This is a genomic window from Providencia sp. Marseille-Q8014, assembly GCF_965112055.1.
In genome coordinates this window covers 57,672-288,357 of record NZ_CBCOPT010000001.1, presented here as the reverse complement: position 1 = coordinate 288,357, position 230,686 = coordinate 57,672, and the positions used below count along the sequence as shown (strand labels likewise).

The 230,686-nt window shown below is 41.6% G+C and carries 196 protein-coding genes, 3 tRNA genes, 3 rRNA genes and 5 pseudogenes (2 of these 207 only partly in view); 110 read left to right on the top strand and 97 right to left on the bottom strand.

Annotation, left to right across the window (positions count from 1 at the left end; all coding sequences use genetic code 11):
* From hemN to greB, 15 genes are all read right to left on the bottom strand, one after another.
* A protein-coding gene (gene hemN / locus ACWPW6_RS01255; protein ID WP_154624399.1) for an oxygen-independent coproporphyrinogen III oxidase crosses the window boundary here: on the bottom strand, window positions 1–288 show its 5' end (the start). The gene continues 1,086 nt to the left of window position 1, outside the view; the window shows 288 of its 1,374 coding nt (coding positions 1–288); it begins with the start codon at window positions 286–288; its stop codon lies off the left edge, out of view.
* A gap of 206 nt (window positions 289–494) precedes the next feature.
* Entirely contained in the window at window positions 495–1,022 is a 528-nt protein-coding gene (gene yihI / locus ACWPW6_RS01250) for a Der GTPase-activating protein YihI (protein WP_154624398.1), read from the bottom strand.
* Window positions 1,023–1,225: 203 nt separating this feature from the next.
* Window positions 1,226–2,560: an NCS2 family permease gene (locus tag ACWPW6_RS01245; RefSeq protein WP_154624397.1), complete on the bottom strand. Its 1,335-nt coding sequence runs from the start codon at window positions 2,558–2,560 to the stop codon at window positions 1,226–1,228.
* A gap of 218 nt (window positions 2,561–2,778) precedes the next feature.
* On the bottom strand, window positions 2,779–3,531 hold the full coding sequence (locus ACWPW6_RS01240; RefSeq protein ID WP_154624396.1) for an amino acid ABC transporter permease: 753 nt from the start codon (window positions 3,529–3,531) through the stop codon (window positions 2,779–2,781).
* 1 nt (window position 3,532) lies between these two features.
* Window positions 3,533–4,285, bottom strand: coding sequence for an amino acid ABC transporter permease (locus tag ACWPW6_RS01235; protein ID WP_154624395.1), 753 nt, complete (start codon window positions 4,283–4,285; stop codon window positions 3,533–3,535).
* A 102-nt stretch (window positions 4,286–4,387) separates the two neighbouring features.
* Window positions 4,388–5,218, bottom strand: a complete 831-nt coding sequence (locus tag ACWPW6_RS01230; RefSeq protein WP_154624394.1) for an ABC transporter substrate-binding protein — start codon at window positions 5,216–5,218, stop codon at window positions 4,388–4,390.
* A 489-nt stretch (window positions 5,219–5,707) separates the two neighbouring features.
* On the bottom strand, window positions 5,708–6,421 hold the full coding sequence (phoU, locus tag ACWPW6_RS01225; protein WP_154624393.1) for a phosphate signaling complex protein PhoU: 714 nt from the start codon (window positions 6,419–6,421) through the stop codon (window positions 5,708–5,710).
* Between the two features lie 13 nt (window positions 6,422–6,434).
* Window positions 6,435–7,211, bottom strand: coding sequence for a phosphate ABC transporter ATP-binding protein PstB (gene pstB / locus ACWPW6_RS01220; RefSeq protein WP_154624392.1), 777 nt, complete (start codon window positions 7,209–7,211; stop codon window positions 6,435–6,437).
* Window positions 7,212–7,249: 38 nt separating this feature from the next.
* The gene (pstA, locus tag ACWPW6_RS01215; protein WP_154624391.1) at window positions 7,250–8,131 is read right to left on the bottom strand and encodes a phosphate ABC transporter permease PstA; all 882 of its coding nucleotides are present in this window, start codon (window positions 8,129–8,131) and stop codon (window positions 7,250–7,252) included.
* A gap of 1 nt (window position 8,132) precedes the next feature.
* Complete coding sequence (pstC, locus tag ACWPW6_RS01210; RefSeq protein WP_154624390.1) at window positions 8,133–9,089, bottom strand: phosphate ABC transporter permease PstC; 957 nt, start codon at window positions 9,087–9,089, stop codon at window positions 8,133–8,135.
* Between the two features lie 111 nt (window positions 9,090–9,200).
* A complete protein-coding gene (pstS, locus tag ACWPW6_RS01205) occupies window positions 9,201–10,244 on the bottom strand; it encodes a phosphate ABC transporter substrate-binding protein PstS (RefSeq protein ID WP_154624389.1) in 1,044 nt (347 codons plus the stop codon).
* 519 nt (window positions 10,245–10,763) lie between these two features.
* Window positions 10,764–11,684, bottom strand: a complete 921-nt coding sequence (locus ACWPW6_RS01200; RefSeq protein ID WP_249999675.1) for a hypothetical protein — start codon at window positions 11,682–11,684, stop codon at window positions 10,764–10,766.
* 187 nt (window positions 11,685–11,871) lie between these two features.
* The gene (gene envZ / locus ACWPW6_RS01195; RefSeq protein ID WP_249999673.1) at window positions 11,872–13,203 is read right to left on the bottom strand and encodes a two-component system sensor histidine kinase EnvZ; all 1,332 of its coding nucleotides are present in this window, start codon (window positions 13,201–13,203) and stop codon (window positions 11,872–11,874) included.
* Window positions 13,200–13,919 carry an osmolarity response regulator transcription factor OmpR gene (gene ompR / locus ACWPW6_RS01190; protein ID WP_004923581.1) on the bottom strand — a complete coding sequence of 240 codons (720 nt, stop codon included), beginning with the start codon at window positions 13,917–13,919 and terminating at the stop codon, window positions 13,200–13,202. Before ompR ends, envZ begins: the two co-directional genes overlap by 4 nt.
* A gap of 249 nt (window positions 13,920–14,168) precedes the next feature.
* A complete protein-coding gene (gene greB, locus ACWPW6_RS01185; RefSeq protein WP_154624386.1) occupies window positions 14,169–14,654 on the bottom strand; it encodes a transcription elongation factor GreB in 486 nt (161 codons plus the stop codon).
* A 157-nt stretch (window positions 14,655–14,811) separates the two neighbouring features.
* On the opposite strand from greB, the gene ACWPW6_RS01180 reads away from it, so the two are divergent.
* The 5 genes from ACWPW6_RS01180 (at window position 14,812) to ACWPW6_RS01160 (ending at window position 21,662) form a co-directional block, all read left to right on the top strand.
* Entirely contained in the window at window positions 14,812–17,145 is a 2,334-nt protein-coding gene (locus tag ACWPW6_RS01180; protein WP_249999671.1) for a Tex family protein, read from the top strand.
* 352 nt (window positions 17,146–17,497) lie between these two features.
* On the top strand, window positions 17,498–17,728 hold the full coding sequence (gene feoA / locus ACWPW6_RS01175; protein WP_154622219.1) for a ferrous iron transporter A: 231 nt from the start codon (window positions 17,498–17,500) through the stop codon (window positions 17,726–17,728).
* 56 nt (window positions 17,729–17,784) lie between these two features.
* Window positions 17,785–20,103, top strand: coding sequence for a Fe(2+) transporter permease subunit FeoB (feoB, locus tag ACWPW6_RS01170; RefSeq protein WP_154622220.1), 2,319 nt, complete (start codon window positions 17,785–17,787; stop codon window positions 20,101–20,103).
* Between the two features lie 10 nt (window positions 20,104–20,113).
* The gene (locus ACWPW6_RS01165; protein WP_154622221.1) at window positions 20,114–20,347 is read left to right on the top strand and encodes a FeoC-like transcriptional regulator; all 234 of its coding nucleotides are present in this window, start codon (window positions 20,114–20,116) and stop codon (window positions 20,345–20,347) included.
* Between the two features lie 109 nt (window positions 20,348–20,456).
* Window positions 20,457–21,662: a hypothetical protein gene (locus ACWPW6_RS01160; protein ID WP_249999669.1), complete on the top strand. Its 1,206-nt coding sequence runs from the start codon at window positions 20,457–20,459 to the stop codon at window positions 21,660–21,662.
* 50 nt (window positions 21,663–21,712) lie between these two features.
* On the opposite strand, the gene bioH is transcribed toward ACWPW6_RS01160, so the two are convergent.
* A complete protein-coding gene (bioH, locus tag ACWPW6_RS01155) occupies window positions 21,713–22,492 on the bottom strand; it encodes a pimeloyl-ACP methyl ester esterase BioH (RefSeq protein ID WP_154622223.1) in 780 nt (259 codons plus the stop codon).
* Between the two features lie 33 nt (window positions 22,493–22,525).
* On the opposite strand from bioH, the gene ACWPW6_RS01150 reads away from it, so the two are divergent.
* The 7 genes from ACWPW6_RS01150 to ACWPW6_RS01120 all read left to right on the top strand — a co-directional run bounded on the left by ACWPW6_RS01150 (window position 22,526) and on the right by ACWPW6_RS01120 (window position 29,782).
* Complete coding sequence (locus ACWPW6_RS01150; protein WP_154622224.1) at window positions 22,526–23,209, top strand: phosphoribosyltransferase family protein; 684 nt, start codon at window positions 22,526–22,528, stop codon at window positions 23,207–23,209.
* 63 nt (window positions 23,210–23,272) lie between these two features.
* Window positions 23,273–23,851: a Fe-S biogenesis protein NfuA gene (gene nfuA / locus ACWPW6_RS01145; protein ID WP_454209250.1), complete on the top strand. Its 579-nt coding sequence runs from the start codon at window positions 23,273–23,275 to the stop codon at window positions 23,849–23,851.
* Between the two features lie 90 nt (window positions 23,852–23,941).
* Window positions 23,942–24,265: a thiosulfate sulfurtransferase GlpE gene (gene glpE, locus ACWPW6_RS01140; protein ID WP_154622226.1), complete on the top strand. Its 324-nt coding sequence runs from the start codon at window positions 23,942–23,944 to the stop codon at window positions 24,263–24,265.
* Window positions 24,266–24,281: 16 nt separating this feature from the next.
* Window positions 24,282–25,127, top strand: a complete 846-nt coding sequence (gene glpG / locus ACWPW6_RS01135) for a rhomboid family intramembrane serine protease GlpG (protein WP_249999667.1) — start codon at window positions 24,282–24,284, stop codon at window positions 25,125–25,127.
* Window positions 25,128–25,153: 26 nt separating this feature from the next.
* Window positions 25,154–25,912: a DeoR/GlpR family transcriptional regulator gene (locus ACWPW6_RS01130; RefSeq protein WP_163860523.1), complete on the top strand. Its 759-nt coding sequence runs from the start codon at window positions 25,154–25,156 to the stop codon at window positions 25,910–25,912.
* A gap of 460 nt (window positions 25,913–26,372) precedes the next feature.
* Window positions 26,373–27,887: a glycerol-3-phosphate dehydrogenase gene (gene glpD / locus ACWPW6_RS01125; RefSeq protein WP_154622228.1), complete on the top strand. Its 1,515-nt coding sequence runs from the start codon at window positions 26,373–26,375 to the stop codon at window positions 27,885–27,887.
* A 326-nt stretch (window positions 27,888–28,213) separates the two neighbouring features.
* The gene (locus tag ACWPW6_RS01120; RefSeq protein WP_249999665.1) at window positions 28,214–29,782 is read left to right on the top strand and encodes an ATP-binding cassette domain-containing protein; all 1,569 of its coding nucleotides are present in this window, start codon (window positions 28,214–28,216) and stop codon (window positions 29,780–29,782) included.
* Window positions 29,783–29,823: 41 nt separating this feature from the next.
* Here the strand turns inward: ACWPW6_RS01120 and ACWPW6_RS01115 are convergent, their stop codons facing one another.
* The 3 genes from ACWPW6_RS01115 to ACWPW6_RS01105 are packed head-to-tail and all read right to left on the bottom strand — an operon-like array spanning window position 29,824 to window position 31,278.
* Window positions 29,824–30,318, bottom strand: a complete 495-nt coding sequence (locus ACWPW6_RS01115; protein WP_154622230.1) for a DUF2569 domain-containing protein — start codon at window positions 30,316–30,318, stop codon at window positions 29,824–29,826.
* 13 nt (window positions 30,319–30,331) lie between these two features.
* On the bottom strand, window positions 30,332–30,694 hold the full coding sequence (locus ACWPW6_RS01110; RefSeq protein ID WP_154622231.1) for a DUF488 domain-containing protein: 363 nt from the start codon (window positions 30,692–30,694) through the stop codon (window positions 30,332–30,334).
* A gap of 38 nt (window positions 30,695–30,732) precedes the next feature.
* Window positions 30,733–31,278 (bottom strand): DUF2569 domain-containing protein, encoded by a 546-nt coding sequence (locus ACWPW6_RS01105; protein WP_154622232.1) that lies wholly within the window; start codon window positions 31,276–31,278, stop codon window positions 30,733–30,735.
* 193 nt (window positions 31,279–31,471) lie between these two features.
* On the opposite strand from ACWPW6_RS01105, the gene ACWPW6_RS01100 reads away from it, so the two are divergent.
* Window positions 31,472–32,371, top strand: coding sequence for a DNA-3-methyladenine glycosylase family protein (locus ACWPW6_RS01100; protein ID WP_154622233.1), 900 nt, complete (start codon window positions 31,472–31,474; stop codon window positions 32,369–32,371).
* A gap of 76 nt (window positions 32,372–32,447) precedes the next feature.
* Here ACWPW6_RS01100 and poxB read toward each other — a convergent pair whose 3' ends face one another.
* Window positions 32,448–34,172 (bottom strand): ubiquinone-dependent pyruvate dehydrogenase, encoded by a 1,725-nt coding sequence (gene poxB / locus ACWPW6_RS01095; protein ID WP_154622234.1) that lies wholly within the window; start codon window positions 34,170–34,172, stop codon window positions 32,448–32,450.
* A gap of 1,234 nt (window positions 34,173–35,406) precedes the next feature.
* Here poxB and proP point away from each other — a divergent pair.
* From proP to ACWPW6_RS01080, 3 genes are read left to right on the top strand one after another with little or no spacing between them, the layout of a single operon-like run.
* Window positions 35,407–36,909: a glycine betaine/L-proline transporter ProP gene (gene proP, locus ACWPW6_RS01090; protein ID WP_163860519.1), complete on the top strand. Its 1,503-nt coding sequence runs from the start codon at window positions 35,407–35,409 to the stop codon at window positions 36,907–36,909.
* A gap of 26 nt (window positions 36,910–36,935) precedes the next feature.
* Window positions 36,936–38,408, top strand: coding sequence for a deoxyribodipyrimidine photo-lyase (gene phrB, locus ACWPW6_RS01085; protein WP_196713901.1), 1,473 nt, complete (start codon window positions 36,936–36,938; stop codon window positions 38,406–38,408).
* A 52-nt stretch (window positions 38,409–38,460) separates the two neighbouring features.
* Complete coding sequence (locus ACWPW6_RS01080) at window positions 38,461–38,802, top strand: monooxygenase (RefSeq protein WP_154622237.1); 342 nt, start codon at window positions 38,461–38,463, stop codon at window positions 38,800–38,802.
* Here the strand turns inward: ACWPW6_RS01080 and ACWPW6_RS01075 are convergent.
* Together ACWPW6_RS01075 and paaZ are read right to left on the bottom strand one after the other, a co-directional pair.
* The gene (locus ACWPW6_RS01075) at window positions 38,774–39,535 is read right to left on the bottom strand and encodes a class I SAM-dependent methyltransferase (RefSeq protein ID WP_249999662.1); all 762 of its coding nucleotides are present in this window, start codon (window positions 39,533–39,535) and stop codon (window positions 38,774–38,776) included. The genes ACWPW6_RS01080 and ACWPW6_RS01075 overlap by 29 nt on opposite strands.
* Window positions 39,536–39,621: 86 nt before the next feature.
* Window positions 39,622–41,688 carry a phenylacetic acid degradation bifunctional protein PaaZ gene (gene paaZ / locus ACWPW6_RS01070; RefSeq protein ID WP_196713903.1) on the bottom strand — a complete coding sequence of 689 codons (2,067 nt, stop codon included), beginning with the start codon at window positions 41,686–41,688 and terminating at the stop codon, window positions 39,622–39,624.
* A gap of 324 nt (window positions 41,689–42,012) precedes the next feature.
* On the opposite strand from paaZ, the gene paaA reads away from it, so the two are divergent.
* The 17 genes from paaA to ACWPW6_RS00985 all read left to right on the top strand — a co-directional run bounded on the left by paaA (window position 42,013) and on the right by ACWPW6_RS00985 (window position 59,741).
* Window positions 42,013–42,951 carry a 1,2-phenylacetyl-CoA epoxidase subunit PaaA gene (paaA, locus tag ACWPW6_RS01065; protein WP_154622240.1) on the top strand — a complete coding sequence of 313 codons (939 nt, stop codon included), beginning with the start codon at window positions 42,013–42,015 and terminating at the stop codon, window positions 42,949–42,951.
* A 24-nt stretch (window positions 42,952–42,975) separates the two neighbouring features.
* Window positions 42,976–43,263, top strand: coding sequence for a 1,2-phenylacetyl-CoA epoxidase subunit PaaB (paaB, locus tag ACWPW6_RS01060; protein ID WP_249999660.1), 288 nt, complete (start codon window positions 42,976–42,978; stop codon window positions 43,261–43,263).
* 10 nt (window positions 43,264–43,273) lie between these two features.
* On the top strand, window positions 43,274–44,035 hold the full coding sequence (gene paaC / locus ACWPW6_RS01055) for a 1,2-phenylacetyl-CoA epoxidase subunit PaaC (RefSeq protein ID WP_154622242.1): 762 nt from the start codon (window positions 43,274–43,276) through the stop codon (window positions 44,033–44,035).
* A 4-nt stretch (window positions 44,036–44,039) separates the two neighbouring features.
* A complete protein-coding gene (gene paaD, locus ACWPW6_RS01050; protein ID WP_154622243.1) occupies window positions 44,040–44,549 on the top strand; it encodes a 1,2-phenylacetyl-CoA epoxidase subunit PaaD in 510 nt (169 codons plus the stop codon).
* Between the two features lie 10 nt (window positions 44,550–44,559).
* Window positions 44,560–45,618 (top strand): 1,2-phenylacetyl-CoA epoxidase subunit PaaE, encoded by a 1,059-nt coding sequence (gene paaE / locus ACWPW6_RS01045; protein WP_154622244.1) that lies wholly within the window; start codon window positions 44,560–44,562, stop codon window positions 45,616–45,618.
* An 8-nt stretch (window positions 45,619–45,626) separates the two neighbouring features.
* Window positions 45,627–46,400 (top strand): 2,3-dehydroadipyl-CoA hydratase PaaF, encoded by a 774-nt coding sequence (paaF, locus tag ACWPW6_RS01040; RefSeq protein ID WP_154622245.1) that lies wholly within the window; start codon window positions 45,627–45,629, stop codon window positions 46,398–46,400.
* A gap of 1 nt (window position 46,401) precedes the next feature.
* Complete coding sequence (gene paaG / locus ACWPW6_RS01035; RefSeq protein WP_163860513.1) at window positions 46,402–47,196, top strand: 2-(1,2-epoxy-1,2-dihydrophenyl)acetyl-CoA isomerase PaaG; 795 nt, start codon at window positions 46,402–46,404, stop codon at window positions 47,194–47,196.
* A 1-nt stretch (window position 47,197) separates the two neighbouring features.
* On the top strand, window positions 47,198–48,736 hold the full coding sequence (locus tag ACWPW6_RS01030) for a 3-hydroxyacyl-CoA dehydrogenase (protein WP_249999658.1): 1,539 nt from the start codon (window positions 47,198–47,200) through the stop codon (window positions 48,734–48,736).
* On the top strand, window positions 48,733–49,170 hold the full coding sequence (gene paaI, locus ACWPW6_RS01025; RefSeq protein WP_247047538.1) for a hydroxyphenylacetyl-CoA thioesterase PaaI: 438 nt from the start codon (window positions 48,733–48,735) through the stop codon (window positions 49,168–49,170). Before ACWPW6_RS01030 ends, paaI begins: the two co-directional genes overlap by 4 nt.
* Entirely contained in the window at window positions 49,170–50,372 is a 1,203-nt protein-coding gene (gene pcaF / locus ACWPW6_RS01020; protein ID WP_154622252.1) for a 3-oxoadipyl-CoA thiolase, read from the top strand. Before paaI ends, pcaF begins: the two co-directional genes overlap by 1 nt.
* Before the next feature lie 200 nt (window positions 50,373–50,572).
* Entirely contained in the window at window positions 50,573–51,895 is a 1,323-nt protein-coding gene (paaK, locus tag ACWPW6_RS01015) for a phenylacetate--CoA ligase PaaK (protein ID WP_154622249.1), read from the top strand.
* Window positions 51,896–52,058: 163 nt separating this feature from the next.
* Window positions 52,059–52,997 (top strand): phenylacetic acid degradation operon negative regulatory protein PaaX, encoded by a 939-nt coding sequence (gene paaX / locus ACWPW6_RS01010; RefSeq protein WP_154622250.1) that lies wholly within the window; start codon window positions 52,059–52,061, stop codon window positions 52,995–52,997.
* 32 nt (window positions 52,998–53,029) lie between these two features.
* On the top strand, window positions 53,030–53,623 hold the full coding sequence (gene paaY, locus ACWPW6_RS01005; RefSeq protein ID WP_163860510.1) for a phenylacetic acid degradation protein PaaY: 594 nt from the start codon (window positions 53,030–53,032) through the stop codon (window positions 53,621–53,623).
* 1,188 nt (window positions 53,624–54,811) lie between these two features.
* Entirely contained in the window at window positions 54,812–55,390 is a 579-nt protein-coding gene (locus tag ACWPW6_RS01000) for a fimbrial protein (protein WP_154623243.1), read from the top strand.
* 58 nt (window positions 55,391–55,448) lie between these two features.
* Window positions 55,449–56,141, top strand: a complete 693-nt coding sequence (locus ACWPW6_RS00995; protein WP_154623244.1) for a fimbrial biogenesis chaperone — start codon at window positions 55,449–55,451, stop codon at window positions 56,139–56,141.
* Between the two features lie 20 nt (window positions 56,142–56,161).
* Window positions 56,162–58,654 carry a fimbria/pilus outer membrane usher protein gene (locus ACWPW6_RS00990; protein ID WP_249999656.1) on the top strand — a complete coding sequence of 831 codons (2,493 nt, stop codon included), beginning with the start codon at window positions 56,162–56,164 and terminating at the stop codon, window positions 58,652–58,654.
* 13 nt (window positions 58,655–58,667) lie between these two features.
* The gene (locus ACWPW6_RS00985; protein WP_167520907.1) at window positions 58,668–59,741 is read left to right on the top strand and encodes a fimbrial protein; all 1,074 of its coding nucleotides are present in this window, start codon (window positions 58,668–58,670) and stop codon (window positions 59,739–59,741) included.
* A gap of 49 nt (window positions 59,742–59,790) precedes the next feature.
* Here the strand turns inward: ACWPW6_RS00985 and ACWPW6_RS00980 are convergent, their stop codons facing one another.
* A complete protein-coding gene (locus ACWPW6_RS00980) occupies window positions 59,791–61,311 on the bottom strand; it encodes a DHA2 family efflux MFS transporter permease subunit (protein ID WP_163860509.1) in 1,521 nt (506 codons plus the stop codon).
* Between the two features lie 16 nt (window positions 61,312–61,327).
* On the bottom strand, window positions 61,328–62,500 hold the full coding sequence (emrA, locus tag ACWPW6_RS00975) for a multidrug efflux MFS transporter periplasmic adaptor subunit EmrA (protein ID WP_154623247.1): 1,173 nt from the start codon (window positions 62,498–62,500) through the stop codon (window positions 61,328–61,330).
* A gap of 608 nt (window positions 62,501–63,108) precedes the next feature.
* Between emrA and glgB the strand changes: the two genes are divergently transcribed.
* Entirely contained in the window at window positions 63,109–65,307 is a 2,199-nt protein-coding gene (gene glgB / locus ACWPW6_RS00970) for a 1,4-alpha-glucan branching protein GlgB (protein ID WP_249999654.1), read from the top strand.
* A 9-nt stretch (window positions 65,308–65,316) separates the two neighbouring features.
* A complete protein-coding gene (gene glgA / locus ACWPW6_RS00965) occupies window positions 65,317–66,756 on the top strand; it encodes a glycogen synthase GlgA (RefSeq protein ID WP_163860507.1) in 1,440 nt (479 codons plus the stop codon).
* A 180-nt stretch (window positions 66,757–66,936) separates the two neighbouring features.
* Here the strand turns inward: glgA and ACWPW6_RS00960 are convergent, their stop codons facing one another.
* Genes ACWPW6_RS00960 through ACWPW6_RS00945 form a run of 4 tightly spaced genes read right to left on the bottom strand, consistent with a single transcriptional unit; the run spans window position 66,937 to window position 72,441 of the window.
* Window positions 66,937–69,246, bottom strand: a complete 2,310-nt coding sequence (locus tag ACWPW6_RS00960; RefSeq protein WP_247047708.1) for a glycoside hydrolase family 15 protein — start codon at window positions 69,244–69,246, stop codon at window positions 66,937–66,939.
* Window positions 69,243–70,685, bottom strand: a complete 1,443-nt coding sequence (gene zwf / locus ACWPW6_RS00955) for a glucose-6-phosphate dehydrogenase (RefSeq protein ID WP_154622637.1) — start codon at window positions 70,683–70,685, stop codon at window positions 69,243–69,245. The genes ACWPW6_RS00960 and zwf overlap by 4 nt, the downstream gene beginning before the upstream one ends.
* On the bottom strand, window positions 70,682–71,734 hold the full coding sequence (gnd, locus tag ACWPW6_RS00950) for a phosphogluconate dehydrogenase (NAD(+)-dependent, decarboxylating) (protein ID WP_154622636.1): 1,053 nt from the start codon (window positions 71,732–71,734) through the stop codon (window positions 70,682–70,684). Before gnd ends, zwf begins: the two co-directional genes overlap by 4 nt.
* Window positions 71,731–72,441, bottom strand: a complete 711-nt coding sequence (locus ACWPW6_RS00945; protein ID WP_154622635.1) for an ROK family protein — start codon at window positions 72,439–72,441, stop codon at window positions 71,731–71,733. The genes gnd and ACWPW6_RS00945 overlap by 4 nt, the downstream gene beginning before the upstream one ends.
* Window positions 72,442–72,922: 481 nt before the next feature.
* On the opposite strand from ACWPW6_RS00945, the gene hdeA reads away from it, so the two are divergent.
* The gene (gene hdeA / locus ACWPW6_RS00940) at window positions 72,923–73,228 is read left to right on the top strand and encodes an acid-activated periplasmic chaperone HdeA (RefSeq protein ID WP_154623420.1); all 306 of its coding nucleotides are present in this window, start codon (window positions 72,923–72,925) and stop codon (window positions 73,226–73,228) included.
* A gap of 119 nt (window positions 73,229–73,347) precedes the next feature.
* Here the strand turns inward: hdeA and ACWPW6_RS00935 are convergent, their stop codons facing one another.
* A complete protein-coding gene (locus ACWPW6_RS00935) occupies window positions 73,348–74,526 on the bottom strand; it encodes an MFS transporter (protein ID WP_154623421.1) in 1,179 nt (392 codons plus the stop codon).
* A 385-nt stretch (window positions 74,527–74,911) separates the two neighbouring features.
* Here ACWPW6_RS00935 and ACWPW6_RS00930 point away from each other — a divergent pair, with 385 nt between their 5' ends.
* On the top strand, window positions 74,912–76,957 hold the full coding sequence (locus tag ACWPW6_RS00930; RefSeq protein WP_163860505.1) for a TonB-dependent receptor domain-containing protein: 2,046 nt from the start codon (window positions 74,912–74,914) through the stop codon (window positions 76,955–76,957).
* A gap of 59 nt (window positions 76,958–77,016) precedes the next feature.
* Complete coding sequence (locus ACWPW6_RS00925; protein WP_249999650.1) at window positions 77,017–77,964, top strand: alpha/beta hydrolase; 948 nt, start codon at window positions 77,017–77,019, stop codon at window positions 77,962–77,964.
* 22 nt (window positions 77,965–77,986) lie between these two features.
* Here ACWPW6_RS00925 and ACWPW6_RS00920 read toward each other — a convergent pair whose 3' ends face one another.
* Window positions 77,987–78,922, bottom strand: coding sequence for a LysR substrate-binding domain-containing protein (locus tag ACWPW6_RS00920; RefSeq protein WP_154622185.1), 936 nt, complete (start codon window positions 78,920–78,922; stop codon window positions 77,987–77,989).
* A gap of 750 nt (window positions 78,923–79,672) precedes the next feature.
* Here ACWPW6_RS00920 and ACWPW6_RS00915 point away from each other — a divergent pair.
* From ACWPW6_RS00915 to ACWPW6_RS00885, 7 genes are all read left to right on the top strand, one after another.
* Window positions 79,673–80,269, top strand: coding sequence for an ankyrin repeat domain-containing protein (locus ACWPW6_RS00915; RefSeq protein WP_154621901.1), 597 nt, complete (start codon window positions 79,673–79,675; stop codon window positions 80,267–80,269).
* Between the two features lie 18 nt (window positions 80,270–80,287).
* A complete protein-coding gene (locus tag ACWPW6_RS00910) occupies window positions 80,288–81,211 on the top strand; it encodes a DUF2877 domain-containing protein (RefSeq protein ID WP_163860503.1) in 924 nt (307 codons plus the stop codon).
* Window positions 81,201–82,751, top strand: coding sequence for an acyl-CoA synthetase FdrA (gene fdrA, locus ACWPW6_RS00905; protein ID WP_163860502.1), 1,551 nt, complete (start codon window positions 81,201–81,203; stop codon window positions 82,749–82,751). Before ACWPW6_RS00910 ends, fdrA begins: the two co-directional genes overlap by 11 nt.
* Complete coding sequence (locus ACWPW6_RS00900; protein ID WP_247047418.1) at window positions 82,751–84,166, top strand: YlbE family protein; 1,416 nt, start codon at window positions 82,751–82,753, stop codon at window positions 84,164–84,166. The genes fdrA and ACWPW6_RS00900 overlap by 1 nt, the downstream gene beginning before the upstream one ends.
* A gap of 123 nt (window positions 84,167–84,289) precedes the next feature.
* Entirely contained in the window at window positions 84,290–85,852 is a 1,563-nt protein-coding gene (locus tag ACWPW6_RS00895) for a xanthine permease (RefSeq protein WP_454209249.1), read from the top strand.
* A 71-nt stretch (window positions 85,853–85,923) separates the two neighbouring features.
* Window positions 85,924–86,874 carry a carbamate kinase family protein gene (locus ACWPW6_RS00890; protein ID WP_154623678.1) on the top strand — a complete coding sequence of 317 codons (951 nt, stop codon included), beginning with the start codon at window positions 85,924–85,926 and terminating at the stop codon, window positions 86,872–86,874.
* Window positions 86,875–86,936: 62 nt separating this feature from the next.
* Window positions 86,937–88,313, top strand: coding sequence for an amidohydrolase family protein (locus tag ACWPW6_RS00885; protein ID WP_196713909.1), 1,377 nt, complete (start codon window positions 86,937–86,939; stop codon window positions 88,311–88,313).
* Between the two features lie 56 nt (window positions 88,314–88,369).
* On the opposite strand, the gene ACWPW6_RS00880 is transcribed toward ACWPW6_RS00885, so the two are convergent.
* The gene (locus tag ACWPW6_RS00880) at window positions 88,370–88,957 is read right to left on the bottom strand and encodes an RBBP9/YdeN family alpha/beta hydrolase (RefSeq protein ID WP_154623686.1); all 588 of its coding nucleotides are present in this window, start codon (window positions 88,955–88,957) and stop codon (window positions 88,370–88,372) included.
* Window positions 88,958–89,136: 179 nt separating this feature from the next.
* Here ACWPW6_RS00880 and ACWPW6_RS00875 point away from each other — a divergent pair, with 179 nt between their 5' ends.
* Window positions 89,137–89,949: a hypothetical protein gene (locus ACWPW6_RS00875; RefSeq protein WP_249999648.1), complete on the top strand. Its 813-nt coding sequence runs from the start codon at window positions 89,137–89,139 to the stop codon at window positions 89,947–89,949.
* Window positions 89,950–90,000: 51 nt separating this feature from the next.
* Here ACWPW6_RS00875 and uxuA read toward each other — a convergent pair whose 3' ends face one another.
* Both uxuA and ACWPW6_RS00865 read right to left on the bottom strand, forming a co-directional pair.
* Window positions 90,001–91,191, bottom strand: a complete 1,191-nt coding sequence (gene uxuA / locus ACWPW6_RS00870; RefSeq protein ID WP_154623681.1) for a mannonate dehydratase — start codon at window positions 91,189–91,191, stop codon at window positions 90,001–90,003.
* Between the two features lie 44 nt (window positions 91,192–91,235).
* On the bottom strand, window positions 91,236–92,546 hold the full coding sequence (locus ACWPW6_RS00865; protein WP_163860500.1) for an MFS transporter: 1,311 nt from the start codon (window positions 92,544–92,546) through the stop codon (window positions 91,236–91,238).
* Window positions 92,547–92,761: 215 nt separating this feature from the next.
* On the opposite strand from ACWPW6_RS00865, the gene ACWPW6_RS00860 reads away from it, so the two are divergent.
* The gene (locus ACWPW6_RS00860; RefSeq protein WP_154623683.1) at window positions 92,762–93,478 is read left to right on the top strand and encodes a FadR/GntR family transcriptional regulator; all 717 of its coding nucleotides are present in this window, start codon (window positions 92,762–92,764) and stop codon (window positions 93,476–93,478) included.
* Window positions 93,479–93,528: 50 nt separating this feature from the next.
* On the opposite strand, the gene uhpT is transcribed toward ACWPW6_RS00860, so the two are convergent.
* The 21 genes from uhpT to ACWPW6_RS00755 all read right to left on the bottom strand — a co-directional run bounded on the left by uhpT (window position 93,529) and on the right by ACWPW6_RS00755 (window position 116,931).
* Window positions 93,529–94,929: a hexose-6-phosphate:phosphate antiporter gene (gene uhpT, locus ACWPW6_RS00855; RefSeq protein ID WP_163860499.1), complete on the bottom strand. Its 1,401-nt coding sequence runs from the start codon at window positions 94,927–94,929 to the stop codon at window positions 93,529–93,531.
* 29 nt (window positions 94,930–94,958) lie between these two features.
* On the bottom strand, window positions 94,959–95,747 hold the full coding sequence (locus ACWPW6_RS00850) for an inositol monophosphatase family protein (protein ID WP_230085850.1): 789 nt from the start codon (window positions 95,745–95,747) through the stop codon (window positions 94,959–94,961).
* Between the two features lie 583 nt (window positions 95,748–96,330).
* A complete protein-coding gene (locus ACWPW6_RS00845; protein WP_154624771.1) occupies window positions 96,331–96,591 on the bottom strand; it encodes an acyl carrier protein in 261 nt (86 codons plus the stop codon).
* Window positions 96,588–98,615 carry a hypothetical protein gene (locus ACWPW6_RS00840; RefSeq protein WP_249999646.1) on the bottom strand — a complete coding sequence of 676 codons (2,028 nt, stop codon included), beginning with the start codon at window positions 98,613–98,615 and terminating at the stop codon, window positions 96,588–96,590. Before ACWPW6_RS00840 ends, ACWPW6_RS00845 begins: the two co-directional genes overlap by 4 nt.
* A gap of 186 nt (window positions 98,616–98,801) precedes the next feature.
* The gene (locus tag ACWPW6_RS00835; protein WP_249999645.1) at window positions 98,802–99,794 is read right to left on the bottom strand and encodes a hypothetical protein; all 993 of its coding nucleotides are present in this window, start codon (window positions 99,792–99,794) and stop codon (window positions 98,802–98,804) included.
* Window positions 99,795–99,798: 4 nt separating this feature from the next.
* Window positions 99,799–101,106: a hypothetical protein gene (locus ACWPW6_RS00830; protein WP_249999643.1), complete on the bottom strand. Its 1,308-nt coding sequence runs from the start codon at window positions 101,104–101,106 to the stop codon at window positions 99,799–99,801.
* A gap of 21 nt (window positions 101,107–101,127) precedes the next feature.
* Window positions 101,128–103,323 carry a type III secretion system translocon subunit SctE gene (gene sctE / locus ACWPW6_RS00825; protein ID WP_249999640.1) on the bottom strand — a complete coding sequence of 732 codons (2,196 nt, stop codon included), beginning with the start codon at window positions 103,321–103,323 and terminating at the stop codon, window positions 101,128–101,130.
* A gap of 10 nt (window positions 103,324–103,333) precedes the next feature.
* Window positions 103,334–103,849: a type III secretion system translocator chaperone SicA gene (sicA, locus tag ACWPW6_RS00820; RefSeq protein ID WP_154624776.1), complete on the bottom strand. Its 516-nt coding sequence runs from the start codon at window positions 103,847–103,849 to the stop codon at window positions 103,334–103,336.
* Window positions 103,850–103,958: 109 nt separating this feature from the next.
* On the bottom strand, window positions 103,959–105,062 hold the full coding sequence (locus ACWPW6_RS00815; RefSeq protein ID WP_249999639.1) for an EscU/YscU/HrcU family type III secretion system export apparatus switch protein: 1,104 nt from the start codon (window positions 105,060–105,062) through the stop codon (window positions 103,959–103,961).
* A 15-nt stretch (window positions 105,063–105,077) separates the two neighbouring features.
* Window positions 105,078–105,878 carry a type III secretion system export apparatus subunit SctT gene (gene sctT, locus ACWPW6_RS00810; protein WP_154623043.1) on the bottom strand — a complete coding sequence of 267 codons (801 nt, stop codon included), beginning with the start codon at window positions 105,876–105,878 and terminating at the stop codon, window positions 105,078–105,080.
* Window positions 105,875–106,147 carry a type III secretion system export apparatus subunit SctS gene (sctS, locus tag ACWPW6_RS00805; RefSeq protein ID WP_163860494.1) on the bottom strand — a complete coding sequence of 91 codons (273 nt, stop codon included), beginning with the start codon at window positions 106,145–106,147 and terminating at the stop codon, window positions 105,875–105,877. The genes sctT and sctS overlap by 4 nt, the downstream gene beginning before the upstream one ends.
* Window positions 106,148–106,159: 12 nt before the next feature.
* Window positions 106,160–106,825 (bottom strand): EscR/YscR/HrcR family type III secretion system export apparatus protein, encoded by a 666-nt coding sequence (locus ACWPW6_RS00800; protein ID WP_196713916.1) that lies wholly within the window; start codon window positions 106,823–106,825, stop codon window positions 106,160–106,162.
* A 1-nt stretch (window position 106,826) separates the two neighbouring features.
* Complete coding sequence (locus ACWPW6_RS00795) at window positions 106,827–107,756, bottom strand: FliM/FliN family flagellar motor switch protein (RefSeq protein ID WP_163860492.1); 930 nt, start codon at window positions 107,754–107,756, stop codon at window positions 106,827–106,829.
* 2 nt (window positions 107,757–107,758) lie between these two features.
* Window positions 107,759–109,147, bottom strand: coding sequence for a SpaN/EivJ family type III secretion system needle length determinant (locus tag ACWPW6_RS00790; RefSeq protein WP_249999635.1), 1,389 nt, complete (start codon window positions 109,145–109,147; stop codon window positions 107,759–107,761).
* Window positions 109,119–109,574 carry a hypothetical protein gene (locus ACWPW6_RS00785; protein WP_154623048.1) on the bottom strand — a complete coding sequence of 152 codons (456 nt, stop codon included), beginning with the start codon at window positions 109,572–109,574 and terminating at the stop codon, window positions 109,119–109,121. Before ACWPW6_RS00785 ends, ACWPW6_RS00790 begins: the two co-directional genes overlap by 29 nt.
* On the bottom strand, window positions 109,574–110,866 hold the full coding sequence (gene sctN, locus ACWPW6_RS00780) for a type III secretion system ATPase SctN (RefSeq protein ID WP_249999633.1): 1,293 nt from the start codon (window positions 110,864–110,866) through the stop codon (window positions 109,574–109,576). Before sctN ends, ACWPW6_RS00785 begins: the two co-directional genes overlap by 1 nt.
* A gap of 2 nt (window positions 110,867–110,868) precedes the next feature.
* Window positions 110,869–111,276, bottom strand: a complete 408-nt coding sequence (locus ACWPW6_RS00775) for an InvB/SpaK family type III secretion system chaperone (RefSeq protein WP_249999631.1) — start codon at window positions 111,274–111,276, stop codon at window positions 110,869–110,871.
* Window positions 111,277–111,287: 11 nt separating this feature from the next.
* Window positions 111,288–113,357 carry an EscV/YscV/HrcV family type III secretion system export apparatus protein gene (locus tag ACWPW6_RS00770; protein WP_249999629.1) on the bottom strand — a complete coding sequence of 690 codons (2,070 nt, stop codon included), beginning with the start codon at window positions 113,355–113,357 and terminating at the stop codon, window positions 111,288–111,290.
* Between the two features lie 4 nt (window positions 113,358–113,361).
* Window positions 113,362–114,474, bottom strand: coding sequence for a type III secretion system gatekeeper subunit SctW (gene sctW / locus ACWPW6_RS00765; protein ID WP_249999627.1), 1,113 nt, complete (start codon window positions 114,472–114,474; stop codon window positions 113,362–113,364).
* Entirely contained in the window at window positions 114,465–116,162 is a 1,698-nt protein-coding gene (gene sctC, locus ACWPW6_RS00760; RefSeq protein WP_249999625.1) for a type III secretion system outer membrane ring subunit SctC, read from the bottom strand. Before sctC ends, sctW begins: the two co-directional genes overlap by 10 nt.
* A complete protein-coding gene (locus tag ACWPW6_RS00755; RefSeq protein WP_249999623.1) occupies window positions 116,152–116,931 on the bottom strand; it encodes an AraC family transcriptional regulator in 780 nt (259 codons plus the stop codon). Before ACWPW6_RS00755 ends, sctC begins: the two co-directional genes overlap by 11 nt.
* A 197-nt stretch (window positions 116,932–117,128) precedes the next feature.
* On the opposite strand from ACWPW6_RS00755, the gene ACWPW6_RS00750 reads away from it, so the two are divergent.
* From ACWPW6_RS00750 to ACWPW6_RS00705, 10 genes are all read left to right on the top strand, one after another.
* Window positions 117,129–118,325 carry a PrgH/EprH family type III secretion apparatus protein gene (locus ACWPW6_RS00750; protein WP_249999620.1) on the top strand — a complete coding sequence of 399 codons (1,197 nt, stop codon included), beginning with the start codon at window positions 117,129–117,131 and terminating at the stop codon, window positions 118,323–118,325.
* Between the two features lie 11 nt (window positions 118,326–118,336).
* Complete coding sequence (locus ACWPW6_RS00745; protein WP_154623056.1) at window positions 118,337–118,666, top strand: EscF/YscF/HrpA family type III secretion system needle major subunit; 330 nt, start codon at window positions 118,337–118,339, stop codon at window positions 118,664–118,666.
* A 54-nt stretch (window positions 118,667–118,720) separates the two neighbouring features.
* Complete coding sequence (gene sctI / locus ACWPW6_RS00740) at window positions 118,721–119,014, top strand: type III secretion system inner rod subunit SctI (RefSeq protein WP_154623057.1); 294 nt, start codon at window positions 118,721–118,723, stop codon at window positions 119,012–119,014.
* Window positions 119,015–119,017: 3 nt separating this feature from the next.
* A complete protein-coding gene (sctJ, locus tag ACWPW6_RS00735) occupies window positions 119,018–119,776 on the top strand; it encodes a type III secretion system inner membrane ring lipoprotein SctJ (RefSeq protein ID WP_154623058.1) in 759 nt (252 codons plus the stop codon).
* Window positions 119,760–120,314, top strand: coding sequence for a hypothetical protein (locus tag ACWPW6_RS00730; RefSeq protein ID WP_154623059.1), 555 nt, complete (start codon window positions 119,760–119,762; stop codon window positions 120,312–120,314). Before sctJ ends, ACWPW6_RS00730 begins: the two co-directional genes overlap by 17 nt.
* Window positions 120,292–120,942 (top strand): hypothetical protein, encoded by a 651-nt coding sequence (locus ACWPW6_RS00725; RefSeq protein ID WP_154623060.1) that lies wholly within the window; start codon window positions 120,292–120,294, stop codon window positions 120,940–120,942. The genes ACWPW6_RS00730 and ACWPW6_RS00725 overlap by 23 nt, the downstream gene beginning before the upstream one ends.
* The gene (locus ACWPW6_RS00720) at window positions 120,920–121,414 is read left to right on the top strand and encodes a hypothetical protein (RefSeq protein ID WP_249999618.1); all 495 of its coding nucleotides are present in this window, start codon (window positions 120,920–120,922) and stop codon (window positions 121,412–121,414) included. Before ACWPW6_RS00725 ends, ACWPW6_RS00720 begins: the two co-directional genes overlap by 23 nt.
* A gap of 344 nt (window positions 121,415–121,758) precedes the next feature.
* Window positions 121,759–122,187 (top strand): winged helix-turn-helix domain-containing protein, encoded by a 429-nt coding sequence (locus tag ACWPW6_RS00715; RefSeq protein ID WP_249999616.1) that lies wholly within the window; start codon window positions 121,759–121,761, stop codon window positions 122,185–122,187.
* A 14-nt stretch (window positions 122,188–122,201) separates the two neighbouring features.
* Entirely contained in the window at window positions 122,202–122,636 is a 435-nt protein-coding gene (locus ACWPW6_RS00710) for a YbaY family lipoprotein (RefSeq protein WP_249999614.1), read from the top strand.
* A 1,184-nt stretch (window positions 122,637–123,820) separates the two neighbouring features.
* Window positions 123,821–124,387: a hypothetical protein gene (locus ACWPW6_RS00705; RefSeq protein WP_249999612.1), complete on the top strand. Its 567-nt coding sequence runs from the start codon at window positions 123,821–123,823 to the stop codon at window positions 124,385–124,387.
* A gap of 78 nt (window positions 124,388–124,465) precedes the next feature.
* On the opposite strand, the gene ACWPW6_RS00700 is transcribed toward ACWPW6_RS00705, so the two are convergent.
* Window positions 124,466–125,983: an MFS transporter gene (locus ACWPW6_RS00700; RefSeq protein ID WP_247048027.1), complete on the bottom strand. Its 1,518-nt coding sequence runs from the start codon at window positions 125,981–125,983 to the stop codon at window positions 124,466–124,468.
* 1 nt (window position 125,984) lies between these two features.
* Entirely contained in the window at window positions 125,985–127,070 is a 1,086-nt protein-coding gene (locus ACWPW6_RS00695; RefSeq protein WP_163860484.1) for an HlyD family secretion protein, read from the bottom strand.
* Between the two features lie 128 nt (window positions 127,071–127,198).
* Here ACWPW6_RS00695 and ACWPW6_RS00690 point away from each other — a divergent pair, with 128 nt between their 5' ends.
* Window positions 127,199–127,822 carry a TetR/AcrR family transcriptional regulator C-terminal domain-containing protein gene (locus tag ACWPW6_RS00690; RefSeq protein ID WP_196713929.1) on the top strand — a complete coding sequence of 208 codons (624 nt, stop codon included), beginning with the start codon at window positions 127,199–127,201 and terminating at the stop codon, window positions 127,820–127,822.
* 271 nt (window positions 127,823–128,093) lie between these two features.
* Here ACWPW6_RS00690 and ACWPW6_RS00685 read toward each other — a convergent pair whose 3' ends face one another.
* From ACWPW6_RS00685 to ACWPW6_RS00640, 10 genes are all read right to left on the bottom strand, one after another.
* Entirely contained in the window at window positions 128,094–129,095 is a 1,002-nt protein-coding gene (locus ACWPW6_RS00685) for a fimbrial protein (protein WP_230085797.1), read from the bottom strand.
* A 13-nt stretch (window positions 129,096–129,108) separates the two neighbouring features.
* On the bottom strand, window positions 129,109–129,675 hold the full coding sequence (locus ACWPW6_RS00680) for a fimbrial protein (protein WP_154635686.1): 567 nt from the start codon (window positions 129,673–129,675) through the stop codon (window positions 129,109–129,111).
* A gap of 39 nt (window positions 129,676–129,714) precedes the next feature.
* Entirely contained in the window at window positions 129,715–130,329 is a 615-nt protein-coding gene (locus tag ACWPW6_RS00675) for a fimbrial protein (protein WP_154622808.1), read from the bottom strand.
* 10 nt (window positions 130,330–130,339) lie between these two features.
* Entirely contained in the window at window positions 130,340–131,089 is a 750-nt protein-coding gene (locus tag ACWPW6_RS00670; RefSeq protein WP_154622809.1) for a fimbria/pilus periplasmic chaperone, read from the bottom strand.
* Window positions 131,090–131,102: 13 nt separating this feature from the next.
* The gene (locus tag ACWPW6_RS00665) at window positions 131,103–133,634 is read right to left on the bottom strand and encodes an outer membrane usher protein (RefSeq protein WP_154622810.1); all 2,532 of its coding nucleotides are present in this window, start codon (window positions 133,632–133,634) and stop codon (window positions 131,103–131,105) included.
* Window positions 133,635–133,662: 28 nt separating this feature from the next.
* Window positions 133,663–134,208 carry a fimbrial protein gene (locus ACWPW6_RS00660; RefSeq protein ID WP_244316460.1) on the bottom strand — a complete coding sequence of 182 codons (546 nt, stop codon included), beginning with the start codon at window positions 134,206–134,208 and terminating at the stop codon, window positions 133,663–133,665.
* 66 nt (window positions 134,209–134,274) lie between these two features.
* A complete protein-coding gene (locus tag ACWPW6_RS00655) occupies window positions 134,275–134,838 on the bottom strand; it encodes a fimbrial protein (RefSeq protein WP_154622811.1) in 564 nt (187 codons plus the stop codon).
* Between the two features lie 82 nt (window positions 134,839–134,920).
* Entirely contained in the window at window positions 134,921–135,310 is a 390-nt protein-coding gene (locus tag ACWPW6_RS00650) for a helix-turn-helix domain-containing protein (protein ID WP_154635685.1), read from the bottom strand.
* Between the two features lie 907 nt (window positions 135,311–136,217).
* Entirely contained in the window at window positions 136,218–136,784 is a 567-nt protein-coding gene (locus ACWPW6_RS00645; protein WP_154622043.1) for a tyrosine-type DNA invertase, read from the bottom strand.
* Window positions 136,785–137,515: 731 nt separating this feature from the next.
* Window positions 137,516–138,322 (bottom strand): SDR family NAD(P)-dependent oxidoreductase, encoded by an 807-nt coding sequence (locus ACWPW6_RS00640; protein WP_272683027.1) that lies wholly within the window; start codon window positions 138,320–138,322, stop codon window positions 137,516–137,518.
* Between the two features lie 211 nt (window positions 138,323–138,533).
* Here ACWPW6_RS00640 and ACWPW6_RS00635 point away from each other — a divergent pair, with 211 nt between their 5' ends.
* Window positions 138,534–139,679, top strand: coding sequence for an MFS transporter (locus ACWPW6_RS00635; RefSeq protein ID WP_249999608.1), 1,146 nt, complete (start codon window positions 138,534–138,536; stop codon window positions 139,677–139,679).
* On the opposite strand, the gene ACWPW6_RS00630 is transcribed toward ACWPW6_RS00635, so the two are convergent.
* Window positions 139,656–141,812 carry an ATP-binding protein gene (locus ACWPW6_RS00630; protein ID WP_272683028.1) on the bottom strand — a complete coding sequence of 719 codons (2,157 nt, stop codon included), beginning with the start codon at window positions 141,810–141,812 and terminating at the stop codon, window positions 139,656–139,658. The two genes, ACWPW6_RS00635 and ACWPW6_RS00630, sit on opposite strands and share 24 nt — an antisense overlap.
* Before the next feature lie 303 nt (window positions 141,813–142,115).
* Window positions 142,116–142,394, bottom strand: a pseudogene (locus tag ACWPW6_RS00625) (winged helix-turn-helix domain-containing protein); the annotation flags it as partial.
* 654 nt (window positions 142,395–143,048) lie between these two features.
* Between ACWPW6_RS00625 and ACWPW6_RS00620 the strand changes: the two are divergent.
* From ACWPW6_RS00620 to ACWPW6_RS00605, 4 genes are all read left to right on the top strand, one after another.
* Window positions 143,049–143,528 carry a cold-shock protein gene (locus ACWPW6_RS00620; protein ID WP_249999604.1) on the top strand — a complete coding sequence of 160 codons (480 nt, stop codon included), beginning with the start codon at window positions 143,049–143,051 and terminating at the stop codon, window positions 143,526–143,528.
* Between the two features lie 43 nt (window positions 143,529–143,571).
* Window positions 143,572–144,312 (top strand): MurR/RpiR family transcriptional regulator, encoded by a 741-nt coding sequence (locus tag ACWPW6_RS00615; RefSeq protein ID WP_154598569.1) that lies wholly within the window; start codon window positions 143,572–143,574, stop codon window positions 144,310–144,312.
* A gap of 473 nt (window positions 144,313–144,785) precedes the next feature.
* Complete coding sequence (locus ACWPW6_RS00610) at window positions 144,786–146,348, top strand: PTS transporter subunit EIIC (RefSeq protein WP_454209248.1); 1,563 nt, start codon at window positions 144,786–144,788, stop codon at window positions 146,346–146,348.
* 14 nt (window positions 146,349–146,362) lie between these two features.
* Entirely contained in the window at window positions 146,363–147,733 is a 1,371-nt protein-coding gene (locus tag ACWPW6_RS00605; protein ID WP_154623533.1) for a class-II fumarase/aspartase family protein, read from the top strand.
* Between the two features lie 165 nt (window positions 147,734–147,898).
* Here the strand turns inward: ACWPW6_RS00605 and ACWPW6_RS00600 are convergent.
* Window positions 147,899–148,365, bottom strand: a pseudogene (locus ACWPW6_RS00600) (tyrosine-type recombinase/integrase); the annotation flags it as partial.
* 300 nt (window positions 148,366–148,665) lie between these two features.
* Between ACWPW6_RS00600 and ACWPW6_RS00595 the strand changes: the two are divergent.
* The 10 genes from ACWPW6_RS00595 to ACWPW6_RS00550 all read left to right on the top strand — a co-directional run bounded on the left by ACWPW6_RS00595 (window position 148,666) and on the right by ACWPW6_RS00550 (window position 159,875).
* Window positions 148,666–151,413, top strand: coding sequence for a DUF2345 domain-containing protein (locus tag ACWPW6_RS00595; protein ID WP_249999602.1), 2,748 nt, complete (start codon window positions 148,666–148,668; stop codon window positions 151,411–151,413).
* Between the two features lie 16 nt (window positions 151,414–151,429).
* Window positions 151,430–153,292, top strand: a complete 1,863-nt coding sequence (locus ACWPW6_RS00590; RefSeq protein ID WP_249999600.1) for a phospholipase D-like domain-containing protein — start codon at window positions 151,430–151,432, stop codon at window positions 153,290–153,292.
* Between the two features lie 80 nt (window positions 153,293–153,372).
* Window positions 153,373–154,227, top strand: coding sequence for an SEL1-like repeat protein (locus ACWPW6_RS00585; RefSeq protein WP_249999598.1), 855 nt, complete (start codon window positions 153,373–153,375; stop codon window positions 154,225–154,227).
* Entirely contained in the window at window positions 154,227–155,165 is a 939-nt protein-coding gene (locus ACWPW6_RS00580) for an SEL1-like repeat protein (RefSeq protein ID WP_249999596.1), read from the top strand. The genes ACWPW6_RS00585 and ACWPW6_RS00580 overlap by 1 nt, the downstream gene beginning before the upstream one ends.
* Entirely contained in the window at window positions 155,165–156,103 is a 939-nt protein-coding gene (locus tag ACWPW6_RS00575) for an SEL1-like repeat protein (protein ID WP_249999594.1), read from the top strand. The genes ACWPW6_RS00580 and ACWPW6_RS00575 overlap by 1 nt, the downstream gene beginning before the upstream one ends.
* Complete coding sequence (locus ACWPW6_RS00570) at window positions 156,103–157,050, top strand: SEL1-like repeat protein (RefSeq protein WP_249999592.1); 948 nt, start codon at window positions 156,103–156,105, stop codon at window positions 157,048–157,050. The genes ACWPW6_RS00575 and ACWPW6_RS00570 overlap by 1 nt, the downstream gene beginning before the upstream one ends.
* A gap of 2 nt (window positions 157,051–157,052) precedes the next feature.
* A complete protein-coding gene (locus tag ACWPW6_RS00565) occupies window positions 157,053–158,048 on the top strand; it encodes an SEL1-like repeat protein (protein ID WP_249999590.1) in 996 nt (331 codons plus the stop codon).
* Window positions 158,049–158,060: 12 nt separating this feature from the next.
* Window positions 158,061–158,324 (top strand): PAAR domain-containing protein, encoded by a 264-nt coding sequence (locus ACWPW6_RS00560; RefSeq protein ID WP_249999589.1) that lies wholly within the window; start codon window positions 158,061–158,063, stop codon window positions 158,322–158,324.
* Entirely contained in the window at window positions 158,321–159,442 is a 1,122-nt protein-coding gene (locus tag ACWPW6_RS00555) for a hypothetical protein (RefSeq protein ID WP_249999587.1), read from the top strand. The genes ACWPW6_RS00560 and ACWPW6_RS00555 overlap by 4 nt, the downstream gene beginning before the upstream one ends.
* A 118-nt stretch (window positions 159,443–159,560) precedes the next feature.
* Window positions 159,561–159,875: a hypothetical protein gene (locus tag ACWPW6_RS00550; protein WP_249999585.1), complete on the top strand. Its 315-nt coding sequence runs from the start codon at window positions 159,561–159,563 to the stop codon at window positions 159,873–159,875.
* Window positions 159,876–159,973: 98 nt separating this feature from the next.
* Here the strand turns inward: ACWPW6_RS00550 and ACWPW6_RS00545 are convergent, their stop codons facing one another.
* Complete coding sequence (locus ACWPW6_RS00545; RefSeq protein WP_249999583.1) at window positions 159,974–160,921, bottom strand: helix-turn-helix domain-containing protein; 948 nt, start codon at window positions 160,919–160,921, stop codon at window positions 159,974–159,976.
* 144 nt (window positions 160,922–161,065) lie between these two features.
* Window positions 161,066–161,160 (bottom strand) — tRNA-Sec (locus tag ACWPW6_RS00540).
* A 255-nt stretch (window positions 161,161–161,415) separates the two neighbouring features.
* On the opposite strand from ACWPW6_RS00540, the gene prlC reads away from it, so the two are divergent.
* Both prlC and rsmJ read left to right on the top strand, forming a co-directional pair.
* Entirely contained in the window at window positions 161,416–163,458 is a 2,043-nt protein-coding gene (gene prlC / locus ACWPW6_RS00535; RefSeq protein ID WP_154624688.1) for an oligopeptidase A, read from the top strand.
* Window positions 163,451–164,215 (top strand): 16S rRNA (guanine(1516)-N(2))-methyltransferase RsmJ, encoded by a 765-nt coding sequence (gene rsmJ / locus ACWPW6_RS00530; protein WP_196713933.1) that lies wholly within the window; start codon window positions 163,451–163,453, stop codon window positions 164,213–164,215. Before prlC ends, rsmJ begins: the two co-directional genes overlap by 8 nt.
* 59 nt (window positions 164,216–164,274) lie before the next feature.
* Here the strand turns inward: rsmJ and ACWPW6_RS00525 are convergent.
* A pseudogene (locus ACWPW6_RS00525) lies at window positions 164,275–164,628 on the bottom strand (NADP-specific glutamate dehydrogenase); the annotation flags it as partial.
* Between the two features lie 344 nt (window positions 164,629–164,972).
* Between ACWPW6_RS00525 and ACWPW6_RS00520 the strand changes: the two are divergent.
* The 10 genes and pseudogenes from ACWPW6_RS00520 to ACWPW6_RS00475 form a co-directional block, all read left to right on the top strand.
* A complete protein-coding gene (locus ACWPW6_RS00520) occupies window positions 164,973–165,767 on the top strand; it encodes a class I fructose-bisphosphate aldolase (RefSeq protein ID WP_154624591.1) in 795 nt (264 codons plus the stop codon).
* A gap of 11 nt (window positions 165,768–165,778) precedes the next feature.
* Window positions 165,779–166,336, top strand: coding sequence for a glycerol-3-phosphate responsive antiterminator (locus tag ACWPW6_RS00515; RefSeq protein WP_004916012.1), 558 nt, complete (start codon window positions 165,779–165,781; stop codon window positions 166,334–166,336).
* A 275-nt stretch (window positions 166,337–166,611) separates the two neighbouring features.
* Window positions 166,612–168,153: an FGGY-family carbohydrate kinase gene (locus tag ACWPW6_RS00510; RefSeq protein WP_072502633.1), complete on the top strand. Its 1,542-nt coding sequence runs from the start codon at window positions 166,612–166,614 to the stop codon at window positions 168,151–168,153.
* Between the two features lie 18 nt (window positions 168,154–168,171).
* The gene (locus ACWPW6_RS00505) at window positions 168,172–168,933 is read left to right on the top strand and encodes an SDR family NAD(P)-dependent oxidoreductase (protein ID WP_163860480.1); all 762 of its coding nucleotides are present in this window, start codon (window positions 168,172–168,174) and stop codon (window positions 168,931–168,933) included.
* A gap of 34 nt (window positions 168,934–168,967) precedes the next feature.
* Window positions 168,968–169,963: a 2-hydroxyacid dehydrogenase gene (locus ACWPW6_RS00500; protein ID WP_060561511.1), complete on the top strand. Its 996-nt coding sequence runs from the start codon at window positions 168,968–168,970 to the stop codon at window positions 169,961–169,963.
* 564 nt (window positions 169,964–170,527) lie between these two features.
* Window positions 170,528–171,784, top strand: a complete 1,257-nt coding sequence (locus tag ACWPW6_RS00495) for a PTS galactitol transporter subunit IIC (RefSeq protein WP_154624588.1) — start codon at window positions 170,528–170,530, stop codon at window positions 171,782–171,784.
* Between the two features lie 405 nt (window positions 171,785–172,189).
* Window positions 172,190–172,411 carry a hypothetical protein gene (locus tag ACWPW6_RS00490; protein ID WP_196713935.1) on the top strand — a complete coding sequence of 74 codons (222 nt, stop codon included), beginning with the start codon at window positions 172,190–172,192 and terminating at the stop codon, window positions 172,409–172,411.
* Between the two features lie 5 nt (window positions 172,412–172,416).
* Window positions 172,417–173,031, top strand: coding sequence for an AAA domain-containing protein (locus ACWPW6_RS00485; protein WP_249999581.1), 615 nt, complete (start codon window positions 172,417–172,419; stop codon window positions 173,029–173,031).
* Window positions 173,032–173,557: 526 nt separating this feature from the next.
* Window positions 173,558–173,923, top strand: a pseudogene (locus ACWPW6_RS00480) (serine hydrolase); the annotation flags it as partial.
* Between the two features lie 24 nt (window positions 173,924–173,947).
* A pseudogene (locus ACWPW6_RS00475) lies at window positions 173,948–174,091 on the top strand (class I SAM-dependent methyltransferase); the annotation flags it as partial.
* A gap of 59 nt (window positions 174,092–174,150) precedes the next feature.
* Here the strand turns inward: ACWPW6_RS00475 and gdhA are convergent.
* Together gdhA and uspA are read right to left on the bottom strand one after the other, a co-directional pair.
* Window positions 174,151–175,482, bottom strand: coding sequence for an NADP-specific glutamate dehydrogenase (gene gdhA / locus ACWPW6_RS00470; RefSeq protein WP_154624239.1), 1,332 nt, complete (start codon window positions 175,480–175,482; stop codon window positions 174,151–174,153).
* 264 nt (window positions 175,483–175,746) lie between these two features.
* Entirely contained in the window at window positions 175,747–176,181 is a 435-nt protein-coding gene (gene uspA / locus ACWPW6_RS00465; protein ID WP_047756456.1) for a universal stress protein UspA, read from the bottom strand.
* Between the two features lie 473 nt (window positions 176,182–176,654).
* Between uspA and uspB the strand changes: the two genes are divergently transcribed.
* Complete coding sequence (gene uspB / locus ACWPW6_RS00460) at window positions 176,655–176,993, top strand: universal stress protein UspB (RefSeq protein WP_154623236.1); 339 nt, start codon at window positions 176,655–176,657, stop codon at window positions 176,991–176,993.
* 127 nt (window positions 176,994–177,120) lie between these two features.
* Here uspB and pitA read toward each other — a convergent pair whose 3' ends face one another.
* Window positions 177,121–178,608, bottom strand: coding sequence for an inorganic phosphate transporter PitA (gene pitA / locus ACWPW6_RS00455; RefSeq protein ID WP_154623235.1), 1,488 nt, complete (start codon window positions 178,606–178,608; stop codon window positions 177,121–177,123).
* A 474-nt stretch (window positions 178,609–179,082) separates the two neighbouring features.
* Between pitA and ACWPW6_RS00450 the strand changes: the two genes are divergently transcribed.
* Window positions 179,083–180,282, top strand: a complete 1,200-nt coding sequence (locus ACWPW6_RS00450; protein ID WP_163860477.1) for a BaiN/RdsA family NAD(P)/FAD-dependent oxidoreductase — start codon at window positions 179,083–179,085, stop codon at window positions 180,280–180,282.
* A gap of 512 nt (window positions 180,283–180,794) precedes the next feature.
* Window positions 180,795–181,493, top strand: a complete 699-nt coding sequence (locus ACWPW6_RS00445) for a pirin family protein (RefSeq protein ID WP_154622044.1) — start codon at window positions 180,795–180,797, stop codon at window positions 181,491–181,493.
* 60 nt (window positions 181,494–181,553) lie between these two features.
* Here the strand turns inward: ACWPW6_RS00445 and pckA are convergent, their stop codons facing one another.
* The 4 genes from pckA to ACWPW6_RS00425 form a co-directional block, all read right to left on the bottom strand.
* Window positions 181,554–183,173, bottom strand: coding sequence for a phosphoenolpyruvate carboxykinase (ATP) (pckA, locus tag ACWPW6_RS00440; protein ID WP_154622045.1), 1,620 nt, complete (start codon window positions 183,171–183,173; stop codon window positions 181,554–181,556).
* Window positions 183,174–183,377: 204 nt separating this feature from the next.
* Window positions 183,378–184,250, bottom strand: coding sequence for an Hsp33 family molecular chaperone HslO (gene hslO / locus ACWPW6_RS00435; RefSeq protein ID WP_154622046.1), 873 nt, complete (start codon window positions 184,248–184,250; stop codon window positions 183,378–183,380).
* A gap of 112 nt (window positions 184,251–184,362) precedes the next feature.
* Complete coding sequence (gene hslR / locus ACWPW6_RS00430; protein WP_154622047.1) at window positions 184,363–184,773, bottom strand: ribosome-associated heat shock protein Hsp15; 411 nt, start codon at window positions 184,771–184,773, stop codon at window positions 184,363–184,365.
* A 51-nt stretch (window positions 184,774–184,824) separates the two neighbouring features.
* Window positions 184,825–186,918 (bottom strand): IgaA/UmoB family intracellular growth attenuator, encoded by a 2,094-nt coding sequence (locus tag ACWPW6_RS00425; RefSeq protein WP_247046855.1) that lies wholly within the window; start codon window positions 186,916–186,918, stop codon window positions 184,825–184,827.
* A gap of 430 nt (window positions 186,919–187,348) precedes the next feature.
* Between ACWPW6_RS00425 and nudE the strand changes: the two genes are divergently transcribed.
* The gene (gene nudE / locus ACWPW6_RS00420; protein ID WP_154621841.1) at window positions 187,349–187,900 is read left to right on the top strand and encodes an ADP compounds hydrolase NudE; all 552 of its coding nucleotides are present in this window, start codon (window positions 187,349–187,351) and stop codon (window positions 187,898–187,900) included.
* 119 nt (window positions 187,901–188,019) lie between these two features.
* Here nudE and mrcA read toward each other — a convergent pair whose 3' ends face one another.
* Window positions 188,020–190,551: a peptidoglycan glycosyltransferase/peptidoglycan DD-transpeptidase MrcA gene (gene mrcA, locus ACWPW6_RS00415; protein ID WP_163860473.1), complete on the bottom strand. Its 2,532-nt coding sequence runs from the start codon at window positions 190,549–190,551 to the stop codon at window positions 188,020–188,022.
* A gap of 116 nt (window positions 190,552–190,667) precedes the next feature.
* Here mrcA and pilM point away from each other — a divergent pair, with 116 nt between their 5' ends.
* From pilM to ACWPW6_RS00355, 12 genes are all read left to right on the top strand, one after another.
* Entirely contained in the window at window positions 190,668–191,510 is an 843-nt protein-coding gene (pilM, locus tag ACWPW6_RS00410; RefSeq protein ID WP_196713939.1) for a pilus assembly protein PilM, read from the top strand.
* Window positions 191,497–192,036 carry a PilN domain-containing protein gene (locus ACWPW6_RS00405; protein ID WP_249999578.1) on the top strand — a complete coding sequence of 180 codons (540 nt, stop codon included), beginning with the start codon at window positions 191,497–191,499 and terminating at the stop codon, window positions 192,034–192,036. The genes pilM and ACWPW6_RS00405 overlap by 14 nt, the downstream gene beginning before the upstream one ends.
* Window positions 192,029–192,577: a hypothetical protein gene (locus ACWPW6_RS00400; protein WP_154621845.1), complete on the top strand. Its 549-nt coding sequence runs from the start codon at window positions 192,029–192,031 to the stop codon at window positions 192,575–192,577. The genes ACWPW6_RS00405 and ACWPW6_RS00400 overlap by 8 nt, the downstream gene beginning before the upstream one ends.
* Window positions 192,570–193,610 carry a secretin N-terminal domain-containing protein gene (locus tag ACWPW6_RS00395; protein ID WP_249999576.1) on the top strand — a complete coding sequence of 347 codons (1,041 nt, stop codon included), beginning with the start codon at window positions 192,570–192,572 and terminating at the stop codon, window positions 193,608–193,610. Before ACWPW6_RS00400 ends, ACWPW6_RS00395 begins: the two co-directional genes overlap by 8 nt.
* 503 nt (window positions 193,611–194,113) lie before the next feature.
* Entirely contained in the window at window positions 194,114–194,635 is a 522-nt protein-coding gene (gene aroK / locus ACWPW6_RS00390) for a shikimate kinase AroK (RefSeq protein WP_154621847.1), read from the top strand.
* Between the two features lie 34 nt (window positions 194,636–194,669).
* The gene (gene aroB / locus ACWPW6_RS00385) at window positions 194,670–195,758 is read left to right on the top strand and encodes a 3-dehydroquinate synthase (protein ID WP_154621848.1); all 1,089 of its coding nucleotides are present in this window, start codon (window positions 194,670–194,672) and stop codon (window positions 195,756–195,758) included.
* A 327-nt stretch (window positions 195,759–196,085) separates the two neighbouring features.
* On the top strand, window positions 196,086–196,994 hold the full coding sequence (locus ACWPW6_RS00380; RefSeq protein WP_196713941.1) for an SPOR domain-containing protein: 909 nt from the start codon (window positions 196,086–196,088) through the stop codon (window positions 196,992–196,994).
* Between the two features lie 80 nt (window positions 196,995–197,074).
* Complete coding sequence (dam, locus tag ACWPW6_RS00375; protein WP_154621850.1) at window positions 197,075–197,959, top strand: adenine-specific DNA-methyltransferase; 885 nt, start codon at window positions 197,075–197,077, stop codon at window positions 197,957–197,959.
* Window positions 197,960–197,993: 34 nt separating this feature from the next.
* A complete protein-coding gene (rpe, locus tag ACWPW6_RS00370) occupies window positions 197,994–198,668 on the top strand; it encodes a ribulose-phosphate 3-epimerase (RefSeq protein ID WP_154621851.1) in 675 nt (224 codons plus the stop codon).
* Entirely contained in the window at window positions 198,665–199,357 is a 693-nt protein-coding gene (locus tag ACWPW6_RS00365; RefSeq protein ID WP_247046852.1) for a phosphoglycolate phosphatase, read from the top strand. The genes rpe and ACWPW6_RS00365 overlap by 4 nt, the downstream gene beginning before the upstream one ends.
* Before the next feature lie 19 nt (window positions 199,358–199,376).
* Entirely contained in the window at window positions 199,377–200,420 is a 1,044-nt protein-coding gene (trpS, locus tag ACWPW6_RS00360; RefSeq protein ID WP_154621853.1) for a tryptophan--tRNA ligase, read from the top strand.
* Between the two features lie 172 nt (window positions 200,421–200,592).
* A complete protein-coding gene (locus tag ACWPW6_RS00355) occupies window positions 200,593–201,330 on the top strand; it encodes a 3-oxoacyl-ACP reductase family protein (protein ID WP_154621854.1) in 738 nt (245 codons plus the stop codon).
* Between the two features lie 57 nt (window positions 201,331–201,387).
* Here the strand turns inward: ACWPW6_RS00355 and ACWPW6_RS00350 are convergent, their stop codons facing one another.
* The 3 genes from ACWPW6_RS00350 to ACWPW6_RS00340 all read right to left on the bottom strand — a co-directional run bounded on the left by ACWPW6_RS00350 (window position 201,388) and on the right by ACWPW6_RS00340 (window position 203,958).
* Entirely contained in the window at window positions 201,388–202,569 is a 1,182-nt protein-coding gene (locus ACWPW6_RS00350) for a lactate oxidase (RefSeq protein ID WP_375097489.1), read from the bottom strand.
* A 48-nt stretch (window positions 202,570–202,617) separates the two neighbouring features.
* Window positions 202,618–203,184 carry a YceI family protein gene (locus ACWPW6_RS00345; protein ID WP_247046851.1) on the bottom strand — a complete coding sequence of 189 codons (567 nt, stop codon included), beginning with the start codon at window positions 203,182–203,184 and terminating at the stop codon, window positions 202,618–202,620.
* A gap of 96 nt (window positions 203,185–203,280) precedes the next feature.
* A complete protein-coding gene (locus ACWPW6_RS00340) occupies window positions 203,281–203,958 on the bottom strand; it encodes a hydrolase (protein WP_004916074.1) in 678 nt (225 codons plus the stop codon).
* 266 nt (window positions 203,959–204,224) lie between these two features.
* Between ACWPW6_RS00340 and ACWPW6_RS00335 the strand changes: the two genes are divergently transcribed.
* The gene (locus tag ACWPW6_RS00335) at window positions 204,225–205,094 is read left to right on the top strand and encodes a pirin family protein (protein WP_154621857.1); all 870 of its coding nucleotides are present in this window, start codon (window positions 204,225–204,227) and stop codon (window positions 205,092–205,094) included.
* A 56-nt stretch (window positions 205,095–205,150) separates the two neighbouring features.
* Here ACWPW6_RS00335 and ACWPW6_RS00330 read toward each other — a convergent pair whose 3' ends face one another.
* Window positions 205,151–206,062 (bottom strand): LysR substrate-binding domain-containing protein, encoded by a 912-nt coding sequence (locus ACWPW6_RS00330; RefSeq protein WP_196713946.1) that lies wholly within the window; start codon window positions 206,060–206,062, stop codon window positions 205,151–205,153.
* A gap of 186 nt (window positions 206,063–206,248) precedes the next feature.
* Here ACWPW6_RS00330 and ACWPW6_RS00325 point away from each other — a divergent pair, with 186 nt between their 5' ends.
* Window positions 206,249–207,931 carry an ABC transporter ATP-binding protein gene (locus ACWPW6_RS00325; protein WP_196713947.1) on the top strand — a complete coding sequence of 561 codons (1,683 nt, stop codon included), beginning with the start codon at window positions 206,249–206,251 and terminating at the stop codon, window positions 207,929–207,931.
* A complete protein-coding gene (locus tag ACWPW6_RS00320; RefSeq protein ID WP_249999574.1) occupies window positions 207,928–209,559 on the top strand; it encodes an ATP-binding cassette domain-containing protein in 1,632 nt (543 codons plus the stop codon). The genes ACWPW6_RS00325 and ACWPW6_RS00320 overlap by 4 nt, the downstream gene beginning before the upstream one ends.
* Before the next feature lie 5 nt (window positions 209,560–209,564).
* Here ACWPW6_RS00320 and yiiM read toward each other — a convergent pair whose 3' ends face one another.
* The 4 genes from yiiM to sodA form a co-directional block, all read right to left on the bottom strand.
* The gene (yiiM, locus tag ACWPW6_RS00315) at window positions 209,565–210,245 is read right to left on the bottom strand and encodes a 6-hydroxyaminopurine reductase (protein ID WP_154621861.1); all 681 of its coding nucleotides are present in this window, start codon (window positions 210,243–210,245) and stop codon (window positions 209,565–209,567) included.
* Window positions 210,246–210,312: 67 nt separating this feature from the next.
* Window positions 210,313–211,782, bottom strand: a complete 1,470-nt coding sequence (locus ACWPW6_RS00310; protein WP_249999572.1) for a DnaJ domain-containing protein — start codon at window positions 211,780–211,782, stop codon at window positions 210,313–210,315.
* Window positions 211,782–213,479, bottom strand: coding sequence for an Hsp70 family protein (locus tag ACWPW6_RS00305; protein ID WP_154621867.1), 1,698 nt, complete (start codon window positions 213,477–213,479; stop codon window positions 211,782–211,784). The genes ACWPW6_RS00310 and ACWPW6_RS00305 overlap by 1 nt, the downstream gene beginning before the upstream one ends.
* Before the next feature lie 235 nt (window positions 213,480–213,714).
* Window positions 213,715–214,341 carry a superoxide dismutase [Mn] gene (gene sodA, locus ACWPW6_RS00300; protein WP_154621863.1) on the bottom strand — a complete coding sequence of 209 codons (627 nt, stop codon included), beginning with the start codon at window positions 214,339–214,341 and terminating at the stop codon, window positions 213,715–213,717.
* Window positions 214,342–214,783: 442 nt separating this feature from the next.
* On the opposite strand from sodA, the gene acs reads away from it, so the two are divergent.
* The 3 genes from acs (at window position 214,784) to actP (ending at window position 218,764) form a co-directional block, all read left to right on the top strand.
* The gene (gene acs, locus ACWPW6_RS00295; RefSeq protein ID WP_249999570.1) at window positions 214,784–216,739 is read left to right on the top strand and encodes an acetate--CoA ligase; all 1,956 of its coding nucleotides are present in this window, start codon (window positions 214,784–214,786) and stop codon (window positions 216,737–216,739) included.
* A gap of 67 nt (window positions 216,740–216,806) precedes the next feature.
* On the top strand, window positions 216,807–217,118 hold the full coding sequence (locus ACWPW6_RS00290; protein ID WP_154621865.1) for a DUF485 domain-containing protein: 312 nt from the start codon (window positions 216,807–216,809) through the stop codon (window positions 217,116–217,118).
* The gene (gene actP / locus ACWPW6_RS00285; protein ID WP_154621866.1) at window positions 217,115–218,764 is read left to right on the top strand and encodes a cation/acetate symporter ActP; all 1,650 of its coding nucleotides are present in this window, start codon (window positions 217,115–217,117) and stop codon (window positions 218,762–218,764) included. The genes ACWPW6_RS00290 and actP overlap by 4 nt, the downstream gene beginning before the upstream one ends.
* A 120-nt stretch (window positions 218,765–218,884) precedes the next feature.
* On the opposite strand, the gene ACWPW6_RS00280 is transcribed toward actP, so the two are convergent.
* Window positions 218,885–219,313, bottom strand: a complete 429-nt coding sequence (locus ACWPW6_RS00280) for a hypothetical protein (RefSeq protein ID WP_154635690.1) — start codon at window positions 219,311–219,313, stop codon at window positions 218,885–218,887.
* 654 nt (window positions 219,314–219,967) lie between these two features.
* Here ACWPW6_RS00280 and ACWPW6_RS00275 point away from each other — a divergent pair.
* The gene (locus tag ACWPW6_RS00275) at window positions 219,968–220,090 is read left to right on the top strand and encodes a hypothetical protein (protein WP_276525013.1); all 123 of its coding nucleotides are present in this window, start codon (window positions 219,968–219,970) and stop codon (window positions 220,088–220,090) included.
* A gap of 67 nt (window positions 220,091–220,157) precedes the next feature.
* Here the strand turns inward: ACWPW6_RS00275 and rrf are convergent.
* From rrf to ACWPW6_RS00250, 5 genes are all read right to left on the bottom strand, one after another.
* Window positions 220,158–220,273: ribosomal RNA gene (rrf, locus tag ACWPW6_RS00270) — 5S ribosomal RNA — on the bottom strand.
* A gap of 119 nt (window positions 220,274–220,392) precedes the next feature.
* Window positions 220,393–223,478 (bottom strand): 23S ribosomal RNA (locus tag ACWPW6_RS00265).
* A 324-nt stretch (window positions 223,479–223,802) separates the two neighbouring features.
* Window positions 223,803–223,878: transfer RNA gene (locus tag ACWPW6_RS00260), tRNA-Ala, on the bottom strand.
* Window positions 223,879–224,010: 132 nt separating this feature from the next.
* A tRNA-Ile gene (locus ACWPW6_RS00255) sits at window positions 224,011–224,087 on the bottom strand.
* A gap of 66 nt (window positions 224,088–224,153) precedes the next feature.
* Window positions 224,154–225,693: ribosomal RNA gene (locus ACWPW6_RS00250) — 16S ribosomal RNA — on the bottom strand.
* The 16S, 23S and 5S rRNA genes sit together here with 2 tRNA genes alongside, the layout of an rRNA operon.
* A 634-nt stretch (window positions 225,694–226,327) precedes the next feature.
* On the opposite strand from ACWPW6_RS00250, the gene ACWPW6_RS00245 reads away from it, so the two are divergent.
* Entirely contained in the window at window positions 226,328–227,026 is a 699-nt protein-coding gene (locus ACWPW6_RS00245; RefSeq protein ID WP_249999569.1) for a FadR/GntR family transcriptional regulator, read from the top strand.
* Window positions 227,027–227,077: 51 nt separating this feature from the next.
* Complete coding sequence (mdtD, locus tag ACWPW6_RS00240) at window positions 227,078–228,484, top strand: multidrug transporter subunit MdtD (RefSeq protein ID WP_249999567.1); 1,407 nt, start codon at window positions 227,078–227,080, stop codon at window positions 228,482–228,484.
* Here the strand turns inward: mdtD and rbsR are convergent.
* From rbsR to rbsB, 3 genes are all read right to left on the bottom strand, one after another.
* The gene (gene rbsR, locus ACWPW6_RS00235; RefSeq protein ID WP_167520906.1) at window positions 228,481–229,482 is read right to left on the bottom strand and encodes a ribose operon transcriptional repressor RbsR; all 1,002 of its coding nucleotides are present in this window, start codon (window positions 229,480–229,482) and stop codon (window positions 228,481–228,483) included. The two genes, mdtD and rbsR, sit on opposite strands and share 4 nt — an antisense overlap.
* A 3-nt stretch (window positions 229,483–229,485) precedes the next feature.
* Window positions 229,486–230,415 carry a ribokinase gene (gene rbsK, locus ACWPW6_RS00230; protein ID WP_249999565.1) on the bottom strand — a complete coding sequence of 310 codons (930 nt, stop codon included), beginning with the start codon at window positions 230,413–230,415 and terminating at the stop codon, window positions 229,486–229,488.
* 84 nt (window positions 230,416–230,499) lie between these two features.
* A protein-coding gene (rbsB, locus tag ACWPW6_RS00225) for a ribose ABC transporter substrate-binding protein RbsB (protein WP_154625043.1) crosses the window boundary here: on the bottom strand, window positions 230,500–230,686 show its 3' portion. It continues 704 nt past the right edge of the window; only the last 187 of its 891 coding nucleotides appear in the window; the start codon falls outside the window, past its right edge — the gene reads right to left on this strand; its stop codon occupies window positions 230,500–230,502.

Below are 230,686 nucleotides of genomic sequence, written 5' to 3'. Positions count from 1 at the left end.
ACGCTGAATAATTTCTTTTTCAATAACTTGTAAATATTCATCTGCTTTATGCTTTTGCCGTGTCACTAGCTTATTACAGCCACAAAAATAACAGAGCTTATGGCAGAATGGAATGTGAACATAGAGCGATAATGGATTTTCAGGATAGCGTTGCGTTGCCGCCACGAATGCACGTTCATCATACGACTGATTAAACTCTAAGGCCGTCGGGTATGACGTATAGCGGGGTCCTGAATAATTATATTTTTGGATAAGAGAAAGATCCCAAACGATATTTTGCTCTGACATTAACATTCCTTAATTGGCCGAATGCCGGTTTACAGGCCACATCTTATGTTTTTTTATTGGCTAACTTATATACACGACATAATAACATAAAAGAAATTATAACTTGTGATTGGGCGGTGAGAGTTGATGCAACACCAAAAGTGATACAGTTTGAATGAAATTTGTTCAATACTCCCCCCAGCAAGCAGGGGGAGTGAAAAAGACGCTTATTTACTTTTCAAGATGCGCATAATGTCATCCAGTTTTTCTTCATCTTCCTCTTCTTCTTCATCAGTGAGTTCGATACCCAGAATAGACATCAACTCATCAATACGGTCTAAACAAGTATCAATGTATTTTTGCTCTTCCGTGGTGACCGTTTCACCCTCTTCTAAACGCGCTAATAAGCTATCTAAACGATCGTCCTGCTCCAGCATTTCTAGCTCTTGCTCGGGTGATAATTTCACTTTTGCGACAGGCTCTTTTACTGGCGTCGTACGTGTGGAAACGGCATTTGCATCAACCACCAATGGGACTGGTTTTTTGCTACCAAGGCGTGGGTCAAGGCTGTCGTTTTGCTTGCCAGACTGACTATTAGACGATTTTTCTTGATAGCGAGCCCCCGATTTATTGCCACGATGCTTTTTCTGGCGCTTACGCTCACGCCCTTCTGCATTGAGCTCTTCTTTTGTTTTGCGATACTTTTTCTTCGTTTTGCTAGCAGTTTTACTTGCCGGTTTTTTTGGTGAATTCATGGTCTGATACCTTGATAAGTCAGTTTCTGCTGCGGAATCTAGCAGAATCCCTCAAGCTGTGAAAGCATTTGCGCAGCAATTAAAACGGTTTTTTTGTATTTTGCATGGCAGCTTTGTTGATTATAGCTCGAATTGGCTGTCATAGAGAGGAGTTGATAAACAAAACGGCTCCGACGATTGGAGCCGTTTGATAGGAAAGAAGATTAAGCGTCAACTAAAACCATTTTTAAAATAAATAAAACGGAAACTAAAATGACGCATGGCCCCAACTCGCGCCAGCGGCCGGTACCCACTTTCATTGCGCAATAAGCGATAAAGCCTAACGCGATCCCTTCCGTGATCGAAAAACTAAAGGGCATCATCACCGCAGTAATAAATGCAGGAACTGATTCCGTTAAGTCATCCCATTTCACACGCGTTAAACTTGATGTCATCAACACCCCAACGTAGATCAGCGCGCCAGCTGTCGCATAAGCAGGAACCATACCCGCTAGTGGTGAGATAAACATGGTCAATAGGAATAACACACCAACCACAATGGCAGTTAACCCTGTACGTCCGCCAACCGACACGCCAGAAGAGCTTTCAATATAAGCAGTAACGGAGGAGGTTCCCATCGCCGAACCCGCGACAGAACTGAGGCTGTCGACATAGAGCGCCTGCTTCATGCGAGGGAAAGTTCCACGCGCATCCGTGATCCCAGCTTTATCTGTCACACCAATCATGGTGCCCGAAGAGTCAAATAAGTTAACTAACATAAAAGCAAAAATAACGCCTGATAACGCTAAATCCAAGGATCCCATAATATCAACTTGGCCAACAACGGTCATCACGCTCGGCGGCATAGAGAAGATACCATTGAACTGCACATCCCCTAATGCAAGGCCAATTAAGGTTGTGATCACAATGGAGACCAGCACTGCCGCATGGATATTACGTGCCGCTAGGATCGCAATAATGAAAAAGCCCAAAGCCCCTAACCACACGTTATGTTGGGTAAAGTTACCGATAGAGACGAGTGTATCTGGGTTCGCCACAATAATACCCGAGTTCTTCAGCCCCATCATCGCAATGAACAGTCCGATACCACTGGTGATACCAACGCGTAAACTTAATGGAATATTCGCGATGATCCAATAACGAATACGGAATAGGGTCAAAATGAATAAGCCAACGGCTCCCCAAAATACAGCCCCCATCGCCACTTGCCATGAATACCCCATCGCACTGACGACGACAAACGCAAAAAAAGCATTTAGCCCCATCGCTGGAGCTACTGCGATTGGCAGATTTGCCAACAGCCCCATAAGAATACTGCCTATCGCCGCGATTAAGCAGGTGGTGACGAAAACAGCTTTAATATCCATCCCAGCGACAGATAAGATTTGAGGGTTAACAAAGACAATGTAGACCATTGTGAGAAAGGTGGTGAAGCCCGCAACGACTTCTGTTTTCGCCGTTGTCCCGTGTTCTTGTAATTTAAACACGCGTTGAAACAGACCCTGTTGTTGTCCAGAGCTAGAAGATTGATTACTCATTAGATATAGCGCCCAAAAAAAGTTTTTTTCGCCCTATCCTACAACAAACAAATCGAGAGTGTTACCGTTAAAATGAAAAAAAGAAAACGTTTGCGTAAATCAAAGATCCATAAATGAGTTAACTTACTGATACAACAAGATGAATTGAAATAGACAGTAGAAAAATAAAATTTGCATAAGCAGTGGCGACCCCATCAGCAATCGCCACCTTGAATTGATTAAGATAACGCGAGTAGTTTTTGTCTACGCCAAAATAGCAAGGCACGCTTTGGCGCAAATGGTTTAGCCCCTTGATGACTATTTAAACGTTTTGCCACGAAGTTCGCGATCATCTCTAACGTTAAGCACATAACAAAATAAATAAAGGCAACAAATAAGAAAATTTCGAGTGGATACACCATTTCACGGTTATTCACTTGTGTCGCCAAAAATGACAATTCCGCGACACCAACAATGTAAGCAAGGGAAGTGTCTTTAATCAAAGCCACCCATTGATTAATAAATGAAGGAACCATCATACGTAATGCTTGCGGTAAGACAATTTGCCATAAAACTTGCCAACGGCTAAAGCCTAATGATAATCCGGCCTGCCATTGCCCTTTCCCGATAGCAAGAATACCTGCTTTTACAGCATGAGCTAAATAGGCAGAGGTGATTAATGCGAGCGCACAAACGACCGAAGCGATGCCCGGTATTTCTGTTCCGAGTACCACAGGTAAGAAGAAATAGGTCCAAAAAATTAGCATAATGACTGGAATAGCACGGAAAAAGCCTAAAATAGCCGCGAATAGGTTCATCCAAAACCCTCGTAACATGGCTAATGCAACACCGCTAAGTGTTCCCAGCACAATCGATGCGGCACCCGCAATTAAGCTGATAATCAGTGTAAGGGCTGCACCTTCTATAGGACCATCAGGAAAAGCGCCAAATAACAAATATTGCCAATTTTGTTCAATCACTGAAAAATCCATCTTATACCCCTTCCACTAAATTTCGTTGCGCTCGCCATTGTCCCCAGCCTTCCATAACCGCAATAATGGCGATATACAGCACTGTTGCGAGGCCAAATGCAGTGAATGTTTGTAATGTTTGGCTTTCCACTTGGCGTGAGACGTAAGAGAGCTCAGCAACACCAATTGCCATGGTTAACGACGAGTTCTTAACAACATTCATGTATTGCCCCAGTAAAGGAGGCATGGCGATTTTCACCGCCTGTGGCAACACAACATGTTTCATGGCTTGCCATCCCGTTAAACCAAGTGCAAAGGCTGCATATTTTTGGCCTTGGCGTACACCACGGATCCCTGAGCGTATTTCTTCAGCAATAAATGGTACCGTATATAATGTTAACCCAACAAAACCCGCTAAGAATTCAAATGAAGGCCAGCTCAGCGTGATACCTACCACGTGGATTTCATGCGGTGTATTGAGCCATGCCATCATCTCCGATGATAAAATCTCCCCTGACGCAAAATACCAAAAAAACAGTTGAACCAGTAAAGGTGTATTACGGAAAATGGAAATATACACACTGACCCCCCAACGTAGCGGGGCAATTTGGCTATCCTTTGCCGCGGCAACGACAAAACCTAATAGCGTTGCAGCAATGATGGTACAAACCGAGATCCAAATCGTCAGCAAAAAGCCATAGCCAAACCATTCCAAATACTCAGGAGCCAAAAAATGCTGAGAAAAAAATTCGCCGCTAATAAATTTTTCAAACATAACTGCTGCCTTGTATAACTAAGAACCCCGCAATAATGAGCGGGGTTATTTATTCTGAAGTGCTGATTCAATATATTGAATCGATATATCAGATGGTTATCATTATTTTTGTTGTTCAAGAGGAGCGAATTTGAATTCACCGCGAGGTTGCGCTGCCTTAGTATCAGGGCCAAACCAACGGTTATAAATCTGTTCTGCTTTGCCTTCTTTTTCTAATTTCAACAAGGTGTTATTCACATTTTCGATTAAACGCGTTTCACCTTTTACTGCTGCAACCGCTTGATATTCACGAGTGATACTAAACGGAGATATTTCAAAATCAGCCTTCACTTTTTCTGGCAAGTTACCCAGCAGACCGACTAACTTCGCGTCATCTTGCGTTATCGCTTGGACATTACCATTGCGCAAAGCAGCAAATGCTTGTGGCGTGTCATCATAAGAGATCACTTTCGTATTTGGATAACGCTCACGTAAGGTCACTTCCTGTACCGTGCCTTTATCCGCACCAATACGTAATGGGGCAATATCGTCAGGCGTTTTCAAGACCCCTTTGCGAGCAATAAACTTCTGCCCTGTCGCAAAATCCGGAATCGAGAAATCAACCTGCTTAGCGCGTTCGTCAGTAATTGTGAAATTTGCCCCAATGAGATCAACCTTACCTGATGTCAGTAGAGGAATACGGTTAGCTGGGTTAGTTGGACGCAATTCCAATTTCACGCCGAGGTCATCGGCTATCGCTTGCGCGATATCAACATCATAGCCCGCGAGTTTTTTTGTTTGTGGGTCAATAAAGCCAAATGGTGGATTACTGTCAAACACAGAGATACGAATAACACCAGCTTGCTTAATATCATCCAATTTATCTGCATTGGCGACATTGGCCACCAGCGCAAGGCCTGCAAGTAGTGCGGTAGTTAAAACGCGAGCTTTCATTGAACACCTCTGACGGTAAATTTATGTAAATCGACTACCACAAATTATCAAGGAAGGCTTATCTCTTGAAATACTATTAAATGATATATTTATATCAAAAAAGAATATACGCAGAAAAATAGGTCACCAAGCAATGAAGAGAGTCTGTAAAATGATTCACGTTACCTTTAAGGGTTGTTTGATGCGTACAATCGTTATGAGGACCTTTAATGAGGATGAATAAACGGTTTTTTCTAACTAACTCGTCCGTGTTTAATATCATATGAAAATAGCGTGATAACGGGAGTCTTTTAAAAGATCACCAAAAACCTAAAATCTGCATCACATAAAAACACTCTAAGCATATCGAAATGAACGAAAACGACGCTCAATAACCTCACTCACACGTGTTGACGCTGGCGATAAAAAACAAAACCCCAGTCACACACATAAGTCTGTGACTGGGGTTGGTAATGACAACCAACAATGCGACAACGCAAAGTTTGACCGTTATTTTTTGGTGATCATTTTTTCCAATTGATCGCCACCTACATGACGGAAATCTTGCCCTTTCACATAGTAAAAAATGAATTCGCAAATGTTTTGGCATCGATCTCCGATACGTTCAATCGAACGGGCACAGAACAATGCCGTTAATACACTTGGGATCGTCCTTGGATCTTCCATCATGTACGTCATCAGTTGACGTACTATTCCTTCGTATTCTTGGTCAACTTTTTCATCTTCTCGATAAATCCGAATCGCTTCTTCCAAATCCATTCGCGCAAAAGCATCAAGCACATCATGCAACATTTGTACCGTATGACGCCCTAATGACTCAAGGCTAACCAGCAAAGGTTGATGTTGATGAGAGAATTTTTCTAATGCTGTTTGGCAGATCTTATCGGCAACATCCCCAATTCGTTCGAGTTCAGCGATGGTTTTTGAAATAGCCATAATGAGGCGTAAGTCACTGGCTGTTGGCTGACGCTTAGCAATGATTTTCACGCACTCTTCGTCAATAGCCACTTCCATCATATTCACTTTATGGTCATTTTCGATAACTTCGCGCGCAAGAGCCTCATCCTGATTATGCATGGCAGTGATCGCTTTGGTGAGCTGTTCTTCAACCAGCCCTCCCATTGTCATCAATTCTGTATGGATATGTTCCAATTCAGCATTGAACTGCCCAGAAATATGTTTGTTGTGATTCAGCGTATCCATAATCGGCTCCCTATCAACCGTAACGACCTGTAATATAGTCTTCGGTTTGTTTCTTTTCAGGTGTGGTAAACATCTTGTCTGTGTCATTAAACTCAATCAACTCACCTAAATACATAAAGGCCGTATAATCCGAACAACGTGCAGCCTGTTGCATATTGTGAGTGACAATGACCACGGTATATTCAGATTTGAGTTCGCTGATCAACTCTTCAATACGCCCAGTTGAAATGGGGTCAAGGGCTGAACATGGCTCATCTAATAATAAAACTTCAGGGCGAATAGCGATACCACGAGCGATACACAAGCGCTGTTGCTGACCACCAGAAAGACTATAACCACTTTGATGCAGTTTATCTTTGGTTTCATTCCACAGCGCAGCTTTGGTTAACGCCCACTGAACACGTTCGTCCATCTCAACACGCGATAACTTTTCAAATAAACGGACACCAAAGGCAATGTTGTCATAAATAGACATCGGGAAGGGTGTTGGTTTTTGGAATACCATACCGACTTTGGCACGTAATAACGCGATATCTTGTTTATCAGTCAAAATATTTTGACCGTCTAGCAGAATCTCACCTTCTGCTCGCTGCTCACCGTACAGCTCATACATTTTATTAAAGGTACGCAGCAGCGTTGATTTACCGCAACCGGATGGGCCGATAAATGCGGTGACTTTGTTTTTTTCAATATCTAACGAGATATTTTTTAGTGCGTGGAATTTACCGTAATAAAAGTTAAGGTCACGTACTTGAATTTTACTGTTTGCGATCTGATTTGCATTAATCATGGCAACTTCTCTCTATAAATCTCTATTCAATCCGGGTGTTAGTGTTTTTTCTTAGCAAACACAACGCGTGCGATAATGTTAATTAACAGGACACATAGGGTGATTAATAGAACCCCTGCCCATGCCAGTTGTTGCCATTCCGAGAACGGACTCATCGCAAATTTAAAGATAGTCACAGGCAAGTTAGCAATTGGCTCACTCATATCTGTGCTCCAGAACTGATTCGACAAAGAAGTGAACAGTAATGGTGCGGTTTCACCCGCAATACGAGCAATCGCTAGCAAGATCCCTGTAATAATCCCGGATACAGATGCTTTAAGCGTAATAGATAAAATCATTTTCCATTTTGGCGTACCTAACGCATATGCGGCTTCACGCAAGCTATCCGGCACCAGTTTCAACATATTTTCCGTTGTGCGGATAACAATCGGAATCTGCAACAGTGCTAAAGCGATAACGCCTGCCCAGCCAGAGAAGTGCTGCATTTGTGCAACCACAATGGTATAGACAAACAGACCTACAACAATTGATGGTGCAGATAACAAAATATCATTAATGAAACGCGTTACAGAAGCGAGCCATGATTTACGGCCATACTCTGCCAAATAGATCCCTGCTAAGATACCTAAAGGGGTGCCTATCACCGTTGCCCACAGAATCAACAAGCCACTTCCGACGATGGCGTTAGCGAGGCCACCACCTTCAGTATTCGGTGGCGGAGTCATCTCTGTGAACAAGTTAAGGGACATCCCATCAATCCCTTTGGTCACCGTTGAAAATAAAATCCAAACCAGCCAGAACAGACCAAAGGCCATGGTTAACATTGAAACAAATAAGGCCATTCGGTTAATCTGACGACGCCATGCTTGACGACGGGCACGTTCTTTTTCGTTAATAACAAAATGTTGAGATGTCGACATATTAACGGCCCTCGTTCTTCGCTAAGCGCATAACCATGAGTTTTGATATCGCCAGAACAATGAAGGTGATAACAAAGAGAATTAACCCAAGTTCCATCAGTGCAGCAGTGTGTAATCCACTTTCTGCTTCGGCAAACTCATTCGCTAGTGCTGACGTAATACTGTTTCCTGGCATAAATAACGAGAAGCTATCCAGTTGATAAGTATTTCCGATGACAAAGGTCACCGCCATGGTTTCGCCAAGAGCACGGCCAAGGCCTAACATGACGCCACCAATCACACCATTACGGGTATAAGGTAAAACAATATTCCAGATCACTTCCCATGTGGTACAACCAATACCATATGCCGACTCTTTCATCATGACGGGTGTTTGTTCAAATACGTCACGCATAACGGAGGCAATGTAAGGAATGATCATAATGGCGAGGATAATCCCTGCCGCCAAAATACCAATCCCGAATGCAGGACCCGAGAAAAGCTCACCGACAATCGGGATACTTGACATCACATTGCCGACAGGCTCTTGGAAATATTCAGCAAACAGAGGCGCAAAAACAAATAGCCCCCACATACCGTAAACAATACTTGGAATTGCTGCGAGCAATTCAATCGCAATACCTAAAGGGCGTTTTAACCAGTTAGGAGCCAGTTCCGTTAAGAAAAGTGCAATACCAAAACTGACGGGTACAGCAATAATCAGGGCGATCAATGACGTCACAATGGTGCCATAAATTGGCACTAATGCCCCAAACTCCTCCGCGGGTGCATCCCATTCCTTAGTCCATAAAAACGAAAACCCAAATTTTTGCATACTCGGCCACGAGGCAAAAATAAGGGAAATAATGATGCCACCAAGCATTAACAAAGTGATTAGTGCGGCAATTTTTACCAATGCGCTAAATATCACATCGCCTGACTTGCTCGGTGCTTTAAATGCCGTTGTTTTCTCGGCCATGCGCTTTGTCTCATCCTACACCTACTTTATTAGTAGGATTTAGTTACTACGTCAGAAGGCGGATGTTAATCCTAAGCATCCGCCATCCATTGCCAACCCGAGGTTCACTGATTAAAACAGTGGTTTACCTTGGCTATCTTTAACTTCTGTTTTCCATGCTGCACGTATTGCTGTCACAACTTCTGCGGGTAGTACAGCGTAATCTAATGCTTCAGCTTGTTGACCACCTTTTTCGTAAGCCCAGTTAAAGAAGTCGAGCACCGCTTTTCCTTTTTCTGCATTCGCTTGATCTTTATGAACTAAGATAAATGTGGTGGATGTGATTGGCCATGCATTTTCACCATCACGGTTAGTCAGGTCTTGAGCGAATGACTTAGACCAGTCCACTTTTTTCGCTGCCGCACTGAAGCTTTCACCTGTTGGTGAAACCACCTTACCATCCGCTGAAACGAGTTTAGTATAAGCAAGATTATTCTGTTTTGCATAAGCATATTCAACATAACCGATAGAGCCTGGTAGACGTTGAACGAAGGCTGCAACGCCATCATTACCTTTACCACCTACGCTGTTTTTCGGCCAATTAACCGTTGAACCCGCACCGATGTCATTTTTCCAATTTGAACTCACTTTCGATAAATAGCTAGTGAAGACAAAAGTGGTACCGGAACCATCAGAACGTCTTACTACCGCAATATTTTGGTCTGGTAAGTTAACATCAGGGTTCAGCTTAGCAATTGCGGGGTCATTCCATTTGGTGATTTTGCCAAGATAGATGTCACCCAACGTCGTTCCGTCTAATGTCAATTGACCAGACTGGATACCTTTCACATTAACGGCCAAGACAACGCCGCCGATAACTGTTGGGAACTGGAACAGGCCATCTTGCTTCAATTTTTCATCAGTCAATGGCGCATCAGATGCACCGAAATCAACTGTTTTCGCATTAATTTGTTTAACGCCACCAGAAGAACCGATTCCCTGGTAGTTCACTTTATTACCTGTTTCTTTCTGATAAGAGTCCGCCCACTTAGCGTAAACAGGGGCAGGGAATGTTGCACCCGCGCCAGTTAAGCTTGTGGCAGCAAAAGAAGACATCGCAGTCATTGAAAGAGTTGCTGCCATTACGCTAGCTAAGGTTGTACGCATCATTTTCATAATCCCTCCGGGGATGTATAGAAACAATTAAGTGTAAATTGTTGGTGAAATGTCACGGTAGGAAAAATAGGACAATTTGATGACAACAACATGTCTGATTTATGACAGTTTTATGACAATTGATTATTTTAGCGTATTTATTGAAGCAAAGCGGAAGGCCAATAAAAAAAATTAACAATAAAATCAGATGGTAAGAAATATAATACTCGGCCAATCTGTCATGAGGCAAAAATGACACTCTGTCATAAAAAAGTCGCACAATTCTTTTTTGCCGCCTCTCAGGATCGATCAATACTGCTCTGCTCACCATAGCAAAAAGCGCATACACTTGTCATGAGGGGATAGATAACAGTTCATTGCAAGATACGCGCTTTATGATTTTCTAAGCGCTACAGCAAATAACGATGGTTAAACACCTAACAAGCAAACCGCCATGACGTGCCCATTGACGCGTAAAATGAGCACGTTAGCGACAATAATCGATCTTATATCCAATTTCAAAATACACATAGACCGACATTATTCTTTATTTGCTTTGTGCAGCATATACTCCTTAAGCTCAGCCAGCACTTGCTCCATACCGACTTTCTTTCCCTGAGTTTGAGAGGGCGTCGTCATTTTGTGGATGCCTTTCAGTGGCGGAGGGGGCGGTGGCGTATCGATTGAAGTCACTGAGGTTTCTTCAAGCCCCTCATACTTTTTGGCATTATTGATAAAAACTTGATGATTTTTCAGTTCTGCCAGCACTTGCGTCATACCGGTTTTCTCCCCCTGAGTTTGCGGAGCAACAGCCATTTTGCCAATGCCCAGAAACTTTGCCATCGGCGGAGGGGGCGGTGGCGTATCGGTTGGAGCCACTGAGGTCTCTTCAACTCCCTCACACTTTTTGGCATTATTGATAAAAACCTGATGGTTTTTTAGCTCCGCCAGCACTTGTGCCATGCCGGTTTTTTCCCCCTGAGTTTGCGGAGCAACAGTCATTTTGCCAATACCCAGAAACTTTGCCATCGGCGGAGGGGGCGGTGGCGTATCGGTTGAAGCCACTGCGTTTTTTTCAAGCCCCTCACGCTTTTTGGCATGATTGATAAAAGCCTGACAACTTTTTAGCTCCGCAAACACTTGCCCCATCCCTATTTTCCCTGCTTTTGTTGGTTGAGCAAGCGGAGTACCAAACTCAGGCATTGGCGGCGGTACTGGAATAGATAGCGGTGATTTTGATGTTGCCAATTGATGTTCCGGTGATTGGATAACCGCGGTCAGTTGTCGACCCCACGTCACCGGTGTAGCCACCTTTTTAGGTTCTTGAAAGAACCCTATTATGGTACATCGTGTACGCTTTATTTTTTGAAATAGGGCAGATTGGTCTCCCTTTCCTTCTATCCTCGCGCATGCATTTTGACTTTGAGAAGAACGGATCGTTTTAAAAAAATTAATCTGCATAGATTCACCCAATTATTTTATTTGGATCTATTATCCAAACGAAACAATTGCTGAGTCTTTTATATAACGATTATTTTATTTATAAACGGCATGTTTTATGAGGTAAATAATTAGGAATGAATACAATTTAAGAATATTTTAGTTAAAGAGATGAGATAGGCTGACAGCTCATTTCACTAACAGCCTGTTATTCTTCTTTTTCTTTCAATGGTAACAGCGCGCGAATGGCAAAACCCCCCCGTTCGCTTTTATGAATTTCGATACTGCCCTCATGGGCGTCGACAATACGGCGGATAATCGCTAAGCCAAGGCCTGTTCCCTTATTGCTACGCGCTTTTTCCCCTTGCACAAACGGTTGAAAGAGACGTTGGATATCCTCTTCCTTAATTCCTGCACCATCATCTTCCACTTGGAACCAGACTGAGTCTTCGTTTTTACCACTGCTGACTTTAATCCAACCATTACCATAACGATAGGCATTCACGATCATATTCGTAATTGCCCGCTTAATCGCCAATGGATTGGCATTCACAATCAGATTACCTGGCTCAAATGCCGTTTCAATTTCACCTGTAACACTGCTTTCCGCGGTGACGGCTTCATTTAAGATTGCATTCAGGTCACAGAACTCCATATTCATTTCTTGACCGGTCTTCAGGTAGTCCATGAATTGACCAATGATCGCATCGCACTCTTCAATATCTTTATTGATGGATTCAGCAAGATAACCATCTTCTGGACTCATCATTTCCGTCGCTAAACGTATGCGTGTTAATGGTGTACGGAGGTCGTGGCTGACCCCTGCCATTAATATAGTACGGTCATTTTCAAGTGTTTTGATGCCGGCTGCCATATGGTTAAAGGAGCGAATTGCGGCTCTTACCTCTGCGGCGCCTTTTTCCTGCATAGCAGGCAGAATAACCCCTTTACCTACTTGACCAGCATGGTATTCAAGCTCCAGTAAGGGTTTATTTTGATAACGGATATAGAGCCAAACACCGGCAAAAATAAACAGAAAGATTGCTAATGTATAACGGAATACTAGCGAGAATTGGTTTTGCCCTATTTCGGTCAAAGGTACCCGTACCCAGATATCGGGGGCAAGATAAGACGTTAGCCAAAGAATAGGATATTCGCGGCCAAGTTCTAAACGGGCTTTAGCTTCACCGCCAATATATTCAGACATGTTTTCACTGAGGAAATCATATTCTTTAGCCCAATTTAAGCCTTCTTCCATGGCAGCTGATTGGGCATAAAATGTGATCCCTAACTCATTATAAATCTTTTTACGCAATGCAGGAGAAACCCGCACAGTGGTTCCATCTTGCAGCACCATCTTTTCCGTCATTAAAGTTCGTACTTCATAAGCCAGTACTTTATTAAACTGTTGCAAACTTGGCATCACAACAAAGTTCAATACCACCATATAGCTGGTGACAAGGCTGGCAAACAATAAGGCAACGAACAAAAATAACGAACGAGAAAATGTACTACGGCGAGAGAACCTCAATCGCTTCATGCTTTACTACCGTCCGGTACAAACACGTAACCCAGTCCCCAAACTGTTTGGATATAGCGGGGATGAGCAGGATCTTCTTCAACCATACGGCGTAAACGTGAGATTTGCACGTCAATTGAACGTTCCATCGCACTGTATTCACGGCCTCTCGCCAAGCTCATCAGCTTATCACGAGATAATGGTTCCCTTGGATGCGAAACCAGCACTTTTAGTACGGCAAACTCACCACTGGTTAAAGGCATATTTTCTTCGCCTTGGAACATTTCACGAGTACCAAGGTTAAGTTTAAATTTACCGAATGTGATAATGGCATCATCCTGAGATGGTGCACCAGGTAGTTCGTTTGCTTGACGACGTAATACCGCACGGATACGCGCCAATAATTCACGCGGGTTAAATGGTTTCGGGATGTAGTCATCGGCACCAATTTCTAAACCGACAATACGATCAACTTCTTCACCTTTTGCCGTCACCATAATAATCGGAATCGGATTATTTTGACTACGCAAACGGCGACAAATTGACAGGCCATCTTCACCCGGCAACATTAAATCTAAAACAATAAGATGAATAGATTCTCGCGTGAGGATCCTATCCATTTGTTCTGCATTGGCGGCACTACGTACCTGAAACCCTTGTTCCGTGAGATAGCGTTCTAGTAAGGCACGTAAACGCATATCATCATCGACAACAAGAACTTTATAACTTTCTTGCATTTTGTAGCCCTCAAGATGTGCAATCTATTGAAATTATCTTTAAAAATAAGAGCATACCCACCATTCCCAAAAATTATGGGTGTCACCAAATTCACAGTTATCTAAATGATCGCCTCATCATATTAATGCGTTTTTTCGCTAGCCTGTGATAGTGGTATATAACTTAATTATTTTGCGTATAAGTTAAATATAAAATAGTTAATGCTCTAATTTACCATCAACTTGAAATTTAATGAATAATTTTACGCGTTATAGGGCTAGAGGTTTATAACTAATTTCTAATATCGAATAGGTCACAATCCCCCCCGGCGTGTTGACAGTAATTTCATCGTCAACCTGCTTACCAACTAGTGCTCGAGCTACTGGAGAGTCAATCGAAATCCAATTTTTAGAGGGATTAAATTCGTCAGCACCCACTAACCGGAATATTCTGATATTTTCATCATCATCTTCTAGTTTAACCCATGCCCCAAAAAAAACACGCCCTTCTTGCCGTGGGTCAGGTTCGACAATCCTGAGTTGATCCAATCTTTTAGATAAAAAACGAACTCGACGATCAATTTCTCGCAAGCGTTTTTTGCCGTAAATATATTCCGCATTCTCTGAGCGGTCGCCTTGTGCTGCGGCTTCAGAAACGGATTGGGTCACTCTTGGACGCTCTTCTTTCCAAAGGTACTTAAGTTCTTTGTCCAGAGCATCCCAGCCTTCGCGTGTGATTAACAGACTCTTATTCATAACCTTTATAAATTAGTAAGCAAGTTAGATAATTATAAATTATATACAGAATTATTCTTTGACTTTAATAAAGTTCGCCCTAGAAATTCTGCCTCTGTGCAAGTATAACAGTGCCATAAATTTTTTTATTATTCATTGATTAGGTATTAAAAGCGACATGAATGAAACTCTAAGCCAAATAATTGCAGCAGAGCTACAAGTTCAGACGAAACAGGTATTTTCTGCTATCACACTGCTGGATGAAGGAAACACTGTTCCTTTTATTGCCCGTTATCGTAAAGAAGTGACCGGTGGGCTAGATGATACCCAACTTCGTCAACTGGAGAGCCGTTTAGGGTATCTACGAGAGTTGAATGAGCGTAAGCAAACTATCCTTAAGTCAATAGAAGAACAAGAGAAACTCACCCCTGAACTCGCCGCTGCCATCAACAATACCCTCAATAAAACCGAACTAGAAGACCTTTACTTACCCTTTAAACCTAAACGCCGTACTCGTGGACAAATCGCGATTGAAGCAGGTTTAGAGCCATTAGCGGAAGCCTTATGGCATGACCCTAGCCAATCACCGGATGATTTAGCACAAGCCTATATCAATGAAGAAAAAGGGGTTGCTGACGTCAAAGCGGCACTTGATGGCGCCCGTTATATTTTAATGGAACGTTTCGCTGAAGATGCGACATTATTAGCCAAAGTGCGTGACTATTTGCTAAAAAATGCCCACATTGTTTCCAAAGTTGCTGACGGAAAACAAACGGAGGGAGCAAAATTTAGCGACTATTTTGATCATCAAGAGCCTGTTTCTTCCGTTCCCTCTCACCGCGCATTAGCCATGTTCCGCGGTCGTAATGAAGGGATCTTACAACTGTCACTGAATTGTGACCCACAATTCGAAGAGCCGCCTAAAGAGAGTTACTGTGAAGAAATCATTACACGTCACCTTGATGTTAGGTTAAACAATGCACCAGCCGACCAATGGCGTAAAGCCGTCATCAGTTGGACATGGCGTGTCAAAGTGCTGCTTCATCTTGAAACGGAAATCATGAGTTCCTTGCGAGAAAAAGCAGAAGATGAAGCAATCAATGTATTTGCGCGTAACCTCCATGACCTATTAATGGCCGCACCCGCTGGGATGCGCGCAACGATGGGCCTCGATCCCGGCTTACGTACCGGCGTTAAAGTCGCGGTCGTCGATGCAACAGGTAAACTCATCGCAACAGAGACTATCTATCCACATACGGGGCAAGCAGCGAAAGCCGCCGCCGTGGTTGCTGCCTTATGCCAAAAGCACCAAGTGGAATTGGTGGCCATTGGTAATGGTACCGCTTCTAGAGAGACAGAGCGTTTCTTTGCCGAAGTGCAAAAACAGTATCCTGAAGTGACGGCACAAAAAGTCATTGTGAGTGAAGCGGGCGCATCCGTCTATTCCGCTTCAGAGCTGGCAGCACAAGAGTTCCCAGACCTTGATGTATCACTACGTGGGGCCGTTTCTATCGCGCGTCGTCTGCAAGACCCCCTCGCTGAATTAGTAAAAATCGATCCGAAATCGATTGGCGTTGGTCAGTATCAGCACGACGTCAGCCAAACGCAACTAGCCCGTAAACTCGATGCGGTAGTCGAGGATTGTGTAAACTCAGTCGGGGTTGACTTAAACACGGCATCTGTCGCTTTGCTTACGCGTGTTGCTGGTTTGAGCAAAATGATCGCTCAGAATGTCGTGAATTGGCGAGATGAGAATGGCCGTTTTAACGACCGAAAACAGCTCTTGAAAGTGACTCGTTTAGGGCCAAAAGCCTTTGAACAATGTGCCGGTTTCTTACGTATCACTAACGGTGACAACCCACTTGATGCGTCTGGAGTCCACCCAGAGGCTTATCCTGTCGTTGAAAAAATTCTCGATGCCGTTCGTCAACCTCTCAAAGAGATCATGGGCAACTCACAAGCCTTGAATAGTTTAAGCCCCCATGATTTTACAACAGAGCAGTTTGGTGTTCCTACCGTCACGGATATTATCAAAGAGCTAGATAAACCGGGTCGAGACCCTCGGCCTGAGTTTAAAACGGCAACCTTTGCTGAAGGTGTCGAAACCATGAATGATTTGACATTGGGCATGATCCTTGAAGGCTCAGTCACTAATGTCACTAACTTCGGTGCGTTCGTCGATATCGGTGTTCACCAAGATGGTTTAGTCCATATTTCATCGCTGTCTAACAGTTATGTCGATGACCCGCATAAAGTGGTCAAAGCTGGCGATATTGTAAAAGTCAAAGTGATCGACGTTGATATTCCGCGTAAACGCATCGCGCTCACTATGCGCTTAGATGAGCAACCGGGTGATAGCCATAGTCCATCGCGTAGAACGAACCATTCGCAAGATAGAAACTCACGGAAAACACCGTCGACACCTCGCGATACTTCACGAAAAAATAATAGTTCCGCGGGAAACAGTGCGATGAGCGATGCCCTCGCCGCCGCATTTGGCAAAAAACGCTAAGTCAGACTCCGCAATAAAAACACCTCTACAATCGACTTTCTCTTTGATTGTAGAGGTTTTTAATCCCACCCCGACAATTTCATTACGTTAATATTTAACAAAACGAATACATTAAACTGTTTTTATTTACCTGCACAACTTAGGTTCATCAATCCGAAGTGCCCGTATACTCAATGCTTAGTTGATCCATATCAATTCAGCTTGACGAAAAAAGAGGCTAAATATAGTGAATAGTTGATGATTATAATTCTCATTATTAATTAGATTTATTACTACTTACTGTCTTTTTTGGTCCATAAAAAATTATATTTTTAATAATTATCATTACTACTCATGATAAACGGAAGGCGTTATGTCATTACTTCCTCAACATAGCTACAAAATACTCGGTTTCTCACCACAGATAAGCCCCGCTTACCGACAAAAATTGCTTTCACTTGGTCTATTACCCGGCTCTATCTTTAAGGTGGTGCGTTGTGCTCCTTTCGGTGATCCGATTCAAATCGAAACACATCGAGTGAGTCTTGTATTACGCAAAAAAGATTTAGCGTTACTTAACCTTGACGAAACCACAGCCACCTAACATCACGGATTACTGCACCAGGTCGTTATCTTAAATTTTTATTACTGGTAAACACTATGAAACCATTAACTATCGGTCTAATTGGCAATCCAAACGCAGGTAAGACCACACTGTTTAACCAATTAACAGGGTCTCGCCAACGTGTTGGTAACTGGGCAGGGGTGACTGTCGAAAGAAAGGTTGGGCGCTTTAATACAACGCAACATCATATTGAGTTAGTCGACCTACCGGGGACTTACTCTTTAACAACGATTTCTGAGCAAACATCGCTGGATGAGCAAATCGCGTGCTATTTTATCCTCAGCGGTGAAGCCGATATGCTCATCAACGTCGTAGATGCCTCTAATTTAGAGCGTAATCTCTATCTGACATTACAATTAGTTGAATTAGGCGTGCCCTGTATTGTGGCGCTGAATATGCTGGACATCGCACAAAGCCAACATATTGAAATCGATGTGGAAAAATTACAGCAACAATTAGGCTGCCCTGTTATTCCTTTAGTTTCAACTCGAGCAACGGGCATTGATAAGCTCAAACAAGCTATTGATAATCACCCACAAAATAACATGACAGCCTTGGTTGAGTATCCCACGGCGCTATTACAAGCGGTCGATACATTATCAGAACAAATTTCAGCACAACAATTCAGTCAACAGCAGCGTCGTTGGCTGGCGTTGCAAATTCTTGAAGGTGATATTTATAGTCGCCAACGTGCAAATATTACAGAAGCACAACTACATGCTACTCAGCAAAACTTAAAAAATAGCTTAAATGAAGAACCTGAACTGCTAATAGCGGATGCGCGTTATCAATCCATCGCCGCTATCTGTGAAAAAGCGATAAACAATAGTGCTGCTGAACCTAATCAATTAACTCAGTCACTGGATAAAATTATTTTAAATCGTTGGCTTGGGGTGCCGATTTTCCTATTTGTCATGTATCTGATGTTTGTTCTGGCCATTAATATTGGCGGTGCACTACAACCGTTCTTTGAAGGGGCTTCAGAAGCCATTTTTATTCATGGCATACAATGGATTGGTGATTATTTTAGTTTCCCTGATTGGCTAACAGTATTCCTCGCCCAAGGGATTGGTGGAGGTATTAATACCGTTCTCCCACTCGTACCGCAAATCGGTATGATGTACCTATTTTTATCGGTCTTAGAAGATTCAGGCTATATGGCTCGCGCCGCATTTGTGATGGACAGGTTAATGCAAGCGTTAGGCCTACCCGGTAAATCCTTCGTACCACTGATTGTTGGCTTTGGTTGTAACGTTCCTTCTATTATGGGGGCGCGTACACTGGATGCACCACGTGAACGTTTAATTACCGTGCTCATGGCACCGTTTATGTCCTGTGGTGCACGTTTGGCAATTTTTGCCGTATTTGCGGCGGCATTCTTTGGTAAAAATGGGGCGAGTATTGTTTTTTCACTCTACATTTTGGGGATCGTGGTGGCTATCTTAACGGGTCTCCTGCTCAAACATACACTCATGCGTGGTGAAGCTTCCCCCTTTGTCATGGAACTACCGGTTTATCATGTTCCACACCTTAAAACCTTATTGATCCAAACATGGCAGCGCTTAAAAGGGTTTGTGGTTCGTGCAGGTAAAGTGATCGTTATCGCCAGTATGTTTATTGGTGCCTTGAATAGTTTCTCTTTATCCGGCAAACCCGTTGATAATATTAATGACTCTGCTTTAGCTTCCGTCAGTAAAGTGATCACGCCTGTTTTACAACCGATTGGGGTGCACACAGATAACTGGCAAGCCACAGTGGGCTTAATTACGGGGGCAATGGCAAAAGAGGTCGTTGTGGGGACCTTAAACACCCTGTATACCGCGGAAAGTATTACGGCAGAACCTTTCGATGCTGAGTCATTTGATTTGCTAGCAGAACTTGAAGATGCAGTAGTCGAAACATGGGATAGCTTGAAAGAGACCTTTACCCTAAGTGCCCTTTCAAATCCTATCGAAGCCAGTAAAGGTGATGGCGAAATGGAATCCGGTTCGATGGGAACCATGGCGGCTAAATTTGGTTCTGACATCGCGGCATACAGCTACCTCATCTTTGTGTTGCTGTATGTCCCGTGTGTTTCGGTTATGGGAGCCATTGCGCGAGAAACCAATAAAAGCTGGATGAGCTTCTCGATTTTATGGGGACTCAATGTCGCTTACAGTTTAGCGGCTCTATTTTACCAAACCGCGACATTCAGCCTGCATCCACAAAGTAGCTTAATAACCATTGTTACAGTCATTATATTTAATATGGTGCTCTTTGCCTTATTACGCCGAGCGCGCAGTCGAGTCACTCTGAATTTAGCCAGTGCTACCGCTAAATCATGTTCCGATTGCTCAGGCAAAACGTGTCACTAAGGGGTTAATCATGGTCAGCTTGTTACAAATCAGAGACTTAATTGCACTGTATGGGCAAGCTGACATTGACTTACTCTGTAAACACTCCCATGCGCCTCAACCTATGGTGCAAGCCATGTTGGAAAAGTTAGTCGCGATGGGAAAATTAGAAAAAGTGGATGTTAGTGCTTGTTTAACCAGCACAAGTTGTAAAGGTTGCCCCGAAAGTACCGGCTGTTCACACCCTATCTATAAAATCAAATAACAGATTATTGAGAGAGCAATAATATTTTGGCATTGTCTCTTTTTTAAAGTTTTCATCAAGCTGATCACTAAAATACATCATCTCATTCAATGAAAAAGAGGATGTATTTATGCCACACTTTGATAAACAATTATTTGTAAATCACACCGAAAACTACTTTCGCCAACAGAACCAAACGATCCCACCAGAAGCACAATATAACTTAAGTAAAGGACTTACCGCTTACTTCCTGATCACCTCAGTCAAAAATAAAGGGAATAGTTATATTAACTTATTATCTCATGCTCAAAATTATCTTAAATCTGATGGCAGGTCACAAAGTAAAACGGCTATTTCTCATGAGTTAATGACCGCAAGTATCCAAAAAATACTCGAAACTCAGAAACCATTAGATAAAATAAAACGCTATCAAGAGTACTATTCCTGTTCCGCTAAGATTGAGGGTAAAGCGTTAACCCCCGAACAGTCACTCATAAAACATAAAAGAGCGGATGCGAGTAACCCGCATAATCCATTCGTGCAACACCAACATTTTGAAAAGTATAATGACAGAGTTCATCAATTAGCATATCAATATTTCGTAGCACTAAAATTTAAAGTGCTGCACAACGTTAATAAATTACCCCCCTCTTTAAGCCACATTTTCTTTGAAAAACTGGAAAATAGTGTTGTCGGTAATCTTGCAGAATTGGTTCGAAAGCCTAATGATGCGTTAATACAAGCCTGTCTTAATATCGCCGCAGAGCAAATGCGCTGCCCTAAATTAAAACAGTATGATCAATCGATGAAAGAAAATGGTTTAAACGCAGAAAGCAAGACAACGTTAACCTATTTATTTCAAATCAGCGCTCCCGTAGACATTGAGAATATGCTACGTGAAGACGCCCAGCTTGCCAAAACCAGCCGTAAAGAAACAGGGATACAAATTTTTATCGGTGAAGATACCTTAGCGGGTTATATTCGTAAGGATCCTAAAAAGGATACCCCCCTTTTTACACTCTTTGACCCTAATGTGGGCATCAAGACCTTCAATAACTTAGATACCTTTTTGAATAGCCTAATCACGAAAGCCAAAACCTATAGCCATCAACATGGCCTTTCAATTGACACATTGAAATACAAAAAGTTTTATCACATTCGTCCATCGGTCAACCAACCGCAATCGTTCAATCGGCATGCAACCGCTTTTGAACCTTCTGCTCCTCCATTCCGCTTTGAACCATCGGCTCCCCCAAGCGAGTTAGTGATGAGGGAGTCAAACGCCTCCCATACGCCTGCACCACTGCCCTCTTATGACAGTCTTTTTAGTTCATAACCTGTTTGTTATCGCTAGTCAGTGGTCTTTTGACCACTGCTCCTACGGCTTTATCCTTCTAAACGCGCCAAAAAATCGAGTAAGTATTCACAAAACTCATCTGGATGGGAGATAAATGGCGCATGCGCACTGTGACGCATCACTACGGAAGGGGAGTTGGGATACCTATCATCCAATAAGGCAGCTACCTTGCGTGGCACGAGTCCATCGAGATAACCATAAAGGCGTAAAAACGGAACTGTGAGCTGTTTTAACTCATCGCGTAAATCGACAACGCGCAACATTTCCAATCCGGCATTGAGGGTCTCTACTTTCGGCACAGGCTGATCGGTAACAATGGCTTTAAGTAACCTAGCATCATTACGAGCACTCTCTGTTCCTAATGTTTGTAATGCCAGAAAACGTTCGACTGTGCGCTGAAAATCTGTTGCTAATTGATGTTCAAACCCAACTAATACTTCGGATCTTATTCCCGGCCAATCACTCGCATGAGCTTGAAAGCAGGGAGATGAAGCGACAGTGATTAACCCTTTTATCTGGAATGGATGGTCAAGTGCGATACGACTAGCAACTAGCCCACCGAGAGACCAACCCAGCCAAATAGCGCCTTCGGGGGCATTTTGCCACAGCGTATTGGCCATTGTTTGTAGATCCATCGCCTCAAAACCTTGGCTACGGCCATAACCCGGCATATCAACCAGATGTAAACGAAAATGCGGGGCGATTCGCGGAATAATTGAACGCCATACCTCAGCATTCAACCCCCATCCGTGCAGCAGCACAAGATCTTGAGAACCTTCCCCAATTGTCTCCCAATACAGTTGTGTCATGGTTACACTCTCTTTTTTCACAGGAATATGTCTATGCTAGCAATGCAAGGTGCCTGTTGGCTATGCCAACAGCCATTAAAATTAGCTGACCAAGGAATCTGTTCATTTTGCATAAGGCACTTGCCGTCAATGCCTAATTGCTGCCATCGTTGCGCACTCCCTACCGAACAAGGCAGCATCATGTGTGGCCGCTGTTTGAAGCATCCCCCCGCTTGGCATACATTGATTACGGTAAGCCCATATCAAGCCCCGTTGAGAAAGTTAATCCATCGTTATAAATTTCATCCACAACCTCAGCTGGCTTTTACCCTTGCAAAGATCTATGCCTTACATTGGCTAAATGGCTATCGTCAATCACTTTGGCCTAAACCTGATTTACTGCTGACAATCCCACCACACTCTAAACGCCTGTGGTCTCGTGGGTTTGACCATGTTGCCTTTATTGGCGAATATTTATCCAAATGGTTAAATATCACCTATTCAAGAAATTCATTATTACGCACTCGTGATACACTGACTCAGATAACATTAAAACGTAAATACCGCTACAGTAATCTTAATGGTGCATTTACCCTGACGAGGCCTATAACAGGTCAGCGAGTCGCGATTTTAGATGATGTATTAACGACAGGAGCCACCATGCAAGCCGCTGCACAATTGCTGATTTGTGCGGGTGTACAGACAGTACAGGCTTGGTCCCTGTGTCGCACCTTGTAGAAAGGGGGCAAATGGGCGTATTATAACCAACTAAAGCGGTCAACTATTATTGAGCAAATGATTATGATTAATATTACTGAAGCAGCACAAGCTCATTTTGCCAAATTACTGGAAAATCAAGAGCCTGGAACCCAAATTCGCGTATTTGTCATTAACCCGGGTACACCTTCTGCTGAGTGCGGTGTCTCCTACTGTCCACCAGACGCTGTTGAAGCAACAGACCAAGAGCTGAAATTCGAGCTTTTATCGGCTTATGTTGATGAAATCAGTGCGCCATTCTTAGAAGACGCTGAAATTGATTTCGTGACTGACCAATTAGGTTCACAACTCACACTTAAAGCACCTAATGCAAAAATTCGTAAAGTGGCTGATGATGCACCACTTATCGAACGTGTTGAGTACGTTTTACAATCACAAATTAACCCACAACTGGCTAGCCATGGTGGTCGCGTATCACTGATGGAAATTACCGATGATGGCTTTGCTATTTTACAGTTTGGTGGGGGTTGCAACGGTTGTTCTATGGTCGATGTCACCTTAAAAGAAGGGATTGAAAAAGAACTTCTGAAAATGTTTGAAGGTGAGTTGAAAGGTGTGAAAGACTTGACTGAACACCAACGTGGTGAACACTCATTCTACTAAATGTTCACGCGATTTAACCTGTTTTTACGACACCCGTATTGTACTGCGGGTGTCTCTTATTATTAAACCACCTTTACTATCCGGTATGTTATGGAACAATTTGAGACGCTAACGCCTGCACAGGCATACCAACATTGGGTTGATGGCTCCGCAATATTAGTGGACGTTCGTGATCCACAAAGTTTTCGTGCGGGTCACGCGAGTGGCGCCTATCATTTGACCAATGAAACACTGAGCACCTTCCTAGAACAAACTGATTATGAACAAACTATCATGGTGATGTGCTATCACGGTCATAGTAGCCAAGGCGCTGCACAGTATCTGATTAATATTGGTTTCGAATCCGTTTATAGCATAAACGGTGGTTTCGAAGCTTGGTTAAGGGAATATCCACAAGCCGTCACGGCTCTCTAAGCGAGAACATCCATTCATGATCCACGTTGTTTCATTCGAAAATCCCAGAATGGCTCAGGCTTTTGTCGATTATATGGCAAGCCAACATATTCCATTAAAAATACACACAGTCCCAGAACAGCAACAAGTTGAACTTTGGCTCAATGACGAAGAGCACCTAGCGAAAGTACAACATGAACTCGAGCGTTTTTTGCAAGACCCGACAAATCCACGTTATATCGCAGCAAGTTGGGAAACAGGCACTACAGAAGCAGGGTTTAAATATCGCAATACCCTGACACTCGCGAACTTAAAAGCGCAATCAGGCCCTTTAACCATCGCTGTAATACTCATCTGCATCGGGGTCTATTTTTGGCTAGATATGACTCAACACCTTGATGTATTGCGTTATTTTGCATGGCCAAGAGAAGATCAACAATTTGAGTTGTGGCGCTGGTTTAGCCCTGTATTCGTTCAGTTTTCACTTTCCCAACTCGTTTTTAATCTGGTTTTATGGTGGTATTTAGCCAGTCAGGTTGAACGTCGATTAGGCTTTGGAAAACTGCTCACCATTTTTCTCGTTTCTGCCCTATTCTGTAATTGGGCTCAATCTCTGTACAGTGAGTCTAATTTTGGTGGGTTATCCGGTGTGGTCTATGCTCTTATCAGTTATGCTTGGTTAACGGGTGAGCGTCAACCGGAAAAAGAAGTAAGTGCCCCTCGGGGATTAATGATTTTTGTCATCGTCTGGCTCTTTTTAGGTAACTTAGGTGTTCTAGGTAACGATATCGCCAATGCCTCACATATCTCAGGGTTAATTATCGGATTATTGATGGGAATATGGGATAATAAGCATACTTTTAAACACCAGAGCTCCAGATAGAACATATATAATTAGAGGCTAACACCGTGAAACAGACCCAGAGACATGATGCAATCATTGAACTCGTTCGCCTTCAGGGCTATGTGAGCACTGAGGAGCTTGTCGAACATTTCGAGGTTAGCCCTCAGACGATCCGTCGTGACCTCAATGACCTTGCTGAACAAAACAAAATCCAGCGCCACCATGGTGGTGCCGCGTTGCCTTCTAGCTCTGTCAATACGGCCTACCATGACCGTAAGATTATGTGGTCAAATGAAAAAGCGCGGATTGCACAACGCGTCGCGAGCCAGATCCCTGACGGTGCGACCTTATTTATCGATATCGGTACAACCCCAGAAGCGGTTGCGCATGCGTTAGTGAATCATAAAAACCTCCGAGTCGTGACGAATAATTTGAATGTCGCAACACTCCTCATGCCAAAAGAAGATTTTCGTTTGATTTTAGCAGGCGGCGAGGTGCGTTCACGAGATGGTGGTATTGTAGGTGAAGCGACTCTAGACTTTATTTCCCAATTTAGGCTGGATTACGGCATCTTAGGCATCAGTGGAATTGATATGGATGGCTCATTACTTGAGTTTGACTATCATGAGGTGCGCACTAAACGTGCCATTATTGAAAATTCACGCTGTGTCATGTTAGTGACAGACCATTCAAAATTTGGCCGTAATGCGATGGTCAACCTTGGTAACATGAACCTTATCGACTACTTATTTACCGATAAACTCCCCCCCGACAGTATTCAAAAAGTCATTGAGCAACACAATGTACAACTAGAACTGTGCTAAATCACGCCTCCAGATGGTGGCTTAAGCGACCATCTGAGGTTGTTGACAAAGTGGGATAAAAGCGTAGTTTTTCCCGCTTTGTGTTATCAGCCGAAAATCAATAAATTGATTTTCTCGTTTATTTTCAAAACCTATTCGACTTGCCGCCAAACATAATAGGTTTGTCAGCAGTCTGCATCTCTCTGAACCTTTTTGGAATCTCTGTCGCCTTTCAAGCGACTTATTCTTTGCCTCTCATACGATTACTCACCCAATGACGACCTTTCGTTAATGCTCGAACATGTTCATTTTGTAAAAATAAACACACTATTATTATGGTTAATGAGACTGTTTTGTTATCTTTATCACGCAGTTGTTGTTTTTTATTGGTTAGTAGTTGGCATATTAGCCAATTTTGATTACAATCAAATGAGCGAAAACGAACATTATAGAACTTGTTTCGAACATCTCAGGGGGATGCATGGAAACTAAAGACTTGATTGTAATCGGCGGCGGTATCAACGGCGCTGGTATCGCGGCAGATGCCGCTGGCCGTGGACTATCTGTATTGCTGCTTGAGGCTCAAGACTTAGCCAGTGCGACATCATCTGCGAGTTCAAAACTGATCCACGGTGGTTTACGTTATCTTGAGCATTACGAATTCCGCCTCGTCAGCGAAGCATTAGCTGAGCGTGAAGTATTATTAAAACTTGCGCCACATATCGCATTTCCAATGCGCTTCCGTCTGCCGCACCAACCTCATCTACGTCCAGCTTGGATGATCCGTATCGGTTTGTTCTTGTATGACCATTTAGGCAAACGTACCAGTTTACCGGGTAGTAAAGGATTGAAGTTTGGTCAAAATTCAGTGCTCAAACCTGAACTCAATAAAGGTTTCGAATATTCTGACTGCTGGGTCGATGATGCGCGTTTAGTTGTACTAAACGCTCAAGAAGTGGTACGTAAAAAAGGTGAAGTTCGTACGCGGACAAAAGTAACTAAAGCCTACCGTGAAAACGGCCTATGGGTTGTTGAGGCAGAAGACCTTCTGACTGGCACAAAAGAAACATGGCGAGCTAAAGGCTTAGTTAACGCGACAGGCCCATGGGTGAAAGAATTTTTTGACGATGGTTTGAAACTGAAATCACCTTATGGCATTCGCCTTATTAAAGGTAGCCATATTGTCGTACCACGTGCGCATGACGAGCCTCAAGCCTATATTTTACAAAATGAAGACAATCGTATTGTTTTCGTGATCCCTTGGATGGATGAATTCTCCATTATCGGTACGACCGATGTCGAATATAAAGGGGATCCAAAAGATGTGCGCATTGATGACAATGAAGTCGCTTATCTACTGAAAGTCTATAATGACCACTTCAAAAAACAGTTAAGCAAAGATGATATCGTATGGGATTACTCAGGCGTTCGCCCATTATGTGACGATGAGTCTGACTCTCCACAAGCCATTACTCGTGATTACACATTAGATATTCACGATGAAAATGGCCAAGCGCCATTGCTCTCTGTCTTTGGTGGTAAATTAACAACTTACCGTAAGTTAGCAGAAGCAGCGGTTGGAAAACTGGCGCCTTATTATCCAAACGCAGGTGCTGCATGGACTAAAAATGGTGTCTTGCCTGGTGGCGACATTGAAGGTTGTGATCGTGATGGTTACGCACGCTTACTCCGTCAACGTTATGATTGGTTACCTGAAGGCCTTGCACTACGTTTTGCGAGAACTTACGGCAGCCAAAGCAAACTCATCTTAGAGGGTGCAAACTCACTCACTGACCTAGGTGAAGCCTTTGGCCATAACCTGTATGAAGCAGAACTACGTTACTTAGTCGAGCATGAGTGGGTAACTGAATTAGATGATGCCATCTGGCGTCGTACCAAATTGGGCATGTGGCTGAATGAAAGTGAAAAACAGCGCATCGCACAATGGCTGGCAGAGCAAATGAAAGCGGCTCAACCAGTCACAATTGCGTCATAAGAAACAATTGTAAAAATCTCGTTGGCAATGCAGTCAAAGCCGGTCAGTTTATCACTGACCGGCTTTTTCTTTTTTATGTCGTGAATGTCATTGTATTTTATCAGTTGCTTAAAGCTATTTAGTCTGATTAAATAATGACGTTGCTTTCCTTCAACCTCACTAAAGGTATTCCCCGACGATGATTTGAGATCTGCCAGAAAATGCTTACAGATACCTTAACGGTATAACTTTTTCTGATTTTGGCAGACAATAATCGCTCAGCCCCTCATTTCGTGAAATGAACGCACTATGTTGTATTGTCTGCCCCCTGTACTCAGGAGGTACACATGACTGTTGCTTGTCATTTCTCACAACTCAATATCGAATTTAACCAAAATGCGCTGTTTTCTCCTCTGAGCGGAACCTTGCAGTGCCAACAAAATGCACTCATTGGGAATAATGGCAAAGGAAAATCCGTATTAATGCGCCTGCTTGCCCAACAAATGATACCCACAACAGGTCATATCAATTGGATGATGCCTTTTATTCATGTAGAGCAGTTGACTCGCCTTGAAGGGAATTCTATTGCGGATGCTTTAGGCGTTAGTGCATTAGTCGATGCATTCACACGCGTCGATACAGGGAATGCGACGATGGAAGATTTTGAGCTATTAGAAGATAAATGGCACCTACCCGCTGAGTGGCAAAGCTTGTTAGACTCGGCCAAATTGCCCATTATGGTAGATGAGCCTATTAATCATCTTAGTGGTGGTGAACGCACACGCCTAGCGCTATGTCGTGCCTTCCTCCATAAAAATCATTTCTTACTCTTAGATGAACCCGATAACCATCTTGATCATGAAGGGCGTCAATGGTTAAGCAACAAGCTAGCTGAACATAAGGCTGGGTCTTTAGTGATCACCCATAGCCGCTCGTTACTGGGGCAGATGCAAACCATCTTTGAATTAACGGATAAAGGCCTACATGAGTACGGGGGGGATTTTGCGCTTTATGAGCAGCAAAAACAGTTTGCCATGGCCGCGATTGAAGCCAAAACAGAGCGACTCGATCACCAAATCCGCCAAGAAAAACGTCAACAGCACCTCACGATACAAAAAGCGGAACAGCGTCGTAAACAAGGTGAGAAGATTCGTTATAGCGGTTCCCAATCTCTGCTGTTATTGGATATGAAAACCAATCGTGCACAGAAAAGGCAATCCAATGTCGCTGAACGGCACCAACGTGTCATGAGTGATTTGCAAGGGCAATTACAGGAAACCCAAGATAAACAAATTCATAGCAAGCAACAAAAGATGACCCTAAATTACCAACCTGATGGCAGCAAAGTCACCCTTTTTGCTTCCCAATTGCAATTACCTTATGGGCATACCACGCCACTTTCCTTCACGGCCTATACGGGAGAACATTGGCACATTAAAGGACGCAACGGCAGTGGGAAATCGACCTTATTAAAAATATTATCAGGAGAAATACGAGCCATATCAGGTGAATATCGAATCAATCCTGCATTTTGCTATCTTGATCAACATCTTAATTTATTGAATAAAGATTTACCCGCCGCCGAAGCGCTGCATAATTATCAACCTGCATTTACCATTGAACAATGGCGAACGCAATTGGGTATGTTAAGGATCAGAGGTGATAAATCACTGCAACCTATAAAGCATCTCAGTGGTGGTGAACAGCTAAAAACAACACTATTGGCTCTAACACATAGCCCTACTCCACCAGCCGTATTACTACTCGATGAACCGGATAACCATCTCGATTTAGATTCAAAGAACTTATTAGAGGGATTGCTCAGTGATTACAAGGGAACCTTATTTTTGGTGTCCCATGATGACACCTTTGTCGAGAACTGTGGGATCACAAATGAATTCGTGCTCTCAGATTAATAAGCTTATAGGCTGCCAACGGGCAGCCTATAAGCTTGTGGTTACTTAATGAATGTTTGTTTAACTCTTTCAGACACTAAAAAATAAGGTATCCAAATCAAACAATAAAAACTGCTATTTGCCACATTCATAATATAGCTATATTTAATTTCCAAACCAAAAACGCTAGGAAAGATAAAACGCGAGCCAATAATCATTACGATATAAAATAGCATAGAAATAATGAAAAGCAGCTTTGCACTTTTCCGCCATTTTAACGCGGCAATAAAAGTCCACAACAACAAGACAATCAATATGCCATGACTCATTTGTAGCAAATAAAAGGCCGTTGAAAATCCGCTGACATAAAAATCAGAATTGACATTAGTCGCAAGATGCCAAGCTAATTTGACTTGATTAATATCGAACAGCATCATCATGATGGTTTGATACAGCATATAAAACAAACCTATCGTAGGAAAAATAAGCCATCCACCAATTCCCTGAAGTGGTGCTTTCTGAGGAGCCGTTGAAGTCGCCGGCTGATTTACATCCATCTTATTAATAACCTTATTTCTTTTTATGACTTAGCGCTGTTTCTAGATATGATTTTAAGACCAGTGCCTGATTATGCTGCTTATCTTTAGCACTATACAGTAATGTCAGATTACCTTGCTGAGCTTTTTCGACCAGTGGGATCCATGCCGATGGATTATCATTCAGTTCCTGCTGATATCTTTCAACGAATTTATCAAACTGATCGGTGTTTTGATGAAACCACTTTCGCAGCTCATTAGACGGAGCCACTTCTTTTTTCCATTCATCATATTGCAAATCTGTTTTTTTAATTCCTCTTGGCCATAATCGGTCAATCAGCACACGATAACCATCGCTTGGTGAGACAGCATCATAAACTCTTTTACAGTCAATCATGCACCCTCTCGTTAGTCACTTTAATATTGACTGATGATTTAATTCACAAAGGTATTTTTTACCCTAACAGATTTCAAAAAATAAGGGATCCAAATAGCGCAGGCACTCATCGCACGAATAATATTTCTGGTGTCATCGTCATCGACAGGAACGGAAAGAAGCTCTTTCACAAGAATAACATCGGCAATGACTAAGACTAAAGAAAAGACATAAAAGAAAATAATGACTTTTATCGTTAATTTCTTTTTAGTAAAAAAGAGATAACATAAAAATAACAATGTTCCATAAACAATTATGTTACCCAGTACTTCAAAATAGATAAGCTCTTTGAACATTGGCATAAAAGAAGGAGAAAGAGGATCCGTTAAAAGTCCCCAATATTCAAATGTTGCCGCATATGAACGCCAAAATGTATAAGGGAGATAAAAAAGAGAAATAATGATCCCCAACATTGGTAATATCAACCACCCACCAAAGCCCGCGGGTTTAAGTTCCCTGTTATCGTTTAAAGGCGAATTAGGCGTATTTTGACTCAATACCTTATGATCATCGCGTTGTGTAGAGCGTTCTTCTAATTCATTCATCATCACATCCTTGCTTTTCATTTATAGACAACAAAAGCAGCTGAAGCGTAACTCATATTTGATTTAAATCTAACTCTTTTTTGCTAAGAGATCACCTTTGAAATTCAAATTTAAAATGCCAAAATGGTTTTGAATAATAAATGCAGCTTGCCTCCCTACATATGACAAAAATGACACCGATAAGGCCTATGTGATGCAAAAAATAACCACCCAACTACGTTTGCCTTCCCATTTTCGGGCTGATGATTTTTTTGCCTTCCATTTACGGGACCAACACAATATTGCAGAAATTGTTGAGGGAAACTTATTACGTAAAGGCATACTGTGGGATCGCTCCCCTGCTCAGCTGCTCATTGCTATTGATGGCAATCAAGCCACGATGAGTCTTGAAATAGATAAGGGGGAAACGCAACCTTGCGAACAAAAATTGGTTGAGGTAGGCAAGCACATGCTTGGATTACAACAAGCGGTCGAACAATTTGAAGCACAATATTTATCTCATCCCATTCTTGGTAAATTAATTCAACAACAACAAGGCCTGCGCATCTATCAATCGACTAGCCCATTTGAAGCTTTAATTTGGGCTATTATCGGTCAGCAAATTAGTGTTACCGCGGCAATCGCAATACGCCGGCGTTTTATTCAAGCCACAGGGTCTAGGCATTCATCTGGAATTTGGTGTTTTCCAGATGCACAACAAGTGACTGCGGTCGATGATCTGACACTACGGCAGACAGGGCTTTCGGCCAGTAAATTGACGGCGCTCAGAGCCCTATGTGCAGCGCTCTTAAATCATCACATCGACCTCACATCACCAATCAACGCTGAAGAGGTACAAAAATTATCCAGCCAACTGGTTAGCCTAAAAGGTATTGGCCCATGGACGGTAAGTTATGCCTTGTTACGTGGTTTTAATTATCTTGATGGCTCGTTGCATGGCGATGTTGCTGTTCGGCGCAACTTGCAATCACTACTTGGTATGGAAACGCAACCTACAGCGAAAGAAACTGAAAAATGGCTTGAGGAGTTCACTCCATGGCGTGCTTTAGTGGCAGCACACTTATGGCGTAGCCAATCTGCGGCAGGATATTAATGGCCTATAAATACCAACCAACCGGCTAAGGTTGGTTGGCTTAAATGGTCAATCTAACAGCAAAGCGATAGATGAATTAACGTATCCAGTTTGTCTTCGCGAGTTCAACAACTTCATCACCACGACCGCTTAAAATCGCCTTCAGCATATACAAACTAAAGCCTTTAGCTTCTTGCAGATTAATGGTTGGTGGCATAGAGAGCTCTTGTTTTGCAGTCACCACATCGACCACAACAGGGCCATCATGTGCAAATGCTTCTTTCAATGCCGCATCCACGTCTTCGCTTTTCTCAACACGAATTCCTTTGATACCGGCGGCGTTAGCCACAGCAGCAAAGTTAGGATTATGGAGGTCTGTACCTTCAGTTAAGAAGCCACCGACTTTCATCTCCATCGCAACAAAGCCCAAAACACTATTATTCAGAACGATCACTTTTACCGGTAAATTCATTTGCGCTAGCGATAACAGATCCCCCATCAACATACTAAAGCCACCGTCACCACTCATTGTAATGACCTGACGAGTTTTATCGACGGATTGGATCCCCATTGCCTGTGGCATTGCATTCGCCATTGAGCCATGGTTGAACGAACCAATTAAACGGCGCTTACCGTTCATTTTTAAATAACGAGCAGCCCAAACCGTTGGTGTACCGACGTCACACGTGAATACAGCATCATCATTTGCAAGTGCACTGATTCGACTAGCCAAATACTGTGGATGAATCACATCTTCATGCCCCGGTTTCGCTAGATCATCAAGGCCTTTACGAGCTTCTTGATAATGTTTTAATGCGCTATCTAAATGGTGGCGATCTTGTTTCACTGTTAAATGCGGCTGTAAGGCTGTCAAAGTCGCTTTAATATCACCGATCAATCCCATATCAATATGGCAATGAGAGCCTAAGCTGCCCGCATTGATATCGATCTGAATAATTTTAGCCCCTTGTGGGTAGAATGCGCGGTATGGAAATTGAGTGCCGAGTAAGACAACGGTATCCGCATTCATCATCGCATGGTAACCCGATGAGAAGCCAATGAGTCCTGTCATCCCAACGCTATATGGGTTATCCCATTCAATATGCTCTTTACCTCGCAAGGCATGTACGACAGGTGCCTTTAATGTTTCTGCGAGTTTAACCACTTCATCGTGTGCCCCTGCACATCCCGCACCACAGAATAGTGTAATATTTTCTGATTGATTCAGTGCATCCGCTAATTTAGCTATTTCAGACGTTTGTGGCATGATCAACGGAGCTTGCGGCTGATACCATGTATCATTAGCGGTTTCTGGTGCGTCACGTAACGCGATATCACCAGGCAATACAATCACAGACACACCTTTTTCCAGAATTGCTTTACGCATAGCAATGCCAAGCACTTGGGGAAGCTGCTCAGGGTTAGAGATCATCTCACAGTAGTGGCTACATTCACGGAATAACTCTGTTGGGTGTGTTTCCTGAAAATAGTTGCTACCAATTTCGCTTGATGGGATATGTGCCGCAATTGCCAATACAGGTACACGGTTACGATGGCAATCATACAAACCATTAATCAGGTGCATATTACCGGGTCCACATGAACCTGCACAAACTGTAAGGTTACCAGTCATTTGTGCTTCAGCACCCGCTGCAAATGCCGCAACCTCTTCGTGACGAGTGCCTAACCATTCAATTGTGCCAAGACGGCGTAAGCTATCACTTAAACCATTCAGTGAATCACCAGTAACGCCCCAAATACGCTTAACACCTGCATTTTCTAGGACCTTCGCGACATAGGATGCAACAGTCTGTTTTTTCATAATGGCACTCTTTTAAGTCAGATTAAGTTAAAATCACTCACAACAAGTCAAAATCATGCTCGCTGTGACACTTCATCATTATTAAACCAATGTATATTTACTTAACTTAGTGTAACTAATTAAATCTGCTGTTCATACCAGCGAAAACCCATCGCTAGTAAGAACAGGATAATCATCCACTAATATCAAAAGAAGAGTCTGGATACAGAATAAATTAAATATAGCGAAAAGATGAAATAACAAAAATAAACCGCATTAACAATAACTTAACAACAAATCGAAATAAGATTATATAAGGTTCCTATTGGCTATCATCACGAATTGAAAACAGCCCCTTAGTCATCCTAAAAATAAAATGCCCCTTCACTTTTCATTTTGCTGGGAATTATTGAAACATGAATATTATCGACGATTGCCACAATGGTCATGATACTGCAATATTCCAGCAATATTCATTCAACTTAATGTAGAATAAGCAGACTGATAATATATAAGCTGAATCATTCAGGGTGGTCAAAAGGACCACTCACTGTGACACAAATAGAAAGAACAGCTAGTCACGCTTTTTATCTTTATACCATTTTCCTATCAGCTCATTATTCAACGCAATAACCTGCCAAATAATCAGATAACCCTGAAGGTATTTTAACGGGCTTTTGTTTTCAACACAGAATGATTGATGTCGGCTTATATCAGGATTTTATTATCTGCAAATGGAAGGCGAAAAACCGTATATAACAAAGTCGAATTCACACTTATTTTTTCTTTAAAAAACAACAATATAAATATCACCCCTAATTAAGCACTCATTGCGAGATTAAAAAGTCAATAACGCCACAAAAAGTAGCATAAAAGACTAACGTTTTACATTTATTCGATATTATTGTATTATTAGTCGCTATGTAAGGTTACCTAAAGGTACATGTTTTGCTTTATTTAAAAAATACACAACAACAAAATAACTCGCTATTCTTTCCGCTTCTTCGTTCGTCTCTTCACAATTATTAGCGGTGATTTTCCCCTAATTGTCTTAGTAATCGGATATAACACGCTATTCATATTGATGATTTCTACAGGTGATTAATAAAATATTTATGCATTCTATAGATAACGACTATTCTAATATAACAGTCTCTCTGTTTATCTTACCCAAGTTAGCTGTAGAGATATGGACGCCACACACATCATGAATGCAGTTCCTTATGTTCCGAGATTCAGATAAGAGGATGGTTCCATGAAATTCAGAAAGAAAAAAGAAAAACCATTAAATATTAATGATATTACTATCATTGATGATGGGAAATTGAAAAAAGCCATTACAGCGGCTTCGCTGGGTAATGCGATGGAGTGGTTTGATTTTGGTGTATATGGCTTCTTAGCTTATGTACTTGGTCAAGTTTTCTTCCCTGGCGCATCACCGAGCGTTCAGATGATTGCCGCATTGGCAACGTTTTCCGTGCCTTTTCTCGTTAGGCCTTTAGGCGGTGTTGTTTTCGGGATCTTAGGTGATAAATACGGCCGACAAAAAGTCTTGGCGATCACCATTATTATTATGTCGATCAGTACGTTCGCGATTGGTTTGATCCCATCCTATGAAAGTATTGGTATTTGGGCTCCCATTCTGCTGCTGTTAGCGAAACTCGCTCAAGGCTTCTCCGTTGGTGGAGAATATTCAGGTGCAGCCATCTTTGTTGCCGAATATTCACCCGACCGAAAACGCGGCTTTATGGGAAGTTGGTTAGACTTTGGTTCTATTGCTGGCTTCGTATTAGGGGCTGGTGTCGTCGTCCTGATTTCGAGCATTGTCGGAGAAGAAAATTTTCATGATTGGGGTTGGAGAATTCCATTCTTCTTAGCATTGCCACTGGGTATCATTGGGTTATATTTGCGTCATGCGCTTGAAGAGACGCCAGCATTCCAACAACATGTTGAAACACTGGAAAAACAAGATAAAGCCAATATTCAAAACCCACCAAAAGTGTCTTTCCGTGAAGTGGTAACAAAGTACTGGAAGAGCTTAATGATCTGTGTGGGGCTGGTTATCGCAACTAACGTGACTTACTATATGTTGCTGACCTATATGCCAAGTTACTTATCGCATAACATGAATTATTCAGCTGACCATGGTGTGCTTATCATTATTGCAATTATGATTGGTATGTTATTTGTTCAGCCTATTATTGGCTTAACCAGCGATAAAATAGGTCGTCGCCCATTTGTGATTGCGGGAAGCTTAGGCCTGATTATTTTAGCCTATCCGGCCTTTATGCTGATTGACAGCGGTTCTGTGGGTTTGATCTTCGTTGGTTTACTGATTTTAGCCGTTTTACTTAATTGTTTTACTGGCGTGATGGCGTCTATTTTACCCGCCATTTTCCCAACTCATATTCGTTACAGTGCTCTCGCGATCGCATTTAATATCTCGGTATTGATTGCCGGTGCGACACCAACCGTCGCGGCTTGGTTAGTTGAATCCACCAACAACCTGTATATGCCAGCCTTTTATTTGATGGTTATCGCGCTGATAGGCTTGTACACTGGGATTAAAATGCCAGAAACAGCAAATAAACCACTAAGAGGCGCGACACCGGCTGCATCAGATAAGGCTGAAGCAAAAGAAATCTTAAGTGAGCACTATGACAATATTGAACAGAAGGTTGAAGATATTGAACAACAGATTGCAGAACTTGAGAAAAAACGCCAATCGTTAATTAATCAGCACCCTAAATTAGACTAAGTCTATGTAAGGCAAAGGAGCAGAAGATGGTCAAGAAACAGGCTTGTCATTTGGTCTGGTTTCGTCATGATCTGAGAGTCACCGATAATAAAGCCCTGTCTTCTGCTTGTGCTGATCCCGAGGCTAAAGTGCTCGCCTTGTTTACTGCAACACCGGAACAATGGCGGGCACATGACCTTTCTTCCCGACAAATCACGTTCTTACACCAAAATCTGCTTGCGCTACGCGACTCACTGGCGAAGCTAGGCATCCCCTTGATTTGTCAGACAGTCGCTGATTTTTCAAGTGCAGCACACTGGGTCGTCGAGTTTGCACAACAGCAACAGGCCGATCACCTCTATTTCAACCGTCAATATGAATTGAACGAACGTAAGCGCGATGAATGGTTGTTAAAACAAACATTACCTTTTCATGTCCACACGTTCGATGACGCACTCTTATTACCGCCTCAATCAGTCACCAATCAAAAAGGTGAAATGTATCAGGTATACACACCTTTTCGCCGAGCCTTTATTAGTCAGTTGATAACGGCGGATTTTCGCTCTTTGGCAGCCCCTAAGCCAAGAGATAACGCACTGAAGCTCCAGACGCTATCACAACCCCTGTTTGAGCATCACGCGGTGGATATTGCGCCCCATTTTCCGGCTGGAGAAGCTGCTGCATTGCAGCAACTACGGCAATTTTGCCGTACTAAGGTCCAACACTATCAGCAACAGCGTGATATTCCTGCTATTGATGGAACCAGCCAATTATCGCCTTACTTAGCGATAGGTGTTCTCTCACCACGACAATGTTTAAATCGATTGCTTGCTGAAAACCCGCATGTTTTCGATTCACCTGATAGTGGTGCATTTACATGGCTCAATGAACTGATATGGCGTGAATTTTATCATCATTTATTGGTCGCATTCCCCCGCTTGTGCCGCCACCAGCCTTTTATTGAGTGGACAACATATATTCAGTGGAACACGAACAATACGGACCTAAATGCATGGCAAAATGGACAAACAGGCTATCCTATCGTCGATGCCGCAATGCGTCAGCTTAACGCCACCGGTTGGATGCATAATCGCCTAAGAATGATCACTGCTAGCTTTTTAGTGAAAGATTTGCTCATAGACTGGCGCCTTGGTGAGCGATACTTTATGCAACAACTGATTGATGGCACGCTTGCCGCCAATAATGGTGGTTGGCAATGGTCAGCGTCCACGGGGACAGATGCGCAACCATGGTTCCGTATCTTTAATCCGACAACACAAGGAAAGAAATTTGACCCTCAGGGTGAATTTATTCGCCAGTGGTTACCCGAATTAAGTTCAGTACCGGACAAATATATTCATACTCCTCATGAGTGGGCTGAGGCGAATAACCTAACCTTAGACTATCCTGCCCCCATTGTTGATCACAAACAGGCTCGTTTAGCCACTCTAGCGGCTTTCGAGGCAGGAAAAAATGACAGTATAAAAACCATTAATGATCAAAGTAATAATTTAAGTTAAGGATTATACTGTCCAATAATTAATAAAATAAAAAATTCAAATAGGAGTCGTTATGCCGGTGATTTTACAAGTGGACTTTCCTTACCAAGGCCCTTGGGGACAGGACATGGCCAATGCGATGGAAACGTTAGCCAAATCGATCAATGAGGAGCCAGGATTCATTTGGAAAATATGGACAGAAAACCCCGCAACACAGCAAGCTGGCGGTATTTACTTGTTTAACTCACAAGAACAGGCGCAAGCCTACTTAGAAAAACACAGCGCACGATTAAAATCATTTGGCGTGCCTGAAGTAAGAGGTGAGATTTTTGCTGTCAATCATGCGCTTAGCCAACTCAACCAAGCGCAATTTATTACCAAGTCATTCATGGACGTAAACATTCAAACAGCATAACATCGGAGGTGAAAGAACCATTTTCTTGTACCATAAAATAGTTCTTTGCCTCATCACTGAGTGTCATTTGGTATTGACGGATTGCGTCAACTAACGGCGGCGGTGTCCTCATCCGTTCCACCCAACTGGTAAACTCCAATTCAAGACGAAAGCTTTTCACCGTACGTAAAAACAACTGTGCATGATTAAACATCGCAGTCCATTCACCAACAGAGTAATCACGAATATGTGAGGTATCACGTAATACTTCAACGGTTTGTAAGTAAATATCTAATAGTGGATGCCCCGGTGAAACAACATCAATAAACACCGCTCGGCCACCTTGCTTTAAGACACGATGCACTTCACGCAAAGCTCGACCAACATCATGCCAATGGTGCGCGGAATAACGACTAATAACAATATCAAAACGATTATCCTCGAAAGGCAATGACTCTACCGTTCCCTGACATGTTTTAATATTATGCAGTGCCCGTTCTTGGGCTGTCGCCGCGACAACAGAAAGCATGGAATCCGACAAATCATAGGCAGTGACAGAGTCCACAAAAGGCGCAACCGAAAAACTGGCATGCCCAGCACCACAGCCAAGATCGAGAACAGTTGCCTCAGCGTTTTCCTGAAGCAACTGCTGTAAGGCGTGTAAATCTTCGCCTTGTGCATGCACTTGGCTCGTTAAATAAGCAGCCGCTTGCTCGTCAAATTGTTGGTATACCGATTGATGATGTGTCTTCATATGATCCCCTATTATTTTTATGGCGGTTTTTTCCATCAAAACAGAAAATCAGTAAAAAGACACGCATTTCATCCTTCATGCCAAATCTACTGTGCGAAATCCCCTTCTCGACGTTCAACCAATGTTAGAATGCTATACAAGGCAACCGCGGCGTTATTTTGATTAAACACTTGAACATCCCATTCAACCACACCATTTGGCTTATCCTCCGCCGTTTTTTGTGCCTTTTTAATTTTCTTCTTACAGGTTAAACGTACTTGAATTGTATCTCCGATTTTGACTGGCTCAATAAAGCGTAGGTTTTCCATCCCATAGTTGGCAATCACTGGGCCAACAGCAGCATCGACAAATAAACCTGCCGCCGCCGATACGACAAAATAACCATGAGCGACACGTTCACCAAACAATGACTGTGCCGCACCAATTTTATCCATATGCGCATAAAAATGGTCGCCACTTAAACACGCAAAGTTGACTAGGTCGGCTTCTGATACCGTACGTCTCGCTGTCAGTAAAGTATCGCCAATCACTAAATCCTCAAAATACTTCCTAAAGGGGTGTACAGGGTCGGTAATAACATCCGAGCCACGGACCCACTGCTTCGTGATTGAGGTCAGCATGGACGGGCTACCTTGAATCGCTGTTCGCTGCATATAATGTTTTACTGCTCTTAGTCCTCCGAGTTCTTCTCCCCCCCCCGCACGCCCTGGGCCACCATGAACTAATAGAGGTAATGGGGAGCCATGTCCGGTCGATTCAGCTGCCGCCGCTTCATTTAACACCAACATTCGGCCATGCGCTCTCGCACTCTTGCGAATAACATCTTGAGCTACCGATGAATCTGCCGTCACTAAGGTTCCCGCAAGGCTTCCGCCTCCCATAATGGCTAACTCAACCGCCTGTTCACTGGTTTCATAACCAATCAGTGTTGCTACCGGCCCAAACGCTTCTGTTTCATGTACCGCTTGATGAGTGTAGGGATCCGCACAATACAGTAATGTCGGTGGGTAAAACGCGCCTTTTTGGCTATCAGCCCCTATAACATCTAGGTTTTCCATACTCCCACCACACAGCAACTCACAACCATTTTGCTGCAAGTACATGACTTTTTGGTGGACATCTTCACGCTGTTCCAGATTGATTAACGCCCCCATGCGAACGCCCTCAACAGCCGGATCCCCCATCGTTACCCCTGATAAACGCTGTAATAAGGCCTGTTTAACCGCTTCTAATTGTGTTTTTGGCACAAGGATACGTCGAATTGCCGTACATTTTTGGCCCGCCTTTACCGTCATTTCTCGCGTCACTTCTTTAATAAATAGTGGAAATTCAGGTTGCTGTGCGGTCACATCTACACCAAGAATGGCGCAGTTCAGCGAATCCGCCTCCATAGTAAAAGGTATTGATTTTTCACGTAGTCGAGGATGTGATTTTAATTTTTGTCCTGTTGCTGCCGAGCCTGTGAATGTCACCACATCTTCAAAATCTAAATGTTCAAACATATCACCGACACCGCCACAAATTAGCTGAATCGCCCCTTCAGGCACTAAGCCACTCTCAACAATTAAACGAACCATTGCATGTGTCACTTGTGCTGAAGCAGTCGCAGGTTTAATAATCGCTGGCATACCTGCTAACCATGTTGGCGCTAATTTTTCTAGCATCCCCCAACACGGGAAGTTAAAGGCATTGATATGCAGTGCGACACCATGGCGAGACGTTAAAATATGCCGCGCAATAAACTGCCCTTGTTTCGATAATGGGATCATGTCATCTTCAGGCCAAAGGGTATCATCCGGTAATTCTCGATTTGCCAATCCAGCAAAGGAAAATAACGTCGCAATTCCCCCTTCGATATCGACCCAACTATCCGCCTTAGTCGCTCCTGTTTGCGCTGAAATTTCATAAAGAGATGCTTTATGTGCTAACAAATGTTTTGCTACTGCCTTTAACATCTGCCCACGCTGCTGGAATGTCATAGCAGATAAGGCATCACCCCCTTTTTTGCGCCCATAATCAAGGCAATCAACTAAAGGCAAACCCTCTGTCGTGACCTCATATAACGCCTGCCCAGTCAACGCATGGTAAATTTTGCGGCCTTCACCTTCACCATATAACCACTTCCCCGTTATATAACTCGTTAATTGCTGCATGACATCTCTCCAAATAAAAACAAACAAAAATAGACATATTATAAATATGTATCACAACATCAATGATAGACGCCACTTGAAATTTAACAAATCAAAAACAAATCAGATCAAAAATCCATGAAAAAACAAAAACCACACAAAAGACAATAAATTTAACTATATGTTTATTAACAACAAAATAAAATCAACTGTGAAGCCCATCGCAAAAGAAGAATAAACAGCATTGATTTTATTGTTAACGATTCCTAGCATTAATGTTAAATATTTATGATTCATTTTTTATTTTTAAATGATTTAATTCGAATCACTTGGATGAAGAAAACAATGAATGAGCAAAATCAGGCAAACTTCGAGGCCAAAATCGAAGCCGACATTAACATTGAGCCAAAAGATTGGATGCCCGATGCTTACAGGCAAAATCTGATCCGCCAAGTGGGACAGCATGCACACTCAGAAGTGATTGGTATGTTGCCTGAAGCGAATTGGTTAACTCGCGCCCCCACATTGCGGCGTAAGGCCATTTTATTAGCAAAAATTCAAGACGAAGCGGGACACGGCCTTTACCTATATAGCGCCGCGGAAACCTTGGGATGTTCACGCCAAGATATCTATCAAAAGATGCTCGACGGCAAAATGAAATACTCATCAATCTTCAATTATCCCACCCTGAACTGGGCAGATGTCGGCGTCATTGGCTGGCTGGTTGATGGTGCGGCCATTGTTAACCAAGTTGCGCTATGTCGAGCATCATACGGCCCTTACGCACGCGCCATGGTGAAAATTTGTAAAGAAGAAAGTTTCCATCAACGCCAAGGTTATGAAGCCGTCACCGTACTGGCCAACGGAACTGCCGAACAAAAAGCCATGCTGCAAGATGCAATTAATCGCTTTTGGTGGCCAGTTCTCATGATGTTCGGCCCTAATGACAGCGACTCCCCACACAGTGCACAGAGTATGGCGTGGAAAATCAAAAGATTTAGTAACGATGAGCTACGCCAGAAATTTGTTGATAACACGGTGCCACAAGTCGAAGCCCTCGGTATGACCATTCCTGATCCTGATCTGCAATGGGATGAGGCGCTTGGGCATTATCGTTTCGGTGAAATCAATTGGGAAGAGTTCTATCAAGTGATCAAAGGCGAAGGGATCTGTAATTACGAACGTGTTAATGCCAAGCGTAAGGCTTGGGAAGATGGCGCATGGGTGCGTGAAGGTGCCATGGCACACAGCCAAAAACGCAAAGCTGTTAAGTCTGCTGCTTAGTACAAAATAAAAAAGGAAAAGATCATGAGCAATCAAGATTGGCCATTATATGAAGTTTTTGTTCGTAGCAAACAAGGGCTTGCACATCGTCATGTCGGAAGCCTACATGCCGCAGATGACCAAATGGCTCTCGAAAATGCACGGGATGCTTACACTCGCCGTAGTGAAGGATGCTCCGTCTGGGTCGTAAAAGCCGCACACCTTATCGCCTCACAACCTGAAGATAAGAGCGCCTTCTTTGATCCCGCTGATAGCAAAATTTATCGCCACCCGACTTTTTACACCATCCCTGATGGTATCAAGAATATGTGAGGTGACGGATATGAACCAACATGAAGTACTCAAACAATATGTTTTAAGGCAAGGCGATACATCATTGATTCTTGCGCAACGTTTATGTGAATGGTGCGGTCATGCCCCAGAACTGGAAATCGACCTCGCATTATCTAACATTGGGCTCGATTTATTGGGCCAAGCGAGAAACTTTTTAGCATACGCCGCCACCCTATCAGACGATAAATTCGATGATGAAGACAAAATTGCCTTCCTCCGAGATGAACGTGAGTTCTGCAACCTACTGTTGGTTGAACAGCCTAATGGAGGCTTCAACGACACGTTAGTGCGCCAATTTTTTATGGATGCCTATCATGTTCCTCTGTACCAAGCCTTAATTCACAGTAGGGACGAGCAGCTATCCGCGATTGCTGAAAAATCGTTAAAAGAAGTGCTTTATCACTTGCGATTCAGCAGTAACTGGATGATCCGTTTAGGCGACGGTAGCGAAGTGAGTCACCAAAAAATTCAACAATCCGTCAACCAATTATGGCGATTTACAGGTGAATTATTTCATGCAGATGACATTGAAATTGCGTTAGCCAAAACGGGAATAGCGGTCGATCCTCGCACATTACATGAACAATGGCTCGCGACAGTCACTGACATTTTCGATCAGGCAACCCTGAGCATTCCAGATCAAAATGCCTACCGTTTAGGTGGCAAACAAGGTCTTCACACCGAGCATTTGGGCATCCTTCTCACCGAACTACAGTTTGTCCAGCGTGCTTACCCAAATTGTGAGTGGTGATGTTATGGAACAGAGTATGCAAATTGGAGGACTACAACCTCCACAAATTCATCAGATCTGGCAGCAATTGCATCAAATACCCGATCCTGAGTTACCTGCACTCTCCATTACTGATCTCGGCATGATCCGCAATGTTGTTGCGACATCCCACGGATGGAAAGTCATGTTTACACCGACCTATTCCGGTTGCCCAGCAACAGAATTTTTAATCAACGAAATTAAAACCGTTTTAGCGCATGCAGGATTTGCCAATGTAGAAATCGATGTAGTGCTAACACCCGCTTGGACAACAGATTGGATGAACCAAGATGCCAAACAACGTTTACGTGAATTTGGTATCGCGCCCCCCGCAGGAAAATCCTGTGAACATCCTGAAAAATCGGGGCCAATCTGCTGCCCACGCTGTAACAGCCAACAGACAGAAAAAATTAGCGAATTCGGTTCTACAGCCTGTAAAGCGTTATATCGCTGTCTCGAATGCTTTGAACCTTTTGATTATTTTAAATGTATTTAAGGGCACACTCATGACTGTATTTCATCGTTTAAGTATTGCCGCTATTGAACGTGACACCGCAGATGCGGTTGCTGTGACCTTTAGTGTCCCTGACGAATTACGCGAACAGTACCGTTACCACCCAGGCCAGCACTTAACCCTCAAAGCGTTAGTCAATGGCGAGGATTTACGCCGCTGCTACTCCATTTGCAGTTCCCCCGATGAGGGCGTTTTAAAAATTGGGGTGAAAGCGATTCATGAAGGGCGTTTTTCCAATTTCATTAATCAGCAACTTCATGTTGGTGACTGCCTTGATGTGATGATTCCACAAGGAAAATTTGGTTATTTACCTAAAGTGACCACCCAAGCTCGTTACCTTGCCGTTGCAGCGGGTTCAGGGATTACCCCCCTTTTATCGATCATTAAATCAACATTACAAACCGAACCAAACAGCCGTTTCACCTTAATTTATGGTAATAAAAATAGCCGTTCCGTGATGTTTAAAGAAAGCATTGCTGATCTTAAAAACCAATATGCCGAACGATTCCAAGTGCTCTACTTGTTCAGCCAAGAGCAACAAGATAGCCAGCTGCTCAGTGGCCGAATCAATAAGCCCCAATTAGTTGCATTAGGTAAAACATTACTTAACTTTCAACAATTTGATCGCGCTTTTGTCTGTGGTCCAGAGGCTATGATGGATGATGTTCAGTCGGCATTATCAGAATGTGGCATGAAACCAGAGCATATCCATAGCGAACGTTTCAATACCTCTAATATGAAGTTTCGCCCATCTGCCGCTTTATCGACAGACAGCCGCCAAGTCAGCATTCACCTTGATGGTCGCACCATGACAATCAATATGGACAGTCAAGACGATAGTATTCTCGACGCCGCGCTACGCCAAGGCGCAGACTTACCTTACGCCTGTAAAGGTGGGGTTTGCGCAACGTGCAAATGCAAGCTTAAATCTGGCGACGTTGAAATGGGTGTCAATTATAGCCTTGAACCCGATCAAATCGCGGACGGCTACATTCTTAGCTGCCAAGCGTGGCCGAAAGGCGATGGCGTCGTTCTCGACTTTGATGTGTAGGGGGCCATATGCAAACTGATTGGATCCTAAGCCATACAGCACACCGCGTTTTAACGTTGACGCTAAATCGACCTGAAGTTCGTAATGCCCTGAGCACCGATTGCCTTGAGCTACTGGTCGAACATTTAGAACATGCCGATAGAGACCCGCAAATAGGGGCGATCGTTATTACGGGCAACCCACGTTTTTTTGCCGCGGGTGCCGACCTTAAAGAGCTTCAACAACAAACTGTTGCAACCGCCATTACCGATAAACGGCCTTTAGTTTGGCGTCGGTTTTCTCAGATATCCAAACCGATAGTGACCGCTGTAAACGGTTATGCCCTCGGGGCAGGTTTCGAGTTAGTGCTAGCCAGTGATGTCGTGATTGCCGGTGAAACGGCCCGCTTTGGCCTGCCAGAAATCACTCTCGGGTTAATACCTGGTGCAGGGGGAACGCAGCGCTTAATTAAGAGTGTTGGTAAATCCCTAGCAATGCAAATGGTCCTCACCGGAGAGGCGATCAACGCACATCGCGCCTTACAAGCTGGGTTAATTAGCCAAATCTGTGTAGATGGGCTGACCCTTGAATATGCACAAAAGCTTGCGCAACGCATTGCAAACCATGCACCACTCGCGGTGAAAGCCGCTAAAGCAGCCATTAATTCCGCTCAAGAAATATCACTGACTGATGGTTTACAGCTTGAGCGCCAATATTTTGTCGGCTTAGCAGGTACTGATGACCGACGAGAAGGTATTGCAGCCTTCTTTGAAAAACGACAGCCGAAATTTACAGGACAATAAAATGCCAAACAGCCCAAGCATACTGACCACATTGGAAAATGGCGTGTTCACCATCACATTGAACCGTCCTGATAGGCTTAATAGCTTTAATGATGAAATGCACCACCAGCTAAGTGATGCCATAAAAATTGCTGAACGTGATGACACCGTACGCTGTTTAGTGATTACAGGCGCAGGCCGGGGTTTCTGTGCTGGACAAGATCTAAACGATCGTAATGTCTCCGTAGGCGCCGAAGCTCCTGATTTAGGTTATTCCGTTGAGACTTTTTATAACCCACTGATCCGTCGGCTAACCCGCTTACCCAAACCGATTATCTGTGCAGTTAATGGTGTTGCGGCTGGAGCCGGTGCTGCCATTGCTTTAGCAGGAGATATCGTTATTGCCGCCAAGAATGCCAGTTTTATTCAATCATTCTGTCGTTTAGGGCTCGTTCCTGATTCAGGTGGTAGCTGGTTTTTACCGCACCTAGCTGGACATGCGAGAGCGATGGGAATGGCATTATTAGGCGACAAAATCAGTGCGGAGCAAGCGCTACAGTGGGGCATGATCTGGCAAGTGACAGAAAATGAAGACCTGTCCGCCACCGTCAATAAATTAGCTCAGCACCTCGCAACACAGCCTACTTACGGCTTAGGGCTAATTAAAAAAGCGATCTACAGCGCGGCAACCAACACCTTAGATCAACAGCTAGACCTTGAACGCGACTTGCAACGTTTAGGTGGTCGTAGTGAAGACTATCGTGAAGGAGTCGATGCCTTTTTGAATAAACGCGAACCTAAATTTAAAGGACGCTGATATGACACTTATACTCAACACCGTGGCTGTCATTGGTGCTGGTACTATGGGTATCGGCATCGCACAGGTCGCTGCGAGCTGTGGACATACCGTACTGTTATTTGACATCAGCCCGCAAGCGCTGGAGCAAGCAAAGCACTCGTTGACTGAACGCCTAAATAAACGCGTTCAACAAGGCAAAGCTGATGCACAAGCCACCAAACAATTGCTTGCGCGTATCACGCTCGTTAATACTATGGCCGAATTAGCGCCAGCTCAATTGGTCATTGAAGCTGTCGCCGAAAAATTAGCGATAAAACAGTCGATTTTTAGCGAATTAGAAGCGATTTGTCAGAAAAACACCCTATTTGCCAGTAATACATCATCACTCTCCATTACTGCCATCGCCAGCCAACTCAAATCCCCAGAGCGCTTTGCTGGACTGCATTTTTTTAATCCTGCGCCTATCATGAAACTGGTTGAAGTGATACGAGGACGAGAAACATCCAACACGGTCATTGAACAGCTCAAAAGTTTAGCGTTATCATGGGGAAAAACACCGGTTATATGCCGTTCAACACCGGGTTTTATCGTTAATCGCGTTGCTCGTCCTTTCTATGCGGAAACAATGCGTGCACTTGAAGAGCAAGTCGGTGATCCGCCAACACTCGATAGTGTTGTACGCGATGCCGGTGGATTTTCAATGGGGCCATTACAATTGACCGACCTCATCGGTCATGATGTCAACTATGCAGTGACGGACTCTATTTTCCAAGCATTCGGCTATGATCCTCGCTTTCAAACCTCCTTTGAACAATTAGAGTTGGTACAAGCGGGCCATTTAGGTCGAAAAACCGGTCGTGGCTTCTATCATTACGATGAAAATAAACCTTTAACTCAAGCGACAATCGCCGAGAAAGTCATTTTACCGCATGCACCAGCAGTGACAGCACACGGCAATTGGCAAAGTTTCCCTGAATTTGCGCAATTATTAAAGCAAAACGGGATCCCTCTCGAAGAATCTAAAATAGATAACCCTAATCCGCCCACTCTTTTCGTTAACAATGTTATTGTCATGTTAACGAATGGTGAATTAACTTCTGTGCGCGCGCAAAAAATGAACCAAAGCATGGTGCAATTTGATTTATCGGCTGACTATGCCAAAGCAACCACTATCGCGATAAGTTGTGCAGTGCAAAACAGCGTCCAAGATAACCAAAATGTCATTGCCTTTTTTCAATCGCTAAACAAGGACGTCATTGTGTTACCTGATTACCCCGGTCTACTGACCATGCGAACCGTTGCCATGCTATGCAATGAGGCTTTAGACGTTGTTAACAAAGGGATCGCAACCCCTGAAGATACCGATAATGCCATGCGCTATGGGGTTAATTATCCTAAAGGCCCTCTCGCTTGGGGGACTGAATTGGGCTGGCAGCATATTCTTCATACTCTTGAGCAACTCTCACAGTTTTATGACGATGGCCGTTATCGAGCCAATCCCTTACTACGACAACTCGTTGCTGGAACGCGCAGGTTAGACGCTAAGGAGATTCAATGAATTCTCAAATCACCATGACATTAGCCCAGCAATCAGCAGAGATTATGTACCGTGATGATGCATGCGCAAAAGCAATGGGCATGACGATAGAACACGTTTCTGAAGGAGAAGCCCGGCTCTCTATGACTGTTTCATCACACATGTTAAATGGGCATAAAACTTGCCATGGTGGGCAGCTATTTAGTCTCGCTGATACCGCCTTTGCTTATGCCTGCAACAGCCATGGTCTTGCTGCGGTAGCCTCAAGTTGCTCTATTGATTTTATCCGGCCGGCCTTTGAAGGCGACAAGCTAACTGCCATTGCTCACGTAAAGCATCAAGGCAAACGGACAGGCTTCTATGAAGTCGAAATTATCAACCAACAAGGAAAAACCTTAGCGTGGTTTTATGGGCGAGCACATCGCCTAGGTCATCGTTTAACAGGAGAAGCATGATGAAAGATGCCTTTATTTGTGATGGTATCAGAACCCCAATTGGCCGTTATGGTGGTGCTCTGTCCTCTGTGCGCCCTGATGACCTTGCGGTCTTCCCCTTAAAGGCCCTAATGGAAAGGCATCCACAATTAGATTGGTCTATCACCGATGACATTATCTTAGGCTGTGCCAATCAGGCGGGAGAAGATAATCGCAATGTCGCGAGAATGGCGGGCTTATTGGCAGGTCTACCGTTATCGATTTCTGGAACAACAATCAATCGTCTCTGTGGTTCAGGGCTTGATGCAATTGCGTTTGCGGCAAGAAGTATCAAAGCTGGCGAAGCGGGTCTGATGATTGCTGGTGGCGTAGAGTCAATGAGTCGCGCCCCTTTTGTCATGGGAAAATCAGAGTCTGCCTTTTCGAGACAGGCTCAAATATTCGATACTACTATCGGCTGGCGCTTTATCAACCCTCTCATGGACCAACAGTTTTCAACACATTCGATGCCCGAAACAGCAGAAAACGTTGCTGAGAAATACCAAATTAGCCGAACAGATCAAGATGTGTTTGCCTTACGTAGCCAGCAACGTACTGAACAAGCACGTCAAAAAGGTGTGTTTGCGCAAGAAATCGTACCGGTCACGATTAAGCACCGCAAAGGCGATATTACCATCACCACCGATGAACACCCTCGCCCAGAAACGACAATTGAGCAATTACAAAAACTTAAAACACCTTTTCGTGAAAATGGTTCCGTGACCGCGGGTAATGCCTCTGGCGTTAATGACGGTGCAGCCGCACTAATAATTGCCTCACAAGAGGTCGCTAAAGCCCAGGGCTTAACCCCTAGAGCGCGCATTATTGCGACTGCAACCTGTGGTGTTGAACCTAGATTTATGGGGATCGGACCATTACCTGCCACCCAAAAAGTTCTCAAAATGGCAGGACTGACTATCGAACAAATGGATGTCATTGAACTTAATGAAGCTTTTGCGGCACAAGCGCTTGCCGTACTCAGAGGATTAGGCCTACCGGATGATGCACCACAGGTTAACCCAAATGGTGGCGCTATTTCATTAGGGCACCCTCTTGGTATGAGTGGCGCAAGACTCGCGATCACCGCCACCAATGAGTTACATCGCCGACAAGGACGTTTTGCCCTATGCACCATGTGTATTGGTGTCGGTCAAGGGATCGCCATGATTATTGAACGAGTTTAAGTAACTAGTTTACCTAAAGTCATACAAATTCAATCAGATAGATGATAGGTAGAAACATAAAAAACAGCCTGAAACCCTACACCTGCTCAGGCTAATACTGCGCTCACTTTAAGTTTTTAAGTATATATCGTCCTGACTCGGTAATACGCCATTAAGGACTTAAAGCCTGCAGATATCAATAATTATAAGGACTAGCAAATATGAGCACACTACCCCATACTCAGCAACACATGATTAATCCAATTGAGTTTGCTTCAAGAGATGAAATCGAGGCATTGCAACTCTCTAGACTGAAGTGGACACTCACTCACGCTTACGAGAATGTGCCAATGTATCGCAAAAAATTTGATGCTGCGGGCGTTCATCCTGATGATTTCAAGCAACTCAGTGATATCGAAAAATTCCCTTATACGACAAAACAAGATTTACGTGAAAATTATCCATTTGATACCTTTGCTGTACCGATGGATCAAATCATCCGTATCCATGCATCGTCAGGTACGACAGGACGCCCAACTGTTGTCGGTTACACACAACAAGATATTGATAACTGGGCGGACCTCATTGCGCGCAGTCTCCGTTCTGCTGGGGCCACGAAAGGGGATAAAATCCACGTCGCCTATGGTTATGGCTTATTTACGGGCGGTCTTGGTGCCCATTATGGCGCTGAACGTCTTGGTGCGGCTGTGATTCCCATGTCGGGAGGACAAACAGAGAAACAAGCTCAGTTGATCGCAGATTTCAAACCTGATGTGATCATGGTGACCCCATCTTACTGCTTAAGTATTATTGATGAACTAGAGAAAATCATGGGCGGTGATGCAAGTAAGTGCTCACTAAGGTTGGGCGTATTTGGTGCTGAACCATGGACAGAAGCATTAAGAACAGAAATCGAAACGCGTTTAGGAATTAAAGCCTTAGATATCTATGGATTATCCGAAGTGATGGGGCCGGGCGTTGCCATGGAATGCGCCGATGCGGGAGAAAGTGGGCCAACCATTTGGGAAGATCATTTTTATCCTGAAATTATTTCGCCAGAAACACTGCAAGCCCTCTCGCCGGGTGATCAAGGTGAGTTAGTATTTACTACCTTAACAAAGGAAGCAATGCCTGTTATTCGCTACCGAACTCGAGATCTGACGCATTTAATGCCTGGCATCAATCGCAATATGCGCCGCATTGGAAAAATTACCGGTCGTTCTGACGATATGATGATTATTCGTGGGGTCAATGTGTTCCCTTCACAAATCGAAGAGCAAATTATGCAATTCAAAGAGCTATCTCCACATTATCAACTCGAAATCAGTCGTAAAGGTAATATGGATAGCTTGGCTATTCGCGTTGAATTAAAACAACCTGACATACTCAACTATGATGAACGCTGTAATATTTGCCATAATCTTAAGCATCGCATTAAATCAATGGTAGGTGTTAGTACCCAGATTAGTATTGTTAATTGTGGCGATATTCCGCGCTCTCAAGGTAAAGCAACTCGAGTCATTGATACAAGGATTGCCATATAATTCATCTTATTGAGGCACTTTATTGCGGATAATACCTAAAAGTGCCTCAATCTCAGTTTCCTATCACAGTCAGCCTCTGTATAGCAAATAGAAGACAAATCAGCTGTTTTTGTCTACTATTCACTCATGCTTTTGATACAGATATTCAATGGATAATAAAAAAATGGAAACTAAACTTGATCAATTTATACAGCATGCGCTAACGAGCCAACCCATTAGTGGAACATCCCTGATTATCTCGCTGTATGGCGATGCCTTGCACCATCGTGGCGGGGAAATATGGTTGGGTAGCTTAACCCAATTACTAGAGCCGATGGGCTTCACAGATCGCTTTGTCCGTACGTCTGTATTCCGTCTACAAAAAGAAGGTTGGCTTGACGCAGAGAAAATCGGGCGCCGTAGCTATTATCGAATATCTGAACGTGGGCAAAACCAATTTCGCCACGCTGAGAGTAAAATCTATCAAAGTGAGCAGCCAAATTGGGATGGAAAATGGGATTTATTACTGCTTGAAGCCGCAGATAAAGACGAAAAAGCTCGGTTAAAAAAAGAGTTAAGTTGGTTAGGGTTTGGCCAATTTAGCACCTCATTAATGGCGGCTCCCAGCAGTGCTCAAAGTGATATCCCTTCTCTACTCAGTGAGCTCAATGCCAGTGAAGAGGTGATCTATTTTCGAGCGGATTATCCCTATACTCGTTCAGAAAAAAATCTGAAAAACCTCGTTTCTGATAGCTGGTCATTACAGGAAGTTGCTGAACACTACCATCAATTCATTGTGCTATTTCGGCCACTCGCCTTATTGCTGAAAGAATTATCTGATGAGCAAATATCACCCGAGCAATGTTTTCAGCTACGCTTATTACTGATCCACTTTTACCGCCGAGTCATTTTAAAAGACCCACTATTACCTGATGAGCTGCTTCCAGCACAGTGGGAAGGGCAAATAGCACGTAATCTGTGTATCAATATTTATCAGCGCATTGAGCTGGCCGCAACACGATACGTTAGCGAAATATGTGAAACAACCGTAGGAGAATTACCGCAACCAACGACACTCTACTTCCGACGTTTTGGCGGTATTTTAAAAGAAATCGCAGCATAGTCATGCTAAAAACAAATAGGAGTGAACTCAATATGCCTTTTTATCAAATAGACGGCATCACGCCAGTTGTCAGTCCTGAAAGTTTTGTTCATCCAACTGCCGTTGTCATTGGTGACGTCATCATTGGCAAAAATGTTTATATTGGTCCTAATGCAAGTTTACGGGGGGATTTCGGTCGCCTAATTATTAAAGATGGTGCCAACGTTCAAGATAACTGTGTCATGCATGGTTTTCCCCAATACGATACGATCATTGAAGAGGATGGTCATATTGGTCATGGCGCAATTTTGCATGGCTGCCATATCAAACGTAATGCGTTAGTAGGAATGAATAGTGTTGTCATGGACGGTGCCATCATTGGAGAAAACTCGATTGTGGGTGCCTGTTCCTTTGTAAAAGCAGAGGCGATATTTCCCGATAATACCTTAATCATGGGCACGCCAGCCAAAGCGCAACGCACCCTCTCGGAAAAAGAAATCGCATGGAAAAGCAGCGGTACTGTGGATTATCAAAACTTAGTGGCTCGTTGCCAACAAACGCTTAAAGAAGTATCCCCCTTAAAAGAAGAAGAGCCAAACCGGCCAAAACTTGAATTTGAAGGAATTATTCCAAAATCAGCGCTATAAGTTTTATCGCCATCCATAAGCACTCAAAATAGAGTGCTTTTTCTGACCATCAACAAGCAATAATGATTAATTGTCAAACGAATCATTATGAGATTGATACTATTCCGATTATCTTATATAAGCATTTTTAATAAGATCTGCTAAAAATAAGTCTCTCAACTTATCGACTATATTATCGCCATACATGATAAGTCATCACGTTTCAGTGAATGTACCGTGCAAAGCGCCCGACTCATTCACTGACTATTGAGAGAAAAAAGTAAATAAATAATAAAGTTAATTGATTTTTTGCCGATAGTTAATTAAGTAAAAGTTTAGTCATCGCTTTTTGAAAAATAAATTTGAAGTTAGTCATGCTATTTCGACAACTTCATACGCATATAACCTTATTATTCTTAAGGTTATAATACGTTTTTGCCTATTACATTAATAGGTAAAAACTTAGCTTGCTTAATTATTGCTCATTCATAGCCGGTTGTTTACGTTAAAAAAATATTTTCACTGGTGAATATATTTATTAACAATTATTCTTAATGTGAATTATTATCAAATAGAATAAAAATTTATTCCAAGAAATTCATTTATAAAGATAAAAAAGATGTTATAAATAAAATTATTGATATATTAATTTTCGAAAAATTTCATGCAGTTATATAATTAACGTAATACTACTAAAGTAGTATTTGATATAACACTTTGATTTAAAATCAATAAAAAAACATAAAATGACAGAATGAAACACTTGGTAACAAGTTTTTAACCCTACCTTTATAGATAAAAAATATATATAATGCCGAAATATATAAATTTACAAAATAAAACTCCAGTCTCATTTCTAAATTCGCCTTTTTACACGTAATCTGCAACCTTTTCTGAGCTTATCTCGATATTTAATTTTTAAATCTAATGTGAGTAATATTTACCCTCTTTTTAAACAAATGATTACACGTATAATAGCGTCCAGCCAAATTTGATATAAATCAAATTACCCTGAAGTTTAAATACAGCCTAAATATAAAAACTCCTTTACTAAAAGGCATAGTTTTGTATTTCTTTTATTTAAACTTCACATAATTAATAAATATTTTTTAACTGGCCAGTTTAACGTTCTATTTTTATTTAAATAGAATTTAAAAACTTCGCCATGTACCGTTATTAACCTATATACAGCTTTTCTCGGAGAAAAAAATGAATAACAAATTTGCATTATCGGCTGCTACAGCATTAATTCTGTCTGCTACACCAGCACTGGCTGCTGATAGCGCAGCTGGTGGTGTAATTAACTTTAGTGGCGCGATCACAGATACAACTTGTACTATCAACGGTGGTAAAAGTGCAGATTTCACTGTTGCATTAAACCCAATCACTGTTGAAGATGCTGGCACTGAGCAAGGTATTATTACTAAAAACAAAAAAACAGTCGCACTTACTTTCTCTAACTGTACTTCTGCTAGCGGTGTAGCAGATACTCCATTGAAAATTTATTTCTCTTCTGCAAATAATATTTCTACTGATGGTAAATATCTACAAAACACCACTGTTAATGAAAATGACACCAGTGTTTCTCGTAACGTTGGTTTCGCTATTACTAAAACAACAGACCAAATCCCTCTGTTATTAAACCAACCATTAGTGACTGATATCAAAGGCAATGATTCTAAAACTGATACTTTAGCATTAGATATCTATTACTATAAAACTAATGCTCTACCAGCAAGAGTCGGTAGCTTAAGCTCTAACGTGACTTACACCATTTCATATCTGTAATTATTTCCCCAAATAGCCAAGTTATCTTTTTAACTTGGCTATTTCTGAGTTGATTATTATGCGATTATTTATCTTTCTATCCTTACTTATTAGTAGTCATACTGCATTTGCTAATATCGTTGTGAATGGCACCCGCGTTATTTATCCTGAAAAAAATAACGAAACAGTCGTGCAATTAATTAATAATGGGAATGACCCAGCCTTAGTTCAGTCATGGATTGATGATGGTGATATCGATTCAACCCCTGAAACCGCAAATGTGCCTTTCTTACTTTCACCACCAGTTGTGAAAGTGTCTGGTAATGCAGGGCAACAATTACGTATAAAAAAATTGCCAGCCTCTTTACCAACTGATCGCGAATCGGTTTTTTATTTAAATATATTAGATATTCCACCGACCCCAGAGCATCTGCAAGGTAAAAATACCATGCAGCTTGCGATCAAAACGCGTATTAAGCTTTTCTATCGCCCAACACATTTACAAGCGGGAGTGGATGAAGCTCTTGAGAGTATTTCTGTTAAGGCCGAAAATCGGGGTTTCCTTATCACGAATAATAGCCCTTATTATGTCACCATCGCGAATATTGATGATCGAAAAGGTCAGAAAATGTTATCGGATTCCCTCATGATTAATCCTTTTGATCAGGTTTTAGCGCCCGCTAAAACGAATGTCATTGCAGGCCAAAATTATCGTTTGCTGTACGTCGATGACTTAGGTGCCTATAAACATAAAGCTGTGATTGCAAAATAAAAATAAGAGAATCAGTAATAATGACGTTGTTTGGCTGCCATAAAAGCCTATTTTTCGCTTTTCTCGTTCTTGGAACATCAAAAAGTTGGGGGGTCAGCTTTGATACCTCTTTACTCGCTGGTGATTCTGCGAAATCAGACCTGTCTCGCTTTTATGAAGAACAAAGCATGCCAGCAGGCACCCAAGAAATGGACGTTTTTATTAATGGTGACTGGAAAGGGCGCTATTCCTTTGTGTTTACCAACGATAACAATCAAGTGTTGCTTAGCAAACATGAAGCGTCGTTGTTAGGTATCAAGTTACCTGAAAGCACGAGTGAGCAACAAAATTATTCATTAGAACAATTAGTTCAAGGGGGTAGCTTTGATGTTGATGTCAGTACATTAAGCATCAAAATGTCTATTCCACAAAGCTTCCTATTACGCACGGAAGCGGGCTACGTTCCCCCTGAATTTTGGGAGAATGGCATACCCGCTGCGATGCTTTCATATAATACAACATACTATAAAACGCATAATAAACGTGGCGACACATCATCCAGTGATGACTTTTATGCTGGCCTTGAATCCGGGATCAACTTCAGTTCTTGGCAATTTCGTGATAGCAGCTCAGTCCGTAAACATGCAGGCAATGATCTAAAATGGCAGAATAACACCCGCTACCTACGTAAAGCTTTACCATCCTATAAATCAAATTTTATTGCTGGAGATTTCTACTCTCAAGGCACATTATTTGACTCAGTGCGTGTCCGAGGGGCTTCATTCGCGTCAGATATTAATATGCGCCCAACCTCACAACAGGGATTCGCCCCGATTGTCAGAGGTGTTGCGCAAACTAACGCCCTCGTCAAGGTGATGCAAAACGGCAGTGTGATTTATCAAGAAAACGTTCCACCAGGGCAATTTACCATTGATAATATTCAGCCAACAGGGTCTGCGGGTGACTTATTAGTCATTGTGAAAGAAGCTGACGGCCAAGAACAGTCCTTCACTGTCCCTTTCTCCGCTGTACCTGGCATGCTAAAAGAAGGCGTCAGTAACTACGCACTACTCGCAGGTAAAGTTAATCAAGAAAATGGTAGCTATCAGCCGAAGTTCTTCCAAGGCACTTTCGAATATGGCTTTAATAACTTAATCACAGGTTATACCGGCGTTATCGCCAGTGAAGATTATCAAGCTTATTTGCTGGGTTCTGGCTGGAATTTTCCTATTGGTGCGGTCGCCGTTGATATCACCCATGCCAAAACGAAGCTACCTAGTGATACTCAAACAGGTCAAAGTATGAGGGTGTCATACAGTAAATTTTTAAATACAACCGCCACAAACTTTACCTTAGCAGCCTATCGTTATTCCACGAAAGGTTACTATAGTTTCAGTGACGCTATCCATGCTCATGAAGGGTATCGCCTTTATCAAGAAACCATAGAAAAACAACAGTCAGAAACGCAACCTAATCGTGAAGCACCTGTTTTTGATATGAATACATGGGATTCTATGCGTGGCGTACGCCCTAAGAATACGTTCACCATTAACCTTAACCAACGTTTACCAGAAAATTGGGGAACCTTATATATTTCGGGTTCTCAACGAGACTATTGGTCAACCACCCCAACCACGCGTGAATATCAATTAGGTTATTCAAACGCCTATGCAAATATGAGTTACTCTCTTTCAGCAAGCCGAGTACGCGATGGCAAAGGCAAAGAAGAAAATCGCTATTATGTTTCAATTAGCTTCCCGCTCTCTTTGTTTGATAATGATATGTGGGTGAGTACGGGATTCACGGCGACTGACTCTCGTTATCAGCAAAGTACGGTGTCTCTAAGTGGCACTGCTCTGGAATCAAATCGTTTGAGCTACTCCTTATCTGGAAGTAATCAACAAGGCGGCCAAAATATGGCAAGCGCCAACGTTGCTTATCGTTCAAATATCTCCACTATTGGTAGCTCTATAAGTGAATCTAATGACTATCGCCAAACCGGTCTAAACGCTCGTGGTAGCCTAGTTGCCATACCTTGGGAACTTCTTGCCTCCAATGAGATTGGTAACACAATGACCATTGTGAAAGCCCCAAAAGCGCAAGGACTCATGGTCAATGGTGACCAAAGTATTATTACCAATAAAGAAGGGTTGGCATTGGTGCCTTATGCAACCCCTTATCGTAAAAACACCATCACTCTGTCAAATACAGAAAATACTCAAGGTGCTGAAGTTATTGGTAATATTGCGAATAGTGCCCCGATAGAAGGCTCGGTGAATTTAATTAAATTTAAAACAGATACCCGTTCTTCTTGGATCAGTCGTGCAGTACAAAAAAATGGCAGTGCGCTTCCTTTTGGCGCGGAGGTTACTGACCTTCAAGGCGAAGCCTTGGGTTATGTAGGGCAAGCCAGCATGCTGTATTTAAAAGCAGAAACCTTTCCTAAGTCGGTCATTATCCGGCTGAATAATGGTACTTGCACCATTCACAATCTGCCTAACAACCTTGATGGCATAACTGGCGTTTGCCAATAACGAGATGAATGTCATGATGAAACATTTTCTTTTTTTAGTCTTGATTGCATTTAGTGGTTATAGCCAAGCAATTTGTCATGAGGGAGGTGGAGGTATTCGCTATGCCTCGCCGATCAGTATTGATTTGTCCGATAAACTAACCCCCGCTACGCCAGAATGGACCACCACAATATCAACCCAGTATGTGGGTAGCTTCAATTGTTCCACTCGTAACAGCGAGTTCGGTTATACCAAAATTCTCAATACCGATAACCAATATGCGACGATTTTGAGTTTCATGAATGGGAAATATCATGTCAGAGCACAAATCATTAATGATATCCCAAATAGAAAACTGAAGAACTCAGGTCGCCACAATGCCTCTGAACTTAATACTCCAGTAACGATTAAATTTACCCTTGAACCCAAACAAGGCACCCTGATTGCCGGTCATACTGCTCATCTGCATGATATTTTATTTGTTACAGACTTAAGTGGCATGTCATTTTTTGACATTGTACTATGGCCTGTTAAGCAAATTATTAAGATCCTGCAATGGTTGTTTAATGGGTTTAATTGGCCTTACGATGACCAAGATATGTACGGCCAGCCGCTAATATTGAAATATGCGCCTAAACTTACCACTTGCGCTTTTCAAAATGCAGGCCTTGTTGTGACATTACCAACACTCAGCCGTCATCAAGTCATTAATGAGTCACAGGCAGGCTATACCCCATTTGCATTAAATATGCGTTGTGAAAACCTAGGGGGGGCGAATAATACAGCGGAACGAGCAATTGATATCTTTTTATCTAGCAATAATCTGCTCAGCTCAGATAATACCGTGTTGATTGATAAAACAGCCAATGCGGCCCAAGGTATCGGTCTACGCTTAGTTAAAACCAGTAATCCAAATAACCCTATCGTGATTTCACAAAACCCAAACGCTCGTGGTCATGCAACATCATTATTCTATGTGAATGCGGGGGGTCAGTTAGAACCGAACTTTAGTATCCCTATGGCCGTTTACTATTACGCTTGGGATCCGCATAAAGCCAGCCAAGGCACCCTAAAAACAACAGCCACCCTGAATATTGTTTATCCCTAATATTCAAAACAATAAGGGCGTGATACATTCACGCCCTTATTTTATGCACTTAAGCCTTATTACCAAATGGTGGCTTAGCAAACCACACGGTAATAATCAGCCCGATAAATACCCATCCACATAACCAAAAGATTTCATTTGCAGCAATGATTAATCCTTGGCTAGTAATCTCTTGCGCAATGAAACCCGATGTTTGCTCATGGCTTAAACCATGTGCTCCCATCTCTTTATACATCTGCAAAGATTCTGGATTATAGTCTGTAATGTATTCCGTTAACTGACTATGGTGAACTGATTCCCTATCACTCCACATCGTTGTTGTGATTGAAGTGCCTATCGAACCCGCGAGTGTACGGAAAAAGTTTGCCAGACTTGATGCCGAAGCCAGTTTCTCTGGCGGTAAACCAGACAGGGTCAACGTGGTTAATGGCATAAAGAAACAGGCAACCGCCATTCCTTGTACCAATTGTGGCCAAACAACGGCTGAAAAGCCCATACTAGGCTCAAAAGTATACGCTCGCCAGAAGAAACAAATCGCATAAAACACAAAGCTAAACGTCACTATCCAGCGGATATCTAAGAAATCTGATAGCTTAGCAACGGGCGCAGAAAATAAGACGGGTAATAAACCAATTGGTGCGAGCGCTAATCCAGCCCATGTTGCGGTATAACCATAGACCTCTTGCAATAATTGAGGCAAGAGAACAATGGCACCAAAGTAAGCCATATAGGCCAAACTGACAGAAATCGTCCCAATGGTGAAGTTACGTGATTTAAAAAGGGATAATTCAACCACTGGGTTTTTGTCGGTCAGTTCCCAAATCACCAAGAAGACTAAAGCAATCGCTGAAATAACCGCTAAAATCACAATTTCATTCGATGCCAACCAACCAAGCTCTTTCCCTTTATCCAGTAGTACCTGAAGACAACCCACCCCTACGGATAGTAATGCCAGACCAATCACGTTAAACGGTACATTCACGACTTTCGATTCCATTCCTTTAAGAATAATAGAACCGACGATAACCACGAAAATACCTAACGGTACGTTCATAAAGAAGATCCAGCCCCAATGGAAGTTATCACTGATATAACCACCAAAAATAGGGCCAAATACGGGGGCTAAAATGATTGTCATTGACCAAAATGCCAGCGCCATATTTTGCATTTTGGGTGGATAACAACGCATAATCAGACTTTGTGAAAGGGGGATCACAGGCCCTGCGACAGCACCTTGTAAAACACGAAATAAAATTAACATGCCAAGGCTGTCGGAGAAGCCACAGAGTAATGAAAATACGGTGAATAACGCTGTTGCCCATAGGAAAACGCGGACTTCTCCAAACCGTTTGGCAAGGAATCCAGAAATCGCGATAGAAATAGCATTAGAAACCCCAAATGAGGTGATAACCCATGTTCCTTGAGACATAGAAACACCGAGATCACCTGCAATTGTTGGTATAGCAACGTTAGCAATGGTCGAATCTAGCACCTGCATAAAAGTTGCTAACGACAATGCAATCGTTGCCCATACCAGCTTTGCGCCCTTTAGTGGTTGAATATCTGCCACAGCCACTCCTTTCGGGCTAATCCGCGTTTTCGTTAATAATGGTGTCGATCACTGCATCGACATCAGCCAGTTTTAACACCAATACGTCACTTTCAAAAGCCGGTGTTTCACGCTGAATCTCAGCTAATACAGGGCCATTTTGGTCTTTAATATCAATCGTTGCATTCATTGATAGCCCGATACGTAATGGATATTTTGCGACCTGCTCCGGCTCTAATTCGACACGAACAGGTAAACGCTGTACCACTTTGATCCAGTTGCCCGTTGCATTCTGTGCGGGTAACAAAGAGAAGGCACTTCCTGTTCCCATATCTAAGCCAACAACCTTGCCGGTATACACAATATCATCACCATAAAAGTCGCTGGTTAGAGTGACAGGCTGTCCAATACGCACCTTCTCAAGTTGGGTCTCTTTAAAATTGGCATCAACCCACACAGGTTGCACTGGAACAACAGCCATCAAAGAACCTTGTGGGCTAACTTGAGAACCGACTTGTACATTACGGCGTGAAACATAACCAGTAATAGGGCTTTTTACTTCAGTGCGTTGCAAGGTAATCCATGCATTACGCACATTGTCAGCCGCCTGTTGAATAGCGGGTTGTTTTTTCAGCTCGGTATTACGCAACAGGGCACGGTTGGCATTATATTGTTGAATGGATATATCCAGTGCGGCTTGCGCCAACTGCACGGCTTCTTGAGAATGCTGTAAATCTTCTTTCGAAATTGTGCCACTGCGACCCAAAGCAACTCTTCGTTGATAATCTTTTTGTGCTTGCGCAAGTGAGATACGATTTTTTTGAATCTGCGCCAAATACTCATCACCATTGATATACAACTCTTTCGTTTTCCGCACAGTGGTCGCTAAATCGTGTTTTGCTTGCTCATAGGCTAACTGTGCATTGGTTTTATCAAGAACCACCAGCACATCACCGGCTTTCACTAAATCTGTATTTTCAAAGTTAACCTGAGTCACGTTGCCTGTTGTTTGCGCAATAATCGGCACCTGCACACCAGAGACATAGGCATCATCGGTATATTCTTGAAAACGTAATACAAGAAACCAATAAGCACCATAGGCAACAAATAGAAGAACAATAATAATTGAAGCGATAACCATCCACACTTTTCGACGTGTTTCTTTCTTCGTTTTTTGATTGGTTTCTGCTGAATTTGTAGGTTGATCCATAATAACTCTCAGGGTCTCACGCTTTATTAATCACTGCCCTTATATTTACGAACTAATGCTAATAAAGCAATAGAGAATTCCATTTAGCATTATTAATTTCAAAATTTATTCTTAATTAGATATTAACATTATCATCATTAAATGATGAGAATGTTCAATGGTGAGCATCTTAAATAGAATCAACTTAACTTAATGAATTTTAAAGATTATTATATTTGACTTTTCTTACCCCTAATTATTATGATAATAAAAAAGATTATTTTTAATACATCGATTTTTGATGATTTCCATCAGCACTCGTCAGCTTTATTGCGCGTTGGCTTTATTCGCATATTTCGCATATAAAGTATCGCTAATTTACTTGATATTGATCCAACTCAATGTTTTGATATATCAGAATTAGTTGCTGTTACATTTGAATAATACATGTGCAGAATAATAATAAATAAAAAGTATCTGAATACCCTAGATCATCCTTATATGATCAAAATAATTTTCAGTATCACTAGAAAATGATGAGCATGAAACAATAAATATCATTCTATCGTTCATAATGAGAACTATAATAGAAGACTGTTAGCCCCGACTGCTTTGATTCAGGAGAGGTAATGAAAGAAACGAAGGTATCCTCAACTCAAGCTCTGATCGTTGATCAACTCTTTGCCGGAAATTATCGTGACCCTTTCTCCTTCTTAGGTATGCATCAGCAAGGGAGAAAAACATATTTTCGAGTATTACTACCCAATGCTCAGCAAGTCACCGTCCTTGACAGGCTAACCGCAGCCCCTGTCATTCAATTATCACGCGTTGACCCACGTGGTTTTTTTGTTGGTGACGCAGCAGACTTAGATACTAACTTTACCTATATCTTGCAGGTTGACTGGGGTGACTCGCAACAAATCATTGAAGATCCTTATCGTTTCGGCACATTACTCCATGACTCGAATACTCAAGGTTCTCCTCAAACGTGCTCATTTGAGATATTAGGTGCACATATCAAGCAGTTGGATGATATCTTAGGTACCCATTTTTGTGTGTGGGCACCAAATGCGCAACGGGTTTCAGTGGTGGGTGAGTTTAATTTTTGGGATGGTCGTCGCTATCCAATGCGCTACCATCCAGAAAGCGGTATCTGGGAAATATTTCTTCCTGCTATCCATGCTGGTACTCACTATCAATATGAAATATTAGATGCAAAGGGGCAACTCCAATTAAAATCTGACCCTTATGCTTTTCGTAGCCAATTACGGCCAGATACCACATCCATCATTTCTCCACTGCCCAAAAAATCTATACCTACACCGCAACAAATTCAGGCGAACCAACGTAATGCCCCTATTTCAATCTATGAAGTTCACCTTGGCTCTTGGCGTCGCTCACATAATGGCACAACATGGTTAAGTTACAGTGAGTTAGCAGACACATTACTGCCTTATGTCAAAGAAATGGGGTTCACCCACCTAGAGATATTGCCCATTAGTGAACACCCTTTTGATGGCTCTTGGGGCTATCAGCCATTGGGGATTTATTCCCCTACCAGCCGCTTTGGTTCTCCTCAAGATTTAATTGATTTTATTGATAAAGCACACAAGCTCGGTATCAATGTTATTCTTGATTGGGTACCTGGCCATTTTCCTTCTGATAGCAGTGGACTCGCCAATTTTGATGGGACGCCACTTTATGAATACGCTGACCCAAAAGAAGGCAAACACCGTGACTGGAATACTCTGATCTACGACTACCGTAGCCGTGAAGTGCGTCAGTTTTTATCTGATAACGCGATATATTGGGTTGATCGCTTTGGTTTTGATGGCTTACGCGTCGATGCTGTTGCTTCCATGATTTATCGTGATTATAGCCGTCCTGACGGCGAATGGATTGCCAATGAATACGGAGGCAATATTAATCTCGAAGCCGTTAGCTTCTTACAAGAGACCAACGAGCGATTGCATAAAATCCAGCCTAATAGCCTCATGGCAGCTGAAGAGTCGACAGACTTTTCGGGCGTTACCTTGCCGCCATCCCTTGGTGGACTCGGTTTTAACTACAAATGGAATATGGGGTGGATGCATGACACCTTAAGTTATCTACAACTCGATCCACTCGCCCGAAAATATCATCACAGCAAAATGACATTTAGTGTCATGTACGCATGGGCTGAAAACTACATACTCCCTTTATCCCATGATGAAGTGGTGCATGGCAAAGGGTCGCTATTACGCAAAATGTCAGGTACGCCCGAACAGAAATTTGCCACCCTACGAGCCTATTATGGATTTATGTGGGCGCATCCTGGCAAAAAATTACTTTTTATGGGTGGGGAGATAGCCCAATGGCGCGAATGGGATCATGATAGTGAACTTGATTGGCACCTAATTGATATTCCAACTAGCCCACACTCTGGTGTGCAACGCTTGGTAAAGGTTCTCAATTTAATTTACCGTAATACGCCGGCACTTTACGATAATGATCACCATGAAAAAAGCTTTGAATGGGTGATCGTCGATGACGATGACAACGCCGTTTTTGCATTTATTCGCTATGCAGAAAATGGAGATCCACTGCTCGTGATCAGTCATTTTACACCTGTAACGCGCCCTCATTATCGTATCGGCGTCAAACAAGCGGGTCGATACCAAATTTTATTAAACACAAGCGAGCAACTCTATGGGGGGAAAGAAACCCAATCGACCTCCCACATTATGACCCAACCCATTAAGGCTCATGGTTATGATCATTCTATTGAATTAACACTCCCCCCTCTATCAACGCTATACCTGAGCCTACGGCCAACCACAAATCAATAAGGAGTAAAAATGAAAGTATTACATGTTTGTGCCGAGTTTTTCCCTTTATTAAAAACAGGTGGGTTGGCTGATGTTGTGGCCGCACTTCCGCCAGCTCAGCGACAGTATGGTGCAGATGCAAGGGTGTTAGTTCCGGGCTTTCCTGCCATCATCAATCAAGTATCCGACAAACAAAAAGTCACCACACTCAATACATTTGCTGGTGAAATCACCTTATTTTATAGTCAATACCAAGGCACGCCACTGTATATTATTGAATCGCCGCATCTTTATCAGCGCGAAGGTAGCCCTTATCACGATGGTTATAATAATGCATATCAAGATAATTACCGTCGATTTGGTCTATTAGGCTTTGTTGCAGCAGAACTTGCGAGAGGCTGTGACCCCCTATGGCAAGCGGAAATTGTCCATGCACATGATTGGCATGCCGCCCTTGCTTGTGCCTATCTCGCCGCGTACGGATACCCTGCTCGTTGTATGTTTACAATACATAATATTGCTTACCAAGGGCTATTTTCCCCTCATCATATCCATGAGCTTTGGTTACCCCCTGAGTTTTATAATGTTGAAGGAATGGAGTTTTTTGGTCAGCTCTCCTTTATGAAAGCAGGTCTATTTTATGCCAACCATACCAATGCGGTTAGCCCAACCTACGCCAAAGAAATTTTAAATCCACATTATGCTTATGGCCTAGATGGATTGCTAAATCGACTCAGTCATGAACAACGTCTCAGCGGCATTCTCAATGGCATCGATACGGAAGTATGGTCACCTTCAAGTGATACATTCATTGCGCAAAAATACAGTGCACACAATTTAAAAAATAAGGTGAAAAATAAGCTTGCTTTACAGAAGTCTCTCGGTCTTGCGCAACAGACTGACAAGCCTCTTTTTGCTGTTGTCAGCCGTATGACTCGCCAAAAAGGGTTAGATCTGATCCTTGATATTTTACCGGATCTACTGAATTCAGGGAGTCAGTTTATTTTACTGGGTAACGGCGATCATGATCTTGAAAATGCTTATCGTCATGCACAATCGCAATATCCTGATCAGATCCGCACCATCATTGGCTATGATGAGCCGCTATCCCACCAAATCATTGCAGGTACAGATGTATTAATGGTGCCAAGTCGTTTTGAACCTTGTGGCCTGACTCAGCTCTATGCATTACGGTATGGCACTCTCCCCCTAGTACGTAATACCGGAGGCCTTGCTGATACCGTGACAGATTGTTCCTTAGAAGCTATCAAGCGCGGAGAAGCAACTGGTTTTGTGTTTAATGAAAGCCATGCCTCTGACCTCAAGGCCGCCGTTGATCGTGCACTTGCTTTATGGGATTCCCCAGCACAATGGCAGCAAGTACAACGAAACGCAATGGCTCGGGATGTGAGTTGGCAAAAGTCGGCTGAAACATATTTAGAAGTGTATCGCAGACTGCTAACCCAATGAGTGTTCAATGAGGTTTAAAGCCGCGATGCGGCTTTAAATTCTCACTACCCTGTCATTCCCCTGCATCTCGCCATTCAATCATGCGTTGCTGTTTACAATCAATTTGCTGATTTAATTTATATTAAAGAAAGCGGGCATGATTAAATGCCCGCTTGAAAGATTGAATGCATAAACGATTATTTATGCTTCGATATCAATACTCCAGTCACGGCCTTCCCAACCCTTAGCATCAAATCTACGTGTAAACTGGATCGTTTTTCCTGCTAATGCGCTGACATCTAATGCAACACCATATAGCCCTAAACCAAGTGGCTGGCTGCTTTGCTCTTTAATATTTTGCCAATGATCATAACCATAATGCAGAACAAATGGCTCTTGCGCTTCAATCCATAGCTCACGATCTGCGGGCACGGCCCCGCAAGACAAATTATCACGCCAATGACGTGCCCGTGGCGCTAGCGATTTTTGACCATAATGCTCACTCACCGAGTGCAACTGTTCAATAGGCACACCCGTTTTTTGCACGTAAATTAGTTTGATTAATTCCGCATGTGCCCAAATCAGTGGCATCGCACTACCACTCGGCCTGCCCGTTAATAACCCTCTTTCTGGAATACTTTCTTTATCCCAGATTTGTTCAGGCAACATACCGCCAGTACTGGCCGAGGCTAAGATCGCATTTAAATAAGGTTGAATATCTTGTTTACAGGCCGCGGCATAGTGGCCTCGTTCACCACTGAGTAATGGCCATAGGCGGCCTACACCACTTCCATCAAATGCGCGTCCATCCTCATGTTCACCATAACCATCTTCGTTATAACGATAATAATATGGACCTGCCGGCAAGTTCACACATAACTGTTTATCCACCAGTTTGGTGGTATCTTGAATACGTTTATCTGACGCTTTACGTAGCCCTAAGCGCACTAAATAGAGATATTCCATCCCCAATAACGCACGCGTGTTAATTGTTTCATTATTACGGTTACGTAGCATCACATCGCCAAAGCGGGCTGAATGGCAATTCGGATTTAAACGGATATAGTGTCCTGAAATACCCAATTCATGGTCAAGTTCCGTATTAGAGACATAGACCCAAGATTCTAATCGCTCATTCCAATCATCAGCCAAATCAATAGCGTATTGCTTATCACCTTCCTCAAGGAAACCCGCTTTCGCTCCAGCCACCAATGCAGCAATCGAGACTGATAATGTGAAAGGGTTAATTCCTGAGTTCTCTTCCCAACGATCTTGTGGGCTAGCAGGTCCATATTGTGCGATAAAAGCGAGTGCCTTACGTGCCATATGCACCGCTGCCCCACGCATTTCGCCAAGTAAGCCTTGCTCATGTAATTTTGCGGCAAATAGTACCGGTAGTGCGACTTCATCCAGTTGAATCCCCTGCCAATAAGGGCGACCATCAGTAAAATTGTTCTGCATCCAATGCCCATCAGGCTGCTGAATGGCTATCAAATAAGCCAGTAAAGCTCGCACTTCCGTAATCAACCCACAAGCTAGCATCGCAAAGCCGACTTCAACCGAATCTCTTGGCCAAACAAGGTGATAACCCCCAGGGTCTTTATGGGTATCCCCCCATGGTGTACTTAAACTCGCCACCAGTGAGCCGGGAAAGGTTCTACCTTCGTGCGTCTTTAATACTACAACTGAGGTGCGCACAGCATCGGATAACTTTTTCGGTAATTTATCGAGTTCAGGAAAATTGACCGTTTCATTCCATTCAGCCCATAAATAAGCGTACTGGCGCTTTGCTTCCTGATAACCTGCGGCAAGAGAGCTATTTGCCAGAGTTATAGCTCCTTGTGCACTATCTGAAAAAGCTAATGCGAGTACTCCTGAATTACGATTCAACTCTCCCAACATTGCGACATTACCAGGACCTGCCTGTTGATATTCCCAATGCATTCCACCGTTTTGGCTAAAATCTTGCCAGCCGTCAGAACTTCCCACATAACCCACACTGCCACGAGCAAAACCACTTTCAGCAGACAAAATAAGGTATTGTCCATTCTTCTGAGCCGCCAAACCCGCAGGAGTCACTGACGCATAATTATTGTCGCCATCCCCTCCAAGATGTGGTGCTAAGAGTGGGTATAGCCGCAGTCCCTCACCTTCAAGGTGATAATGAATCAGCAATACATCTCGGGCTGGGTCAGTGATAATTTCCAGCTCAAGACGATAACGTTCATGTTGATGTACGATTTTCGGAATAGGTAAAGCAGATGATGGCGTGGTTAAGCTATATTGATGAACTCGCTTAACTTCTGACCAAAAATCATCCCCAGCAATAATAAACCCTAAATCTCGAATTTGCGGAGTACTACAAGAAGGCCAGTAGACTTCATTTAAAATCCCATACCCGACAGTAAACCATACACGCCCTTGTCCTATCGCAGTGCCTACCATATCTTTTGCACTACTCGTCCAAGTTGCGGTGCTACCGGGTGCCCCCGGTGCTTGCTGTGCTATCATTCGCGACTCTCCTGTTCAAAGAGTGAACGCCATTGATGCCCTGTACGCATAATTCGTGATTGCGTATCCGGCCCTTGAGTTCCCGCTTTATACAAATCAGGCATACCTTTCTGCCATGCTTTTAATGCAGGATCGATAATCCGCCACGCCCACTCAACCTCATCAAAACGCAAGAAATGCGCGCGTTCACCATGGAGCGCATCAATTAAAAGCTGCTCATAGGCGGACACCTCATATTGTCCAGGCTGTGTATAGGGTGCACTGAGGGTAATGCCATGTGTATTTAGATGCATACCCGGTAATTTCGCCGTCATATGCATATCCATCCCCATCGTCGGAGCTAATCTGAACACCAGCCAATTATTATCAACCTGAACATTTTCCGGTAATGCGCCTGCTGGCGCTTTAAATTGCACCGCAATTTCAGCGTAATTATTCGCAAGGCGTTTACCGCTACGCAAATAAAAAGGCACCCCTTTCCAGCGCCAGTTATCAATTTCAATTCGTAATGCGGCAAAAGTTTCAGTATTAGTGTCGACAGGTATACCCGGTTCATTGCAGTAGTCTGTTGCCGTTTCACCGTTCACTTGCCCAGCACAATATTGTCCTCGAACCGCCCAATCGTTCGCCTCCATATCATCCGTAGGCCTAACGGACTTGAGTACTTCAACCTTATGGTCACGTAGAATTTCACCATCCCAGCGGCCTAACGGTTCGATTGCAGTCAGGGTCAGTAGCTGCATAAGATGGTTTTGCAGCATGTCACGCATTGCCCCTGAATGATCGTAATAAACCGCACGGTTCTCTACACCAAGGGTTTCGGCATAGGTAATTTGTACCTGCTCAATATGTTCTGCATTCCAAACAGGGGCAAGGACACGATTTGCAAAGCGGAAGATCATTAAGTTTTGTGTCGCTTCTTTTCCCAAGAAATGGTCTATGCGATAGACCTGTGATTCATCCCAATAAGCATGAACTTGTTCACGCAATGCTTTTGCTGATTCGAGATCTGTGCCAAAGGGTTTTTCAATTAAGATACGACGCCAGTTATCGGGACTCTCTTTGGATAATCCTGCCTCACCTATCGCCTGTGCTGCTTGCCCAAATAAGGTAGGAGGCAATGCAAGATAAAACAGCGCCGATGGTGTCAATTTGCTTTCTAGCGCTTGCAAAGCCGATGCTTCAAGTGAACCACTGACAAAATCTAAGTGCTCACTGAATGATGTCCATTCTGCTTCATTAAAATCGGCAATAAATTCAGCCAGAGCGTTATGAATATGCTGTAAAAAAGCTTCGCGATCCCATTTATCAATTGAGTAACCAATAATATTGAGTTCAGGGATCAGGCCTAATCTATGCAAGCGAAATAATGACGGCATTAATAAACGTTTGGTCAGATCACCACTTGCTCCCAATATTACCAATGAAAGACGACTCATTGATCTCCCCCCTGCTCTGCTGCTTTTTCTTTATGTCCTCCAAAAGCATGACGCATTGCCGACTGAACGCGATCTGCAAATAAATCATTATCACGAGAAGCAAAACGTGAATACAGAGCGCTTGTCAGGACTGGAGCAGGAACCCCTAAATCGATAGCTGCGGTTGATGTCCAGCGGCCTTCTCCCGAATCAGAAACTCGTCCTGCATAATTCTCCAAGTCAGGGGATTGGTGCATCTCTTGTGCGATCAGATCAAGTAGCCAAGATCCAACCACACTACCGCGGCGCCATAATTCACTGATCTCGCCAACAGGTAATTGATATTGATAATATTCAGGGTGTTCCAGTGGCGCAGTTTCCGCATCCGCAGCAACAGGATTAAGCCCTTGATCTGCATGCTTAAGGATATTCAGTCCTTCCGCATAAGCCGCCATCAAACCATATTCAATACCATTGTGCACCATCTTAACAAAGTGACCGGCACCACTCGGGCCACAATGTAGGTAGCCTTGTTCTGCTGGTGACGGTTCGCCTTGGTGACCTTCAGTACGTGGTGCGGCATCGACGCCAGGCGCTAATGCACGAAAAACCGGTTCTAAATATTCATAATGCGCTTTCGGCCCACCAATCATCTGGCAATAACCACGTTCTTCTCCCCATACACCGCCACTGACACCAACATCCATATAGTGAATGCCGTCGGCTTTCAATGCATTAGCACGACGAATATCTTCAGTAAAATGGGAGTTTCCACCGTCAATCAGTGTGTCACCTTTTTCGAGTAACGGTTTTAACTGAGCAATGACCGTATCGACAACCGCTGCGGGCAACATAAGCCAAATATGTCGGGGTGCCTGCATGTTTTTCACCAATTCCTCAAGTGAGTGGTTAAAAACAACGCTGTCGGGTAATTGCTGACGAATCGCTGCATTTTGATCATAAACAACACACGAAATACCGGCTTGTTGGATGCGACGCACCATCGCGGCCCCCATTCTGCCAAGCCCAATAAAACCTAATTGCAGTTGATTTACAGATGATTGACTCATAGGTTATTCCCCCAAATTCTGATTCCACCAAGAAAAGCTTTGTCGTTATCGCCACGCCGTACATGCTCAGGTAGTTCAGCAAACTGATGCACATTACCCCCACCGATCACAATGTAATCCGGCATAAAGGCTTGATAAAATAAATCCACTATCGTTAGCACACTCTGCCGCCATGTCTCATCCCCAACCGATTCACGATAGTGTTCGCTCACATAATATTCGTAGTCATGTTCTCGATAGGGTAAATGGGCAATTTCCATTGGCTGTAGCTGCTGATTAGCCACTAATGCACTGCCTAACCCAGTACCTAATCCTAAAAACAACATGCTGCCACCTTCATAGCTACCAACAGCTTGCATTGCAGCATCGTTAATCAGACGAATAGGGCACGGGAATGCATTCACTAAATTAAAATCAACCCAACCACGTCCTAAATTAACGGGTTCTTTGAGAATACGATTACCAGAGATAGGGGATGGAAAGCCAATGCTGACGCCATCAAATAAACGCGTATCAATGCATTGGTTGACATCATGAATAAATTGCTCTGGCGTCATAGTGTGACCAGAAACAAATTCGATAGCAGGGGTGTTAGGGGCGGTATACAGTTTGACATGTGTACCACCAACATCAATAACTAAAATTCGTTTGGTTGTGGGAACATCCGAAATTGTAATGACACAAGATGTTTTACTCGTTAAAGACATAGAAAGGTTTCTCCGCTTTGCCAACATAGGCAATGGATGTTGTATTACAGGAAACTCCCGAACCTAAATCGATAACCGCAAGCCGATCTAGGCGAACAACTGTCTTCCTTCTGGTGTTGAAATGACGGTGCCGAAATACGTCCCCGTCAATAATCGATAACAAGATTACATTTTATTTTTTGTCGATAAAAAAAGTATACCTATAAATAGTTTTAATAAAAGTAAAAACGCTTTTAATTAAATAAAACTTAATTATCTTTTTATTTAATTATCATTAAATGACTACTTTTAGTCTTATTTTCAAATAATAAATCACTATTGATAGAATTTAAATAATCATATAAATACCGTCATTTTGCGCTCTTTGTTTTTTATTTTTCATCATCTATGATGATTAGGAAATGGAGATAAGCATTTATATCCAGATTAGAACCTTTTATGAAAAACTCATTCAATGATCGTTAATTATTAAGGTGAAATTATGAAAAAATATTTTATTGTCGGTATTATTGCTGCTTCATTAACGAGCCTTTCCGCCATGGCTGAAGAGAAGAAAAACGATACTAAGCCCCTAAACGAATGGACATGTGAAGAGTTTTTAGCGATCGATGATAACTTTTATCCAACCGCTGTCGGCTTTGGTGAGTTATTAACGAAAAAAGATAAAGTCGAAGATGCCGTGCTAGATGTTGATGGTATTCAAACCCTAACACCTCTCGTGATTGAGGCTTGTAAAAAAGAGACTAAGGCTAATTTTGTTGAGCAAGTTAAAAACGCTAAAAAATAAGTCTTCCTTGTTGGTTGCGTAGCCTTTTGGCTACGCAATACATTCACCATATCACACCCTTTTATGATGGATGTGATTTGGTTTTTCCTATTTCATCATGTTTCCTCATCAGCCAAAATTCACTCTCTTATCCGATGAATATGGCGTAACGCTGATAACGTCATCATTAAGGCAATCAAAACGCCCATTGCCGCAATTAAATAGATACCTCTATAACCCAACGTAGCGACTACCATTCCTGCAAGTGGTCCAGTCACACCGTAAGCAATATCTTGGAATGCAGAATACCCCCCTAATGCGGTACCTCGCATTTGTGGTGCAACAGCTTTAACCACTTCCGTGCCCACCGCGGGATAAATCAAGGAGCAGCCAGCACCTGTTAATGCCGCACCGAATAACGCGATGCCGTATACGGGAGCTAACCACAATGTTATCAGACCAATAAACTCAATTAATAACGAAATTAGCGCAATGCGATAACCATTGACTCTATCCGGTAATCCTCCCCAAAATACGCGCACCAACACAAAAGCACAGCCAAATGCACTCATCGCAAGGCCGGCGTTGCCCCACTGCTCTGACACAAAATAAAGCGAAATAAATGTACCAATCGCCGCAAAACCAATGCCTTTTAGCGCTAATATCATTCCCATTTTCCAGATCTTACGAATGACAGACCAGAAAGGAAGTAAGTTCCCCTGTAAAGGCGTAACAGAACGAACAGACCCATTAATTAGCCAAGAGATACAAGGTAACAGCATGACTATCACCCCCACTGCCATGAATCCATATTGCTGATAAATGATAAGCCCTAATGGCGCGCCAACCGCTAATGAACCATAAATAGCCATTCCGTTCCAAGACATGACTTTTCCAGCATTTTCTGCACCTGCAAGCCTCATTCCCCAAGTTAAGTTACCTGTTAAAAGCTGACTTTCACCTAGACCTAGCACCAAACGTCCAATAATGAGTAAGAGTAGTTGGTAGATTGACGAAACTGGCAACAATATGGCTAGCAGGCAAAATACCCCCGATATGCCACAGGCACTCATACCTTGGAGAGTCGTTCTTTTCGCACCTTTTTGATCGGCTAGGCGCCCTGCATAGCCTCTTGTCAACACCGTTGCTAAAAACTGCACACCGACCACAACCCCTACCCAGACATCGTTAAATCCGAGTTCTTGATGAACGAAAAGCGGAATAACCGTTAAAGGCAAACCGATGGTCATATAAGAAAAAAACATGGAGATAGAAATTCGAAGCAGTGGTATTGGCGAATTTGGCGCGGACGTCGACATCATTAAAGGTTATCCATATTCACAACATCATGTTTATCTCTGACATTAAGTGAGCAAATTAATAATGTCAATTGAGTTTATTTTGGTATTTTACGTTAGCGTTAATTTGAGATCCTTATAAATAACCAATTGAAATTTATTATTTTTATTTATAAATAAAATCACTCTTTTAATTCTATTATCATTAACCTATTCACCATTGTGTAAATACTCAATAACACTGAGGTTACTCTTTATTTATCATTTTACTTCATACCTGTTAATAAACTTTTAATTTTATAGAATCCGCCAATCTCATATTTATTTCTTGTCTATTTCAGTGGTAACATCTGTATAGTTTATGATTATTACTCTCATTTGCATTTGTATTTTACTAGGGGATTTTATGTCTATTCACTGCCACTACACACGTCTAGCAGCCGCGGTTATTGCCGCCATCTCATCTTTTAATGCGCTCGCTCAAGAAGACTCAGATAAAATGATTGTTTCTGCATCTGGTTACTCACAACAGTTACGCGATGCCCCTGCAAGTATTACGGTTATCTCAAAAGAACAACTTCAGAACAAACCGGTACGCGACTTAGCTGATGCAGTTAAAGATGTGGAAGGTGTCAGTATTGTCGGTAGTGCCAATAAGCAAGATATCAATATTCGTGGTTTACCCGGCGAATATACTTTAATACTGGTAGATGGACGCCGCCAAAATAGCCGTGAATCACGCCCAAATGGTAGTGGTGGTTTTGAAGCCGGTTTTATGCCACCAGTGGAAGCGATTGAACGTATTGAAGTGATTCGAGGTCCGATGTCCTCTCTATATGGCTCAGATGCAATGGGTGGCGTTATCAATATCATTACCAAAAAAGTCACTAATGAGTGGCATGGTAATGTCGCCATTGGTGGTATTTTGCAAGAAAACAGCGAAAGCGGCGATTCGACTGATGGCAATTTTTACCTATCAGGGCCGCTGGTCAACGATAAATTAGGCTTACAGCTGTACGGAGGTGGTGACTATCGTCAAGAAGACAAGATTACCGACGGCCATAACAAACGTGATAATCGTAGTCTCACCGCCAAACTAACGTTTACTCCTCTGGATAACCAAACCTTTTTGCTTGAGGCGGGTAGAACCACCCAAGAACGTGACTCGACACCGGGTAAATCACTTGCCGAATATACAATGCGTGGTGAGTCAAAACAGAAAAATACTAAAACAGAGCTCCACAATAACCGAAATCACTTTGCTTTAACCTATAAAGGGGATTGGGATCTCGTTAACACCGAATTAAGTGTTTACCAAGAACAAACTAAACGCCATACCAAGTCAGAAGTCAAAGATAGCGCGGGTGATTACCATTTTGTCTATGAAGCTCGTGTGCCTGAAATCACCAATACTGTTGTCGATGGAAAAGTGGTCGCTTTCCTTCCTGATAATATCATGACTGTCGGTGGACAATTCCAACATGCTAAATTAAAAGACACTTCGGCAACAGGAAAAAAAACAACGGAAGATACGACGCTCAGTGCTGACCAGTATGCCTTCTTTATTGAAGATGAGTTTACGGCAACAGAAAACCTTATCCTGACTGGCGGGTTACGATTAGACCATCATGAATTTTATGGTAACCACTGGAATCCTCGTGGTTATGCTATCTATTATCTCACTGACGAAATCACCATTAAAGGTGGCGTATCACAAGCCTTCCGTGCCCCAACACTACGTGAAGTGAGCCCAAACTATGGAACATCAACCGAAAAAGGGGAAGGGATTATTTATGGTAATAAAGACCTGAAACCAGAAAAAAGCCTGAGTGAAGAGATCAGCATTGCCTATGACCACGAGTCAGGTTTCAATGCGAGCCTTACGCTCTTTAATACTGATTTTAAAAATAAACTCACCAGTTACTACACAGGTGAACCGGATCCAATTACAGGTCTAAAACTCTACACTTATGACAACGTAGGTAAAGCCAATATCAAAGGTGTCGAAGTCGCGACAGGTATTCCTCTAGCAGAAGATTGGAAACTTAGCTTAAACTACACTTATGTTGATTCAGAGCGTAAAAGTGATGATGAAAAGCTAAGCAATGGCATATCTTTGAAAGGCTATCCATTGGATAAGACACCAAAACACACCGCTAATGCCAAACTCGATTGGCAATATAGTGAAGACTTGAATCTATACACTCGTGCACATTATGAAGGTAAGCAAATCTGGGCGGCACAGCGTAATGGCTATACGGCACCGCGCTACCGTAGCGGCTACACTACAATGGATGTAGGCATGACTTATCAGTTACTTAAAAATACCAAGCTCAATTTAGCCGTATTGAATATCGCTAATGAAAAAGGTCCTAAGATTGACACAAATGGTGGCAACTGGGATGTTGAAGATGGACGCCGTTACTGGGCCAACGTCAATGTGAGCTTTTAATTTATTTTAACTATTTTAGGTGGATATCAAGCAAGTTTTCTCCGTCATTTGAGTGCGCGTTGGCGAAGAGCCAAAAAGACAATCAATTAAAGAATATCCTTGCTCGGTATCCGCTTTCATCGATGTTGTTTTCACAAACTATGCTAAATCAATTAATTATTTCGAGTTTATTACTCTCAATCAGCTTAATAACACCCGCCGCTGCTCGTCCATCGCAAAAGATCCCCGAGTTAGATGAGCAAGTGAGTCAGTTTTATGCTGTTCAGCATCATGACATGACCAACGAAAAGCGTCGCTATCGAATTTTTAGCGCAGTTCCTCATTCCGCTGGAACAACAAGGCCTATTTTGTATATGCTTGATGGTAATGGATTATTTCCGTTAGCTGTGAATCGCGCAATCCAAACACTCCCAGCGGATAAACTGCCTATTATTATTGGTATCGGTTACCCAACCGATGAGGCTTTTCCCAAGAAATTACGCGACTACGATTATACTCCCCGCGTTTCCGGTGATGCGTTTACACACGGCGGAGGCGCCGATGAACTGTATCAGTTCCTCGATCAACAAATTCGTCCTTGGGCTGAGCAAAACTTCACTTTTGATAAACAAAGACAAACGCTATTTGGTCACTCCTTCGGTGGACTATTTACTTTGATGGCTTATCAAAATCACCCGACAGCGTTTCAATCCTTTGTGTCAGCCAGCCCCTCATTATGGTGGGGAAAAGGTGAAATGATAAATAGGGATAAACTGACCCAAGAACACAATGCAGCGCCTTTATTTATTACCTTGGGGGGTTTAGAGGAGAAGCCTGATTTATCACGCCTTAGTGAAGAGCAGATTAAACATTATCAATCCCGTTCTAGTTGGATTACTGCACGCCAATTGTGCACTGAAATTGCAAACCACGGGCGCCATTGTCAGTTTTCTCTCTACCCAGACAAAACGCATGGTAGCGTGATCCCTGATGCGATTTATAAAGCGCTACTCGTTGCGACGGAATAAATTCTAGTACCGCATAACGGACTTAGTGGCTAATGGGTTTAAGCAGATCACTGTATAGCTTGGCCAAGATACCATTGGCAGTGAATTCTTTACGGATCCATTGTGTCACTAATCCTGTTGCAGAGTGTTGGGTCGCGAGTAACATATGCGAATCTTGTCTTGGATTTTGAATCTGTTTGATAACCAATAGGCCATTTTTAACGTGTTCTTTAACCATATAATCAGGTAAAAAACCAATCCCTTCCCCTAATATCTGACACTGGCATTTAGTATTAAAATCGGGTACCTGAATAGCCTCTTGACCATGCAACAGCCAACCAACCCGTTTATTGATAGTGAGTGCGGTATCTTCAACCATAATATTTGGATATAAACGTAGCTGACTTTCTGCGATAGGTTCAGGCATCAATGCTAATGGATGAGTCGCAGAGATCGCAAATTGCCAGTGGATAGCCCCAATTTCAGTGTAATCAATTCCCCCACCATCCATTAGTGTACCTGGTGCGCCAATCGCAATATCCGACAAATTGTTAATAATGGCATCCCATACGCCGTTATACACCTCAGTCGTGACTGTAATTTGGCAAGTTGGAAACTGTTTTTTAAGGATTTGCAGTAGCTTCGCCGTATGATAAGGCGTATACAGCAGCTGATTAATACAGATCCGTACACGGGCTTCAATCCCCTGTTCAATGGAATAAATACTCTTCTTAATAAGATGAAAGTTATTCAATAAATCAGTTGCTTTACGGTAAAAATAATAGCCTGCTTCGGTTAACTCAATATTACGCGTATCCCGGATAAACAACACAACATCTAAATAGGTTTCGATACGTTTTATCGTATAACTGACGGCGGAGGTGGTTATTCCTAACTCTTCTGCTGCTTTACTAAAGCTCGCATATTTAGCTGCTGTCGTGTAAGTCAGTAAGTTTTCTTCGGTAAATATAGAGTTCATACTGGTGTCCAAAATAGGCTTAAAATCAATCAAAATAAAAAGTTATAATCAAAATACTTCGCATTACAGTTAAGCAACAAAAGATGGATAGCTTACGGTTGATAACTGGTGTGTGTGAGCATCCGCAACAATAACGTAACTTGAAGTATGACGAATATATGTGAATTATATTTAATAACCCGTAATTTTAGGTTATTTATCAAGCATTTTTTCAAGGTTAACAGAAATCGGCATACATACCGAGCGATAAAAAATTTTTGCTTTTTTGGCAAAAACCGATGTAATACGAAACCAACTATTTATAACCAAAATAGCTAATCTTATTGAAATGAATAATAAAAAATTCTATTAACAATCTCGCTGATCTCGATCAACTCTTTTACATTGTTAACAGTTTAAAAACTTTTAATTTGAGTTATATCACAAAATTGATTAAATCCTTTTTTCCCCTTTTCATTAGCAAACAAAATTTCATTATATTGCTTATTTTTTATCCAAAAACACGGCAAAAGCGACAAAAAATCATGCTATCACGCACAAAAAATCGTTATTGTTGATTTAAAATCAACAATAAAAGTAGCTATTGATGAATTAATTTTAAATGGATTCTATTTATCTCACCTGCTTGCTATGCTTAATTCATCATAAATATGCCCATAACGCTTCATTTACTTGGGTCACATTTAAATATTGTCTTTATCTATTTCGTTATTTGATGCTGAAATCAAATAATTTAATAAGGGGAAAAACATGACATTAGAGCAAGAGTTTTTATCCGCAGCAGAACAAGGCAACCTAGATTTATTAAAAAACTGCCTGAAAAAGGGCGTTGATATCAATACAACCAACCGCCAAGGCCGTACTGCTATTGTGAATGCAAGTCTCAATAAACATTATGAGTGTGTGACTTTCCTGATTAATGCAGGTGCAGATATTAATAAACAAGACCAAACATGTTTTAATCCTTTTTTATTAAGTTGCTTAAATAATGATTTAACATTACTACGCATCGTACTCCCCGCTAAGCCAAACCTTGATTTATTGACTCGCTTTGGTGGTGTGGGCATCACGCCTGCAAGCGAAAAAGGCCATGTCGACATTGTGCGAGAATTGCTCGAAAAAACAGATATTAATGTTAACCACACAAACTTTGTCGGTTGGACACCACTACTGGAAGCGATCGTGCTGAATGATGGCGGTGAAAAACAGCAGCAGATTGTCAAAATGTTGCTAGAGCACGGTGCCAACCCGCATATGACCGACAAATACGGTAAAAAACCATTAGAGTTAGCGCGCGAAAAAGGCTATCACGAAATTGCTGAATTATTGATAGCAGCCGGTGCATAGTGCATTACAAGGAGGCTTGTGAATAACATCAAGACTCAACGACAACAACTGCATGGACTCTCGGCTGATATAACATTTTTCAATCTGTTAAATCAGCCTTCATTATCAGGCCACATAGAACAGGTTTTCCGTAAGGCGATCAATATTTCGATTAATCATTCACTTTTTACCTTACTGAGCTCCGAATTAGATAATGCCCCTAACAGTTGTCGATTATTGAATAGTGATCTTTCTCAATTAAATATCAAAGAAGGAGAAAACGTTTATTTATCGGATAAAAAAATTTATTTTGGCGACCATTACTTTCTGTCATTCTCTTTATGTCATCAATGGCAGCCTAATAATATTAGTTTTATTCCAGAGAAAATAAATAGCGACGACTATTTTACATTTTTAAATTTTAATATTAATGAAATAGATAAACTATTGAATAAAAGTGGTCACGCTTTATTGAGTTATCATGGGTGTAATTTATTTTATTCTAGTCTCGCTAACAAATTAAATTTATTACGTAACGAATTAATCGATTCATTAAAGAAAGCAGAGCATCAAAACTTGCCTGTTATTATCCAACAATTTGTTGGGCTCGGGATTGGTCTTACTCCTTCAGGGGATGACTATTTAGTTGGATTAATGGCGTTTTTATTACTCAAGCATCACCCAGCACAGCATCTACACCCTTTTTTTGAACAAGGTATCCGCCGTGCCAAAGATGCCACCACTAAAATTAGTGCTATCACCTTAGAAAAGGCGCTCAATCGCGAATATAGAGAAAACTTGCTGCAACTTATTCAGATGTTAGTAACAGCAGATGAGAGAAATATTTATCCGCAGTATCAAAAGATTTTAGATATCGGGTCTAGTTCGGGTAGCGACATGTTATTTGGCATTCGTGATGCTTTGTACCTTACCCATTATTTTGGAGAAAAGTATGTCGACTAAAGTTGTCATCAAAAAGAATACCTATTTTGATTCTGTATCATTGATGTCTATTTCCACAAAAGCTAACCAACTCGACAACGTTGAGCAGGCATTTGTGGCCATGGCAACAGAAATGAATAAAGGTGTACTGAAAAACCTAGGGTTATTATCCGCTGAATTGGAAGCAGCCAAAAACGGCGACTTGATGATTGTCATTAAAGGCACGAGTGATGAAGCAAATGAAGCAACACTCATCGCGATTGAAGAGCTGTTCAATAAGAAAAACCAAGGTGGCTCACAACATGAAGCTAAATATGCCACGATTCATTCCGCACATAGCCACATCCCAGACAGCAACCTAGCGGTCATTTCTGTTAATGGTCAATTTGCTGCTCGTGAAGCACGCATCGCACTTGAAAATGATCTTAACGTCATGCTGTTCTCTGATAATGTCTCAATCGATGATGAATTCGCGTTAAAACAACTCGCTAGCAGTAAAGGCCTATTGATGATGGGTCCGGATTGCGGTACTGCAATCATCAATGGTGCAGCACTATGCTTTGGCAATAGCGTTCGTCGCGGTAGTATCGGTATTATCGGTGCATCCGGAACAGGCAGCCAAGAGCTCAGTGTCCGTATTCATGAATTTGGCGCTGGGATTTCACAACTGATCGGAACGGGTGGACGTGATCTCAGTGAAAAGATCGGCGGGATCATGATGATTGATGCGCTGAAAATGCTGGATGAGGATGATGAAACTCAAGTGATCGTCTTAGTTTCTAAACCACCAGCGGCGGCCGTTGCCAAAAAAGTCTTAACTCAAGCAGAAAAATGCCACAAACCGGTTGTCGTTTGTTTTCTCGGTAATCAACCCACGCCAGAAGATAAACCCGGTTTAAGCTTCGCAAAAGGAACTAAAGAGGCGGCACTAAAAGCGGTGCTTCTCACTGGCGTCAAAGAAGAAGAGTTGGATTTGCATTCGTTGAATTGGCCTCTAATTGAAGAAGTGAGAGCAAAACTATCACCCACACAAAAATATATTCGCGGCCTTTTTTGTGGCGGCACGTTATGTGATGAAGCCATGTTTGCTGCACTCGAAAAATATGATGATGTCTACAGTAATATTCAACCGAACCCTGATTACCGCTTAAAAGATCTCAACAAAAGTGTTGCCCATACTTTCCTTGACTTTGGTGATGATGATTTTACCAATGGCAAACCTCACCCAATGATCGACCCAACCAACCGCATAGAGCGTTTACTGCAAGAAGCGCGCGACCCTGAAGTCGGTGTTATCGTCATGGACTTTGTTCTGGGTTACGGCTCTCATGCAGACCCTGTTGGGGTGATGATTGATGCTATCAAAGCAGCAAAAGAGATTGCGAAACAAGATAACCGTGAACTGGTGATCCTCGGGTATGTTTTAGGCACTGATCAAGATACACCATCAATGGATGCACAGGTGAAAATGCTCACTGATGCAGGTGTCATTTGGGCGAGTAGTAGCACCAACACCGGTTTGTTAGCGCGTGAATTTGTCTGGAAAGGGGAGAAAGCATAATGACTTCATTATTTAAACAACCATTAAATGTGATTAATGTGGGCATTGAAATGTTTAGCGATGACCTGAAAAAACAACATGTTCCCGTAACACATTTGAATTGGACACCGCCTGGGCAAGGTAACGTTGCCGTCATCCGTGCATTAGACAAAATTGAAAGTAACGCCGCATTACAAGAAAAGATTGCAGCGGCTAACGCGCAAGCCTTGGAACGTATCATTCAATCACAACCGATGTTGGTCGGCTATGATCAAGCCATTAATGTTGTACCAGGAATGACCAAGAATACTATTTTACACGCAGGTCCTCCTGTTGAGTGGAAAGACATGTGCGGTGCGATGAAAGGCGCGGTGACAGGCGCATTAGTATTTGAAGGTCTAGCGAAAGATTTAGCGGATGCTGAACGTGTTGCCGCTTCTGGTGAGATCATTTTCTCCCCTTGTCACGAACACGACTGTGTAGGCTCCATGGCGGGAGTGACCTCTGCCTCCATGTTTATGCACATTGTTGAAAACAAAACGTATGGTAATCGCGCTTTCACTAACCTTAGTGAGCAAATGGCAAAAATTTTGCGGATGGGGGCCAATGACCAAAGTGTTATCGACCGCTTGAACTGGATGCGTGATGTTTTAGGTCCAATGCTACGTGACGCGATGAAGCTCGCTGGTGAAATAGACCTGCGCTTAATGTTAGCGCAATCCCTGCATATGGGGGATGAATGTCATAACCGTAATAATGCAGGCACCACACTGCTCATCCAAGCATTAACACCGTATATCATCCAAACTGATTTTTCTGTTGCTCAACAAAAAGAAGTATTTGATTTTGTGGCAAGTAGTGATTATTTCTCAGGCCCAACTTGGATGGCGATGTGTAAAGCGGCAATGGATGCGGCACATGGTATCGAATACAGCACCGTCGTCACGACCATGGCACGTAACGGTTATGAGTTCGGTTTACGTATCAGTGGGCTACCGGGCCAATGGTTTACGGGTCCATCGCAACAAGTGATTGGTCCTATGTTTGCAGGTTATAAACCTGAAGACTCTGGCCTCGATATTGGAGACTCCGCAATTACTGAGACTTATGGTATTGGTGGCTTCGCCATGGCAACAGCGCCTGCCATTGTTGCTCTCGTCGGAGGTACCGTTGAAGAAGCTATTGATTTTTCAAGGCAGATGCGTGAAATCACTTTAGGTGAAAACCCAAATGTGACAATTCCTCTGCTTGGCTTTATGGGTATTCCTACTGCCATTGATATCACTAAGGTTGCCGCCAGCGGTATCCTTCCGGTCATCAATACCGCAATTGCCCATAAAGATGCAGGTATCGGTATGATTGGGGCGGGTATTGTTCACCCTCCGTTTGATTGCTTTGAAAAAGCGATGTTGTCTTACGCCGAAAAATACGCCTAGTCACACAGATAATAAGCCCAACTTCGGTTGGGCAATCCAGACTAATGAGTTGTGATTCACCAGAGCAAATAGGGTTTTTAATTATGACTGCCCCCGCAGTCTCTTCTTTGAAGGATACATTCCATGAGTGTAACGAAACTAAAGTGGAAACGTGGTGACTGGGCGGCCTACTTCGGGCTAATGACCAATAACTTAACTAATCTGCTCACAATGATGGGACTCCTGATCTTTGTCGTCGGTATCCCAAAAGATATTGTTTATGGACGTATTGCACCCGCTTTTGGTTTTGCCGTCTTACTTGCGAGTGTCAGCTATGCTTATTTTGGCCAGCAACTTGCCAAACAAACTGGGCGCGACGATGTTACCGCACTACCGTCTGGCCCAAGTGCACCCTCTATTTTTACCGTCACCTTTTTAGTCATCATGCCAGTCTATCAAACTACGCAAAATGCGGAGTTTGCCATTCAGATTGCACTGGTTTGGTGTTTTGTGGAATCAATGATCCTTGTTGGTGGCTCATTCCTCGGTGAAACGATCCGTAAAATGATCCCTCGCACTGTCTTGCTTTCCTGTTTATCTGGGCTAGGTTTGCTGTTACTGGCCATGAACCCAATGCTACAAGCATTTGAAGCCCCGACCGTCTCATTTGTCGTTTTACTGCTCATCTTTATCAACTGGTTTGGTAAAAAACCGATCTTTGCCCGTATACCGACAGGCTTATTGCTTCTGATCGCAGGTACCGTATTGGCATGGATTTCAGGATTACAAAGCCCTGCTGCGATTAAATCCTCCGTCGAGTCATTTGGATTTAACCCACCAGGCATCCATATTGATAGCTTTTTACAAGGTCTACCGCACGCGCTGCCTTACTTAGCTTCCGCGGTTCCATTAGGCTTAGCAAACTATATCTTTGACCTCGAAAATATTGAGAGTGCCCACGCTGCTGGTGATGAATACAATACACGTAAGGTCATGCTAGCCAATGGTTTATCATCAACTGTAGGTTGCTTTATGGGGAACCCATTCCCCGTGACGGTGTACGTAGGTCATGCGGGTTGGAAAGCCATGGGAGCCAGTATTGGCTATACGTTAGCTTCTGGGATCACTATGTTCATCGTTCCGTTATTTGGTTTGGGGGCTTTCATGTTAGCCATTATTCCAATGACAGCGATCGTACCTATTCTGGTGTTTATCGGGGTTGTTACGGCGAACCAAGTGGTGCGAGAAACACCCAAGATTGAAGTCCCCGTTATCTTTATTTGTTTATTCCCTTGGATTGCCAACTGGGCACTGACCATGATGAATAGCATGATGGGAGCAGCAGGGACTTCAGCGGCGCAGATCGGAACCGATGTATTGTTGAGCAAAGGGGTGTATTACCAAGGTCTCGTACACCTCGGCAATGGTGCACCGCTAGCCAGTATGCTGTGGGGCTGTATTGCTATCTTCGCCATTCTTAATCAACCACTACGTGGTGCAATTGCTGCTGCCGTCGGCGCACTACTCGTATTCTTCGGAATCATTCATTCGCCAATGGTAGGAATAGCACAAGGCTCAGCCTTGATGTTTGTATACGCTTACCTCATGATGGCGGGCTTATTTGTCATGAAATACTTTTTGGATAAAGGCAAAACAACAGAAGAGCAACAACCTGAAAAAGCTGAAAAAATCAGTAAATCAGTGTGATGCCACTAACCTCCGATTGTCGGTGTGCCTAGCACACCGACTCTAACACTCTGTATCAGGATACAATAACAATGAAAGAACTCGTGGTTGTTGCCATCGGGGGCAACAGTATTATCAAAGATAACAACAGCCAGTCGATTGATTCTCAAGAAAAAGCCGTACAAGAAGTGGCTACCCATATCTGTGACATGCTTGAAGGAAACTATAATATCGTTTTAACTCATGGAAATGGGCCACAAGTCGGATTGGATTTACGCCGCGCTGAAATCGCACATACCGTTGAAGGGCTACCTTTGACACCATTAGCCAATTGTGTCGCCGATACCCAAGGGGGAATTGGTTATTTAATCCAACAAGCACTGACTAACGCATTGGTGACGCGCCATAATCGTCAAGCGGTCACTGTAGTCACTCAAGTTGAAGTCGATAAAAATGATCCCAATTTTCAATCGCCAACCAAGCCTATAGGGGCATTTTTCAGCGCTGAACAGGCCGAGAAATTGCAACAAGCAAACCCTGATTGGCATTTTGTTGAAGACTCAGGACGTGGATACCGCCGTGTAGTCGCATCACCCGAGCCCAAAAGTGTCGTCGAATCCGCGGCTATCCGTACATTAACTGAAAATGACTATGTTGTTATTGCCGCTGGTGGTGGTGGGATCCCTGTGGTCAAAAATGGCCATGGAGGCTTTCAAAGTGTCGATGCCGTTATCGATAAAGATTTATCCACAACGCTACTCGCAAAAGAGTTACAAGCCGATATTTTGATCATCACAACAGGGGTTGAAAAAGTCTGTATTTACTTTGGAACACCAGAACAAAAGGAACTTGGAGAAACCACGACAACCGCGATGCAACGCTATATGCGTGAAGGGCATTTCCCCGCTGGAAGTATGCTACCGAAAATAGAAGCTAGCCTGTCGTTTCTCGCCAACGGTGGCAAGCGAGTGATTATTACCTCACCTGAAAAATTGCCGCAAGCCTTACGCGGCGAAACAGGTACTCATATTATTCAAGGCTAACTTCACACCATTTCAGGTTGCGACGTTCAGCAACCTGAAAACTGCCTAATTAAGGAGTTTCTATGCAATCCAACAGAAGAGAGTTCCTTTCTACGAGTGCAAAACTGGCTGCGACTTGCACGCTATTTGGTGCGATGTCAGGTATTGCTATCGCTGAAACCGATTCAGTCCCATCAAGCACGACGTCAAAGATTACAGATAGCCACTATTATCTTGATAATGTGTTACTTGAGACAGGGTTTAACTATCGTGATAATACTGTCGTCGGCACGAAAACAGCGTTACACACGCTCGAGATCAAGCAAGGTAAAATCGTGGCTATCCTGCCAAATACACAACATCAGAATAGCCAATTAGCCGCATACAGTGCGAATAATAAGCTTATGCTCCCCGCTTTTCGCGATATGCATATTCACCTTGATAAAACTTTTTATGGTGGTCCTTGGCAGGCTCCTGAATCACGTGAAGGCAAAACCATACTGGATATGATTGCACTGGAGCAAAAATTACTCCCTGAGTTACAACCTTACACACAAGAGCGTGCTCACGCGCTGATCAGCTTGATCCAATCTAAGGGATCAACTATCGCGCGTAGCCATTGTAATATCGAACCCGTTTCAGGGCTTAAAAATCTTGAGGCTCTCATACAGGTTCTTGATAAACATCAGCAGGACCTAACCTGTGAAATCGTCGCTTTCCCACAACATGGCTTGCTATTATCCAAATCAGAACCTTTAATGCGTGAAGCAATGCAAGCGGGGGCACATTATGTTGGTGGACTCGATCCAACTCACGTCGATGGTGCGATGGAAAAATCACTCGATACCCTGTTCCAAATTGCATTGGATTACAATAAAGGCGTTGATATTCATCTTCATGAAACCAGCCCTGCGGGCTTAGCAGCCATTAATTATATGATTGATACTGTGGATAAAAACCGCAGTTTACGCGGTAAAGTCACTATCAGCCATGCCTTTGCTCTCACAACGTTGACACCAGAGCAAGCCAACACCACAGCGCAGCGCCTTGCTGAGCAACAGATTAGCATCGCCACTACGGTTCCTATCGGTACATTACATATGCCATTGAAAATACTGAATGAACACGGTGTATTTGTGATGTCTGGAACCGATAGCGTTATTGACCATTGGTCTCCTTTTGGCCTAGGCGACATGTTAGAAAAAGCCAATTTATACGCTCAACTTTACACGCGCCCAGATGAACATGCTCTATCACGTTCACTCGCAATCGCGACGGGGAATACATTGCCATTGGATAACAAAGGCAAGCAAGTGTGGCCAGTTGCAGGCGACGATGCCAGCTTTGTCCTCGTGGATGCTTCTTGTTCTGCTGAAGCGGTTGCACGCATTTCACCAAGGCAAGCCAGCTTCCACAAAGGGAACTTAGCTTCCGGCTCAATTGAGAAGAGAGTAGGCTAACTGTTTGTCCAAAAAGACGGGGGTTCAACTCCCGCCGTCTTACTGGTTGGGCATCGCTAGCAACGCCAATTTTTTAACAGTGCCAATATCAGTGGAAACTCACAAAACCCTTCCCTATCGAGAAAGTGTCCTGCATTTTCCACCGTAATAACCTCTGTTTCTAAATTATCCGCTAATGTTCTCGATGACTGCGGGGAAACAATCTGATCATTATTTGAGATCACAGAAACGCGATAGTCAGCTAATGATTTCAAATAAGGGTAATCGAATATAAACTCAGTATGAGGTTTCAATTCAGGCAATGTTTTTTGCTCATCAGTAAAACCAGAAACGAAGATATAACCACCTACCCGCTGTCGCTGCTCCGCGAGGAAACGTAATACGCTAACACAACCAAGACTATGACCGATCAACACCGTATTTGTGTCCAATTTAATATTTGCATCCAGTAAAAACTGCAACCATCGTTGGGGATCAGGCGCTTGTGGATCAGGCATAGCAGGAACGAATACGCTAGCCCCACACTGCTCAAGCTGTGCTTTTAACCAAGGAAACCAATTTTTCTCAGGCGATGCCGTATAACCATGCACAATAATGACTTTTTTATTGTTTAAATTTTCATGCTGAAGATTTTCACCACTCATCATTCGGTTCCTTTTATCAGTACTGAGTAGGCTGTACATTAAGATAGCGTCAAATAAAGACCATCTATACTAAAACGTTTTCAGGTAAAACTGATGCGTTTTTTGGTAATTATCTCATTATTATTATTCAGCAAATCTTTATAATTCTCTAAAAATTAACATAAATGGATATTTTACCTGTGCAAAATAATCTTCAACTTTCAGATAAAGTTTTAAACGCCTTCCCACAACGATCACTAAAATTAACACCACTATCAGGCGATGGCGGCATGATTCGTTCGCTATTTTTGATTGTGTTCCTAGTCGCATTAACCGCATTCAGTGCGTATCAGCTACCTAACATCGCTTATGACTATAAAATTGGCCAGAATGCCGTTCCCGTTGATGCGGATATTGATGGCTCCTGCAAAACGAACTTATTGGTGATCACCAACTGTAAAGTTGAGTTGCGTTATAAACACAATGTCGTCTCCCATGACTTCACTTTCGTAGGATTGAACGGTGGAGACATTGCAGTCATGCCACTCATGGATGCGACAGATCCGTCAAAGCTAACCGTAGATGTTGCTGTCGATAATGTCATGCTTCGCTTTGTTACCACTATTGCATTAATTGGCTTATTTATTTTTTGTATCTTCTTTTTTATTCGTGCCCAAATACGCATCAGCAAAATAAGAAAAGAGTTATTATCTGTCGGGAGCCAGCCTTTGCAACTGATGGCTATCCCTGCCAAGGTCATTAATGCCAATCGACAAATCATTGCCACTTATCAGCGTGAATTGAATGGGAAACAAATATCGACAGGTTATTCAGGCAAGAAAACAAGTGCACCTATCGTTTTAGAATCAAATGGTAAAACTTATGTGCTCGCGGTGGCCAGTGCCCAGCAGAATATTCCTTATGTACTTGACTTCCCGATGCAGCGTATTCAAGCAACCCCTGAAGAAGTGCAGCATTTTCATAATGTGTTGCAGGAAGAAGGGATAATTTAATTGTTACTAAAGAGGTTGGGCTAGCCTGCCCAACCTTCCTAGCAAATGCAATTATTTTAAATCGGGGAAAAACACGCGTTTAATCGCTAATTCAACACCACGTACCTCTGCCAATCCCTTCAAACGTCCAATCGCAGAATAACCTGGATTGGTTTTCTTTTTCAGATCATCCAACATTTGATGACCGTGGTCAGGACGCATTGGAATACGACGCATGTTACCTGCTTTTTGGCGACGATTTTCTTCTGTTAAAATCGCTTTCACGACGGCAAACATATCCACATCCCCCCCTAGGTGAGCGGCCTCATGGAAGGTTTTCGGATTATCTTCCCGACAGGTTGAACGCAAATGAGTGAAATGAATACGATCACCAAATTGCTCAATCATTTTAACTAAATCGTTATCACTTCTTACACCGTAAGAACCGGTACACATGGTAAAACCATTGTGAATACTATCCACTGTATCTTTCAGCCATTGCATATCTTCAATGGTAGAAACAATCCGCGGTAACCCTAAAATTGGACGTGGTGGATCATCCGGATGAATAGCCATTTTCACACCCACTTCTTCAGCGACGGGGATAATCGCCTTTAAGAAGTACGCCATATTTTCACGTAGCTTCGCCTTGTCAATACCCGCATATGTTTTCAAATGGGCTTTAAATTGTTCAAGAGTATAGCCTTCTTCCGCCCCAGGTAAGCCCGCAATAATATTTCCAACCAGTTTATTAATATCGGCTTGGCTCATCGCTTCATAATAGGCTTTCGCTTGAGCGATTTCCTCTTGACTGTAATCTTGTTCTGCCCCCTCGCGCTGTAGCAAATACAGCTCAAATGCGGCAAATGCAATTTGGTCAAAACGTAATGCTTTTGAACCGTCTGGTAATTCGTATTCTAAATCTGTGCGAGTCCAATCAAGCACTGGCATAAAGTTATAACACACGGTATCAATGCCACAGGCGGCCAAATGACGAATCGATTGTTGGTAGTTCGCAATATGCTGCTCATAATCGCCACTGTGTGTTTTGATTTCTTCATGAACAGGAATACTTTCCACGACAGACCAAACAAGGCCCGCCGCTTCAATTTCTGCTTTACGCTTTTGAATTTCTTCAATACTCCACACCTGACCATTCGGAATATGATGCAGTGCTGTCACGATGCCCGTAGCCCCTGCTTGACGTATATCACTCAAAGAAACCGGGTCATTAGGGCCATACCAACGCCATGTTTGTTCCATATCACTCACCTCAAAAATGTGGGCACCGTATCGTGCCCTTAAATTTATTGTGTAACAGTTTCTTCGATCGGTGCTTTAACGATGAAGAAGTAAGCTAATGCGCCCGCGAATGTCACCATAGAGCAAACGATTAGCGCCCAATTAAATGAACCCGTGGTGTCTAATACCCAACCAGTAACAATCGGTGCGAATGACGCAAAAATGAAGCTACCAAAGTTTTGGATACTACTGACGGAAGCGACCATTTTGCTAGGCGTCACCACTTGCACTAATCCCCAGCAAGAAGTGCCAGCAAAATGCACAAAGAACAGCGCTAAACTGATAAATGCGACCGCCATAGTGGTGGAAGTCGATTGCACAACTAAGAGCGTGCAAGCCGCGGAACAAATCAGTCCTAAACAGATTAAAATTTTGCGGCTATTCATTAATGAATAACCTTTTTTTGCTAAGCGGTCTGCCACCATGCCATTGACTAACATACCGAGCGAACCGAATAAGAATGGAATTGCGGCAACCCATCCCGTATTCGCGAGACTTAATCCCCGTTCTGCCTGTAAATACCCCGGCAACCAAGCAAGATATAGCCATCCCGTATAGTTCACACCACTGAAACCTAAAATCATTCCCCAAACAGTACGCTTTTTGAACAAGGCGCCCCACTCTTTAAGCGTCACTTTCTGTTTTGGGGTTTCATCACGGCCGGAATTGAGATATTTCAAATCGTCTTCTGACAGCTTTAATGACTCACGGTTGCGATAATACGCATACCAACAAATACCAATCAGAATGCCTGCAACCCCGATGATGATAAACATCATTCGCCAGCCAAAAGCCAACATGAGCGCAACTAAGATTGGTGGAGCAAAAGCTTGGCCAATCGTCGTAGAGGAGTTAAATATTCCCATCGGAATACCTCGCTCTTTCGCGCTAAACCAATCATTAACGACCTTTACACCACTCGGCATAAAGGGCGCTTCACCCACTCCGAGGCCAATTCGTAATGCAATAAATTGCCAAAAGTTTTGGATCAAACCCGCCATGCCTTGCATTGTTGACCAAAAAATCAACCCTGCGCCTAAAACAATACGAGGTCCAAATTTATCGAGTAATAAACCTGATGGTAGCTGTGAAATACCGTAAGACAATGAAAAAGCAGATAATAAAACACCGAATTGAGTTGCTGAAAGCCCTAAATCAGCACGAATCGCTTCGTTAGCAACCGAAAGCGAACCTCGGTCAAGGAAATTAATGATCCCTGCCAAAAACAGCAGCAGTAACGAGATACGTTGAATTTTCTTAATCCTGGCGGTTTTTGCAATATTATCGGGTGTTATGTCAGATGCTGAACTCTGCATAGTTACATCCTCAAAAAAGTAATTATAATTGTATGATACCTGAATGACTGGTGGCTCGATTGTCAGGTGGTCAGGCCGGTATTATAGTTATTGAATTTGAAAAAAATTAACTTGATATGGCTCACAAATCTGTTTTTTTATCATTCAGATTAGTAGCTAGCAGCGATTAGAGCGTATGATATGTGGCGATAGGATGAGAATACCGAGGAATTAACATGGCATTAGCCCCACTGAAAGTTGAACGATTGTACCGCCAGATCTCAAACCTTATTATTGAGTGTATAAAACGTGGCGATTTCAACGCAGGAGAGCCGTTGCCTTCTGAGCGAGAACTTGCAAAACAGATGGAAGTCAGCCGATCATCCATCCGTGAAGCCTTTATTGCATTAGAAATGACAGGTTGGATTGAAATTCGAGTTGGAAATGGTGTTTATGTCGCCAATCCATTACCACAGGTTGAATCTAAAAAAGAAACCGTCAGTGCAACACCAGAAAAAGATGAAACCGAATTCAGCTTACGTGATTTGTTGAAAGCGAGGCAATCTTTCGAAACTATGATTGCAGAACTCGCAGCTCGTAATGCAACAGATGAGCAATGCGCTGAATTACAAGAAATAATGAAAGATCTCATCAAGCAGAAAGACAATGACGAAAACTTTTTGCGCGAAGATAAACGTTTTCATTTGCTGATCAGTGAAATGACAGGAAATGAAGTGTTGCATAGTATGATGGAACATCTGTGGGATATGCGCCAATCAACACGTTTTATCCGCATGGAATCTCACTATGCCGATATTGATTTACCCAAAACGATGAACGAAGATCACCAATTAATCGTCAATGCGATTCTAGATAGAAATCCAAAAGAAGCAGCAAGATGCATGCATGACCACTTACAGCATGTCTATGAATGTTTCTTCAACATCGAATAACATTGATCAAAAAACGCCCCCATCTTATCGATGGGGGAGTCACCACACTTTTACTGAATGAGTCGATTATCGCGACGGATCTTGCGTTCTTCATAGATAGCCACGACACCCAGCATCACTATCCCTACTGCGGTTGCAGCAAATAACAGATAGAAAGTATCCGACCAGCCATGAAGTGTAAATCCACCTACCGAGATACCGTTGCCAGTTGGGTCTGCGATACGAGAAACTAGGACTTTAGCCATCCCATCACCGAATAAGTAACCAAAAAAGCCCGGAATTGAGTTAACCACCGCCGTTGCACACTTAGGTGCAAAGCCAATGATTGAAATACCAATCAAAATCACAGGTCCGAAAATAAAGAAGCCTTCAAAAAAGAGTGCAATATAAATGCCCCAGACACTGGACATATTTTGGTAAGCAATTAATGGGAAGATGACGGAGATCATACATAACATACCGAGTAATGCACGGCGTCCCCCCATTTTATCGGAGACATACCCCCAAGTGAGTGAGCCTAAAAATCCCCCTAATTCGAGCGCTGTAATCGTACCAATAGCAGAGATATCATCCCAATCAAGTGCCATTTTAACGTAGGCGACACTCCAGTTATCGACACCAATACGAATGGTATACACACAGAGGTTAGCCAAGCATAGAAACCAAACTGCCGGATTTTTCAGAACATATTTGATGAAAATTTCTGACTTTGACATACTTTCTGCGGCGGTATCATCTTTAGAAACTGGCTCGTCAAAAATTTCTTCTGGTGTGTTCCAACCTAATTCTGATGGGTCATCTTTACCAAAAAACATCCCAAACGTAGCAATGACACCCGCAAATAAAATCGGGAAAATAAACATCCCTGCCACATTACCGTTAAAAGCATATTCCATCCCGAATAAGGCGATTGGCCCAGCCAAAATAGCACCTATATTGTGTGATGCGTTCCACCAAGAGATAAACCGACCCCGATTTTTTCTGGGTGTCCAACGGTTAATGGTTGAGTTAGAGCAAGGACCTCCAGGAGCCTGAAATAACCCCGTGAGTGCCCATAAGAAAATAAAAATACCAAGAGAATGCCCTGATGACAGTAAAAACATGCCGATCGCAAATGAAGATGCACAAGACAGCATAAGTAAGAAGCTGAGTATTTTCTTCGTATTTTTGCCATCAATATAATAGGAAAGGAGCACACGGCCTAGACTATAAGTAATAGAGAAACCAAAACCCACCGTGCCCAAATCACTCAAAGTGAAATCTGTTTGTTCAATAATAAACGGGGTAGCGGCTTTAAAATTATAGCGAAGAAAATAGATCCCTGTATAAGCCAAACACATCACAAAGAATGGCTCCATAAACTTTCTTAACCATAAATCGCGTTGTACAGAGAGGGGGATTTTTCCTGTCGGTAGCCTTTTTATATCAAAAAAAGAAAATTTAGAACTCATGTTATTAGCCTTTTCGTGGTTTTATTATTTTATTCTCTAAATGATTCGAGTTGCTGATATATCTTTGGACTCGATGCCAATACATAATTTCCTTTAAGGAGAAAATTATCTTTCGCTCTATAATTATTCATAACCCCTCCGGCTTCTTGAATTAACAATAAGCCTGCAAGACAGTCCCATGAATTTAGATGAGGTTCGTAGTAACCAATTAGCTTGCCTGCGGCTACATAAGCCAACATTAATGCAGCAGAACCATTGCGGACAAACATCCCTTTTTCATGAAGTAATTTATCTAAAAAAGGAATAATGTATTTAGGTGATATGCGAGTTGAAATCCCGACACCAAGCAAACCTTCATTCAGGGATTGAACCGCATTAACTTTGATAGGTGATTGATTTAAATAAGCCCCATGACCCGCCATTGCATGAAATAATTCATCCTGTACGGGGTCATAAACAACCGCGATTTGTGTATTTTGTTGTTCATCCAAGAGGGCTATCGAAATACACCAAGAAGGCAACCCAAAAATAAATGCACTAGTACCATCAATAGGGTCAACGACCCAAGTATATTCTGATGCACCTTGTGTATAACCCCCTTCTTCACCAAATAAAGTATCGAGGGGATATTGTTGGTGAATTTTCTCACGAATAAATTGTTCAGTATTTTTATCCGCAATAGTGACTAAGTCCTGCCCATCCTCTTTTTTCTTTTCAATGTTGAGTTGGTTTCGGTCATAATAGTAGGATACCGCTAATTTGCCGGCTTCAAGAGCAACTTGGCGAATAAAAGTATATCTCGCTGAAATCGCATTCATTCCCATCTCCAGATAATGAAATTAATATTTCGAAATATATATTTAACGAATCGTATATTCTGTGATCGATTTCATGAGATGATAAATTAATGTAATTTTTATTTTATAAAATATATTTTATTGTTATCAACTTATTGTTATATAAAGAACATAAATAAAATTACTCAATTGAGGTCGTTATTTTTCATTTTCTATTTTTTATTATTTTAAAATAAATTTTTCATTTAAATCCTGAAAACACATCGTTTTATGATGACCTGACACCCACTTCCATTCGTAAAATTAACTCGCCCTTTGATAACGATTCACCAATAGCATGACTGTCTTTTGAGTTTTGATTAAATGATCTTTAACCGGCTAAATAGGATTTATTTTGTGACTGCTAATGTTGTGAAAATGCGAGTAGGGAGCTATTTTTTACTATCAATACTAAAAATATTTTTTAATAGAATAAATAAGCAGTTTAATGTGGTTAAAATTTAATATTAATTAGAAAAGAACTTAATATTCATTATTGATAGCGCGCGTGGTTCATCGTTAATATGACCCGGACATCCTTGTCATTCAGGCCATTATATACACACTATTTCAAGGTATTCCCTTGAGAAAGGTAGTCGACAATATCCTGTAATCGATACCATTTTACCCAGATACTATCGTTTAATGGTTGGCCAGTATAATTTTCAATAGCCGTAATTAACTCGAGCATTTCCAACGAATCGATATGCAAGTCTAAAATTAATGCTGAATCCATCTCAATGGGTTTATCGATACCCGAATAGGTGCGGATCGCTTTTATTTGCTCGGTAAGCCATGTTTGATGAATTAAATGACGGGTACTCATGACCCACTTCCTAATTTAAACCGCTGGTCATTGCCGATATAGTGTTTTTTCCGCGACAAATCTCTCGCCTGACCACCTGACGTCGTATATACCCTATTATCCGTATTAACCTGCCAACGATATTTCTTCTCCGTCGTATCACCATCTAATTTTTCCTTCGAGGGCGCTATCTCTCGAATAGGTTCGGCAGGCGCCTTTTCAATCTCAGAAGCTGTCATTGGCTGCTCCTCTACAACCTGTGCCACCTTCGCGTGATAGACTCCACTGATATGCCCCTTTAATGGCGTACTTGCTGTCAATTGCTCGTCCAACGGCTGTTTATTGCCTAACGATTTTTGTGTGTCTAATTCAGGATCTAATGCGTTGTTTTTCAGCTCCATGGCAGAACCCTTCGCGACATCAAGCATATTGCTTAATTCAACGGCCACTTGTTTGGCCGTATCCACCAAGCGTGAATTGCTCACCGTTTGTATATGAGCATCAAAGAGGTGATCGGTAAGTTGTGTCACATGTTCTTCCAACTGCTGGTCGCCAATGCCATCCACGGCTTTCTGCGGTGGCTCCTTCGGGTTTTGAGCAAACAGTTTTGTACTCTCAGTATTCGAGTCACCCGCCCGATACCGCTGCCTTTCCAAAGGATTTGTACTTTGGTTAAATCCCCGACTGGTGAGCACAAACGGGTTGATTTTTTGGATGTTTGATAGCCATTTTCCCTCCGCTGTACGTGTATATCCCCCCACTTGTTGCTGTCGATAAGAGGACGCCGGTGCTTGTTTTTCTTGGTTGGATTGCAGCAAAGGCGCTGCCTTACCCTCTACTGGCTGCCGTGTCGTCTCTGATAGTTCATCACTCGGTTTATCTTTTAACGGCTGCTGAGAAGGCGCGTTATAGTCAGTCTGAACCACATTATTCTGTGGTAACGAGCCACTTCCTTTAACTGTTTTTCCTTCATCGTTGAGCTGAACATGCAATTCAGTTCGGTAGCTTGTCGGCGCATCTGCCGCCGATGCTGCACTTTTGGGCGTAACGGTTTGACTCTGGGCTGTCGGTAACGTGGTGACACCGTCAATGGTTACCGTTGCTGTCGCATTAGCATAATGATTCGACGTATCAGAGACCTTATTAATGCAATGAGGGCATGCATAGTTATTGGTTATATAATAATTATTGATGACCGGTGCTGATGCTTGGTCGCTGGTACGATACGGCATACCATCCACATCATCTGGCTGCGGTGAGGCGGCAGAAGATAGCGGGACATTTCTCTGAGTGACCGGAGGCTTTTCGGTCATTTTTGATTCAGGTGACGACAATGCGGCTGGGGTCGTTGGCACATTCAAACAGATTGTCTCAATATGCTCCTCTAAGGCACGAAATCCTTGTTCCAAGCAGGCATTTTTATCTACCCAGAGATTATGTTTTTGATAAGCTTGCATCGCGTTATCAAAGCGCGCCGTTTTGCCTTGCAGCAGTGAGCCCGTTAAAAAATGAGTGACCAATGTTGCATCATCAACAGACTGTTCAGGCGACAGCCCCGCCATCGATTTTAGTTGGCTATCCGTGTAATTTTCATTCAGCTTTGCCTTGATAGCAGGTGTAACATACTCAGCTAAAAAGCGCTGTTTAAGGGTATTGGCCTGATTGGGCAACTTAGCTAAGATATTTTGTAACTCTTTACTGAGAGATTGACTTGCTACTGCTTTTGACTTCTCCGATGCAGCCGAAACCACTTTTGCCGTATGCTTGATTAAGGCAGGGGTTATTTCCTCTCTATTTAATAATGAAAAGGAGGTTAATACGGCATTAATATGATTTCTATCTTCCTGTAAGATATGATGAATACTCTCAGGAGTGATATGATACTTTAAGGCTTCACTGCCTAACATCTCTGCTATTTTATTCGCTTTAACATCATTCAGTTGTCGATGTAACGCGATACTATCCGCTTGAATAGCCATAGTTTGTTTAGCTTGTAGCGGCGAGGTTTCTGCTACACTAGAAACATTCCCAATATGATTTGCCATGAACATATTTTGGCTAGTGACACCCACTCTTTTAGTCGAATGTGTATCTATATAGCTATTGAAAGACGCTAATGAATTTGGTCGCATAGAATATTACTCTTCATTATATTTCTATCATTAATATCTGAAGGTAATGAGATATAATATGATTATATCTCATTTAAATAATGGGAAAATTAAAACTAATTAGGTATTGGCAAAAGCAACATTATATTGAAATAGGTCTTTTAATAATTGAATTAACAACTGAGTCAGTGTCTCAAAATGGCTATTATCTTGTCGAAAGGTTTCTAATAAACGCGATACGCTATTATTAACCGCATTCTTTTTACTATCTATCGCCGTTTGCATACTTTGGAAAGTCTGCACCATCATCTCCCCTTCTGGCGTACTCGCCCCCATGATTGGATTAACGGTTTCATAAATATCTTTTATCGGCTGCATATCAGGATAAATATAGATAGTGTGATCTATTTCTTTAACTAAAAAGCCTTGCCCATTCAATTTTTTTTGCCAAAAAGCTAACATACCCGGTTTGCTATCAAAGCGAGCCATTGGCTTAATCACATTATTAATGTTATCTATGCTTAAACTGTGCTTCCAAAAATTTTTAGTGTGCGCATAAGTATAATCTTGCAAACTATCCTTTAGTAAATTAAAAAACTTTTGCTTATTAAACTTAATATAACCATTACTACCACTATCTAAACATTGGCTAATCGCGCCCAACCCCTTATTAACTTTTTCCATAAACTGGGTTGCCGCTTTAGTAATTTCACCAAAACTTTTCTGATAATCTAAATTCACATCGTTAATGACATTAAAAATACTGGTTATATGAGATCGACCGTCTTGAATAACCTCTGCTGCAATTTTAGTGGAAGCACTATTATAGAAATCTGTGGTATTTTTTAATTCGCGCTCAACTAAGCGGGATTTTACCTTAATGTCTTCCTCCGTTTCTTGCCTATCTGTGTATTGGTAAATTTTTTCGGGTACATGCACATCATGATGTTTTAAGACTGCTTCTGCTTGCTCTTCTGGGTTCGTTGCCCTATCGACCACAAAATTCCCCCCTACTGGGCTGAGCTGTAAATTGCTCTGCGCCGTGAGTCTGTTAGCGGAAGTGGTTATGGGATTACACGGTGGGAGCATTGGATTAATTTCACTCATACTCATCGATTTAACCCCTCGTTGCAACAGCTTGGAAAGTTCTGATCTGCCCTTCAATAACGTCTTTAAGGATATCGAATACTTTTTTCATCAGATCCAAAACCGTATCGATCTGCTTCTCTTTATCATTGGCGATAGACCGTGCAGTATCACCAATATCTTGCAAGACCATTTTTTGTGCTTCCAATGCCTTCACATCCATTTGCACAGCAGATGTCACTAGCTGCCCCGCGTTATCAGATAGACGAGTCACACTCTCAATAATGCTGGATTTCTTTTGTGTTTGATTGGTGATTTTATCCAGTTTTGTTTGATGCTCATCTGCTTTTAGTTGACTACGTCTTCCGGCATCTTGGTGACGTAAACTTGCCAAATCATTTTGCTGATTCAGGGCCTTATTCGTCGTTTTGATGGTTGATGCACGACTCAATTCAATCGAATCCTGCGCGCTCGAAGTATGCTGATTCCTTGCCACACCATGCATATTGATCGCTTTCGTTTGCTTCACTAACTGCTTAGTTTGTAATGCCGCTCCCGCCAGCGTGACCCCCATCGATACCGCAAAACCTAATACCGCGCCAAGAAACGCTTTCTCACCTTCTTTGATCGTCGTATCTGCCGCGCTCTGCACCATTTGTGCTTTTAACTTTAAAAAATCGGCTTGCAGTTGGCGGTCTGTCGTATTAATGATCGACTTAATCTGACTCAATAGATTACGTAGCTCCATTAAAATATCGCTACTCATAATGCCGATAAATTGGCTATCTTTTATTGCATCAAAAGACTGAATTCCAGGTTTTACATCTTCACTATTTGCTTGAGCCACTTGCACATCTTTAATTGCAGATGCCGCCAGCATTAAGTTAACCCCTTGAGATAATTGCTTGATCTCACTTTCGTCCAAATTCGCTATCGTTGGAAACATTTTTTCCAACTTGCTATTTTCTTCCGCGATCACTTCTCTTACGGCGTTTTCAACTTTGGTTGCCGTTACCGCAATATGCGCTTGAAGGTTGGCGTAAGCCGATGAAAAACCACCGATCACTTTCGATGTTTCTTCAAGCTCCGCCTTATTCATGTTTTTCGCATCAAACAGGAGCGATGGGTTAACAGTCGCTTGCTCAGGGCGCTTTAATAACGGCTTATCTTGTGATCTTGGTACCGTAATCTCAACGGCATCTCTGATAGAGACTTGCGGTGCAGCGGCTGGTGTTGACAGCGTTTGAGTATCACGACCCGTCAAAACAGTTCCCCCCTCAAGATTGTCTAACTTTTGAGTTGGCATAGAAAACTGCGTTGGTGATGAAATTGTCGTCATAATAGGGCTCCTTGATGAGAATTAGGCATAATTAGAGAGACTGATTGCACTGGCTTTACGGTCGTTGGATTGTTTCAGTGATGTCAGCGTGTCAGTGAATAGGTGATTAAACACTTCGTATTGCTTTGACAGCATCTTAATCAGGGACTCCAGCAACTCATCGAGAACTTTAATAATTTCATCATTCATCATCATTTTGGCGAATAACTTCTTAAGCTCTCGTAATTGTGCCGCCCCTTCTAAACGTAATGCACCAACAGTGACCGTGCTTGTTACTGACGTAGCAACGCCAGCCCCTTTCGCACCGACCTCTACGCGTGACGCTAATAGACTCTGTTTTCCCAGTTTTTTCCCTGTATCAACGATCTCAGCAATATCATCAATCCGATCAGCAGCATTATCGACCACCTTCACCGTATCTTTGACGCTATCTGCTTGCTGATGCATCTTATCAACCGTTTTCACCGTATCCTTGATGCCGTCAGTCTGTTCATTGATCTTATTTACGTTTTTCGCTGCACTTTTTGCACTGTCAGCCTGTTCATGCGTTCTATCGGCTGCTTTCGCAATATTTTTGATATCACGAGCTTTCTTCGCGACCTGATTGGCGGTTTTGACTGTACTTTGCAACTCCTCCGCCGCATCCGTCAATTTAGTCAATTTCGTTAATACCACCATGTCATCCGCGGCTTTACCTAACGTTTTTATTTTGCTAAGTAGCTTTTTAACGAGGTTGATGATCGTATTCGTTATCGCCTTCACTGTGCTTTTTACGACCGTTTTAAGTGAATTTGCCGCCACTTTGGCGACTGTTTTTACGGTATTGGCGATGTTTTTCACAAAAGAGGACATAGAAACCAAAGAGAGGGCCAGAAAAGCGACAGCCGCAACTACCATGCCAACAATGCTACCAATCTTTTTCGCCTCTTCCACAGACATTCCAAACGACACCAGCATATCCGTGACAACATTTGAAATTTCCGTTGCTAGCATCTGCATTAAACTGGCATTACCCGTCTCTTCCAACACGATATCAGTGACCGAAATTGCGATACCGATGGCAGCAACAGCGAGTGTTAATGGGGCAGCCGCGCCGAATGTTGCAACTGTCGCAATAACCGATACTGCTAACATGACGTAGCTAAAAATCTTACTGGCACATGATGCCGCTTTATTCGCAGCGTCAGCTTTATGTTGAGCCTCTTCAGCTTCTTTGGCTTTTTTTTCTGAATCTTTACGAGAGGCTTCGCTGATCTTAGCCATCACCTCTTCCTGCTCTTTCATACTACGAATAGAGTCTTCATTCATCGCTTTTTTCAGCGATGCGGTCAACATCGTTAATAACGCAAGGGTGTTTTCCCACTTCTCACCATCCACTTCAACAGGGCGAGGGGCGGTATCAATAAAATTATTTAATACACTTCGATCACTATCGGCACTCTGAGCAAGCCCAGTGAGAACCTTATACGCATCTTCAAGTTGTGGACTAAGTACCGCGAGTTCAGCTTCTACCTGACTCATTTGCGCGGTCACATCATTCCGCTGCAAAATAAGCTGTTGCCCTTTTTCCTGTAAATGAGCCAGTTCGGATGTTAGCGTGTTAACTAACTGCGTTAATTGATGAAACTTTGACAATGTCTCTGCTGTTCTAGGTTCTTTTGCTAATGAGGATAGGTTTGATTTTGCCGTGACCAATTCCTTATTCACTGCGTTTTGTTGCTGAGTATTATCATCAATATCGGTCTGTAGCTGATTTTGGGTTACTGTCAGCTTATTTAACCGAGTTTCAACTTTTTCTACTGCTTGTTTAATCGACGCGACTTCTTGTTTTTTTGTTTCCAGTTTTTTGGTACTCTCTGAAAACGAATTTAATAAGGATTCCCCTTGTTGTTTTAGTGCTTCCGATTCAATATTTAATTGGTGCAGTTGATTACGTAATTCATTGATATTATTTTCACCTAATATCTTACGTATCGACGAGAAGGCCTCCAACATGGAGACTCTGGCATTCACCCCTTTTTTCGGTTCTTGCAGTTGTGGCTGGCTTTCTAGCTTACTGCGTTTCATTTGTTCATTGGATGTTAATTCTTCGCATGCAACCTCCATACTTAACACCGCTTTAGCGATGTTTTCCCCCATTTCTAATGGATTAACACCTTGTTGAAAGGCTTTAACTAAACCTATTCTGTCAGATGTTATATTTGTCATTGATGCCATATTATTTCCTCTACTTTATTGAAGAGTCTTCCTGCGCTGAATCAGTCTTTTCAAGATTCTTTTTCAATGCATTAAGGTAAGCCTGCGATTTGGCTTTTAACTCACTATCGGTACTACTGTCACAAACACTCTCAAAACAATGCAAAGCAGCACTACTCTTTTTCAACATTAAATTACATTGGCCTGCATGAAATAATGGTCGATAGTCATGTTTCGCTAAAACAAATGCTAACGCATATAATTCAGAGGCTTTTTCATAACGTTTAGTTAATTGATAAACAGCCGCTAATCCCATGACATAATCGGTATTATAGAAGTCATAAATACTGAGAAAACGAAAAAAAGTCTCCGCTTCTTTTAATTTACCTTGCTGATAAAATTCATATGCATAGGCATAAATTCCATCCATCATATCTTGTGAAATACCATGAATATCTTTATATGTTGAGCCATTCATTAAAGCAGACGTAATACTTTCAAGTAACTCATCCATATCAACGGGTTGTTGCTCTTTTTCACTCTTCATATATTAACCCCATAAGTTATTGAAGATATAAGATGCTCCACAGTGATAGTTGCATCTTAATTAATCAATGTTTAATTCTCTTATAAAAAACGATATTATTAGCAAACAATTAATTTTGGTTATTTTCTTGAGTCACTTCCTCTTCATTAATTAATTTCATCAATTCGTCATCAACAAATATTCCCATTTTTTCTAATTCAATACGTAATAACCAATTAATGATTTGCATAACATCTTGTAAGCAATGTTCATCAATAAAACTGTCTTTTCGATAATAACGCCATATTTTTCGTGCTAATGGAATATCTCTGACAACCGGTATTCCTTGTTGCTCTGCATATTTAATAATCATTTTGGCCTGTAGACCACGACTTTTAAATAATAAAAAAGGTAATGGCGCTATATTAGCATCATAATAAATTAACATCGCGATATGGGTTGGATTTGCCATAACAAAGGTTGAATTACGGACATTTGCTTTTACTTCTTCAGACAGTATTTCATGATGCAAACCTTTACGCGCGCTTTTTAAATGAGGGTCACCTTCATTATCTTTATACTCTTTTTTTACCTCCTGTTTTTCCATCTTTAAGCCTTTAATAAATAGGAAAAACTCGGTAATGACATCAATAATAATGATCAGTAACGCCACGGCTAAAAAAACCACAACAAAACTCATACAGAGATCAACCCACTGATAAATCATGCCATTTATTGTGGTCCGATAAAGTAAAAAAATATCGTGTCGCCATAAGAAAAAAAAGACACTCGCAGAAATTGAAAAAACAATGAGATATAGAAAGGCTTTAACCAACTCCTTAAGTGAATTGAGCGAAAATATCTTTTTTATCCCAGAAATAGGGTTTAATTTAGAAAAATCAATTTTTATTGCCTCTGTTGCTAAACGAAAGCGGCTCTGTAATAAGGAGATTATTGAACCTGAAAGAAAACTCGCTAATAGCACCGGAGAAACAATCACAAAAAAAATACCAATAAATTCTGAAAATAGCTTATCAATATTAATCTCATTAGGTGATAATAAAAGACGCCTCATCAAGCCCCCAATTTCAAATAAACTGGTGGCGCCTGAAATCACATAGGCACTCACAACTAAAACTAATGCGGCAACACTATCTTTACTTTTAAAACTTTGCCCTTTTTTGGCAGAGTCTTTAATTTTTTTCTCAGTAGGCTGTTCGGTTTTTTCTGCCATCTTATACTCTCTCGATTATGGCATCGAAGAATTGAAAATTTCATTCAGTGTCGAAAGTGAAATTAAATTGACTAAAATTTCTGGTATTTCATTTTGAAAATAGAGTAAAAAGACAATAAATGCGATAATTGATTTGATTGCTAGTGATAAAGAAAAGGCATTAAGTTGAGGGCAGAATCGGGAATATAACCCCAGCGCAACTTCACTAATAAATAGAGTGACTAAAATAGGGGATGCTAATGTAACCCCTTTCACCACCATCTGATTAATCCATTCCCCTATAGGTAAACTATTAAATTGAGTGAATCCAGCCGCGAAAGGAAGGGTTTGATAACTTTGAGCAAACGTTTTGACTAATAATACCATTCCCCCCTGCGATAGAAAGATCATACAGATGATATAACTGATGAAGACAGCCAGCTCAGATGATTCACTACCGCTTGCAGGATCAACAATACTACTGATTGTTTCACCGCGTTGCGTATCAATTAGCTCACCGATAACACTCGCAATCATAAACGGCAACGCTAACATAAACGCGATCACGACCCCTATTGTCAATTCATAAACAACCACCTCAACAACACTGACATTCTCCCATTGAAATTCATGAGCAGATAAAAAAGGCCATAATCCTAATGCAATATAAATCGTGACACAGCTTTTAATCACGCTGCTATTCAGTAACTTATTACTGAGAAATGGCAGAAAAAAAAGGGTCGGCGCAATTCGTATCCAAGCAATCGCGACGATAGTTAATTGCTGTTGAAACGTAAAATAGAGCGATGAATAAAAAGACAATATATCTTGATTCATCCTAACGACCCTATGGCAGGAATTGCCATTGTGAATACTTCTAGCGCATAGCTCATGACTTTATCAGCCAACCAACCTGAAATCATAAATAAAGAACCAAACACTGCCAGTAACTTAATACCAAAAGGTAATGTTTGCTCTTGAAGTTGCGTCACCGTTTGAATCAGGCCAACAAATAAGCCGACAACCGTCGCAACAATAATAGGAAGTGCCGATAATATAACAATCAGTAACATCGCCTTATTGCTACTATAAATAATTGCATCCATGGCATTTCCTCATTATTGTTGTGCTAATTCAAAGTATTGCATCACTAGTCCTTTGGAAATGAGTGACCACCCGTCAATAGCTACAAATAAAATCAATTTTACCGGCACTGATATAGTGACAGGGCTCATCATCATCATACCGAGCGCTAAAAGAATGCTAGAGATCACCAGATCAATGACCACAAAAGGCAAATAGATATAAAAACCAATTTCAAATGCAGATTTAATTTCACTTAATGCATAAGCAGGTAATAATGAAAAAAGTGTTGTCTGACCCTCTTCTATATAATTAATTTCTTCATTCGTGCCTTTTTGTACGGACTCAAAAAAATTGACGAGTTCAGGATCGGAATATTTTAGTAAATATGCTTTATAACGGCCTAATCCACCTTCAACAAAATTATCGACCGATTCCACACGCGTAAAATCCACCTTTTCTTCACGCATATAATGATTAATATCTTGAACAACGGGCATCATGACAAATAAAGATAACAGCATTGCAATACCGTTTAATGCCATCGTTGACGGTACCTGCTGTACCCCCATCGCATTACGTACCATAATTAATACAATAGATATTTTGAGATAGCAGGTACCTGCCGCAATAAGAAACGGCAGTAATGTAGCAAGAGAAATAACAGCTAATAGCGGAATTTCATTAGATACGATAGACATATTAAAGCCTTCTATCGCCTAAATTGCCAAGACGGGTGATTTCTAAACCTAACTCATCACTATCGCCAATATAGATTAGCTCCCCTTCCGCAATAAACTGTTTATTTGCATAAACTTTAACTTCGCGCTCTTTATTCTCACCAATGGAATATATTGAGCCAAGCTGCATATTCGCTAACTCATTAATCGTGATTTCACTGTGACCTAATACAAATGTCAGTTTGACCGATAACGTATTTACATCAAATGGTTGCACGACTTCATCAATCAGTGCTTCCGTTGACGCCTCAGTGTTATTTTCAGTCTCCGAATCAATCATTTCCTCAATCATAAATTGGCCTTCTTGTTGTTTTTGAAAACGGGCAAACAGACGCCCTGCAATTGACATATGCAGTTGTAATTTTTGGATATACAACACATCGTGTAATTCGATGGATTGCAACAGCTTCACGCTGATATCGCTATGGCCTAATATCCAATCTGCTTGTAATCGCAAACATTCTATAAAACGATTTTCGACTGGTTGCCGTGCTACCCCATTAATTGGAGAGGACAGCAACACTTTTCCTAGGTGAGACTCATGCACACATAACCAATGCTGAGTGACACTCTCATCATCAATAATTTCAATATTTCGGCAACGGAAACGTTCGGAGAAAAAAAGAGTCCTAGGGTATTCAGAATGAAACAAGCTAACCAAATCTGCCTCATTAAGGGCATCCCATGCATAATGTATCAATGTTGGCCAACGATAATCACACCATTCACCGACATGCACGAGCACCTGTACGGTTTCCTTCTCGCCCCCTAACGTCAGACGAAAATAACGCTCCCCTGATTTAGGTACAACGACATCGGCATCAGGTTGATAACGCTGCTGCCAAGCGCGCATTTGCACTTCTCGTGGGCTAATACGACGAATATTCAACATAATTAGTTATCTTCTGGCTCAGTGTGTTCTTGCTGCTGTTGGCGTTGCTTTTCATGCTGCTGACCTTCATAACGAATCGATAAAGGCTGCTCACCACGAAAAAGGTGTTGGTTTTCACGTAATACTTGATGAACTTCCTGACTAGTTGTACTGGCGAGTAACTCTCCACCACGCGGATTCAATTCAAACGTCACCGCGGGACTACTTTGCCATCGACTAAAGGTATAAGTGAGGCTGCGTCCTTCAATTTTTGCGACTTTTTCCGTCATTTGCTCAGTCATCTCAGCCCTAACTTGTGCCGTATTCATCGCCACTGTTGTGGATTGCCGCGCTTGAGCTGTTGTATGAACCTGTATGTTTGCATTCATCGGTGCAGGTAAAGTCCCATTTTGTTGTTCAAGTACATCAAGGCGCTCTGCCAGCGACTGAACCTGAGACACTGGCGTAGACTGAGTACTCTCGGTATCCATTGGCACATTAATCGGCTGTTCAGTTACCGCTGTTCGTTGTTTTTCAAGCGACAGAGAAGGCGCAGTGAACGTATTTAACGTGACATTTTCTGTTGGATGAGCCTCTGCGAAAGCCAATGAAGAGGCATGCTGAGTGTCAGGCAGTGTTGTAGATGACTGAGTCGTGGGAGCAGTTTCAGATAAGATGACAGGCCACTGAACGCCATCCTGTATTTCAGATAACAGGGAGGGAGATTGAATACCATGGTGTATTTTAGGCGTGATGACCGAAGGTTGAACAGGCACTTGTGACGTCTCAACATGGGTCAAATCAATATTAGACTGTGGTATATCTCGGGATTTTATCGGCGATAGCAAGTTTGACGAGGCCAATTGCTGAACACTACGTTGTGGCTTGGCTTGTTGTGTCGCTAAAGAAGGCTGCAAGCTGTCGGCAATATTTTTATTGATGGTTTCACCGAATAGCGCCTGTTTCTCTGGGGTGGCTTTTAACTGGCTTTTGGGGAAATGATGCTGTTGAGTGTTATTGAAATTCCCGAATATTCCACCGCCGTCCTTCTGCAACATGCTGACCGTTGCTACCGGCAATATCTCTGCCGCTAAGTGTTCTCCCTGAAAGGTTTCGTCAGCCCCCTTCTCGACATTTAACCCTAATTGGCAAAACGCCATAAGCTTTTCGGCTGTTTCCGTATGGCGTAAGTGAATAGGCAACTGCATCAATAATGGCACGATACACTCTTCAGCCAGCTTTTTACGGTGTTTTTTCGGTGTCGAACGGTGAGCGTGCTTCGCTGCCAATGCTTTCATCTGTTTTTTGAGTACGGATAGATTATCGAGCGGCTTTCCATTGCCGGCTGGCATCGTTTGCTTATCTATCGGTACCACATTAGATTCATTCAGTTCCAATTTTATTGTTGTCATAAACGGACAACTCCTCAATTTCATTTTGTTGCTGACGTTCTAATTTTAAACACCGAGCAATTCGTTGCTGCTTGAGATAATTTCGGAATTTTTCGCACTTGTTACGTAAAGTGAACATACGCTGAACAAGATGTTTTCGTGATTGTTCATATTTGGTTAACTCGGCACTCATCGATTCAATTTGATATTCAAGGTGGGCAATTTCAGCTAACAAGGCGGCTTTTAGTCGCTGACGCTCCCAAAAAGCAACTTTGTTTAATTCCGCCGATAATTCATATAAGCCCGTTTGAGTATTCAACACATTAATTCGTGATTGAATGTCTGTACGTTGTTGTTGCAATGCATTCATGAATGATTGCAATTTCAATTGCTCCTGCAAAACGCTTTCAAACCGTTTTTCATTGAGTGCAAGGAGGTCTTTAATCATTAAGATGCCAAATGACTGAGTTGATTTAACATTGCATCAAAATGTTCTGCTTCATTGATTTTTTGTTTTAAAAATTGCTCTATTTCCTCTTTTTTATCTAACGCATTATCATTATCGATACTTTCACCACGCTGATATTCTCCAAGCTCTAAATACAATTGGATTTGTTCTAATCGCGATAACCGCTCACGGACTTTAATCGCGAATTGTTGATGTTTTTCTGTTGTTACTTTCGAGGAGACGCGGCTAATACTATGCAGAATATCAATAGCGGGATAATGCCCTTTTCCGGCTAGCTTATGACTTAAATAAATATGCCCATCTAAAATCGAACGGATCTCATCACCAATAGGGTCTGCTTCATCTTCACTTTCGAGTAACACCGTGTAAAACGCGGTTATCGACCCTTTTTGGAGACGTCCGGGTCGCTCAAGCAACATGGGAAGTTGTTCAAAAACAGATGCGGGGTAACCTCGTCTAGCAGGTAATTCACCCGCAGCTAATGCAACATCCCGTAAGGCTCTTGCATAACGAGTCATGGAGTCCACAAAAAGCAATACATTGCGTCCAAGGTCACGAAAATATTCCGCAATTGTTGTCGCCAGTAAAGCGGCATTACAGCGTTCTATTGGGGGACTATCTGAGGTCGCGTATATTAAAATAGTCTGACCTGCATGAGGTGAGTTTTGCAGTTCATCAATAAATTCAATAACCTCTCTACCACGCTCCCCAATTAAAGCCACCACATGAATATCCGCTTCAGCGTGGTTAATGATCATATTCATTAACGATGTTTTGCCGCTGCCTGCGGCCGCAAAAATACCAATGCGTTGCCCTAACCCACAAGTCAATAAACCATCGATTGCTCGAATTCCAGTAATGAGAGGTTCATCAATAGCGCGCCTTGAGGTAACACTGACAGGTGGGCTATCAATACGCATTAACTTGGATTCATTTAACACACTTTCCCTTACTGGTTCACCGAGTGTGCCAACCTGCTCACCGGCAGCATCAAAGATTTTGCCAGACAGTTGCTCATTCATTGCAAACACAAAAGATTGTCCTGTTGGGCGGATAACAACCTCGCGAGTTAATCCTTGGATTCGACCAATTAAGCTCAGCACTGTCAGCCCTTCTTTAAAGCCGACAACTTGTGCTTTTGCGAGACATTCACTTGAGGCTAAAGAACGTTCAACAATACAAATTTCGCCAATAAAAACACCGTGTAACGGTGCTTCCATCAAACAGCCATGAATGCGCGCTGGGTGCGCGCAGTAATCAAATAGTTTCATGGTTAGCCAACTAATGCTGTTCTGAACAAATTGCTACGTTCAAAAAATTCTTCGAAACTATCAGCAAACTGCTGTGCATGACTTAATGCCGTTTCTTTCATGACCGCGGACAGAACGAAAACATCATCGACAAGATTTAATGCCGGTTGACCTGGTTGAAAATTACGTGGTGGATATTGAATTATCATATTTAGCAAATTCTGACTGACAGAATCAAACCTTGCTGCACTATACTCCGCTAAATGACACCAAATAATTACGTCATCACTATAAAGATCAATATTAATCGCGGGTGCATCATTCATTTCTAATTGAATATTTGAATGACAATCTAATTGAGGATTAATTAAATCACTACGCCCCATGTCATTTAAAAATGAATTTAATGCTTCAACAAAACGATACTTCATAAGAAATTTCCTTATATTGTCTTAATAATATTCACTTTCACCATGTCAGAAACCTCATTAAATGAGAGAACTTCTAACTCAGGAAAGCGTCCTTCAAGGATTTTTTTCACAAAACGGCGGATATCAACAGGAACCAATACCGTAATATCCCGAGCTGAGAGATAGCTGTTTTCAAGGGCTAATTCCGCAGATTGAATTAATTCATTGGTTGTTTCGGGTTCGAGATGCAAGTAAACCCCGCCTGCCGATTGCCGAATACCTTGGCGAATGGTGTCTTCAAATACAGAATTCACCATTAATACATTTAAGCGGCCTTCAACAGCGAAACGGGAAGAGATATAACGCGACATCGACGTTCGAACATGCTCGACTAACATCAAACTGTCTTTTTCTTTTGGCGCCCACTGGACAAGGGTTTCAACGATTAATTTCATATTACGAACTGAAATTTTTTCCATTAATAAACGTTGAAAAACTTCCGTGACTTTTTGCACTGTTGAATGCCGATAGCACTCCTTTAATAACTCCGGATATTTGTTTTCTAAATCATCAAGTAGATTTTTAGTTTCTTGAATACCGAAAAACTCATTAATATGACGTAATAAAAGCGTGCTAACACAATCAATCATTTCTGTTACATCATCGCGTATCATCAATCCTAATTGTTCAACTTGCTCGATATCTTGATTAATAATCCAAGAACTCACTGCACCATACTCATCCGTAAAATGTATTAGCTCGATCCCTAAATATTCCAGCTCATCACTCACTGTTAATAAACGATGACCGCCAAAACAGATATCATACTCACCTGCTTTGACTTCATTTATTAAAATGATAATTTTATTATTAGGTACAATCGGTGAGTAATTAATGGCAATATCGGGTATTCGATAGCCATAGCGAATAAACACATCCTTTTTAAAACGCGCTAAGAAATTTTTCTCTTCAAGTGATTTTTTATATTGTTGGTTGACAGAAATAATAATGGGTAGCGTTTCAGGAATATACTCTTCCTCAATAGCACTGTTTTCCCTTTGTGTTTCTCCTTCAGTTATCTCTGTACCCACATTAACGCGCTCAGCTTGTGTCTGCTGATAAGTTTTATCTTTACGTTTTTTCCAAAAACGGACAAAAAATATTATCGATAAGAGCGCTGATAAGAAAATAAATATCGCTGTCGGAAACCCAGGTAAGAACCCCATAAATAAAACAATGAGTGCGGTAATGAGGATCGTAAAATCATTGGCAAATAACTCAGAAACAATATTCTGTCCCAAGTTTTTATCGTTGCCCCCCACTCGGGTGACAATAAAACCAGCACTGATAGAGATAAGTAACGCAGGGATTTGCGCAACAAGTCCATCACCGATGGTTAATAATGAGAACGTGTTCAGCGCAGAAGAGATATCCATTCCCTGTTGTGCCATACCAACGGAAATCCCACCGATTAAGTTAACAAAAATAATGACAATCCCAGCTATTGCGTCTCCTTTAATAAACTTCATCGCACCATCAAAAGAACCAAATAGCTGACTCTCTTTTTCTAAATCACCTCGGCGCTCTTTGACCGTTGCTTCATCAATAACTCCTGCCCGTAAGTCAGCATCAATGCTCATTTGCTTTCCGGGCATCGCATCAAGCGAAAAACGGGCAGCCACTTCCGCGATACGTTCAGAACCTTTAGTAATAACAATAAATTGTACGATGGTTACAATCGCAAATACGACCATCCCAACAACCAAGTTATCTTGAATAACAAACTCACCAAAGGTGGCAATAATTTCCCCAGCGTCAGCTTCTAATAGGATCAGTCGACTAGTACTAATCGATAAAGCAAGGCGAAATAATGTGCTGATTAATAAAATTGAGGGAAAGGATTGAAAATTGAGGATCCGAGTAATATAAAAAGAACTCATAAAAATAAGTACTGAGATCATAATATTCAAGCCAATCAGTAAATCGACCAATATCGTCGGTAACGGAATAATGAGCATCGCGATGACCATCACCATAATCACTAATACCATCAATTCTGGTCGATTACGGATCGCTAAAAGAAATCCAGTAAACTCATTCATTTGATTAAAAATCCTCCCTTTGAAAATAGTTACGCATCATTAATTCTTCTTGTGCCATCACATAATGCATACAATCTTTCAATTGATTTATTAATTCATCGCGCGCTTCCAATGATTGAAAGACGCTAACGGGTATTGTTGCAAATGCCAAAATTAATAATTGCAAAAATCGAGCACGCAAATCAGTACTCATCATGCTTAACTGGGAAGAAATAAATAATAATAAACCTTCATTGAAATTAGTTTGATTTCGAATACCTGCCGTAAATAATTTACTAAGCTCTTTTTCAAATTTTTCGTTAATAAATTGCCGATGGTGCTTAAATAGATTTGATTGAAAAAATTGTTGGATAAATACATGGTCTAATGACTGTAACTCTCTTAATCGTCCTACACGAATAAAATAGTTACCGAACTCACCCATATTAATGTCACCTAAGGGAAGCGCTTGCAGATCACAAGCCAATGCACGACTTAAATAACGCATAATATTTTCACGTTCTTGGCTTTCCATCTCTTCCACCCATTGTTCATATAAATAAACAACAGGACCTTCATAAGCCAAAAACTCACGGTATAACATACGCAAGTTTCCCGCCGACTGTTTTATTTTTTGCGCAAAAGCCTTTGCAATAAGGGCGATATTCACGCCAGCTTGCGTACTTCTATCGATATCTTCTTGGTGAAGTTGCTCTTCCAGTTTTTTGAGTTGTTCAAGCTGCTCTTGCTTAAGTTTTCCACGATTAATTAATGCTGCCAACGCCATTAATAAATCGCTGGGGTCGGAGAAAAAACGCAATAAAAATGCTTTTAACTCTTTAGGTGTCATAAATTGACGATTGAGTATGCCCTCAACATTTAAAATAGTTTCATCCGCATTCTCATCAAGGATACGTTCAGCAAACTGCATCCAATCTTCCGTGTCATCTTGCTTACCACTACTTCTTTTTACATGGCTCGCTGCTAACATCGACATCGACGCATATTCTCCGGAGCTATCAATCACCCCTTGCCCACGTAATACCTCATCCGAATCATCACCCGTTTTGGATGAACGACTCTTTTCTTGTGCCCCTCCTAACATGCGGGCACCACCACCCAAAGGCGCTATTGCCATGATTCCCCCATATAGGTTTTTAAAAATTGGATGGTGCTATGTAACTGTTTGTCATGTTGTTTGATGCGAAGGTTTTCAGAAAATTGTCGGCCATCCCATACTTCATTTTCATCCAACAAACGAGGTTGGATTAAAAATAGCCGTACCATTTTTTGTTTATTCATTGATGAATGGCTAAATAGACGACCAATCAATGGGATATCGCCTAATAAAGGAATATGACTTTCATTTTCTACAATCTGTTCTCGAGTATATCCGCCTATCAATAAACTACTGTTTTGAGCGATACGAGCAACGGTATTAATCGTTGTTCGATTGACCGAAGGGAGCCCTTCAACATTAGACGTTTCACCATTTTTTGATTGTTTTTCAGCACCATCCTCAATATTCACTTCCATTTCCACATGGTTACCCGCTGAAATGCGTGGCATCACACTGACCATCGTGCCGTAGGTGACTTGCTCTAAAGTGGCGATACGTTCACCCTGTAACTTAGCGTAGAAACTGGTGTTGTTATCAAATAAAGCAGGAATATTTTCTTGAGTTAATAACACGGGGCGAGACACAATATGCCCATTGCCACTTTTACTTAGCGCATCAATACGCAATAAGAAATCTGTACTATCAGACAGTGTACTGCGGTTAAAAGAAAACGAACTGTTACCGGTATTAATGGTGCCAACTTCCCAATTAACACCTAAGTTATCTAATTCACTACGTGTGATATCAATGATCCACAACGACAATTCAACTTGTCGGCGCCGAGTATCTAATGTCCTGACTAATTGGCGAACATAACGAATTTGTTCAGGGGAACCTTTAACAATTAAACTGTTACTATCTGGATGTGCCACTAATGAAAAAGGAACATTAGATGGATTACGAGTACCATTGAATGCAGGCATGGGCTCTACAGCCTCACCAATCGGCGCATCCATCAAGGCATCAATGTCATCTCCTATGTTATCTTTTGGTGCCGATGCAATTTTTTGCGTTGGTACAGTCCCTACAGGGGTATTTTTAAATAATTCACTGATGACTGATAACATACCTAGAACAGTAATATTATTACCGCGTAATGAATAAGTTCTATCTGTCACCGAAGCATATTTGACCGCAATAACGGCAAGCTCCCCACCCGAAAGAGCTTCTTGTTTTACTTGCTCATCAAGATAGGCTGTCGCGGCTTGTATCAATTCAACATATAAAGGAGGGCCAGAAACAAACAATAAGCTGTTTCCTCCTTGAGTACGAACAGGAAAGCGCTGGTCATAGATACCATTTTTTTTAATATAATTGAGAACTTGATGACTACTGGCATTATTCATAGGAATAATAGCACTACGCATCTCGCTATTATCGTAAACATAAATAGCGGCACCATCATCATACCAAACCAATGCGATACGGCGCGTTAACGCCTTAAACATCTCATCAGCATGTGCCAAATTAAAATTACCCGTTATCCGCTTTTGTGCCGCGAGTTTGCTAAGAATAATCGGTTTATTAAGTCGCTCAGCTATAGCATCAAAAACTTTGCCGACCATAATATTATTTGCAACAAACGTTTCTTGATTCATCTCCTGTTGAACAGGTTCAGCCATGATAATTTCAGTTTGCGCTGAAAAAACATTTACACTGAGTAAAAGTAGCGATACTAATATCATCCCACTTCTTTTACTTTTCATATAATTTCACTCCAAGATGCCTAATATCTGAAGGGGTTAACCCTAATTCTTTTTTTATATCATTCGTAAAATGAGAGGCTGAGCAATAACCTGCTTCAAGGCCGATATCTAATATAGAATTATCACTTTCAATAAGCTTTAAGATGGCTGAGGCCATACGAACACTCATAATTTTTCTTTTTGCTGTTTTATTAAAGTTTTCTCGATACAGTTGCCTAAAATAAGAGGCCGATATACCATACTGTTTACACAATTGATTAATATTGGCATTTTTATCTTTTTCGGCGGCGGAAAGTAAAAATCGCATAATGCCGTATGCTTCATAACGCCTTAATATGTTGCACCATAAATTGAATTCAGGCTGTTGCTGAATAATCAAGCCAATAACAATATCTTTGATTGTAAGATCATAAATATAATCATTAGAAATATAGATAACATCACTATTTCTGCTCCCCGGTTCCATCATTTCCTTTTCTAAGAGAAATGATTGCTTCATAGCAGAATCAATAACAGCAAGGATCTCCACTACCTCTGAAAGCTCTAATGAATAAATTAACCAATCTTTTCTGTTAATAATAGAATCGAACTCTAATTGCGAACAAACAAATAAAGACTGCTCTTCAATATTAATTCTCTTCCCTGAATACGATGAACTGAAACTTATCCCCATTTCAGCTGAATGAGGAACAGCCAAAACCAACTTATCCTGCAAAGAAAAACAACACTCTTTATTTTCGAGTAGTGCAGCAATGTTCGTATCAATCATGATGCTTATACTTTTATTTAAAAAGATTCGATATAGCTAAATTGAAGAAAATGCACTTTTTATACAAGGGAATATTCCGGAATAACTCATACCTAATAAACAAATCAATCAGTCAGAATGATTAAGATAAATTCTACTGACAAAAATGAAGTAATACTTTTTACTGATACTAATTTCTTATCCGTGGAATTCATTTTATGACAGATACAAATAGCCGCGCTTGTATAATGAAAATTGCTAGCGGCCCTATGAGTGGGCATGAGTTGGTATTAACAGCAGATGCTCATCTTATTGTTATCGACCCCAATATTCAATACAGAGCAGAAGTCGATGATAATGGCTTTACTACCTATTATATTCCTAGTGCTACCGAGCATTATGAACTCGCTGTCGTGACAGAACAAGACCCAACAAACAGCAGTGATAACATACAAGAAAAAATATTTAGCCTGAATATTAATGATGGGATTAAATCATTTACTATTCCCATTGTTTATCAAGAATTAATGCTTGCTGATATATTCCCGATTGCTTTTAAAGCACTTGATATGCCATGGAAATTAACCGATATAGAAGAAAGTATACCGCATAGCGCGTTTTGTGATGATAAAAAAAATAACTTAACGTCTCTGACTGAAAAACGCAAAACCATTTTTATCTGTACTTTTCTATTGTTTATTTCTTTTGTGGGTATTTATCTATACCCTACGAATAATTCAGAAAAAAAAATAAATATGCTAGAAAGCATACTACAAGACAGCCATTACCCCATCATCGCCACTCGAGATGGACAAGGAAATGCATTAATTCTCGTACAAACACAGCGTGATGCCGATTGGAGTGTACAGCGTTTAAATAAAGAAAATTATGCCGATAAATATCACATAAAAAAAATCAATGATCTTGAAAGTGAGATTGAAAACCACATTTATGATTATATACCTAACCTTTTAAAAGTAGATTTATCCAATCCTTGCCAACCCGTTATACGTATAATCAAAGAACAAGCCTTATCTAAAGATAGGAAAATTATTGATAATATAATAAAAAGCCATCTTGCCTGTTATACCGATAGTAAGGTGATAGAAATAGAGTCAAAAGCATTAATCCAGATAGCTGAACTTGGTTTGACTGAAAGTAACGTTCCATGGAAAAAAATAAATAAAGATAATCACGTTATTTTTATTATTCAGGGAAATCTTAATGATAAGCAAACGTCTTCAATTGTTCAGTTAGCTGAACATTTTTCTCATAAATGGGGAAGTAAGTATATTCAGTTTTCAGTATCTTTGGCGACTAATCAGTTAGCAGGAAAATCATTTATCCGTAACGATCAAGGCTTCATTATTTTAGGTCATAACCATTGGTCGTTTAATTCAAATACTCTTAACTAATGAGGTGATATATGTCAGATGGATCTACATCAGATATTTTAGGTATTAATAGTGCCACCGGTAATTGGGATTCATCCGCGTTTGAAACACCAGTTAAAGGTGATCATAACTGGGGGATGATGTATCGCAGTAGTGCGAATGTCAGTATTCGCGCTAAGGAATTAGCTGACGAATTAAAAAATATGCTTGATGGTAAAAGTGAAAAATTAGAAGTCGATAACCCATTAGTACTCGGAAAAATTACGGCTTTAAGCGGTAACTATAATATGGCACGTCAATTACAAAGTAGCTTAATGAAATCTATTAAAGATACAGCCTCAGCGATTATTCGTAATATTTAATTTATATCGAAGAGCATCAGTTAAGTGATGCTCTACTTTTTAGGAACTAATATCATGCAAATCACCAACCATACTATGTTACCACCAACACCAGATAACATTTCAGACAATACTTCAAGCCAATCACTTGAAGATAAAGTGAAAGAGTTATATGCACAATATTCTGTTGAGGTAAAAAATAAAAAGCAGCAACTGATTATTCAGGGAAATAGTCTAGATGTCAGCAATCCCGTGGAGATGTTGAAAATGCAGGATGCCATTGGACAATATGCATTAGAGCTCAATTTTGTCTCCACACTCACCCACAAAGCAACCAATGCCATTGATACATTATTAAAAGCCCAATAAGCCATGAATATAGTCAAAAAACTGCTCTTGGTTGGCATGATTGGATTCTTGGTCGGTTGTGATGATCAATTATTACTCAGCCACCTTAGCCAACGACAAAGTAACGAAGTCCTCGCTGTGTTACAAGAACACGGCGTTGATGCTTCACGTAAACAAGATAATAAGCAAGGAGACTCAATTAGAATCGCGCCTAATGACTTTGTTATCGCCGTTGATTTGTTACGACAATATCATTTGCCATCCAAAGATCCCATTGAAATTATCCAAGCTTTTCCTGGAGATTCTTTAGTGGCGTCACCACAAGCAGAGAGAACCCGACTATTATCATTAATAGAACAACGTTTAGAGCAATCATTATTAACCATCCCTGATATTGTCAATGCTAGAGTACATGTTAGCTATCCTCTAAGCAGCAATAGCGCCACAAAACAAATACAAAAAGTATCCAGTCTGGTGACCTATTCAGGTAATGAAGACCCCAAGCTAATGATGAATAAAATCAAATTATTCCTAACCAATAGTTTCGCAGAAACCAGCTATGACAATGTGTCTGTTGTCGTCGTTAAACGACCACCACTGCAACATCAAACACGCCATCAACCTAAAACTCTGTTGAATCCAGTTTGGGTTACGGTCATTTCCTTGTCAGTCATCATGGTGATTGGTTTATTAATATTTGTTTGGCGTCGGCAGCCATTTTTCAAGACTAAGGCAGATACAAATAATATGACTGAGGTAAAAACCCATGGCGTCGGAGAGTAATATATCATTGCTTTTAAAAACGGATATTTTCTTAGCGCCAGGAAGCTATTTTCATCCTGAATATAGTAATATTCATTACCATAAATTACCTCCAATATTAAAGAAAATACATAACCATCGATTAATTCGACAATACCCGATGCCTTGGCCGGATCGTACCACGATGATATTGCCAAATATTCTCTTACAAGAATGGGCGAACCTCCCGAAGGTTGCGCTTGGATTAGGCACAATTCTCTATAAGGAAGAGCTTCCTTGGTGGGGAAAACTCACCGTTTACTCAGATTTACGCCAACAGTTTGCTAACCCGCTTTGGCAAGTGAGTGGAGTAAATATTCCCTCACCACAGAGACTACTGGCTCTCGGAGCAGAACAACTTTTTGCTCAATTAATTCCATTCGGTGCAGTATATACCGACAGGTTAAAACATATGTTTAGCTATAAAACGCGCCAACTCATCCCTTCCGCCGTAAAAGCAATATTACCTTGGAATATTATTGAAGAGACTTGTCACTATGTCCGAAAAAATGCAGCCTGATATTCAACAAACCGCAAGAGAAAAAGTACTCATAAAACATAATACAATTAGTGCCTTTCGCTATGCAAAACACATAACAAAACAAGCTCACAAGCAAGTAACCGAAAACTATCAGAAAGCTCAGCAAGAAATAGAGCATATCCGTCATGTTGCTTATCAACAAGGTTATCAAGATGGATTAAAACAGTTACTCTCGAATATGATTGAAAGTATTGAGATGAGCGAGAAACGCTTTCAGCAACAATTAAGTCAAAGTAAAGAACAACTTTTACATCAACTCTCTGAATTTTTCCACGATAAACTATTACAAACAATCATTGCTGAACATTTCATTCAACAATCGAATATGGAACCCGCTATTTTGTATTTACCGAGTTCATTACAAGAGAACTCCCCTCAAAAAAACGCTCATATTAAATTTATACCAAGTCAAAATGAGGATATCGCCTTAGAAATAGGCAATGAAATTATTCATTTTTCGCCTTCTATCGCCGTAAAACATCTATTACCACAACTATTATCGATTCCAAGCCGCTGTCAAGTATTAGCAGAACGAAAAATAGCCTACCAAACGATGAGGAATAACCTTAACCAAGGAGAAACCAATGATTACGCCGCTAAAAAATAATCATTTAAAAACACCATCAGAGCATGCACTACCCACAAATCACGACAGCTCAACGTTAGTCAATAAAGTCAAAAATACATGGCAAGCTAAAACAATCGAAAATACCAAGCAGCTTAAGCTAACGACTCAAGAGATTGAAAATATTAAAACATTTTTTACAACATTGAGAGTCAGTGATCCAAAAGATATTAAAAACTCGGAAGATCATAAAACAAACTTCTTAGCACTTTATAAAAAACTCAATAGACTCTCTTCTGAAGAAAAAAAAAGGTTTATTGCTGGCGCCATACAATTACTCGGAAAGCCCGATACTTTTGATAATCAAGAATTACTCAAGAAAACGTTCAATCATGCATTTTATCGAGTTAATGCGGTAAAATTTATGCTCCAGCCACTGACAGAACAAATGAATAATCAGATAGGTCATAACAAACTAGAAGATGATGGTGATGATGAGCTTTCATTCGTCTAATCTATCGTATTGTTAATATATTATCGTTTTCTCCTTTCTTCACAAAGATTTGATAAGAATCCTATTCGAAATTTATAGACTTAGCATATTTCTTATCATGCTAAGTCTTAGTCAAACACCCCGCTCAATAAAATATAAAAAATAAATATACTAAATTGATATATATAACTGAGCGCATAGCGATAAATTAAGCCATCCTAAAAAATCATCTGGATTTATTAAAAATCGTCTTTTTTTTATAAAAATCTTATTGTGTGTCGTTTTTTTATATTGTGGCACACTATCTTGAACGTTAGGATATGGCAAATAACTTGTCGATGAAATTATATATATGGAAAAATAATATGAATAAGACAGATCAAATTGAGCAAGAGCCCCTTATTATTTTATCGGAATATGTTGTTTACAATCCCCTCAAGCGAACGCTCTCTCGCGGTAAGAAAACGATTAATCTTTCAGAGAATGAGTCATGCCTATTGAAACTATTACTGAATAAAACCAGTAGTAAGCGCGAAATTATGTATGAAATTTGGGAGAAACGCGGAACGATTGTGACTGAAAGCAGCTATTATAAGTTAGTCAGACAGCTTCGCTTATCATTTAAAAAAATAGAACTTGATGAAAATTTAATCATGACCCTACCTAGGGTTGGTATCCTATACACAGGCACAAAATCAGAGGCGAATCAATCAATGTTAAATTATCAAAAGAAAGGGATATATTCGTATGTCCAATGTTTTTTCAATAAGCTATTTAATCGCACGAGTTTATAATCAAGAGAATAGAAATGAAGCTAATTAATCGCAACAACAAATTCATATCATCAATATATTTATTGCTATTGGTCATTTTTTTGTCTGGCTGTACAAAAAACGTAACTGAAAGTAAAAATAATAAGTTATCTATCATTGAGGGAACGATTCAGTCCAAATCTATTGATATCCCTAATGATTCACTGGTTACCCTTTCTCTTTCACCAATCGGTAAAAACGAAAATGAGAGTATTACAAGCGATAATTTTCAATTTAAAACTAAAAAATCAGGGCGTTTTTTGGCATTTAAAATCAGACTATCATCTGAAATGAATAAATTAAAAAGTCAGTTAGGACTCAGTGCAAGAATAGAAAAAGATAATCAGCTAATAATGATGAGTGATACTATCAATCCTATACCTAAAAGCGCTTCTGGTCATGTTTCTATTACGGTTATAACAAGTCAGTGAGAGTCATTGAATAAAACGATCAATCGCTCATTAAAAGTCATATGGAAGAATTGCATTACAAGAAAAACGAGAAGATTCAGTGTTATCTATAGTCTATGGTGATTATAATGAGGCTATTTATAGCGATATTCTATAACGTTATTCTTCCATATACCCCCTTCCTACAATTAAGTTAAAACTCATCACAATAACTGAAGAAATAAATCTCTGCATAAAAAATAATCTTGTCTAAGGTTAGATAGATTAACGACCTTGTGTCATGAGCATTTCATGAAAAATCAGCAGCTGACTTAATTCCAACCGTTTAAAATCAAACAATAAAGTGAACATGACTGCCCATATAAATATTTGAATGGAGATACCATACCTGTTTTTTTACAGAAGAGATAATAGTGAATTTCTTCCACAATAAAATGCAATAACCGATGGAAACATGCAAGATAATTGATTTAATAAGCATAAAATGACTGTTTCTATTAATCGTTGATATAATATTCACATTGATACTAGACGTAAATCGAATTCATTATAGCTTTTTAATCGTTATTTAACATTATTTGACTTTATTAATACCAAATAAATAACAGCGCTAACTTTTATTTATCATAAAGAAATAATGGAATTATCTATGATAGATAATCTGTAATGTTGCTATATTAAACAACAGTATTTATTCAATATAATGTTTAGATTAACAAAATCTAAACATTATAGTGATGCCCCTTCCATTCTATCATTAGAAAATATTTTATTCCTACCAACATCCAATAAACACAATCAATTAATAATAGACGAATTAAACTCGCCCTTACTCTTTATGAGTGGTCGACCATATGAAAATAACCATTCACGCCTAAATAAGGCACTATTATAGCTTTTATATTATCTATTTCTAGATTTAAAAAGCATTTTATTGTTTTTGTGGGAATAAATAGAACATTTTAAATCTTATGTTATATTTAAAAGTAATCTTACTGCTATATATTAGATTAAAACGATAATCCAACTGTTATCTTTATAAGGTTCAATTGGCCAGTTAATTATGCTCATTCATTAACTGGCCAATTGAAATGAAAAATCTTTTATTCTTTATGATAGTTCGTTTCAATATTCAGCTATTTTTATTTGATAGCTATTAATTAAATATTAACATCCTAATTTTTTAAATTTAAGTTGAGGTCACTATGTTTTATGGATATGTAACAAATATTATTGGATATACAAGTAATCAGACAGATAACCGTTCCGTCTTGCTAACCTGTACCGTGACGGGGCCAAGAAACCCTGAGATATTGACTTTTCTTTTTGAAGGTGTTGATGCCTATGCCGTATCGCTTTTTATCGCGACCGAGCATAAAAGCGGTTCTGATATGATGCTAACGATCATTGATGCAGATGAACAGGCTACAAGGCCTCAAAATAGTCGAAAAGTAAATGATTTTTATATTAGTCCTACAGGTTATTCGGCGAGTAAATTAGAGGTAACAAAAAAGATCGAACAACCCACTCAAGGCTATATTACCGAGGTAGATTATATTGCTAAAAATCTGGGACGTGATGACTATTTTATTTTTTTTAATGATGAGTCATTGATCCTATCAATGGATAACCCATCCGTTATGGATGTGTTCTTCACCTATATGGTGAATTATTATGATAACAATAACATTTATAATTTAAAATTCGAGGCTCAATTGAACAATGAGGATAATTTACATTACATCACTAAATTAACGATGGGTAAAAATTAAAGCCTCTATTTCAGTATTGCCTCCTAATAAGGAGGCAATATCGATATTACGATAATATTCTCACAACGAGCCTGTGAGTCATTCTTTTCCAGGTACAATACTATTTTCAGGTGCTGGTTTTAAGAATATAAGTAAAAACAATACCATAATTGCAATGAGTAATGTCATGGCAAAACCATCGATAAAAGAACCTACACTTGACTCCCGACTGATTAACGATAAAACGACACTGAACGTGTCTGCCGAAGATAGCTTCTGTTCTCCTGTTTGGATAAAAGCTCTTTTAGTTTCGAAATGCCCATCAAAAGCCACCCGTAAATAAGTATTCATTAATGCACCCGATATAGCCGGCATTAATACCCTGGCAATAGAGATGTATGCGCCTAAATTTAATGCATCCTGAGGCTTAATATTAACAACAAATGAAGCAATTAAACCTATCAATACTAAACATTCGCCAAATGACTGCATAATCATGAGTGGTACGAATTCATCAACCCGCCATTGATAATCCACCTGCATTCCTAATACGCTAGCACCGCCAATAATCGTTACACCAATCACCATTAGTAATCGTGAATCAACTCTACGCGCCAACCAAATTGCTATTGGGCTAAATAAGAGATAAGCGATAAAAGCAATGTTAGTCACTTCTCCTATTTGATAGGGTTTTAACCCACTGATTGTCGTTAAAAATGAAGGAATAAATAGAGAGTTCGCTAGCATTAAAAAACCGTATAGGCAGGAAACAATAAAGCATAACAACAAGTTTCGATTTGCTAGCCAACCAGGATGAGCAAATGTTTGATTAAAAAGGAATGAACGAACGATAAAAATAGTAAAAAGAATCACACTTCCTAATAGACAAGAAACAATCAATCCAGAGTCATACCAACCAAACATTTCACCTTGTACAATACCAATATAAAGTAAAACCAAACTGACGCTTTTCAGCGCCATTCCTCCCCAATCCGTTTTAGCTAAAATATCACGGTTAATTTCAGCTACTGGCATACCTTTCCATGTAAATATAAAGATAAAACACGTAAAAAAAGTACAAATCCAATACATCCATTGCCAGCCAAAGATTTCAATAAATGATCCTGAAATTCCGACGCCAGCATCCATGCCTAAAGAGACCCGTAAACTGTAAGCGGCCATGACAATCAACCAGACATTTGGCTGTAAATTTCGTAAAGCTAATGAAATTGTCATCGGCAAATACACGCCTAAACAGAAACCAATGACAAAATGAATTGATACTAATTCAATAAGTGATCGACCATCTACACCTAATAATGGAAATGACAAAAAACTCACTAATAGAACAATACTGGTACTCATTAATATTTTTTCAGCACCCAAGACGACCATAAACCAAGGTGTTAACGTCATGCTGATTAGCTGTGCCGCATTTAATGAAACATTAATCCATGATCCTTCTTGGGCACTTAAACCAAAAACACCACGAATATCGGCCAGTGACAAAGAAAACATTCTCACAAATAATGTCGACAAGACAGCCCCGAGAAATACCGAAATAACAACAAAAAGAGGCTTCGTTTCTTTAGCATTTTGCAATATTCTTAGTGACATATTACTTTCCTTGCGAATGCATACTCTGCGTATCAATATTCACAACAACTGACATTCCAGGGCGGAGCTTATCTATGTCATTTGATTGCGTTGAGAGAAAACTAATATAAACAGGGATCCGTTGAACCACCTTTGTAAAATTCCCGCTACTATTATCTGCGGGAATTAATGCGGCCTCACCACTACTTTGCGCACCAATATCACGAACAACACCACGAAACTCCATACCGGGAAAAGCATCAATCGCAATAGAAACGGATTGTCCTGACTGAACGTTTTTAAGTTGGGTTTCTTTTAACTGCGCAATGATATAAGGCTTAGAACGAGGTGTCACAGTAACAATTTCCGTACCCGGTGTGACTAAACTGCCTACATTAAGCTTAATTTTATTCAACTGGCCATCGAATGGTGCCACTATCGTGGAATACGAAATTTGCGTCTCTGCTTGTTGATAATTTGCTAATGCAATATCTCGTTCTGCCAGACGGATCTTTTCTTGTTGCATTAATACTAATTTAGATTGTTTGGCTTGCTCCCATTCGGCTTTAGCTGCTTGCTCTAATTTTATTAATCGCTGTAAATCTGATTGAGCATCAAGATGATTTTGAGAGGTTATTGCTCCACTTTTAATTAATTCCTTACGCAACAAAGGACTACGCTGCATTTGTGCCACTTCAATCCCCGCAGCCTTATAGCGGTTTAATAGCTTTTCAATTGTCAGGTCATGCTCTTTAATTTCATCTGCAAGATTCGCAAATTGTTGCTCCGCTTTTATATACTTTGCTTTAGCAATTTTCTGATTCAACAGCTCTTCTTGGTTATTAATTTCAGCAATAACTTCCCCTTGATGAACATATTGATAATCATCGACTAAGATTCGTGAAATATAGCCTGTCATTCTTGACTTTAAGATTGCTGAATCTGATTTAATATACGCATTATTTGATTCTTGATAGCGCTGATTACTTTGCCACCTATTCCAATTGAACGTGGTAATTGCAACTAATATGCCTATACATAACACGCTTATCCACGGTGTTAATCCAAAGATTTTTTTGGAAAATTTTTTAGTTTCCTCAGTCGCCATGTCATCAACCTCAATATGCATACCTACAAGTGGCAAAATAAACTATACTGACAACCTAACAACGTTAGGTTAGATAAATATGTTAGACTAACAATGTTAGGGAATAAAGATATAATTGAGAATTATTTATGAAAAATCAAAAAATCACACGATTACAAGTACTTGAAACAGCACTGCAACTGCTAGAGACCGACGGTATTGATGGATTGACGATGCGTAAACTTGCCGATGCTCTGCATATCAAAGCCGCTTCACTGTATTGGCATTTCAATAACAAACAGTCCTTAGTCGAAGGCATGGCAGACCATATTGTGGCTAATGTCGCGGTGGGTGATCTAAATGAAGGGGATTGGAAGACTAATTTATTAAACATTACCCATCAATTGCGAGACGCTTTGTTACAGCATCGAGATGGCGCGCGAGTTTTCGCTGGAACCTATGTTATTTCAGATAATGTATTACGTATCAATAACGCGTTGATTAAAACCTTTATGCAATCAGGCATGTCAGCAGAAAAAGCAGCAAACTCAACCATGACTATATTTTATTTTATTTTGGGGTGCTGCATAGAACAACAAGCAGCACTCTACTCTCATGATAATGAGATAGATGAAAAACTAAATAAATTCAATGAAATATATAAGAATCAATACCCATACACATGGGCTGCTAAAACCATATTGTTTACCAATAACTATGAGCAACGTTTTCTAGATGGCCTCACACTCATTATTCGCGGCCTAGAAAAATAATCGCAATCACGACTTAACGAGCTGAATATTAGAATCATAATCAGCTCGTTAGCCAATAAAAATTAACCTAAGCGTTTTCTATCCTTACCGATAAAATAATAAATAGGCTGAAATCATGACTAAATCCCCAAACGCTTTTTAAGTCAAAATACCGAGTGCTTTATTTTCACCACTAAAAACACCAGATTAAATTTGAATAAATATTATTCCATCGGAATAACGAGCCGTTATTAAAAGAGATTTTTATTTGATAATAGCCCCTTTTTTATAATTAAGGTGTAGACATGATAATTGTCGCGGCAGAATTAAATTGCCCTTCTGTTAGCTCATTTGGCGATAAATTAGGTTTCTTAACTAACGTAAACATTAGTGTATCTCGGCCACGCCCATTCTCTATTTTTGAATTGAAAGAGCCATTCATCGGCGACACTCGTTGTCCTTGATGGTAAACCTCTACACCTAATCCGCGCATGATAGGACCTTGATTACCGATATCACCCGTTCTAATGAGCAATGCATCAGACGAAAAGGTTGAGGTTTCACCGCTTAAGGTCATTTTTATTGGTGCGGTGAGATTATTATCTTCACAGCTGTATGTGAGCTCAACATTGCGCTGAAAGCGGCTTGCGCTACCAACTGTTGAAATACCCGATGCATTGACCATTTCAAAATCAACAATAATGATTTGGTTATTATTGATATCACAAGTTCCTGTCCCTACCACCACATCATTTCCAGAATAGAAATTCCATCTATAATAGAAATGGTCAATATATTGGTTGCTATTTATAAATGTCGCATATTTATGGAGATCCAATGTCATTAACAGATCACCTTTTCTCACCAATACGGAAGGCGTTGGCCTCACATTTACCTGTAAATATAACTTTATTGGCAGAGGCTCAGTGGCGGTTGTTAAACGGAAAACGGGAATTTCTCGACCACTAAATGGCGCTAAATAATAAGCACCACGTATAACAACGCCGGCTTTTAATTCTGGGTTATTTCTAAATGCAGGACCTAAACTCGCCCCTGTAACATTGAGGTAATCAACGTATGCAGAAGGTGCCTCGTTACGGCAAGTCATGAAATCGCTCACATCCGCAAACTCATTAATTCGATTAGGTACAGCAAAAATATCATTATCAATAGGTACATCATAAATATTCTGTGTTCCGCCACGAAATTCTTGACCACCATTTGTTCTGCATTGAAATGCAAAAATGGAAGGGGAAAATAATGAGGTTACGAGGAGTAATAATAATATTTTCATTTTTACTGATACCCTAATCATAAATTAAACTAAAAACAGCGGTTGCAGTAAAATGGCCAAATGCAATACTTTTATTTTTTATTGCATCAGGTTCTCCTTGCACATTCGCATTAAAACTTAAAATATTCGTACCATTTTCTAAATTGTATGCGGGCGTCATGCTATTAATGGGAATTTTTTTACCGCTATAATCTAAAATTTCAATTGCTATACCTGAAGCCATGCTGGCAGAATCCACTGCCAGCAGCCCCGGTAAATTTGGATCCTCTGTTCCTGTAAATTTGACAGCGACTGTTTTAAAGATACTGTTATCACAGTCATCTAGATGAATATTAAAATTTTCCAGTGGTGTTTTTTGGTTAATATAAAGGTATTTATTGACGATAGTACCAAAGTCCACAATGATATTTTCATCACCGGGTCTCACTGTACAAGCTTCGGCGACAAGTAATCCACGAATCTTAATTTCACCGATTTGACCATTCTTTGCATAATTCGGTGACGAAAAAAAGAATAAACTTAATAGCATTGTGAGTATTATCTTTTTTAATTTATAAAATTTGAAATTTAAGTGATTCATATAAATACCTTCAATGCTATATCAGCCAATTGGGTAAGCTTATTCATAGGTGATTTGAAAAGAAATAACGCTTCTGTACGCACCCGCCTGTAATTTTTCAGCAACTCTAACGGGGGCAACGTAATAAGTTAAAATATTTTGTCCAGACGAAATCAGTTGTGGTTCGCTGTATTCACCAAAAACGATTTCGTTTCCTTTTAGATTGGTGATTTGCAACCCTAGCCCCGTAACACCTTCAACACGGGCAATACTAGGACGAAACGGAACAACGGGAGCAATAAAACGAATTTTCATACCCGGTTGGGAAGTACTCCAAGTAACATTACCTGATTTGTCATCTCTTAGGACGGTTGGCGTTTCGATACAATCCAGTAATTCAATATAAATAGGGGTTTTATGTCCTTGAGCACCAATGACTTTTAATGACGCGGTGTCAATATTACCCAAATCAACCGATTGAAATGCAGAATCCATCGATAAGTGACAAGCACTCTCAGTTAAGGAGCCGTAAACAAAAATTTTTCCATTTGCACCTTCGACATCCCAATTTCCTGCGGTGTTATCAAAAGTATTTTCAGCTACCGCATATATCACCGGTGAAGGAACAATAAAAAATAACCCGAGAAGTAAGGGAAGATTTTTTTGATTAATCATCTTTTCCTCTCTATTTATTTTCAGGCGCAACCTGACAGATATTAGCTTGGCATTTAAATTGCAATTTAGGGCGACCACCATAATCATTGATATAGGTCAGTACAGGGCTCGTCCCTACAGTAGAGCTTGACACACCTAAGTTTTCTTCACTAAACGGAGCGACCATAACGGCTTTAAAGTTTTGATTTACAGGTGAATTCATACGCTCAGCTGCGCCAATAATTGTGATATAAAAAGGCGTTGGGTTTTTAATAATATATTGGTCGCCTTGTTTAATCAGCTGTGTTTTTTCCTGCCAAGGGCTATTCAACATTTCAGTCTCACTGAGCATGATATTTTTAGGACGATAAAATAATTTAATTTTGCTTTGTAAAGCTAATTGCAAAACATTCGGTTTATCACTTTTCGGTGGGATCTCTCTTAAGTTAAAGTAATAAACACTTTCTCTATCTTGAGGTAATTGGCTTATTTCCGGCAGTGCCTCAACACGAACTTGGCTCGATTTTTCAGGCTCAACCCTTTGCACTGGGGGCAATACAGCAAAAGGTGAGTTCACTTTGACCCCTTGAATATTTTCTATCCAGCCTTGTGCTAAATAAGGCAGTTGGTTATTTTTATTGGTAATGGTGATTGAAACGCTTTTTTGATCGCCATTAAAAATAATCCGAGTTCTATCTATAGCAATTGCGGATAAAGCACTTCCGCTAAATAAACTGCTTAATAAAATAGTATTGATATATAATTTAGTTAATTTCTTCATAGCAATCACTCATCTACAGATTATTATCTGTTTCATTACGTTTATTCGATAATGGTTTACAAGGAATAAATAAGCCTTGATTAATTGTTTCTAAGTTCTCAGGAAAATGAATTTCACATTGCGCTTCACCCCCCCAATGAATAATCATCATTTCATTTGGGTTGATACCACTGATGTAGGCATATCCATTATCAGTGACGATTCCTGTTTCTTTTCCTTTTAAATTGGTAACTTGAGCACCAAATGGCGGTACAGAACCGTCAGACATGCGCATTGAGAGCATCATTTTTTCGCCCGATAACACATTAAACTTACGGTAACCAATTGCTCCTTCTGTTAATGTCGCTTGAACAATGGAGTCAGTAATTTCGGCATTATTGGGTAATGCGTTTAAATCGACTTTAACTTTACTGCGGTAATAGCTATTCAGGTCAGGGACAACAACTTTACCGAATGCATTCGATGCAATAGGGATCCCACGATCTGACACGGGAATTTTAGCTACGCCGTCGGTGTCGATCAGTAAGCGAGTGCCGCCAATATTTGATACACGGTGAGTATCAGCACCATTTAAGGTCATGGTGACTCCACCTTGAGCCCCTAACCCAAATGACGTGTAATTGTTGTGAATATAGCTCGCATTCGCGGTTAATTTAGCACTATCTCCATAATAGGTAAGGTAGGTGCTCGCGGTTCCGCCTTTGTTGGTTGAACCTGCACTGACTTGATAATTGGCTCTATCTGACAGCTTGTCATAATAGGTTGCTCGATTAACGGTATCATCCCGCGTTGCTTGTAATGAATAACCTATATTGGCACCATTTCCCCAAGGCATTGATGCTGAGATATAAAGGCCATCATCATTTGTTTCGTTATATTTATTGCGATAAGCTGATAACGAAATATTAATATTTTTCAAGCTTCCCCAATCTAAGGTTTTTGTCACCATGAGGTTGTAGCGATTGCTTTCTGGCTTATCCCAATAGGTTTGATGCGAATAGTTTAAATACGCTGTAATTTTTGATTCCCTAAAATTTTTATTTAAGGAAATCACATACATTTCTTTATTACTGCCTTGACGCTCACCTGAATCTTTAGCCGCTAAAAAATCAGTCACCGTCATAAAACTACGTTCTGAGAAACGGTAACCTGCGAATTGGACTTGGCTATCATAATCATCAAAACGTTTCGAATAGTTTATTCGATAAGAATTACCTGTCAGTTTTTGATGGTTAGGAATATTTGCAATGGAATGCGTAACATCGAAAGACAAGGCGCCAAATGCTAATAAATCTCGCCCTACACCCACGTTAAATGCATTGTAGTCTTGGCTATTTAATGAACCTGCGAATAACGACCAGCCGTTGGTAACCCCCCAAGACATTTCACCACTTGCAAATGTATCGCCATTGACATGGTGATCCATATCTGTAGGACGCCCCATGGCTAATTTATACCGAACGCTGCCTGGGCGGGTTAAATAAGGAATATTAGCCGTTTCAACTTGATATTCTTGAACCGAGCCATCTTGTTCTTCGATGCGAACATCCAGCTTACCTGTCGTCGCATCACTTAAATTTTGGATGCGAAAAGGCCCAGCAGCGACTTGTTCTTGGTAAATAATTCTGCCTTGTTGGCTAACAATGACCGTCGCATTACTTGTCGCAACCCCTGTTATTTCAGGTGCATATCCACGTAAATTAGGTGGGAGCATTAAAATATCAGAGCGTAGACTTATACCTGTAAATCGAAAACTATCAAATAAATCCGTGTTTAAATAATCTTCACCCAAGGTCAATTTTGCTTTGATACTGGTTAATGCTTTATAAATATAAAGTCGGCTCCATTGGAAATTATGCTCACTTTTACTATTTGAGCCAGTTTCTCGTTGAGCATTTCCTTGCCAATCTCCCCTAAAGCGCCATGCGCCAAGGTTTACACCAATAACACCATTTGCCGTCATATTATAGTTGCTATTGTTGTCATGAGGCTTATTAGCTCTTGCGTTAATGTTGTAGTCTAAAATAGCCCCTGAAATCCCTTCATCCCAAAGAGAAGGCGGATCCCAATTCGTGGTTCTATATTCAAGATAGGCTTGAGGAATACTCAAATATAATGTTGAGTCAGATAAATCCCCATGAGCTTTGAAACCGGGTAAGCTGTTTAAATCAAGGCATTCATTATTATGCCACCACGTTATTTTCTTCAAAGCATCCGCCGTTAACCCTAACTGTTGAACTTGTTCTTGAGTAATACACACAAGACTTTCTTCAGGGTCATCCTCAGGTGCATAGAATGAAAATCGTTGCTCAGGCAGAGTTTCTTTATTTAATTGGACTTTTAGCGGATAAGTGCTAGGCATAATATAGCCAGCACGTGAGAATTGCTTAATATCGATGTTTTTTTTGTCTTCTAAATCAAATAATGCCGTATTAAACTGTATGGTATCGGCGGCATATAACTGGGCTGATAATGACCCAAAAGTAATCATTATCATTGTCGTTATTATATTTATTTTGTCTTGTTTAAAAAACATAAAAAACATCCCTAAAACACCAATATAACTTCTAGAATTAATAATAATCGACCTTGAACCTTAATAAGGTTTGGTAATTACCCGCTTTAACAGGATGATAGTTGGTGACTAATTGCATTTGATATTTCAGTATCATTGTGCCGGGAGTCATTCCTAATGCAGGCAATGGCTTTCCTGGTGTAATGGAATATCCGGAGAGATCATGCAATGCCAATTGCACTCCTTTTGCCTCACCCGAAAGGGTGAAAAAACCCCCTTCTGATGGACCATCAAAAGTGACTTCAAATGAATTCCATTCGTTATTCTCTTTTGAGTATTTTTCCCAACGGCAATCAACAAGTTTAATATTGAACTCTTTTATGGGGCCTTTCCCAACTTCACGAATATAGCTTGTTGGAAGTACCCCCATATTAATGGTCTGATCCCTTGACCCGATATCTATTGCGCAGGCAGTATCGACTATTTCGCCGCCCATTGTGACTTTCCCCCATCCATGAGGTGATGCCGCCATTTGTGGCGAAAGAAATAATGTTAGCAGAAATAGGGAAGATACTTTTCTTGGGAAATAGATAAATCCTTTCACTTTAGCCTCTGACTTAATTTGGTGATTAATAGAGGAATACGAAAGTACTCCTCTTTAACTAATCAATTAGTTATAAGTTAAGGTAAAGTTAGTCACACCTTCGAATTTACCTAGGGGGATTTTATCTACTGCAACGTTTGCACCTTGTACGTAAGCGCTATAGCGCAGAATATTATCACCCGCTTGTAATTGATGTTCTTGTGCTGTAGCAACACCCATATCTAATGCAACACCGTTTGTATCAATTAATTGAATACCAACGTTACCAGCGCTAGTTGGGTCCGTTGCATCTAAGCCTGTTACACCTAATAATTTAGGGTTAAACGCAGCACTAGCGCCAGAGAATGTGATGTTGACCTTGTCATTGTAGACTTTGTCTTCTGCATCTTTAGGGAATACGCAGTCTTCCAATTCAATATTGAATTGTTTAGCACTAGAAGTTCCGCCATTTGCTAAAACAGAGTTAGCAATTTGGCCCAACCATACTGTTTGGTCAATAGAGTCAGCGCTAATTGAGCAAGGTGCATCGATAATTTCACCTTTAAAGGTCACTTTACCATGCCCTTGATCAGCGAGTGCTGGAGAAGCGATAGCGGCAGAAACAAGTGCTGCTACAAATACTTTTTTCATTTGAACCTCATTGATATATAACAAAGTGATGGTTACTCAACAATTAAGTGAGCATAGTTAAAACTGTATGTTTTTTTAATAACTACTTACTGTATACAGAATTTAATATAATTTCTGTTTGTCGATTGAAAATATAATGAAAATCATCTTGCTCATCTGAAAAATGTTCATTGTTATGAATAAATGAATTAGCATCAGGATATTCTTCATTTATTTTAGATATTATATTTTCGAAAAACTTACTAGGATGAGTATCTAGATAAAATAAGATTGAAAATAGCATTCCACAATTAATGCTACAGACTCCTCTTTCATATCTAGAAATTTGCTGTTGTGATATCTTTAATTTTTTAGCTAGATCTTTACCACTTAGTCCTTTTTCTTTTCTAAGATGGGATAATTCCAAACCAATTTGTTCAGTTATTATTTTCTGAAAATTATCTATACTGGTTTTTAACTTATTATTTTTCATATCTCACCAATAAAGCTTTATGTAATATGGCTACATAATCAATCCCGCCTAAAAAGCAAATAATTCGATTATCTTGCAATCAATAAACGCAACAAAATAAATCAAAATGTTGCGTAAAATAGGTTTTAGCAAATTTGTTTTATATATTGTATTTTTTAGAATTAAAATCTTTAATTTGCGTATATGTATAGTAAGGATAGATCATTTGACTAGTTATTTTTTTTTGATAAACACACAGCAGTCGGTAACTTTTTGTTGTAGATAACAAATTTATACATTAATTGCTGATAATAGCTAAAAAGTATTATGCAAACAGAATTTTATGCTGTTTGATTTTGGTTAGTCTCAGAATTATACTTATTAAGCATTTTAAACATTTTGATTTATTATGTTGCGTTACCATTTGATTTTAAACGGCATTTGATATACACCATTGATTTATATGCATTGTTTTATTTTATTTATATTTTCATCTTATTTTTTGCTTTATAATTTTATTTTTCAGTTATTTAAATTGCGTAAAATAACAACTTTAGCATTAAACACCGGAAAATATTAAATCAGTTTTTTATGTCTATAAATTATCTTTATATGACAATCTCAATAAGATCATTTGTGTAATTCTTATGTATTTTTATTGATAATATATTGTTAATTTTACAAGTAAGTATAAATACTCATATTTAGAGTATTTAAATGATGATAATTGGTTAAAGAAAAATAAGTAAAATAATTAACTAACCATATTTTAATATAATGTATCTACCGCTCTATTTGAGGAATAGTGATCTCAACTTCTTTATAAAAACACCTCAGCCATAAAGCCAATCAGCTGAATAACTGTGGTGTTCCTGATATTTAATTCATTTTATAATATTGAGCTTTGGTTTCATGCTGACATCGCTCATTAAGCCGTCTCTTGATTAGACCAAATACCACTAAAGCGTTTTTCATTACTTGCGGTATAAATGACAGTATGGGCTATATTTCGGTGGCCTAAATAGTCTTGAATTAATCGAGTATCCCTACCGAGATCAGCTAATGCATATCCACATGCATGTCTTAGCATATGCGGGTGGAGCTTGACAGGAAGTCCTGCGATTTTGCCGTATTGCTCAAATAGACGATAGATTTGATAGCGAGAGATTTGGCTCCCTTTCTGAGAGATAAATAAGCAATCTGAGCCAGAAGTTTTCCAAGAGTCTCTCTCAATTAACCATCTTTCTATCGCGGTAAATTCTTCTGGGATTATCGGTTGAACAGTGGATAGCCCCCCTTTTAATCGCCTGATATAGATAACTTTCTGTATAAAATCAATATCCGACATAGTGATATGAGTAAGCTCGCTAACCCTTAGACCATGTAGGAAACTCATTAATAACAAGCAATAGTCGCGGTTGGGATAGCGACCTTGCTGTGTTGCTTTTAATAGGGAATTCACTTCTGTTCGTGTAATAAATTTACGTTTAGTCATTATGATCTCATTTATACCTCGTTACATTTCGCTATATACCAACAATAAATTAACTAAAAATAATTAATTTTCAGAAAATTAGATATAATATGCCAGAAAAATACGTGATGATACCTGAATACACGTATTTGAGCATGGCGACTTTTTATACTCTTAAATCGGATTAAAAAGCGAAAAAAAGCCAAAAGAATGACGTAATTGAAAGATAAAATATATCTTTTGATTTGGCTTCCAGAGGTAAGCTGATTTATGAGTCAATGTTATCGTGCTGCCCTATTCAAAAACATGTTTGAATAATCTAACCATTGAACATTTTCGGTAGATTGAACCATGACTGGGTATTTAAAAAGGCTTATTAAATAGGTGAAAAAGAGATAAAAAAACGCTTTGGGTCCGCTTTATTCGTATAACTCATGCAGTTTAAGCAGAGCAGACACGGGGGTTTTTCCCCTATCGAAAGTATTTTTTCCTTTACCGACAAAACGATATTTCATCCTCTTATATTGCAGCCATATGATGTAGATGGCTTGAACCCCCTTTCCGGCCATTAGTGAAAGGTTCACAATTAAGGCTTTTTAGTTTGTACACTTTCACCGCTATCCGTCTGTGCTTACTGCTCTTTGACTGGCAAGCTTAGCTTCCTATGCACTTTGTTTGAAAAATCTACCACGCTGGCGAATCCGAAAATACTCATGAATCCACCAGCGTCTGTATAAGAGGCATCCGGCATATTACATAAATCGGTCAGCCCCGCCTGAGGCCTCAATGGTCTGACCGGTAACAAACTGATTCCGATCAGAAAGTAAGAATGCGGTTATTGCCGCAATGTCTTCCGGCAATCCAAAACGGCCTACAGGTGTTTTTTCTTTACCCAGTAATACCATGACCTCCTTATCCGTTTTGTCAGCTAGCTCAGGACGACGATTGCGGACATTCGGCAGCATATTCTGGGCCCAATTATCGGTTGTGACAGCGCCCACCCCCACTGCATTGACCAAAATTCCATTAGGTGCAACACTCAGTGCCAGACTACGGGTCAGGTTATTGATTGCCGCGCTCAGAGCATGCGAAACCGTCAGTTGCGGGTTTGGATAGATCCCACCAATAGAGGAAATATTCACAATCCGTCCCCAGTTTCGGGCCTGCATTCTGGGGATGACGGCCTTACAAAAACGTCGCATTGCAGAAAATTTAGTTTCTGTCATCGACTGCCACTCTTCTTCTGATGTGGTCAGCAGCGTGCCCGCATGGGCTCTTCCTGCATTATTTACGAGCAAATCAATGTGCTGAAAAACACTTTCGGCCTGTTTGACCACCTGCTCAGGCAGTTCAGGATCCGTGACGTCCCCAGCAATAGGCAGAACCGTTACACCGTATTTATCTGCAATTTTTTGTGCTGCTAATATCAATTCCGCTTTTTGTCTAGCAACCATGACCAGATGCACGCCATTCGCCGCCAGCTCTGCGCAAATACTGAAACCAATACCGGTTCGGGCCCCGGTTACTAGAGCCACTTTTCCTGCCAGTTTTAAATCCATTTTCTGCTCCTTACATGATGACCCATGATTAATGTGAACAACATTAGTCGCAAATTTCTGTTTCAGACGCTTGGGGAGCAAAATTCAGACGTCTGAAAAAAGTGATCAAAGAATCGAAGATTGGCATTGCATAGAGTGGACAACATTGAGTTTAGAACGAGGTGTGAACATGTGTCGTGATAGCCACGAGCTTTCTTCAGTCAGGATCCTAATGCTGGCAATTATCTGCTGTATTGTTGTCGCTAATATTTATTTTAATCAATCCGTTTTGAATCTGATTGCCGGCTCTTTTCCTAATGAATGGAAAGCGGTTTCGTTGATCCCCATGGCCACCCAGTTAGGTTATGCAGCTGGCTTGTTCTTACTGATCCCTCTGGGCGATTATATAGAACGTCAACGACTTATCCTGCGTCAGGTACAAGTTCTGTTTCTGGCACTGATCGGCATGATACTGTCTCCAACAGCATCAGTACTGGTGTTTTTTTCCTTCCTGACGGGCGTTGCAGCAACCGTCGCCCAACAAATCGTACCGCTTGCGGCTTCGCTATCGAAAAGTTCATCACGCGGTAAAACGGTGGGCACGGTAATGAGCGGTGTTCTGGCTGGAATTCTCGCGGGACGGGCTATTGGCGGTTTTATCGGTCAGTATTTCGACTGGCGGGGGGTCTTTTTATCGGGCGCGATCATGACACTGCTGGCGATATTTTTCATCGCCCGTATTTTGCCTTCTCAGTCGTTGCCCACCCCGAAATTTAACTACCTCGCGGTACTGCGTTCCTTAAGGCTGCTGTGGAAAAGCGAGCCACTGCTGCGGAATGCCACACTGACACAGGCCCTATTATTTGCTTCCTTCAGTGTGCTATGGACGGCACTGCCTTTCTGGCTAGCTCATCGCTACCATTACGGTGCGGGTATAACGGGATCGCTGGCAGCACTGGGGTTAATCGGAATTCTGTGCGCGCCTCTGGCAGGAAGTGTCAGCGATCGTCAAGGCCCTTTCCGAATGGTTATCTTGGGCGTGGTACTCATGCTGCTGGCTTGGGCTGTTTTCTGGGGCTGGAACAGTATAGCCGGTATGGTGGTGGGGATTCTGTTACTGGATGCGGGAGAACAATGTGTCCTGATCGCCAATCAACACACCATTTATTCTTTGTCCCCCGATGCCCGAAACCGTCTTAATACACTCTTTATGTGCGTCATGTTTATAGGTGGTGCATGCGGCTCACTGACAGCCACCTGGCTATGGGAGAGCACGCATAACTGGACGTTGATCGTTGCTGCTGGGGCGGGGCTGGTGATATTGGGTATGTTAATCGCCATCAGACGCAACACTTCATCCCCCCAGACGAGTACATAGCGCGACCGCATTTCTGATATCTGTCGAGTGTTGAGAATCATCAATATGGCTTAGCACCTCCATGATCAACTGTTTTGCCCCCACGTTGTCACCCGTTTCAGCCTGTAGCATCGCCAGCGAACAAACGATGCGCAAAGCCCACCCATATGCCTGTTGCTGGTGTGCTTTATTCAGTGCCAGTTCCAGTTGCTGGCGCTGGGCGTAGATAGGTAAGTGTGTGGCGGCAAGACGTATCAGTTCGGGCGTACACCAATTTTCATGCGGGGTTTGCTGTAACAGTCTGGTATCCATTTCTGATAATAAAGGGGAGTACTGCCAGTCCAATCCCATAGCACGCAGCGAGTTAAACAATGTCGTTTGCTTGATAGCGGGATGGCTGAACTGCTCAGCCCAATGGAGAAACAACTCACCGTAGGTTTTCCAAAAATAGAGATCGTGCTTTTCTGCCAGTTCAATAAGCCAGATAGCGGCCTTTCTTACCCAACGTGGATTACGATCCAGCGCGGCTGTCATGCAGGCACCTTCGGCCAGTGCACAGCACAGCGAACAAATATGTTGCAAACGTGCCGCTTTTTTCACTGCTCGCCATGCCACCTGCTTAGCGGCTCTATACTCCCCCTGTACCCAGAGTACACGGGATAAAAATGCCTCACCGGCGGTTTCCTGATCGAGTCCAAAACGGAAAGTGTGACCGGAACCGTCAATGGCAAACCTGTCCAGAGATTGTTGCAGATAATCGCGACCGAGAGCATGCTGACCCAAAAAATGCCAAGATACCCCCAAGATTCGCAACCCTGTAGCCAGCGCGTTAGTATCATTAATCGTTCGCGCAAGCATGCACATTGACTGCGCATGGTGAAGCGATTGATCCAGTTTTCCGGTTCGCAAGTTATACAACCATAGTCCGTAGTAAGCCTGTAAGCGGATCTCGTTATCGTCGAGTTGTTCTGCAAGGGTCAGCGCCGTTTGCCAAGTGAGGCAAGTTTCAGGAGTAGGCCCTTTTGCCCAAGTAGACGCTTTGCCCGCTGCTGCGTTGAGATTCATTCTCTGCTGTAATGTTAAAACGCCCTGCAAAGGCGCTTCACCGAGCAACGGATAAATATAACGCTGGCATTCATTATAAAGTGAATATTCAATCCAGAACGGCGTCATGGCCTGTAATATCTCAAGCCCTTTTGCTTGATCAGCCCCTTCAGTTAAGGTGCGCTGCAAAACACTGCGTAAATCATTAAGGACAGAGTCATAACGTGCTCGCCACTGTTTCGTTGGCAGCTTATACCAATCAAGCTGAGCTTGCTCCGCTTGGCGATGGCAATAATCAGCAAGTTGAGCGGCAAGCCTTGGGTATTCGCCTTGCTGCCTGAGTTTATCGCAAGCGAACTGCCGGAGTGTTTCCAGTAAACGAAAACGGGTAACGGGTACCTGAGTACTGACCTGAATCAGTGACAAGGAGAGTAATCGTTGGAGATCGTCGACAATCTGCCAACCATTTTCTTCAGGGGACTGCAAGAAGTCGATAACCGCATTTACCGTGAACATATCGGTAAAAATCCCCAAAGAGCAGAATAATTTCTGTTCACGTGGATTGAGTAATTGATAAGTCCACTCCAGCGTAGTCTTGATTTTTTGATGTCGGGATACCCGAACGCTTTGCCTGTTACTCAGAAGCTGAAAACGATCCTCCAAACAATGATAAATCTCACTGACGCTCATAATGGGCAACCGAGAGGCAGCAAGTTCAATTGCGAGGGGGAGCCCGTCAAGATGACGGCATAATTCACCTATCACAGAGAGTTCCGCATTTGACGGATGGAAATCAAATCGCTGGGCCTGAGCCCGTTCAATAAACAGGCGGACGCTGGGAAACAGCAGCAAACGTTGAAAATCGGTCTCTTCTTTTTCCGGAACCTGAAGTGGCGGTAAGAGGTACTGTTGCTCACCTGCCATCTCTGTTGCCACCTGACTGGTAAGCAACATAGTAATATTCGGTGCCGCATTCAGTAGCAGGGCAATCACCGGTTTTAATTCTTTAATCACATGTTCGCCATTATCAATCATCAGCAGGCATTCGCGTCGAGCAAGCTGGTGAGATAAATCATGGTCGTTATGAATAGCAGCCAATGGTAGATGCAAGGCCTGCGAGAAAACAGAGAGAAGACTGGAGGCGTCGGTGATGTGTGCCAGTTCAGCCACACACACACCATCGGGATACTCTGTGCGGACCCGATTAACGACTTCCCATGCAAGACGTGTCTTACCCACGCCGCCTAGACCCGTGATGGTGACCAGAGGATGCTGACGCATTAAGGCGCTGACCGCCTGTACAGCTTGGTCACGCCCTAAAATTGATGTCAGGAAGGGGAAAACAACGGGAGATTTTCTGGCTGGCTCTGGCAATATTACTGGAGGTCTGGATGAAAGATTAAAGCGGTATCCGGAACCAAATTCGGTCGTTAGAAGATGACGATCACGGCCAAGCACGCGGCGAATTGCGGAAATTTGCGCCTGAAGATTATTTTCCTCAACAATTTCATTACCCCATACCTGAGTAAGCAACCTGTCTTTACTGACGACTTCACCTTCTGCACTGACCAAAACAACCAGCACATCAAAGGCTCTAGCAGAAATTTTAACCGGTTTACCACGATGCAGTAGGATCCTCAATTGAGGCCAAATTTGCCACTCAGCGAAGCGGATTTCATCGGTAGCTTTCATGGTGTCACTCTCTTCTGTCGGGATCCTCTGTTGCAGGTCAGCGGTAGTATAAAATCAGGGGCAACGTGTCACATAGCGCTGGAGTTAATTCAGCAATAATAACATGGGTGATTTTTCATCACACTCAGGTGAGTTATATAAAGCACAATAACATTGAATAGAACCATATAGAGAGACAATCTCCACATTTGGCACAACGTGGACTTTCATGATTAAGCTGATATTAAATCAAATAACAAAACAGCTACTTTTTCATTAGCCTCTTTTCAGTCAATCTTGCAGTGCCGTAATATTCACCCTGCCCCTTTCGCTTCTTCTAACTAACGTCAGCCAAGGTTCTGAGTAACACCGAATTTGTTGATCGTCTTGGTAGAGAGGCTCTATTTCAGTATGGTATTGTAGGGCAATAAGGGTATCGATAATTGTGAAGATTTCACGGCCTAATCGAAGTATGAGGATGGATATGCTCGTCTTACTTCACGTTGCTGTGTTTTGTTAAGCGATGGTAATACATTGATTTGTGACTCAGCTGCACCTCGAATTATTTAGCTTAAAATAACTAATTTTTAGGTAACAAGCTAAATTAAAGGCATAGTTTGCACTCTCATTGTGCTTTATACTGCAAGCTGTAATGACATCATTAAATAGGCGGTAATGGCGATGAATGGAAAAATCACAACGTGGTTTGAAGATAAAGGTTTTGGGTTTATCAAAGATGAAAACGGCGATAACCGCTATTTTCATGTGATTAAGGTCGCCAATCCTGATTTGATTAAGAAAAATGCAGCGGTCACCTTTGAGCCAACAACAAATAATAAAGGGTTATCGGCTTACGCTGTTAAAGTGATACCTGAAAGCAAGTATATTTATATTGCTGGTGAACGTATTAAGCTGACATCTATTAAGTCTTATAAGGTTTACAGTGAAGAAGTCCCTGCTGACACAGGAATTAATAAAGAAAATACCGTATTATCTGTAGGTGCTTTAATGAATAGTATTAGGCCAAAATCAGAGGTTAAAGCGGGTGATATGCGCTCATTAAAAAAATTGGCGATCACCACGTTACATGGCACAACGCTGATCTTCTCAGAAGATGAAATAGATATTGATGAAACGGTAAAATTGATTAAGTAACCGGTTTTTGATGCTGTTTTTATACTGAATAGGGCGGTAAGGTATGTTGGAATTTTTAAAAAATTACGATAACTTAACAATTAGCGAAAAAAAAGTCTTAAAATATCTTACCGATAATATTACTGATATCCCTTATTTAAATATTAATGAATTAGTGGCTAAAACCTTTGTCTCAAAAACGGTGATCATTAACTTATCGCAAAAATTAGGGTTTAGTGGTTTTAAAGAGCTTAAATTTCAAATTAATAATTATATTCTCAGCAAGAATAAAACAGAAAAAATAACCCCGTCATCTTATAAAAAACAACTAGAAAGAAACATTAATAAAAGTTTTACATTGATCAATGAGGAGCAAATTGCTAATTGTGCCAAAACGTTGCGTCATTCTAGGAACATTTTTATTGTTGCTAGGGGAACAAGTAAAGCGGTAGGTTTTTATCTTGAACATATGCTGTTTGCACTGGGACTTCATTGCTTTTTTATTAATGATTACAACCTCTCTGATTCATTCACACGCTTAGTGACCAAGGACGATACAGTGATTTTTATCTCTCTGTCTGGGGGAACAAAAAAAATCATTGAAACCGCGAAGATTGTGCAGTTAAAAGAGGCAAATATCATTAGTATGACTGCATTTCATACCAATGAGCTTACTAGCTATGCAGATAATACTCTATTTTGTTTTTCAGATAGTTATGACACGAAGATCGATGATACTAAATCCAGAACCGGCTTTTTTATTTTAGTTGACTTATTGATCAATGAATTAGAGTATTTGCTTTAAAATAAGCTGCACTTGTCATATTTCAAAATATCCTGCTTTTCGTTAAAATATAGTGACTACGTTGATTTGTTACTTATCGACATCTCGAATTGCTAAAGTATTAATAAAGTTAAACGAAAATTTTTTCATCTACAGAAGTTGCCTATGTGTTTTTTATTATATCCACTTAACTTAAATAATTTTAACCATTATTTAATCTGAGCAACAATATTATCCCTAGACTATTTAAAGTAAATTTTTTTCATATTGTAAAAAATAAAATGACCTAGGTCATAATTAATGACCTAAGATAATATTTAAAACCGCAACATCATTTATTTTACTCGATCTCCGATGCTAGTATCCCTTTTATACTCGTCATACTTCTAGTTGCAGCGTTTTCTAAGCACATAGCGATTTTTTTTGCTTGTCGCTTAACTGCATCTCGAATTATTTAGAATATATTTCATATTCGAAGTCATAAGGAAAAAAATATGGCCAAAAGAAAGTTTGGTGAATCAATTCAACGTTTTGGGAGAACCTTACTTCTTCCAATCGGTGTTTTGGCGCCCATTGGTATGATTTTGGGTATCAGCGGTGCTTTAGTTCAGACCTACATGATAGCTCGGTTTCCTTTTCTGGGGAATGAGACCGTTAATGCGTTATTAGTCAGTATTCGTTCAATTGCAGGTGTTATTTTTGACAACATCCCGCTCCTTTTCGCAATGGGGGTGGCTTATGGCATGAGCTTAAAAGATAAAGGCATTGCTGTTTTTGCCTCTGTCGTTGGCTACCTAACATTAATCATAATCATAACCATTAATGTCTGGCTAGTACTGACAGGTAAGCTTGCTGATCCTGCCATTATGACTCAGGTTGGACAAATTAAGGTGTTAGGCATACAAACCATGAATATTAGCGCCGCAGGCGGGATAATCACTGGATTAATTGCTGCTTGGGCGACCGATAAATTCTATAACCTTGAGTTACCGACTGCATTTGCCTTCTTCTCAGGTAAAAAATCTGTCTCGATTATTATGATTGGTTTAATGATCGCAGTGGGTGCTGTCTTACCTTTTATTTGGGAAATTTTGGTTCTTGGCTTGATGAAATTATCCGCCGTGATCCTCAGCCCTGTCGGACCATTCTTTACTGCGGGTGGTGAACGACTCTTTATTCCATTTGGCTTACACCATGTTTGGAACGTTTTATTTAGATTTACAGAAGCAGGTGGTTCTTACGTTATTGATGGACAGACGTTTGTCGGTGTTGTTCCTGCCATGACGGAAGTGTTATTCAAACAAGGACCAAACAGTGAATACTGGGCGATGATGCCAAGCCTGACTCGTTTTATGGCTCAACAGCAGATGTTAGTGACCTTGTTCTTATTCCCTGCTATTGCCTTAGCCATCTATAAGACATCCAAAAAAGAGAACCGTGCTGAAGTTAAATCAATGCTGGTGACCATGGTCTTAACAGCCATGTTAGGTAACGTGACCGAACCATTAGAATTTACCTTCGTCTTTATCGCACCTCTTTTATATTTAGTTTATGCAATCATTGTTGGTATTGGTGCAGTTTTACTCTCTTTAGCAGGTGTTGCAATCGGCTATATCCGAGGAACGGTGTTTGACTTTACTATCTTTGGCTTGCTGTATGAACACACGAACTGGATCTTCTTAGTTATTATTGGAAGCTGTTTAGCTGTTGTAACTTACTTTATCTTCTACTGGGCGATCATCAAATTTGATATCAAAACACCAGGCAGAGAAGAATCAAGTAATTTGAAAAATACCTTAATTAAAGAAAAACGCTATGGCGAGATTGCAGAAAAACTGATTAACGCTTTAGGCGGTAAACAAAATATTCGTAATGTTGATAACTGTATTACCCGTATGCGTATTGACGTCGCAGAAGTGAATCAAATTGATAAAGAGTTAATGTTGGAATCTGGTTGTACTGCATTCTTCTTCCCATCGGCAAACCATGTCCATGTTGTCTATGGTCCAAAAGTTGAGTTTGTTCGTAATGCTGTTGATGAAGCAATGAAGAAATAAAGAAGGGATACAAAATGAGAGCGTTATACGATTCTAAAAGTAAAACGATTGATGACCGTGGAATAAAAGACCTGTTATCGAATGAAGCCAAATATTCAACTTGGTTAATGTTTGAATCAATGCTAGCTCAGGCTCAGGCCGAACTTGGTTTTATTCCTCAATCAGCAGCGGATGAAATTAAAGAAAAAGCCGTCATCGAAAATATTGATTTCGAAGAAATGAACCGTATTTATCAAAAAATCGGTCATGGCTTTGTACCTTTTTTAAAAGTACTGGTAAATGCTTGTTCCGAAGAGAGCGGTAAATATATCCATTATGGAATTACCACGCAGAATATACAGCAAAGTTCACAGCTGTATATGATGAAGACGGTACATCATAAGTTTATGTTGCTGTTAGGCGAGATCATTGAAAACTTATCTAATTTAGCATTGAAAACCAAATCGATGGTAATGCCAGGAAGAACTCATGGCCGCCATGCGATCCCGATTACCTATGGATATAAGGTTTCTGTCTGGATCAGTGATTTCATTGATTGTTATCAACGCATGCAAGAATGTGAAAAGCGTGTATTTACTATCATGATGGGTGGTGCTGTTGGGGCATTTAACTCAATGCCGGGTGTCGGCTTAAAGGTACAAAAAAGAGTTGCCGAGTTAGTGGGCATGGAAGCGATGGAAGTACCATCAAGAAACCTTAGTACCCATAAATTAGAATATATGGCTAACTTAGCGTTGATGGCTAACATCTGTCATAAGATTGGTGAAGAAGTTTATAGCACAACATTGGAAGAAATCGCTGAGGTTTCTGAAGGGTTTACTAAAGGCACCGTGGGTAGCAGTACCATGCCACATAAAATTAACCCTAAATTAGCCAAAGGGATCATTGCTAACTCACAGAAATTGTATTCCTTGCCAAGTGTGGGTATGTACTCTGCGGTAAGACCATATGAAGGGGATAGCAGTTCATACATGCTGTTTGATGGCCTAATTGAAGAAGCATTAGAGCTCACTACGGAGATCTTGTTGAGAACCGAAGAGCTGTCTAGAACTATTGTGCCTCATGAAGAAAGAATGCTACATAACGCCCTCAGAAATAAAGGATTAGATAATACTGAATACGTTATGATGAAAATGGCTGAAAAATTGGGTAAAGATAAAGCTCACTCACTACTCTATGACGAAGCGATTAAAACCGCTGCTGATGGTGAGGATTTTTATACGAACTTAACTAAGAATGAGATCATTTCAGCCACATTTAGCAATGATGAAATCAAAGAAATGTTAGACCCTCGAGCTTACATTGGTTTGTCTGTTGAAATTGCCGAGAAAGAAGCAAAACGTGGGTTTGCGACTGTGCAAAAGATTCAACAACATTATAAATAAACCATAATGTTAAGAATAAATAATATATTAAATATTATTTGCAATCTCTAATAAATATGGTCGTCTTTATATCCATAAGTAAAGACGACCAATCATGACTTAAAACTCACACTGGCCACATTATCCAAACTTCCCTCCAACTCCCCCCATGTAGTCGGCATACCACTACATCATTTCCCTGCACCTTTTCATATACTAAGCGTGATTATACATACCACGGATCGCATTCTTATCGATATATGCAAGCTAGGTTTCAATCCATGCTGAATGAAATCCCTTTTCATGCAGAATCGTACTCATTGTGTCGGGAAGCCGTACCCTGTTAGCCTTTCTTTATATCCCAGCAACTCAATAACCTGATTCACGCTTTCTTTGCTGATCGGCTTTCTATGGTCGTTACGACCTATAAATACGAGTTCATAATGTCCTGATAACGGCTTAAGTGAATTAAATAGCTCGATCGGCTGTTTTGATAACGGTACAACATGCGCTCGCTTCATTTTCATGACTTCAGCAGGTATCTCCCAAATCTCTTTTTCTAAATCAATATCCTGCCAATGGGCAAAGCGGAGTTCTTGCGGTCGAACAGCCGTTAGCAAAATAATTTTAGTCGCAGTTTTGGTGATCACATTATCAGAACTGGCTAACTCGCTTCACTCTCATTTTTCTGGTTACACCAAATGAAAGTGAAGTCCGAGTCTATCAAATACTGTATTTGAAAATGAGTCGCTCATAATAAAGTTTATTCATGAAAAACATCAGTCATTTCAGATTAATCTTTTTTATGTCGAATTCATCAAATTATTTTATATTTAGTTTGTTATTTGCCTACCCTTAATGTTAGCTTAAGTTAAATATCTCACATTTGATTTGGCAGCGCTTGAAGTTTGGTTATCCAGCGTAGGCCATGAAAAGCCTCAAAAGGACATTCAATGAGCCTGGTGGATACAGTTAAACGCACGTTTCAATCTCATAATCGTTATCACTTAAAAATACAAGATTGCCAATTTACGCTGGATGTTGAGCACTTCATCGGTCGAGAAGCGATTAGTGAAACTTACCGTTATCAAATTACCTTTACTTCCACCGAGAAAAACCTGCAAGCGCAACAATTTCTTCGTCGTACAGCCCATTTTACTTTTTCATCTCCCACCATCCCATTGACGGCTTTAAATACACTGGATGAACCACAAAAGCATATTCATGGAGTGGTCACCCATTTTAAACGGCTTTCCGGTTCAGCGGATGAAGCACAATACCAAATTGTGATTGAGCCATTCGTATCGCTACTACGCCATCAAATGCGCTCTCACCGCTTTTTCCTCAATAAATCGGTGCCGGATGTCATTGACCTCATTTTACGTGAGCATGACATGAAAGGCTGGGAGTTTGAGTTTCATTTGCAACGCCAATACCCCAAGCGAGAGCAAATTAACCAAATCAATGAGAGTGATTGGCAGTTTATTGAACGTTTACTCAGTGAAGTGGGGATTTTCTACTCCTTCAGTTTGCAGCCGGATACCAAAACCGAAGTTATTCATTTTGGGGATAGCCAGCGTGCCTATGTGTATGACCTCAAGCTGCCCCTCAATAGCCCATCAGGGATGAATGACAATGGCGTGGAAAGTGTGTGGGAGTTATCACTATGCCACCAAGTGGTGGAACGCAGTGTGACCACCAAAGATTATAATCACCGCCAAGCGATGCAAACCTTGCAATCCATTGAAACGGACATGACGCGAGGTGAAGGGGATGACATCAACTACGGGGATGTGTATCACTATAAACCCCGCCACCTTGAGCGCGGTGAGAAATACCAACCCGAGACCGAAACCGCCCATTTTTGGTCACGGCTAGACCATGAACGCTTTCTCGCACGTCAAACACTGCTGCGAGGCAAAAGCAATTCACCACGCTTAACGCCGTTGATGATTTTTAAAGTCATCGATAGCCAGTTGCCGTCAACCTTACCCACGGATTTTCAATCCGAAATTTTAATCACGCGATTACGCTTTTCAGGCAGTCGCAGCAGCGCGTTAGTGATTCAGTTTGATGCCGCGCCGTACACCGAAGCATTGTGTTGGCGACCGACCTTGAAGCCGCACCCTGTAATTGCAGGGACTTTGATGGCGCGCATTACCAGTGCCAAATCTCATGATATTTACGCTCATCAAAATGAGCACGGGTTTTATTGGGTCAAATTCGATGCCGACCGTGATGAAAAACCCACGGGATATGAAAGCATGCCCGTGCGGCTAGCAAAACCCTATGCGGGCGATACCTACGGGATGCACTTCCCATTAATTCAAGGGACTGAAGTTGCAGTCGCGTTCCATGAGGGCGACCCGGATAGACCGTATATCGCCCATGCGTTGCATGATTCCCACCGCCCCGACCACATCACTGACAAAAACAATACCCGCAACGTCATTCGTACTCCGGCGAATAATAAGCTTCGCATGGAAGATAAGCGCGGGGAAGAGCACATCAAGCTCAGCACGGAATACGGCGGTAAATCGCAACTCAATTTAGGGCATCTGGTTAATCAAGGGCGTGAAAAGCGCGGTGATGGCTTTGAGCTGCGAACCGACAGCTGGGGGGCGATACGTGCGGGGAAAGGGCTGTTTATCAGCACCGATTTACGCACTAAAGCCTCTTCAGAACAACTGGATATGCGCGAAGCCAAGCAACAACTGGATATGCGCGAAGCCAAGCAACAACTGGATGATGCGTTGAACCTAGTGAGCTCCCTACGGGAAGCAGCCGAAGTCGCAAAAGCAGAGCTGGCCGATTTAAACGCCCAGCAAACCTTACTCACCCAATCGATTCAAGAACTGCAACAAGCGGCGCTATTACTCAGTGCGCCCGCGGGTATCGCATTAACCTCCCCCAAGACCGTACAGGCGAGCAGCGGTGAAAATATCACCTTGACCGCCCATAAACAGGCCGATATCTCAGTCGGTAAAAAAATCACCTTAGCAGCAGGCAAAGCCATCAGCTTGTTTGCTCACACCCTAGGAATCAAAGCCTTTACCGCGAAAGGCAGGGTAGAAATCCAAGCGCAAAGCGATGAAATGCATTTGACCTCACTCAAGGACATGACGGTCACCAGTACCGGCGGCAAAACGGTCGTCGCGGCTAAAGACGAGCTATTGCTGACCTGCGGTGGCGCGTATATTCGTTTAAAAGGCGGGCAAATTGAGTACGGCAGCCCCAGTAATCAAACGGTGAAAGCGACCAACTGGGTGGTTGAAGGCCCTGCGTCTATGGATGTCACCCATCCACAATTTCCACAATCAATGCCAAAACAAACCTTGCGTTTTCAACTGAGTGCATCACCGCAGAGTGCGATGATGAGCCGTGCGTTTGAGCCCTATACACTCTATGCCAATGGCGCACTATTGACGCAAGGCGTCACGGATGAACATGGCAATATTCAGATTGAGCATGATGTTTCGATAGCAAAATACCGTGTTGAACTGATGGATGGTGAAAATTTTGATATTCACCTACAGCCAGAAAAGGATGAGCCTGATGAAGAGGATGTGGCCCAACAAGGGTTTAGAGTGATTGAACCACCACTGAACATGATGGATAAAAGCGAAGCTGGATTACCGCATAAAAGTGTCTTCCATCGGCTTTTAAATCCGCTACTCAATCCCGATGACACCACAAAATAAGGAACGTATTGTGAACATGAAGAAGACCACTCAAACCATCAATATTGTCCCGCGTGTGGGAACCTGTGTTGTCTTAACGCCCCAATGGTTTGCCAGTGGCGAATACTCACCGCAACAAACTGGATTTGCGCCACTCATCAACGGTGAACGTGCGTTTAAAGCCTTAGCCTCTGCCATCGAGCAAGCCAAGCACAGCATCAATATCATTACATGGGGATTTCAATCCTCCATGTACATTACCCGCGGGGGAACCCCCAAGCGCTTAGGGGATTTACTCAAAGAAGCGGCGGAGGTTCGTAACGTCAAAGTGCGTGTTCTGGTGTGGTTTACCCAACTCGGGCAACTCACTGACCCGAATTTTCCTGGCTACGGCGCCTTTAAAACTCAGAGAACGGAAAAAGATATTTTTGGGGATTATGTCCCAGGCTATGGTGCGGACGGCGTTAAAACCAGTGTGCTGACCGATGCAGATTATGAATACGATAAAGAGTGGCATTATAACGTCAAGAAAAAGCTTATCGGCAAAGGTAATCTGATTGTTGAACACCGTGAAATGTCATGGGGTAAAGACCGAAAAGAAGCCAATCAGCGCTTTGACCAGATGAAGAATGAAAATAATAACAAAGAGCTTGATGATTTAATCGCAGCACTGAGTAAGCAAGAAAATGATGATGCGATACAACAAGCTAACGATAAATTAAAAGAGCATTATCCTGACCCTTCGTCACTTCAAAAACTCCTACTCTCAAGATACCCCACCCATCACCAAAAAGTGGTGGTGATTGATTATCAAGAGCCTGAAAATGCCGTGGGGTTTGTGATGGGACACAATATGCTTTCGGCATATTGGGATAAAGATGACCATCAAGGTATTCAGGTCAGAGCGTCCGAAGGACGGGATGGGGAAACCCCGTGGCAAGATAATTCATCCTGTGTCTGTGGTGGGGTCGTTTCCCATCTTTATCATAACTTTGTAGAAGCATGGGAAAAAAATATTGGGCCCGAGCCAGAACTCAATCAGTACAGCACCATGAGTGCGGCACAGCATTGTTTCAGCCGAGAAAAAATGAACGCGCTTAACCAGCGATTAGATTTAGACCCGAATTTTCCCTTAAAACCGACCATGGCTCAAATTTGCCGCACCCAGCCTCAAAACAACTGTTTTGAAGTGGAAACTTTGTATAACAATGCCCTGTGTTTAGCGCGTAAATATATCTACATGGAAAACCAATATTTTCGTTACCCTCCGTTTGTGGCAAAAATCAAAAAAGCCATTGAGGAACGCCAAGCTCGGGGGTATGACAAACCTCTATATCTGTTTGTGATCACCAACTCGACCGAAGAAAAGGCTTTGCAATCAGGAAGCTATATGACCTACCGCATGTTAGAAGCCCTAGGTCGTCCTGATGTGGTGCCTAATTACCACCGTAAAGCCCATCCAGAATTAGAAAAAACAGCGCCGGTAAACGCCAAACACATTGAAGGCTTAAAAGTACATGTGTGTAGCTTAGTCTCACCGAAGCCAGATCCATTAAAGCCGTCATTATGGCAACCGGTGTATGTTCACAGTAAGGTGATGATGGTGGATGATGTTTTTTTAACCCTTGGCTCCAGCAATATCAACTTGCGCAGTATGCGCTTTGACAGCGAACTCAATATTGTACTGCAAGACAGTGACCCAATAGGACTGATCCCCCCGATGCGCCGACACTTATGGCAACTGCATACAGGGATTGCAACGGACGACCCAAAACAGACCTTTGAAAAATGGGAAAAAATCATGAATACAAATAAAGAGAATAAACTAAATAATATAAAACCAGTTGCTTCTTTAATCGAATTTCTAGATGAGAACACATCATGGTCAAAATTAGACTAAGTAAATCGTTTTATCTATCTCATATATTCGTTGTTTGTATTACCACTTTTTTTCTGTTTGGTTGCGGAGCAAAAACTAAAATGAATGACAATTTAAAAAACTTTCAATTTACCTGTGTTCAAGAAAAAGATCGTTTTCCCCCTTTCGAGCCCGAAGCCGATGCGTGGTTTAAGGAAGCTCGAAATTTAGAAAAGCAGAAAGGTAAAAAAGATTATGCCCGTATTGGGACGCTATATCGTCAAGCTGCCATGAAAAATCACGTTAAAGCCATGGGGAATCTACAAGCGCTGATAGCGGCGGGTAATGTAGCCCCATCACAAGGTCAATTTAGACAGCAGGAAGTGATTGAGCTTGTTGAACGTTTAATCAAAATGGACATCCCGTTTGGTTACTTTATTATGGGCACCTATTTACAGCAAGGGTATGGCGTTGAGCAGAACTCCGAAGCCGCCTTCCAGTACATGCTTAAAGCGGCAGTGATGGGTAATCCTGATGGTCAATATGTGATAGGACAACGTTTTATGGATGCCACTAAACCACAATCTTATCGACTGGATTTAGGGCGTTCTATGTTGGCATGCTCTGCTGAGCAAGGATATGCTAATGCTGCCTACCGTCTAGGTATGAATTATTGGGTGGCAGACAATAACTATTCAAAAGCGCTTATATATTTTCAACAAGCAACTCAATATGGAGATGAACGAGGTGCTTATACATTAGCCGATGCTTTTAATACTAATGACCCAAATAATAAATTAGATTATTTAGGGCAAAAAATCGATCCTGAGCGCGTTAAGCGCTACCAGAAAATCCATGATGAATTAGATAAAAACCCCTACGCTAAATTCCCTGATATCAATAAGATTGTCCCACTACCACCAGCTGAACTCCCTGAATGGGATGGCACGTTTGAATATCAAAAAGAGCCACAATAATGCAAAGCCATATCATGAAATATAGGCAAATATTGGGTGGAATATTGATGGTCGCATGGCTATCCGGCTGTGCGACTAACACCAAAATAAATGACAATTTAAAAAACTTTCAATTTACCTGTGTGCAAGAAAAAGATCGTTTCCCTCCGTTAGATCCCGAGGCGGATACATGGTTTAAAGAGGCACGACGATTAGAAAAGCAAAAAGGTAAAAAAGATTATGCCCGTATTGGCGTGTTATATCGTCAAGCAGCTCAAAAAAATCACGTTAAAGCAATAGGAAACCTACAAGCGCTGATAGCGGCGGGGGATGTAGCCCCTGCACAAGGTCAATTTCGCCAACAAGAGGTCATTGATCTTGTAGAGCGTTTAATCAAAATGAATATCCCATTTGGTTATTTCATTATGGGCACCTATTTACAGCAAGGGTATGGCGTTGAACAAGATACTGAAGCCGCATTCCAATATATGCTTAAAGCAGCTGTGATGGGAAACCCTGATGCACAATATGTCATTGGAGAACGATTCATGGATGCCACTAAGCCACAATCTTATCGACTAGATTTAGGTCAAGCAATGCTGTCGTGCTCTGCGGAACAGGGATATACAAAAGCTGCTTATACCCTAGGAGTAAGCTATAAAAACAAAGGTAATTACTCTCGAGCACTTTATTTTTTCCAAAAATCTGCAGAATATAGCCATGAAATAGGGGCTTATAAATTAGCCAGTATTTTTAGTACAAATGACCCAAATAATGAAATCGATTATACAGGTCAACAAATCGATCCTGAACGCGTTAGACGTTATAAACTGATTGAACAAGAATTGAGTAATAATCCCTACGCTAAATTCCCTGATATCAATAAGATTGTCCCGTTGCCACCTGCTGAACTCCCTGAATGGGATGGCACGTTTGAATATCAAAAAGAGCCACAATAATGCAAAGCCATATCATGAAATATAGGCAAATATTGGGTGGAATATTGATGGTCGCATGGCTATCCGGCTGTGCGACTAACACCAAAATAAATGACAATTTAAAAAACTTTCAATTTACCTGTGTGCAAGAAAAAGATCGTTTCCCTCCGTTAGATCCCGAGGCGGATACATGGTTTAAAGAGGCACGACGATTAGAAAAGCAAAAAGGTAAAAAAGATTATGCCCGTATTGGCTCGCTGTATCGCCAAGCCGCCCAAAAAAACCATTATAAAGCGATGGGTAATTTACAAGCGCTGATAGCGGCGGGTGATGTAGCTCCAGCACAAGGGCAATTCAGGCAACAAGAGGTCATTGACCTTGTTGAACGTTTAATCAAAATGGACATCCCATTTGGCTACTTCATTATGGGCACCTATTTACAGCAAGGGTATGGCGTAGAGCAGAACTCCGAAGCCGCATTCCAATATATGCTTAAAGCGGCGGTGATGGGTAACCCTGACGGACAGTATGTGATAGGGGATGAATTAATGGATGCGACTAAGCCCCAATCTTATCGGTTGGATTTAGGTCAAGCCATGTTAGCATGCTCTGCTGAACAGGGGTATGCAAAAGCCGCTTATACCTTAGGTATTGATTATAAAATTAAAAAGAACTATTCAAGAGCACTCTATTTTTACCAAAAATCAATTGAATATGGACATGCAAGAAGTGCTTTTAAGCTATCTAATGTTTTCAGTACAAATGATCCATCCAATGAACTGGATTATTTAGGGCAAAAAATAGATCCAGAACGCGTTAAGCGCTACCAGAAAATCTATGATGAATTAGATAAAAACCCCTACGCTAAATTCCCTGATATTAATAAGATTGTCCCACTACCACCAGCTGAACTCCCTGAATGGGATGGCACGTTTGAATATCAAAAAGAGCCACAATAATGCAAAGCCATATCATGAAATATAGGCAAATATTGGGTGGAATATTGATGGTCGCATGGCTATCCGGCTGTGCGACTAACACCAAAATAAATGACAATTTAAAAAACTTTCAATTTACCTGTACGCAAGAAAAAGATCGTTTTCCCCCTTTCGAGCCCGAAGCCGATGCGTGGTTTAAGGAAGCTCGAAATTTAGAAAAGCAGAAAGGTAAAAAAGATTATGCCCGTATTGGGACGCTATATCGTCAAGCTGCCATGAAAAATCACGTTAAAGCCATGGGGAATCTACAAGCGCTGATAGCGGCGGGTAATGTAGCCCCTGCACAAGGTCAATTTCGCCAACAAGAGGTCATTGATCTTGTAGAGCGTTTAATCAAAATGAATATCCCATTTGGTTATTTCATTATGGGCACCTATTTACAGCAAGGGTATGGAGTAGAGCAAGATACCGAAGCTGCATTCCAATACATGCTGAAAGCGGCGGTGATGGGTAATCCTGATGCTCAATACGTGATAGGACAACGCTTTATGGATGCCACTAAACCACAGTACTTTCGGTTAGATTTAGGTCGCTCTATGCTAACATGCTCATCTGAGCAAGGTTATGCAAATGCAGCCTATCGTTTAGGTATGAATTATTGGGTTGCAGACAATAACTATTCTAAAGCACTTGAGTACTTTCAAAAATCCATTGAATATGGACATACAAGAGGTGCTTATAAGTTATCTAAAGTTTTCAATACAAATGACCCAAATAATCAATTAGATTATTTAGGGCAAAAAATCGATCCAGAACGCGTTAAGCGCTACCAGAAAATCCATGATGAATTAGATAAAAACCCCTACGCAAAATTCCCTGATATCAATAAGATTGTCCCATTACCACCTGCTGAATTACCGGAATGGGACGGTACGTTTGAATATAAAAAACAGGTTGAAGGACAATAATCATGACTTGTTCCTTTTTATCCTCTAACCATCTAGCCAGTCAATATGCTGTCGTCGTATTAGGTTTGCTATTGATGGGTTGTAAACCCATTGATAAAAAGGACGTCACTGTGACTCAAAAAACAGAACCCGATTTAGCCTTCACCTGTGTATATGAAAAAGACACATTGCCTCCCGTTGACGCTGAAGCCGATGTTTGGTTTAAACAAGCCCGTGAACTTGAAAAAGTCAATAAACATCAACGTGATTATGCACAAATTGGTGAGCTTTACCGTAAAGCTGCTGAGCGTAACCATCCTAAAGCGATGCTTAACTTAAGTAATTTAATTAGTTATGGCAAAGTCCCCCCAGTTGAAGGCAAAGGTCCTGCACAAGAGGTGTGGGACATTATTCAAAAAATGGCAAAATTAGACATCAGCTATGGTTATTACCAAATGGGACACTACCTCGATACAGGCTATGGAGTCGTCGCTGATCGTACTAAAGCGTTAGCTTATTTTCGTCAAGCCGCAGATTTAGGTAGCCCTGAGGCTCAATTTGTCATTGGTGATATCTTCCTTTCAAAAAGGCTAGACAATATGCAAGACAATCCAGCTTTTTTCCCTGAAATTGGCAAAAAAATGCTAGATTGTGCCGTACAGCAACAACATGGAAAGGCTGCATATTATTTAGCAACATATTATTTAGATGTAGATAAGGAGTTCGACAATGGAATGAAATATCATCAGTTAGCTGTAAGAAATGGTTATCGAGCATCAGCTTCGGCATTAGCTGAAGGTTTTAAGCCTAACGTAAAGGAAAACTCGATGTATTATATTCCTATTAAACCAGATCTCGATCGCTCCGCCCGTTATGAATCAATAGTCAAAGAAATGGATGCTTCTGACGAAACCGCCAAGTTCCCCGATATCGATAAAATCGTACCCCTCCCCCCTGCTGAACTCCCTGAGTGGGATGGCACGTTTGAGTATAAAAAACAACAGAATAATCATCAATAAAAGGAGTTTAATATGCGCGCGCTTGTTCGTTTAGGAGACAAAACAACTCATGGTGGTGAAGTGATTTCAGCATCAGGCTCTGTCATGTATGGCAAAGCCATTGCTTTAGTAGGAGACAAAGTCAATTGCCCCAAAAAAGGTCACGGCGTTAATGCGATTTTACCCGGCTCAACGCGTATTATGATATTAGGTCGTCAGGCGGCACTGAATGGCTTTCAAACCGAATGTGGTTGTACCCTTATCGCAAGCTTATCATCGTCGGGTGAACAGTCATGATGAGCTGGAAAATACCTTCCTTAAAAAATCCACCAGCTCCCAAAGCCCCTCGGTTGGCGCTTTGGGTATTCATTATGGTGCTTATCGGTGCAATCGGATTTGGTCTGAGTCTTTATTTATCCACAAATGAAATGTTATCGCCAACGACCAGCAATACAATGCTGATGATTGTGTTCGTTATTTGTCCTGCGTTTCTGGTGGGCTTTATCCGATTCTTTATTTATTCACTGGCATCTTATCGCCATCAGCAGTTTACCAATATGTTAGAGGATGCTCACCAAGAATGGCGCTATTGGGCGGGCAAGCACCTTGGGATACTCACGCATACACGATTAACTCACGTTGATGAAGATAAAGAAAGTGTTTCTTTATCTTCATTGCCAGTCAATAAAGACAATATACTGACACTAAATGCCTTGAAATCGCTTGCTTCATGGGAAAAACAAGAAACGGTGATACAAAAATTGCTTGCACCAATTGCCGAGTATTACCATCAGCATTCTCTCACTCAGCCAATTACCCTATATTGGCAAGCTGAAGATAATGAGGCTAATTGGCAGGAACTTATTAAACAGGAAGCCGAACGCTTATCATTGACGCTTGAGTCTGTTGAAGTGTTGCCACACAAGTCACTTAGTGAATGGCTATTGGCACTATACGAAAATCCCTTTGAACCCAAGTTGTACGCTATTTTAGCTTTTCAGCTAGACGCAACGGCGAGTGAGGAAGCTGCTAGTTTATTACTTGCCCCTCAAGGTATCTATGAACGGTTACGCGCGCCTATTCAAGCAAAATTCCTACGCCCAATTTCGACGGATATAGACTCTTTTTCTGAAGCATTAAAAGTGCAATGTGAATTCCAATATTCAGGGGAACAATTAGATAAAATTTGGCATAGTAGCGTGAAGGATAATGATAAAGGAAAATGTATCAAAAATTATGCGCTACAAAATGTGTCTCGTTTATCAGAACACCTTTATGACATTGATACACTTTTAGGCAAAGGCAGTGTAGCACGTCATGTCGTGGTGCTGTCGTTAGTGTGTGAATACCCACATTATAACCTTATTACTCACCAAAATGAGTCGCAACTGTTATTACAGCAAATTCAAGTTTAAAGATTAATTATCAGCATACTATTAGATTAAACAAGATTAACAGGTAATTTAGTGATTATAATCCATTAATTTTAAAAACTATTATTCTAGGTTATTTTCACTAAAAATGAGAGGTGTAATGAAAATATTACTGGTTTTAATCTTTATTGTTATAGGTATATTTAATGGTTTTATAGCACTTATTGCACCAGGAATTTCTGCGAGTGGCTCTGGATGTGGGAAAAGTTGTATGGAAAATATATCATCATTAGAAATCACAAGCTTGATATTCTTCCTGCTTGCATTAATTACAGCTTTCTTTCCTTCCGAAGGAAACATAAAAAATATTATTTCAAAAATAAAAATATATCTAAGTAGAATAAAAAATGGAGTTTTATTATTCACATTTCTTAAATTCCAATTTACAAAAAACAAGCATACGCATAAAAAATAAATAAGTCAGCTAGAACGATAAATTAATTTTCACTCCCATTCATTAACGGCATGAATAGGAGATACAAATAATGATTAAATCATCGCGATGCCAGTAAATCAAAGTCTCAAATCTGAATTATCAACGACGAAATCATCAATTTCTAATTTTTCCATTATTTTGGGTAAAACTTGATGGATCAAACGTATTCCTATCAGTATTTCATTCATATAAATATCAGGATGAATACGATTGTTATTAAAACCAAGGCTTTCAGCCTCTGCCTCACAACCTAACTCATTATGATCTTTATTCACTAAATTTAGTAGTTCAGCTCTCAAAGGTATACCTGCTTGAAATGCCTTATTTTTAACGATATTGATCCAATTTGTATAATCATTGTTCGTTTGAAAAATAAATTCACGAAGTTTTGGTGCAAAAGAAATATCGATATCCACCTTAGTGGCAGCTAGAGACAATAATTCAGATTCTATGTTAACTGCATCGGTATTATAAAGATCTAATGAATCATTCATCATTAAATCATAAATATAAGCCACATAAAATCCATATACATCATTCCATGCATTAAATATTTTTTTGATTGTAATCGTATATTGATTATCATCAAGCAAGTCATCAATTTCTTCATATTTTTCGGCATCATCAAAATCTATGTCTAGCTCTTTAGGAAATTGATCTGGTATTTTAGCTCCCATGCTAACAAAGAGCTGCATAACCTCATAAGCTAAAAGCTCAGTTTCCTCAAATAGTGGTGCTGTTACATATCCAGTTTCTACATTTTCCTGAGCTAAATCAGCCATAAATGAAATAAGTTTTTGCCATTTTTTTGCATTATCTACGCTGCCAACTAATAAAATAAATGAAGGATTTAGATCTCCAATTCCTAATTTTTGTCTAATAAGTCCCTCCATGTCCTGAGACATATACTCACCTTTCTTCCATTTACTGATTTGTGTTGATGATACATTTAAATTGTTTGCCAAGTCCTTTTGGGTACATGAAAGTAGTTTTAAAGCTAATGCAATTAAATCGTCGCTGAACATAAAACACCCATTATTTAGTAAATTTTAAATTTAATTTACTAAATTCTAATTACAGGTGCAAGCAACCACAGTGAAGTTAGTTAAACAGATTTAAGATGATGAATTAAATAGCACTATTAGAGGAAATCTGAATTATTGTAGATTTGGCGGAAGATCACAGGAGTCGAACCTGCCCGGGACTGCTGGCAGCCCCAACTGGATTTGAAATCCAGCCGCCTCACCGGAGACGACGATCTTCCTTTCTGTAGAAGCTCGATTATAGCCCGAATAGTCTGTTTTCCAAAGCTTAGTGAATAAAATAGTCACATTTATTGATAAATATTAAGCACAAAAAACGCTATCGTGTATTGAGGTTTTCATTTCCGCCCCCATATAATTTTACATATTCACAGTGGCGTGCTGCTTTCGTTAAGCTGAGGGTCAGCCGTTTAACTTATTGTCACTACAGTAAGCCTTGGCCTACGAGCGCAAGCCTGCTATCACAGGATGTTTATATGACAAACCCATTATTAACCGATTCTGTACTACCTCATTTTGCTAAAATTGAACCTGAGCATGTGTTTCCTGCGGTTCAACAAGTTCTGACTGAATATCGTCAAACTGTCGAAAATATCCTGTCAGCTAACAATCAATACACTTGGGATAACCTATGTCAGCCTCTTGAAGAAGCAAGCGATAAACTTTCCCGTGTGTGGTCACCCGTTGGGCACCTTCATTCCGTTAAAAATAGCCCAGAGCTACGTGAAGCTTATGAAAAATGTCTACCGCTGCTCTCTGAGTTTAGTACTTGGATGGGCCAACATGAGCCGCTATATCAGGCATATAAATCACTGAAAGACAGTGCTCATTTCGCTTCACTCAGCCAACCGCAGAAAAAATCAATTGAAAATACCCTACGCGATTTTGAGTTATCGGGTATTGGTCTGCCGCCTGAGAAACAACAACGCTATGGCGAAATCGTGGCACGTTTGTCAGAAATTGCCTCTAAATTCAGCAACAATGTCCTTGATGCGACAATGGGTTGGACAAAATTAATTAAAGATCAAAACGAACTGGCTGGTATGCCGGAAAGCGCTATTGCCGCAGCAAAAGCGATGGCGGAGTCCAAGGGCGAAGAAGGCTATTTACTCACCCTAGATATGCCAAGTTATTTGCCAGTGATGACTTATGCTGATAACGCGGAATTACGCCGTGAAATGAGTTATGCCTACAGCACTCGCGCATCAGATCAAGGCCCAAATGCGGGAAAATGGGATAACAGTGAACTTATCGATGAGTTGATGGCACTACGTCATGAACTTGCGCAATTACTTGGTTTTAAAAACTTTGCTGAAAAATCACTCGCAACGAAAATGGCTGAATCGCCAGAACAAGTATTGGATTTCTTAACGAATTTGGCTGATCGAGCACATCAACAAGGTAAAAATGAATTAGCAGAATTAACGGCATTCGCTAAAGAACATTATGGTGTTGAGAAGCTGGAATCTTGGGATCTCGCTTATTACAGTGAAAAACAGAAACAATACAAATTCTCTCTCAGTGATGAGCAACTGCGCCCCTATTTCCCTGAACAACGTGTGATTGAAGGCTTATTTGAAGTCGTTCATCGTATTTATGGGTTAACCGCCAAAGAGCGCAAAGACGTTGAAACATGGCATCCCGATGTGCGTTTCTTCGAACTGTATGATGATACCCATACCCTGCGCGGTAGCTTCTACCTAGACCTCTATGCACGTGAACACAAACGTGGCGGGGCATGGATGGATGATTGTGCAGGAAGAATGGTTCACAAAGATGGCTCATTGCAAAATCCTGTTGCTTATTTAACTTGTAACTTTAATAAACCACTTGGCGATAAACCTGCTCTGTTTACCCATGATGAAGTGATCACCCTATTCCATGAATTTGGTCATGGTTTGCATCATATGATGACAAAAATCGATGTGGCTGACGTTGCGGGTATTAACGGTGTGCCATGGGATGCAGTGGAACTGCCTAGTCAGTTTATGGAAAACTGGTGCTGGGAACCTGAAGCGCTAGAGTTTATTTCTGGGCATTATGAAACAGGTGAACCATTACCACGTGAAATGCTCGACAGCATGTTAGCTGCCAAAAACTATCAATCGGCAATGTTTGTACTACGCCAGTTAGAATTTGGCTTGTTTGATTTCCGTTTACACGCTGAATATGACCCTGCGAAAGGCGCGCAAGTCATGCCAACCCTTTACGCGGTCAAAGAAAAAGTTGCGGTTGTACCATCACCTGAGTGGAGCCGTTTCCCACATGCCTTTAGCCATATTTTTGCTGGAGGTTATGCGGCGGGTTATTACAGCTACCTATGGGCCGATGTATTAGCAGCCGATGCTTATTCACGCTTCGCAGAAGAAGGCATTTTTAACCGAGAAACAGGGCAATCATTCCTCGATAATATTCTGAGCCGTGGTGGCTCAGAGGAGCCAATGGTACTGTTTGAGCGTTTCCGCGGTCGTAAACCTGAATTAGATGCGATGTTGAAGAGCTATGGTATCGATGGCTGATCACATCAAGATCCAGTTGATCTGTGAAGAGGGTGCCGACCAAGGCACCCTTTCTCAACTTGCGGATAAATGGCAACTTGCTCATTGCGCTGATGCCGTTATGGCGCTCGTTCTCACGCCTGAAAACTTGCAACTACGCAAATTAGATGAACCCAAACTGGGTGGAATTTTTGTCGATTTTGTTTCTGGTGCCATGGCCCATCGACGTAAGTTTGGTGGAGGGCGTGGTGAAGCGGTAGCAAAAGCGGTTGGCATCAAAAAAGACTATTTGCCCAATGTCATTGATGCAACGGCTGGGCTTGGCCGAGATGCTTTTGTGCTCGCTGCACTAGGCTGCCATGTAAAAATGTTTGAGCGCCATCCTGTGGTTGCTGCACTTTTGGACGATGGACTGCAACGTGGCTACCAAGACAGTGAGATTGGAGAATGGCTACAACAACGCATGTCACTGATCCATGCCTCGAGTATTACTGCATTAGCAGATATCACAACATCCCCCGATGTGGTTTATCTCGATCCGATGTACCCTCATCGGCAAAAGAGTGCATTAGTCAAAAAGGAAATGCGGGTTTTTCAATCATTAGTCGGTGCTGATGAGGATGCTGACGCTTTACTTGCTCCCGCTTTAGCCTTAGCTAAACGTCGTGTCGTGGTGAAGCGACCTGATTATGCTGAGCCCCTTGCTGGTCAAAAAGCCCCTTCCGCGGTCATAACCAAAAATCATCGATTCGATATTTATCCCTGTATTAAAACATAACGACGAAGGGCGTATATTACTGTTATCTCCGCCCTTTCGCGTATGTTTAAACTAAATAATTACAAAATACCCTGTGCAAGCATTGCATCTGCGACTTTAACAAAGCCCGCAATGTTTGCGCCTTGCACTTGCGCCTTGCATATAATTAGTTTGTTTGGCTTCACCACCGAACTCGACGCAGTGGTTATGGATATCTAACATAATATGATGCAAACGCGCATCAACCTTCTCAGCTTTCCAACCCATACAAGCCGCATTTTGCGCATTTCTAAACCTGACGTTACAACACCACCGGTGTTCGCCGCTTTACCTAGCGCAAACAATACGCCAGCTTCAAGGAAAAGCTCTGTAGCTGGGATGGTTGTTGGCATATTTGCCCCTTTAGCAACGGCTTTCACACCATTTTTGATGATATGTCAAAAAGTTTAACGCGACACTTATCACAATTTTGCAACATCCATTAGACAACGCAAACTTGGGTATGGTAGAGATAATAACCATACCCAGTTTATTAAACTTAGTTAATTTACACCCAGCTAACTTTAATAAACTGACTGACAGATTAATTTTCCGATTAAAATCATCTAATAAGAAAATTACCTATCAGTATGAAAAAGAAGTCATCAAATACCGATTAGGTTTTCTATTTTTCTAAGCCGAAAAGAAAAACAGAAAACCACAGGGTCAGTGAACTGAAAGCCCTCAGAGATCAAAACGGTCTCTGAGGGCTTTTTTTATTTTTTATAAAGGAAATATTATGTCTAAACAACGCCGTTTATCCAAAATTTTTGCAAAAGATGGTAAGTCCGTCACACTGGCACTCGACGGTTATTTTTTCTCCACCAAAACTGCTGGCATCGATAACACCATCAAGAAAATGCCTGAACTGGCTGCTAACGGTTTAGATTGCGCCTTAATCACTTATGGTATGGCAAGAAACTATGCAGATGCCTTTAATGATGTTTCAATCGTGCTACGTGTTGATTCTACGGTAAATGTGTATGACAACAGCGTGCCTGATACCCAACAAGTTTTTGGTGCCGAAGAAGCACTGAAAATAGGTGCTGATGGCATGGTATGCATGACCTTCCCGGGCGCATTTAATGAAGAGAAAACTCACGCTATGACGGCAAGATTGGTCAAACAAGCTGAGCAATGGAATATGCCATTTATCGTTGAATCACTGCCATACGGCTATGCAGTCACGAGCCCTGAATCCAATGAAGCCAAAGTGATTGCTGACTCTGCGCGTATTGCGGTTGAGTTAGGGGCAGATATCATCAAAACACGTTTTTCTGGCACACCAGACGACTATTTGATTGTCGAAGCATCAATGGTACCGGTTTTAGCACTCGGTGGACCAAAAACCGATACACTGAGTTATTTCAAATTTGTTGAACACTGTATGAAGATGGGAGCCAAAGGCGTTGCTGTCGGCCGTAACATCACTCAAGACCCTAACCCTGTCGCGATGGTGGCTGGCCTTAACGCTATCATCCATCTCGGTGCATCACCTGAAGAGGCATTTGCGCTCTATCAAAATAAAAATTAGGAATTATTAGCATGAATTTAAATAACACCATCATCCCATCGGTTCGCAACTATAAATATTTCGAGCGCGCACTTGCTAGCCACTCTGAATATATCTTATTGCCGGACGCCGATATCGGCAATTTACAGTCGATGATTGGGAAATGCCATAAAGCGGGAAAAAAGGTGTTAGTCCATTTGGAGTTATTAGGTGGATTTAAACCTGACCAAGCTGGCGTCACCGTATTAAAGAATTTTTATAAGGTGGATGGTGTTATTTCATCAAATTTTACCGCCCTACGTTACGCAAAAAAAGAAGGGTTAGACACCATCTTTCGCGTATTACTCGTTGATTCACGCTCACTAGAACAGGCCAGTAATATGGTCAAAAACTATTCCGTGGATGTCGATGCGATCGAGTTATTACCTGCTGAATATGCTTGTACCTGTTTTGATTTATTAAAACGCAGTTTTAACCAAGCCAATACGCAATTTATTGCAGGTGGCTTTGTTAAACGAAAATACTTAGTTGAAAAGATTTTTTATACCGGTTTTAACGGCATTACCACCAGTGAACATACATTGTGGTAATTAAAGTTTGAGTTGTAAACCCTACGCCAACACCATTACAACTCAAATAATTAAAATAATGATAAACCCAAAATATACGCTCTACAGCGATTCAACATAAAACAATAGAGCTGTTGTATGAAATATCTGTGGTGTAACAGCCACCCAAAATAGTTCGTGCTACAGCTAGGCGGTAAATGAGGATATCCCAGGGAGCATACATAAGTATGTGACTCGGGTAGCCAAATACAGCCAACGACGCTGTGGTGCGAAATATGAAGGGTTAGAGGAGTTCCATGAAAAAATATATCTTAGGAATTGATAATGGCGGCACTGTGACCAAGGCTGCTATCTATAACCTCGAAGGCCAAGTACTGGCTATTGCGTCCAATACCACTCGGATGATCACCCCAAAACCCTTTTTTACTGAAAGGGATATTGAGGAGTTATGGCAATCTAATTTACTCGTTATCAAAGAGGTACTTAAAAAATCAGTTATTGATGCTGCCGATATTATTGGCATCTCAGTAACCGGTCATGGCAATGGTCTCTATTTAGTTGATGAGCAGGGAAAACCCACTCGTAATGGCATTATTTCAACAGATAATCGTGCCAAAAAATATGTTGAACAATGGTATCAATCACCTAAATTCGAAAGTGAAATTCTACCTAAAACCATGCAATCGATTTGGGCAGGCCAACCTGTCGCCCTACTCGCTTGGCTGCAAGATAATGAACCTGAAACACTAGAAAAGGCGCGTTACATCTTTATGGTGAAAGATCTGATCCGCTTTTATTTGACGGGTGAAGCCACACAAGAGCTGACCGACATCTCAGGTACTAACTTGATTAACGTACGCGATCGTTGCTACGACAATGAACTACTCGCTTTCTGGGGTGGGCTATCGTGGAAAGATAAACTACCGCCAATCAAGCTATCAACTGATTGTTGTGGCCGTATCACAGAAGAAATCGCTGCACTGACTGGCCTTAAAGCAGGCACGCCAGTTTCAGGTGGCATCTTTGATATTTCCGCTTCGTCATTGGCTTCAGGTATCAACCAAATCAACAAATTGGCGATTGTTGCAGGAACCTGGAGCATCAACGAATACGTCACCGACAAACCGGTGGTTGATAAAGATTTGTTTATGACGTCGATTTACCCGATGGAAAATCGTTGGCAAATTACTGAAGCCAGCCCGACATCTGCCAGTAATTTAGAATGGTTTATCACCCAATTTATGGCGGCAGATAAGCAGCTTGAAGAAGCCAAAGGCAGTTCAGTGTATGAACTGTGTAACCAATTAGTGGCTTCCACCACGCCAGATGAAAGCCAATTGATGTTCTTCCCGTTTGTTTTTGGTTCCAACACCATTCCAGATGCCACTGCCGGTTTTGTTGGTGTCACCAGTTTCCATCAACGCGCTCACTTCCTCCGTGCTATCTATGAAGGAGTTGCATTCAGTCACCTTTATCATGTCGAGCGGCTGCGCCGTATTAATCCACAGTTGAGCAATGTGATCCGCATCGCGGGCGGTATTACTCACTCACCCGTTTGGCTACAAATTTTTGCCGATATCTTCCAGAGCCAATTAGAAATCGTTGATGTGAAAGAGCACGGTACCCTTGGTGCCGCCATGACCGCAGCGGTGATGGAAGGCTATTTCCCCGATGTTTTTGCGGCTTGTGATGCGATGGTAAAAGTGTCTGAAGTGATCCATCCACAAACGGATAAACAAGCGGTTTATGCCAAAAAATACGCCATGTACAAACGCATGTTAGATGATATGCAACCGACATGGAAATCACATAACCCCCAGCAAACCATTGATGCTTAAATAAGGAGTTAGTTGTTCATGGAACTCAATTTACACGGTAAAAATGCGCTGGTCACTGGTGGGGCGACTGGACTAGGACGTGAGCTGGTGCAATCGCTGGTAAAAGAAGGCGTTAACGTCTGCTTTACTTATCGTAGCCATCCAGAAGCCGCATTAGCGCTAGTTGAGGCGCTAAATGGTTTAGATGGGACTGAGGTAGTTGCTATCCGAACCAACTTAGGCGACAGCCAAGAGATTGATGCATTATTTGAGCAGGGGCTCACCCATTTCAAACAATTCGATATCCTGATTAATAATGCAGGTATTTGGCCGACAGGGATGGTCGCAGATATTACACTGGAAGAGTGGGATAACGTGATGAACATCAACCTAAAATCCGTTTTCCATTTAAGCCAATTATTTATCAATCAATGTTCAAATAAGCAAATCACTGGCTCAGTGCTCAACATTACCTCGCAAGCAGCGTTTCATGGTTCAACGACTGGTCACTCACACTACGCCGCCAGTAAAGCGGGCTTAGTCGCCTTTTCAATATCACTGGCGCGTGAGGTTGCCAAACAAGGCATTAATGTTAACAACATTGCAGTTGGCATTATGGATACTGAAATGATCCGCGGCAACCTAGAGAAAGACCCACAATATTATCTGAACCGAATTCCTGTTGGGCGTGTCGCCTCCCCTGCTGAAATCGCGGATATTGGGGTGTTCTTGGTTTCAGAAAAAGCCAGTTATATGACGGGAGCAACCATTGATGTGACTGGTGGGATGTTAATGCGCTAAGCCCATAGGGCAACAAAAAATTTTGGAGAACAACATGAAATGTCTGGCAATTGCGGATTTATTTATTGATAAACCAACCATGGAGGCTGGGCTAGAAAAGCTACGCCAACAAGGTTATGAGGTTATCGTTCGTCAGTGGGCACACCCTTCTATTGAAAAACTGCAAGAAGATAACTTGCAAGTTGAGCAACACGGTGCGGAAGCGGTGATTTTACCAGCGGATTTATATGCGGATTTACAAGATGTTGAGTTAGTGATCACCCAGTTCGCCCCTGTGAATAAAGCAGTAATCGATAAACTACCAAAACTGAAATATATCGGTGTATTGCGTGGTGGCATTGAAAATATCAATAAAGAATATGCCGAGAACAAAGGCATTAAAGTAATGAATACACCAGGGCGTAATGCACGCAGTGTGGCTGAATTTACGGTTGGCATGATGTTGGCTGAAACACGTAATATTGCACGTGCACATGATGCATTGAAGGATAAATATTGGCGTAAAGATTTCGTCAACGCGGATGTGATCCCAGAAATTGGTGGAAAAACCATTGGGTTAGTTGGCTTTGGCCATATTGCTCAACTGGTGGCTAAATTCCTTAAAGGCTTTGATACCAACGTCATATTTTACGATAAATACGTTGACGCTGTTGACGGTTACACCAAAGTTGATTCACTTGAAGATTTGGTTAAAGTTGCCGACATTATTTCGCTACACGCACGTTTATCCCCAGAAACACAAAACTTGATCAACGAAAAACACTTTAAATTAATGAAACCCACCGCCGTAATAGTGAATACCGCGCGCTCAGGTTTAATTAATGAGCGTGATTTGCTGCAAGCACTCAAAGAAAAACGCATTATGGGTGCCGCTATCGATACCTTTGATGATGAGCCATTAAAAGAGGAGAGCGAATTTTATTTATTAGACAATGTGACCATCACACCGCATATGGCAGGTAGTACTTTAGATGCATTCAGCAATACGCCAAAACTATTTGCTGAGATATTTTTAAAACAACAAAAATAATTAATTTAACGAAAAGAACATCGGCAAAAAATATAAAAAATAAACGATAGGGTGAAACCTGTCAGGGCCACCCTATACCCTACAAAAACAACCTTATGTATTTTGAGTAATTATAAACCACAACTTATTTCACTATCAGGTTTATTTTTTTATTCAATACGCAGTAGGTAAATACTCTAAATAGTTCGCGTTGTGGCTAGGCGACAAGCAAACGAGTCGCTAGGGCATACATAAGTATGTAACTAGGGTTCGTAAATGAAGATAGTAACGCCACCGCGCGAAATATGACGAGCATATAAATACTCTAAATAGTTCGCGTTGTGGCTAGGCGACAAGCAAACGAGTCGCTAGGGCATACAAAAGTATGTGACTAGGGTTCGTGAATGAAGCCAACAACGCCACAGCGCGAAATATGACGAGCATATAAATACTCTAAATAGTTCGTGTTGTGGCTAGGCGGCGATTGAGCGGATCCCTAGGAGCATACAAAAGTATGTGACTAGGGTTCGTGAATGAAGCCAACAACGCCACAGCGCGAAATATGACGAGTATTGGGAGAAAGACATGGATATAATCAACAATATCATCGGGCTGGGCGCATCGGTTATGATGCCAATAATATTTTTCATTATTGCATTATGTTTTGGCGTTCGCGTAGGCACCGCTTTTAAAGCGGGTATGTTAGTCGGCATCGGTTTTGTTGGTGTTGGCTTAGTCATCAACTTATTACTATCGAATTTAGGACCCGCCTCGCAATCGATGGTTGAAAAGATGGGTTTAAACCTTACCGTGGTTGATACGGGTTGGCCTACTGCCTCCACCATTGGCTGGGGCTCACCGATTATGGTGCCAGTTGTACTAGGCTTTATTGCGATCAACTTAGTGATGGTTTTATTTAAGCTCACAAAAACCATTAATATTGATATCTTTAACTATTGGATATTTTTATTAGTCGGTTCTGTAGTGTATGCGGGTACTGAAAGCTACTGGCTATCAATTGGTATCACTTATGTGATCTTTATTGCCACTTTGGTTGCGGCAGATATTACTGCACCTTATCTACAACGTAATTATAATTTACAAGGCATTTCCTTCCCTCATCTGACTTGTATTATGTATGTACCGTTTGGCATCGTGACAAACTATATTATCGAGAAAATTCCAGGGTTAAATAAAATTAACCTCGAACCCGAAACGATTAATAAAAAATTCGGTGTATTCGGTGAACCATTAACATTAGGCTTTATTTTAGGTTTGGTATTAGCATTGATGGCAGGCTATCCTATCAGTGAATCTGTTGCACTCGCCGTGACCGTGTCTGCGGCAATGTTACTCCTGCCTAAAATGATCGAAATTTTAGTCCAAGGTCTGTTAATTGTTCGCGATGCCGTTGAAGCAAAATTGAAAAAGAAATTCCCTAACCGTGATTTCTATATTGGCATGGATACTGCACTGTTAATTGGTGAGCCTTCCGTGTTGGCAACTGGGCTATTACTGATCCCAATGGCGATTGTGTTAGCTTTCGTACTACCGGGCAACAAAGTATTACCTTTCGTTGACCTTGCTTCATTGATGTTTTTATTAGCTATGGTGACACCATTCTGTAAGCGTAATATGTTTAGAATGTTTATCTGTGGCACATTAGTCCTAACATCCATTTACTATGTGGGAACCGATATTTCCACGGAATATACGCAAGCTGCGGTGAATTCGAATATCCCAGTACCAGAAGGAATTTCAGAAATGACCAATATCGTGGGTGGAGCAACCACACCTGCGGGCTGGGCAGCAGTAAAAATTGGCGAATTAATCGCTAAGTAATCCTCAATTAACAGCTAACTATAACTTCTCTTAGTTAGCTGTTTTATTTCAAATACTCACCAGCGCTACGGGTAACCAATTTCCCTTCTCTCTTCTTTATAAATACCCTCACTCACTACAGTTTTAGGCCGAGAGCATTCATAACGTGAAGTCTATAAAATTCATTTAATTTAAGTTAATCTTGGTAACTATTAAAATATTTTAAACAATGACAAATGGAAAAATAGGCATTCGAAACCTCTACCAATAGATATTTTAAGTGGTTGGCAACGTATAGCATTTTTTTACCCTTATTCGCCCGATATTAATCACAAGAAAAAATTATCTATATCCCGAAAAGTGCTTACAGAAAACAAGAACAACCAATTACCTTGGCTTTGTGATAAATACCGAGAGCAATATAAAATGCCTAAAACAACCGTATTTATTCTTTACCTTGGTGAGTTTGATAAAAATCTAAGTAATTCGCTCATTCAAGATATTGTCGGTTCAGAAACAGGGCAAGCTAAAGAAGAGTGCGAACAACGTTTCAGTAATGAAGAAGTAACCATCTTTGCCATTGGAACCCACAAACTTTCTCAATCCAACAAATTGCGGATCACATCAATTCATGGGGCTGTCAGTTAGAAGTCATGAATAACCCGATTTGGATTGGTATTCTTTTATGGGTACACCGCCATTGTATTGAACCTATGTTCAGCCTTGCCAATAATAGGACTGACAATGACCGTATGACCCATGCGGATTCAAAGGACGACATTCTCAGCCTCTCCATCAATGACAAGCTCAAAAACCATGAAGTTGTATCAAAGGGGAATACGGGTAATAAACAATACCGAGATAGCCATGGCAAAGGCCTATTCATGTTATTATCTCGCCTAATGCAGGAAAATATTACGCTACAATCTATTTATGTGATCACACCTTTTAATGCGGTTAAAACTGCATTAATTGAATTACTCAAGGAAACAGATCTACCAGCTATACAACAGCCAGTGATTAAAATCACACCAGAAAAGGTCAACCATTGGGCCAAACATAAGATTGGCGCCGTGCATACCTTACAAGGTAAAGAAAATGATACCGTTATTTTTGTACTCGGTTGCAGTATCGGTGAAGAGGGTGGCGCACAATGGGCAGCGAGTAAGCCCAACCTAGTTAATGTCGCTCTAACACGCGCCAAGAAATATATTTTTGTAATTGGTGATCCTGATGTATGGGCCATCTACCAAGCTTTTCAGATGTAGCCAATACATTGCCAAAAGAAATAGGCACTTTGGAATAACTCATTAAATAGGCTCTAGAAGCTGATCGTATTATGGTGAGCTTCTAACCAAGTCATCACGTTAAACGGCTAAATCAAATATAAAGTAATACTCATTGATATGCTTAATTAGCTAACACTACAGAAAATCACTCTCGATTTAAAAAGTACTGTTTAATAGTATGCCGCAGCCATTGATGTGCTAGATCCCTGTCTAACCGTGGGTGCCATGCTTGAACAATAAACACCGATTCCAATTCAAGCAGCAAGTCGATCTCTACCAACGGAAAGCTTAGCGGACTTCATTGCTTATCCCAACCCTCTTTTCCCTGTTGGAACACAATTTGATTATTGTAATACGGGCTATTTTCAAACCATTACAAATGGATAATACCTTTATAGTGGGATCGTACCCCGTCCACACCACAATTGCTCGTGGGTACCGTGAAAACAATGCATGTGGCTATCAATTAAGTGAAAGTCTTTAGACTCAAACCGGTAATGGTGCTGTTCATTCAAATGTTTTAGATTTAATGAAATGGGGTGAAAATGACACCAGTGGTAAAGCCAGAGGCAAAGCACTAGTCGAGAAAATGCTTCAGGCATTACCGGCTAGAAATAGGATAGGTAAAGCCATTGAACACCATCAAAAATATGCCTATGGCATTATTATTTCACAACACTTCGGCATCACACATTTCGAGCATTCAGGAGGCTGGGATGGCTGGGTTACCTATTTTTTACGTTTACCTGATTTAGGCTTAACTGTCGCTGTTTTGGCAAATATTGAAGATTTCGACACGCAAAAGATGGCTTATGAGATTACCGATATCATTTTGACTCAATCTACGGAATTCCATGACGACCATGATTAATAATGAGTGCAGTGGTCAACAAAAATTGCTCCCGCTTTAGCCTTAGCTAAACGTCGTGTCGTGGTGAAGCGACCTGATTATGCTGAGCCCCTTGCTGGTCAAAAAGCCCCTTCCGCGGTCTTAACCAAAAATCATCGATTCGATATTTATCCCTGTATTAAAACATAACGACGAAGGGCGTATATTACTGTTATCTCCGCCCTTTCGCGTATGTTTAAACTAAATAATTACAAAATACCCTGTGCGAGCATTGCATCTGCGACTTTAACAAAGCCCGCAATGTTTGCACCTTGTACATAGTTAGTTTGTTTTGCCTCACCACCAAACTCGACACAGTGATTGTGGATATCCAGCATAATATGGTGTAAACGCGCGTCCACTTTTTCGGCTTTCCATCCCATGCGAGCCGCATTTTGCGCCATTTCTAAACCTGACGTTGCAACACCACCGGCATTCGCCGCTTTACCTGGCGCAAACAATACACCAGCTTCAAGGAAAAGCTCTGTAGCTGGGATGGTTGTTGGCATATTTGCCCCTTCAGCAACGGCTTTAACACCATTTTTGATTAGTAGCTCCGCCGCTTCAAGATCTAACTCATTTTGAGTCGCACACGGTAGAGCAATATCAACAGGTACACACCATGGTTGCTTACCAGCCAAATAAGTTAAACCAAACTCTTTTGCATAGGCCTCAACACGACCATAGCTATTTTTGATTTCTTCTAAACGAGCAAGCTTTTCTGGTGTAAAGCCAGCTTCATCGACCACCGTACCGTTTGAGTCAGAAGCAGTAACAACTTTTGCTCCCAGTTCCATGCACTTTTCAATGGTATATTGAGCGACGTTACCAGACCCCGATACCGCAACACGCATTCCTTCAAAACCTAACCCATGACGTTTTAGCATCGCATTTGTGAAATAGACAAGGCCGTAACCGGTTGCTTCTGGGCGAATTAAGCTTCCACCGAAAGAAAGTCCCTTGCCAGTAAAGACACATGAGGTGTCATTAGAAAGCTTTTTCATCATGCCTGCCATAAAGCCAACTTCACGGCCACCAACACCGATATCACCAGCAGGTACGTCAGTATCCGCCCCTAAATGGCGATATAATTCGGTCATTAATGATTGGCAGAAACGCATGACTTCACCATAACTTTTTCCTTTTGGATCAAAGTCAGAACCTCCCTTACCTCCCCCCATTGGCAATGTCGTCAATGCATTTTTCAATGTTTGTTCAAAGCCAAGAAATTTTAGAATGGAGAGGTTAACTGAAGGGTGAAAACGCATACCGCCTTTGAATGGGCCGATTGCAGAGCTATATTGCACACGCCAAGCTCTATTTACCTGTACTTTGCCTTGATCATCCACCCAACAGACACGGAATTGGATCACTCTTTCCGGTTCTACGAAACGTTCAAGTAGTGCTTGCTCACGATATTTAGGGTTATTTTCTAAGAATGGCCAAAGCGAGGTAAACACTTCACGGACAGCTTGTAGGAATTCAGGTTGCTGAGGATCTCTTTTTTGTACAGACTCCAGAAATGATGATAATGAACTCATCGGCGCCTTCCTTTTTAAATTTTTTGTTGTGATATTCCTCACTCTTTCTTGTGATAATTTTTTAGGAAATGTGAGGTTGATGTGCATTTGCCTATTGAATATATCATTAGTTTGTATTCAAGTTTCAAGCTTTTTTTTTACTCTAACGCAAAAAAATTTCTTGACCCTACAATAGTTAACTTAATTTAAATTTTTTTTAGCAAAAAAAACGCCTGCATAAGCAAGCGTTTTTAGCGAATAATTTTTCATTTTTAACTGAATCGATTATTCTTCATCGTCATTCAGTGGCACAATCAACATATCAACATGAACTGTATTGATCAACTGGCGAGCCGAAGACATCAACTTACTCCAGAAATCTTGGTGATGACCACACACGACTAAGTCCATATCGTATTTTTTGATTGCATCAACCAAAACTTGGCCTAAATCACCGCTACCGCTCAATGTTTCTTGGATCTCATAACCTGCACCAGCAGAAAGATCTTTTAAAGCGTTACGAGTCTCGTCCGTAATACGTTGCTGCATGTCGCCCAAATTCACATCGATTAAACCGGTGTAAAGATCTGAGTAATTCACATCAACATGGATCATGGATACTTTAGCCCCGTAAGGTTTTGCCATTGATACGGCTTTATCCAGTAATACTTTACTTTCAGGTGATAAATCTACCGCTACGAGAATATGTTTGTACGCCATAAAGTCAACTCCTTCCGAATGCTGATTTTGTGATAAGTTAAGAGCCTATGCGAGTTTAGCCTCTTAACTCACCAATCGCTTATAAATACTATACCCGCATACTATGGCACATGAGTGTCGTTTTGATCACATCTGTGCAGATTAGACGCGTTAATCTTTCATCACATAATATTTTAGAAAACAATAACATCATCTATCCAATATTAATATATAAACAAGAATGATGTGTGATATTTTTCAATATAAACAAGTAATAACTAAATTCTTAGCCATTCATCCTAACATTACGCTTTTCCACCCAATTTCACTTTCTTTTTCACTCAAATAGCAATAAAGATCGCTCAAAAATACTTCTATTTGTACTTTTTTTAGGCCGCGCATTATCCTACAATGGATAATAAATTGGTTTACACTGTGTTTGCTTTATTTCCTTTGTAACAACAGCGCAAGCTGATATACCTAAGGAGGTGAGTATGTTCAGTATGGTTGCCTTGTTTTGGGCCTTATGCATCTTATGTATCATCAATATGATACGCTATTTTTCTTCTATTCGCGTTTTGCTTTATATCCTACGCGATACTGATCCCTTACTTTATCAGTCCGTTGATGGTAATGGGTTTTTCACCACTCATGGTCAATTAAACAAGCAATTAAAGCTCGTTCGTTATATCAACAATAAACACTATCTCGACCATTTTGACCCTGAAGTTATATTGCGATGCGATAGGATTCGTAAGCAATTTTTACAGATCAGTCAACTTAGCATCTTAGTCGCTGTCAGTTTAATTTATCTGCTTTTCTTTGCCGCTTAACAGCCAAGCAAAACTCACTAATTACCCAACATTTTTTAAAGCAAAAAAATAGTGATGAACTTATTAGCTCATCACTATTATCGTTATTCATTTTGTCAGCTATACAGTAGAAAACGCTTACTCTGTACTAAATGATCATCAATGCAATCCAGTATAATCCACCGGACAAGCCGATAGAAACAGGTAGTGTCAATAACCATGCCAAAGCAATGCTCTTAATTGTTTTGCTCTGTACACCACCGCCATCAACGACCATGGTTCCAGCCACTGCCGAAGATAGAACTTGGGTGGTAGAAACAGGCATTCCCGTATAACTTGCAACACCGATTGAAACCGCGGCGGTAACCTGTGCGGACACACCTTGTGCATAGGTCATGCCTTTCTTACCGATTTTTTCACCAATCGTCACAGCAACACGTTTCCAGCCAAACATTGTTCCGATAGACAGCGCTAACGCAACGGAAATGATGATCCACAATGGTGCATATTCAACGGTATACAATAGGTCATTGCTTAGCTTTTTCAGTAAACTAGCATCTTGTGAGCTGGTTTCTGGCAACTTAGCAACGGCATTCGCTGTATCTGAGATACACATGAGTAAACGGCGCATATGGTTGCGCTGCTCTGGTGTTAACTCATCGTAGCTTTGAATACCATTCAGCAATTGTTGTGCTTGATTTAGAACGATAGGTGTACGTGAGCTATCGCAATGGAACTCTTCACCAATCTCATCAGTACCCGTAACCGTCGGCGTATTTTCAATCGCATGGTTTAAGGCTGGTTTATGTGTCTCATAGTATTGTTGTAAATGTACAACGGCATCATGAGTTCTTGCGATCTCATAACCACTTGAGTTCATATTGACGACAAAGCCCGCGGGTGCAACACCAATCAATACCAGCATGATAAGACCGATGCCTTTTTGCCCATCGTTTGCACCATGAGAGAAACTCACGCCAACTGCTGATAGGATCAATGCAGTACGCGTCCAAAATGGTGGCTTGCGCTTACCATCTTTTTTCTCACGTTCTGCTGGTGTTAAGTGAATACGGCGACGCTTTTTGGTTCCACTCCAATAACGGCGCAAAACAAAAATCATCAATCCAGCGATCACAAAACCAATAGCAGGAGAAAGGATAAGGGACATGAAAATACTGATCATTTTAGGTATATTCAACGCATCAACGATGGATGAATCAGTCACGATTGCGTTGGTTAAACCAACACCAATGATCGCCCCAATCAATGTATGAGAACTTGATGCGGGGATACCAAAATACCAGGTTCCAAGGTTCCAGATAATTGCAGCCAGTAGCAATGAAAAGACCATTGCGAGGCCGTGAGCTGAGCTCACATTAAGCAAAAGGTCTGTCGGCAGCAAGTGAACAATCGCATACGCAACGCTCAAACCTCCGAGCAGAACACCAAAAAAGTTAAACACACCCGCCATAACAACCGCAAATTGCGCTCGCATTGCACGGGTATAGATAACCGTTGCTACCGCATTCGCGGTATCATGGAAGCCATTTATTGCCTCATAGAACAGCACAAATAACAGTGCCAGTACTAACAATAGGCCTGTGTAAAATTCCAAACCTGTAAAAAGATGTAGCATAGACGTTAAGCCATTTTATGTTGGTCATGAACGCGGCGCATTATCAGTGACAAACGCTAGCGGTGGAAGCAAAATCTAACCTTTTTTTGATTTCGCTACTGTGAAAAAAAGTACAACATGGTCATTACCCTATATTTATCAGTATATTACACAATTTGTTTTTATTCTGATTTTTTTAAACTTTTTCGTTAGAATTTCACCCAAATTAGAGTGAATTCATCTTTTTTGGCGAATATCTAACAACCTACTGATTTTTTAGATGCGCCATAAATCGATTTTTAGCGCAAGCTAAAGGCTTAGTCATAAGCAACAAAGTAAGCCCAAAAGTTCAGCAGAACCTAATTATAATATGTATTCAAGACTTTTCATTAGTTGTTGTATAACGAGCCACATGATAACCATTGAAATATAATTTGATACGATCACTTACTGCGTAAACGTGTTTAACATCAACTAGATAGAGAATTTTGTATTGTGAAAAATTATGACGTCATTATCCTTGGTGCAGGTGCTGCGGGACTGTTTTGTGCATCATTAGCAGGAAAACGAGGGCTAAATACACTTGTATTGGATAACGGAAAGAAACTCGGTAGAAAAATTCTCATGTCAGGTGGCGGGCGTTGTAACTTTACCAATATTTATGCCGATCACAGCAATTACCTATCCGCAAATCCTCACTTTTGTAAGTCAGCACTTGCTCGCTATACACAGTGGGATTTTATTGCGTTAGTTAATAAATACAATATTCCCTATCACGAAAAAACACTCGGTCAGTTATTTTGTGACAATAGCGCACAAGATATTGTCGACATGTTAGAAGCTGAGTGCCGTTCACCCAATATCACCGTAAAATTACGCAGCGAAGTAACCCATGTTGAGAAAACCGATGATGGTTTTATTGTTACTGCAAACGGAAATGAAGTAAGTACACACTCACTTGTTGTGGCGACAGGGGGGCTGTCGATGCCAGGCCTTGGAGCAACACCATTTGGCTATCGACTCGCAGAGCAATTCGGTCACCCTATTTTACCGACTCGTGCTGCCCTCGTTCCTTTTACGCTACATAAGCCGCTATTAGAAGCCTTACAAGTTCTTTCTGGGGTGTCAGTCGCCGCCACCGTGACCGCCGCTAACGGTACTCTGTTTAAAGAAAATATTCTATTCACCCATCGTGGACTATCTGGTCCTGCTATTTTGCAGATCTCAAGCTATTGGAACCCAGGTGAATATGTAAGTATTAACTTACTTCCTGAGCACGATCTCATCGACTATTTGAGTGAAGAGAAACAGAATCACCCAAACCAATCACTCAAAACAACGCTCAGTAAGCTATTACCTAAGCGATTAATTGAAGTCTTACAGGCTCAGGGGCAAATCCCTGATTGCGCACTGAAACAACTTAATCATCCACAAATCGAAGCATTGCATCATAATTTGCATCAATGGCAAGTCCAACCCAATGGTACCGAAGGTTATCGAACCGCAGAGGTGACTTTAGGTGGGGTGGATACACGGGAACTCTCATCGAAAACCATGGAATCCCTCAAAATAAAAGGGTTGTATTTTATTGGCGAAGTGGTCGATGTTACAGGTTGGCTTGGTGGCTACAATTTCCAATGGGCATGGAGCTCCGCTTCTGCTTGCGCTGAAAGCCTCCCCTTTAACGCAAAATAAACGAAATAGTAGACGCCCTACGATAAATTGTAGGGCGTTTCCCCATAATTCGACAAAGGCGATTTACGCTTTGCAGACGCATAATACCCTTACTCTTAGTGTGTCTCGTTCAAAAATCTCGTTTTAACAAAAAAAATTTAATCCATTGAAAAATAATGGATATTTTTAATTTTTATAGAAATCATATAATTGCAGATTTTATTATAATTTATCTGATTTTGATTAAAAAAAACGCTTTACAAACGATAGTGATAACTATTATCATCAAATCACTTCCTCGACATAGCTTATACAGCAACTGTCTTGGCAGTACGACATTGCTCACATTGCTTCCAGTGTTTAGTTTAGCCAGCTTAGTGCTGGCTATTTTTTTATCTATTCATCTCATTCAAATTTTTTGGATCCTAAGGTCAAACCTGTCTACTTCTCTCTTTTGCCAAGTTAGCTAAACTGTCAGCAATACATTTAGCGCACCTCAGCACAAATAGGGGCGCTTTTAAGGAGATGACACAATGATCTATGTACGTAAAGCGAATGAACGCGGCCATGCTAATCATGGTTGGCTAGACAGCTGGCATACCTTTTCGTTTGCTAACTATTATGATGAACAGTTTATGGGTTTCTCCGCGCTCCGTGTCATCAACGAAGATTTTATCGATGCTGGTCAAGGTTTTGGCACTCATCCCCATAAAGACATGGAGATCTTAACTTATGTTCTTGAAGGTACGGTGGAACATAAAGACAGCATGGGTAACATGGAGCAGATCCCAGCGGGTGAATTTCAAATCATGAGCGCCGGTACAGGTATACGTCATTCAGAGTACAATCCAGATGATAAAAATCGTCTTCACTTGTACCAAATTTGGATTTTACCTGAAAAGGCGGGTATCGAGCCTCGTTATGAGCAAAAACGCTTTGATTCTGCGGATGGCAAGCAATTAGTCCTCTCGCCAGATGCAAGAGAAGGTTCGTTAAAAGTCTATCAAGACATGACATTATGGCGTTGGGCATTACCCCAAGACGAGACACACACCTATACGCTTGCAGATAAGCGAGTTGTTTGGATCCAAGTGGTCAAAGGCACTGTTGAGGTGAATGGCCAAACCGCAACAACCAGCGATGGTTTAGCCATTTGGCAAGAAAACCAACTGACGATTAAGGCAAGTGAAGATAGCGAAATCTTACTGTTCGATTTACCTGCCGCTGAATAATGTTTCAATGTCAAAAAGGCCCTCAATTGAGGGCCTTATCTTTTAAAACTCAACACGTTATTACAGTTTAGGACCTGCTTTAACCAGAGCCTCACCCGCTGGGGTATCTGTATACTTATCGAAGTTTTTCACGAAACGGTCAGCTAAATCTTTCGCTTTCTCATCCCATTGTGCTTTGTCAGCGTAAGTATTACGTGGGTCAAGAATGTTGGTATCTACGCCCGGTAATGCTGTTGGCACTTCCAGATCAAAGATAGGCAGTTTAATGGTATCTGCTTTCTCGATATCACCGCTTAAGATAGCGTCAATGATGGCACGAGTATCTTTAATAGAGATACGCTTGCCCGTACCATTCCAGCCTGTATTCACTAAGTAGGCTTTCGCACCCGCAGCTTCCATACGTTTAACTAATACTTCTGCATATTGTGTTGGGTGCAAGGACAGGAATGCTGCACCAAAACAGGCAGAGAACGTTGGTGTAGGCTCTGTTACGCCACGTTCAGTACCGGCTAATTTCGCAGTGAAGCCAGATAGGAAGTGGTACTGAGTTTGTTCTGGCGTCAAACGTGAAACAGGAGGTAATACCCCAAATGCATCCGCCGTTAAGAAGATAACTTTAGTGGCGTGACCCGCTTTAGAGATAGGTTTAACAATATTTTCGATGTGGTAAATAGGGTAAGAAACACGGGTGTTTTCTGTTTTTGAACCATCATCAAAGTCAACACTGCCATCGGCCAGCACTGTGACGTTTTCTAATAATGCATCACGCTTGATAGCACCGTAGATGTCCGGCTCAGCTTCTTTAGATAGGTGGATAGTTTTCGCATAGCAACCCCCTTCAAAGTTGAACACGCCATCATCATCCCAACCATGCTCATCATCACCAATCAACTTACGTTTTGGATCTGTAGACAGCGTCGTTTTACCTGTACCAGACAGACCGAAGAAGATCGCCACATCGCCCTCTTCACCAACGTTAGCAGAGCAGTGCATGGACGCAATGCCTTTCAGTGGAAGCAGGTAGTTCATCATTGAGAACATACCTTTCTTCATTTCACCGCCGTACCAAGAGCCACCAATTAGCTGCATACGTTCAGTTAAGTTGAAAGCAACAAAGTTTTCTGAATTCAGACCTTGTTCTTTCCAATTTGGGTTAGTGCATTTTGCACCATTCATCACAATAAAGTCTGGTTCAAAACCAACCAGTTCAGCGTCAGTTGGACGAATGAACATATTTTTTACGAAATGCGCTTGCCAAGCCACTTCCGTGATAAAACGTACTTTTAAGCGGGTGTCTGCGTTCGCACCACAGAATGCATCAACAACAAACAGGCGCTTACCTGACAGTTGTTCAGTGACCAAATGCTTTAAATGACTCCAAACTTCTTGGGTCATTGGTTTGTTATCGTTTTTACCTTTACCTTGGTCTGCCCACCAAACGGTATCACGGGTCACATCATCACGTACAATATACTTATCCTTTGGAGAACGACCTGTAAAAATACCGGTATCAACAGCGACAGCACCTAGTGTGGTCACCGTTCCACGCTCATAGCCTTCTAATCCAGGTTTAGTTTCTTCCTTGAACAACAGCTCATAACTCGGGTTGTAAACAACGTCAGCTACATCGTGAATGCCGTACTGTTCGAGTTCCTTAGGGGTAATACTTTTAGCGCTCATTATTATTGCTCCTGGTAATCATAACTAATCTACAGATGATCATAATTCTTTACGACTAATTAACAGCGATAGCTATCAAAGAATTGAAAATGTATAATTTTTTTTAATTCATTATGAGACTTAGAGCACGTAATAAGCCTTTAAAATTATAAAAAAAGGGTGCAAAATTGCACCCTCGTCACATAATTAGGTTGCTAAATCGTATCAGTGAAGTTGCTGATTTTGCACATTTTTTAACCCTTGAATATCGGATTCAATAAATACGTAGTGTGAGCCACAATATTCACACTCCATATCAATTTTTCCATCTTTTTGCAATATATCGATAACATCTTCTTCAGGTAACGTCATTAAGGTACTTTCACAACGCTCGCGTGAGCAAGTACAGCGAAACTCGACCGATTGCGGGTCATACAAAGTCACATCTTCTTCATGATAAAGGCGGTGTAGCACTTCTTTGACATCCAGTGCGCTCAGCTCTTCACCTTTAATCGTTGCCGTGAGTTGCACTAAGTGATCGAAAATATCATGGCTATCTTCATCGGCAGCCGGTAAAACTTGCAGTAACATACCACCAGCAATGGCCTTACCCTCTGACTCACCTACGCGGATAAATAAACGAGTAGGTAACTGCTCTGACTGCATGAAATAAGCATCAATACACTCTTCCAGCGTTTCACCTTCAATCGCAACAATCCCCTGATAACGTTCACCTTGATTTGGCGTGATCGTAATGACCATATAACCATTACCAACCATCTGCTTTAAGGTGCTTCCTGCCACAACAGGACCATTGATACGAGCAACGCCACGCATTTGTTGTAAGTTATTGCCATTAATCACTGCCAAGTTCACAGGGCCATCGCCTTGAATTTGAACAGTAATATCACCATCAAACTTTAAGGTTGCAGTCAGCAGACTCGTTGCAACAAGCAATTCACCTAATAATCCTTTAACGGCATCAGGGTAATCATGATTATTCAGGATTTGCTGAAATGTCTCGTCAACATTGATCATTTCCCCACGTACAGCATGTTGTTCAAACAGGAAACGGTGGAGTAGGTCTTGTTTAGCCATAATTTCTCTCTATTACTGATAAGGGGTTTTTGCCTAGAGGACTAAGCGACAACCTCTCTTGATTAAAACACGTTTAAATCGAATAAAATTGACCCTTCCGCGTCAACCGCCCTTAGGATGAACCGTGGGAGTTCGATTGTTTAAATTTTAGTAAGGTACGACGTTCTTTTTTATCTGGGCGTCGTTCAGGATGAGGCATCGTTAACGCATTCATCTTTCGTGCTTGCTGGACTTTTTCGCGCTGTTCGAGACTTTCTTGCGTTTCACGATAAAGCAATTGCGCCTCCGGTGCTCCTCGGCGCTGGCTACTTATCTCTAAAACCTCAACCGTTCGTTCATCATTCCCTTGCCTTAGCCTGATCAGCGCGTTTAGTTCGACTATTTTGCCCGGCTTCGTTCTTTGCCCATTATAGTGAACTTTTCCACCATCAATCATATCGCGAGCGATAGAACGTGTTTTATAAAAACGCGCTGCCCATAACCATTTATCAAGGCGAACCTGTTCTGTTGGTGGTTGTTTCATGATGTTATCCTCAATGCCAATCTTTAAAATGAGGCCTCCATCATTTAGACGTTATCTTTGATGGGAGAGATTGTCTGCCTCAAAGCACTTATCATAATACTGTTGAATATTACGTAAGCGCTTTTTGTTATTCATGATACGGATTATCACTAAAGTGCCGTTTAGTATCACACAAGCAGCGAGAAAAAGCGCAAATAAGGAGCTACTGACATACCGAGACAATACTTGTTCATCAGGTTTACTATGAAGCGTGATATGCAATGTCCCATTCGCATCGGTCGATAAATTGGTGATGATACCTTCAATATCGAATGGCGTATTAATAAGCAAGCCTGCTATTCGTTTCAGTTCCATCCAACGTTGCAGAGGAGTCATATCATTAAACGTGCTTCCCACGATAAAATCGACTAATGCCTTATTTTCATCGCTAATTAACAGCACACCACCAGGTGGGGGGCTATTAAGTTTTGCGGCCTCTTTTTCCACTTCGCCTTTGATAAACTCATATGTGGTGACTTCAACAAGGTTTTCCAAGGCCTCGGCGCTTCCTGCGCGTAATAAAACATGCGCACCGCTTAATTTACCGGTGGACGCTTTGACCACTAACGTTCCCCAATCATCTGTGCTGCCTAGGTTTATGAGGGCGTTTTTCAGTTTGGAGCACGCATTCTCTTCGTAACATAATTCATTCGTTCTCAATATTATTTCAGAAAAATCAAAAATAATATTCATCCCTGATTTCATAATGTCACGTTGTAATCGGGGGTTAACGCCAACACTGTTTTTATCAGGATGCAATTGGCTTTGCACCGTATTTAACAATCGAATGGCCCGCTCTACAATTTCTGATTCTGGATCCGGCGCTAAATTCATATTGTTCCAATAAACACCTGAACAATCAAAAGGCGCAAACTGGGCATGATTCGAGTCAGATAAATTGGGGGGGCGATAGCACATTCCAACCCCTTTCGCGACAAGACTATCACCAATCTTCAACTTGCGGGTTTCCAATTCAGCCACATTGGTGACTTTCACTTTCTCCGAGCCTTCAAGCCATGCAACGCCAAGTTTTACGGGTAAGCACATGGATTGATAGGAAAACATCAAAATTAGAACCAATAGCCCCGTTGCGAGTACCAGTAGATTTTTTTTATATCGACGATAGGGGTAATAGCGTTCCTCTTCATGCAATGACAGGTATTGTCCATGCCGTAGAACTTGCCCTGAGGCATACATATCGATATTTGTCGCTTTATCCAATTCATGATGGATATACGGCTCCCAATGGGGTGGATAATAAAGATCTGTACCACCAATAGATACCGTTGATGATTGTCTTTTATCTAATTCACCATACAGTTCCCATCGCTTCGGTTGCCCAAAAACACATTGAACATCTTGAAATTTTTTAGGAAAAACACGAAACCGAAATAGCGCCAGCAACCCAATAACAAAGCAGAGAAAAGCGCCTACAAATCCCCACGACTGCACAACAGGAATTGCCACTAACGCTAAATACCCAAGTAAGAAACTGAGGCAGATCAAAATAGCGCCAAACCAACCTGAAGAATGATTTAGCTGATGTTCTTCTAGTGTCTCCTTGCGTACACGCAATAGCTGGACATTAGGCTCCCCTCTTTCATGAATAGCCGCCTCTGGCGTCGTGACTTCAGTCGCTTCTTCTGAAGACCATTCATAACTAAAATCTTTTAGCGAAAAGCCATTTAGCGAAATAATTAATGGCAAATGGTTAGTTTCCACTAACTCCATGACATTTTTTTGCTGTAAATAAGGCTCAAGCTGCTCGGGAAGTTTAACCTCAATGGTATCAATAAAATAACGCCAGCCATTCGTCTGTTCTTGCCGTAAATTAAAGCGAGTCACCGAATTACAGACGGTGGCAATCACGGCATTTTTCTTCAATTGCCACGGATTTTGCTCAGAGCCTTGGGGAGAAAAAAGATTGGTGCGTAAGTACTGTGAGATAATCTGATAATCAGAGTCGATCATCTTGCGAAAAGAGGGTTCAGCCTGAGAAGGGATCTGATAGACGCCAGAATTCCGCCCCCGCCTGAAATACAGAAAGGAAGCCATTATAGTTAGGCTAATTATTACAATAGCCGTTATAATGACGTAATTAAGCATTTTTTCCCCAATGAAATAATATCAAGAAAAGCATAGCAATCACTACGCTGCCGCTATATAAGCCAATTCCTATTCTCTTTTTAATTTTTATGTTAATTTACAATATGTTGTAATTAAAAATTTTTATTTATTAATCTGTGCTATTTTTATACGCTGATATATACATAAAATAATTCAATCTGTATGTTGGCACACGCCCAACTCACACTATTTGATATAGGAACTTAGGTGACTTGAACCTTTGAGCACTGTACTCTATTTACCACACCAGTCCTATAACTTGAAGCGTGTTGGCTATACTAACAGCATTTTATCAACCCGATAATCTCTATTAATTTTTTTTGATATAAGCCATAGTTAATAACCGTGTAAAAGCGATGTTTCATCAATCGCCTATTTTTTTATTCATTCACCCTATTCGAGAACCATTATGACAGAGCTTAAAAAGCCAAAAATTTTGAATATTCAGGATGTTGCTCATTCCAAATTATTCAGCATCCAATCTGTTGACCTCGAGTTTAGCAACGGTGAAAAACGTATCTATGAAAGAATGCGCCCTGGAAAACGTGAAGCTGTTCTCATCGTTCCTCTCATAAATGACAGCTTAATCTTAATCCGAGAGTATGCCGTCGGTATTGAAGATTACGAGCTAGGGTTCCCTAAAGGCGCTATCGATCCGGGCGAAACACCAATTGAAGCTGCACAACGCGAGCTAAAAGAAGAAATTGGTTTCGGTGCAAACCAGATCACACAAGTTGCCAAGCTCACCATGTCGCCATCTTACTTTTCGAGTAAGATGAATATACTTATCGCGAGTGACCTGTATAACGAAAAGCTGGAAGGTGATGAACCAGAACCTTTACAACAAGTTAGATGGCCAATTGCCCGCATGATGGAGTTGCTTGAGCATCCGGACTTCAATGAAGCCCGTAATATCAGCGCACTATTTTACCTTGAACGCTTCTTAAAAAATCGTAGCTAGCGTCACATCGAACTTTAAATAATCGCCTAAAAATAAATAGGAAAATCAATATAACGATTTTCCTATTTAACGATCATTTTATAACCACCTCTTCACCGATTACAAGGTGAAGCAGCACATTAGAACAACTCTTGGCTTTCACCACTCTCTTCAATAATGGTGGTACCGACTTCCTGAATGGCATGCTCTTTCGGCTCAGTTCCCTCAATAAAGTACTCTTTACGAGAACTACCTAGCTTACCTGTGCGGCTATCGATAGACACCGCAATAATCCCTTTCGGTGGTTTCATCATCGTAACAGGAACGCCTTCTAAGATAGATTTCATGAAATCATCCCATATTGGCTGAGCGCTCTTCGCACCAGCCTCACCGCCACTGATAGCTGTACGGCCTAAAGTACGTTTGTTATCGTCAAAACCAATCCAAGCTGACGCAACAACATCGGGGCCATAACCAGAGAACCACGCATCTTTCGAGCTGTTTGTCGTTCCTGTTTTGCCACCAATATCACGACGCCCACCTAAATCTCTTGCTGCGCGCCAACCCGTACCTAACCAACCGGGTTCCCCGTAAATGTTGGTCATCATCGCATCCCTAATTAAGAAAGCTAACGGCGTACTAATCACATGAGGTGCATACTGATTTTCAGTCGTGGCTTCTTCAGGGCTCGCTGCTGGTACATCCATTGTTGGCTCTTGTGCCGCAAGTTTATCATCCGATTGAGTGACTTCTTCAGTAGACTCATCATCAATACCTTTAAGTGCTATCGTCCGCTCAGTATTGCCATACACAACTGGAATATCCGTACAATCAGGGCAGGCTATTCTTGGTTTCGCTTCAAAAAGTACCTCACCCTCTGCATTCTCAATTTTTTGAATATAGTAAGGATCGATCAGATAGCCACCATTCACCATCACCGCATAGCCTCGCACCATCTGCATTGGCGTAAATGAAGGTGCACCTAGCGCTAAGGCTTCAGTTCGATTGATATTCTCGGCAGGGAAGCCAAAGCGTGTCAGATAATCGGCCGCATAGTCAACGCCCATGGCTCTCATAGCGCGCACCATCACTACGTTCTTCGACTCACCTAACCCTTGTCTTAAGCGAATAGGGCCTGCATAACGCGGCGGTGAATTTTTAGGTCGCCAGTCTGAGCCTGCCCCTGCATCCCAACGGCTGATAGGCACATCATTTAACAGTGAGGCCAGCGTTAAACCTTTATCCATTGCAGCTGTATATAAGAAAGGCTTTATATTTGAACCAACTTGGCGCAATGACTGAGTAACACGGTTAAATTCACTCATGTTAAAGTCAAAGCCTCCCACCAATGCAATGATGGCACCGTTATTTGGATTTAGCGCAACAAAAGCCCCATTTACCTCAGGAACTTGCCCCAACCACCAAATATCCTTCACCTTACGGATCCAAATTTGCTCACCCGCGTTGATCACAGAGTTAACTTTGCTGGGTGTTCCGCCTTGCTGAGTATCTGAAATAAACTTACGAGCCCAACGCACTCCTGCCAGCGTGATGGTTTCTGTTGACCCGTCCGCCAATTGTACCGTGGCTTCACTGGCCGTAGAGGAAAGCACAACAGCCGGTAATAGTGGGCCATAAACAGGGGATTTTTTAAGTTTTTCGATGATTTGTTCTGTCGACCAAGCTGGCTCTCCTGCTGTCCACAACACTTCAGCGGGCCCGCGATAACCATGACGAACATCATAATCAATTAAATTATTTCGTACCGCATCAGTGGCTGCGAGTTGGTCTTTACGTATAACCGTTGTGTAGACCTTGTAACCGTCAGTATACGCATCTTCACCATGTTGCTCATACAATGTCTGACGCGCCATTTCAGCGAGGTAAGGCGCTGAGAAATCGATTTTGGGTGCGTGATAAGATGCCTCAATTGGCTCACTTTTTGCCTGTTCATATTCTGCTTGGGTGATGTATTTCTCTTCTAACATACGCCCCAGAACGACGTTACGACGGCTGATCGCTTTTTCATAAGAGAATAAAGGATTTGAAGTTGAAGGCGCCTTTGGTAAACCCGCAATCATCGCGATTTCACTCAGCGTCAACTCATTGACTGTTTTACCAAAATACACATAGGCTGCTGCGCCCACGCCATAAGCACGGTTACCAAGGTAAATTTTATTGAGATACAGCTCCATGATCTCATCCTTGGTAAATAACTGCTCGATTCTTACGGCCAGAAACGCTTCTTTTACCTTACGCATCAACGTTTTTTCTGGGCTTAAGTAAAAATTTCTAGCTAATTGCTGAGTGATGGTACTCGCCCCTTGAGAAGCATGACCCGATGATGCCATCACCGTAACCGCTCGGAAAATACCGACAGGGTCGATACCATGGTGTTCATAAAAACGGCTATCTTCCGTTGCAATAAAGGCATTGACCATGAGGGGAGGAATATCAGCTAATGGCAACGGAATACGGCGCTTCTCACCATATTGTGCAATTAATTCACCATCAGCACTGAAGACTTGCATCGGCGTTTGTAAGCGGATGTCTTTCATTGTTGCGACGTCAGGTAACTCATCTTCGACATATTTGTACATGCCAAAAATCGAAGCGGTTCCCAAAAAAATGCAACAAATAACAATAATAAAAAAATATTTTACGAACTTCACCGGATAATTCCCATACTCAACAGACAGGAGGGTTTAGATATAGCTGGCGCGTAGTATAAAGCTTATACAGCTCAATAGAAATCGTAATTTATTTGTTGATGATAAGGAAATTATCTATGTATTCACAAAAATGGAACATCGGCATCGACCTTTTTCAAACAACGATCCGGCTTGTTGCCGCAAAGCAAACCCGCAAACGCTGGTACTTATGTGAATGTTGGCAACAAAATATCCCGAACGAAATCAGCGGCCAATCTGAAAATGACAAACGTGATATCCTACAAGAAATTTTAATACAATGGCGTCGGAAATTACCTAAAAATTGTCATGTCTCAATCGCTTTTTCCTCCTTACGGACACTCAAACAGCAAGTTCCCCTACCTGAGCAAGTCACATTAAAGCAACCTGAGTTAGGTTGGTATCTACAAACCCGTGCTGAAAAACTTTTTCCGCTTAATTCAGAAGAGTTAGTTATCGACTATCGAGTGATTAACAACTGTGCTTATTTAAATGGTGTTCGTAAGTCTGAAATCATTTTTTGGCAAAACTTGTTGCATGAAAGTGGTTTCTTACTGGCCGCTATCGATGTTGCGCCTTGTGTTTTACGTTATATTGCGCGACATGCTGGGATACCGGATGAAAGCTGGCTATTACATTATCGGCAAGGGGAGTGGCTATGGTCAGGCCCTGTCAGTCAACCCGCGAGTTATAACCAAATTCAAGAGAATGAGCGTTCAACACTCTCACAAATGATTTCTCAACTCCAAGAAGAAAATACCGCGCTGAAGCTTCCTTTCTATTATATCGGTGATCACCACCAAGCTCAGACAATACAATCATGGAACTTATTACAGGCTTTCCATCATCATACCGCTAAAATCCCTCACCAGCTGGGGGAGTTTGTTATCGCAGCAGGGTTAGCACTACGCCATAAGGATAATGAACATGTATCAAGTTAATTTTTTACCTTGGCGACAACAAAAAATGGCAGCTAAAAAACGCTATTGTGTAGTGTTATGCCTCTTTCAAAGTTTTTTCGTCATCGTGTGCATGATTTATTTTGCAGCGCAACAGCAGTTGGAACTGCGACAACGACAAATCACTAAGACACAACTTACCCAGCAGGTCACACACAATCAGCACCATATTCAACTGGTTACAGAAAAACAAATACAGCTCACCAAGTGGCAACGCTATCAAGAGAGCTTAGCTCGACAAGCACAACGTAACTCATTAAGGCTAAGTATCTTGCATAAACTGCCAGAACTTACGCCACCCAAAAGCTGGTTAGCGTATTTTTCACTCACAGACAAACATTTCGAGATAGCGGCAAGGAGTTATGATCCTCATGATATTCACCAGTTAATCACGCGATTAGAAAACAGCCCATTACTACAAAAAATACAGCTCATAAAAATGGAGAGGTCAGAAAAAATTAATTACCTACATTTGAGCGCGAACTATTTGGAAGGTACAGATGAATGAGAGCACTTCAGCATTTTGGTATCGCCCGTTTTGGCAACAATCCATCCCTTTTTGGGCGGTAATGAGCCTAATCTTGCTGGCCTATTTTCAGTTTTATTGGCAAGAAATCGAATATCAACTGACCGAACTGAAAAATGAAACTCAGCACCTTGCCGTTCAGTCACAACAAAAGGAAAAAATACGGCGACAGCTTCCATCGCTACAACAACTTGACCAACAACTTATCGAACTAGAACAGAAATTTGCATTAGCGAAGCAAGATTCAGCACAATTTATCACCTATTTGCAGCAAATTGTCACTCACACCAATGTCGCACTTAAACGCTTACACCCATCAACAAATAGGGAGAATAATGAACAACGCTATTTCATTGAAGTTCAAGGTAATTACCCTGAAATCTATCATTTTATTGATAATCTTATATCAACGTTATCCCACCAAACAGGGGGAGTTTCTGAGGTAAACTTTCAGTCTAAAAACGGGCAATTAACCGCAATATTAACTATTACATTTATCAAGGATGATATTATTAATGAATAATAAATTGCTTTTTGTGGTCACCATTCTTTTGATTTCATTGAAGGTTACAGCACAAGAGATGCGCGACCCCTTTATCCCTCTCTTAAAAGAAGCGAATGGCAATGAAACGGTATTAATCTCAGCAAAAAGTACACCGCAAAAAATTGCGGCACCACTTGTCGAAAAAATTTTTACATTAAACTCGGTCAGTGCAGATACAGCCCTGCAACAGTTACAGCAGACGCACACCGCTTTATTATCAAATGAAGGCTTCGCAACCAGCCATTCTATTACTAATAGCTTAGTGATCAAAGACACGGCAATACGCCTAAAATTGATTGAAGACTGGCTAAAGCAATTAGATGTCCCTAAGCAACAAGTTCAAATCACGGCACATATCATCAGCAGTAGCCGAACAGCTCTGCAAGAACTCGGTTTAGAGTGGGGAATGCTGTCAGGAAGCCCTAATAATAAACGCTATCAACGTTATAACCGATATGATTCAACTCAGGGGCAATTCAACTTTAACCTACTGCGACTGGGTGAAGGTTTGTTAGAGCTAAAGCTGAACGCATTGGAAAAAGAAAATTTACTTTCTATTATTGCGAGTCCTCGTTTGATGGCATCACATAAGCATCCAGCGAGTATTCAGCAAGGCACAGAGATCCCCTATGTGACCAGTACTGAAAAGACAACTAACGTACAATTCAAAGATGCCGTTTTGGGAATGGAGGTCACCCCCACCCTTTCACGCGGTGATCAGGTTGAATTATTACTGAAAATTAGCCATAACTCGCCGGATACCGCCCTTACAACAAGTGAAAGCAACTATTTAGCGATCAACAAACAAGAAATCGCTACATCCGTCACGATCCGCAATAATGAAACACTCATACTTGGTGGGATTTTCCAACAGAAGCAAGAGAAAACAGAAACAGGTTTCCCTTTTTTATCAGACATCCCTCTTCTAGGAAAATTATTTACTAGTACGGGTAAACATATTGACCGTAGAATTCTTGTGGTTTTTATCACACCAAAGCTTATCAGTATCTAGATAAAAAAATAATATTGATACTTCAAGTAGTTGAACAAATATAAAGGAAATGTCAGTCGAGAAAATTATTTTTTATGCCATAAACCTGCCGGATAAATTTGACGCTGACGCCGTTTTAGCATACAAGGTTATCCATTGAGTGTTCTAACTATCCGTAGATTAAAGAACAAGCTATCAGCCGCTGATAAAATAGCCGCAATCAATTTGCTCTATAAATTAACAGGTCCGCTGTTTCTTTTATGCGGCGGTAATGCTGTTAAAACTCATTTTGAACAATACGTTAGGCAAAATAGACGGCGTAGCAAAAGAAACCAGTAACACAAGTGTGGCACTTTGTTCGCTCAGTGCCACATTTATATAGTTGCAATTCAGGTTGATGTATTGAGATAATTTTCTTATCTGATCTCACTTATCATTCATGAGGTTTCAGTTTAGGTCCCGTCGCTAATTCGATTGGCGGGGCGGGTTATCATTAACGAATAATCGTAGTAATACCAAAAAACATGGCAGAGAAACGCAATATCTTTCTGGTTGGACCGATGGGTGCCGGCAAAAGTACTATTGGTCGTCAATTGGCTCAACAGCTTAATATGGAGTTTTTTGACTCTGATCACGAGATTGAAAAACGTACAGGCGCAGATGTAAGCTGGGTCTTTGACCTAGAAGGCGAGGAAGGCTTCCGCGATCGCGAAGAAAAAATCATCAATGAGCTTACCGAAAAACAAGGCATCGTGCTCGCAACAGGTGGCGGTTCAGTAAAATCGAAAGAAACTCGCAATCGCCTATCCGCTCGTGGTGTTGTTGTGTATCTCGAAACCACTATCGAGAAGCAGTTGTCTCGAACTCAACGTGATAAAAAACGTCCACTATTACAGGTAGACGAACCTGCACGTGAGGTTCTCGAAAAACTGGCATCTGAACGCAACCCAATGTATGAAGAGATCGCTGATATCACTATTCATACTGATGAGCAAAGTGCCAAAGTTGTGGCGAGCCAAATCATCGAGCTGTTAGAAAAAAACTAACTTAACACCCGTAATGGCTACAAGGTAAAGCAAGATGGAAAAAATCACTGTTACGTTGGATGAACGTAGTTATCCAATCACTATTGCCCCTGGTCTTTACAACCAACCAGATGCTTTTTGGCCTCTTAAAGCAGGTCAACGAGCCATGGTCGTGACCAACGAAACACTTGCGCCCATCTATCTCGATAAAGTCACGCAAGCCCTTAAAGCAATAGGAGTAACAGTCGATTCCATCGTTCTACCTGATGGTGAACAATACAAATCGTTGTTCATTATGAACGATGTATTCACTGCATTACTTGAAAAACACCATAATCGCGATACCACCCTCATTGCTCTTGGTGGGGGAGTTATCGGTGACCTAACAGGTTTCGCTGCGGCAAGCTATCAGCGTGGTGTACGCTTTATTCAAGTCCCCACGACGTTACTGTCACAAGTTGACTCTTCCGTTGGTGGTAAGACTGCGGTTAACCATCCATTAGGTAAAAATATGATCGGGGCATTTTATCAACCCGCCTCTGTCATCATTGACCTTGATTGTTTAAAAACGCTACCAAAGAGAGAATTTGCCTCTGGTCTCGCCGAGGTCATCAAATATGGCATCATTCTTGATGGTGAATTTTTTAGCTGGTTAGAAGAAAATATCGATGCCTTGATGGCATTAGATAACCAAACAATGGCTTACTGCATTCGTCGTTGTTGTGAATTAAAAGCGCAAGTGGTCGCTGCTGATGAAAAAGAGACCAGCGGGTTAAGAGCATTACTTAACCTCGGTCATACTTTTGGCCACGCCATTGAAGCACATATGGGCTATGGTGTCTGGCTGCATGGTGAAGCCGTTGCTGCGGGTATGGTCATGGCAGCGAAAACAGCAGAACGCATAGGGACATTCACAGCGCAACAAACACAGCGCATCATTACGCTGTTAGAACGTGCACAATTACCCGTTACCGGCCCAGAGCAAATGCAACCCGATGACTATTTACCTCACATGCTAAGAGATAAAAAAGTCATGGGCGGAAAATTGCATTTGATCTTACCAACCACCATCGGACATGCAGAAATGCGTTCAGATGTTGAAACACAAGTCGTTCAAGATGCAATATCTTCCTGTTTACCCTAAAACCTGAATCGCCTTTGAGCAATTATCAACCAGAAGCATTTTAAAACCAGCCAGATAACCTGAGGTTTTAAAATGTTTCTGGCAGATATGTCTTAAAGTCGTTAAATTATACGCTATGTCTAAAGTTTCAGGTTACAACATTCACTTAAACACTTAGACTTTTAGACATGTCATGTCCATGTCGTATTTATCGTATGCAAACGATATGGCAAGTATAAAACTATCCTTTGCAACATTGCGGGTATACACTATTTACTCGTTAAGAGGCCGTAATGAAAAGAGAAATTTTATCTCGATCACAAGGCAATTTTTATTCGGGAGGGCAAAATGGACGAATTTAAACCAGATAATCAGCCTCAAGCACAGAATGATCTGCGGCCTGATGCATCCGACCGTCCAACTGGTCGTAGCCGCCCATCACCAGCAGCAAAACCCAAATTAACACTATCACGTCAGCATATCATGATCGGTGTTGGTGTTTTAGTTTTGTTATTACTGATTATCGCCATTAGCTCAGCCTTAAAGGCGCCAACGGAGCATGAAAGACAGCAAGCGACGACGTCCTCATCGAATGAGCGTAACATCGATTTATCAGGTTCCTCGTCGCTCAGTGCTAATCAGGGTCAACAAGGACAAACACAAGAAATTAATGTCCCCTCTGTGAACCCAACCCCAACACAGGGTACTCAGCAGCAACCACAAAATGGTTATGGTGAACGAATTGAGATCCCAGGTGATGTTGCCGATGCTTTGAATCAAGGACAAACACTTAATCAAGGCGCCCAAAATACACCTGCACAGAATATCGCACCACCACCAGTGGTTCAGACGCCACCTGCATCAAAACCACAAACTACGCCGGTGAAACCTGAGAAACCACAGACAAAACCTGTAGAAACCAAACAACCTGTTCAGACTAAGCAGCCAGCAAAAACCACAACAGCAAATAACGCTCAAAGTGGTAATTTAATGTCTGCTCCAGCAGGTAACTATACATTACAGTTAAGCAGTGCAAGCCGCTCAGATACATTAGAAGCTTTCGCTAAACAACATAAACTCAATAACTATAAAGTTTATAAAACAATCCGTAATGGGCAAACTTGGTATGTTCTGATCCACGGAAACTATCGTTCTGTTAATGAAGCTAAAAGCGCTATTGCGACTTTACCAGCAGAAGTTCAAGCGAAAAAACCATGGGTTAGAAATATGAAGCAAGTTCAACAGGATCAAAAATAACAACGTTTTATCGCGGGCGCATTATGCTGTCCTGACAGAGTTCCTAATACGACTCTAAACGTTTGTAATAATAAGACGGCATGAAAAAAACACGCGCTTTTTTGAAATGGGCTGGCGGTAAATACCCTCTAGTGGAAGATATTAAAAAACATCTTCCACAGGGTGATTGCTTGATCGAGCCCTTTGTAGGGGCAGGCTCTGTTTTTCTAAACACCAGCTATGACGCTTATGTCCTAGCGGATATCAACAGTGACCTAATTAATCTCTACAATACGGTAAAATACCGGACTGACTCTTTTATCGGGGAAGTTCGTCAGATCTTTACGCCTGAATTTAATACTGCTGAGCAGTACTATCTGAAGCGTGAAGAATTTAACCAATCTACAGATCCTATCAAACGTAGTGTATTATTTTTATATCTGAATCGTCATTGCTACAATGGTCTATGCCGTTACAATTCACGTGGTGAATTTAACGTTCCATTTGGCCGTTATAAAAAGCCTTACTTTCCAGAAGAAGAGCTACTGTGGTTTGCCGAAAAGGCTCAAAAAGCCACCTTTGTCACTCAACACTACGAAAGTACACTCTTGTCGGCACCATCAGGTTCCGTGGTTTACTGTGACCCACCGTATGCCCCATTGTCTGAAACGGCAAACTTTACGGCATACCACACCAATGCATTCAGTGCGCAAGAACAACAAAATCTTGCTCGCCTAGCGCATTATTTGTCTTCAGATCGCAAAATTCCGGTTCTGATTTCAAATCATGACACGCCAGCAACCAGAGAGTGGTATCATCAGGCTAAATTACATATAGTCAAAGTGCGTCGAACAATCAGTCGAAACATACTTAATCGTAATAAAGTCAATGAACTATTGGCATTATATAATGAAGAACCCGCACTAAAATTGCCAAAAAAAACGGATAAGACAAGCACCAAACGCCTTTCGTCCGGCGTGGAATGACTCTCGGGTAACATTTAAATAATCGGAGACAATAATGAAAGATTTTCTCATTGCCCCATCTATTTTATCTGCAGATTTTGCCCGTTTAGGCGAAGATACCGCAAAAGTACTGGCAGCTGGTGCAGATATTGTGCACTTTGATGTTATGGATAACCACTATGTTCCTAACCTCACTTTCGGCGCACCGATTTGTAAAGCTCTGCGTGATTACGGTATCACCGCTCCGATTGATGTTCACTTGATGGTTAAACCTGTCGACAGAATTATTCCTGATTTTGCCAAAGCTGGCGCAAACCACATCAGTTTTCATGTGGAAGCCAGTGAGCACGTCGATAGAACACTGCAACTGATTAAAGAGCACGGTTGTACCGCGGGTTTGGTTTTCAACCCAGCAACACCATTGAGCCACCTAGAGTATGTGATGGATAAAGTAGACATGATCCTACTCATGTCGGTAAACCCAGGATTTGGTGGCCAATCTTTTATCCCTCATACACTAACTAAATTGCGCCAAGTCCGTAAAATGATTGATGAAAGCGGTTATGATATTCGCTTGGAAATCGATGGTGGCGTGAAAATTGATAATATTGCCGAAATTGCTGCTGCGGGTGCCGACACCTTTGTTGCAGGCTCTGCAATTTTTGGTCAACCCGATTACAAAGCCGTCATTGATCAAATGCGTAAGGAATTACAAAAGGTATCTCAATGACACAACCGCGTTTAGAAAATATCAAAGCCATCGCGTTTGATTTAGATGGTACTCTCGTTGACAGCGCTGCTGGGCTGTCAGAAGCGTTAGACCGCGCCCTAGAAGAACAAGGCTTTCCACCCGCTGGAAAAGAGCGTGTTTCAATTTGGGTAGGTAACGGCGCTGACATCATGATTGACCGCGCCTTAACCTGGGCGGGAGCAACGATAACTCCCAAGCTCCACAGCACCACTCGCGAAAGCTTCGATAAATTCTATGCAACTTCTGTCACAACAGGCAGCGAGTTATTTCCTGAAGTCAAAGCAACACTGGAAAAACTCGCTCAGCACGGCTTACCGATGGCTATTGTGACCAATAAACCAACCCCATTTATCGCCCCTTTACTGAAGAAGTTAGCCATTGATAGCTATTTTTCTCTGGTTCTTGGCGGTGATGATGTGAAAGAAAAAAAACCACACCCAGCTCCACTGTACCTGACCATGGGCAAGCTGGGTTTACGTAAAGAGGAATTGCTTTTTGTCGGTGATTCCCGTAATGATATTATTGCCGCAAAAAGCGCACAATGCCCTAGCGTTGGCTTAACTTATGGTTATAACTACGGTGAATCCATCGCACTGAGCGAACCTGACTGTGTATTAACACACTTTTCAGATATCCTGCCTACTATCGGTTTATCTGACACAAAATAATTAAAGGATATAACAAGCAATGAGTGAACCCACTGAAAAACAAAAGCAAACCCAAAAACCTATCGTATTCAGCGGCGCGCAGCCTTCCGGTGAATTGACCATCGGTAACTACATGGGTGCGCTACGTCAGTGGGTACAAATGCAAGATGATTACGACTGCATCTATTGTATCGTTGACCAACATGCCATTACAGTACGCCAAGATCCAGACGAGCTCCGTAAAAGAACACTCGATACATTAGCACTCTATCTTGCTTGCGGCATCGACCATCAAAAAAGCACTATTTTTGTCCAATCTCATGTTCCACAACATGCACAACTCAGCTGGGCACTGAACTGCTACACCTATTTCGGCGAATTAAGCCGTATGACTCAGTTTAAAGACAAATCAGCGCGCCATTCAGAGAACATCAACGCGGGTCTGTTTGATTACCCAGTATTAATGGTGGCCGATATCCTGCTATATCAAACCAACAAGGTTCCTGTTGGGATTGACCAAAAACAGCATCTTGAATTGAGCCGCGATGTCGCTCAGCGTTTTAACGCGATTTATGGTGATATCTTCACTGTTCCAGATCCGTTTATTCCAACAGGTGGCGGCGCTCGAGTAATGGCATTACAAGATCCAACGAAGAAAATGTCTAAGTCGGATGAAAACCGCAATAACCTGATCGCTCTACTCGAAGATCCAAAAGGTGCTGCGAAGAAAATTAAGCGCGCAATGACCGATTCAGAAGAGCCACCTCGTGTTATTTATGATATCGAAAATAAACCTGGGGTCTCAAACCTGCTAGATATTCTGTCAGGCATTACAGGTAAAAGTATTCCTGAACTTGAAGCTGAATTTGCCGGCCAGATGTACGGTCATCTAAAAGGTGCGGTTGCTGAAGCGGTAGCAGGTATGTTGACAACCCTGCAAGAGCGTTACCACCACTTCCGTAATGATGAAGCTTTGCTCAACAAAATTATGGATGAAGGTGCAACCAAAGCAGCAGCACGTGCCCAAGAAACATTGGATAAAGTGTATCAAGCGATTGGTTTTGTAAAACGCCCTCAACTGTAATAAAAATATGCCCTTGCCTTTTCTAAGGTAAGGGCTTTTCATTTAAGCATTCATTCTCCCCTTCACCTTCAATTATTTTCAATAACTTCATCGATTTATCACTCTGGTGTCTTGCTGCTTTTCTCAGTCAAATACCTCATTCATGAATATGTGATTACGTTAAGGTGAGTCTATGTTATTCAAAAATAAATCTGCTTTTGTTCAAGGTGGGTCGAGAGGTATCGGTGCTGCTATCGTCAAACAATTTGCTCAAGCGGGTGCCAGTGTCGCTTTTACCTACGCCTCTTCTGCTGATAAAGCTGAAGCTTTAATGGCCGAGATTGAACACTTTTCAGGTAATGTGTTGGCAATCAAAGCAAATAGTGCTCATGAAAAAGAAATAAAAGCCGCCATCACACAAGCTGCCAGCACTTTTGGTAGCCTTGATATCTTAGTTAACAACGTTGGTATTTTAGAACTCGGCACGTTGGATAGTTTGTCATTAGAAGCGTTCGATCGTTCCTATTATCTCAATGTTCGTAGCCTGTTTATTGCTAGCCAAGCAGCATTAGAAGTGATGAATAATAATGGGCGTATCATTCATATTGGTAGCATTAACGCACAAAGGATGCCCTTTGAAGGCGGTAGTGCTTATGCAATGAGTAAAGCAGCTATCGTAGGACTGACTAAAGGGATGGCGCGTGATGTCGCTAGTCGAGGTATTACTGTGAATAATATCCAGCCAGGTCCTGTCAACACAGACATGAATCCCGAACAAGGGGAGTTTGCAGAGAGTCTAAAACAGATCATGGCGTTAAAACGTTATGCCAGCGCCGACGAAATCGCAAGTTTTGTCACCTATTTAGCCAGCCCAGCTGCGGCTTATATCACGGGGGCAAACTTAAATATTGATGGTGGATTTAGCATCTAATGGTCTTCACTGTATAAAAAGACGGGGGTTATCTCCCGTCTTGTTACTTAATGAATTTTATTGAAAATCTTTATCGGTATAAAGCGTCGTTGCTTTTACACTTTCAATATTTTTCGTACCACCCAACATCATATTAATGGATAACTCTTTATTCAGTTGCTGAATAACGGAATTCACCCCTTCTGCACCGCCTAAATTTAACCCATATAAAATTGGGCGACCAATCGCGACAACATCAGCACCACTTGCTAACGCTTTAAACACATGGGAACCACGGCGAACACCACTATCAAAAACGATAGGAACACGTTTGTTTACCACTTTTGCAATGGAAGGTAGAACATCAAAAGAAGCAGGGCCACTATCTAGTTGTCGTCCACCATGATTGGATACCCAAATCGCATCTGCCCCCGCCTTAATCACTCTATCTGCATCTTCAGGTGACTGGATCCCTTTCACTATAACAGGTAAGCCAGATAGTTTTTTCACATAAGCAATATCTGCTGGCGTAAAGGCTTGTTTCGCTTGAGCATAAATTTCGCTGATCCCTGCCCCTTTACCTGTTTTCGAACCATCATCATTTTGTTTAGCAAACAGCTCTAAGTTGGCAAAGCCAAGTGGAAATTGGAAGTTATTGCGAATATCATCTTCGCGATACCCACCAACAGGCGAATCCACCGTTAAAATAATCGCTTTGGCACCACTCTCTTTCGCACGTTTCAAGGTAAATTCATTAAACGCATTATTCTTGCTCATATAAAGTTGGAAGAAAAAGGGGCTTTCTCCTGAAACTTCGGCGACTTCTTCAATAGTTTTATTACCATAAGTACTTAGTGAAAAAATTGACCCTGCTTGCGCCATCCCTCTGGCAGTCGCAATTTCACCATCTTGATGAGCTAAACCTTGAGCGGCCATCGGGGCTTGGATAATCGGCGTTTTTAAATCAATTCCTAAAAATTGGGTTGATAAGTCAATATCTTTGATTTCAATACCTTGCATTACTCTTGGCATGATATACTTTCTATCAAAGCTACGGGTATTTTTATCCAGATTCAGCTCATCTTCCGCACCACCTCGAATATAGCCAAAAGCCCCTTTTTCCATGTTTTTTGCAACTTGGTCTTCTAACTCATCTAAGTTGATAATTTTAATCGGGCCTTCTTTAATACTCGCTTGATAATCCACAGCTTGTGCAGCGCCAACGGATAAAGCCAAAGCCACTATCGCCGATGACATCATCGCGATGGGATGTTTTTTTACTCTCTGTAACATACTCCACCTTCCAATTTATTGTTTGATGGCTTCCGCTTGTATTTTTATCACCACCTCTTTTGCCATTCCCTCTTTTGCAAGAAAATCGACTCCCCATTTTGTACGGTCAATGGTCGTTTCAAAATCACCACCACAAACATCTGCTTTAAAAATAGGACTGAAATAACAACCAAATTTGGTGGTTTTCAATTGAACGGGATGAGACTGTCCTTTCATGGTTAAAATGCCATCAATCGAAACCGGTTTATTATCCGCAAAGTTCCATCTAGTTGATTTAAACTCGATGGTTGGGTATTTCTCTACTTCTAACATATCAGCGCTCTTAATATGGTTATCAAACGCTGTTAGACCGGTATTTAATGTCTCCGTTGGAATTTTGACATTAATGCTTCCCATGTTTTTTTCTGGGGAATAGCTCATATCACCACTAATGTTGTAGAAACCACCACTATTCGTGGATGTATTAAAGTGATCAATATAAAAAATGGCTTTAGTATGGGTTGGATCTAACTGATAATTTGCTGCCTGAGCAGTGCCTACGACAAATAGTGAAGCCAGTAATGGCAATACACATTTTTTCATTGAGTACATCCTAATTATTCGTTTTATTTGAATTAATAAAGATAGGTAGCCTCTACTTTCGTAAAGGCTACTGAGCATTCGAGTGAGAAACTCGGCTTAGCGTTCTGAATCTAATTGTTCATTGTTTTTCAAAACGTCTTGAGCTTTCATATAGCTTTCAATGAGCAATTGATATGCAGGAAAAATTTGCGTGTAAGCTTGTGCCCATTCTGCCGCATCTTCGCGATTCCACGTTTTCTGAATTTCAGATGCAACTGCGGCTGTATCCATAGGGACAACACCAGCTTGAACCATGCGTGCTAAAGTAATTTCTTGTGCCATTTTGCTATAAGTACCAGATGCATCAATGACGACAAACACTTGGTAACCATCTGCCACTGCACTAATCGCTGGGAAAGCCATGCAAACACTGGTTATCGTGCCCGCGATAATCAGCTGTTTTTTACCCGTTGCTTTTACTGCTTCAACAAATTCAGGGTTATCCCATGCGTTAATTTCACCGCGACGAGCAATATATTGTGCGTGCGGCGCATTTTGGTGAATTTCAGGGATCAGAGGGCCATTAGGACCTTGTGGGACAGAAGCTGTTGTGATGACAGGCATTTTTGCTAATGAGGCTATTTTTGCAAGAACAGCAGCGCGTGCACGCAGCTCTGTCATTGGCATATCACCAACGGTTTGGAATAAACCGCTTTGGTGATCTATCAATAACATCACTGCATCATCTGGATTAATAACAGGACGCTGCCCATTGAAGTTTGCTGGATTACTCATAATGAAACCTCTTAATCAATAAAATAATGAAATGCTTTTAAACGAGAAATAGAACAATCACTGCCCCGCTCTCTTGTTATTTACATTAATTCATCGGTTTTTTGTTGAGTAGTCCGGTTTTTAGTAAACACTGTTCTAAAAATAGGATAATAAAAGTCTGATTTATTGTTCTAATAATGAAACAATGAAACCTACTTTTACCACTACTGATCACGAAATCGTGCCCCTATGATAAATACATCAGAATCTATTTTAGGAGTATGACCATGAAAAAGATCATTGGTATTTATAACGCACCGCGCAGCCATTGGGTTGGAGATGGCTTCCCCGTTCGTTCATTGTTTAGCTATAACAATCACGGGAAATATCTCAACCCATTTCTTTTACTTGATAGAGCAGGACCTTTTACATTTCCAAGTTCAGATGCTGAAAACCGTGGTGTTGGAGAACATCCACACAAGGGTTTCGAAACGGTGACTATCGTCTATGATGGTGAGGTTGCACATCATGACTCGACAGGTGAAGGGGGAGTGATTGGTCCTGGAGACGTACAGTGGATGACAGCGGCATCTGGTATTTTGCACCAAGAGTACCAATCCGATGACTTTATGAAAAATGGGGGCACCCTAGATATGGTGCAGCTGTGGGTCAATTTACCGGCTAAAGATAAATTGGCGACCCCAGGATACCAGCTGTTAAAAAGTAGCCATATTCCCAATATTGTTTTACCTAATGATGCCGGTATCTTACGTGTTATTGCCGGTGATTATTTAGGGAATCAAGGTTCTGCTCGCACGTTTACTCCTCTGGATGTTTGGGATTTGACGCTGAAAAAAGGCAAAACCTTCGGACTACAAACCAAAACAGGCCGTCATGTTGGCCTAGTCATGTTGCATGGTTCACTCATTATTGATGGCCACACAAGTTTAAACGAAGGGGAGCTAATTATCCTCGATGATAGTGATAGCAATATTATCATGGAAGCCACTGAAGAAGCGGTGGTGCTCTTCTTAAGCGGTGAACCTATTGATGAGCCGGTTGTTGGCTATGGTCCATTTGTGATGAATAGCGATAAAGAGATCATTGAAGCAGTTAATGACTTTAATAATGGTAAATTTGGGCGTATACATCAATAACGTTTATCACTCCCCAATGGCATCACTATTGGGGAGTTCTTTTTTACCATAATGAATTATGACGATTTCACCGTTGGTGAAATATTCTCAGCCAAATAATTTAATAACAGTTGAACAGATGGCAATAAACCTTTTCTTGATGGATAAACTGCATGAATAATATCTTCAGGAAAACGCCATTCAGGTAAGATCTCAATCAATGCTCCTGAACTTAGGTCTTTTTCCACCACGCCATAAGGCAATCGAGCAATACCAATTCCCTTTAATGCGGCTTTATACAAGGTCAAAATATCTGTTGTCGCTAATTTGGGAATAAAATGCTGCGTGAAGCTTAAATCATCACTGTTTTTCAGAGTCATCGTATAATTTTGCGAATGCTCGGAATTTGCCAATATTGGATAATTCACTAACTCTTCGGGTTGTTGCAGAGGCTCTTCTCCCTTAAATAACAACGGGCTAGCAACCAAAATACGTCGTGAATAACCGAGTACTTTCATCATTAAACCTGAATCATCTAATGGCAACGAACGCACACGCAGCGCGACATCTAGTCCTTCACTGATCACATCAACTGGTCGATTAACCGCTAAGATCTGTACATCGATATCCGGATACTTCACCATAAAATCAACTAATAGATCTTGCAGATACACTTGTAGTAAGGCCACAGGACAAGACAACTTAATGATCCCTTTTGGGTCGGTTTGGACAGAGCAAATCAGCTCCTCAGCGATTTTCGCTTCATCGACCACATTTTTACATTGCTGATAAAAGGTTTGGCCGATTTCAGTCACATGGAACTGACGAGTGGAACGGTAAATTAAGGAAACATTGAGTTTTTTCTCAAGCTCAGCAATACGGCGGCTAAGCTTGGATTTTGGGATACCCAATGCGAGGCCTGCTTGAGAGAATCCACCGTGTTCTATCACTTTGACATAATAATAGAGGTCATTTAAATCATACCGCATTGCCATTCCCTTTTTATTCCAGTCCTAGTTATCTTACTGAAAAACGCGAATAAGTCTGCTGAATTTAATCACGTTTTCTTCTCGATAAAGCCCGTTATCCAAACAAATAGTCTCGGCATCGAAACAACTCATCACCTGTTAAACAAAGAAATCCATTAAAGTAGCGAATTAGCAATGGAGGTTTCTATGTACCGCGCACTTTGGGCATTGCTACGCCCTTATCGTTTCACTCTAACATTTGCTCTCATTTTACAGGCCATCGCAGGTATTAGCTCCCTGATCCCTTGGCTTGCAATTAGCCAAGTTGCCTTATCCCCTGTTGAACAAAGAAATACTTGGGTCATTATCGCATTGATTAGTGGGATTTTATGGCTCGTTTGTCAAACAGTTGCCTTATACCTAACCCATCAAACGGATAACCAATTATGCTATCAATTGAGGCTAAAAATACTGGATAAACTTCATCGACTTCCTTTAAGTGAATTCGTGTATTCAGGCAAAGAAGGGATCCAAAAAATGGTGGATCGCGATGTGCGCTTGCTTCATCAACTCACCGCCCACGCGCCAGCCGATTCGGCTCAATTGTTGGTGGTTCCAATAACAGCAACACTGGTCTTATTATGGACCAATTGGGCATTAATGATTTTCTGCCTACTTCCTTTAATCATCACCATTTACCTGTTCCGCCAGCTACGCTCACCACGTTATCAATCGCTATTCACAGCTCGTAACCAAACGATGGGGGATTTATATGCTCAATATGCGGAGTTTGCCGACAACCCATTACTTGCCAGGCAGTATCCAAACCGCGCCATTCAACGGGCGGTGACACAAACGCTTTCCGCCTTTCTAATAGCTTTTAACCACTGGGTCAACAAAATCGGTGCATTCAGTTCGCTAACCCAAATAGGCATGAGCACCACATTACTGACGTTATGGGTGATTATTGGCGCGTTTGTCGTGCCGACATCGGTATCACTGCCGCAAATGGTGTTATTTATTCTTTTGATGCATAGCATTACTGCGCCAATTGCAGCCATGGGTCATGGTGCCGATGCCCTCAACCATGCGGTCGCAGCTTCAGAGCGTATTCGCCATTTTCTTGAGCAACCAGACATGCAGTATGGTGATAAATCACTGCAAGGAGTGCCTTGTTCCATCTATATTCACGATGTTGATTATTGTGTACAGAATAAAACGTTACTCTCTAACCTTAACTTGACCATTCAGCCGGGTCAGCTTATCGCTATTGTAGGTGCATCGGGAGCAGGGAAAAGTACACTTTTACAATTGATGGCGCGATTCCTCGACCCAACTCGTGGCGAATTATACTTTGATACAACGCCTCTCCCTCAATTCTCATTAGCGGGGTTAAACCAGCAAGTATCTATCGTGATGCAAAATACTCAACCGATGCCGTATTCGCTCAAAGAAAATCTACAGTTATTTGCGCCCGATGCAACAGACGTAGAAATCACTGACTACCTTGAAAAATTAAATCTGCTAACGCGGTTTCAGCAATTACCAAAGGGGCTAGACAGTTTAGTTGGTCATGATATCACCTTATCAGGCGGTGAAGCTCAACGTTTAGCCATTGCTCGTGTGCTGCTCTCTAAAGCCCCTATTCTGTTGTTTGATGAGCCAACATCGGCATTAGATCCGCAAAATGCCGAACTCTTTTTCCAGCTATTAAGCCAAGACCCGCGTACTCGCATCTTGATCACTCATGATCTGGCCTCCTTATGTCATGCAGATACGGTGATCTTATTGGAAGAAGGGCAAATTATTGCTCAAGGCACACATCAACAACTCTCTGAACATACTCCCCAATATCAACAGCTACTACATGCATTGGAGGAAACAGCATGATCCGTATGTTCTTAAATACCGTCCGCAGTGCGCTATTATGGATGGTATTCGCTGCTATCTTAGACGGTATTAGCGGACTGCTACTCGTTCCTGTGATCATCAATTGGGGATCCGGTGATATCCATGCGCTGGTTTGGCTTTTGGTCAGTAGCTTAGCTTCATTAACCGTTGTTTTTATCGCCACTCAGAAAGGCTACCTTGCGGGTGGCATCGTTATGCGCTCGCTTACCTCTGCTTTAATACGCCATCTACCTGTCTCATTAAAACCAATTCCGAGTGCAACAAGTTTAGTTTCAGGGCCAGTCTCCCATGCAATGTCCATCCCTGCCCACTTATTACATCCTATCATTAGCGGAATTGTTACCCCTTTGACCGTGATCTTGGGGGCATGGATTCTGAATTTTTGGCTAGGGGGCATCCTGTTAATGATCGGCTTTATGCTATTCATTGTTTTACGTTTTTCTGCCAAACAGGTGTCATTCTCTGAAAAGCAAGTATCTGTCTCACAGCAGAATGTCATTGATAAATTAGATCACTTTGCCACACACCAACCGTTGTTTCGTAGAGCAGGTATCAGCCAACAGCAACAACAGAGTCTAGAACTGAGTTTGGCTCAGCAATATCAGACACAAAAAGAACTTCAGCGTCGTAGCTTGCCTTTTCATTTACTGTTTTCATTCGCTATTCAAGTATCCTTTATCGGTTTATTCGCATTATGCTTATTGGCTGTCAATCATGGAACACTCACACTCTCTATGTGGTTAGCTGCCATGTTGTTATTAGCACGTTTTATTGAGCCACTCTGGTTGCTTTCCCATTTAGACCAAGCCTTACGCCAAGCTAAAAAATCCCTCAATCAGATTGCTCAAGCATTGGAAACACCTGAGCTTCATTTTGTGCGTTCATCACCAATACCAACTGACAATAGCGTGAGTTGTCATGCCTTGTCTCAGCGCACAGCGGAGGGTAAAACGCGATTAAAGCCGCTAGATTTAACGTTAAAAGCCAATACATTTACGGCTATTGTAGGGGCATCTGGTGCAGGAAAAAGTACTTTGTTGCATCTTTTGGCGCGCTTGCAAGACCCTTCACAAGGCGAAGTCCGGTATGGTAATCAAAATATAGCGCTACTATCACAAGAAGCACTTTGTCGTAAGCGAGGAATATTATTTCAAGATAACCGATTATTTAAAGGCAGCTTACGACAAAATTTAGCGGTTCATTCAGACGAGATTGATGACACATCAATGATTGCGATGCTTCAACAACTCAATATCGATGCAGACCACGCTTTACTCGATGCGGATGTCGGTGCAGGAGGACAACGATTCTCTGGTGGGCAACGACAGCGTTTATGCATTGCGAGGCTACTATTAAGTCGTCCTGATATTATTTTGATGGATGAGCCAACCGCCAGCCTTGATTACATCAATACGGCTTCTGTGATTGAGCAGCTACTCAGAGCCAAACAACAGACACGTATTGTGGTCACTCACCAACCGATGCTAGCCAGCCAAGCGGATCATATTGTTGTGATGGCTTCTGGTGAAATCATTGACCAAGGAACACACGCGGAATTATTCGCCCGTGAGCCTTGGTATCAACAATTTATCGGCGGCCACCTCTAAGCATATTAGCCACGCTTGCCAAATAAGCGATGGCTAAATGCCTCAATTCGACGATGCTCAAGCCTATTTTGCATCGTCAGACTCCAACTTGCAGACAACCCTGCGGCGCCAAGCAAACGCTGATATAGCTCTTCATCAAAGGGAGCATGAAAAGCGATCATAATCGCTTCTTGAACAGAAACATCGCTGTTACGACTTAAGAGCGTTATTGGTGTTGCGGTACTGATTGATCCCGTTTTTATCACTCGGTACAACCAACCACAACGACCATTTTCTTGCATTCTTTGAGCAAAATTTTCAACGCCGGTAAGACCGTTAAGCTTGTAACATGGCGATCGAGGTTGCGTCACTTGAATACGAGCATCACCCCAAGCATAAATATCGCCAATAAAGACATTCTCTTCCGTCATTCCTTGGGTTGAAATATTTTCACCAAACGCTGGCGGAGTGAAAAGAGACTCTAGCTCAGGGTAAGCATTAGTCCAAAATGGGTAGTGCTCTGCCGGATAATGACATAGTGCGCGATCAGGGCCACCATGAAAGCGTTTTTCAGCTTGCTCATCCCCCTCAAGCCCTAATTGCCCCAAGGATAACAAACCATCCACTTGACGCTTATGGATAGCACTCTGACCACACTCTCGTGTCGCTTTGACTTCGCCAATATAGACTTGAGGATGAATTTGCATCGATATCACACCTTAATAATGGCTTTAAATTCAGTAGAACAACAATTATTAGGCGAGATATAGGCTGTTACCCTACCTTGAAAAACTCAGTATAGAACGCCAATATCTCAAACATTGTTTTATAACAAATAATATAGAGAACCACTAACCAAACCAATGAAAACCATGAAAACTTAAACCACTGTAGCAGTGACCATGGGCTAACCAATAGACGATACATCATCATACTTGGTCTGCGTAAAGCGGGCTGATCTCTCGGCCATGCATACCATAAAAGCCCCATAAGGATAAAAATGACCATGGCTTGCGCACCTTGTGCAGGCCCTATATTTAAACCAACTATCAATTCGCGAGCAATACCAAAGAAGGTGATAACAAAGATGGCTAGCACCCCCAAGCTAATCAAAAAGTCACTCATGAGGAAGAGAGTAAATCCCTTTTTTGATCTCGCATGAAACCAAAACATAATATAATCACTAAAAAATAAGTAATATATCATGACCACAGTGACTGCGAGCGTGATGCCTACACTCACGTCGGGTTTAGCGCCTATCACATTTAATAGTAGCCCCCAAAATACACATAAAAAGATACCACGCCAATTGAGCGCTATTCGCCGTTGTTTAATAAATGATAATACCGCGGGATTAAACTTTTCTTTTAACTCAGGATACTCATTCGTCAGCTGAGACACCTGCTGCTCTATCTGCGGAATGAGCTCGGGTATCAAACGGACTTTAAAAGAGACTTTCTCACTTTGACTCGTCAGTATACGCATGGATTCGGCAACCACATAATCGCCATGAACAGCATCAACCTGACACTGTTTCCATGCCCGAGCCACCTCGGTTTGGCGTAGCTGTTCAGTTAATGCGTTTTGAATATAAAACGGAATAATTTGCTCTGAGTTATATTCATCCAGCCGCCAGCCTAATAGAGACGAAACATGTTCCACAATGGCTTCGGTTAAACCTTCTTGCGCTGATAATGCCCATGCAAAATCTTGATGAAATCGCTGCTGTGTTTGCAAACTGCCTTTTTGAGAGACATTTTCCCACAATTCGACTAATTCACGTTTTGCGGCTTTTTCATCAATAATAAACAGCTTCGCAAGCCAATCAATTAACTCTTGGGTATAAGGTATTTCAACAACAGGTAATTCATTGACCGATGGTTGATCGTCATCTAACAATCTATCTGAAAATGGATAAGTCATCCGAATTTCAGGCTGTTCTAGCAGTTGTTGTTCATCATCATTAACGGCGTCTTCATTAACTGATTCTTGATATAAGAGGCTTTCTAAATGAGGCACATCAACGTCTATATTCGCCTGCTCTTTCGCATATTCATCAGCGATAGATTCATCATCAATAGCGTAAGCGGCATATCTTTTTGCCTCCTCAAAAGCTTCACGTAATTGTTGATACTCTTCAGGGTGGCTATCGGGTCGATATTTCTTTACCTGCCGTGCATAAGCACGACGAATTTCCTTTTCATCGTTTGTTTGCTCAATCCCCAATGTTTGCCAAATACTCATTAATGCGAGTCTCCCTCATAACGACTCAAAAATTGTTCCACTTGCTGACGAATAGCGGCGATACGGCGTAAATCTTGGCTATCAAGAGCCCTTTCAAACTCCGTCGTTACTTGATCCATCCAATAACGATCTTCACCCAGCAAAAATTCATACAACCGAGCACAGCGTGACAATAGTATGCGATTCTCTTTTCTATCTCGTGGGTGCTGTTTTAAATCTGCGATTTTTAATAAGCTTTGTTCGATTTGTTGTTCACTCATTTGCCCCGGCACTTTCTCTATCAATAACCGAAATACCTCGGGGTTACCTTGATAACGACACTCAACTTCGAGTAATCCATCAACGGTATAGGTAAATCGGACATCAATATCCACTTCTCCGGCAGGCTTCTGAGGGATATCAATCGTCATTTCACCCAAAAAGACGTTATCTTGGACACGACGCGCTTCCCCTTGATAAATCTTTAATAGAATAATTTTTTGGTTATCTTCAACCGTGCTAACGGTTTGCATCTTGCTCACAGGTAAGAAGGTATTTCGCTCAATTAAAGGTAAAAAATAACCTGACTCATAATAGGCTCCATTTCTTTTTGACGTTTCAATACCCAAAGAAAATGGCATCACATCGGTTAAAATAACATCATCAAGAGCGGTATCAGCCATCACCATACCTGCTTGAACTCCCGCCCCCAACGCAACTGCTTCATCAGGATTGAGGTCATGACGAGGAAAACGACCAAATAGACGAGCGACAGTTTGTCGGATCAGAGGCATGCGGGTTGCACCTCCCACGAGCAAAATATCATCGAGGTCATTAAGGGTGAAACGTGAATCATGCAAGGCTTGTAAGATAGGTTGCTGTAAACGAGTTAATAATGACTGACAACATGTCGTTAGCATTTGCTCCGTCATCGTCCAATGCCAATCTTGTTCATTCCAACGTAAAGAGACGGAGGCTTCTCCGCCTTTGCTCAGCGCTATTTTTAATGCTTCGGCTTGTTCAAGTAAGGGAGCGCGTATCTCAGCTTGGACTTCTTTAAGGGCGGGATGCTGTTTTAACATCCATTGATAAATTTCTTCACTGAAATCATCTCCGCCTAGTCGAACATCACCACTACTCGCACAGACTTCAATCACACCTTCAAACATATCAATGATTGAAACATCAAACGTGCCACCACCGAGGTCAAATGTGAGATATTTATGTTCTTTATTTTCAAGAAGACCAAAAGCAAGGGATGCCGCAGTAGGCTCATTCAATAACCTTAAAACATTGAGCCCAGCCAATTGTCCTGCTGTTTTCACTGCACGTCGTTGCACATCATTAAAATAGGCAGGAACCGTAATCACCGCATCCTTAACGGCATAGCCAAGCCAGGCTTCAACATCTTCTTTTAATTGACGTAGCAATAATGCAGAGAGCTCTTCGGCTCGAAAAGTTTGAGTGCCTAGTGATAATTCCGCGTTAGTGCCCATAAAGCGTTTAAAACTGGCTTGAGTGAGATGGGGATGGCTTTGCAAACGTTTCTGAGCTGATTTACCGACCAATATCTGTTCATTATCATCAAGGCCGATAACTGACGGAGTCAAAACATCGCCTTGCTTATTCGGTATTAAAACGGCTCTTCCCTCAATCCACAAACTGACAGCACTATTACTAGTACCAAGGTCGATTCCCATTACCATATCATTCGCCATTTCATTTCCTTTATGTTCTTTATTTATCATTATCCGCCATTCACTTTATAGACACCAGATGAAATAGAATATCAATATATTAGCCGTATTGATGAGACTGATTATGAATAAAACAAAAAAAATTAAAACGAGACAATACTGAGATTGGTAGGGAAAAGAAGAGGCTAAAAAACAAAAAGGCGCAGCCCTTAAAATAAAGAGCTACGCCAGATAAGTCGTGAATCAAATAAGTAAATTATTTGGTTTTCTCAGCGAAGCGTTTAGCCGCTTCATCCCAGTTCACTACAGACCAAAATGCTTTGATGTAGTCAGGGCGACGGTTTTGGAATTTCAGGTAATAAGCGTGTTCCCATACATCCAGACCAATGATTGGGTAGCCTGAAGTACCAGAAATGGCTTCACCCATCAGAGGGCTATCTTGGTTAGCGGTAGAAACGATAGCCAGTTTGCCGTCATCTTTCAGTACTAGCCATGCCCAACCGGAACCGAAACGAGAAGCAGCTGCTTTTTCAAACTGCTCTTTGAATGCATCAACACTACCAAAATCACGCTCAATAGCCGCTTTCAGCTCGCCACCAAGCTCAGTACCTAATTTCAGGCCTTTCCAGAACAAAGTATGGTTTGAGTGCCCACCAGCATTGTTGCGAACAAAAGTACGTTGATCAGCAGGAACTTTATCCAATTGTTGGATCAGATCGTCGATGTCTAAGTTAGCGAGTTCCGGTAATTTTTCTAACGCAGCATTAGTGTTGTTCACATACGTTTGATGATGCTTAGTATGATGGATTTCCATGGTTTGCTTATCAAAATGTGGTTCCAACGCATCATAAGCATAAGGTAAAGCAGGTAATGTATAGCTCATTGTATTTGTCTCCAGTGACTTGTTGACATATACCTCTATATCTCTCACTCAGTACCATATCTCTCACTCAGTACCAAGACACATAGGGTATACACTTCATAAACTTCACACCTTGTGAATCAATCTTAATTATAGTTATTTTACTGTTAATGAAAATCATTATCAAACCCATGATATTTATATGGTCTTTCTCATCAACTATCATTGGTGATTTATTTAGCAACTAATACCAATATCACCCTACTTTGTTTTTCTTTAATTTTACCTTTTCACATATAATTAGATGATTAATCCAATTGGCGATTTCGCATCAAATGATAATCCTGTTAAATTCATTACAATTAATACGTGATCTCCCACTCAAAAGAAAAACAAATTTATATTTCCTGCTTTAGTTAACCATTTTTTGACATAGTATTAACATCTGCAAGGAGATAAAAATATGACTCAAATAACTAAGCATCCCGTTCCTGCTGAAATTGCAGAAAATGCCCTGATAAACGAGCAACAGTACAACAATGAGTATCAACTCTCTATTCAAGACCCAGAAAAGTTTTGGGGAGAGAAAGGGAAGGTTGTTGATTGGATTAAGCCGTATACCCGAGTAAAAAACACCTCCTTCGATCCTGGCCATATCAGCATTCGCTGGTTTGAAGATGGCACCCTTAACTTAAGCGCTAACTGTTTAGATCGCCATCTGGCAGATAAAGGCGATCAGACCGCCATCATTTGGGAGGGTGATGACCCCTCCCAATCAAAAAATATCACTTATCGAGAACTGCATCATGATGTAAGTCAGTTCGCTAATGTGTTGAAACAGCAAGGTATTCGTAAAGGCGATGTGGTCGCTATTTACATGCCGATGGTCGTTGAAGCCGCAGTCGCCATGCTCGCTTGTGCTCGCATTGGTGCAATTCATACGGTTATTTTTGCAGGCTTCTCCCCAGAAGCGGTATCAGGCCGTGTTATCGACTGTAAGGCAAAACTCATCATTACAGCGGATGAAGGCTTACGTGCTGATCGCGCTATACCGCTGAAGAAAAACGTTGACGATGCATTAACCAATCCAAACGTCACAACCGTTGAAAACGTGATTGTCTACCGTCGTACCGGAAATGTACCGAGTTGGGTAGAAGGGCGTGATCTATGGTGGCATGACGTAACGAAAGGTGTCAGTGCAGACTGTCCACCTGAAGAAATGAATGCCGAAGACCCGCTATTTATTCTGTATACCTCGGGTTCAACAGGTAAACCTAAAGGGGTTCTGCATACAACAGGCGGCTATTTAGTCTATGCAACACTGACGTTTAAATATACTTTCGACTATCACCCTGGTGAGGTTTATTGGTGTACTGCCGATGTAGGTTGGGTAACAGGCCATAGCTACCTGCTATATGGTCCATTATCTAATGGTGCAAAAACCTTGATGTTTGAAGGTGTACCTAACTACCCTGCTGTAAACCGTATGAGCCAAGTAGTTGATAAACACAGCGTTAATATTCTTTATACTGCTCCAACCGCTATCCGTGCTCTCATGGCTGAAGGCGATAAAGCTATTGAAGGCACTCATCGTCGTTCATTGCGTATCCTTGGGTCTGTAGGCGAACCTATCAACCCAGAAGCTTGGGAATGGTTCTATAAGAAAATTGGTGATAGCCGCTGTCCAATCGTTGATACATGGTGGCAGACCGAAACGGGTGGCTTTATGATCACTCCGCTTCCGGGTGCAACAATGCTAAAACCTGGCTCAGCAACATTACCATTCTTTGGTGTTCGTCCTGCTCTTGTCGATAACCTAGGAGAACCGCTAGAAGGTGCGACAGAAGGTAACCTAGTTATTGTTGACTCATGGCCTGGCCAAGCTCGTACCTTATATGGTGACCATGAGCGCTTTGAACAAACCTATTTTTCAACGTTTAAAGGTATGTATTTTAGTGGTGATGGGGCTCGTCGAGATGAAGACGGCTATTTCTGGATCACCGGTCGTGTAGATGATGTATTGAATATTTCTGGTCACCGCTTAGGTACCGCTGAAATTGAATCGGCATTAGTCGCACACCCGAAAATTGCAGAAGCTGCCGTTGTCGGCATCCCACATAACATTAAGGGGCAAGCGATCTACGCTTATGTCACCTTAATTTCAGGGGAAGAACCTTCACCAGAGCTGTATACCGAAGTCCGTAACTGGGTACGTAAAGAAATCGGCCCAATCGCGACGCCAGATGTTCTACACTGGACGGATTCGCTTCCGAAAACCCGCTCCGGTAAGATCATGCGCCGTATCCTACGTAAAATCGCATCCGGTGATACCAGTAACTTAGGAGATACCTCCACACTGGCAGATCCAGGTGTTGTCGAAAAACTACTCGAAGAAAAACAATCAATGAGTATGTCATAAGCCTGAGGGTCGCCTTTATGGCGACCTTACATACATTCCAATAAGACGATAACAGAGGAGAACTCTGATGAATGCTACTGCTTATCAAGAGGTAGAGAATAACCCTCGTTTTAAAGAATTGGTAAGGAAACGTGGTCGATTTTCATGGTTGTTGTCAGCTATCACACTAATATTGTATGTCGGTTTTATCTTTCTTATTGCATTTAACCCAAGTTGGCTTGGAACACCTATCACCGAAGGCTCTTATATCACGCGAGGTATACCTGTTGGTGTAGGGCTCATCGTCATCTCTTTCCTGTTAACTGGCCTATATGTTATTCGGGCAAATGGTGAATATGACCGCTTAACGGCTGAAATCCTAAAAGAGGTGCAAAAATGATAAAAATTATTCCCCTTATCCTACTTTTTGCCTCTTCAGCCGCATTCTCAGATGCGCTGACAGGCGATGTTGAGCGACAGCCTGTGAATATCCAAGCCATTATCATGTTCTTGTTATTCGTTGGATTCACCCTCTATATCACTTATTGGGCATCAAAAAGAACTCGCTCTCGTTCGGATTACTATACTGCTGGCGGTAAAATTACCGGTTTCCAAAATGGTATGGCTATCGCGGGTGACTTTATGTCCGCCGCATCCTTCTTAGGCATTTCTGCGCTTGTGTATACCTCAGGCTATGATGGATTAATCTATTCCATCGGTTTCTTAATCGGTTGGCCAATTATTCTGTTTCTCATTGCTGAGCGCTTACGTAACCTCGGTCGTTATACTTTTGCTGACGTAGCCTCATATCGACTAAAACAAAGACCAATACGGATTTTATCTGCTGTCGGTTCACTGGTCGTTGTTGCACTTTACCTTATTGCTCAGATGGTTGGTGCAGGAAAACTGATTGAACTATTGTTTGGTTTGAATTACCACATTGCCGTCGTTATTGTCGGGATCTTGATGGTGCTATACGTTCTGTTTGGCGGGATGCTCGCCACAACATGGGTGCAAATTATCAAGGCAATCCTATTATTATCAGGCGCAACATTCATGGCTATCATGGTTATGAAACATGTTGGCTTTAATTTCAACACGCTATTTAAAGAAGCGGTAGAAATACATGGCAATGGCCTTTCTATTATGAGCCCAGGGGGATTAGTCTCTGATCCTATATCTGCGTTATCACTTGGCTTAGCATTGATGTTCGGTACAGCGGGCCTTCCTCATATCATCATGCGTTTCTTTACGGTCAGCGATGCAAAAGAAGCACGTAAGAGTGTTTTCTATGCTACTGGTTTTATTGGTTACTTCTATATTTTAACCTTTATTATCGGCTTCGGTGCGATTGTACTTGTCAGTGCAAACCCTGAATTTAAAGATGCAGCAGGTAAACTGATCGGCGGCACCAATATGGCGGCAGTACACCTTGCAAACGCTGTTGGAGGAAACTTCTTTCTCGGCTTTATTTCCGCCGTCGCATTTGCCACCATATTAGCCGTTGTAGCAGGATTAACTCTTGCTGGCGCCTCTGCCGTTTCACATGACCTTTACGCAATGGCAATAAAAAATGGTAAAGCGAATGAAAAAGATGAGCTACGTGTCTCTAAAATCACTGTCGTCATTTTAGGGTTTGTCGCTATCGGCTTAGGTATTTTATTCGAGAATCAAAATATCGCCTTCATGGTAGGACTCGCATTCTCTATCGCGGCAAGCTGTAATTTCCCTATTATTCTACTTTCCATGTATTGGAAAAACTTAACGACACGTGGAGCCTTAGCGGGTGGATGGCTTGGCCTACTGACAGCGGTTATATTGATGATTTTAGGGCCGACAATTTGGGTCAGCATCCTACATCATGAAAAACCAGTTTATCCTTATGAATACCCTGCATTTTTCTCTATGATCGTTGCATTTGTCGCTTCATGGCTATTCTCTGTAACTGATAACTCAGAACAAGGAAAAATGGAAAAAGAACGTTTCAGAGAGCAATTTGTTCGTTCACAAATTGGTTTAGGTATCGAACAAGGTAAATCACACTAACGATATAGAAACCCAATACCCTAGAAAGATAGACAATAAGCAAAGCGGCTCATAATGAGCCGCTTTTTTATCAGCTAGCTAAATTTTATAACGTGGCGTATTGTCGTTAAAAATAATTAGTTACTTAGAATAAGTGGCTTTTTCTATTTGAACCCATTCACTCACTTGTTCAAGAAAATTAGCAGGGTTATTTTTTGATTCTATTTTTAAATTTTCAAACTCATTTTTATTATTCGGAATATACATTGATAATAGATTACCTAATACGGTTTTTTTATTAGCAAATTTACGGCCAATCTTAAACGTCTTATACAACATAGCTGCCAAAGCAGCGCTGATAGCCAAAATTCCAACTATAGAGACTAAACTATAATCAATGTGTAGCAATTTACGTAGTTCATTGAGCAACAAAAAGGGCGTAAAAAACATAACAAGTAAAGATAGAATAACTGCACCATCCTGCCCATTATTAAACTCATGCTCTTTTTGCTTACTAACAGCCACAATATGGCTGAATATCTGGCTATTGGCTGATCTTATATTTTTCATTTTTCCCACCTTAACAAATGAGAACATATTGTGCGTAGTAAAAATCTTTCGTAACACCGAGTTAAGTTACTTATTAGTAGTATATATTTAACTTTTTGCAACATCAATTTAACATTAGTTATCTATTTTTATAGGGTATTATCTTTAAATTAAAGAAAGAATAAGAGCAGTAAGCAGAAATGGCATAAGATCAATAAACTGAATGACTTTTACTTTATGAGTTGATTTTATTGATATTATTAGTTGTCGTATTTTAATAAAAGATGCAGAAAAAAACGCTTTAAACGACTGATTCATTCTTTAAATTAATTAATTTTCAAAAATTTAATTGTTAAAGTGTTAAAACTTACTTATAGATCGCTAAATTATTATCGATACTCAATAAATATTCGTCTCCTTCTATGGTCAGAATAATAAAAAACCATCTTCAACAAGAATGAGCTAAAGGTCGTCAATGACCTCTACCGCTATTTGACTCTCCCCTAACAGCCTCTGAGGCCAGAGCTTATAAGCTAGCGAGTTATTTACCTATAAGTTGATGAGATGGATATCGAGTACTCAGTATGATAAAGCGATCTAAACCATTATGTTATTTAGATACCGATTGCGATTCATAAAAATAAACACCAGTCATCCTATAAAATGGTACCAACCATGAAAATAAGTCGAATAGTGAGCCATTCCTTTATCTCTACTCAATGTATTGGCTATCAATATGCGGTTCGCTGGTGCAGGATTGGTGAGGAAGTGCCGTGGATGGGGTTGGTGGTGACATGATAAAACGGTATCACATCCCCCAAACGCAAAAAAGCCACCCATCGGGTGGCTTTCTCACTAATTTGATGTCTGGCAGTTCCCTACTCTCACATGGGGAGACCCCACACTACCATCGGCGCTACGGCGTTTCACTGCTGAGTTCGGCATGGGGTCAGGTGGGACCACCGCGCTATTGCCGCCAGACAAATTCGGTTTTTGTTCCCGTCGGCTTCCACCAACCAGAACAGCAATCTTGAACAAGCTAATTTCTCGCACTCTGTGTGCGCTTCACAACGTTCTCTCTAAAACACCTTCGGTGTTGTCAGGTTAAGCCTCACGGTTCATTAGTACTGGTTAGCTCAACGTATCGCTACGCTTACACACCCAGCCTATCAACGTCTTAGTCTTAAACGTTCCTTTAGGACCCTTAAAGAGTCAGGGAAGACTCATCTCAAGGCAAGTTTCCCGCTTAGATGCTTTCAGCGGTTATCTCTTCCGCACTTAGCTACCGGGCAGTGCCATTGGCATGACAACCCGAACACCAGTGGTGCGTCCACTCCGGTCCTCTCGTACTAGGAGCAGCCCCTTTCAATCTTCCAACGCCCACGGCAGATAGGGACCGAACTGTCTCACGACGTTCTAAACCCAGCTCGCGTACCACTTTAAATGGCGAACAGCCATACCCTTGGGACCTACTTCAGCCCCAGGATGTGATGAGCCGACATCGAGGTGCCAAACACCGCCGTCGATATGAACTCTTGGGCGGTATCAGCCTGTTATCCCCGGAGTACCTTTTATCCGTTGAGCGATGGCCCTTCCATTCAGAACCACCGGATCACTAAGACCTACTTTCGTACCTGCTCGAGCCGTCACTCTCGCAGTCAAGCTGGCTTATGCCTTTGCACTAACCGCATGATGTCCGACCATGCTTAGCCAACCTTCGTGCTCCTCCGTTACTCTTTGGGAGGAGACCGCCCCAGTCAAACTACCCACCAGACACTGTCCGCACCCCAGATGATGGGGCCACGTTAGAACATCAAACATTAAAGGGTGGTATTTCAAGGTTGGCTCCATGCAGACTGGCGTCCACACTTCAAAGCCTCCCACCTATCCTACACATCAAGGCTCAATGTTCAGTGTCAAGCTATAGTAAAGGTTCACGGGGTCTTTCCGTCTTGCCGCGGGTACACTGCATCTTCACAGCGAGTTCAATTTCACTGAGTCTCGGGTGGAGACAGCCTGGCCATCATTACGCCATTCGTGCAGGTCGGAACTTACCCGACAAGGAATTTCGCTACCTTAGGACCGTTATAGTTACGGCCGCCGTTTACTGGGGCTTCGATCAAGAGCTTCTCCTTACGGATAACCCCATCAATTAACCTTCCAGCACCGGGCAGGCGTCACACCGTATACGTCCACTTTCGTGTTTGCACAGTGCTGTGTTTTTAATAAACAGTTGCAGCCAGCTGGTATCTGCGACTGGCTTCAGCTCCATCCGCAAGGGACTTCACCTAGCGCCAGCGTGCCTTCTCCCGAAGTTACGGCACCATTTTGCCTAGTTCCTTCACCCGAGTTCTCTCAAGCGCCTGAGTATTCTCTACCTGACCACCTGTGTCGGTTTGGGGTACGATTAATGATAATCTAGAGCTTAGAGGCTTTTCCTGGAAGCGGGGCATGAGCTACTTCGCCACCGTAGTGACTCGTCATCAGACCTCAGCATGTAGTGAACCGGATTTGCCTAATTCACCTGCCTACATCCTTAAACCGGGACAACCGTCGCCCGGCCAGCCTAGCCTTCTCCGTCCCCCCATCGCAATTATCACCAGTACAGGAATATTAACCTGTTTCCCATCGACTACGCATTTCTGCCTCGCCTTAGGGGTCGACTCACCCTGCCCCGATTAACGTTGGACAGGAACCCTTGGTCTTCCGGCGTGCGGGTTTTTCACCCGCATTATCGTTACTTATGTCAGCATTCGCACTTCTGATACCTCCAGCATGCCTCGCAGCACACCTTCACAGGCTTACAGAACGCTCCCCTACCCAACAACATTTACATGTCGCTGCCGCAGCTTCGGTGCATGGTTTAGCCCCGTTACATCTTCCGCGCAGGCCGACTCGACCAGTGAGCTATTACGCTTTCTTTAAATGATGGCTGCTTCTAAGCCAACATCCTGGCTGTCTGAGCCTTCCCACTTCGTTTCCCACTTAACCATGACTTTGGGACCTTAGCTGGCGGTCTGGGTTGTTTCCCTCTTCACGACGAACGTTAGCACCCGCCGTGTGTCTCCCGTGATAACATTCTTCGGTATTCGTAGTTTGCATCGGGTTGGTAAGTCGGGATGACCCCCTAGCCGAAACAGTGCTCTACCCCCGAAGATGAGTTCACGAGGCGCTACCTAAATAGCTTTCGGGGAGAACCAGCTATCTCCCGGTTTGATTGGCCTTTCACCCCCAGCCACAAGTCATCCGCTAATTTTTCAACATTAGTCGGTTCGGTCCTCCAGTTAGTGTTACCCAACCTTCAACCTGCCCATGGCTAGATCACCGGGTTTCGGGTCTATACCCTGCAACTTAATCGCCCAGTTAAGACTCGGTTTCCCTACGGCTCCCCTATACGGTTAACCTTGCTACAGAATATAAGTCGCTGACCCATTATACAAAAGGTACGCAGTCACCCCATCCTCAAATGTCCCGCTTGTCTTTGCGGCCAATCTTGCCCGATTTTTTAACTTCCGCTGCTCGTGTACTTCTATGTACACTGCGCTGCGGCTTGAAAAAATCAGCCAATCTTGTTTGCAAATCCTGCGCTGTTCTTGTGGTGGTTGTTTAAACCCTCACTCAATTGCCGAGGCACTTGAGTGATGGGGCTCCCACTGCTTGTACGTACACGGTTTCAGGTTCTATTTCACTCCCCTCGCCGGGGTTCTTTTCGCCTTTCCCTCACGGTACTGGTTCACTATCGGTCAATCAGGAGTATTTAGCCTTGGAGGATGGTCCCCCCATATTCAGACAGGATAACACGTGTCCCGCCCTACTCGTCGAGTTCACAACACCAACACCTTCGGATACGGGGCTATCACCCTTTACTGCCGGACTTTCCAGACCGTTCTCCTGATGCTGATGCTGATTAAGACTCTGGGCTGCTCCCCGTTCGCTCGCCGCTACTAGGGGAATCTCGGTTGATTTCTTTTCCTCGAGGTACTGAGATGTTTCAGTTCCCTCGGTTCGCCTCGTTTGACTATGGATTCATCAAACGATAGTGCAACGAATTGCACTGGGTTTCCCCATTCGGACATCGTCGGCTATAGCGGTTCATATCACCTTACCGACGCTTTTCGCAGATTAGCACGTCCTTCATCGCCTCTGATTGCCTAGGCATCCACCGTGTACGCTTAGTCGCTTAACCTCACAACCCGAAATTGTTTCAACGATCACCTAACTGTCATGGCTGTGCGTGGTGAAATTCTTTGTTGCGCGGTGCTCGTCATGCTCACGTACCCATGTACGCTGCGCTGACTGCGCTCCTACGCCGCGAATTTCACACTGCTCGCTCATGCCACTCGTTTGAATGACCGAAAATTTCAGGTTTGAAATTTTGAGAGACTCTCACATTGTTTAAGCGATAAACAATGTGCGTTGTTTCAATTTTCAGCTTGTTCCAGATTGTTAAAGAGCATAATTATTCGCAATAGACTATAACTAATCTATTCTGAATAATTCAAAAGTATTATGGTGGAGCTAAGCGGGATCGAACCGCTGACCTCCTGCGTGCAAGGCAGGCGCTCTCCCAGCTGAGCTATAGCCCCATAACAGGTTTATCAGTATCGTCTTTTCTTTAATCAAGAAATTAAAAGCCAAATCGAATTTAGACAAGGCATAACTTGGCGACGTTTACGCGGGTAAACGAGCTAAGTTATAACGCAGTATTAATTCGATTTTGGTAGGCCTGAGTGGACTTGAACCACCGACCTCACCCTTATCAGGGGTGCGCTCTAACCACCTGAGCTACAAGCCTATTGATACCGTTGACTCTATTTCATCAGACAATCTGTGTGAACACTTCACAAGAACACTTCAATGGTAAGGAGGTGATCCAACCGCAGGTTCCCCTACGGTTACCTTGTTACGACTTCACCCCAGTCATGGATCACAAAGTGGTAAGCGCCCTCCCGAAGGTTAAGCTACCTACTTCTTTTGCAACCCACTCCCATGGTGTGACGGGCGGTGTGTACAAGGCCCGGGAACGTATTCACCGTAGCATTCTGATCTACGATTACTAGCGATTCCGACTTCATGGAGTCGAGTTGCAGACTCCAATCCGGACTACGACGTACTTTATGAGTTCCGCTTGCTCTCGCGAGGTCGCTTCTCTTTGTATACGCCATTGTAGCACGTGTGTAGCCCTACTCGTAAGGGCCATGATGACTTGACGTCATCCCCACCTTCCTCCGGTTTATCACCGGCAGTCTCCTTTGAGTTCCCGACCGAATCGCTGGCAACAAAGGATAAGGGTTGCGCTCGTTGCGGGACTTAACCCAACATTTCACAACACGAGCTGACGACAGCCATGCAGCACCTGTCTCAGAGTTCCCGAAGGCACCAAAGCATCTCTGCTAAGTTCTCTGGATGTCAAGAGTAGGTAAGGTTCTTCGCGTTGCATCGAATTAAACCACATGCTCCACCGCTTGTGCGGGCCCCCGTCAATTCATTTGAGTTTTAACCTTGCGGCCGTACTCCCCAGGCGGTCGATTTAACGCGTTAGCTCCGGAAGCCACGCCTCAAGGGCACAACCTCCAAATCGACATCGTTTACAGCGTGGACTACCAGGGTATCTAATCCTGTTTGCTCCCCACGCTTTCGCACCTGAGCGTCAGTCTTTGTCCAGGGGGCCGCCTTCGCCACCGGTATTCCTCCACATCTCTACGCATTTCACCGCTACACATGGAATTCTACCCCCCTCTACAAGACTCTAGCTGACCAGTCTTAGATGCCATTCCCAGGTTAAGCCCGGGGATTTCACATCTAACTTAATCAACCGCCTGCGTGCGCTTTACGCCCAGTAATTCCGATTAACGCTTGCACCCTCCGTATTACCGCGGCTGCTGGCACGGAGTTAGCCGGTGCTTCTTCTGTCGGTAACGTCAATCGTTGATGATATTAGCATCAACGCCTTCCTCCCGACTGAAAGTACTTTACAACCCTAGGGCCTTCTTCATACACGCGGCATGGCTGCATCAGGCTTGCGCCCATTGTGCAATATTCCCCACTGCTGCCTCCCGTAGGAGTCTGGGCCGTGTCTCAGTCCCAGTGTGGCTGATCATCCTCTCAGACCAGCTAGGGATCGTCGCCTAGGTGAGCCATTACCCCACCTACTAGCTAATCCCATATGGGTTCATCCGATAGCGCAAGGCCCGAAGGTCCCCTGCTTTGCTCCTTAGAGATTATGCGGTATTAGCCACCGTTTCCAGTAGTTATCCCCCTCTATCGGGCAGATCCCCATACATTACTCACCCGTCCGCCGCTCGTCAGCGGGAAGCAAGCTTCCCCTGTTACCGCTCGACTTGCATGTGTTAGGCCTGCCGCCAGCGTTCAATCTGAGCCATGATCAAACTCTTCAATTAAAAGTAGTCTGATGCTCAAAGAATTAAACTGTTTATCAATTCGCTTCTGTTCGGCTAACATTGTCGGCTTCGCTGCGCTTTCCTCGCCGTACCTCAGTACTGTCTCGGAAATGCTCACTCGCCTTCGCGTTATCCTTCCACAATCGAATTGCACATTGTTAGTTCATATATGAATTAACGTGTTAGTCACTCTTCAAGACTTAAAATCAAATATTTTTTTGATAGTGTCCTGTGAGTGCCCACACAGATTGTCTGATAAATTGTTAAAGAGCGTTGCGACTTTATCTTTCGATATTAACCGTTTAGGTTGTTGTCGCGAGGTGTCGTATACTACGTTTTTCTGTCAGAAAGTCAAGTGATTATTTTCAACTTTTTCTCTCTTTTTCACCTCAGTCATCACGAGGGTTTCTTTTTCAACCTGACCACCGAAGCGGTTTGTCGTGACAACGGATGCGCATTATAGGGAGTCAGAAAATTCTGGCAACCCTTATTTTGCATTTTCTTTTCGTTCGCGCTTTTTTTCACCAAAACGGTGAAAATTCAACTAAAACAGCGGTAGAATTGATTATTTCAGCAGCAATTATTCGTTAACTCACGTAATATAATCGCTTAAGGTTATGTATTGGAATCAATTATGGAATTTAGTGAGCAGCAAACAGCTTCGCAAAAGAACCTTTCTTATCTCATTGCTGAACAACTAGGACAAGAGATATTGAAAGGAACGTATTTACCTAGCGCTATACTACCGAGTGAAGCGGAGTTATCTGACAAATTCCAAGCCAGTCGCACTGCAATAAGAGAAGCCGTTAAGATTCTCGCTGCAAAAGGCATGCTACTTGCTCGCCCTAGGATAGGAACAAGAGTAATGCCTTCCTCTCATTGGAATTTTTTGGATCAAGATCTACTAAAATGGTGGATAAACAGCGATGAACAAGACGTTGTGATAAAACATTTCCATGTAGTGCGACTCGCAATTGAACCACAGGCTTGTTACTTTGCTGCACAACATACCACAGGTGAACAAACGAAATTACTCAAATTATTGGCTAATGAAATGCAATTATTAGCGAAACAATTTGATAGGCAACGTTGGATAGATGTTGATCATCGCTTTCACTTATCTATATATGAAGCTTGTGCAAATCCATTTCTGATTTCTTTTGCCAATTTATTCCGTTCTGTTTATCAGTTTTATTTTGATGCTATTACTGAAAATGACGTTATTGAAGTCGAAACTCATCAACAACTGGCAAATGCCATAATAAAAGGTAATAGCGCCAAAGCGTTTGATCTCTGCTATAAGTTATTAACTATCACAGGGAAAAATATCTAACACGATAACTTTCTATGTTTGCTTTAACTTTTATTTTTTAATAGGTTACCGATGTTAAAAACAGCCAAAAGCATGTCAGGTCTTCCATGGATAGCCGCAATGGCATTTTTCATGCAAGCCCTTGATGCAACTATTCTTAATACGGCGTTACCGGATATCGCCAAAAGTCTTCATCATTCACCTCTAGCGATGCAATCAGCGATTGTTAGTTATACATTAACTGTCGCACTGCTTATTCCTGTGAGTGGTTGGTTTGCAGATAGATTTGGCACTCGCCGCATTTTTATTATAGCCGTTTCGCTGTTTTCCTTTGGCTCCCTTCTCTGTGCTTTATCACCTTCATTAACTTTTTTAGTTATCTCGCGAGTTATACAAGGTATTGGTGGCGCAATGATGATGCCTGTTGCTCGCTTAGCATTAATTCGCGCATACCCACGTAGTGAATTACTTCCGATCTTAAACTTTGTCACTATACCTGGATTAGTGGGTCCAATTTTAGGTCCACTATTAGGTGGGGTACTTGTGACTTACGCGACATGGCATTGGATTTTTATTATTAATATTCCTATTGGCGTTTTAGGGATTTTATACGCGTTAAAATCGATGCCTGACTTTAAAATGCCAAAACGTAAGTTTGATGTTCTTGGTTTTATACTCTTTGGTTTTGGCCTTGTAATGTTATCTGTCAGTCTCGATTTATTTGGTGATAAATCCTTACCGAGCTATATCCCAGCAGCGATTGTTTTAGGGGGGTTCTTCTGTTTATTCCTATATATCTTCCACGCTAGAAGAATCAAACATGCCATTATTCCTTTAAACTTATTTAAGACTCGCACCTTTAGTATTGGTATTAGCGGTAATATTGCCACTCGGTTAGGAACCGGCAGCATTCCCTTTTTGATGCCACTAATGTTACAAGTTGGATTTGGCTATGAAGCTGTCGTCGCAGGTATGATGATGGCACCAATGGCAATAGGATCCATTATTGCTAAGTCGGCAGTAACACGAATATTAACTGGCTTTGGCTATCGCAAAACATTATTTACCGTCACCGTCATTATTAGTTTCATGATCGCTCAGTTTTCGCTTCAGACGCCAAATATGTCTATCTATTTACTGGTGTTACCTTTATTTATACTCGGCATGGTTATGTCAACGCAATTTACGGCAATGAATACCATTTGCTTAGCTGATTTAACCGATAATAATGCTAGTGCGGGAAATAGTATGCTTGCGGTGACTCAGCAGCTCTCTATTAGTTTTGGTATTGCCGTGAGTGCAGCCATATTGAGTTTTTATGAAGGGTTACCAAATGGAAATATCGTTGATAATTTTCATTACACCTTTATCACTATTGGTGTCATTACCTTGGTTTCCGCATTTGTGTTCTTATTATTGAAAAAAAGCGATGGTCAAAACTTAATAAAGAATAAGTCACAACCATCCGATAAGAACTAGTTACTTCTCACTGATTGGCGCTCAACAAGTTTGGGCGTCAATACTAAAACATTAGCGTCCGCTTCAGGGTTATCCATCCGAAAAATAAGCTGATCGACTGCTAATTTACCTAACTCATCCTTTGGTTGGTGAATCGTCGTCAATGGCGGGATCATATAAGGTGATAGATCGATATCATCGTAACCAATAATTGAAATATCGTCAGGGACTTTAAGACCTTTGCTAAAAATGGCTTGATAAGCCCCAACGGCCATCGCGTCATTCCCTGCAAAAATAGCTTTCGGGGGATTATCAAGTGCCAACAGTTTATTCATTGAATTAAAACCACCAGCAAATTCAAAATCACTGAAAATAATATATTCATCCGGAATCTTTAATGATGCTTGTTTCATTGCTTGCATGAACCCTTGGAAACGCGCTCGAGCTGGAGATTTATCCTGAGGGCCAGCAATACAGGCTATTTGTGTGAATCCAGCATCAATTAAATAACGTGTGGCAATTTCACCGCCAAGGAAAGAGTTATCTTGAATAATGTCGCCTCCTGATTCGAATGGAGACCAATCCATCATCACAGTTGGAACGGCTGGATAACGAGAAAGTACCTCTTTTGATGGCCCTTGCACTTCCGTACACATGATTAATAAACCATCAACACGCTTTTGTAATAACGTTTCTAAACTGTGGTTCATTCGCTGAAGATCACCCTCTGTATTACAAAGGATTAAACTAAAACCACGTTCATAGCAGCTTCGTTCAACACCACGAACGACTTCCGCATAAAAAGGGTTATTACTGGTCGTCAATAACATACCAATTGTATTGGTGCGATTCATTTTCAAACTACGTGCTAATGCTGATGGAGCATAGTTGAGTTGTTCAATCGCATTTTTGACTCGTAATGTCACACTTTCGCTGACATAGCGATTTTGATTGATGACATGAGAAACGGTGGATGTTGAAACACCGGCTAGGCGCGCAACATCTTTCATAGTTGCCACAAGTTATTCCTGTTGAGTTAAAAATGCATCAATTTCATTTCGCCACGGTACAGAGGGCTGAGCACCCGGTCTAGTCACAGCAATCGCTGCTGCGGCATGCGCAAAAATGATCGCTTCTGCATCACTTTTACCTTCGAGCAAAGCCGTAACATAGGCACCATTAAAAGTATCTCCGGCAGCAATTGTATCGACGGCTTTAACTTTAAATCCAGCAATAATTGTCCCTGTTGAACCTTTTTCACTATACCAGACACCTCTAGCACCTAAGGTAATCATCACTTTACTGATACCTTTATCATGTAAAATTTGAGCTGCCGCTTGAGCACCTTGCTCATCTTTCACTGCAATGCCAGTTAAATGTTCTGCCTCAGTTTCATTTGGCGTAATCACATCAATCAAAGCAAGTAATGAATCAGGAAGTGCTTGAGCAGGGGCTGGGTTTAAAATCATTTTGGTATTATTTTTTTGCGCAATTTCAGCCGCGAGTTGGACTGCTTCGATTGGGGATTCTAATTGCATCAATACTGCGTCAGCATCGATGATTTTTTGTTGGTAATGTGTAACTCTTTCTTCTGTTAAATGTGCGTTTGCTCCAGCATGGATGCCAATCACATTTTCACCTTGTTGATTAACAAAAATCAACGCAACACCCGTTGTTTCGTTATCAATCGCATCAATGCATTCAACATTAATATTATCATTTTTTAGTTGTGTCTTAATGTTTTGCCCAATGCTATCGTTACCTACACAAGCAATAAATGTTATATCAGCACCACTTCGTCCGGCAGCAACCGCTTGGTTTGCACCTTTTCCACCAAATGCAACTTGATAGTGATTCCCTCTCACTGTTTCTCCAGGCTGCGGAAATTGCTCAATATTTAAAATATGATCAGCATTGATGCTACCTAAAACGACCAGTTTAGCTGTGCCCATAACATGTATTTCCTTTTGCATTTTTTTCTTTATATTCGCAAATAAAGCAAACCGCCGTTAATCATAACGGCGGTTTAGTTTCGATTATTTTTTAACAACCAGTTCTAACTCTACAGGTACGGTTGGTTCAACTTTTTCACCTTTTAATACTTTATCGGCGATTTGTACACCAACGATCCCAATTTGATCTGGACGCTGTGCGATTGTTGCGCCTAATTTTCCACCTTCAACGGCTTTAATACCATCATTAGTACCATCAAAGCCAACAACC

Coding starts and splice junctions, on each gene's coding strand:
- yihI (WP_154624398.1), bottom strand. CDS start 1,022: ATGAATTCACCAAAAAAACCGGCAAGTAAAACTGCTAGCAAAACGAAG.
- ACWPW6_RS01245 (WP_154624397.1), bottom strand. CDS start 2,560: ATGAGTAATCAATCTTCTAGCTCTGGACAACAACAGGGTCTGTTTCAA.
- ACWPW6_RS01240 (WP_154624396.1), bottom strand. CDS start 3,531: ATGGATTTTTCAGTGATTGAACAAAATTGGCAATATTTGTTATTTGGC.
- ACWPW6_RS01235 (WP_154624395.1), bottom strand. CDS start 4,285: ATGTTTGAAAAATTTATTAGCGGCGAATTTTTTTCTCAGCATTTTTTG.
- ACWPW6_RS01230 (WP_154624394.1), bottom strand. CDS start 5,218: ATGAAAGCTCGCGTTTTAACTACCGCACTACTTGCAGGCCTTGCGCTG.
- phoU (WP_154624393.1), bottom strand. CDS start 6,421: ATGGATACGCTGAATCACAACAAACATATTTCTGGGCAGTTCAATGCT.
- pstB (WP_154624392.1), bottom strand. CDS start 7,211: ATGATTAATGCAAATCAGATCGCAAACAGTAAAATTCAAGTACGTGAC.
- pstA (WP_154624391.1), bottom strand. CDS start 8,131: ATGTCGACATCTCAACATTTTGTTATTAACGAAAAAGAACGTGCCCGT.
- pstC (WP_154624390.1), bottom strand. CDS start 9,089: ATGGCCGAGAAAACAACGGCATTTAAAGCACCGAGCAAGTCAGGCGAT.
- pstS (WP_154624389.1), bottom strand. CDS start 10,244: ATGAAAATGATGCGTACAACCTTAGCTAGCGTAATGGCAGCAACTCTT.
- ACWPW6_RS01200 (WP_249999675.1), bottom strand. CDS start 11,684: ATGCAGATTAATTTTTTTAAAACGATCCGTTCTTCTCAAAGTCAAAAT.
- envZ (WP_249999673.1), bottom strand. CDS start 13,203: ATGAAGCGATTGAGGTTCTCTCGCCGTAGTACATTTTCTCGTTCGTTA.
- ompR (WP_004923581.1), bottom strand. CDS start 13,919: ATGCAAGAAAGTTATAAAGTTCTTGTTGTCGATGATGATATGCGTTTA.
- greB (WP_154624386.1), bottom strand. CDS start 14,654: ATGAATAAGAGTCTGTTAATCACACGCGAAGGCTGGGATGCTCTGGAC.
- ACWPW6_RS01180 (WP_249999671.1), top strand. CDS start 14,812: ATGAATGAAACTCTAAGCCAAATAATTGCAGCAGAGCTACAAGTTCAG.
- feoA (WP_154622219.1), top strand. CDS start 17,498: ATGTCATTACTTCCTCAACATAGCTACAAAATACTCGGTTTCTCACCA.
- feoB (WP_154622220.1), top strand. CDS start 17,785: ATGAAACCATTAACTATCGGTCTAATTGGCAATCCAAACGCAGGTAAG.
- ACWPW6_RS01165 (WP_154622221.1), top strand. CDS start 20,114: ATGGTCAGCTTGTTACAAATCAGAGACTTAATTGCACTGTATGGGCAA.
- ACWPW6_RS01160 (WP_249999669.1), top strand. CDS start 20,457: ATGCCACACTTTGATAAACAATTATTTGTAAATCACACCGAAAACTAC.
- bioH (WP_154622223.1), bottom strand. CDS start 22,492: ATGACACAACTGTATTGGGAGACAATTGGGGAAGGTTCTCAAGATCTT.
- ACWPW6_RS01150 (WP_154622224.1), top strand. CDS start 22,526: ATGCTAGCAATGCAAGGTGCCTGTTGGCTATGCCAACAGCCATTAAAA.
- nfuA (WP_454209250.1), top strand. CDS start 23,273: ATGATTAATATTACTGAAGCAGCACAAGCTCATTTTGCCAAATTACTG.
- glpE (WP_154622226.1), top strand. CDS start 23,942: ATGGAACAATTTGAGACGCTAACGCCTGCACAGGCATACCAACATTGG.
- glpG (WP_249999667.1), top strand. CDS start 24,282: ATGATCCACGTTGTTTCATTCGAAAATCCCAGAATGGCTCAGGCTTTT.
- glpD (WP_154622228.1), top strand. CDS start 26,373: ATGGAAACTAAAGACTTGATTGTAATCGGCGGCGGTATCAACGGCGCT.
- ACWPW6_RS01120 (WP_249999665.1), top strand. CDS start 28,214: ATGACTGTTGCTTGTCATTTCTCACAACTCAATATCGAATTTAACCAA.
- ACWPW6_RS01115 (WP_154622230.1), bottom strand. CDS start 30,318: ATGGATGTAAATCAGCCGGCGACTTCAACGGCTCCTCAGAAAGCACCA.
- ACWPW6_RS01110 (WP_154622231.1), bottom strand. CDS start 30,694: ATGATTGACTGTAAAAGAGTTTATGATGCTGTCTCACCAAGCGATGGT.
- ACWPW6_RS01105 (WP_154622232.1), bottom strand. CDS start 31,278: ATGAATGAATTAGAAGAACGCTCTACACAACGCGATGATCATAAGGTA.
- ACWPW6_RS01100 (WP_154622233.1), top strand. CDS start 31,472: ATGCAAAAAATAACCACCCAACTACGTTTGCCTTCCCATTTTCGGGCT.
- poxB (WP_154622234.1), bottom strand. CDS start 34,172: ATGAAAAAACAGACTGTTGCATCCTATGTCGCGAAGGTCCTAGAAAAT.
- proP (WP_163860519.1), top strand. CDS start 35,407: ATGAAATTCAGAAAGAAAAAAGAAAAACCATTAAATATTAATGATATT.
- phrB (WP_196713901.1), top strand. CDS start 36,936: ATGGTCAAGAAACAGGCTTGTCATTTGGTCTGGTTTCGTCATGATCTG.
- ACWPW6_RS01080 (WP_154622237.1), top strand. CDS start 38,461: ATGCCGGTGATTTTACAAGTGGACTTTCCTTACCAAGGCCCTTGGGGA.
- ACWPW6_RS01075 (WP_249999662.1), bottom strand. CDS start 39,535: ATGAAGACACATCATCAATCGGTATACCAACAATTTGACGAGCAAGCG.
- paaZ (WP_196713903.1), bottom strand. CDS start 41,688: ATGCAGCAATTAACGAGTTATATAACGGGGAAGTGGTTATATGGTGAA.
- paaA (WP_154622240.1), top strand. CDS start 42,013: ATGAATGAGCAAAATCAGGCAAACTTCGAGGCCAAAATCGAAGCCGAC.
- paaB (WP_249999660.1), top strand. CDS start 42,976: ATGAGCAATCAAGATTGGCCATTATATGAAGTTTTTGTTCGTAGCAAA.
- paaC (WP_154622242.1), top strand. CDS start 43,274: ATGAACCAACATGAAGTACTCAAACAATATGTTTTAAGGCAAGGCGAT.
- paaD (WP_154622243.1), top strand. CDS start 44,040: ATGGAACAGAGTATGCAAATTGGAGGACTACAACCTCCACAAATTCAT.
- paaE (WP_154622244.1), top strand. CDS start 44,560: ATGACTGTATTTCATCGTTTAAGTATTGCCGCTATTGAACGTGACACC.
- paaF (WP_154622245.1), top strand. CDS start 45,627: ATGCAAACTGATTGGATCCTAAGCCATACAGCACACCGCGTTTTAACG.
- paaG (WP_163860513.1), top strand. CDS start 46,402: ATGCCAAACAGCCCAAGCATACTGACCACATTGGAAAATGGCGTGTTC.
- ACWPW6_RS01030 (WP_249999658.1), top strand. CDS start 47,198: ATGACACTTATACTCAACACCGTGGCTGTCATTGGTGCTGGTACTATG.
- paaI (WP_247047538.1), top strand. CDS start 48,733: ATGAATTCTCAAATCACCATGACATTAGCCCAGCAATCAGCAGAGATT.
- pcaF (WP_154622252.1), top strand. CDS start 49,170: ATGAAAGATGCCTTTATTTGTGATGGTATCAGAACCCCAATTGGCCGT.
- paaK (WP_154622249.1), top strand. CDS start 50,573: ATGAGCACACTACCCCATACTCAGCAACACATGATTAATCCAATTGAG.
- paaX (WP_154622250.1), top strand. CDS start 52,059: ATGGAAACTAAACTTGATCAATTTATACAGCATGCGCTAACGAGCCAA.
- paaY (WP_163860510.1), top strand. CDS start 53,030: ATGCCTTTTTATCAAATAGACGGCATCACGCCAGTTGTCAGTCCTGAA.
- ACWPW6_RS01000 (WP_154623243.1), top strand. CDS start 54,812: ATGAATAACAAATTTGCATTATCGGCTGCTACAGCATTAATTCTGTCT.
- ACWPW6_RS00995 (WP_154623244.1), top strand. CDS start 55,449: ATGCGATTATTTATCTTTCTATCCTTACTTATTAGTAGTCATACTGCA.
- ACWPW6_RS00990 (WP_249999656.1), top strand. CDS start 56,162: ATGACGTTGTTTGGCTGCCATAAAAGCCTATTTTTCGCTTTTCTCGTT.
- ACWPW6_RS00985 (WP_167520907.1), top strand. CDS start 58,668: ATGATGAAACATTTTCTTTTTTTAGTCTTGATTGCATTTAGTGGTTAT.
- emrA (WP_154623247.1), bottom strand. CDS start 62,500: ATGGATCAACCTACAAATTCAGCAGAAACCAATCAAAAAACGAAGAAA.
- glgB (WP_249999654.1), top strand. CDS start 63,109: ATGAAAGAAACGAAGGTATCCTCAACTCAAGCTCTGATCGTTGATCAA.
- glgA (WP_163860507.1), top strand. CDS start 65,317: ATGAAAGTATTACATGTTTGTGCCGAGTTTTTCCCTTTATTAAAAACA.
- ACWPW6_RS00960 (WP_247047708.1), bottom strand. CDS start 69,246: ATGATAGCACAGCAAGCACCGGGGGCACCCGGTAGCACCGCAACTTGG.
- zwf (WP_154622637.1), bottom strand. CDS start 70,685: ATGAGTCGTCTTTCATTGGTAATATTGGGAGCAAGTGGTGATCTGACC.
- gnd (WP_154622636.1), bottom strand. CDS start 71,734: ATGAGTCAATCATCTGTAAATCAACTGCAATTAGGTTTTATTGGGCTT.
- ACWPW6_RS00945 (WP_154622635.1), bottom strand. CDS start 72,441: ATGTCTTTAACGAGTAAAACATCTTGTGTCATTACAATTTCGGATGTT.
- hdeA (WP_154623420.1), top strand. CDS start 72,923: ATGAAAAAATATTTTATTGTCGGTATTATTGCTGCTTCATTAACGAGC.
- ACWPW6_RS00935 (WP_154623421.1), bottom strand. CDS start 74,526: ATGTCGACGTCCGCGCCAAATTCGCCAATACCACTGCTTCGAATTTCT.
- ACWPW6_RS00930 (WP_163860505.1), top strand. CDS start 74,912: ATGTCTATTCACTGCCACTACACACGTCTAGCAGCCGCGGTTATTGCC.
- ACWPW6_RS00920 (WP_154622185.1), bottom strand. CDS start 78,922: ATGAACTCTATATTTACCGAAGAAAACTTACTGACTTACACGACAGCA.
- ACWPW6_RS00915 (WP_154621901.1), top strand. CDS start 79,673: ATGACATTAGAGCAAGAGTTTTTATCCGCAGCAGAACAAGGCAACCTA.
- fdrA (WP_163860502.1), top strand. CDS start 81,201: ATGTCGACTAAAGTTGTCATCAAAAAGAATACCTATTTTGATTCTGTA.
- ACWPW6_RS00900 (WP_247047418.1), top strand. CDS start 82,751: ATGACTTCATTATTTAAACAACCATTAAATGTGATTAATGTGGGCATT.
- ACWPW6_RS00895 (WP_454209249.1), top strand. CDS start 84,290: ATGAGTGTAACGAAACTAAAGTGGAAACGTGGTGACTGGGCGGCCTAC.
- ACWPW6_RS00890 (WP_154623678.1), top strand. CDS start 85,924: ATGAAAGAACTCGTGGTTGTTGCCATCGGGGGCAACAGTATTATCAAA.
- ACWPW6_RS00885 (WP_196713909.1), top strand. CDS start 86,937: ATGCAATCCAACAGAAGAGAGTTCCTTTCTACGAGTGCAAAACTGGCT.
- ACWPW6_RS00880 (WP_154623686.1), bottom strand. CDS start 88,957: ATGAGTGGTGAAAATCTTCAGCATGAAAATTTAAACAATAAAAAAGTC.
- uxuA (WP_154623681.1), bottom strand. CDS start 91,191: ATGGAACAAACATGGCGTTGGTATGGCCCTAATGACCCGGTTTCTTTG.
- ACWPW6_RS00865 (WP_163860500.1), bottom strand. CDS start 92,546: ATGCAGAGTTCAGCATCTGACATAACACCCGATAATATTGCAAAAACC.
- ACWPW6_RS00860 (WP_154623683.1), top strand. CDS start 92,762: ATGGCATTAGCCCCACTGAAAGTTGAACGATTGTACCGCCAGATCTCA.
- uhpT (WP_163860499.1), bottom strand. CDS start 94,929: ATGAGTTCTAAATTTTCTTTTTTTGATATAAAAAGGCTACCGACAGGA.
- ACWPW6_RS00850 (WP_230085850.1), bottom strand. CDS start 95,747: ATGAATGCGATTTCAGCGAGATATACTTTTATTCGCCAAGTTGCTCTT.
- ACWPW6_RS00845 (WP_154624771.1), bottom strand. CDS start 96,591: ATGAGTACCCGTCATTTAATTCATCAAACATGGCTTACCGAGCAAATA.
- ACWPW6_RS00840 (WP_249999646.1), bottom strand. CDS start 98,615: ATGGCAAATCATATTGGGAATGTTTCTAGTGTAGCAGAAACCTCGCCG.
- ACWPW6_RS00835 (WP_249999645.1), bottom strand. CDS start 99,794: ATGAGTATGAGTGAAATTAATCCAATGCTCCCACCGTGTAATCCCATA.
- ACWPW6_RS00830 (WP_249999643.1), bottom strand. CDS start 101,106: ATGACGACAATTTCATCACCAACGCAGTTTTCTATGCCAACTCAAAAG.
- sctE (WP_249999640.1), bottom strand. CDS start 103,323: ATGGCATCAATGACAAATATAACATCTGACAGAATAGGTTTAGTTAAA.
- sicA (WP_154624776.1), bottom strand. CDS start 103,849: ATGAAGAGTGAAAAAGAGCAACAACCCGTTGATATGGATGAGTTACTT.
- ACWPW6_RS00815 (WP_249999639.1), bottom strand. CDS start 105,062: ATGGCAGAAAAAACCGAACAGCCTACTGAGAAAAAAATTAAAGACTCT.
- sctT (WP_154623043.1), bottom strand. CDS start 105,878: ATGAATCAAGATATATTGTCTTTTTATTCATCGCTCTATTTTACGTTT.
- sctS (WP_163860494.1), bottom strand. CDS start 106,147: ATGGATGCAATTATTTATAGTAGCAATAAGGCGATGTTACTGATTGTT.
- ACWPW6_RS00800 (WP_196713916.1), bottom strand. CDS start 106,825: ATGTCTATCGTATCTAATGAAATTCCGCTATTAGCTGTTATTTCTCTT.
- ACWPW6_RS00795 (WP_163860492.1), bottom strand. CDS start 107,756: ATGTTGAATATTCGTCGTATTAGCCCACGAGAAGTGCAAATGCGCGCT.
- ACWPW6_RS00790 (WP_249999635.1), bottom strand. CDS start 109,147: ATGACAACAATAAAATTGGAACTGAATGAATCTAATGTGGTACCGATA.
- ACWPW6_RS00785 (WP_154623048.1), bottom strand. CDS start 109,574: ATGATTAAAGACCTCCTTGCACTCAATGAAAAACGGTTTGAAAGCGTT.
- sctN (WP_249999633.1), bottom strand. CDS start 110,866: ATGAAACTATTTGATTACTGCGCGCACCCAGCGCGCATTCATGGCTGT.
- ACWPW6_RS00775 (WP_249999631.1), bottom strand. CDS start 111,276: ATGAAGTATCGTTTTGTTGAAGCATTAAATTCATTTTTAAATGACATG.
- ACWPW6_RS00770 (WP_249999629.1), bottom strand. CDS start 113,357: ATGAATGAGTTTACTGGATTTCTTTTAGCGATCCGTAATCGACCAGAA.
- sctW (WP_249999627.1), bottom strand. CDS start 114,474: ATGGCAATAGCGCCTTTGGGTGGTGGTGCCCGCATGTTAGGAGGGGCA.
- sctC (WP_249999625.1), bottom strand. CDS start 116,162: ATGAAAAGTAAAAGAAGTGGGATGATATTAGTATCGCTACTTTTACTC.
- ACWPW6_RS00755 (WP_249999623.1), bottom strand. CDS start 116,931: ATGATTGATACGAACATTGCTGCACTACTCGAAAATAAAGAGTGTTGT.
- ACWPW6_RS00750 (WP_249999620.1), top strand. CDS start 117,129: ATGACAGATACAAATAGCCGCGCTTGTATAATGAAAATTGCTAGCGGC.
- ACWPW6_RS00745 (WP_154623056.1), top strand. CDS start 118,337: ATGTCAGATGGATCTACATCAGATATTTTAGGTATTAATAGTGCCACC.
- sctI (WP_154623057.1), top strand. CDS start 118,721: ATGCAAATCACCAACCATACTATGTTACCACCAACACCAGATAACATT.
- sctJ (WP_154623058.1), top strand. CDS start 119,018: ATGAATATAGTCAAAAAACTGCTCTTGGTTGGCATGATTGGATTCTTG.
- ACWPW6_RS00730 (WP_154623059.1), top strand. CDS start 119,760: ATGGCGTCGGAGAGTAATATATCATTGCTTTTAAAAACGGATATTTTC.
- ACWPW6_RS00725 (WP_154623060.1), top strand. CDS start 120,292: ATGTCCGAAAAAATGCAGCCTGATATTCAACAAACCGCAAGAGAAAAA.
- ACWPW6_RS00720 (WP_249999618.1), top strand. CDS start 120,920: ATGATTACGCCGCTAAAAAATAATCATTTAAAAACACCATCAGAGCAT.
- ACWPW6_RS00715 (WP_249999616.1), top strand. CDS start 121,759: ATGAATAAGACAGATCAAATTGAGCAAGAGCCCCTTATTATTTTATCG.
- ACWPW6_RS00710 (WP_249999614.1), top strand. CDS start 122,202: ATGAAGCTAATTAATCGCAACAACAAATTCATATCATCAATATATTTA.
- ACWPW6_RS00705 (WP_249999612.1), top strand. CDS start 123,821: ATGTTTTATGGATATGTAACAAATATTATTGGATATACAAGTAATCAG.
- ACWPW6_RS00700 (WP_247048027.1), bottom strand. CDS start 125,983: ATGTCACTAAGAATATTGCAAAATGCTAAAGAAACGAAGCCTCTTTTT.
- ACWPW6_RS00695 (WP_163860484.1), bottom strand. CDS start 127,070: ATGGCGACTGAGGAAACTAAAAAATTTTCCAAAAAAATCTTTGGATTA.
- ACWPW6_RS00690 (WP_196713929.1), top strand. CDS start 127,199: ATGAAAAATCAAAAAATCACACGATTACAAGTACTTGAAACAGCACTG.
- ACWPW6_RS00685 (WP_230085797.1), bottom strand. CDS start 129,095: ATGAAAATATTATTATTACTCCTCGTAACCTCATTATTTTCCCCTTCC.
- ACWPW6_RS00680 (WP_154635686.1), bottom strand. CDS start 129,675: ATGAATCACTTAAATTTCAAATTTTATAAATTAAAAAAGATAATACTC.
- ACWPW6_RS00675 (WP_154622808.1), bottom strand. CDS start 130,329: ATGATTAATCAAAAAAATCTTCCCTTACTTCTCGGGTTATTTTTTATT.
- ACWPW6_RS00670 (WP_154622809.1), bottom strand. CDS start 131,089: ATGAAGAAATTAACTAAATTATATATCAATACTATTTTATTAAGCAGT.
- ACWPW6_RS00665 (WP_154622810.1), bottom strand. CDS start 133,634: ATGTTTTTTATGTTTTTTAAACAAGACAAAATAAATATAATAACGACA.
- ACWPW6_RS00655 (WP_154622811.1), bottom strand. CDS start 134,838: ATGAAAAAAGTATTTGTAGCAGCACTTGTTTCTGCCGCTATCGCTTCT.
- ACWPW6_RS00650 (WP_154635685.1), bottom strand. CDS start 135,310: ATGAAAAATAATAAGTTAAAAACCAGTATAGATAATTTTCAGAAAATA.
- ACWPW6_RS00645 (WP_154622043.1), bottom strand. CDS start 136,784: ATGACTAAACGTAAATTTATTACACGAACAGAAGTGAATTCCCTATTA.
- ACWPW6_RS00640 (WP_272683027.1), bottom strand. CDS start 138,322: ATGGATTTAAAACTGGCAGGAAAAGTGGCTCTAGTAACCGGGGCCCGA.
- ACWPW6_RS00635 (WP_249999608.1), top strand. CDS start 138,534: ATGCTGGCAATTATCTGCTGTATTGTTGTCGCTAATATTTATTTTAAT.
- ACWPW6_RS00620 (WP_249999604.1), top strand. CDS start 143,049: ATGGCGATGAATGGAAAAATCACAACGTGGTTTGAAGATAAAGGTTTT.
- ACWPW6_RS00615 (WP_154598569.1), top strand. CDS start 143,572: ATGTTGGAATTTTTAAAAAATTACGATAACTTAACAATTAGCGAAAAA.
- ACWPW6_RS00610 (WP_454209248.1), top strand. CDS start 144,786: ATGGCCAAAAGAAAGTTTGGTGAATCAATTCAACGTTTTGGGAGAACC.
- ACWPW6_RS00605 (WP_154623533.1), top strand. CDS start 146,363: ATGAGAGCGTTATACGATTCTAAAAGTAAAACGATTGATGACCGTGGA.
- ACWPW6_RS00595 (WP_249999602.1), top strand. CDS start 148,666: ATGAGCCTGGTGGATACAGTTAAACGCACGTTTCAATCTCATAATCGT.
- ACWPW6_RS00590 (WP_249999600.1), top strand. CDS start 151,430: ATGAAGAAGACCACTCAAACCATCAATATTGTCCCGCGTGTGGGAACC.
- ACWPW6_RS00585 (WP_249999598.1), top strand. CDS start 153,373: ATGAATGACAATTTAAAAAACTTTCAATTTACCTGTGTTCAAGAAAAA.
- ACWPW6_RS00580 (WP_249999596.1), top strand. CDS start 154,227: ATGCAAAGCCATATCATGAAATATAGGCAAATATTGGGTGGAATATTG.
- ACWPW6_RS00575 (WP_249999594.1), top strand. CDS start 155,165: ATGCAAAGCCATATCATGAAATATAGGCAAATATTGGGTGGAATATTG.
- ACWPW6_RS00570 (WP_249999592.1), top strand. CDS start 156,103: ATGCAAAGCCATATCATGAAATATAGGCAAATATTGGGTGGAATATTG.
- ACWPW6_RS00565 (WP_249999590.1), top strand. CDS start 157,053: ATGACTTGTTCCTTTTTATCCTCTAACCATCTAGCCAGTCAATATGCT.
- ACWPW6_RS00560 (WP_249999589.1), top strand. CDS start 158,061: ATGCGCGCGCTTGTTCGTTTAGGAGACAAAACAACTCATGGTGGTGAA.
- ACWPW6_RS00555 (WP_249999587.1), top strand. CDS start 158,321: ATGATGAGCTGGAAAATACCTTCCTTAAAAAATCCACCAGCTCCCAAA.
- ACWPW6_RS00550 (WP_249999585.1), top strand. CDS start 159,561: ATGAAAATATTACTGGTTTTAATCTTTATTGTTATAGGTATATTTAAT.
- ACWPW6_RS00545 (WP_249999583.1), bottom strand. CDS start 160,921: ATGTTCAGCGACGATTTAATTGCATTAGCTTTAAAACTACTTTCATGT.
- prlC (WP_154624688.1), top strand. CDS start 161,416: ATGACAAACCCATTATTAACCGATTCTGTACTACCTCATTTTGCTAAA.
- rsmJ (WP_196713933.1), top strand. CDS start 163,451: ATGGCTGATCACATCAAGATCCAGTTGATCTGTGAAGAGGGTGCCGAC.
- ACWPW6_RS00520 (WP_154624591.1), top strand. CDS start 164,973: ATGTCTAAACAACGCCGTTTATCCAAAATTTTTGCAAAAGATGGTAAG.
- ACWPW6_RS00515 (WP_004916012.1), top strand. CDS start 165,779: ATGAATTTAAATAACACCATCATCCCATCGGTTCGCAACTATAAATAT.
- ACWPW6_RS00510 (WP_072502633.1), top strand. CDS start 166,612: ATGAAAAAATATATCTTAGGAATTGATAATGGCGGCACTGTGACCAAG.
- ACWPW6_RS00505 (WP_163860480.1), top strand. CDS start 168,172: ATGGAACTCAATTTACACGGTAAAAATGCGCTGGTCACTGGTGGGGCG.
- ACWPW6_RS00500 (WP_060561511.1), top strand. CDS start 168,968: ATGAAATGTCTGGCAATTGCGGATTTATTTATTGATAAACCAACCATG.
- ACWPW6_RS00495 (WP_154624588.1), top strand. CDS start 170,528: ATGGATATAATCAACAATATCATCGGGCTGGGCGCATCGGTTATGATG.
- ACWPW6_RS00490 (WP_196713935.1), top strand. CDS start 172,190: ATGCCTAAAACAACCGTATTTATTCTTTACCTTGGTGAGTTTGATAAA.
- ACWPW6_RS00485 (WP_249999581.1), top strand. CDS start 172,417: ATGAATAACCCGATTTGGATTGGTATTCTTTTATGGGTACACCGCCAT.
- gdhA (WP_154624239.1), bottom strand. CDS start 175,482: ATGAGTTCATTATCATCATTTCTGGAGTCTGTACAAAAAAGAGATCCT.
- uspA (WP_047756456.1), bottom strand. CDS start 176,181: ATGGCGTACAAACATATTCTCGTAGCGGTAGATTTATCACCTGAAAGT.
- uspB (WP_154623236.1), top strand. CDS start 176,655: ATGTTCAGTATGGTTGCCTTGTTTTGGGCCTTATGCATCTTATGTATC.
- pitA (WP_154623235.1), bottom strand. CDS start 178,608: ATGCTACATCTTTTTACAGGTTTGGAATTTTACACAGGCCTATTGTTA.
- ACWPW6_RS00445 (WP_154622044.1), top strand. CDS start 180,795: ATGATCTATGTACGTAAAGCGAATGAACGCGGCCATGCTAATCATGGT.
- pckA (WP_154622045.1), bottom strand. CDS start 183,173: ATGAGCGCTAAAAGTATTACCCCTAAGGAACTCGAACAGTACGGCATT.
- hslO (WP_154622046.1), bottom strand. CDS start 184,250: ATGGCTAAACAAGACCTACTCCACCGTTTCCTGTTTGAACAACATGCT.
- hslR (WP_154622047.1), bottom strand. CDS start 184,773: ATGAAACAACCACCAACAGAACAGGTTCGCCTTGATAAATGGTTATGG.
- ACWPW6_RS00425 (WP_247046855.1), bottom strand. CDS start 186,918: ATGCTTAATTACGTCATTATAACGGCTATTGTAATAATTAGCCTAACT.
- nudE (WP_154621841.1), top strand. CDS start 187,349: ATGACAGAGCTTAAAAAGCCAAAAATTTTGAATATTCAGGATGTTGCT.
- pilM (WP_196713939.1), top strand. CDS start 190,668: ATGTATTCACAAAAATGGAACATCGGCATCGACCTTTTTCAAACAACG.
- ACWPW6_RS00405 (WP_249999578.1), top strand. CDS start 191,497: ATGTATCAAGTTAATTTTTTACCTTGGCGACAACAAAAAATGGCAGCT.
- ACWPW6_RS00400 (WP_154621845.1), top strand. CDS start 192,029: ATGAATGAGAGCACTTCAGCATTTTGGTATCGCCCGTTTTGGCAACAA.
- ACWPW6_RS00395 (WP_249999576.1), top strand. CDS start 192,570: ATGAATAATAAATTGCTTTTTGTGGTCACCATTCTTTTGATTTCATTG.
- aroK (WP_154621847.1), top strand. CDS start 194,114: ATGGCAGAGAAACGCAATATCTTTCTGGTTGGACCGATGGGTGCCGGC.
- aroB (WP_154621848.1), top strand. CDS start 194,670: ATGGAAAAAATCACTGTTACGTTGGATGAACGTAGTTATCCAATCACT.
- ACWPW6_RS00380 (WP_196713941.1), top strand. CDS start 196,086: ATGGACGAATTTAAACCAGATAATCAGCCTCAAGCACAGAATGATCTG.
- dam (WP_154621850.1), top strand. CDS start 197,075: ATGAAAAAAACACGCGCTTTTTTGAAATGGGCTGGCGGTAAATACCCT.
- rpe (WP_154621851.1), top strand. CDS start 197,994: ATGAAAGATTTTCTCATTGCCCCATCTATTTTATCTGCAGATTTTGCC.
- ACWPW6_RS00365 (WP_247046852.1), top strand. CDS start 198,665: ATGACACAACCGCGTTTAGAAAATATCAAAGCCATCGCGTTTGATTTA.
- trpS (WP_154621853.1), top strand. CDS start 199,377: ATGAGTGAACCCACTGAAAAACAAAAGCAAACCCAAAAACCTATCGTA.
- ACWPW6_RS00355 (WP_154621854.1), top strand. CDS start 200,593: ATGTTATTCAAAAATAAATCTGCTTTTGTTCAAGGTGGGTCGAGAGGT.
- ACWPW6_RS00350 (WP_375097489.1), bottom strand. CDS start 202,569: ATGATGTCATCGGCGATAGTGGCTTTGGCTTTATCCGTTGGCGCTGCA.
- ACWPW6_RS00345 (WP_247046851.1), bottom strand. CDS start 203,184: ATGAAAAAATGTGTATTGCCATTACTGGCTTCACTATTTGTCGTAGGC.
- ACWPW6_RS00340 (WP_004916074.1), bottom strand. CDS start 203,958: ATGAGTAATCCAGCAAACTTCAATGGGCAGCGTCCTGTTATTAATCCA.
- ACWPW6_RS00335 (WP_154621857.1), top strand. CDS start 204,225: ATGAAAAAGATCATTGGTATTTATAACGCACCGCGCAGCCATTGGGTT.
- ACWPW6_RS00330 (WP_196713946.1), bottom strand. CDS start 206,062: ATGCGGTATGATTTAAATGACCTCTATTATTATGTCAAAGTGATAGAA.
- ACWPW6_RS00325 (WP_196713947.1), top strand. CDS start 206,249: ATGTACCGCGCACTTTGGGCATTGCTACGCCCTTATCGTTTCACTCTA.
- ACWPW6_RS00320 (WP_249999574.1), top strand. CDS start 207,928: ATGATCCGTATGTTCTTAAATACCGTCCGCAGTGCGCTATTATGGATG.
- yiiM (WP_154621861.1), bottom strand. CDS start 210,245: ATGCAAATTCATCCTCAAGTCTATATTGGCGAAGTCAAAGCGACACGA.
- ACWPW6_RS00310 (WP_249999572.1), bottom strand. CDS start 211,782: ATGAGTATTTGGCAAACATTGGGGATTGAGCAAACAAACGATGAAAAG.
- ACWPW6_RS00305 (WP_154621867.1), bottom strand. CDS start 213,479: ATGGCGAATGATATGGTAATGGGAATCGACCTTGGTACTAGTAATAGT.
- sodA (WP_154621863.1), bottom strand. CDS start 214,341: ATGAGCTATACATTACCTGCTTTACCTTATGCTTATGATGCGTTGGAA.
- acs (WP_249999570.1), top strand. CDS start 214,784: ATGACTCAAATAACTAAGCATCCCGTTCCTGCTGAAATTGCAGAAAAT.
- ACWPW6_RS00290 (WP_154621865.1), top strand. CDS start 216,807: ATGAATGCTACTGCTTATCAAGAGGTAGAGAATAACCCTCGTTTTAAA.
- actP (WP_154621866.1), top strand. CDS start 217,115: ATGATAAAAATTATTCCCCTTATCCTACTTTTTGCCTCTTCAGCCGCA.
- ACWPW6_RS00280 (WP_154635690.1), bottom strand. CDS start 219,313: ATGAAAAATATAAGATCAGCCAATAGCCAGATATTCAGCCATATTGTG.
- ACWPW6_RS00275 (WP_276525013.1), top strand. CDS start 219,968: ATGAAAATAAGTCGAATAGTGAGCCATTCCTTTATCTCTACTCAATGT.
- ACWPW6_RS00245 (WP_249999569.1), top strand. CDS start 226,328: ATGGAATTTAGTGAGCAGCAAACAGCTTCGCAAAAGAACCTTTCTTAT.
- mdtD (WP_249999567.1), top strand. CDS start 227,078: ATGTTAAAAACAGCCAAAAGCATGTCAGGTCTTCCATGGATAGCCGCA.
- rbsK (WP_249999565.1), bottom strand. CDS start 230,415: ATGGGCACAGCTAAACTGGTCGTTTTAGGTAGCATCAATGCTGATCAT.